Origin of the sequence: Alloalcanivorax marinus (genome assembly GCF_016906305.1) — a bacterium.
Classification (GTDB): Bacteria; Pseudomonadota; Gammaproteobacteria; order Pseudomonadales; family Alcanivoracaceae; genus Alloalcanivorax; species Alloalcanivorax marinus.
This window is the reverse complement of the sequence record NZ_JADDOL010000004.1, coordinates 54,569-284,208: the sequence shown is the minus strand read 5'-3', so window position 1 is coordinate 284,208 and position 229,640 is coordinate 54,569. Positions and strand designations below refer to the sequence as shown.

General features: G+C 66.1%; 199 protein-coding genes, 1 tRNA gene and 1 pseudogene. 118 read left to right on the top strand and 83 right to left on the bottom strand.

Annotated elements, in window-relative coordinates:
- Positions 1-100 precede the first annotated feature (100 nt).
- From IM760_RS05655 to IM760_RS05600, 12 genes are all read left to right on the top strand, one after another.
- The gene (locus tag IM760_RS05655; RefSeq protein ID WP_204427562.1) at positions 101-439 is read left to right on the top strand and encodes a hypothetical protein; all 339 of its coding nucleotides are present in this window, start codon (positions 101-103) and stop codon (positions 437-439) included.
- A gap of 49 nt (positions 440-488) precedes the next feature.
- Positions 489-1,763, top strand: coding sequence for a TolC family protein (locus IM760_RS05650; RefSeq protein WP_204427561.1), 1,275 nt, complete (start codon positions 489-491; stop codon positions 1,761-1,763).
- The gene (locus tag IM760_RS05645) at positions 1,760-2,926 is read left to right on the top strand and encodes an efflux RND transporter periplasmic adaptor subunit (protein WP_204427560.1); all 1,167 of its coding nucleotides are present in this window, start codon (positions 1,760-1,762) and stop codon (positions 2,924-2,926) included. Before IM760_RS05650 ends, IM760_RS05645 begins: the two co-directional genes overlap by 4 nt.
- Positions 2,927-2,935: 9 nt before the next feature.
- Complete coding sequence (locus IM760_RS05640) at positions 2,936-6,082, top strand: efflux RND transporter permease subunit (RefSeq protein WP_204427559.1); 3,147 nt, start codon at positions 2,936-2,938, stop codon at positions 6,080-6,082.
- A 208-nt stretch (positions 6,083-6,290) separates the two neighbouring features.
- Positions 6,291-6,905, top strand: a complete 615-nt coding sequence (locus tag IM760_RS05635; protein WP_204427558.1) for a methyltransferase domain-containing protein — start codon at positions 6,291-6,293, stop codon at positions 6,903-6,905.
- A 70-nt stretch (positions 6,906-6,975) separates the two neighbouring features.
- A complete protein-coding gene (locus tag IM760_RS05630) occupies positions 6,976-7,188 on the top strand; it encodes a hypothetical protein (protein ID WP_204427557.1) in 213 nt (70 codons plus the stop codon).
- Between the two features lie 99 nt (positions 7,189-7,287).
- Complete coding sequence (locus tag IM760_RS05625; protein WP_204427556.1) at positions 7,288-8,013, top strand: lipopolysaccharide kinase InaA family protein; 726 nt, start codon at positions 7,288-7,290, stop codon at positions 8,011-8,013.
- A complete protein-coding gene (locus IM760_RS05620) occupies positions 8,006-8,668 on the top strand; it encodes a class I SAM-dependent methyltransferase (protein ID WP_204427555.1) in 663 nt (220 codons plus the stop codon). Before IM760_RS05625 ends, IM760_RS05620 begins: the two co-directional genes overlap by 8 nt.
- Positions 8,665-9,063 carry a GtrA family protein gene (locus IM760_RS05615; RefSeq protein WP_228234484.1) on the top strand — a complete coding sequence of 133 codons (399 nt, stop codon included), beginning with the start codon at positions 8,665-8,667 and terminating at the stop codon, positions 9,061-9,063. Before IM760_RS05620 ends, IM760_RS05615 begins: the two co-directional genes overlap by 4 nt.
- Positions 9,038-10,066 carry a glycosyltransferase family 2 protein gene (locus IM760_RS05610; RefSeq protein ID WP_204427553.1) on the top strand — a complete coding sequence of 343 codons (1,029 nt, stop codon included), beginning with the start codon at positions 9,038-9,040 and terminating at the stop codon, positions 10,064-10,066. Before IM760_RS05615 ends, IM760_RS05610 begins: the two co-directional genes overlap by 26 nt.
- Complete coding sequence (locus tag IM760_RS05605) at positions 10,050-11,516, top strand: ArnT family glycosyltransferase (protein WP_204427552.1); 1,467 nt, start codon at positions 10,050-10,052, stop codon at positions 11,514-11,516. The genes IM760_RS05610 and IM760_RS05605 overlap by 17 nt, the downstream gene beginning before the upstream one ends.
- Positions 11,517-11,609: 93 nt before the next feature.
- On the top strand, positions 11,610-12,404 hold the full coding sequence (locus IM760_RS05600) for a DODA-type extradiol aromatic ring-opening family dioxygenase (protein WP_204427551.1): 795 nt from the start codon (positions 11,610-11,612) through the stop codon (positions 12,402-12,404).
- A gap of 13 nt (positions 12,405-12,417) precedes the next feature.
- Here IM760_RS05600 and nhaD read toward each other — a convergent pair whose 3' ends face one another.
- Complete coding sequence (gene nhaD / locus IM760_RS05595; RefSeq protein ID WP_204427550.1) at positions 12,418-13,647, bottom strand: sodium:proton antiporter NhaD; 1,230 nt, start codon at positions 13,645-13,647, stop codon at positions 12,418-12,420.
- A 92-nt stretch (positions 13,648-13,739) separates the two neighbouring features.
- Positions 13,740-14,156, bottom strand: a complete 417-nt coding sequence (locus tag IM760_RS05590) for a MerR family transcriptional regulator (protein WP_204427549.1) — start codon at positions 14,154-14,156, stop codon at positions 13,740-13,742.
- 212 nt (positions 14,157-14,368) lie between these two features.
- Here IM760_RS05590 and IM760_RS05585 point away from each other — a divergent pair, with 212 nt between their 5' ends.
- The 14 genes from IM760_RS05585 to IM760_RS05520 all read left to right on the top strand — a co-directional run bounded on the left by IM760_RS05585 (position 14,369) and on the right by IM760_RS05520 (position 29,177).
- The gene (locus IM760_RS05585) at positions 14,369-14,566 is read left to right on the top strand and encodes a type II toxin-antitoxin system VapB family antitoxin (protein ID WP_204427548.1); all 198 of its coding nucleotides are present in this window, start codon (positions 14,369-14,371) and stop codon (positions 14,564-14,566) included.
- Entirely contained in the window at positions 14,566-14,973 is a 408-nt protein-coding gene (locus IM760_RS05580) for a type II toxin-antitoxin system VapC family toxin (protein WP_204427547.1), read from the top strand. The genes IM760_RS05585 and IM760_RS05580 overlap by 1 nt, the downstream gene beginning before the upstream one ends.
- 50 nt (positions 14,974-15,023) lie before the next feature.
- The gene (locus tag IM760_RS05575) at positions 15,024-15,374 is read left to right on the top strand and encodes a hypothetical protein (RefSeq protein ID WP_204427546.1); all 351 of its coding nucleotides are present in this window, start codon (positions 15,024-15,026) and stop codon (positions 15,372-15,374) included.
- Positions 15,375-15,440: 66 nt separating this feature from the next.
- Positions 15,441-16,733 carry a TolC family protein gene (locus IM760_RS05570; RefSeq protein ID WP_204427545.1) on the top strand — a complete coding sequence of 431 codons (1,293 nt, stop codon included), beginning with the start codon at positions 15,441-15,443 and terminating at the stop codon, positions 16,731-16,733.
- Positions 16,730-17,953 (top strand): efflux RND transporter periplasmic adaptor subunit, encoded by a 1,224-nt coding sequence (locus tag IM760_RS05565; RefSeq protein WP_204427544.1) that lies wholly within the window; start codon positions 16,730-16,732, stop codon positions 17,951-17,953. The genes IM760_RS05570 and IM760_RS05565 overlap by 4 nt, the downstream gene beginning before the upstream one ends.
- Before the next feature lie 24 nt (positions 17,954-17,977).
- Positions 17,978-21,103: an efflux RND transporter permease subunit gene (locus IM760_RS05560; protein WP_204427543.1), complete on the top strand. Its 3,126-nt coding sequence runs from the start codon at positions 17,978-17,980 to the stop codon at positions 21,101-21,103.
- 287 nt (positions 21,104-21,390) lie between these two features.
- A complete protein-coding gene (locus tag IM760_RS05555; RefSeq protein ID WP_204427542.1) occupies positions 21,391-22,320 on the top strand; it encodes a cation diffusion facilitator family transporter in 930 nt (309 codons plus the stop codon).
- A gap of 24 nt (positions 22,321-22,344) precedes the next feature.
- Positions 22,345-23,010, top strand: coding sequence for a cation efflux transmembrane domain-containing protein (locus IM760_RS05550; RefSeq protein ID WP_204427541.1), 666 nt, complete (start codon positions 22,345-22,347; stop codon positions 23,008-23,010).
- A gap of 34 nt (positions 23,011-23,044) precedes the next feature.
- Positions 23,045-23,266, top strand: coding sequence for a DUF3820 family protein (locus IM760_RS05545; RefSeq protein ID WP_204427540.1), 222 nt, complete (start codon positions 23,045-23,047; stop codon positions 23,264-23,266).
- A gap of 82 nt (positions 23,267-23,348) precedes the next feature.
- A complete protein-coding gene (locus IM760_RS05540) occupies positions 23,349-24,485 on the top strand; it encodes an efflux RND transporter periplasmic adaptor subunit (RefSeq protein ID WP_204427539.1) in 1,137 nt (378 codons plus the stop codon).
- Entirely contained in the window at positions 24,485-26,428 is a 1,944-nt protein-coding gene (locus tag IM760_RS05535; protein ID WP_204427538.1) for a MacB family efflux pump subunit, read from the top strand. The genes IM760_RS05540 and IM760_RS05535 overlap by 1 nt, the downstream gene beginning before the upstream one ends.
- Positions 26,421-27,836 carry an efflux transporter outer membrane subunit gene (locus IM760_RS05530; protein WP_239549621.1) on the top strand — a complete coding sequence of 472 codons (1,416 nt, stop codon included), beginning with the start codon at positions 26,421-26,423 and terminating at the stop codon, positions 27,834-27,836. The genes IM760_RS05535 and IM760_RS05530 overlap by 8 nt, the downstream gene beginning before the upstream one ends.
- 27 nt (positions 27,837-27,863) lie before the next feature.
- Complete coding sequence (locus IM760_RS05525; protein ID WP_204427537.1) at positions 27,864-28,772, top strand: histone deacetylase family protein; 909 nt, start codon at positions 27,864-27,866, stop codon at positions 28,770-28,772.
- A gap of 18 nt (positions 28,773-28,790) precedes the next feature.
- The gene (locus tag IM760_RS05520; protein ID WP_204427536.1) at positions 28,791-29,177 is read left to right on the top strand and encodes a sirohydrochlorin chelatase; all 387 of its coding nucleotides are present in this window, start codon (positions 28,791-28,793) and stop codon (positions 29,175-29,177) included.
- Between the two features lie 12 nt (positions 29,178-29,189).
- On the opposite strand, the gene IM760_RS05515 is transcribed toward IM760_RS05520, so the two are convergent.
- The 4 genes from IM760_RS05515 to cfa all read right to left on the bottom strand — a co-directional run bounded on the left by IM760_RS05515 (position 29,190) and on the right by cfa (position 35,538).
- Positions 29,190-30,371 (bottom strand): lipid A deacylase LpxR family protein, encoded by a 1,182-nt coding sequence (locus IM760_RS05515; RefSeq protein WP_204427535.1) that lies wholly within the window; start codon positions 30,369-30,371, stop codon positions 29,190-29,192.
- A gap of 326 nt (positions 30,372-30,697) precedes the next feature.
- Entirely contained in the window at positions 30,698-33,004 is a 2,307-nt protein-coding gene (locus IM760_RS05510) for a TonB-dependent siderophore receptor (RefSeq protein WP_239549620.1), read from the bottom strand.
- Positions 33,005-33,109: 105 nt separating this feature from the next.
- Positions 33,110-34,264, bottom strand: coding sequence for a sigma-70 family RNA polymerase sigma factor (locus IM760_RS05505; protein ID WP_204427534.1), 1,155 nt, complete (start codon positions 34,262-34,264; stop codon positions 33,110-33,112).
- Between the two features lie 113 nt (positions 34,265-34,377).
- Positions 34,378-35,538 carry a cyclopropane fatty acyl phospholipid synthase gene (cfa, locus tag IM760_RS05500; protein ID WP_204427533.1) on the bottom strand — a complete coding sequence of 387 codons (1,161 nt, stop codon included), beginning with the start codon at positions 35,536-35,538 and terminating at the stop codon, positions 34,378-34,380.
- A gap of 267 nt (positions 35,539-35,805) precedes the next feature.
- Between cfa and IM760_RS05495 the strand changes: the two genes are divergently transcribed.
- Complete coding sequence (locus tag IM760_RS05495; RefSeq protein WP_204427532.1) at positions 35,806-36,843, top strand: metal-dependent hydrolase; 1,038 nt, start codon at positions 35,806-35,808, stop codon at positions 36,841-36,843.
- Between the two features lie 13 nt (positions 36,844-36,856).
- Here the strand turns inward: IM760_RS05495 and IM760_RS05490 are convergent, their stop codons facing one another.
- Positions 36,857-37,867 carry a zinc-binding alcohol dehydrogenase family protein gene (locus IM760_RS05490; RefSeq protein ID WP_204427531.1) on the bottom strand — a complete coding sequence of 337 codons (1,011 nt, stop codon included), beginning with the start codon at positions 37,865-37,867 and terminating at the stop codon, positions 36,857-36,859.
- 121 nt (positions 37,868-37,988) lie between these two features.
- Here IM760_RS05490 and IM760_RS05485 point away from each other — a divergent pair, with 121 nt between their 5' ends.
- Positions 37,989-39,473, top strand: a complete 1,485-nt coding sequence (locus IM760_RS05485; protein WP_204427530.1) for an amidase — start codon at positions 37,989-37,991, stop codon at positions 39,471-39,473.
- An 88-nt stretch (positions 39,474-39,561) separates the two neighbouring features.
- Here IM760_RS05485 and glcF read toward each other — a convergent pair whose 3' ends face one another.
- The 3 genes from glcF to glcD are packed head-to-tail and all read right to left on the bottom strand — an operon-like array spanning position 39,562 to position 43,371.
- Complete coding sequence (gene glcF / locus IM760_RS05480) at positions 39,562-40,809, bottom strand: glycolate oxidase subunit GlcF (RefSeq protein WP_204427529.1); 1,248 nt, start codon at positions 40,807-40,809, stop codon at positions 39,562-39,564.
- A 13-nt stretch (positions 40,810-40,822) separates the two neighbouring features.
- Complete coding sequence (gene glcE, locus IM760_RS05475; RefSeq protein WP_204427528.1) at positions 40,823-41,878, bottom strand: glycolate oxidase subunit GlcE; 1,056 nt, start codon at positions 41,876-41,878, stop codon at positions 40,823-40,825.
- Positions 41,878-43,371, bottom strand: coding sequence for a glycolate oxidase subunit GlcD (glcD, locus tag IM760_RS05470; protein ID WP_204427527.1), 1,494 nt, complete (start codon positions 43,369-43,371; stop codon positions 41,878-41,880). Before glcD ends, glcE begins: the two co-directional genes overlap by 1 nt.
- A gap of 146 nt (positions 43,372-43,517) precedes the next feature.
- On the opposite strand from glcD, the gene creB reads away from it, so the two are divergent.
- The 3 genes from creB to creD all read left to right on the top strand — a co-directional run bounded on the left by creB (position 43,518) and on the right by creD (position 46,993).
- Positions 43,518-44,186, top strand: coding sequence for a two-component system response regulator CreB (gene creB / locus IM760_RS05465; protein ID WP_338021371.1), 669 nt, complete (start codon positions 43,518-43,520; stop codon positions 44,184-44,186).
- Complete coding sequence (creC, locus tag IM760_RS05460) at positions 44,183-45,598, top strand: two-component system sensor histidine kinase CreC (RefSeq protein ID WP_204427526.1); 1,416 nt, start codon at positions 44,183-44,185, stop codon at positions 45,596-45,598. The genes creB and creC overlap by 4 nt, the downstream gene beginning before the upstream one ends.
- A 75-nt stretch (positions 45,599-45,673) precedes the next feature.
- Positions 45,674-46,993, top strand: a complete 1,320-nt coding sequence (gene creD / locus IM760_RS05455) for a cell envelope integrity protein CreD (protein WP_204427525.1) — start codon at positions 45,674-45,676, stop codon at positions 46,991-46,993.
- Positions 46,994-47,126: 133 nt separating this feature from the next.
- On the opposite strand, the gene IM760_RS05450 is transcribed toward creD, so the two are convergent.
- The 6 genes from IM760_RS05450 to ubiD all read right to left on the bottom strand — a co-directional run bounded on the left by IM760_RS05450 (position 47,127) and on the right by ubiD (position 53,260).
- Entirely contained in the window at positions 47,127-47,477 is a 351-nt protein-coding gene (locus IM760_RS05450; RefSeq protein WP_204427524.1) for a NirD/YgiW/YdeI family stress tolerance protein, read from the bottom strand.
- 121 nt (positions 47,478-47,598) lie between these two features.
- Positions 47,599-48,879, bottom strand: a complete 1,281-nt coding sequence (locus tag IM760_RS05445; RefSeq protein ID WP_204427523.1) for an alanine racemase — start codon at positions 48,877-48,879, stop codon at positions 47,599-47,601.
- Positions 48,876-50,252, bottom strand: coding sequence for a D-arabinono-1,4-lactone oxidase (locus IM760_RS05440; protein ID WP_204427522.1), 1,377 nt, complete (start codon positions 50,250-50,252; stop codon positions 48,876-48,878). Before IM760_RS05440 ends, IM760_RS05445 begins: the two co-directional genes overlap by 4 nt.
- 82 nt (positions 50,253-50,334) lie before the next feature.
- The gene (gene trxC / locus IM760_RS05435) at positions 50,335-50,775 is read right to left on the bottom strand and encodes a thioredoxin TrxC (RefSeq protein ID WP_204427521.1); all 441 of its coding nucleotides are present in this window, start codon (positions 50,773-50,775) and stop codon (positions 50,335-50,337) included.
- A 65-nt stretch (positions 50,776-50,840) separates the two neighbouring features.
- A complete protein-coding gene (locus IM760_RS05430; RefSeq protein ID WP_204427520.1) occupies positions 50,841-51,746 on the bottom strand; it encodes an oxidoreductase in 906 nt (301 codons plus the stop codon).
- Between the two features lie 47 nt (positions 51,747-51,793).
- On the bottom strand, positions 51,794-53,260 hold the full coding sequence (gene ubiD / locus IM760_RS05425; protein ID WP_204427519.1) for a 4-hydroxy-3-polyprenylbenzoate decarboxylase: 1,467 nt from the start codon (positions 53,258-53,260) through the stop codon (positions 51,794-51,796).
- 681 nt (positions 53,261-53,941) lie between these two features.
- On the opposite strand from ubiD, the gene IM760_RS05420 reads away from it, so the two are divergent.
- From IM760_RS05420 to IM760_RS05410, 3 genes are all read left to right on the top strand, one after another.
- Positions 53,942-54,613, top strand: coding sequence for a YkgJ family cysteine cluster protein (locus IM760_RS05420; RefSeq protein ID WP_204427518.1), 672 nt, complete (start codon positions 53,942-53,944; stop codon positions 54,611-54,613).
- An 81-nt stretch (positions 54,614-54,694) separates the two neighbouring features.
- On the top strand, positions 54,695-56,074 hold the full coding sequence (locus tag IM760_RS05415) for an AAA family ATPase (protein WP_204427517.1): 1,380 nt from the start codon (positions 54,695-54,697) through the stop codon (positions 56,072-56,074).
- Between the two features lie 97 nt (positions 56,075-56,171).
- A complete protein-coding gene (locus IM760_RS05410; protein WP_204427516.1) occupies positions 56,172-56,798 on the top strand; it encodes an FMN-binding negative transcriptional regulator in 627 nt (208 codons plus the stop codon).
- A gap of 157 nt (positions 56,799-56,955) precedes the next feature.
- On the opposite strand, the gene rho is transcribed toward IM760_RS05410, so the two are convergent.
- Both rho and trxA read right to left on the bottom strand, forming a co-directional pair.
- Positions 56,956-58,215 (bottom strand): transcription termination factor Rho, encoded by a 1,260-nt coding sequence (gene rho / locus IM760_RS05405; RefSeq protein ID WP_204427515.1) that lies wholly within the window; start codon positions 58,213-58,215, stop codon positions 56,956-56,958.
- A gap of 480 nt (positions 58,216-58,695) precedes the next feature.
- A complete protein-coding gene (gene trxA / locus IM760_RS05400; RefSeq protein ID WP_138773320.1) occupies positions 58,696-59,022 on the bottom strand; it encodes a thioredoxin TrxA in 327 nt (108 codons plus the stop codon).
- A 173-nt stretch (positions 59,023-59,195) separates the two neighbouring features.
- Here trxA and ppx point away from each other — a divergent pair, with 173 nt between their 5' ends.
- Positions 59,196-60,686, top strand: coding sequence for an exopolyphosphatase (ppx, locus tag IM760_RS05395; protein ID WP_204427514.1), 1,491 nt, complete (start codon positions 59,196-59,198; stop codon positions 60,684-60,686).
- A 41-nt stretch (positions 60,687-60,727) separates the two neighbouring features.
- Here the strand turns inward: ppx and ppk1 are convergent, their stop codons facing one another.
- The gene (ppk1, locus tag IM760_RS05390) at positions 60,728-62,815 is read right to left on the bottom strand and encodes a polyphosphate kinase 1 (protein ID WP_204427513.1); all 2,088 of its coding nucleotides are present in this window, start codon (positions 62,813-62,815) and stop codon (positions 60,728-60,730) included.
- A 183-nt stretch (positions 62,816-62,998) separates the two neighbouring features.
- Between ppk1 and IM760_RS05385 the strand changes: the two genes are divergently transcribed.
- Positions 62,999-65,104: a TonB-dependent siderophore receptor gene (locus tag IM760_RS05385; RefSeq protein ID WP_204427512.1), complete on the top strand. Its 2,106-nt coding sequence runs from the start codon at positions 62,999-63,001 to the stop codon at positions 65,102-65,104.
- 48 nt (positions 65,105-65,152) lie between these two features.
- Here IM760_RS05385 and hemB read toward each other — a convergent pair whose 3' ends face one another.
- Positions 65,153-66,163 carry a porphobilinogen synthase gene (gene hemB / locus IM760_RS05380; RefSeq protein ID WP_204427511.1) on the bottom strand — a complete coding sequence of 337 codons (1,011 nt, stop codon included), beginning with the start codon at positions 66,161-66,163 and terminating at the stop codon, positions 65,153-65,155.
- A 156-nt stretch (positions 66,164-66,319) separates the two neighbouring features.
- On the opposite strand from hemB, the gene IM760_RS05375 reads away from it, so the two are divergent.
- The 4 genes from IM760_RS05375 to IM760_RS05360 are packed head-to-tail and all read left to right on the top strand — an operon-like array spanning position 66,320 to position 69,034.
- The gene (locus tag IM760_RS05375) at positions 66,320-67,615 is read left to right on the top strand and encodes a type II toxin-antitoxin system HipA family toxin (protein ID WP_204427510.1); all 1,296 of its coding nucleotides are present in this window, start codon (positions 66,320-66,322) and stop codon (positions 67,613-67,615) included.
- Positions 67,608-67,898, top strand: a complete 291-nt coding sequence (locus tag IM760_RS05370; protein ID WP_204427509.1) for a helix-turn-helix domain-containing protein — start codon at positions 67,608-67,610, stop codon at positions 67,896-67,898. The genes IM760_RS05375 and IM760_RS05370 overlap by 8 nt, the downstream gene beginning before the upstream one ends.
- Before the next feature lie 3 nt (positions 67,899-67,901).
- A complete protein-coding gene (greB, locus tag IM760_RS05365) occupies positions 67,902-68,405 on the top strand; it encodes a transcription elongation factor GreB (protein WP_204427508.1) in 504 nt (167 codons plus the stop codon).
- Positions 68,402-69,034, top strand: coding sequence for a DUF502 domain-containing protein (locus IM760_RS05360; RefSeq protein WP_204427507.1), 633 nt, complete (start codon positions 68,402-68,404; stop codon positions 69,032-69,034). The genes greB and IM760_RS05360 overlap by 4 nt, the downstream gene beginning before the upstream one ends.
- A gap of 40 nt (positions 69,035-69,074) precedes the next feature.
- Here the strand turns inward: IM760_RS05360 and IM760_RS05355 are convergent, their stop codons facing one another.
- Positions 69,075-70,976 (bottom strand): ATP-binding cassette domain-containing protein, encoded by a 1,902-nt coding sequence (locus tag IM760_RS05355; RefSeq protein ID WP_204427506.1) that lies wholly within the window; start codon positions 70,974-70,976, stop codon positions 69,075-69,077.
- Positions 70,977-71,048: 72 nt separating this feature from the next.
- Between IM760_RS05355 and IM760_RS05350 the strand changes: the two genes are divergently transcribed.
- The gene (locus IM760_RS05350) at positions 71,049-71,525 is read left to right on the top strand and encodes a TIGR02444 family protein (RefSeq protein ID WP_204427505.1); all 477 of its coding nucleotides are present in this window, start codon (positions 71,049-71,051) and stop codon (positions 71,523-71,525) included.
- On the opposite strand, the gene IM760_RS05345 is transcribed toward IM760_RS05350, so the two are convergent.
- Positions 71,497-72,261: a ParA family protein gene (locus IM760_RS05345; protein WP_204427504.1), complete on the bottom strand. Its 765-nt coding sequence runs from the start codon at positions 72,259-72,261 to the stop codon at positions 71,497-71,499. The two genes, IM760_RS05350 and IM760_RS05345, sit on opposite strands and share 29 nt — an antisense overlap.
- Positions 72,262-72,586: 325 nt before the next feature.
- Between IM760_RS05345 and IM760_RS05340 the strand changes: the two genes are divergently transcribed.
- The gene (locus IM760_RS05340; RefSeq protein ID WP_204427503.1) at positions 72,587-73,348 is read left to right on the top strand and encodes a BamJ family beta-barrel-assembly machinery protein; all 762 of its coding nucleotides are present in this window, start codon (positions 72,587-72,589) and stop codon (positions 73,346-73,348) included.
- A 63-nt stretch (positions 73,349-73,411) separates the two neighbouring features.
- On the opposite strand, the gene rsd is transcribed toward IM760_RS05340, so the two are convergent.
- From rsd to IM760_RS05300, 8 genes are all read right to left on the bottom strand, one after another.
- Entirely contained in the window at positions 73,412-73,900 is a 489-nt protein-coding gene (gene rsd / locus IM760_RS05335; RefSeq protein ID WP_204427502.1) for a sigma D regulator, read from the bottom strand.
- 240 nt (positions 73,901-74,140) lie between these two features.
- Positions 74,141-74,848, bottom strand: a complete 708-nt coding sequence (locus IM760_RS05330) for an LrgB family protein (protein ID WP_204427501.1) — start codon at positions 74,846-74,848, stop codon at positions 74,141-74,143.
- Positions 74,841-75,197 (bottom strand): CidA/LrgA family protein, encoded by a 357-nt coding sequence (locus IM760_RS05325; protein ID WP_204427500.1) that lies wholly within the window; start codon positions 75,195-75,197, stop codon positions 74,841-74,843. The genes IM760_RS05330 and IM760_RS05325 overlap by 8 nt, the downstream gene beginning before the upstream one ends.
- Positions 75,198-75,321: 124 nt before the next feature.
- Positions 75,322-75,825, bottom strand: coding sequence for a disulfide bond formation protein B (locus tag IM760_RS05320; protein WP_204427499.1), 504 nt, complete (start codon positions 75,823-75,825; stop codon positions 75,322-75,324).
- A gap of 34 nt (positions 75,826-75,859) precedes the next feature.
- Entirely contained in the window at positions 75,860-76,063 is a 204-nt protein-coding gene (rmf, locus tag IM760_RS05315; protein ID WP_204427498.1) for a ribosome modulation factor, read from the bottom strand.
- Between the two features lie 134 nt (positions 76,064-76,197).
- The gene (gene gshA, locus IM760_RS05310; RefSeq protein ID WP_204427497.1) at positions 76,198-77,766 is read right to left on the bottom strand and encodes a glutamate--cysteine ligase; all 1,569 of its coding nucleotides are present in this window, start codon (positions 77,764-77,766) and stop codon (positions 76,198-76,200) included.
- A 114-nt stretch (positions 77,767-77,880) separates the two neighbouring features.
- Positions 77,881-80,220, bottom strand: coding sequence for a Tex family protein (locus IM760_RS05305; protein ID WP_204427496.1), 2,340 nt, complete (start codon positions 80,218-80,220; stop codon positions 77,881-77,883).
- A 122-nt stretch (positions 80,221-80,342) separates the two neighbouring features.
- Positions 80,343-80,711 (bottom strand): response regulator, encoded by a 369-nt coding sequence (locus IM760_RS05300; protein ID WP_204427495.1) that lies wholly within the window; start codon positions 80,709-80,711, stop codon positions 80,343-80,345.
- Positions 80,712-80,912: 201 nt separating this feature from the next.
- Between IM760_RS05300 and ompR the strand changes: the two genes are divergently transcribed.
- Together ompR and IM760_RS05290 are read left to right on the top strand one after the other, a co-directional pair.
- Complete coding sequence (ompR, locus tag IM760_RS05295) at positions 80,913-81,623, top strand: osmolarity response regulator transcription factor OmpR (RefSeq protein WP_204427494.1); 711 nt, start codon at positions 80,913-80,915, stop codon at positions 81,621-81,623.
- 12 nt (positions 81,624-81,635) lie between these two features.
- Positions 81,636-82,952 (top strand): ATP-binding protein, encoded by a 1,317-nt coding sequence (locus IM760_RS05290; RefSeq protein WP_204427493.1) that lies wholly within the window; start codon positions 81,636-81,638, stop codon positions 82,950-82,952.
- Between the two features lie 68 nt (positions 82,953-83,020).
- On the opposite strand, the gene IM760_RS05285 is transcribed toward IM760_RS05290, so the two are convergent.
- The gene (locus tag IM760_RS05285; RefSeq protein WP_204427492.1) at positions 83,021-84,208 is read right to left on the bottom strand and encodes an MFS transporter; all 1,188 of its coding nucleotides are present in this window, start codon (positions 84,206-84,208) and stop codon (positions 83,021-83,023) included.
- A 235-nt stretch (positions 84,209-84,443) separates the two neighbouring features.
- On the opposite strand from IM760_RS05285, the gene ilvD reads away from it, so the two are divergent.
- Entirely contained in the window at positions 84,444-86,120 is a 1,677-nt protein-coding gene (gene ilvD, locus IM760_RS05280; RefSeq protein ID WP_204427491.1) for a dihydroxy-acid dehydratase, read from the top strand.
- A gap of 17 nt (positions 86,121-86,137) precedes the next feature.
- On the opposite strand, the gene IM760_RS05275 is transcribed toward ilvD, so the two are convergent.
- On the bottom strand, positions 86,138-86,575 hold the full coding sequence (locus IM760_RS05275; RefSeq protein ID WP_204427490.1) for a carboxymuconolactone decarboxylase family protein: 438 nt from the start codon (positions 86,573-86,575) through the stop codon (positions 86,138-86,140).
- Between the two features lie 130 nt (positions 86,576-86,705).
- Between IM760_RS05275 and pdxR the strand changes: the two genes are divergently transcribed.
- From pdxR to IM760_RS05255, 4 genes are all read left to right on the top strand, one after another.
- Positions 86,706-88,106, top strand: coding sequence for a MocR-like pyridoxine biosynthesis transcription factor PdxR (gene pdxR, locus IM760_RS05270; protein WP_204427489.1), 1,401 nt, complete (start codon positions 86,706-86,708; stop codon positions 88,104-88,106).
- 68 nt (positions 88,107-88,174) lie between these two features.
- Positions 88,175-88,699: a sigma-70 family RNA polymerase sigma factor gene (locus IM760_RS05265; protein WP_204427488.1), complete on the top strand. Its 525-nt coding sequence runs from the start codon at positions 88,175-88,177 to the stop codon at positions 88,697-88,699.
- Positions 88,696-89,664 (top strand): FecR domain-containing protein, encoded by a 969-nt coding sequence (locus IM760_RS05260; RefSeq protein ID WP_204427487.1) that lies wholly within the window; start codon positions 88,696-88,698, stop codon positions 89,662-89,664. The genes IM760_RS05265 and IM760_RS05260 overlap by 4 nt, the downstream gene beginning before the upstream one ends.
- A 71-nt stretch (positions 89,665-89,735) precedes the next feature.
- Entirely contained in the window at positions 89,736-92,126 is a 2,391-nt protein-coding gene (locus IM760_RS05255) for a TonB-dependent receptor (protein ID WP_239549619.1), read from the top strand.
- Positions 92,127-92,141: 15 nt separating this feature from the next.
- Here the strand turns inward: IM760_RS05255 and IM760_RS05250 are convergent, their stop codons facing one another.
- From IM760_RS05250 to IM760_RS05235, 4 genes are all read right to left on the bottom strand, one after another.
- Positions 92,142-93,278 carry a PQQ-dependent sugar dehydrogenase gene (locus IM760_RS05250; RefSeq protein WP_204427485.1) on the bottom strand — a complete coding sequence of 379 codons (1,137 nt, stop codon included), beginning with the start codon at positions 93,276-93,278 and terminating at the stop codon, positions 92,142-92,144.
- A gap of 71 nt (positions 93,279-93,349) precedes the next feature.
- Positions 93,350-94,009 (bottom strand): glutathione S-transferase family protein, encoded by a 660-nt coding sequence (locus IM760_RS05245; protein ID WP_204427484.1) that lies wholly within the window; start codon positions 94,007-94,009, stop codon positions 93,350-93,352.
- A gap of 34 nt (positions 94,010-94,043) precedes the next feature.
- Positions 94,044-94,844 (bottom strand): glucose 1-dehydrogenase, encoded by an 801-nt coding sequence (locus tag IM760_RS05240; RefSeq protein WP_204427483.1) that lies wholly within the window; start codon positions 94,842-94,844, stop codon positions 94,044-94,046.
- Between the two features lie 29 nt (positions 94,845-94,873).
- Positions 94,874-95,794 (bottom strand): YihY/virulence factor BrkB family protein, encoded by a 921-nt coding sequence (locus IM760_RS05235; protein WP_204427482.1) that lies wholly within the window; start codon positions 95,792-95,794, stop codon positions 94,874-94,876.
- Positions 95,795-95,926: 132 nt separating this feature from the next.
- Between IM760_RS05235 and IM760_RS05230 the strand changes: the two genes are divergently transcribed.
- The gene (locus tag IM760_RS05230; RefSeq protein WP_204427481.1) at positions 95,927-97,207 is read left to right on the top strand and encodes a carbohydrate porin; all 1,281 of its coding nucleotides are present in this window, start codon (positions 95,927-95,929) and stop codon (positions 97,205-97,207) included.
- A 5-nt stretch (positions 97,208-97,212) separates the two neighbouring features.
- On the opposite strand, the gene IM760_RS05225 is transcribed toward IM760_RS05230, so the two are convergent.
- From IM760_RS05225 to yrfG, 6 genes are all read right to left on the bottom strand, one after another.
- A complete protein-coding gene (locus tag IM760_RS05225; protein ID WP_204427480.1) occupies positions 97,213-99,600 on the bottom strand; it encodes a glucose/quinate/shikimate family membrane-bound PQQ-dependent dehydrogenase in 2,388 nt (795 codons plus the stop codon).
- A gap of 40 nt (positions 99,601-99,640) precedes the next feature.
- Positions 99,641-100,933: an NAD(P)/FAD-dependent oxidoreductase gene (locus IM760_RS05220; protein ID WP_204427479.1), complete on the bottom strand. Its 1,293-nt coding sequence runs from the start codon at positions 100,931-100,933 to the stop codon at positions 99,641-99,643.
- Positions 100,934-101,092: 159 nt separating this feature from the next.
- On the bottom strand, positions 101,093-102,637 hold the full coding sequence (locus IM760_RS05215) for a phosphoenolpyruvate carboxykinase (protein WP_204427478.1): 1,545 nt from the start codon (positions 102,635-102,637) through the stop codon (positions 101,093-101,095).
- A gap of 116 nt (positions 102,638-102,753) precedes the next feature.
- On the bottom strand, positions 102,754-103,626 hold the full coding sequence (gene hslO, locus IM760_RS05210) for an Hsp33 family molecular chaperone HslO (protein ID WP_204427477.1): 873 nt from the start codon (positions 103,624-103,626) through the stop codon (positions 102,754-102,756).
- Entirely contained in the window at positions 103,623-104,018 is a 396-nt protein-coding gene (locus IM760_RS05205; RefSeq protein WP_204427476.1) for a S4 domain-containing protein, read from the bottom strand. Before IM760_RS05205 ends, hslO begins: the two co-directional genes overlap by 4 nt.
- Positions 104,015-104,668: a GMP/IMP nucleotidase gene (gene yrfG, locus IM760_RS05200; protein ID WP_204427475.1), complete on the bottom strand. Its 654-nt coding sequence runs from the start codon at positions 104,666-104,668 to the stop codon at positions 104,015-104,017. The genes IM760_RS05205 and yrfG overlap by 4 nt, the downstream gene beginning before the upstream one ends.
- A 166-nt stretch (positions 104,669-104,834) precedes the next feature.
- Here yrfG and IM760_RS05195 point away from each other — a divergent pair, with 166 nt between their 5' ends.
- The gene (locus IM760_RS05195) at positions 104,835-106,283 is read left to right on the top strand and encodes an aminotransferase class I/II-fold pyridoxal phosphate-dependent enzyme (RefSeq protein ID WP_204427474.1); all 1,449 of its coding nucleotides are present in this window, start codon (positions 104,835-104,837) and stop codon (positions 106,281-106,283) included.
- Between the two features lie 140 nt (positions 106,284-106,423).
- Positions 106,424-108,757, top strand: coding sequence for a DUF6351 family protein (locus IM760_RS05190; protein WP_204427473.1), 2,334 nt, complete (start codon positions 106,424-106,426; stop codon positions 108,755-108,757).
- Positions 108,758-108,863: 106 nt separating this feature from the next.
- Here the strand turns inward: IM760_RS05190 and IM760_RS05185 are convergent, their stop codons facing one another.
- The 10 genes from IM760_RS05185 to IM760_RS05140 all read right to left on the bottom strand — a co-directional run bounded on the left by IM760_RS05185 (position 108,864) and on the right by IM760_RS05140 (position 119,502).
- Complete coding sequence (locus tag IM760_RS05185) at positions 108,864-110,129, bottom strand: glycosyltransferase family protein (RefSeq protein ID WP_204427472.1); 1,266 nt, start codon at positions 110,127-110,129, stop codon at positions 108,864-108,866.
- The gene (locus IM760_RS05180; protein ID WP_204427471.1) at positions 110,126-111,625 is read right to left on the bottom strand and encodes an oligosaccharide flippase family protein; all 1,500 of its coding nucleotides are present in this window, start codon (positions 111,623-111,625) and stop codon (positions 110,126-110,128) included. The genes IM760_RS05185 and IM760_RS05180 overlap by 4 nt, the downstream gene beginning before the upstream one ends.
- Before the next feature lie 16 nt (positions 111,626-111,641).
- Complete coding sequence (locus IM760_RS05175; RefSeq protein WP_204427470.1) at positions 111,642-112,208, bottom strand: acyltransferase; 567 nt, start codon at positions 112,206-112,208, stop codon at positions 111,642-111,644.
- A complete protein-coding gene (locus tag IM760_RS05170) occupies positions 112,208-113,308 on the bottom strand; it encodes a DegT/DnrJ/EryC1/StrS family aminotransferase (protein ID WP_204427469.1) in 1,101 nt (366 codons plus the stop codon). The genes IM760_RS05175 and IM760_RS05170 overlap by 1 nt, the downstream gene beginning before the upstream one ends.
- On the bottom strand, positions 113,305-114,177 hold the full coding sequence (gene rfbA / locus IM760_RS05165) for a glucose-1-phosphate thymidylyltransferase RfbA (RefSeq protein WP_204427468.1): 873 nt from the start codon (positions 114,175-114,177) through the stop codon (positions 113,305-113,307). Before rfbA ends, IM760_RS05170 begins: the two co-directional genes overlap by 4 nt.
- Positions 114,174-115,232 (bottom strand): dTDP-glucose 4,6-dehydratase, encoded by a 1,059-nt coding sequence (gene rfbB, locus IM760_RS05160; protein WP_204427467.1) that lies wholly within the window; start codon positions 115,230-115,232, stop codon positions 114,174-114,176. Before rfbB ends, rfbA begins: the two co-directional genes overlap by 4 nt.
- Before the next feature lie 109 nt (positions 115,233-115,341).
- Positions 115,342-116,463, bottom strand: a complete 1,122-nt coding sequence (locus IM760_RS05155; protein WP_204427466.1) for a glycosyltransferase — start codon at positions 116,461-116,463, stop codon at positions 115,342-115,344.
- A 20-nt stretch (positions 116,464-116,483) separates the two neighbouring features.
- Complete coding sequence (locus IM760_RS05150; protein WP_275579257.1) at positions 116,484-117,497, bottom strand: NAD-dependent epimerase; 1,014 nt, start codon at positions 117,495-117,497, stop codon at positions 116,484-116,486.
- Positions 117,494-118,285, bottom strand: a complete 792-nt coding sequence (locus tag IM760_RS05145; RefSeq protein WP_204427465.1) for an aldo/keto reductase — start codon at positions 118,283-118,285, stop codon at positions 117,494-117,496. The genes IM760_RS05150 and IM760_RS05145 overlap by 4 nt, the downstream gene beginning before the upstream one ends.
- Positions 118,285-119,502, bottom strand: a complete 1,218-nt coding sequence (locus IM760_RS05140; protein ID WP_204427464.1) for an FAD-dependent oxidoreductase — start codon at positions 119,500-119,502, stop codon at positions 118,285-118,287. The genes IM760_RS05145 and IM760_RS05140 overlap by 1 nt, the downstream gene beginning before the upstream one ends.
- 76 nt (positions 119,503-119,578) lie before the next feature.
- Between IM760_RS05140 and waaA the strand changes: the two genes are divergently transcribed.
- The gene (gene waaA / locus IM760_RS05135; protein WP_138772730.1) at positions 119,579-120,856 is read left to right on the top strand and encodes a lipid IV(A) 3-deoxy-D-manno-octulosonic acid transferase; all 1,278 of its coding nucleotides are present in this window, start codon (positions 119,579-119,581) and stop codon (positions 120,854-120,856) included.
- Here the strand turns inward: waaA and IM760_RS05130 are convergent.
- A complete protein-coding gene (locus IM760_RS05130; protein ID WP_204427463.1) occupies positions 120,802-122,229 on the bottom strand; it encodes a TolC family outer membrane protein in 1,428 nt (475 codons plus the stop codon). The two genes, waaA and IM760_RS05130, sit on opposite strands and share 55 nt — an antisense overlap.
- A gap of 243 nt (positions 122,230-122,472) precedes the next feature.
- Between IM760_RS05130 and thiC the strand changes: the two genes are divergently transcribed.
- The 4 genes from thiC (at position 122,473) to cpdA (ending at position 126,447) form a co-directional block, all read left to right on the top strand.
- Complete coding sequence (thiC, locus tag IM760_RS05125) at positions 122,473-124,350, top strand: phosphomethylpyrimidine synthase ThiC (RefSeq protein ID WP_262730543.1); 1,878 nt, start codon at positions 122,473-122,475, stop codon at positions 124,348-124,350.
- Complete coding sequence (locus tag IM760_RS05120; protein ID WP_204427462.1) at positions 124,343-124,969, top strand: NUDIX domain-containing protein; 627 nt, start codon at positions 124,343-124,345, stop codon at positions 124,967-124,969. The genes thiC and IM760_RS05120 overlap by 8 nt, the downstream gene beginning before the upstream one ends.
- Positions 124,966-125,424, top strand: coding sequence for a DUF1249 domain-containing protein (locus IM760_RS05115; RefSeq protein WP_204427461.1), 459 nt, complete (start codon positions 124,966-124,968; stop codon positions 125,422-125,424). The genes IM760_RS05120 and IM760_RS05115 overlap by 4 nt, the downstream gene beginning before the upstream one ends.
- A gap of 216 nt (positions 125,425-125,640) precedes the next feature.
- Positions 125,641-126,447 (top strand): 3',5'-cyclic-AMP phosphodiesterase, encoded by an 807-nt coding sequence (cpdA, locus tag IM760_RS05110; protein WP_228234623.1) that lies wholly within the window; start codon positions 125,641-125,643, stop codon positions 126,445-126,447.
- Here cpdA and IM760_RS05105 read toward each other — a convergent pair.
- On the bottom strand, positions 126,441-128,087 hold the full coding sequence (locus tag IM760_RS05105) for a Na/Pi cotransporter family protein (protein ID WP_204427460.1): 1,647 nt from the start codon (positions 128,085-128,087) through the stop codon (positions 126,441-126,443). The two genes, cpdA and IM760_RS05105, sit on opposite strands and share 7 nt — an antisense overlap.
- 159 nt (positions 128,088-128,246) lie before the next feature.
- On the opposite strand from IM760_RS05105, the gene IM760_RS05100 reads away from it, so the two are divergent.
- The 4 genes from IM760_RS05100 to IM760_RS05085 all read left to right on the top strand — a co-directional run bounded on the left by IM760_RS05100 (position 128,247) and on the right by IM760_RS05085 (position 134,021).
- Positions 128,247-128,831: a YqiA/YcfP family alpha/beta fold hydrolase gene (locus IM760_RS05100; RefSeq protein ID WP_204427459.1), complete on the top strand. Its 585-nt coding sequence runs from the start codon at positions 128,247-128,249 to the stop codon at positions 128,829-128,831.
- A 28-nt stretch (positions 128,832-128,859) separates the two neighbouring features.
- A complete protein-coding gene (gene parE, locus IM760_RS05095; RefSeq protein WP_204427458.1) occupies positions 128,860-130,746 on the top strand; it encodes a DNA topoisomerase IV subunit B in 1,887 nt (628 codons plus the stop codon).
- A gap of 96 nt (positions 130,747-130,842) precedes the next feature.
- Positions 130,843-133,083, top strand: coding sequence for a DNA topoisomerase IV subunit A (gene parC, locus IM760_RS05090; protein WP_204427457.1), 2,241 nt, complete (start codon positions 130,843-130,845; stop codon positions 133,081-133,083).
- A gap of 53 nt (positions 133,084-133,136) precedes the next feature.
- The gene (locus IM760_RS05085) at positions 133,137-134,021 is read left to right on the top strand and encodes an acyltransferase (protein WP_204427456.1); all 885 of its coding nucleotides are present in this window, start codon (positions 133,137-133,139) and stop codon (positions 134,019-134,021) included.
- A gap of 4 nt (positions 134,022-134,025) precedes the next feature.
- On the opposite strand, the gene IM760_RS05080 is transcribed toward IM760_RS05085, so the two are convergent.
- Positions 134,026-134,760, bottom strand: a complete 735-nt coding sequence (locus IM760_RS05080; RefSeq protein WP_204427455.1) for a TIGR04219 family outer membrane beta-barrel protein — start codon at positions 134,758-134,760, stop codon at positions 134,026-134,028.
- Positions 134,761-134,911: 151 nt separating this feature from the next.
- Between IM760_RS05080 and IM760_RS05075 the strand changes: the two genes are divergently transcribed.
- The 6 genes and pseudogenes from IM760_RS05075 to IM760_RS05055 all read left to right on the top strand — a co-directional run bounded on the left by IM760_RS05075 (position 134,912) and on the right by IM760_RS05055 (position 140,872).
- Positions 134,912-135,448 (top strand): DUF2058 domain-containing protein, encoded by a 537-nt coding sequence (locus tag IM760_RS05075; protein ID WP_204427454.1) that lies wholly within the window; start codon positions 134,912-134,914, stop codon positions 135,446-135,448.
- An 11-nt stretch (positions 135,449-135,459) separates the two neighbouring features.
- Positions 135,460-136,290, top strand: coding sequence for a CvfB family protein (locus tag IM760_RS05070; protein WP_204427453.1), 831 nt, complete (start codon positions 135,460-135,462; stop codon positions 136,288-136,290).
- A 50-nt stretch (positions 136,291-136,340) separates the two neighbouring features.
- On the top strand, positions 136,341-136,571 hold the full coding sequence (locus tag IM760_RS18825; RefSeq protein ID WP_239549618.1) for a hypothetical protein: 231 nt from the start codon (positions 136,341-136,343) through the stop codon (positions 136,569-136,571).
- Positions 136,514-137,107 carry a helix-turn-helix transcriptional regulator gene (locus tag IM760_RS19070; protein WP_338021370.1) on the top strand — a complete coding sequence of 198 codons (594 nt, stop codon included), beginning with the start codon at positions 136,514-136,516 and terminating at the stop codon, positions 137,105-137,107. The genes IM760_RS18825 and IM760_RS19070 overlap by 58 nt, the downstream gene beginning before the upstream one ends.
- 379 nt (positions 137,108-137,486) lie before the next feature.
- Positions 137,487-139,826: pseudogene (locus IM760_RS05060) on the top strand (penicillin acylase family protein).
- 98 nt (positions 139,827-139,924) lie between these two features.
- On the top strand, positions 139,925-140,872 hold the full coding sequence (locus tag IM760_RS05055; RefSeq protein ID WP_204427452.1) for an alpha/beta fold hydrolase: 948 nt from the start codon (positions 139,925-139,927) through the stop codon (positions 140,870-140,872).
- A gap of 15 nt (positions 140,873-140,887) precedes the next feature.
- On the opposite strand, the gene epmA is transcribed toward IM760_RS05055, so the two are convergent.
- The gene (epmA, locus tag IM760_RS05050; RefSeq protein ID WP_204427451.1) at positions 140,888-141,826 is read right to left on the bottom strand and encodes an EF-P lysine aminoacylase EpmA; all 939 of its coding nucleotides are present in this window, start codon (positions 141,824-141,826) and stop codon (positions 140,888-140,890) included.
- 14 nt (positions 141,827-141,840) lie between these two features.
- Entirely contained in the window at positions 141,841-142,410 is a 570-nt protein-coding gene (gene efp, locus IM760_RS05045) for an elongation factor P (RefSeq protein WP_204427450.1), read from the bottom strand.
- A gap of 53 nt (positions 142,411-142,463) precedes the next feature.
- Between efp and epmB the strand changes: the two genes are divergently transcribed.
- The 3 genes from epmB to IM760_RS05030 all read left to right on the top strand — a co-directional run bounded on the left by epmB (position 142,464) and on the right by IM760_RS05030 (position 147,195).
- Positions 142,464-143,471: an EF-P beta-lysylation protein EpmB gene (epmB, locus tag IM760_RS05040; protein WP_204427449.1), complete on the top strand. Its 1,008-nt coding sequence runs from the start codon at positions 142,464-142,466 to the stop codon at positions 143,469-143,471.
- Positions 143,472-143,574: 103 nt separating this feature from the next.
- Positions 143,575-145,035, top strand: coding sequence for a serine/threonine-protein kinase (locus IM760_RS05035; protein ID WP_204427448.1), 1,461 nt, complete (start codon positions 143,575-143,577; stop codon positions 145,033-145,035).
- A gap of 81 nt (positions 145,036-145,116) precedes the next feature.
- Positions 145,117-147,195, top strand: a complete 2,079-nt coding sequence (locus IM760_RS05030; protein WP_204427447.1) for an EAL domain-containing protein — start codon at positions 145,117-145,119, stop codon at positions 147,193-147,195.
- Positions 147,196-147,220: 25 nt separating this feature from the next.
- Here the strand turns inward: IM760_RS05030 and serB are convergent, their stop codons facing one another.
- Positions 147,221-148,450, bottom strand: a complete 1,230-nt coding sequence (gene serB, locus IM760_RS05025; RefSeq protein WP_204427446.1) for a phosphoserine phosphatase SerB — start codon at positions 148,448-148,450, stop codon at positions 147,221-147,223.
- Positions 148,451-148,585: 135 nt separating this feature from the next.
- On the opposite strand from serB, the gene IM760_RS05020 reads away from it, so the two are divergent.
- A complete protein-coding gene (locus IM760_RS05020) occupies positions 148,586-149,806 on the top strand; it encodes a hypothetical protein (protein ID WP_204427445.1) in 1,221 nt (406 codons plus the stop codon).
- On the opposite strand, the gene IM760_RS05015 is transcribed toward IM760_RS05020, so the two are convergent.
- Positions 149,740-150,546 carry an ATP-grasp domain-containing protein gene (locus tag IM760_RS05015; RefSeq protein WP_204427444.1) on the bottom strand — a complete coding sequence of 269 codons (807 nt, stop codon included), beginning with the start codon at positions 150,544-150,546 and terminating at the stop codon, positions 149,740-149,742. The two genes, IM760_RS05020 and IM760_RS05015, sit on opposite strands and share 67 nt — an antisense overlap.
- Before the next feature lie 144 nt (positions 150,547-150,690).
- On the opposite strand from IM760_RS05015, the gene IM760_RS05010 reads away from it, so the two are divergent.
- Positions 150,691-151,464, top strand: coding sequence for an enoyl-CoA hydratase-related protein (locus IM760_RS05010; protein WP_338021369.1), 774 nt, complete (start codon positions 150,691-150,693; stop codon positions 151,462-151,464).
- Positions 151,465-151,654: 190 nt separating this feature from the next.
- Here IM760_RS05010 and asd read toward each other — a convergent pair whose 3' ends face one another.
- The 3 genes from asd to rsgA form a co-directional block, all read right to left on the bottom strand.
- Positions 151,655-152,515 carry an archaetidylserine decarboxylase gene (gene asd, locus IM760_RS05005; protein ID WP_204427443.1) on the bottom strand — a complete coding sequence of 287 codons (861 nt, stop codon included), beginning with the start codon at positions 152,513-152,515 and terminating at the stop codon, positions 151,655-151,657.
- Positions 152,516-152,540: 25 nt separating this feature from the next.
- Positions 152,541-153,365, bottom strand: coding sequence for a sulfurtransferase (locus tag IM760_RS05000; protein ID WP_204427442.1), 825 nt, complete (start codon positions 153,363-153,365; stop codon positions 152,541-152,543).
- 76 nt (positions 153,366-153,441) lie between these two features.
- Positions 153,442-154,470: a small ribosomal subunit biogenesis GTPase RsgA gene (gene rsgA / locus IM760_RS04995; protein WP_204427441.1), complete on the bottom strand. Its 1,029-nt coding sequence runs from the start codon at positions 154,468-154,470 to the stop codon at positions 153,442-153,444.
- A 156-nt stretch (positions 154,471-154,626) separates the two neighbouring features.
- Between rsgA and orn the strand changes: the two genes are divergently transcribed.
- Together orn and IM760_RS04985 are read left to right on the top strand one after the other, a co-directional pair.
- Positions 154,627-155,172 (top strand): oligoribonuclease, encoded by a 546-nt coding sequence (gene orn / locus IM760_RS04990; protein ID WP_204427440.1) that lies wholly within the window; start codon positions 154,627-154,629, stop codon positions 155,170-155,172.
- 21 nt (positions 155,173-155,193) lie between these two features.
- Positions 155,194-155,853 carry a cytochrome b/b6 domain-containing protein gene (locus IM760_RS04985; RefSeq protein ID WP_204427439.1) on the top strand — a complete coding sequence of 220 codons (660 nt, stop codon included), beginning with the start codon at positions 155,194-155,196 and terminating at the stop codon, positions 155,851-155,853.
- A gap of 19 nt (positions 155,854-155,872) precedes the next feature.
- Here the strand turns inward: IM760_RS04985 and IM760_RS04980 are convergent, their stop codons facing one another.
- From IM760_RS04980 to IM760_RS04970, 3 genes are all read right to left on the bottom strand, one after another.
- Complete coding sequence (locus IM760_RS04980; protein ID WP_204427438.1) at positions 155,873-156,307, bottom strand: c-type cytochrome; 435 nt, start codon at positions 156,305-156,307, stop codon at positions 155,873-155,875.
- A gap of 79 nt (positions 156,308-156,386) precedes the next feature.
- A complete protein-coding gene (gene queG, locus IM760_RS04975) occupies positions 156,387-157,445 on the bottom strand; it encodes a tRNA epoxyqueuosine(34) reductase QueG (protein ID WP_204427437.1) in 1,059 nt (352 codons plus the stop codon).
- Positions 157,446-157,470: 25 nt separating this feature from the next.
- Positions 157,471-158,397 (bottom strand): DMT family transporter, encoded by a 927-nt coding sequence (locus tag IM760_RS04970; protein ID WP_204427436.1) that lies wholly within the window; start codon positions 158,395-158,397, stop codon positions 157,471-157,473.
- An 84-nt stretch (positions 158,398-158,481) separates the two neighbouring features.
- On the opposite strand from IM760_RS04970, the gene IM760_RS04965 reads away from it, so the two are divergent.
- The 14 genes from IM760_RS04965 (at position 158,482) to IM760_RS04900 (ending at position 175,242) form a co-directional block, all read left to right on the top strand.
- Complete coding sequence (locus IM760_RS04965; RefSeq protein ID WP_204427435.1) at positions 158,482-159,978, top strand: NAD(P)H-hydrate dehydratase; 1,497 nt, start codon at positions 158,482-158,484, stop codon at positions 159,976-159,978.
- Positions 159,962-160,402: a tRNA (adenosine(37)-N6)-threonylcarbamoyltransferase complex ATPase subunit type 1 TsaE gene (gene tsaE / locus IM760_RS04960; protein ID WP_204427434.1), complete on the top strand. Its 441-nt coding sequence runs from the start codon at positions 159,962-159,964 to the stop codon at positions 160,400-160,402. The genes IM760_RS04965 and tsaE overlap by 17 nt, the downstream gene beginning before the upstream one ends.
- Positions 160,389-161,750 (top strand): N-acetylmuramoyl-L-alanine amidase, encoded by a 1,362-nt coding sequence (locus tag IM760_RS04955; RefSeq protein WP_204427433.1) that lies wholly within the window; start codon positions 160,389-160,391, stop codon positions 161,748-161,750. Before tsaE ends, IM760_RS04955 begins: the two co-directional genes overlap by 14 nt.
- An 11-nt stretch (positions 161,751-161,761) precedes the next feature.
- The gene (gene mutL / locus IM760_RS04950; RefSeq protein ID WP_204427432.1) at positions 161,762-163,639 is read left to right on the top strand and encodes a DNA mismatch repair endonuclease MutL; all 1,878 of its coding nucleotides are present in this window, start codon (positions 161,762-161,764) and stop codon (positions 163,637-163,639) included.
- Positions 163,640-164,623 (top strand): tRNA (adenosine(37)-N6)-dimethylallyltransferase MiaA, encoded by a 984-nt coding sequence (miaA, locus tag IM760_RS04945; protein ID WP_204427431.1) that lies wholly within the window; start codon positions 163,640-163,642, stop codon positions 164,621-164,623.
- Between the two features lie 257 nt (positions 164,624-164,880).
- A complete protein-coding gene (gene hfq, locus IM760_RS04940) occupies positions 164,881-165,177 on the top strand; it encodes an RNA chaperone Hfq (RefSeq protein WP_204427430.1) in 297 nt (98 codons plus the stop codon).
- Positions 165,178-165,257: 80 nt separating this feature from the next.
- On the top strand, positions 165,258-166,625 hold the full coding sequence (gene hflX, locus IM760_RS04935) for a ribosome rescue GTPase HflX (RefSeq protein ID WP_204427429.1): 1,368 nt from the start codon (positions 165,258-165,260) through the stop codon (positions 166,623-166,625).
- 11 nt (positions 166,626-166,636) lie between these two features.
- Positions 166,637-167,824, top strand: a complete 1,188-nt coding sequence (hflK, locus tag IM760_RS04930; protein WP_204427428.1) for an FtsH protease activity modulator HflK — start codon at positions 166,637-166,639, stop codon at positions 167,822-167,824.
- On the top strand, positions 167,824-168,906 hold the full coding sequence (hflC, locus tag IM760_RS04925; RefSeq protein ID WP_204427427.1) for a protease modulator HflC: 1,083 nt from the start codon (positions 167,824-167,826) through the stop codon (positions 168,904-168,906). The genes hflK and hflC overlap by 1 nt, the downstream gene beginning before the upstream one ends.
- 252 nt (positions 168,907-169,158) lie before the next feature.
- Positions 169,159-170,898, top strand: coding sequence for a hybrid sensor histidine kinase/response regulator (locus IM760_RS18985; RefSeq protein ID WP_204427426.1), 1,740 nt, complete (start codon positions 169,159-169,161; stop codon positions 170,896-170,898).
- 11 nt (positions 170,899-170,909) lie between these two features.
- A complete protein-coding gene (locus IM760_RS04915) occupies positions 170,910-171,659 on the top strand; it encodes a response regulator transcription factor (protein WP_204427425.1) in 750 nt (249 codons plus the stop codon).
- Between the two features lie 185 nt (positions 171,660-171,844).
- The gene (locus tag IM760_RS04910; RefSeq protein WP_204427424.1) at positions 171,845-172,558 is read left to right on the top strand and encodes a response regulator; all 714 of its coding nucleotides are present in this window, start codon (positions 171,845-171,847) and stop codon (positions 172,556-172,558) included.
- 194 nt (positions 172,559-172,752) lie between these two features.
- The gene (locus IM760_RS04905) at positions 172,753-173,931 is read left to right on the top strand and encodes an ATP phosphoribosyltransferase regulatory subunit (protein WP_204427423.1); all 1,179 of its coding nucleotides are present in this window, start codon (positions 172,753-172,755) and stop codon (positions 173,929-173,931) included.
- Positions 173,932-173,949: 18 nt separating this feature from the next.
- Complete coding sequence (locus IM760_RS04900; protein WP_204427422.1) at positions 173,950-175,242, top strand: adenylosuccinate synthase; 1,293 nt, start codon at positions 173,950-173,952, stop codon at positions 175,240-175,242.
- 125 nt (positions 175,243-175,367) lie between these two features.
- Here IM760_RS04900 and IM760_RS04895 read toward each other — a convergent pair whose 3' ends face one another.
- On the bottom strand, positions 175,368-176,183 hold the full coding sequence (locus IM760_RS04895; protein WP_204427421.1) for a hypothetical protein: 816 nt from the start codon (positions 176,181-176,183) through the stop codon (positions 175,368-175,370).
- A 1-nt stretch (position 176,184) separates the two neighbouring features.
- Positions 176,185-176,535, bottom strand: coding sequence for a hypothetical protein (locus tag IM760_RS04890; RefSeq protein ID WP_204427420.1), 351 nt, complete (start codon positions 176,533-176,535; stop codon positions 176,185-176,187).
- A gap of 284 nt (positions 176,536-176,819) precedes the next feature.
- On the opposite strand from IM760_RS04890, the gene IM760_RS04885 reads away from it, so the two are divergent.
- The 3 genes from IM760_RS04885 (at position 176,820) to IM760_RS04875 (ending at position 180,454) form a co-directional block, all read left to right on the top strand.
- Positions 176,820-178,259 (top strand): alkaline phosphatase, encoded by a 1,440-nt coding sequence (locus tag IM760_RS04885; RefSeq protein WP_204427419.1) that lies wholly within the window; start codon positions 176,820-176,822, stop codon positions 178,257-178,259.
- Positions 178,260-178,284: 25 nt separating this feature from the next.
- Positions 178,285-179,691 carry an alkaline phosphatase gene (locus IM760_RS04880; RefSeq protein WP_204427418.1) on the top strand — a complete coding sequence of 469 codons (1,407 nt, stop codon included), beginning with the start codon at positions 178,285-178,287 and terminating at the stop codon, positions 179,689-179,691.
- A gap of 73 nt (positions 179,692-179,764) precedes the next feature.
- Positions 179,765-180,454, top strand: coding sequence for a hypothetical protein (locus IM760_RS04875; protein WP_204427417.1), 690 nt, complete (start codon positions 179,765-179,767; stop codon positions 180,452-180,454).
- Between the two features lie 13 nt (positions 180,455-180,467).
- On the opposite strand, the gene IM760_RS04870 is transcribed toward IM760_RS04875, so the two are convergent.
- Positions 180,468-180,683 carry a hypothetical protein gene (locus IM760_RS04870; RefSeq protein ID WP_204427416.1) on the bottom strand — a complete coding sequence of 72 codons (216 nt, stop codon included), beginning with the start codon at positions 180,681-180,683 and terminating at the stop codon, positions 180,468-180,470.
- A 108-nt stretch (positions 180,684-180,791) separates the two neighbouring features.
- Positions 180,792-180,878: transfer RNA gene (locus IM760_RS04865), tRNA-Leu, on the bottom strand.
- 191 nt (positions 180,879-181,069) lie between these two features.
- Between IM760_RS04865 and rnr the strand changes: the two genes are divergently transcribed.
- From rnr to IM760_RS04805, 12 genes are all read left to right on the top strand, one after another.
- Positions 181,070-183,493, top strand: a complete 2,424-nt coding sequence (gene rnr, locus IM760_RS04860; RefSeq protein ID WP_204427415.1) for a ribonuclease R — start codon at positions 181,070-181,072, stop codon at positions 183,491-183,493.
- A complete protein-coding gene (gene rlmB / locus IM760_RS04855) occupies positions 183,490-184,269 on the top strand; it encodes a 23S rRNA (guanosine(2251)-2'-O)-methyltransferase RlmB (protein WP_204427414.1) in 780 nt (259 codons plus the stop codon). The genes rnr and rlmB overlap by 4 nt, the downstream gene beginning before the upstream one ends.
- A gap of 93 nt (positions 184,270-184,362) precedes the next feature.
- Positions 184,363-184,704 carry a 30S ribosomal protein S6 gene (gene rpsF, locus IM760_RS04850; protein WP_138772679.1) on the top strand — a complete coding sequence of 114 codons (342 nt, stop codon included), beginning with the start codon at positions 184,363-184,365 and terminating at the stop codon, positions 184,702-184,704.
- Between the two features lie 23 nt (positions 184,705-184,727).
- Entirely contained in the window at positions 184,728-185,015 is a 288-nt protein-coding gene (priB, locus tag IM760_RS04845) for a primosomal replication protein N (RefSeq protein WP_228233236.1), read from the top strand.
- 21 nt (positions 185,016-185,036) lie between these two features.
- Positions 185,037-185,267, top strand: coding sequence for a 30S ribosomal protein S18 (gene rpsR, locus IM760_RS04840; RefSeq protein WP_161384846.1), 231 nt, complete (start codon positions 185,037-185,039; stop codon positions 185,265-185,267).
- A gap of 15 nt (positions 185,268-185,282) precedes the next feature.
- Complete coding sequence (gene rplI, locus IM760_RS04835; RefSeq protein ID WP_138772676.1) at positions 185,283-185,735, top strand: 50S ribosomal protein L9; 453 nt, start codon at positions 185,283-185,285, stop codon at positions 185,733-185,735.
- A gap of 130 nt (positions 185,736-185,865) precedes the next feature.
- The gene (dnaB, locus tag IM760_RS04830; protein ID WP_204427413.1) at positions 185,866-187,257 is read left to right on the top strand and encodes a replicative DNA helicase; all 1,392 of its coding nucleotides are present in this window, start codon (positions 185,866-185,868) and stop codon (positions 187,255-187,257) included.
- Positions 187,258-187,264: 7 nt separating this feature from the next.
- Complete coding sequence (gene alr, locus IM760_RS04825) at positions 187,265-188,332, top strand: alanine racemase (protein ID WP_204427412.1); 1,068 nt, start codon at positions 187,265-187,267, stop codon at positions 188,330-188,332.
- A gap of 102 nt (positions 188,333-188,434) precedes the next feature.
- Positions 188,435-189,799, top strand: coding sequence for a DNA repair protein RadA (gene radA, locus IM760_RS04820; protein WP_204427411.1), 1,365 nt, complete (start codon positions 188,435-188,437; stop codon positions 189,797-189,799).
- A 72-nt stretch (positions 189,800-189,871) separates the two neighbouring features.
- Positions 189,872-190,522 carry a potassium channel family protein gene (locus tag IM760_RS04815; protein WP_204427410.1) on the top strand — a complete coding sequence of 217 codons (651 nt, stop codon included), beginning with the start codon at positions 189,872-189,874 and terminating at the stop codon, positions 190,520-190,522.
- Positions 190,519-191,889, top strand: coding sequence for a TrkH family potassium uptake protein (locus IM760_RS04810; RefSeq protein WP_204427409.1), 1,371 nt, complete (start codon positions 190,519-190,521; stop codon positions 191,887-191,889). Before IM760_RS04815 ends, IM760_RS04810 begins: the two co-directional genes overlap by 4 nt.
- A 10-nt stretch (positions 191,890-191,899) precedes the next feature.
- Positions 191,900-193,270: a TrkH family potassium uptake protein gene (locus IM760_RS04805; RefSeq protein WP_204427408.1), complete on the top strand. Its 1,371-nt coding sequence runs from the start codon at positions 191,900-191,902 to the stop codon at positions 193,268-193,270.
- 6 nt (positions 193,271-193,276) lie between these two features.
- Here IM760_RS04805 and IM760_RS04800 read toward each other — a convergent pair whose 3' ends face one another.
- The 11 genes from IM760_RS04800 to fdhD all read right to left on the bottom strand — a co-directional run bounded on the left by IM760_RS04800 (position 193,277) and on the right by fdhD (position 208,431).
- Positions 193,277-193,708 (bottom strand): hypothetical protein, encoded by a 432-nt coding sequence (locus IM760_RS04800; RefSeq protein WP_204427407.1) that lies wholly within the window; start codon positions 193,706-193,708, stop codon positions 193,277-193,279.
- A gap of 133 nt (positions 193,709-193,841) precedes the next feature.
- Positions 193,842-194,945 (bottom strand): PepSY-associated TM helix domain-containing protein, encoded by a 1,104-nt coding sequence (locus IM760_RS04795; protein WP_204427406.1) that lies wholly within the window; start codon positions 194,943-194,945, stop codon positions 193,842-193,844.
- Positions 194,946-194,962: 17 nt separating this feature from the next.
- Positions 194,963-197,080: a TonB-dependent receptor gene (locus IM760_RS04790; protein WP_204427405.1), complete on the bottom strand. Its 2,118-nt coding sequence runs from the start codon at positions 197,078-197,080 to the stop codon at positions 194,963-194,965.
- Between the two features lie 81 nt (positions 197,081-197,161).
- A complete protein-coding gene (locus IM760_RS04785) occupies positions 197,162-197,965 on the bottom strand; it encodes a DUF547 domain-containing protein (protein WP_204427404.1) in 804 nt (267 codons plus the stop codon).
- A 26-nt stretch (positions 197,966-197,991) separates the two neighbouring features.
- Positions 197,992-199,599, bottom strand: a complete 1,608-nt coding sequence (locus IM760_RS04780) for a methyl-accepting chemotaxis protein (protein WP_204427403.1) — start codon at positions 199,597-199,599, stop codon at positions 197,992-197,994.
- Positions 199,600-199,761: 162 nt separating this feature from the next.
- Entirely contained in the window at positions 199,762-201,906 is a 2,145-nt protein-coding gene (locus IM760_RS04775) for an FAD-dependent oxidoreductase (RefSeq protein WP_204427402.1), read from the bottom strand.
- Between the two features lie 202 nt (positions 201,907-202,108).
- Positions 202,109-203,152: a methyltransferase domain-containing protein gene (locus tag IM760_RS04770; protein ID WP_204427401.1), complete on the bottom strand. Its 1,044-nt coding sequence runs from the start codon at positions 203,150-203,152 to the stop codon at positions 202,109-202,111.
- Between the two features lie 81 nt (positions 203,153-203,233).
- Positions 203,234-204,496 (bottom strand): sensor domain-containing phosphodiesterase, encoded by a 1,263-nt coding sequence (locus IM760_RS04765; protein ID WP_204427400.1) that lies wholly within the window; start codon positions 204,494-204,496, stop codon positions 203,234-203,236.
- A 103-nt stretch (positions 204,497-204,599) separates the two neighbouring features.
- Positions 204,600-205,205: a hypothetical protein gene (locus IM760_RS04760; protein ID WP_204427399.1), complete on the bottom strand. Its 606-nt coding sequence runs from the start codon at positions 205,203-205,205 to the stop codon at positions 204,600-204,602.
- A 27-nt stretch (positions 205,206-205,232) separates the two neighbouring features.
- Positions 205,233-207,560 (bottom strand): FdhF/YdeP family oxidoreductase, encoded by a 2,328-nt coding sequence (locus tag IM760_RS04755; protein ID WP_204427398.1) that lies wholly within the window; start codon positions 207,558-207,560, stop codon positions 205,233-205,235.
- A 37-nt stretch (positions 207,561-207,597) separates the two neighbouring features.
- Positions 207,598-208,431 carry a formate dehydrogenase accessory sulfurtransferase FdhD gene (gene fdhD, locus IM760_RS04750; RefSeq protein ID WP_204427397.1) on the bottom strand — a complete coding sequence of 278 codons (834 nt, stop codon included), beginning with the start codon at positions 208,429-208,431 and terminating at the stop codon, positions 207,598-207,600.
- Positions 208,432-208,598: 167 nt separating this feature from the next.
- Between fdhD and IM760_RS04745 the strand changes: the two genes are divergently transcribed.
- Positions 208,599-209,237, top strand: a complete 639-nt coding sequence (locus IM760_RS04745) for a Fic/DOC family protein (protein ID WP_204427396.1) — start codon at positions 208,599-208,601, stop codon at positions 209,235-209,237.
- A gap of 343 nt (positions 209,238-209,580) precedes the next feature.
- Here the strand turns inward: IM760_RS04745 and ettA are convergent, their stop codons facing one another.
- Positions 209,581-211,248: an energy-dependent translational throttle protein EttA gene (ettA, locus tag IM760_RS04740; protein ID WP_204427395.1), complete on the bottom strand. Its 1,668-nt coding sequence runs from the start codon at positions 211,246-211,248 to the stop codon at positions 209,581-209,583.
- A gap of 208 nt (positions 211,249-211,456) precedes the next feature.
- On the opposite strand from ettA, the gene IM760_RS04735 reads away from it, so the two are divergent.
- The 5 genes from IM760_RS04735 (at position 211,457) to ribD (ending at position 218,132) form a co-directional block, all read left to right on the top strand.
- Positions 211,457-213,106, top strand: a complete 1,650-nt coding sequence (locus IM760_RS04735; RefSeq protein ID WP_204427394.1) for a methyl-accepting chemotaxis protein — start codon at positions 211,457-211,459, stop codon at positions 213,104-213,106.
- A gap of 197 nt (positions 213,107-213,303) precedes the next feature.
- Positions 213,304-214,950, top strand: coding sequence for a methyl-accepting chemotaxis protein (locus tag IM760_RS04730; RefSeq protein WP_204427393.1), 1,647 nt, complete (start codon positions 213,304-213,306; stop codon positions 214,948-214,950).
- Between the two features lie 108 nt (positions 214,951-215,058).
- Positions 215,059-216,315, top strand: a complete 1,257-nt coding sequence (glyA, locus tag IM760_RS04725) for a serine hydroxymethyltransferase (protein WP_204427392.1) — start codon at positions 215,059-215,061, stop codon at positions 216,313-216,315.
- 117 nt (positions 216,316-216,432) lie between these two features.
- Positions 216,433-216,915, top strand: a complete 483-nt coding sequence (nrdR, locus tag IM760_RS04720) for a transcriptional regulator NrdR (RefSeq protein WP_138772658.1) — start codon at positions 216,433-216,435, stop codon at positions 216,913-216,915.
- A complete protein-coding gene (ribD, locus tag IM760_RS04715) occupies positions 216,912-218,132 on the top strand; it encodes a bifunctional diaminohydroxyphosphoribosylaminopyrimidine deaminase/5-amino-6-(5-phosphoribosylamino)uracil reductase RibD (protein ID WP_338021368.1) in 1,221 nt (406 codons plus the stop codon). The genes nrdR and ribD overlap by 4 nt, the downstream gene beginning before the upstream one ends.
- Here the strand turns inward: ribD and IM760_RS04710 are convergent.
- Both IM760_RS04710 and IM760_RS04705 read right to left on the bottom strand, forming a co-directional pair.
- Positions 218,090-219,355 (bottom strand): GGDEF domain-containing protein, encoded by a 1,266-nt coding sequence (locus IM760_RS04710; protein WP_204427391.1) that lies wholly within the window; start codon positions 219,353-219,355, stop codon positions 218,090-218,092. The two genes, ribD and IM760_RS04710, sit on opposite strands and share 43 nt — an antisense overlap.
- A 16-nt stretch (positions 219,356-219,371) precedes the next feature.
- Complete coding sequence (locus tag IM760_RS04705) at positions 219,372-219,605, bottom strand: hypothetical protein (RefSeq protein WP_204427390.1); 234 nt, start codon at positions 219,603-219,605, stop codon at positions 219,372-219,374.
- A 136-nt stretch (positions 219,606-219,741) separates the two neighbouring features.
- Here IM760_RS04705 and paaA point away from each other — a divergent pair, with 136 nt between their 5' ends.
- The 9 genes from paaA to IM760_RS04660 all read left to right on the top strand — a co-directional run bounded on the left by paaA (position 219,742) and on the right by IM760_RS04660 (position 229,588).
- Positions 219,742-220,731, top strand: a complete 990-nt coding sequence (gene paaA, locus IM760_RS04700; RefSeq protein ID WP_204427389.1) for a 1,2-phenylacetyl-CoA epoxidase subunit PaaA — start codon at positions 219,742-219,744, stop codon at positions 220,729-220,731.
- Between the two features lie 114 nt (positions 220,732-220,845).
- Complete coding sequence (gene paaB / locus IM760_RS04695; RefSeq protein WP_161384881.1) at positions 220,846-221,127, top strand: 1,2-phenylacetyl-CoA epoxidase subunit PaaB; 282 nt, start codon at positions 220,846-220,848, stop codon at positions 221,125-221,127.
- Between the two features lie 11 nt (positions 221,128-221,138).
- Positions 221,139-221,894: a 1,2-phenylacetyl-CoA epoxidase subunit PaaC gene (gene paaC / locus IM760_RS04690; RefSeq protein WP_204427388.1), complete on the top strand. Its 756-nt coding sequence runs from the start codon at positions 221,139-221,141 to the stop codon at positions 221,892-221,894.
- Positions 221,881-222,420, top strand: a complete 540-nt coding sequence (gene paaD, locus IM760_RS04685) for a 1,2-phenylacetyl-CoA epoxidase subunit PaaD (protein ID WP_204427387.1) — start codon at positions 221,881-221,883, stop codon at positions 222,418-222,420. Before paaC ends, paaD begins: the two co-directional genes overlap by 14 nt.
- 80 nt (positions 222,421-222,500) lie before the next feature.
- Positions 222,501-223,577, top strand: a complete 1,077-nt coding sequence (paaE, locus tag IM760_RS04680; protein WP_204427386.1) for a 1,2-phenylacetyl-CoA epoxidase subunit PaaE — start codon at positions 222,501-222,503, stop codon at positions 223,575-223,577.
- Positions 223,578-223,801: 224 nt separating this feature from the next.
- Positions 223,802-225,853, top strand: coding sequence for a phenylacetic acid degradation bifunctional protein PaaZ (gene paaZ, locus IM760_RS04675; RefSeq protein WP_204427385.1), 2,052 nt, complete (start codon positions 223,802-223,804; stop codon positions 225,851-225,853).
- Between the two features lie 155 nt (positions 225,854-226,008).
- On the top strand, positions 226,009-227,256 hold the full coding sequence (locus tag IM760_RS04670; RefSeq protein WP_204427384.1) for an SIR2 family protein: 1,248 nt from the start codon (positions 226,009-226,011) through the stop codon (positions 227,254-227,256).
- Positions 227,243-229,180 (top strand): ATP-binding protein, encoded by a 1,938-nt coding sequence (locus IM760_RS04665; protein ID WP_204427383.1) that lies wholly within the window; start codon positions 227,243-227,245, stop codon positions 229,178-229,180. The genes IM760_RS04670 and IM760_RS04665 overlap by 14 nt, the downstream gene beginning before the upstream one ends.
- 114 nt (positions 229,181-229,294) lie before the next feature.
- Positions 229,295-229,588, top strand: a complete 294-nt coding sequence (locus tag IM760_RS04660; RefSeq protein ID WP_204427382.1) for a SymE family type I addiction module toxin — start codon at positions 229,295-229,297, stop codon at positions 229,586-229,588.
- The last annotated feature ends 52 nt before the right edge of the window (positions 229,589-229,640 follow it).

The following is a 229,640-nucleotide window of genomic DNA, read 5'->3' as shown; positions in this document are numbered from 1 at the left end:
ACTTACTACTAGCTCTCTCGCCCTGCCAAGCGGTTTGCGATTTGCGGTGGCCGGACGGGGTGCCTATACTGCCCGGGATTAATGGCCGTGACCGGTACCGATGCCCCGTTTTCGTGTTTTCGTCTATGCACTCCTTTGCCTCACCAGCCTGCACGTGCTGGTGGCGGACGTGGGCGTGCACGAACACCGGCTCAGCCATGCCGGTGACGCGGTGCTGAGCGTCGGGGCCGATCACGCCCTGGCCCATGCCGACGCCGGCGGGGAACGCCTCTCCCAGCCTTCCCATTGCTGCCAGTGCCACGGCTTCGTGTCGCCGCTGGCGGTGCTGCCGGCGCCCCCGGCCCCGGCGCCCACCCTGACCAACACACCGGCGCCGCCGTTGCCCCCGGCTCCGGCTTTCGGCCCCTACCGCCCTCCCATTGCCTCGCTGACGGTGTAGTTCACCGCGGGCCATCGCCCGCGTTCTTCCGTTAACGAGGAGCAATCCCATGAAAATACTCCGGGTATACGGCCTGGGGCTGGCGCTTATGGTGTGCGCGGCCCAGGCCGGTGCCGACGCCGGCGGCTGGGCGCAATGGCTGCGGCGGCAACTGGCCGACCTGCCCGCCAGCGGCGCCATCGCGGCGAAGGTGGAGGCCGACCGGGCGGAAAGCCGGGCCCTGGCCGAACCGCTCTATAACCCTGAACTGAACATCGGCTACGAAAACAGCGCCGAGACCACCCGCACCGTGGGCGTCAGCCAGACCCTGGACTGGTCCGGCAAGGGCCGCGCCGGCCAGCGTCTCGGCCAGGTGGCCGCCGAGCTGGCCGAGGTGCGCGGCGATAAGGCCCGGGCCCGGCTGGCCGCCACCGCCCTGGGCGCCCTGATACGCTTCGACGCCGCCCGCGAACGGCTGGCGGCGGCGCGGGAACAGGAGCAGCGCCTGGGGCGGCTGATCGAACTGGTGCGCCGCCGCGAGCGCAGCGGCGACCTGGGCCGGGTGGACGCCTCCCTGGCCTACCTGTCCCTGGCGCGGGTTCAGCGTGAGCTGGCCGAGGCGGAAAGCGCGGCCACCGAGGCCAGGGTGACGCTGCGCCGGCAACTGGCGGTCAGCGCCCCGGGCCGGCCACTGCCCGCCGCTGATTGGTGGCGCCCGCTGGACGGCGAGCCGGATCCGGCCGCGCGCCTTGCCGCCAGCTACGACCTGCGTCTGGCGGAGGGGCAGCTGGCCCTGGCCGGCCGCGCCGCCGAGCGCGACCGCAAGGGGCGCCGCACCGACCCGACCCTGGGGCTGCGCGTCGGCCGTGAGGGCGACGAGAACCTGTGGGGGCTGGATTTTTCCCTGCCGTTACCGCTGTTCAATACCGGTGCCCCGGAATACCAGGCCGCCCTGGCCGGGGTGGAGCGGCGCCGGGCGCTGCTGGAGAAAACCCGCAACGACCTGCTGGCCGGTCTGGAAGGGGCGCTGGAGGACTACCGTCAGCGGCACGAACGCTGGCGCCAGTGGCAAGACCTGGCCGGGCCGCCACTGGCGGACAGCAGCGAGCTGCTGGAGCGGGTTTGGCGCCAGGGGGAACTGACCACGCAGGACTACCTGCGGGCCCTGGACCAGCGTCTCGAGACCCGGCTGGCCGGGGTGGCATTGCGCCGCGCCATGCAGCTTGCCTGGGTGCATTGGCTCGACCAGAGCGCCGGCCTGGAGCGCTGGCTGCAACAGCTGGCCGACCCGCGCTCCGCCGCCGGGTTTCCTCCCTCCGCCGACCACCAAGGAACCACGCCATGAAGACCTTTCTGATGCTGCTGGCTCTGACCCTGGGGCCGGCCTGTACCGCCCTGGCCGGGCCCCACGGGGAAGACCACGACCACGACACCGCCGAAGCGGCCGGCCAGCAACGGACCGACGCCGAAGCGGGCGACCACGACCATGATGAGGAGGCCGCCGTCCTCACGCTCAACGAGGCCCAGCGCGCCATGCTCGGGCTGAAGGTGGTGCCGGTGGCGCCGCGCCCCGGCCTGAGCCGCCGGCTGACGGTGCCGGCGGAGATCACCAGTGACCAGTACCGCACCTGGGTGGTGCCGGTGCGGGTGGATTCCCAGGTGCGCGAACGGCGCGTCACCCTGGGCGCCCACGTCCGGCGGGGCGACGCCATCGCCACCCTGTTCAGCCCGGTGATGGCCGAGCTGCAAAGCGACCTGCTGGCCGCCGCCGACGAGTGGCGCCGGGTCCGCGCGCTGGGCCAGCGCACCGTGGGCAACCAGCGCTACCTGGCGGTGCGCGGCCGCTACCAGTCCCTGCGTGCCCGGGCGTCGGGCTACGGGCTCAGCGACGCGGACCTGACCGCGCTGGAAAAGGGCGAGGCGGACCCTGGCGTCTATACCCTGCGCGCCCCGGACGATGGCCTGGTGCTCACCGATGCCTTCCAGCAAGGGCAGTGGCTGACCGCCGGGCAATCCCTGGTGACCCTGGTGGATGAGGCGACCCTGTGGGCCGAGGCCGCGCTGCCGCCCCGGCCGGGGCTGACCGTGCCCGCCGGCACGCCGGCCCGCGTGCGGGTGGGCGAAGCGCGGGTGGACGGCGAGGTGATCCAGGCCGGCCATCGCCTGGACCCGGTGACCCGCACCCTGCAGGTGCGGGTGGCGGTGCCGAATAAGGACCATCTGCTGCACCCGGGCATGTTCGCCGACGTGACCCTGGAACTGCCGTTGCCGGAAGACGCTCTGGTGGTGCCGGAGACCGCACTCACCCGGGGACCGGACGGCGACTGGCAGGTGTTCGTGGAGGCCGGCCCCGGGCGCTACCGGGCGATCGAGATCACCGCCCTGGACAGCCTCGACGGGCTGCGCCGGATCAGCGGCCTGGAGGCCGGCACCCCGGTGGTCACCGAGGGCGCCTTCTTTCTTGCCAGCGAGCAGGCCAAGGCCGGCTTCAGCGTGCACAACCACTAGGAGCCCGTCATGTTGAACCGTTGTGTGGACTGGGCGGTGCGCAACCGCCTGGTGGTGCTGATGCTGCTGCTGGTCACCGTGGGTGTGATCGGCTGGCAGTTGCCGCGCCTGAAACTGGATGCCTTCCCCGACGTCACCAACGTGCAGGTGCAGGTCAACACCGAAGCCCCGGGCCTGGCGGCGGAGGAAGTGGAACAACTGATCACCTACCCCATCGAGTCGGTGATGTACGCCCTGCCCCAGGTGGCGGAGGTGCGCTCGATCTCCAAGACCGGGTTGTCCATCGTCACCGTGGTGTTCGAGGACGGCACCGACATCTACTTTGCCCGGCAGCTGGTGTTCGAGCGGCTGCAGGCCGCCCGCGAGGACATTCCCGACGGCGTCGGTATCCCGCAAATGGGGCCCAACACCTCCGGCCTCGGCCAGGTGTACCAGTATCTGCTGACCGCCGAGCCCGGTTCCGGCATCGACGCCATGGCGCTGCGCAGCCTCAACGACTGGGTGGTGAAGCTGCTGCTGATGCCGGTGGCCGGCGTCACCGATGTGCTCAGCTACGGCGGCGAGGTGCGCCAGTACCAGGTCAATGTGAACCCGACCCGGCTGCTGGCCTACGACCTGAGCCTGCAGCAGGTGATGGACGCCATCGCCGCCAACAACCGCAACGCCGGCGGTTGGTACCTGGACCGCGGTGCCGAGCAGTTGGTGATCCGTGGCCAGGGCTGGGTCGGTCATGGCCGGCAAGGGCTGGACGACATCGGCGACATCCCGCTCAAGGAGGTGGACGGCACCCAGGTGCGGGTGCGGGATCTGGCGCGGGTGGAATTCGGCGGCGAGATCCGCCAGGGCGCGCTCACCATGACCCGTCGGGACGAACGTGGCGAGCCCGAGTTTCTCGGCGAGGTGGTGGCCGGCATCGTGCTCAAGCGCATGGGCGCCAACACCAAGGCCACCATCGACGGCATCGAGGCGCGCGCGGAGCGGATCCGGGCGGCGCTGCCCGACGGCGTGCGCTTCGAAGTGTTCTACGACCAGGCCGACCTGGTGGAGCAGGCGGTGGACACCGTGGTCGGCGCGCTGCTGCTGGCCTTCCTGTTCATCGTGGTGGTGCTGGCGCTGTTCCTGATGAACCTGCGCGCCACCCTGCTGGTGCTGCTGTCGATACCGCTGTCCATCGGCCTGGCGCTGCTGGTGATGGCGAGCCTGGGCATGTCCGCCAACCTGATGTCCCTGGGCGGTTTGGCGGTGGCCATCGGCATGTTGGTGGACGGCTCGGTGGTGATGGTGGAGAACCTGTTCAAGCATCTGAGCCGTCGCGAGGGCAGTGGGGATGATCCCGGCGGCGTGCCGCTGCGCATCAGCGAGGCGGCACGGGAAGTGGCGCGGCCGGTGTTCTTCGCCGCCGCCATCATCCTGGTGGTGTTCCTGCCGCTGTTCGCCTTCGAAGGCGTGGAAGCGAAAATGTTCGTGCCGATGGCCACCAGCATCATGCTGGCCATGGCCGCCGCCGTGTTGGTGGCGCTGCTGGTGGTGCCGGCGCTGGCCGGGTTTCTGTTCCGCCGTGGCGTGGAGGAAAAGCCCAACCGCCTGGTGGCCGGACTGGAAAGGCGCTACCGGGCATTGCTGGCGCGGGCCCTGGGCGCGCGCCGCCGGGTGATCGCCGGCGCGCTGGCGCTGCTGGTGCTGGCGTTGTCCACGGTGCCCTTTATCGGCACCGAGTTCGTGCCGACGCTGGAGGAGGGAACCCTGGCACTGCGCGTGACCCTGGCGCCCTCGTCCAGTCTCGACACCGCCCTGGAGGTGGGCAAAAAACTGGAGCGGGAGATCATGACCTTTCCGGAGGTCACCTACGCGCTCAGCCGCGTGGGCCGCGCGGAAATCGGCGGCGACCCGGAGCCGGTCAGCAACGTGGAGATCTACATCGGCCTCAAGCCGGTGGACCAGTGGACCAGCGCCGACGACCGGCCGGAACTGCAGGCCCGCATCCAGGAAAAACTGGAAGCGCACCCGGGGCTGCTGTTCAACTTTTCCCAGCCCATCGCCATGCGCGTGGACGAACTGCTGTCCGGGGTCAAAGCCCAACTGGCAATCAAACTGTTCGGCCCCGACCTCGATGTGCTGCAAGAAAAAGGCGACGCCATCGCGCGCGCGGTGGGGCAGGTGAGCGGCGCCACCGACGTGCAGCTGGAGCAGATCGCGGGCGAAGCGCAGTTGGTGATCACGCCGGACCGTAACGCCCTTAGCCGCTACGGCCTGAGCGTGGACCAGGTGATGAACCTGGTGGGCAATGGCCTGGGCGGCGGCAGCGCCGGGCAGGTCATCAACGGCAACGAACGTTACGACATCTATGTGCGTTTCGAGGCCGCCGCCCGCGACAACGCGGAAGCGATCCGCAACCTGCGACTGCACGCTCCGGACGGCGCCTGGGTGCGGCTGGCCGACGTGGCGCGGGTGGAGCTGGTCACCGGGCCACCGCAGATCAGCCGCGACGACGTGCAGCGCCGGGTGGTGGTGCAGGCCAATGTGGCGGGCCGCGACATGGGTTCGGTGGTGGCCGGCATTCAGCGCGCCATCGACGAACAGGTGGATCTGCCCGCCGGCTACAGTGTCGATATCGGCGGCCAGTACGAAAACCAGCAACGGGCCCAGAAACGGCTGGCCACGGTGGTGCCGGTGGCCCTGGGGCTGATCGCTCTGCTGCTGTACTTCGCGTTCGGTTCCCTGCGTCAGGCGTTGCTGATTCTGGTCAATGTGCCGCTGGCGCTGATCGGCGGCATTCTGTCCCTGGCGATCAGTGGCCAGTATCTGTCGGTGCCGGGCTCGGTGGGCTTTATCACCCTGTTCGGCGTGGCGGTGCTCAACGGCGTGGTCATGGTGGAGGCGATCAACCAGCGCCTGCTGGACGGCGAGCCGCTGGCGCGGGCGGTGTCGGAAGGGGCGGTGTCGCGCCTGCGACCGGTGCTGATGACCGCGTTCACCTCCATGCTCGGCCTGATCCCCATGCTGCTGGCCACCGGCGTGGGCAGCGAAGTGCAGCGCCCCCTGGCCGCGGTGATCGTGGGCGGCCTGGTATCGGCCACCGCGCTGACGCTGGTGGTGCTGCCGGTGCTCTACCCGCTGTTCACCGACTTGAAAGGCCTCCAGCGGCGCGCCCGCTGACCTGGACAGTGGAAGCAAAAGCCGTCTCGGTGAGGCGGCTTTTTTTTGAAAAAAAAGATTTTTTGCGTAAAAAAATCGCGTTGCGAACCAGGCGATGGATGGACTGTGATGCAGGTCCGGACGGGCGTCTCGCCATTCAGTTTGATTTAAGTTGCTCCCTCTAGCGTGGATTCCAGGATGCACACAAACCAGCAAGGAGGGCTTTACCGTGATCAATCAAGCTGCTGCTTTCGACGGTTTCGACGCGGCCCTGGTGGAACGGGCCTTTCCGGTACTGTGCCGCGGTGATCGGGTGCTGGACGTGCCCTGCGGCGACGGTCGCATCAGCGCCTGGATGGCGGAACAGGGCTGGCAAGTGTGTGCCCTCGACAAGGCGCGGGCCGCGTTTCATACCCGTTCGGTGCTCGATGCCAAGGCGCTGAGCGGCGATGTCCGCCTGGGCGAGCCGCTGTCGCTGCCCTGGCCGGACCGGCATTTCCAGGGCGTGCTCTGTTCACGGTTGCCGGACGACGAGGGACTGCGCCGTGGCTGGCTGCGTGAGCTGGCCCGGGTCACCGACCATGCCTTGCTGGTGCCGTACTTCGCCGCGCCCACCATGGCCGATCTGGGACGTCAGCTGATGCCCTGGTCCCGGGTGGAGGGCCAGATGGAGGTCGCCGGTGACGGCGCGCCCCTGCCCCGGCTGGCGTCGACCCTGGGCCGCGAAGGGTTCGAGCTGGACCGGGACTTTCCCCAACGCCGCTTTCTGCCCTGCGTGCATCTGGCCCGGTTCGTGCGCCGGTCGCCGGCGGCGGACGCACCCATCCGGCTTTCTTCCCACTGACGGTTTTGTGGACCCGGGTCGCGGCACGCCTGTTACACTGGCCGGGTATCGCTTCTCGAACGGGTATGGCATGCAGAAAATCGTTTTATGGGCCTTCCTGGCCGTGTTCGCCCTGATGCTGGTGGCCGGCCTGGCCCTGAATATCCTCACCGACACCACCGTCTATCTGGCGCCCCTGTTCGGCCTTATTGGCAGCGTCTGGGCACTGCTGCGTCTGCGGGGCGTCACCCATGTGGCGGGCCTGCGCATCGGCCGCAACGACGAGGACAGGCCCGGCCCCTGACGGCGCTTCTCGCCGCGCCTTTTCTTTTTCGCCCTTAAGTCTGGTTTAAGACCCCGCCCCTAACTTGCTCACTATCCGCTTTGCAGAGTGAGCGAGGCTATGAAAACGGTGCATGTGGCGGACGCCTGGCGGGCGTCCCTGGCTGAGCAAGGGTTGAGCGAACTTCAGGACTGGTGGCATCTCAGCACCGACTGGGTGGAGCCGCCCAATTTCCGTCGCGGTGGCTGGAGTGGTGTCAGCCGCCTGCGCGTGCCCGGCCCGGACGGGGCCGAAACCCTGCTGTACGTGAAACGCCAGGCCGGCCAGCGGCGCCGCACCCTGACCAGCGGCGGCCGCGCCCGCCCCACCTATTTCCAGGACTTTCTGGCGCTCTCCACCTTCCGTGACTGCCCCCGCGTGCAGTGGGTGTTCTTTGCCGAGGACGGCGACCGGGCGGTGCTGGTCACCCGCGCCTCGGACGGCTTCGTGGACCTGGGTACCTTCGCCGCCCGGGTGGAACCGGCCCGCTTGTTCGCCGGACTGATCGCGGTGACCGCCGCCCTGTCCGCTCTGCACCGCCGCCGTATTCAGCACGGCGCCTGCTACCCCGAACACATCCTCATCGATCCGGAAACGCTGCGTGTGCGCCTGCTTGATTACGAGCGCTGGCGTTATCGCTGGAGCGTGACCGCCGCCGCCCACGCGGACCTGGACCAGCTGCTGCGGCGGGCGCCGTTTCTCGACACGCGCGGCCGCGACACCCTGCTGCGCACCGCCCGCCTGTACGCGCCCCGATTGACCCTGACCGCGCCGCCGGCGCCCCAACGAGTATTCCACCATGCCTGACACCCTGAATCTGAATGCGCCGCTGACCGCCCCCAGCCGGGTCAAAGCCGACACCGCCACCATCCAGGACTACGCCCGTCGCAAGCCCGAAAAACACCGGGCGGAAATGAAGCTGGTGAGCCGGGCTTTTCCGAGCCTGCCGCCCAACGCCCGGGTGCTGGACGCGCCCTGCGGCGCCGGCCGCCTGACGCTGTGGGCGGCCCGCCAGGGCTGGGAGGTGTCGGGCCTGGACCTGGGCAAGGCCGCCGTGGACCACACCCGCGCGGTGCTCGACGAGGCGGGCAAACCGGCTCGGGTGCGGGAAGGGGACGTGTTCAATCTGCCCTGGGAAAGCCGCCATTTCGATGCGGTGATCTGCTTTCGGCTGCTGCACCATTTCGCGGAGCGCGCCGAGCGCCGGGAACTGGTACGTGAAATGGCCCGGGTCAGCCGCGGCTATGTGCTGGTGTCCTACCTGGCCCCCTGGTCCTATACCGGCCTCAAGCGGCGCCTGCGCGCTGCCGTGGGCGGCCACCGTCACCGCCAGAACCACACGCCGTTGAGCGAGCTGGTGGCGGACATGGAAGCGGAGGGCTTTCGTCTCGACCGGGACGTGGCGCAGCGGCGTTTCCTCCACTCCCTGCACCTGGCGCGTTTCGTGCGCCAGCGTTCTTGATTCCGGTCGCCCGCGTCGCCCGGCCACTGCGGTTCGTATCGTCCGGGGCGCTGGCGACCGGAGTGCACTGGCTGGCCATGGCGGCGCTGATCGGCGCCGGGCTGGCGCCCGCCGTGGCCACCGCCGGCGGGGTGGTGGCCGGGGCGGCCACCAACTATCCGTTGCAACAACGCTGGACCTTTGGCGCCCGCCCCGGCCTGGCGGCCTTGCCCGGCTACCTGCTGACCTGCGGCCTCGGCGTCCTCTTGAACAGTACGGCTTTTCTGCTGTTGCACCGTGGTCTCGCCCTGTCGGTGGCGCCGGCGCAACTGGTGACCACGGCACTGGTGGCCGTCGCCAACTATACGCTCTACAAGAGGTGTGTTTTTCATGACCGCTCTCATCCCCCCGGTTAGCAACAGGCAGGAACCGGTCATCAGCGTCGTGGTGCCGTTCTACAACGAAAGAGCGGTGTTGCCGGAATGCGTGGCGCGGCTGGGCCGGGTCCTGGCCGCCACCGGATTGTCCTTCGAAGCGGTGTTCGTGGATGACGGCAGCGACGACGGCGGCGATCAGTGGTTGGCCGGCCACTGCGCCGATAAACCGTGGATTCGCCTGGTCCGCCTGTCGCGAAACTTCGGCAAGGAAGCGGCCCTTACCGCGGGCCTGGATCATGCCCGTGGCGAGGCGGTGATTATCCTGGACGCGGACCTGCAAGATCCGCCGGAATGCATTCCGGCAATGATTCGAAGCTGGCGGGCCGGCGCCGATGTGGTGCTGATGCAGCGCCGTTCGCGCCCCGGGGAAACGCGGCTCAAACGCGCCAGCGCACACCTCTACTACCGTTTGCTGCGGCGTCTGAGCGGCTCGCGCATCCCCGTGGATACCGGCGATTTCCGTCTGATGAGCCGGCGCGCGGTGATGGCGGTGCGTCGGCTCAACGAGCGCAACCGGTACATGAAGGGGCTGTTTGCCTGGGTCGGGCTGCCCACCCGGGTGCTGCTTTATGACCGTGAGGAACGCTTCGCCGGCCGCAGCAAATGGGGCTACTGGCGACTACTGGGTCTGGCGCTGGAAGGCATCACCTCGTTCTCCGTGGCGCCGTTGCGCTGGGCGGCGCTGGTCGGCGCGCTGGCCGCCACGCTCGGTGCCGGTTTCGGTGTGTGGATCATCGCCAAGGCGTTGATCCTGGGGGTGGCGGTGCCCGGCTATCCATCCCTGATGGCGTGGATGACGTTTCTGGGTGGCCTGCAGCTGCTCACCATCGGCATCGTCGGTGAATACGTCGGCAAGGTCTATCTGGAAACCAAGCAACGGCCGATCTATCTGGTCCGTGATGTGATCACGCCGGGCGCCGTTCGTCGGCGGCGGCCGCGACCCGCCGCCACCCTGAGGCTGCCCCATGCGGACGCCGGCTGAGCGACCCGCCACGGCGCGGCGGTGGTGGCTGTTGCTGGCGGTGGTGCTCCTGAGCCGCTTGCCGACGATGGCCGCCTTGCCGCTCACCGACACCACCGAGGCTCGCTATGGCGCCATCGCCCGTCTGATGGCGGTGACCGGAGACCGGGTCACCCCCTGGTTCGCCCCGGGGGTGCCGTTCTGGGGTAAGCCGCCGCTGGCGTTCTGGGCCCAGGCGCTGTCGTTCCAATGGCTGGGTGGCAATGAGCTGGCCCTGCGCTTGCCCTCCTGGCTGGCTTGTCTGGCGATGGTGGCGCTGGTGGCCCGTTATGGGCGCAGCCTGATCGGCGACCACGGGGGGTGGGTGGCGGCGCTGATCGCGGCCTCCTCCGGCCTGCTGTTCGTGTGCGCCGGTGCCGTGCTTACCGATTCCTTTCTGGCCCTGGGCACCACCGCTGCTCTGGTGGGCGCGGGGCAGGCGCTGCGCGGCGAGCGCCGCGCCTGGGGCGCGCTGTTCTTCGCTGGTCTGGTGGTGGGCCTGCTGGCCAAGGGGCCGCTGGCGCTGGTGCTGGTGGGCGCGCCACTGTTTCTGTGGGCACTGTGGAGCGGGCGCTGGGCGGATCTGTGGCGGCGGCTGCCCTGGTGGCGGGGTGGCGTGGTGACGCTGCTGCTGGCGGTGCCGTGGTATCTGCTCGCCGAACACAAGACGCCGGGGTTTCTGCGCTACTTTATCGTCGGTGAGCATTTTCAACGTTTTCTGGATCCGGGCTGGGGCGGTGATCGCTACGGCAGTGCCCACGACCGTGCCCGTGGCACCATCTGGCTGCTCACCCTCTACGCCGCCTTCCCCTGGTCGCTGTGGGCGCTGGCGTTGTTGCCCCGGCTCCGCGATGCCGACGGCCGGCGCCGACTGCGGCGGGCACTGAAGGACGACGACAACCGCCTGCTGATCGCCGCCGCGTTCGTGCCCGGCCTGTTCTTCACCTTCTCGGGCAATATCCTGGCCACTTACGTACTGCCCGGGCTGCCGTTCATGGCACTGCTGCTGGCCAGGGCGCTGGGGCCGCGTGGTCGCGCCTGGCGCCGGATCGTCGGCGCGGCGATGCTGGTGCCGGTGCTGTCGCTGATCGCCGGCGCCTATGTGCTCATCCATCCGGACACCCTGCGAACGGAAAAGGCGCTGGTGGCCTGCTACCAGCGACAGCCCGAGGCCGACCGGGCGCCATTGATATACCTGGAGGAGGTGCCCTTCTCGGCCCGCTACTACGGGCGGGAAACGCCCCGGGCCCGGTCCCTGGCGCAGGCGCGGGAGGCGCTGACCGGGTCTCCGCGCCGGCCTCTCTATTTGGCGGTGCGGCCCCGGGAACTGGACGCCCTCGAGCGGCCACCGGCACCGCCGTTGGTCGAGCTGGCGCGGAACCGACGCTACCGGCTGATGACCACCGCCCGGGACATCGCCGCCTGCCCGTGAGGCGGCGCAAAAAATCGATGGTACCGCGCCACTGGTTCAATCCGTTGCCAGGGCCGGGCGGCGTATCCTGAGGGTTCATATCGGGAGAACGTCATGGCCTACATCGCTTACCTCACCCACGGCGGCGGGCCGCTGCCGCTGCTCGACGAGCCCGGTCACCGGGAGCTGGTGGCCTCCCTGAAGGCCCTGGCGGCGGCGGCGCCGACGCCCAAGGCGATTTTGCTGGTGAGTGCCCATTGGGAGGCGGCGCCGGTGTCGTTCACCGGCCATCCGAACCCGTCGCTGATTTACGATTATTACGGCTTTCCGGAGGTGGCTTACTCCCTGCGTTATCCGGCGCCGGGGCTACCCGCACTGGCGGCCCGGGCGCGGGCGCTGCTGGACGAGGTCGGCCTGCCCGCCTCGGTGGACGACACTCGGGGCTTCGACCACGGCGTGTTCGTGCCCCTGTCGCTGATGTATCCGGCGGCGCACGTGCCGGTGGTGGAGATGTCGGTGCACGCGTCCCTGGATGCCGCCACCCACCGTCGCCTGGGGGAGGCGCTGGCGCCGCTGCGGGCGGAGGGTGTGGCGATCATCGGTTCCGGTTCCTCGTTCCACAACATGGCGGTGCTGATGGGTCGGGATCGTTCCCCGGCGGCGCTGGAGGCGAACCGGGCGTTCGAGGAATGGCTGGGGGCCACCCTGGCGGACCCGGGGCTGGACGCGGCGGAGCGGGCGCGCCGGCTGGATCATTGGCATGACGCCCCCGGCGGGCGGTTTGCCCACCCGCGCGAGGAGCATCTGATGCCGGCACTGGTGTGCGCCGGCGCCGCCGGCGGCCGCGCCGGGCGGGTGTTCGCCGGCCGTATGGGCGCGGCGAACGTCAGCTCGGTGCTGTGGGAATGAGGGACCGTGAGCCCTAGAGCAGGCTGCCCACGGCGAGCACGCCGAAGAAACCGGCGGTGTAGGCCACCAGCAGATAGCCGGAGAATTTCAGGTAGCTGCCGAAGGTGAGGCCGTCCACCTTGCTCATGGCCACCACGCCGGCGGCGGAGCCGATCACCAGCAGGGAGCCGCCCACGCCCACCGCGTAGGTCAGGGTCAGCCACTGGTCCAGCGTCATATTGATGCCGGAATTGAGCAGCGCGGCGGTCAGCGGCACGTTATCGAACAGGGACGACACCAGACCCATCACGTAGTTGGCGGCCAGCGGCGGCATCACGTCGTACAGCTTGGGGAAGTAGGCCAGCACGCCCTGTTCCTTGAGCATGCCCACCAGCAGCAGAACGCCCAGGAAGAACAGCAGGGTGTCGAACTCGATCTTGCGGATGTAATCCAGCGTCGGCTCGTCGCGGTTCAGGAACTGCACCACCATGAACATCAGCGACAGACCGAACAGGAAGGTGAGAACCGGCGGGATGCCGAAGAACACGTTGCCGAAAATGGTGCCGAGAATGGTGCAGAAAAACAGCACCGCCACCGCCTTGTCGCCGTTGGCCACCTCGGTGTGGCGCTTCTCCATCACCAACTCGCCGCTCAGCCCGCGGGACAGCAGCAGCGACAGCACCGCCACCGCCATGAAGGCGGGCAGGCTGAGCAGCATCAGATCGGGAATTTCCACCTTGTCGGCCAGGAAGATCATCAGCGTGGTCACGTCACCGGTGATCAGGGCGGTACCGCCGGCGTTCACCGAGAACACCACCAGCACCACATAGCGCAGCATTTTTTCCCGAGGCAGACGCAGGTTCATCAAGACCGCGATGCACACCAGGGTGGCGGTGATGTTGTCAGCCATGGAGGAAAAGCAGAACGCGAACAGACCGGTGAGCAGCATCAGCTTGCGCTCGCTCATGCGCTCCGGCAGCAGGGCGTTGACGATGCCGTCGATCACGCCCTTGTGGGACAGATAGGCCACCAGGGTCATGGCGGCCATCAGAAACAGCCACAGGGAAGCGATGTCGAGCAGGTTTTCGTCCAGCGCCATCATCAGCGCGTCGGAGGTCTCGCCGGAGGGCGGAAAGATGAAATGCAGCACCCAGACCAGTGAACCGAAAAACAGGGTGGTCTTGGCTTTATCGATGTGGACCAGGTCCTCCGCCACGATGGACACGAACCCGAGAGCCACGAGAAAGAGAAGCACAGCGGACATGGAGCACTTCCAAGGCAGGACAGGGGGGTTGAAACGCGGGCGATTCTACCCCCGGAGGGTCAAGAATGCGACCTATCAGACGGAATCACCGGTCACCGATGGGCGTGCCGGCACAGGCGGTGGTCGCCGAGCGCTTCGATCACGCCGCAGTGGGCCACATCGCCGCCGGCGCAGCGGTGGATCATGCGGTCCAGTTCCTCGCGCAGGGCGGTGAGCGCGCGGATCCGGTCGTCCACCGCGTCCCGGTGGCGGCGCGCCAGGGCGTCCACCGCCGCGCAGTCCCGGTGCTGGTCGTCGGAGAGCGCCAGCAGTTCGCGGATCGCCTCGATGCTGAAGCCCAGGTCCCGGCAATGGCGGATAAAGTACAGCCGCTCCCGATGGCGCTCCCCGTAACGCCGCTGGTTGCCCTCGCTGCGGGCGGGCTCCGGCATCAGGCCGATCTTCTCGTAATAACGGATGGTTTCCACCTTGCAGTCGGTGGCCCGGGACAGGGCGCCGATGGCGTACATGCCTTCTCCTTGCTAAAAGCTGCAATGATTACAGGTATTGGGGCGGTCCGGTTTCGTGAAAAGGGCAGGCTGCGGAAAAGGGGCAAGGGAACGGGAATTGGTGGATGCGCATTTGATTTGGTCATCATTGGGTGACATATTTGATGCTTCCGGTTTGTTTGTGCCCTTTATGTCCGGTCTTGCTGACGCACCGGGTCGGGCGAGGAGGTTCCATGCGCACTACCATCAATATCGACGACGAACTGCTGGCCGAGGCGCAGCGCCTCACCGGCGTCAAGGAGCGGACCCAGCTGATCCGTGAAGCGCTGATCGCCCTGATCGAGCAGGAGAGCGCGCGTCGTCTGGCGCGGCTGGGCGGCTCCGAGCCGGATCTGGAAGTGGCGGGCCGCCGGCGTCCGGATTACCGGTGATGAGCGGTGGTTCGCCCTCCATGGTGCTGGTGGATACCTCGGTCTGGGTCGACCATCTGCGCGTCGGCGATCCGGGGCTGGTGCGTCTGCTCGAGGATCACCGGGTGCGCATGCATCCGTTCGTGGTGGGGGAGCTGGCCTGCGGCAACCTGAGCCGCCGTGATGAGGTGCTGGACCTGCTGCGGCGGCTGCCCGGCGTGCCGGTGGCGGACCAGGACGAGGTGCTGTTTCTGATCGAGCGGCACCGCTTGATGGGGCGGGGGATCGGTTTCGTGGATGCCCATCTGCTGGCCGCCACGCGGCTGAGCCCGGCCACCACGCTGTGGACCCGTGACCGGCGGCTGGCCGAGGCGGCGCGGGGTCTGGGCGTGGACGATGGATACCTAACGGCCACCGCCGATTTTTGACGTCGCCAGTGGGCTGCAGTACTGTTCCGACTTCCCTCAGGGTGGTGCTCATGGCGAAGCGTTGGATCACATCCGTATTAGTGCTCTTCCTGGCTGTTAACGGCCTGGTGGTGGCGGGTGATTCCGCCAGCCACGCCAGCCATGATGCGCCGGGTACGCCTTTGCATGCCCAGGGCAATTACGAAGACAACATCTTTTCTTCGTCGCAACACCATGGGGACTGCGAGGACGGCCACCACTGTTGCCACAGCCATGCCAATTTCGCGCCGCTGTTCTCCTCGCGCGTTCTGACCTTGCCAACCAACAACACGACCTGGCCGCTCGGTCCACAATCGGGCGCAGTACTTTCCGGGCGCCAGCCTCCGGTACCCCCTCCGAATACCGCCTTTTTCCAGTCCTGAGTCAGCCATTGGAATGTGCTTCTCGGCGCTTGGCGTCGAGGCGTAACCGTATTCGGAGACACTCCCATGCACCACCGTATCCTGCGCGGAGGCCTTGCCGCCGTGCTTGGCGGTCTGGTTCTGGTCTGGCCACTGGCCACCGGCGCCGCCGTCGATTCGAACACCATTGATCTGAACACCGTTCTGGCTCGCGTATTGGCGCGAAATCCTGGCCTGGACGAGTATCCCTACCGCTTCCGCGCCGCCGACGCGGCCGTCATGCAAGCGGACATTCTGCCTAGTCCTGAACTTTCCCTGGACGTGGAAAATGTCGCTGGCACCGGGCGGTGGGCGGGCACCGACGGCGCCGAAGTCACGCTGGCGCTGAGTCAGGTGGTGGAGCTGGGCGGCCAGCGCGATGCCCGAGTGGACAGTGCCCAACGGGCGAGCGAGCTGAGCCGGCTGGACTATGACCTTGCCCGCCTTGATCTGCTTGGCGAGGCCAATCGGCGCTACCTGACGCTGGCGGCGGTCGAGCGCCGGGTGACGTTGGCCCAGCGTACCCTGGATTTGGCCGCCGAGGCCGAGGAGGCTGCCCGGCAACGCTCCGCTGCTGGCGCCGCGCCTCGGTCCGAGCAGCGCCGGCTGGTGCTTGCCCGTCAGGCCGCGGAGCGGGACCTGCAACGGGCCCGTACGCAGCGTCGCGCCGCCAGCCAGCGTCTCGCCGCCCTGTGGGGGGAGACCGGCGAACAGGGGTTGCGTGCCGCTGGTGATCTGTTGCCCTTACCGGAACTGCCGGCGCTGGCGCAATGGCGTGAACGTTTGAACGAGGCTCCCCGGCTGCGTGAGTTCGCTTCCCGTGCCCGTTTGGCCCAATCCCAGGCCCGTTTGGCTGAGGCCAACGGAAGCCGGGACGTGCGCTTCTCCATTGGCGCCCGCCATGATGAGGCCAGTGGCGATCAGGCGGCGGTGTTGGGGTTCTCCATGCCATTGAATTTGAGCAACCCCAATCGCGGCAATCAGGCCCGCCGTCTGGCCGAGGTGGATGCCCTTCAGGCTCGCCGGAACGCGGCGCGCATTGAGTTGCTGGCGCTGGTGGAAGGCCTTTATCTGACGTTGCGGCAACGCCGCGATGAAATCATCGCCATTCAAGACCAATCCCTGCCGGAAGCGCGCCGCTTGTACGACGAAATCCAGGCCGGTTATCGACGCGGTCGCTACAGCGTTCTTGATCTGATCGACGCCGCCGGCTCCAGGCTGGCGCTGGAGCGCCGTATCACTGATCTGGCCGAGGAGTTTCATCAGCAACGCAATGAGCTGGAGCGCCTGACCGGCGCTTCGATGGCCGCCGACGTGTCCGCGCGAGGAGATTCACAATGAACCGATTTATCGTGAAAGTGCTGATCGCCGGCCTGTTCTGCGCCATTGCCGCCGGCGCCTGGGCAGCCGCCACTGGCAAGACCGGGCATTCTGAAAGCGAAGCGCGTGAGGGGCCCCATGGCGGGCGCCTACTGGAAAAGAATGACTTTGGTTTGGAGCTGACAATATTTGAAGGCGGCGTTCCCCCCGAATATCGAGTCTACCCCTATCAGCAGGGCGAGCCCCTCGACCCGGATCAAGTCGACCTGACCATTCGGTTGGACCGCTTGGGCGGAGAGCAGAACGAAATCACCTTTGAGCCGGAGCGTGATTACTTGCTTGGCCAACAGCCGGTGGCCGAACCCCATTCCTTTGACGTCACCGTGGACGCCAATCTGGGTGGCAAGACATACCAGTGGCGTTTCGAGAACCACGAAGGCCGTACCCGGATTCCCGAACGACTGGCGAAAGCCTCCGGGCTGACCATCGAGAGCGCCGGCGAGCGAACCCTGCAGCGCACGCGCCGGGTCACCGGTCGCGTGGAAGCGGATCCCGACAAACTGTATCGGGTTGCCGCCCGTTATCCCGGTACCGTCGAACGGGTACTGGTGTCGGTGGGCGACCAGGTGGAAAAAGGCCAGCCGCTGGCTCGGGTAGAAGCCAGGGACAGCCTGATTATGCAGACGGTAACCGCGCCGGCGGACGGCGTGGTCACCAAGCGCATTCTTAACGCCGGCGCGGCCACCAACGGCGAACCGATCGTTGAGATCGGCGACTTTTCCACCCTTTGGCTCGAACTGCATCTGTTTCGCGGTGACCTGGACGTGGTGTCGCCGGGACAGACGGTACGCCGGGCTGATGATGGTGTAGTGCTGGGCGAAGTGGGTTACCTGTACCCGCGCACGGACCAGGACAGTCAGGTGACGCGGGCGCGGGTGGTGGTCGAGGACCCCCCGTCCAACCTGCGGCCGGGTATGTTGATCAGTGCCCAGGTGGTGGTCGAGCGCAAGACCGTGCCGGTGGCGGTACACCGGGATGCGATTCAGAGTTTTCGCGATATGCCAGTCGTGTTTGCCCGCTTTGGCGAGGAATACGAAGTGCGCATGATCAAAAAGGGCATGGAAGGCGTGGATTACGTGGAGGTCACCGCCGGTTTGCGGCCCGGCACCGAATACGTGGTCGAAAACAGCTTTCTGATCAAGGCCGACGTCCTCAAGGACGGCGCCACCCACAGCCACTGAGTGCCTCAGCGCTAAGGAGATCTCATGATCGATGCTTTCGTGGGCCTGGTGGTCCGCCGGCGTTGGCTGGTAATGGCGCTGACCGCGTTGCTGGTGCTGGTGGGCGTGCGTAGCGCCTTGCAGCTGCCGATTGACGCGGTGCCCGATATCACCAACGTCCAAGTGCAAATCAACACCGGGGCGCCGGGTTATTCGCCGCTGGAGTCGGAACAGCGCATTACCTATCCGGTGGAAACGGCGATGGCCGGCTTGCCGAACCTCGACTATACGCGCTCCGTGTCCCGATACGGTTTGTCCCAGGTCACGGTGGTGTTCGAGGAAGGCACCGACCTGTATTTTGCCCGCCAGCGAGTGGCGGAAAAGCTGCAAAGCGTGCGCGGACAGCTGCCTGAGGGCGTGGAGCCGGAACTCGGCCCGATCGCCACCGGGTTGGGCGAAATCTTCATGTACACCGTGGAGGCCGCCCCCGGTGCCCGCAACCAGGAGGGCGAGCCCTACGACGCGGAGGACCTGCGTACCCTGCAGGATTGGGTGGTGCGCCCGCAATTGATGCTGGTGGACGGTGTCACCGAGGTGAACACCATCGGCGGTTTCCAGCGCCAGTACGAAGTGGCCCCGGACCCGTCGCGTCTGATCGCTCATGAGCTTGGTCTGGAAGATCTGTCGATCGCGTTGCGCGATAACAATCTGAACGTGGGCGCCGGCTATCTGGAACGTAATGGCGAACAGTGGTTGGTGCGCGCGCCGGGCCAGGTGTCCAGCCTGAAAGAGATTGGCGACATTGTGGTAGCCCGGCGCGGCGATACCGTTATCCGGGTCGCGGATGTGGCGGACGTCCGCTTCGGTAAAGAGCAGCGTACCGGCGCCGCCACTCGCAACGGTGAGGAGGTGGTGCTCGGTACCACCTTCATGCTGATCGGTGAAAACAGCCGGGAAGTGGCCCGTTCGGTGGCGGACCGTCTCAAGGAAGTCAACCGGTCCCTGCCCGAGGGCGTGCGCGCCGAACCGATGTACAACCGTACCTCCCTGGTGGAAAAAACCGTGGCCACGGTGGAGAAAAATCTATTCGAAGGGGCGCTGCTGGTGATCGTGGTGCTGTTTGCCCTGTTGGGCAACTTTCGCGCGGCCCTGATCACCGCCGCGGTGATTCCCTTGAGTATGTTGTTCGCGCTCACGGGCATGGCGGCCAACCGCGTCAGCGGGAATCTGATGAGCCTGGGCGCTATCGACTTCGGGTTGATCGTCGACGGCGCGGTGATCGTGGTGGAAAACTGTCTGACTGGCCTGGCGGCGGCGCAGAAGCAGAAAGGGCGGCTTCTAACTTTGCAGGAGCGCCTGGAAACCGTCACCCGGGCCACCCGGGAGGTGTTCAAGCCCAGCGCGTTCGGGGTGTTCATCATCATGGTGGTGTATCTGCCGATCTTCGCGCTTACCGGGGTGGAAGGAAAGATGTTCCACCCGATGGCGTTCACCGTGGTGGCCGCCCTCACCGGCGCACTGATTCTTTCGGTAACGTTCGTGCCCGCCGCCGTCGCGTTGTTGGTGCGTGGGCGGGTGGGCCATCAGGATAACCCGGTGATGCGGATGGCGCGGCGGCTGTACCAACCGGTGCTGGATCTCGCCTTGCGAGCCACGCTACCGGTGCTGCTGTTGGCGGTGGTTCTGGTGGCCGCCAGTGGAGTGCTGGCGACCCGGCTTGGCACGGAGTTCATCCCGCAACTGGATGAAGGTGATCTGGCGGTGCATGCGCTGCGCATCCCCGGCACCAGCCTGAGCCAGGCGCTCGACATGCAGAAACAGGTGGATCGCGAATTTCTGAAGTTCGACGAAGTGGACAAGGTCTTCGCCAAGCTGGGAACCGCCGAGGTGGCCACTGATCCGATGCCGCCCAATGTGGCGGACACGTTCGTGATTCTGAAGCCCCGTGATCAATGGCCCGATCCGGCCCGACCGAAATCGGATCTGGTCGCGGCCATGGCCGAGGCGGCGGAAGCGCTTCCCGGCAATAAGTATGAATTCACCCAGCCCATTCAGATGCGCTTCAACGAGCTGATTGCCGGGGTGCGGGCCGATCTGGCGGTGCGTTTCTATGGCGATGATCTGGGCCGGCTGGAAGCCCTTGGTGAGCAAGCGGTCTCCCTGATCAACCAGGTGCCCGGCGCCGCTGACGCCCGTTTGCAGCCTCTTTCCGGCTTGCCGGTGCTTACCGTGACGCCCGACCGTGAGGCGTTGGGACGCTACGGGCTGAACGCCGCCACGGTACAGCGGACGGTCCGCGTGGCGGTGGGCGGTGAAACCCTGGGCACCGTATACCAGGGAGACAGCCGTTTCCCGTTGCGGTTACGCCTCCCGGCGGAGAGCGTGGCGGACCTGGATGCTTTGAAGCGGCTCCCGGTCGCGGTGCCTGGTGGACACGATCCCGGTTATGTGCCGCTGGAAGAAGTGGCTGACGTGGCGTTAACCCCTGGCCCGAACCAGATTGACAGGGAAAACGGTAAGCGCAACGCCGTTGTCTCCGCCAACGTGCGTGGCCGGGACCTCGGGTCGTTCGTCGAGGATGTGCGGGTGACGATTCAAGAAGAACTTGATCTGCCCACCGGTTACTGGGTGGACTATGGTGGCACCTTCGAGCAGTTGCAGTCCGCCTCCCGGCGCCTGGCCGTCGTGGTACCACTCTCATTGTTGCTGATCTTCGGTTTGCTGTACGGGGCGTTCGGTAGCGCCCGGGATGCGCTGATTATCTTTAGCGCCATTCCCCTGTCGCTGACCGGCGGTGTTGTGGCGCTCTGGGCCCGCGATATTTCCCTTTCCATTTCCGCCGGCGTTGGGTTCATCGCCCTGTCCGGTATCGCGGTACTCAACGGCGTGGTGATGCTCTCTCACATCAAGGACCTGGTGATGCAAGGCATGCCGCTCAGGGAGGCGGTGCGGGAAGGCGCGCTGCGCCGGCTCCGGCCGGTGTTGATGACCGCCTTGGTGGCCGGGCTGGGTTTTGTGCCCATGGCCTTCAACACCGGTATCGGCTCGGAAGTGCAGCGCCCTCTGGCCACGGTGGTAGTGGGCGGCATCGTCACCGCGACCTTGTTGACTCTGGTGGTGTTGCCAGCGCTGTACAGCCGGTTTGGCCGTCGTGAAACGGAGCCGGGTTAATATTGACTCGGAACAGGGCAGCCCCGATTGGGGCACTGCCCATGTTTCTTCTCTTTCCCGCGATGATGGTACGTTGGGGATTCTGGCTGTCTCTCGCCTGTGGCGCGGTACTCACACTGGTCTGCGCCCTGATATTAGCCGCCACAATGAAGAGGTTCGGCATTGTCTTATTGTGAGCCGAGGCCGCGCATGATCGAAATGCGCGACGACTTTTCATGCCGCCCCGGCTTGAACCTGTAGCCACTACAGGTGTTTCACTATTGGCATCGGCACCAGGGAGGCTCTTCATGCCCCACGACCACGGCCACCATTCAGGCCATCACCACGGCCACGCCCACGGCGGGGCGTCCACCATGAACGGCGCCTTCGCGCTGGCCATCGCGCTGAACCTGGGGTTCACCGCGGTGGAATTCATCTATGGCTTTATCGCCCACTCCTCGGCCCTGATGGCCGACGCCGGGCACAACCTGTCCGATGTGCTCGGCCTGGTGTTGGCCTGGGGCGGCGCCTGGCTGGCGCGCCGGGCGCCGGACAGCCGCTTTACCTTCGGTTTGCGCGGCAGTTCGATCCTGGCCGCCCTGGCCAACGCCATGTTTCTGATGATCGCCTGCGGCGCCATCGGCTGGGATGCCTTCCGGCGTTTGCTGGACCCGCCGGAGGTGGCGTCGGTGACGGTGATGGTGGTGGCCGCCATCGGCGTGCTGATCAACACCGTTTCCGCCTGGCTGTTCGTCAAGGGCAGCAAGGAGGACCTGAATCTGCGCGGCGCCTTTCTGCATCTGGCCGCCGACGCGGCGGTCTCCGTGGGGGTGGTGCTGGCCGGCCTGGTGATCCTCTACACCGGCTGGAACTGGCTGGACCCGGTCACCAGCCTGGTGATCACCGTGGTGATCGTGATCGGCACCTGGGGGCTGCTGCGTGAATCCCTGAAGATGGCGCTCAATGCGGTGCCCGCCGGCATCGACCTGCCCGAGGTGGACGCCTGGCTGCGCGATCAGCCCGGCGTCACCGACATCCATGATCTGCACATCTGGGGCATGAGCACCACCGAAACCGCGCTCACCGTGCACCTGGTGATGCCCGACGGCCACCCCGGCGACGCCTGGCTGGATGAACGGGCGGAACAACTGCACCAACGCTTTCGCATCGGCCACAGCACCTTCCAGGTGGAGCGCGGCGACAGCGATCACGTCTGCACCCTGCAGACCAGCCCCTGAAGATCGTAGCGAAGGAGAGAACCGATGGCCTGTTGTGAGCCGGAACTGGAGCGGGGTGCCCCGCCCGCCTATCGCCGTGCCTTGATCGCGGTGTTGCTGATCAATCTTTCCATGTTCTTCGTCGAGGCGCTGATCGGGCTGGTGATCGGATCCCGCTCACTGCGCGCCGACGCCCTGGATTTCCTCGGCGATGCCGCGACCTATGGGCTGACGCTGTGGGCCCTGGGCCAATCCCTGGCCTGGCGTTGGCGTGCCGCGCGCATCAAGGGCTGGTCACTGCTGGTACTCGGCGTATTGGTGCTGGTCGATAGTTTGTGGGCGTTGGCCGCTGGCGTCGTGCCCTCCGGCGGCCTGATCTCCACGGTGGGTGTCGTGGCCCTGGTCGCCAACGGACTCAGCCTGCTGTTGCTGCTGCGCTACCGTCAGGGCGATGCCAACATCCGCTCCGCCTGGCTGTGCACGCGTAACGATGTGATCGCCAATCTGTCGGTGATCGTGGCGGGGGCGCTGGTGATGCTGACCGGCAGCCATTGGCCCGATGTGCTGGTCGCCCTGGCCATCGCCGGTTTGTTTACCCACAGTGCCCTGGCGATTCTGCGTCAGACCAGGGAGGAGGAACGCGCCGGGCGCGCGCCGCCCGCCGGCTGCTGCGATGCGCCGGACGTTGGCAGCGACTGCCGTGGGCGTTAGGCTGCACGGATTGCCCGTCCGACTCCGATAAGCCATGAGTTTCAAGAACGAAGATCTGATCGCCGTGTGCCAGCGCACCATGCCCTTCGGCAAATACCAGGGGCGGCCGCTGGTGGATCTGCCCGAGCCTTATCTGCTGTGGTTCGCCGACCGGGGTTTCCCCCGTGGAGAGCTGGGCCGGCTGATGGCGCTGGCCATGATTCTGAGTGTGGAAAACCTCACCCACCTGGTGGCGCCGTTCCGCGAGGATTCTTAATCCTTTCTTTCGCAAAGCGCGCACATTGTTTGCACCGTTGCCTTCTACAGTGGCCGCATTCTGCAATGGGGCGGTGTCTTCGATGGGCTGGATCAAACGTCATCCTCTTCTGATTGTGTTCGCCGGTGTGCTGCTGGCGGCGCTGCTCTGGTGGCGCTGGCCCGCCGCCGCCGGCGCCGACCAATGGCGCACCGCGTCGGTGGAACGGGCCGACATCGAGGACCGGGTCACCGCGCTGGGCACCCTTGAACCCCTCGACTACGTGGACGTGGGCGCTCAGGTGTCCGGCCAGCTGGAAAAGCTGCACGTGGACGTGGGCGACAAGGTCAAGGAAGGCCAGCTGCTGGCGGAGATCGATGCGTCGGTGCAGCAGGCCCGGGTGGACGAGGGCGAAGCCCAGCTCGACGCCCTGCGCGCGCAACTGGAACAGCAGCGCGCCGAACTGGAACTGGCGCAGCTGCAGTTTCAGCGCCAGGAGCGGCTGCGCGGCGCCGACGCCACCAGCGATGACGCCTGGCAAACCGCCCGTGCCAGCCTGGCCACCACCCGCGCCCAGCTCAAGGTGCTGCAGGCGCAGATCAAACAGAACGAGTCCTCCCTGGCCGGCGACCGCGCCACCCTGGGCTACGCCACCATCTACGCCCCCCGCGACGGCACCGTGGTGACCCTGGAAGCGCGCCAGGGCCAGACCCTCAACGCCAACCAGACCACGCCGACTCTGCTGCGCATCGCCGACCTGTCCAGCATGACCGTCTCCACCCAGGTGTCCGAGGCGGACGTGGACCGGCTCACGCCGGGCATGCCGGTGTACTTCAATACCCTGGGCAACGGCGCGGTGCGCTATCGCTCCACCCTGCGCCAGGTGCTGCCCACCCCCGAGGAAGTGAACAACGTGGTGCTCTATACCGCGGAATTTGACATCGACAACCCGGCGGGCCGCCTGATGTCGGGCATGACCGCCCAGGTGTTCTTCGTGGTCGAGGCCGCCGAGCAGGCGCTCAGCGTGCCGGCGGCGGCGATCAAGGGCGACGCGGATAACACCTGGGTGCAGGTGCTGGACGGCAAGGGCCGCCCCCGCCGCCAGCCGGTGACCACCGGCGTCAGCGACCGGGTGCGCACGCAGATCCTGGACGGGCTGAGCGACGGCGACACCGTGGTGATCGGTCAGGTTCAGGCGGCCCGGGAGACGGACGCGCCGCGCCGGCGGGGGCTGTTCTGATGGCACCGCTGATCGAGCTGAGCGGCATCCGCAAGCGCTACCCCGGCGGCGAACAGGACGTGGAGGTGCTGCACGGCATCGATCTGCGCATCGAGGCCGGGGAATTCGTGGCGATCATGGGCAGCTCCGGCTCCGGCAAGTCCACCCTGATGCACATCCTCGGTTGCCTGGATCGGGCCAGCGACGGGGACTACCGCTTCGCCGGCCGCGATGTGGGCGAGCTGGACCATCAGGCGCTGGCCTGGTTGCGCCGGGAAATGTTCGGCTTCGTGTTCCAGAGCTACCACCTGATCGGCACCGCCAGCGCCTGGGAAAACGTGGCGCTGCCGGCGATCTACGCCGGCCTGTCCCGCGACCAGCGGCGCCAGCGGGCGCAACGGTTGCTCACCGACCTGGGCCTGGGCGACCGGCTGGACCATCGCCCCTGGCAGCTTTCCGGCGGTCAGCAGCAGCGGGTGTCCATCGCCCGGGCCTTGATGAACGGCGGCCGGGTGATTCTCGCCGACGAGCCCACCGGCGCCCTGGACAGTGTCAGCGGCGAGGCGGTAATGACCCAGTTGCAGGCGTTGGCGGAAGCCGGCCACACGGTGATCGTGATCACCCATGACGCCGACGTGGCCGCCCACGCCGACCGGGTGGTGGAACTGCACGATGGTCGCATCGTCGCCGATACCCGGCGGCGTCCGGCGCGCCGTCCCGGGGCCGATGCCCCGGGTGATCTCAGCCCGCCGGAGGAAAGCCGGGTACCGGACGCCGGCGAGGTGGGGGAAGCGGTGACCATGGCGCTGCGCTCCCTGCGCGCCAACTGGCTGCGGACCCTGCTCACCCTGCTCGGCATCGTCATCGGCGTGGGCGCGGTGGTGGTGATGCTGGCCATCGGCCAGGGCGCCAAACAGGACGTGGTGGCGCGCATCGGCGACATGGGCACCAATCTGCTGGTGATCCGCCCGGACCGGGGCCAGCAGCGGGTGGCCGACGGTGTCATCGCCACCCTGGTACCCGCCGACGCGGACGCGCTCCGCGAGCTGCCCAATGTGCACGCGGCGGTGCCGGAAATCGCCGGCAGCGCCACCGCCCGCGCCAACGGCCAGGACGTGACCACCAGCGTCAAGGCGGTGTCGGAGGATTATCCGTTGCTGCGCGACTGGCGGCCGGAGTCCGGTATTTTCTTCTCGCGGGTGGACCAGGACCGCTACGCGCCGGTGGCGGTGATCGGCCGCACCGTGCGCGAGAAACTGTTCGGCGACGGCGACGCCCTCGGGCAGTTCATTCTGCTGGACAGCATTCCCTTCCAGGTGATCGGCGTAATGAGCGCCCAGGGCGCCACCAACTGGGGCGACGACCAGGACGACGTGGTGTTCGTGCCGCTGTCCACCGGCACCCTGCGCCTGTTCGGCCAGAACTATCTGCGTTCCATCACCCTGGCGGTGGACGATGTGGCGCATATCGACGCCACCGAGCAGGCGGCGGTGGAACGGCTCACCCAACGCCACGGCACCGAGGACGTGCGGGTGTTCAATATGGCCTCGCTGCTGGACATGGTGTCCGACACCCAGAACACCCTGACCATGCTGCTCGGTTCCATCGCCGCCATTTCCCTGCTGGTGGGCGGCATCGGCGTGATGAACATCATGCTGGTGAGCGTCACCGAACGCATTCACGAGATCGGCATTCGCATGGCCACCGGCGCCCGTCAGCGCAACATCCTGCAGCAGTTTCTCACCGAGGCGGTGGTGGTCTCGGCTCTGGGCGGGGTGATCGGCGTGGCGCTGGGCGTGGCGGTGGGCCTGCTGCTGACGCTGTTCGGGCTGCCGATTCTGTTTTCGGTACCGGTGGCGGTGGCCGCCTTCCTGTGCGCGGCGGTGATCGGGCTGGTGTTCGGTTTCGCGCCGGCGCTGAAAGCCGCCCGCCTGAATCCGGTGGAGGCGCTCAGTAATGAATAAACCCGGTCTCAAGCTTCAAGCCGTAAGCGGCAAGCGGACGCTGGTGATGGCGGCGTTCCTGCTGCTGGCGTCCGGGTGCGCGGTGCGCTCCGGGCTGGAGATGCCCGAGCCGGCGGTGCCCGAACAGTGGGAGAATCAGCTGGCCGACAGTCGCGCGGCGGTGGACACGCCGGCCTGGTGGCAAGGCTTTGGCAGTGACGAGCTGAACCGGCTGGTGGCCCGGGCGTTAAGCGACAACACCGACCTGCAAGCGGCGGCGGCCCGGGTGCTGCAGGCCGAGGGGCGCCTGCGGCAGGCCGGCGCCACCCTGTTTCCGAGCCTGTCCCTGGGCGGCGGCGCTTCCACCTCCGGCACCGTCGGCGGCGGCGATGGCGTCGACAGTTTCCGGCTCAACGCCAACGCCAGCTACGAGCTGGACCTGTGGGGGCGCCTGCGCACCAACCGGGCCATCGCCGAGGCCAACCTGGAGGCCAGCCGGTTCGACCGGGACAGCGTGCGGCTCACGGTGCTGTCCGGTGTGGCCGGCACCTGGCTGCAAAGCCGCTACCTGGAAGACCGGCTGGCCCTGGCGAGGGAAAGCCTGACGCTGTCCGAACAGGTGCTGGAGCTGGTCGAGGCCAAGGTGCGCTACGGCGCGGTCTCCCCCCAGGACCTGGCCCAGCAGCGCACCCTGGTGGCCAATCAACGGGCGGCGTTGCCGGCCCTGCGCCAGCAGGCCCGGGAGACCCGTTACGCGCTGGCGGTGCTGGTCGGCGACACCCCCCAGGAGTTCGCGCTGGACCGCGGGGGGCTCGCCGGCCTGACGTTGCCCGGGGTGCAGCCCGGCCTGCCGGTGCGGGTATTGGCCCAGCGCCCGGACGTGGGCGCGGCCCTGGCCGGCGTGATGGCCGCCGATTACGGCGTGGCGGTGGCGCGCAGCGCCTGGTGGCCGTCGTTGACCCTGACCGGCAGTACCGGCTATGCCAGTGCTTCCCTGGGCGATCTGTTCGACGGTGATGCGGTGTACAGCCTGGCGGCTTCGCTCAGCCAGTTGTTGTTCGATGGCGGTGCCACCCGCGGGCAGAACACAGTGGCCCGGGCCGCCTGGCTGGAGCAGGTGGCCGGCTATCAGAGCGTCTTGCTCACCGCGCTTTCCGAGGTGGAGCAGAGTCTCGGTAACATCAATGCGCTGGATGAGCAGGACGTGCACCGGCGGGAAGCCCTGCGCCAGGCGACACGGAGTTTCCAGATCGCCGAAGCGCGCTACCGGGAAGGCGAGATTGAGCTGACCTCGGTGCTGGACGCCCAGACCAGCCTGAACAGCGCCCGCCAGAACGCCCTGGAGCTGCGCTACAACGTTTTGCTGGCGCGGGTGACGCTGTACCGGGTGCTGGGGCAGGGGCTGGCGGCCCTGCCGGAGACGTCCTGAGCGGGCCGGCTCCGGTATACTGCGCCCATGCCGATACCGCTGGTTTACCATCCGTCCTACAGTTTCCCGTTCCCGGGCCGTCATCGTTTTCCGATGGAGAAGTTCCGGCTGCTGCACGAGCGGCTCACCGGGGCCGGCATCGCCACGCCCGCCAACCTGCACCGGCCGGGTCGGGCGCGGCCGGCGCTGCTGACGCTGGCGCACTGCCCGGACTACCTGGACCGTTTTCTCAACGACCGGCTTGAGGAAAAGGAAGCCAAACGCCTGGGGCTGCCGTGGAGCCCGGAGCTGGCCCGGCGCACCTGCATCGCGCCGATGGGCACCCTGGTCACCGCCCGGCTGGCGTTGCGCCACGGCATTGCCTGCCATCTGGCCGGCGGCACCCACCATGCCCATTACGATTTCGGCTCCGGCTTCTGCGTGCTCAACGATCTGGCGGTGACCGCCCGGGCGCTGCTGGCCCAGGGGCGGGTGGAGCGGCTGTTGATTTTTGACTGCGACGTGCACCAGGGCGACGGCACCGCCGCCATCCTGGCCGATGAGCCGCGCGCCTTTACCTGCTCCATTCATTGCGAGAAAAATTTCCCCACCCGCAAGATGCACAGCGATCTGGACGTGGGGCTGCCGCCCGGGCTGGAGGACGACGCCTACCTGAGCACGGTCACGGAAACGCTGAGTCATCTGCTGGAAACGGTGCGCCCGGACCTGGTGCTGTACGATGCCGGGGTGGACGTCTACGCCGGCGATCCGCTGGGGCGGCTGTCGGTGAGCCTGGCCGGTCTGGCCGAGCGGGAGCGGCGGGTGCTGTCGCTTTGTCGCGATCATGACGTGCCGGTGGCCACGGTCATCGGCGGGGGCTATGACGACGACCGACCGGCCCTGGCCCGCCGTCATGCCCTGGTGATCGAGGCCGCCTCGTCGCTGTGGAAAGACTAGCTTTATTGGGAGGTATCAGTGAAAAAAGCGTTGTTGATCATGGCCCACGGCAGCCGCGCGGAAGCGGCCAACCGGGAATTCGAAGCGCTGGTGGAAACGGTGGCGGAAGCCGCCCACGACTACGCGGCGGTGCTGCCCTGTTTTCTGGAACTGGCGCGCCCCTCGTTGCAGGAGGCGCTGCAGCAGCTGGAGCATCAGCCGGTGGACGCGGTCTACGTGTACCCGCTGTTTTTCAACAACGGCAAGCACGTGTCCACGGACATTCCGGCGCAGGTGCGCGAGGCCCGTGAGCGGCACCCGCATCTGAGCATCGAACTGCTCGACTATTTCGGCAATGCCTCCGGCCTGGCGGCGCTGGTGGGCGAGCACATCCGCGCCCAGATCGCCGCCGGCCAGGCCGATTAGACGGCGCCCTCCTCAGAACGTTTTCGCCAGGATCAGGCCGCCCCACAGCACGTTGCGGTCGGCGGTGCCCTCGCGCACTTCGGAAGTGTGGCCGCGCAGCACATAGCTGACCCGCCAACCGTTATCGAAGGCGTGGGTGTAGCCGAGCCAGGCTTCCAGAATCATATGATTCAGCTCGTCGGAGTCGTAGGTGACTTCGCTGTCGCGGAACTGGCCTTGCAGAAAGGCGTTGTAGCCCCGCGCCACCACCGCCGCGCCGCCCCACAAATAGCTCTCGGTGGGCGCCGCGCCGCCGTTGTCGCGGGCGGCGCCGTCGCCGTAGCTGGTCAGCTCCGGATTGAACCGCCACCAGGGATCGGCCAGGCGGCCGCCGCGAAAACTCAGGCTCCAGCGCGCCTCGGTAATGTAGCCGGCGGAGGCCTGCAGGGTGCTTTTTACTTCCAGGTTATCGCCCACGTCGAAGAACTTCTGGCGGGCCACCGTGTAGCGGGCGGTGGGTTCGCCGCCGTCGCTGACCTGGTGGTCCCAACCTTCCGCCCGTTCGCTGCCGATCACTTTATGGACCGCGTTCTGGCCATTGCCGACGATGGCCAGGCCGAGGGCGCCCACGGTCAGGCTGCTGTACCAGGCCACATTGTTCTGGCGGTCGATCTGGGTGCGTGACTGGGACAGGTAGATCAGGCTGGCGTAGGGCCGGTCGTTGTAGAGCGGTTCGGCCACTTCCTTGGCCTCCGGGGTGAAGCCGAACAGGCCGAACTCAATGCTGTGGCCGTCGATATTCTCCGGCGCCCGGCCGTCCACGCCGAACAGGCGATCCAGACCGGTCAGCAGCGGATTCATGGAGTACCAGGCGTCCCGGGCGTCGCGGCCGGTGTAGGAGAAGCTGAGCCCGTAGGTGTAGTCCTGGTCGCGCCCGGTGGGCACCAGGGCGTCGTTGTCGAACGCGAACGACCAGCTCTCCCGCTCCGGCTCCTGGCGGGGGGCCGGGCGCGGCCGGCGCGGCGTGCGCTCATCGCGATCCAGCTGCGCCAGCTGCACGCCTCCGGAGGACCAGGTGGCGGCGTCGCCGGGCAGGTCCGGCACGGTTTGCGCGCTGGCGGCGCCGGCGCCCAGCAGCAGGGCGGCGGTCAGTCCCAGACCGTATCGGTAATCGGCACGCCGCGTTGTGGCGGCGTTGGCGGAGTCAGTGTCCATCGTTGTCCGTTCCACAGAAATCACGTTAGCGGATCCCGGCCGCCGGTCCCGGCGGTCGCCATTGTCGGACGCTACCCTAAGGCGGCGGCCGCGCGTGGCGGTAGGTCAAAGCTGGGCTTTTCTTGCCTGATTCTGCGTAACGATTTTGTTAGTAGCCGTCCCATGGCCGAGGCCGGGGTCCATCCCGAACGGCACCCTCGGAATGCCGTTCGATGCTTAGCATTGGCGATTTCACGGCGCCGCGCGAGAGCGTCTATGTAAAAGCTTGTGCAAAGGCGGGCGGCCGTGACGGCGTTGTCATGAAAGTCGGTAAAGTTTGAAAAAAATCAACGGAGACGGTAGTTGACCGTGGCCATGACGCTGCGCTCGGCACCGAAGTAGCAGTAGTTGAGCGAATAGCAGGAAGCCACGTACTCCTTGTCGAGCAGATTGTTGGCGTTGATGCGCGCACTCAGGCCGTCCACGCCCAGCGCGGAAAAGTCATACCCCAGCACCGCGTCCACCAGGGTGTAAGCGGGCACCTCCAGCGTGTTCTCCCGGTCGGCCTGGATACCCTGGGTGTAGCGCACGCCGGCGCCCACCTCGAAGCCGGACAGCGGGCCGCCGTCGAAGCGATAGTGCCCCCAGGCGCTGGCCTGGTTGCGTGGCGCCTGGTTGACCCGGTTGCCGTCGATGTCGGGTTCCGCTTCGCGGTACTCGATGTCGGTGTAGGTGTAGCTGGCCTGCACCCGGAAACGGTCGGTGAGCAGCGTCTGGGCCTCCAGCTCCACGCCCCGGGAACGGATTTCGCCCACCGGCAGATAGACCGCCGACTGGGGCTCGCGGATCGCCAGGTTCTCCTGATCGATATGGAACAGGGACAGGGTGTAGAGGCCGCGCCCCCCGCGGGGCTGGTACTTGAGGCCGGTCTCGTACTGAGTGCCTTCGGTGGGTTCCAGCGGGTCCCCGTCGGCGTCGGTGTAGACGCTCGGGTTGAACGACTCGGAATAGCTCACATAGGGGGCGAGGCCGTTGTCGAACCGGTAGAGCACGCCGGCGCGGCCGCTGAACTGTTCCCGGTCCTGGCTGGAGCGGGCGCCGGTGTTTTCGTTGAGGTTGGCGGTGCGCACCCAATCCTGACGGCCCCCCAGGGAGAAACGCCAGCGGTTCAGGGCGATCTGATCCTGCACATACACACCGGTCTGAATCAGCTTGCGCTGATGATGGACCGGGTCGCCGATAGCGGTGGGCGCGGCGCCGTACATCGGGTCGAAGGCGTCGATGGCCGGAAAGGCCCCGTCACTCCAGGCGGCGTCCACGTCGCGATGCTGGTAGTCGACGCCGACCAGCAAGGTGTGTCGGAGGCGGCCGGTGGCGAAATCCGCCCGCGCCTGGTTGTCCACGGTGTAGGCGTCGAGCTGTTCGTCGGCGCCGGAGTAGTAGCGGCTTAATTGATTGCCCGAGCCCACCCAGTCGTAGCTGTAGACCTGTTGCAGGTTCACGTCGCTGGTGATGTAGCGCAGGTTCTGGCGCAGGCTCCAGGTGTCGTTGAGAAAGTGCTGCAGCTGATAGCCGAGCATTTTCTGGGTGCGCTCGAACTGTTCATAGCCCGGCTCGCCTTCGAAGAAATCGTTGTCGATATAGCGGCCGTTGCGGGGGTAGAGCGTGCCTTCAGCGGGCACGCCGCTGTGGCTGCCGCCTTCCGGGTCGTCCTGGTAATAGGCCATCAGATCGAGCTGGGTGTTGTCGCCCAGTGCCAGGGTCAGGCTGGGCATGATCGCGCGGCGTTCCTGTTCCAGGGGGTCGAACTGGGTGTCGCGCTGGTCGGCCAGGCCCACGATCCGGTAGGCCACCCGATCATTGACCGGCCCGGAGAAATCGAACCCGGCACCGCGATAGTCGTGGTCACCGACACCGAAACGCAGTTCCTGACGGGTTTCGAACAGCGGCTTCTTGCTGGTCAGGTTGACCAGACCGCCCGGGGAGGCCCGGCCGTACAGTACCGAGGTGGGCCCTTTGACGATTTCCACCCGCTCCAGGAAATACGGATCGATCTGCAGGGAGCTGAAGGTGCCGCCGTCGCCCATGGTCTTGAGACCGTCCAGATAAATGTTGTCGATGCTGTCGTCGGAGAAGCCGCGCAGCGACACATAGTCATAGCGCTGGGAGGCACCGATCTGATCGGTGAACACCCCCGGCGTATAGCGCAGGCTCTGCTGCACGGTGTCGGAGCCCTGCTCCTCGATTTGCGCGCGTCGCACCACGGAGATCGACTGGGGCGTTTCCAGGGTGGGCGTGTCCACCTTGGTGGCGGCTTCCGCGTTCACCGCCACCGGCGCCAGGGTGCTCTCGGTGACCGGGGCGGGTTCCAGGGTGAGGCTGCCGTCGTCGTTGATCCGGTAACGCAGCCCGCTGCCGGCCAGCAACCGGGCCAGGGCCTGGCGGACGCCGTAGTCGCCGCGCAGGGCCGGGCTCCGTTTGCCGCGGGTGGCGTCGGCGTCGTACAGAAGCTGCTGGCCGGTGGCCTCCGCCAACTCCGCCAGGGCGGCGTCCAGGGGCTGGGCGGGAATGTCCAGCGGTACGGCGCGCACGGCGCCGGCCAGCATCAGCCCGGCGGCGAGCAGCGCCAGGCGGGGGTAAGTCATTGATTTCATGTTGTCGGTACCCTTCTTCCAAAAGTGCGAATGGCAACCATTCGCGACAAAGACACGGAGGAAGACGAACCTGGCGCCGGTTTCTGAACCGGGAAAGGAAAATTTTTAATACAGCACCACCAGACCGGGCAGCCGCAGCACCCGTACCGGCAGGGTCCGGGTGAGGGCGCTTAACACCGCCTCCGGCTGATCGGTGGCGAAGGTGCCGCTGACCCGCTGTCCGGCCAGCGCGTCGTTGAGCAGCACCAGCCGATCCGGATGGTAGGGGCCCAGATCGGCGAGCAGTTCGCCCAACGGGCGGTCCCGGAACACCAGCCGGCCCCGGGCCCAGGCCAGTGCGGCGTCGGCGTCCACCGCCGCCACCGGGCCGAGGCGGCCGTCCCGCCAGTGCACTTGCTGGTCGGCGGTGAGCTGGCGTTCGCGGCGCCCGTCGCTGGCCGCCACGCTGCCTTCGGCCACGGTGAGGCGCACCGTGCCGTCGCGGCGGCGCACCTCGAAGCGGGTACCGGTGACCCGCACCCGGGCGTCGCCGGCCCGCACCCGGAACGGATGGGCCTGGTCGCTGGCCACCTGGAACAGGGCTTCGCCGCGCACCACCTCCACCCGGCGGTGCTGGTCGGTGATGTCGATATTGATGGCGCTGCGGCCGTTCAGAATCACCCGGCCGCCGTCCGCCAGGGTCAGGGTGCGGCGCTCGCCGGCGCCGGTGCGGACGTCCGCGGTCCACAGCGACCAGGGCAGGGCGGCGGCGACCACCACGACCACCACCAGGGCCGCCACCAGCGCGCGGCAGTGGGCCAGGGCCCGGGCGATGTACTTGCCGGCCATGCGCTCGGAGACGCCCAGGCGCTGGCCGATCTCGCGCTGGCTGACGCCGTCCAGACGGTTCCACAGCAAGGCCTGGCGCACCGGGTCGGGCAGGTCGGTGAGCGCCGTTCGCAGGCCGTCCACCGCCTGGGCACTGCTGGCGGCGGACTCCGGCGTGGGGGCGCCGCTTTCCAGATGCAGGTGCGGGTCGCCCAGGGGCACGGTGATCGGGCGGCTTTGCTGCTGGCGCAGGTGGTCGATCAGCAGGTTGCGGGCAATGCGGAACAGAAAGGCGCGGGGGTTGGTCAGGGTCTCGGCGGGCGGATCCAGCCGCCGCAGACGCAGATAGACCTCATGGCACAGATCGGCGGCCTGTTCCGGGGAGTCCAGGCGCCGGCAAAGATAGCCGTTCAGTTCCCCGGCATGTCGTTGAAACAGGTCGTCCGCGTGCATGGGTGCGCCCGCCCCGACAGGGGTCGCGATAGGATTGAGAATGATTCGTGATCCGCTTTGGGCGCATTATGCCACCGCCCGCCGGCCCCGCGCCAGGGCCGGCGTCGCGGCGCTCAGCGGGGGGCGCGATAGGCCTGCACCCGGTGGCCGGGCTTGGAGAAGACCCACTGCCACAACTGGATGGTGCGGGCGCGGAAGGCCCCGGCGCACAGGTTCAGGTAGTAGTGCCACATGCGTTGGAAGCGTTCGTCGTACTGCCCGCTCAGTTCCGGCCAGTGGGCCTGGAAGTTGGCGTCCCAGGCTTTCAGGGTGCGTGCATAGTCCGGGCCGAAATTGTGCAGGTCCTCGACCACGAAGCGGTGCTCCGCCTGCTGGGCGATCTGTTTGATGGACGGCAATTCGCCGTTGGGGAAGATGTACTTGTTGATCCAGGCGTCGTGGCAGTGGGTGCTTTCGTTGTTGCCGATGGTGTGCAGCAGCATCAGGCCGCGATCCTTGAGCAGGCGCCGGCTGGTCTCCATGAAGGTGCGGTAGTTGCGCCGCCCCACATGCTCGAACATGCCCACCGACACCACCCGGTCGTACTGACCGGTCACCGCGCGGTAATCCTTGAGCAGCACTTCCACCGGCAGATGCTTGCAGCGCTCCCGGGCCAGCCGCGCCTGTTCGGTGGAGACGGTGACCCCGTGGGCGCGCACCCCGTAGTGCCGGGCGGCGTATTCCAGCAGGCTGCCCCAGCCGCAGCCGATGTCCAGCAGCGTCATGCCCGGCTCCAGCTCCAGCTTGCGGCAAATCAGGTCGAGCTTGGCTTCCTGGGCCTCATGCAGGGTCTCCGCGTCCTTCCAGTAACCGCAGCTGTAGGCCATGGTCGGGTCGAGCATTTTTTCGAACAGATCGTTGCCCAGGTCGTAGTGCCGCTCCGCCACCTGCCGGGCACGGCGCAGGCTTTGCCGGTTGCGCAGGCTGTGCCCGAGCAACTGCAACGCCAGGGTCCATTTATTCTTGCCCAGGTGGTCGCCGCCGGCGCGCAGAATGCGGAAGGTGAACTCATCCAGGGCGTCGCAGTCCCACCAGCCGTCCATATAGGATTCGCCCAGGCCCAGGGAGCGCTGCGCGGCGATTCTGGAAAGGGTGTCCGGGTGGTGAATCTGGAGGTCCCAGGGGCGCCGGCCATTGATCTGCACATCGGCGTTGGCCAACACCGTGGCGATCAGGTCGTCGATGGCGCGCGATCCGGTGCGGTGCGCGTCGTCCTGGCTGCGTGAGTCGAGCATACGGCATCTCCTGCGTGAGAGGTGAAGACGGTATGGATCTGTCAGCATGGCCGGCATTGACGACCATTTTTTGACGCTCTCCTCACGGACGCAAGCGCTGAAACCGGGAAATCACCGCGCAAGTTTCTTTCACGGGCCGCTTTTTACAATATTATTCAAAGGGTTGACGGTACCGTCGGCGACGGTATGGATGCTTTCTATGGGTGGGATTCAAGGCGCCTCTGAATAACGCCGCTATTTTTCCTTTTGCCTTTTCTGGAGCACGGCATGGATTCTTTGACGCAGGCGGCCCTGGGCGGCGCGCTCGGTGGCGCGGTACTGGGGCGGCGCTGGGGGCGTGGCGCGGTGCTGGCCGGGGCGGCGCTGGCCACCCTGCCGGACCTGGACGTGCTGATTGATTACGGCGACGCGGTGGCCAATTTTTCCGAGCACCGGGGCTTCAGCCATTCGTTGTTGATCCTGACGCCCCTGGCGCTGCTGCTGGCGTTTCTGCTGAGTCGCTGGAAAACCTCGGTGAGCTTCGGACGCGCCCTGGCGTTCACCGGCCTGGTCCTGATCACCCACCCGTTGCTGGACGCCTTCACCACCTACGGCACCCAGCTGTGGTGGCCGCTGGGGCCGCCGGTGGCCCTGAACAGCATTTTCATTATCGACCCGCTTTATACCCTGCCGCTGCTGGTGGCGGTGGTGATCGCCCTGATCCGGCCGCCGGCCACCCGGGCCCTGGCCGTGGGGCTGACGCTGTCCAGCGGCTATTTGCTGTGGAGTCTGGTGGCCCAGCAATGGATGACCCAGCGGGTGGAGGGGGTGCTGGCGGAGCGGGGCATCGAGGACGCCCCGGTGATGGTGCAGCCGATGCCGTTCTCCACCTTTCTGTGGCGCGCCACGGTGATGGCGCCGGCGGCCCGTCTGGAGATGGTCACCGGCGTGTTCGACGGCGATGGCCCGCTCACCGTGGAACGGTTTCCGCGCCGCCCGGAACTGGAGCGGGCGGCGGCCGCCCTGCCGGATGGCCAGCGTCTGGCCTGGTTCACCCGGGGGTTTCTCGATTACCGGCGCAACGGCGACCGGCTGGTGGTCACCGACGTGCGCCTGGGCGTGCCCGGCGCCCATCCTTTCCAGTTCGTGATCGCGGAGCGGGCCCGGGACGGCTGGGCCCCCATGGTGAGCACCCGGCTACCGCGTCCCATGGTCAATGAGGAAGTGTGGCCGCTGCTCTGGCGGCGCACCTTCGCGCTGGCGCCGGTGCTGTGCCTGCACAATCTGCAGCTTGGGGAGTCGCCGGCGGCCTGTGGGCCGCCCTGAGCGGACGGTGTGATCAGTCCCAGCCGGCCAGCACCAGCTTGCCGATGGTGCCGCCGCCCTCGATGCGGCGGTGGGCTTCCTTCAGGTTGCTGGCGTTGATCGGCCCCAGGGTTTCCGCCAGGGTGGTTTCCAGCACGCCTTCGTCCAGCAGCTTCGCCGCCTGGCTGAGAATCTCGCCCTGGCGTTCCATGGCCACGCCGAACAGGGCCCGGGTGAACATGAACTCCCAGGCGAAGCGCGCGCTCTTGGGCTTCAGCGGGTTGGTGTCCAGCGGCCCGCGGGCGTCGACGATGGAGACGATGCCGCCCAGGGGCGCCACCAGTTCACAGACGTCGTTCCAGTAGCCGTCCGGCTCCTGGGCCAGCAGGATGGCGTCCACCTGCTCGATGCCCAGGGCCTTGAGCGGTGCCACCAGGCCCTTGCGGTAGTCGATGGTGTGGTGGGCGCCCATGGCCCGGCACCAGTCGGCGGAGCGCTCCCGGCCGGCGGTGGCGATCACCGTCATGCCGAAGTGGCGCGCCGCCAGCTGCGCGGCGATGGAGCCCACGCCGCCGGCGCCGCCCACGATCAGCAGGGTTTTGCCGTCGGCGTTTTGCGGGGTCAGGCCGAGCTGGTCTTCCAGGGCCTCCCAGGCGGTCAGGGTGGTCAGCGGCAGCGCCGCCGCCTCCTGCAGGCCCAGGCTTTCCGGTGCCTTGGCGACGATGCGTTCGTCCACGCACTGGTACTGCGCGTTGGAGCCCGGGCGCTGCATGGCGCCGGCGTACCAGACCCGGTCGCCGGGCAGAAAGCCGCGCACCTCGGCACCCACCGCCTCGACCCGGCCGGCGGCGTCGAAGCCCAGGACTTTGTAGCCTTTTTCCGCCAGCGGTCGCTGCCGGACCTTGGTGTCCACCGGGTTCACCGACACCGCCTCCACGGCGACCAGCAGATCCCGGGGGCCGGGGGTGGGCTGGTCCAGTTCGATGTCTTCCAGGGCGTGCACGTCCTCGATGGCGCGGGGTTGATTGAAGCCGACTGCTTTCATGGGGCCTCCGGGCTGATGTGCTTCGTGGGGGGATTGTGGCACCGTAGGAGCGGCTTCAGCCGCGATCATCAACGCTGTTATCGCGGCTGAAGCCGCTCCTACAAACAACAAGGATACCATCATGAAATTTGAAGAATACCGGCGCCATGACGGTCTGGGGTTGGCGGAGTTGGTGGCCAAGGGGGAGGTGTCCGCCGGGGAAGTACTGGAGGCGGCGATCCAGCGGGCAGAGGCGGTGAATCCGAAGCTCAACGGCCTGATCATTCCGCTCTATGAGGAAGCCCGGCAACGCGCGGCCGGGCCGCTGGAGGGGCCTTTCGCCGGGGTGCCGATGCTGGTCAAGGACCTGTTCCAGGAAATCGGCGGGGCGCCGTCCTACTCCGGTAACAAGGCGCTCAGGGAGATGGATTTTCGCGCCCCCCGCGACTCGGAACTGGTGCGCCGCTGGAAGGCCGCCGGGGCGGTGCCGTTCGGCCGCACCAATACGCCGGAGTTCGGCTCCAAGGGCGTCACCGAACCGGAGTCCTTCGGCGCCACCCGCAACCCCTGGAACACGGATCACACCCCCGGCGGCTCCTCCGGCGGTTCGGCGGCGCTCACCGCCGCCGGCGTGGTGCCGTTCGCCGGCGCCAACGACGGGGGCGGCAGCATCCGCATTCCCGCCGCCTGCTGCGGCCTGTTCGGGCTCAAGCCCGGCCGTGGCCGGACCCCCTGGGGGCCGGAGTTCACCGAGGCCCTGCACGGCATTTCCGTGAACCATGTGGTGAGCCGCTCGGTGCGCGACTCCGCCGCCCTGCTGGACGCCACCCACGGCGACGAGCACGGCGCCCTGTTCCGCATCGCGCCGCCGGCCCGCGCCTACCTCAGCGAACTGGACCGTGACCCGGCGCCGCTGAAGATCGGCTTCTCCCTGACCTCGCCCATCGGCACCCCGGTGGACCCGGAGGCGGTCAAGGCGGTGGAGGACACCGCTCGCCTGCTGCAGGACCTGGGCCACCAGGTGGAAGAGGCGGCGCCGTCCCTGGACATGATGGCCATGAGCATGGACTGGCTGGGCATCTGGTTCACCAAGTGCGCCGGCGAGGTGGCCCGAGTCAAGGAACTCACCGGTTGCGGCGACGAAGGTTTCGAGCTGGACACCCTGGCCATGGCCGCCTTCGGCCACGCCACCCGCGCCGACGAGTATCTGGGCTTCTACCAGCGCGGCCAGCTCTATGCCCAGCAGCTGGCGGACTTCCACGATCGCTATGATTTCTGGCTCACCCCCACCCTGGCCCTGCAGCCGGCGGCCATCGGTGCCGCCGCCACGCCGGCCTGGCAGCAGAACGCCCTCAAGGTGATCCTCAAGCTGCGCGCCGGCAAGCTGGTGATGAAGTCCGGCCTGGTGGAGCAAATGGCCCGGGAAAACATGAAGTACGTGCCCTTCACCCAGCTCGCCAACTTCACCGGCGTGCCGGCCATGTCGGTGCCCCTGCACTGGTGCGCCAGCGGCCTGCCCATGGGCGTGCAGTTCGTCGGCGCCCACGGCGACGAAGGCCGGCTGCTGGCCCTGGCCGGTCAGTTGGAGAAGGCGAAGCCGTGGTTTGATCGCATGCCGGAGGTTTAGGGCGCCGGGTGTCGTCGATCGCGACTGAAGTCGCTCCTACAGCGGCTCCGAACGCACCGTATGTCCAATGGAAGCGGTAGGAGCGACTTCAGTCGCGATCAAGCATCTCGGATAACGCCTGGTCGAGAATCTCGACCCAATGCCTGACCGGCGTACGCCCGGCCGCGCCCAGATGCATCTGGCAGCCGATATTGGCGGTGGCGATGGCATCTGGCTGGCCGCTTTCCAGGGCGTCGAGTTTGCGGTCGCGCAGTTGCCGGGCCAGGGCCGGCTGGGTGATCGAATAGGTGCCGGCGGAGCCGCAGCACAGGTGGGCGTCCGGCACCGGGGTCAGGTCGAAGCCCAGGCGGGTGAGCACGCCTTCGGTGACGCCGGCCAGACGCTGGCCATGTTGCAAGGTGCACGGGCATTGAAAGGCCAGCCGGCCTTCGGCGTGTACCGCCAGCGCTTCCAAATCCTCTCCGGCGAGAAATTCCGCCGGGTCCCGGGTGTGCTCGCTGACGCGGCGGGCCTTGTCGGCGTAAGCCGGGTCGTCCCGCAGCACCTTGCCGTATTCCTTGATAAAGGCACCGCAGCCGCTGGCGGTGGGAATAATCGCCTCCACGCCGTCGTCCAGGGCGGCGATCCAGGTGTCGATATTGCGTTTGGCCCGGGCCAGGCCCGTGGCCTGGCCGTCGAGATGCCCCCCCAAATGATAATCCACGGCGCCGCAGCAGCCGGCGCCGGACCAGACTTCCGCGCCGATGCCCAGGCGGTCCAGCACCCGGGCGGTGGCGGCGTTGGTGTTGGGCGACAGGGCCGGTTGCACGCAGCCGGCCAGCAGCGCCACCCGGCGTGGGTGGTCGCCACTCGGCCAGTGGCCCGCTGATGGCACCCGGGCGGGGATTTTCTCTTTCAGCGCCGCCGGCGCCAGCGGTCGGGCCAGACGGCCCAGCGCCATCAGCGTGGCGAACAGCCGGGGGCGCGGCATCAGGGCGCGCAGGCCCCGGCGCAGCAGGCGGTCCCGTGGCGAACGGGGCACCCGGCGTTCCAGTTCCGGCCGGGCGATGTCCAGCAGGGAGTGATAGTCCACGCCGGAAGGGCAGGTGGTTTCGCAGGCCCGGCAGCTCAGGCAGGCGTCCAGATGCTGCTGGGTGCCTTCGCCGGGTTCGTTGCCTTCCAGCATTTCCTTGATCAGATAGATGCGCCCGCGCGGGCCGTCCAGTTCGTCGCCGGTGAGCTGGTAGGTGGGGCAGGTGGCGTTGCAGAAGCCGCAGTGCACGCAGCTGCGCAGGATCGATTCCGCCTCCTCGGCGCGGGGCAGCTGGCGGGCGGTGTCGCTGAGTCGGGTTTGCATGGCCGGCCTCCGGTTACAGGTCCGCGTAGAGCCGGCCCGGATTGAAGATCCGGTCCGGGTCCAGGCGGGCCTTCAACGTCTGGTGGTAGCGCAACAGGGGCGCCGGCAACGGCTGAAACGGCGCGTCCTCCGGTTCCTCGCCGCTGAAACGGGTGGCGGAGCCGCCGGCGCTGGCGGCCAGTTGCCGCAGGGTGTCGGTGTCCGCGTCGCTTTTCAGCCAGCGCTGGGCGCCGCCCCAGTCGCTGAGCAGGGCACCGGGCAGGTCCAGCACCGGCGTCGCCGGCGGCAGGGACAGACGCCACAGCGGTTTGGCGCCGTCGAAGAACGGCAGCCGCTGGTCGCGCAGTTTCTCCCAGTAGTGCGCGTCCTCCAGCGGCTCGCCGCCGATCTCCGCCACCGCCGCGTCCACCGAGCCCTGGTTGCCCTCCAGCCGTATTCGCAGCAGCCCGCCGCCGTGACAGGCGGCGGACAGGGGCAGGCCGCGGCGGCGCCAGCCCAGGATGTTGTCCCGGGCCTGTTCGCCGGTGAGCCGCAGCTGCAGGGAACGGGTGGCGCGCGGGCGCGGTAGCACCTTGAACGACACTTCCGTGATCAGCCCCAGGCAGCCGAAGCTACCCGCCATCAGCCGGGACAGGTCGTAGCCGGCCACGTTCTTCATCACCTCGCCGCCGAAGCGCAGGTGCTGGCCTTCCCCGGTGATCACCCGGGTGCCGAGCACGAAGTCCCGCACCGAACCGGCCCAGGGCCGGCGCGGGCCGGCCAGGCCGCTGGCCACCATGCCGCCGACGCTGGCGTCGCCGCCGAACAGGGGCGGCTCGAACGGCAGCATCTGGTCCTGCTCCGCCAGGGTAGCGATCAGTTCGCTGACCCGGGTGCCGGCGCGGGCGGTGACCACCAGCTCGCTGGGGTCGTAATGGACCACGCCGCTGTGGCCCAGGGTATCCAGCACCTCGCCGTCCACCGGCCGGCCCAGGTGGCTTTTGCCCCCGGTGCCGCGCGGGCACAGCGGGCGGCGCTCGGCGCGGGCGGCGCGCACCCGCTCCAGCAGGGCCTCGGACTGGTCACCCATCAAAAACGCTCCAGCTCGGGGAACGGCAGTTCGCCGCGATGAATGTGCATGGCGCCGAACTCCGCGCAGCGGTTCAGGGTGGGGATGTTCTTGCCGGGATTGAGCAGCCGCTGGGGATCGAAGGCGGCCTTCACCGCGTGGAAGCAGGTGATCTCGTCGGCGTCGAACTGGCTGCACATCTGGTTGATCTTCTCGCGGCCCACGCCGTGCTCGCCGGTGATGCTGCCGCCCACCGCCACGCACAGCTCCAGGATGCGTCCGCCCAGGGCCTCGGCCCGGTGCAGCTGGTCACTATCATTGGCATCGAACAGAATCAGCGGGTGCATATTGCCGTCGCCGGCATGGAAGACGTTGGCCACGCGCAGGTCGTATTCCCGGGACAGCGCCTCGATGCCGGCCAGCACCTTGGGCAGCTCCCGTTTCGGGATGGTGCCGTCCATGCAGTAATAGTCCGGCGAGATGCGCCCCACCGCCGGAAAGGCCGCCTTGCGGCCGGCCCAGAAGCGCTGCCGCTCGGCGTCGTCGCGGGCCTGGCGGATGTCGGTGGCGCCGGCGTTTTCCATCACCGCACGCACCCGCTGGCAGTCCTCGTCCACGTCGCTTTCCACGCCGTCCAGTTCGCACAGCAGAATGGCGGCGGCGTCCCGAGGGTAACCAGCGTGCGCGAAATCCTCGGCGGCGCACAGCGCCAGGTTGTCCATCATCTCCAGGCCGCCGGGGATGACGCCGGCGGCGATGATGTCGGCCACCGCCTGGCCGGCGTTCTCCACGCTGTCGAAGCTGGCCAGCAGCACCTTGGCGCAGGGCGGTGCCGGCAGCAGTTTCACGGTGATTTCGGTGACGATGCCGAGCATACCCTCGGAGCCGGTGAACAGGGCCATCAAATCAAAGCCCGGCGTATCCAGGGCGTCGCTGCCGAGCGTCAGGCACTCGCCGTCCACGGTGACGATCTCCAGCTTCAGCAGATTGTGCACGGTGAGGCCGTATTTCAGGCAGTGCACGCCGCCGGCGTTCTCCGCCACGTTGCCGCCGATGGAACAGGCGATCTGCGACGACGGGTCCGGCGCGTAGTACAGACCGTAGGGCGCGGCGGCCTGGGAAATGGCCAGGTTGCGCACGCCGGGCTGTACCCGGGCGGTGCCGGCCTCGGCGTCGATCTCGAGAATGCGGTTGAAGCGCGCCATCACCAGCAGAATGCCCTTCTCCAGCGGCAGGGCGCCGCCGGACAGGCCGGTGCCGGCGCCCCGCGCCACCACCGGCACGCCTTCCTCGCTGGCAATGCGCATCAGCGCCTGTACCTGCGCCAGGGTCTCCGGCAGCGCCACCAGCATGGGCACGGTGCGATAGGCGGACAGGCCGTCGCATTCGTAGGGGGTCAGGTCCTCGCGCCGGTGCAGCAGGCGCAGATCGGGCAGCGCGCGTTGCAGGCGGGCCAGCAGGGCCGCCTTATCCACCTCGGGCAGGGGCCCGTCGAGCCGTTCGTCGTAATGCATGGTTCCGCCGGGCTGATGTTATTGGAATCTCGGAGACCGGCCGTCAGTGTGCAACGGCCCCGGGGTGCCGGCAAGAGCGGGTCGACGTTGGTCGAAAGGCGTCGCGCCGGTGCTATGATGACCGCGTTTTCGCAACGGGGATCACCGTGACGGCGCACATTCTGATCGTTGACGACGAACCGAGGGTGGCGGAGCCGCTGAGCTTCGCCCTGCAGAGGGAACACTTCCGGGTGACCCATGTGGAGCGGGGCGAGCAGGCGCTGGCGGTGCTGGTAGGGGACCCGCCGGCGCTGGTGGTGCTGGACGTGGGCCTGCCGGACCTCAACGGTTTCGAGGTGCTCAAGCGGATCCGCCGGGACAGCGAGGTGCCGGTGCTGTTTCTCACCGCCCGGGAGGACGAACTGGACCGTATCCTGGGTCTGGAGCTGGGCGGCGACGACTATGTCACCAAGCCGTTCAGCCCCCGTGAGGTGGTGGCCCGGGTGCGCGCCATCCTCAAACGCCAGGGCGCCGCGCCGGCGCGGGCCCCGGTGCGGGACTGGCGCGTGGACGGCGATGCGGCGCGGGCCTGGTTCCGCGATCAGCCCCTGTCCCTGACGCTTTCCGAATATCGGATTCTGGAAGCCCTGGTGCGTCACCCGGGCCGGGTATTCAGCCGCGCCCGGTTGCTGGATATCTGCGGCAGCGAGGAAGACAGCTTCGAGCGCGCCGTGGACACCCATATCAAGACCCTGCGGGCCAAGCTGCGGCCGCTGGGCGGTGACGGTTGGATCGCCACCCGGCGGGGCCTGGGCTATGTGTTGGAACGGCCATGAAGCTGAGCCGCCAGCTGCTGCTGATTTTCTTCCTGGTCATGGGGCTGGTGAGCTGGTTCACCATGGACCTGGTGCTGGGCGAGGCCAAGCCGCTGGTGCGCCAGTCGGCGGAGGAAACCCTGGTGGACGCCGCCAATCTGTTGGCGGAAATCATTGCCTCGGACGCACGCGACCAGCGGCTCACCATCACCCCGGACTTGCGCGCCGCGCTGCAGCGCTACGCGGAACGCGCCCCCGCCGCCACCATCTGGGGGCTCGACAAGAACCGCACCGACACCCATGTGTACGTCACCGATGCCCGGGGCGTGGTGCGCTTTGATTCCCAGGGCCTGAACGAGGGCGAGGATTTCTCGCGGTGGAACGATGTGCTGCTGACCCTGCAGGGCAAGTACGGCGCCCGCACCACCCGCTCCGACCCGGACGATCCCACCTCCTCGGTGCTGTACGTGGCGGCGCCGGTGCGTCACGACGGCACCTTGATCGGCGTGGTCACCCTGGGCAAGCCCGGCGCCTCGATTCAGCCGTTCGTGGCCCAGGCGGAGGCGCGACTGATCCGCTACGGTTGGATGGCGCTGGCGGTGTGTCTGCTGCTGGGCGTCGGCCTGGCCTGGTGGATCAGCCGCCGGGTGGGCCGCCTGCGTGCCTATGCGCTGGCGGTGGCGGAAGGCGGCCGGCCGGCGCCACCGCGCTTCCGGGTGCGCGATGAAATTCACGATCTGGCGCGGGCGGTCACCGCCATGCGTCGCGGGCTGGAGGAACGGTCCCGCCTGGAAAATCACACCGCCATGCTCACCCACGAAATGAAAAGCCCGCTGGCGGCGATTCGAGGGGCCGGGGAAATTCTCGCCGAGGAAGTGGCCGACCCGGCGCTGCATCGCCTGACCGACAATGTGGTGCACGAGAGCCAGCGGCTCAGTGATCTGCTGGATCGCATGCTGGCGCTGGCGCGGCTGGAGAAACTGGAAAGCCTGCCGCCCCGGCGCGATCAGGGTCTGGCGCCGCTGCTTGACGAGTGGCGCCGCAGCCGCCAGGTGCTGCTCGATGAAAAGACACTGACGGTGGCGCTGGAGGGTGAGGCGGTGCTGCGCGTGGACCCGGACACCGCCCGGCTGGCGTTGTTCAACCTGCTCGACAATGGGCTGCGCTTCGCCGACCCCGGCTCCACCCTGGTGGTGGCCGGCTGGCGGCACGGCGATACCGGCGGTGTCACCGTGACCAATCACGGGCCGCGCATTCCGGACTATGCGCTGGACCGGGTCAGTGAACGGTTTTATTCCCTGCCGGCGCCGGGCCACGAGAAAAGCTCCGGGCTGGGCCTGGCCATGGTCCGCGAAGTGGCCGAACTGCACGGCGGCTGGCTGCGCGTCGAAAACCTCGACCACGGCGTCCGCGTTACGCTTTGCCTCGGCTGACGACGCACACGCAATCCCCACAATTCCCCCATCTTCACCGGGCAAGCTGGCCGCTCCGAATCCAGGGAGACGACCATGGCCCAGAGTCCATTGAAAAAAATCCTGATCATCGCCGGCCTGATGCTGGTGTTGGTGGTGCCGCTGCTGATGATCCAGGCGAAGATCAACGAACGCCAGCAACGGGCGATGTTGGTGAGCGCGCAAATCAGCGACCAGTACGGCGGCGAACAGACCCTGTCCGGGCCGGTGATTCTGGTGCCCCAGGTGCGCCCCTACGAGGTGATGTACACCGACAAGGAAACCGGCGAGCCCCGGTCACGGGTGGAAGCCCGTCACGAACGGGTGGCCCGGGTTCCGGAGACGTTGGCCATCGACGGGCGGCTGCGGACCCGAACGCTGTATCGGGGTATCTATGGCACGCCGGTTTACCGCAGCCAGCTCAACGTGGAGGCCGCTTTTCCGGCGGGCTGGGGCGAGCCCCGGGAACCGGCTTTCCGTGATGAGCGCGATGCCTGGCTGATGTTGCGGGTGGGGGATCTGCGCGGCCTCGCCGAGCGGCCGCGCCTGCGTATCGGCGACCGCACCCTGACGCTGCTGGAGCCCGACGAGATCCCGGATTCCCTGGGTGGCAATGTGCTGGTGGCCCGGTTGCCGGACGATCTGACCGGCCCCTTCACCGTGTCCGTGGAACTCAATCTCAATGGCAGCCGTTCGCTGGCGGCGCTGCCCCTGGCCAAGGAAACCCGCATGATGGTGCGCGGTGACTGGCCGCACCCTGGCTTCACCGGTTTGTTGTTGCCGGCGGAGCGGGAAGTGGGCGACGAAGGTTTCATGGGGCGCTGGTACACCAACAGTCTGGCGGCGGCCGGCGCCATCAGCTGCGCCGGTGACAATGCTCTGTGCCCGGACAGTCAGAAGGCGCTGCGGGTGGAGCTGGTGCAGCCGGTCACCGGTTTGCTGTCCAGCGAGCGGGCGTTGAAATACAGCTATCTGATCGTTGGCCTCACCTTCGCCGCGTTCTTTCTGTTCGAGGTGATGCGGCGGCTGCCGGTGCATCCGATGCAATACCTGCTGGTGGGGCTGGCGCTGGCCATGTTCTATCTGCTGCTCGTGGCGCTGGGCGAGCATCTGGATTTCGCCTGGGCCTATGGCCTCGGCGGGGTGGCCTGTGTCGGAGTGATCGGCGTTTATCTCGGCGCGGTGTTGCGCTCGGCCAGGGCGGGGTGGGGGTTCGCCGGCGCCCAGGCACTGGTGTTGGCGTTGATTTACGCGATCCTGAACGCCGAGGACTTTGCGCTGCTGATGGGGTCGTCGCTGCTGTTCGTGACCCTGGCGACGGTGATGGTGCTCACCCGTCACGTGGACTGGAGTGCCGCCCAGACACGCGGGCGGTAATGGTCCTGATGGTGGAAAGCGTTGTCGTAATGGCCGGGTTTGAGGGGGGACTTGAGGGAAGGCTTGAAAAAGTAACGCAGTGAGGAAAAAGGAACGGGCCGGGGCGGGCGCCCCGGCCATTCTGGGCTATGGATCAGCTATCGCCGTCCATGTCCGCGCCCTGCATGGAGTTCACTTTCTCCACTTCCACCAGGGTGCGGCCATCGTCGTGGTCCACTTCACCGACCACGTCCAGCCGGGTGCCGACCGGCAGCTGGCGATCACCGCTGAGATCGTTGTCCAGTTCGATCTCGATGGTGCCGGCGCTGTCCTTGAGCATGTAGTGCTCGTCTTCGAGAACCTGGGTGACTTCGCCGGTCACGTGGACCATCTGGCCTTCCTCGATGCCCTGCTTGATGGCGGCGCTGTCGGCTTTGATGGCGTCACCGGCATGGGCCAGGGAGAAGGCGCCCGCGAGGGCGGTGGCGATGATCAGCTTTTTCATGGCAATCCTCCTTGTTCGCTCGATACGAGTAGGAAGTATCGCATTGGAATCGGCGCTCGTTTTGTAAAGGAGGATCAAATGGCGAGTTAAAAGTTAAAAGTTAAAAGTTAAAACGAAGGCTTCAGGCTCCCCCGCCTTGTGGGAGCGGCGGCCACCAGTCCTGGAGAGTGCCGTCGGAGACGGCGGCCAGGTCGCCGAACTGCAGCAGTACGAATTCGCTTTGCGTGGGGCGAAAGAAAATCTGGTCGTTCACTTCCAGGGCGGTGCTGTCCGCGCCGTTGTACATCATCTGGTTGGTGCTCACGCCGTACAGGCTGTTGGCCGCGATGCCCGCCGGCGACACCGGCTCGGCTTTCCAGTAACCGCCGTAAATAAAATAGGTGCGCGCCCGGTTTGGATCCCACAGGGCCCAGGCGTCGCCCAGCGGCAGGGGACCGGGCAGGTGCAGGCCGTCCATCGCCTTGAGCACCGGCGCCGCGATAAAGGCGGCGGGCTCGAAGTCCGCCAGGGTGTCCAGATCGAAGTCCGTGGGTTTGACCAGCGCCGAGCCGGCGGCCAGTTCGTTGAGCGGGGTCTCGTCGCCGTGCAGGGCCACGGTGGGGCTGCCGGCGCCGTTGAAGGTCAGACGTTGCTCCCGGTATTTCGGCTGCAATCGGTAAAGGCGGTCGATAAAGCCCTGGTACACCGCCTGGCTCTTGCGCAAGGAGTTCTCGCGGCTTTCCACCACGGCGGGCAGCTTGCCCACATGGGCGTCGTAGCCCATGAAGCCGCTGAAGCCGAGCCGGTCCGGGTGCGCTTCGATCAGTGTCAGCAGCGCGTCCAGTTGAGCCGGTTCGGCCAGGCCGCCGCGATGCAGCCCCACGTCCAGTTCAATGTTCACCAGCAGACGACGCCGCAGGCGACGCGCCAAAGTCAGATATTCCCGCAGCCGCGCTTCGCTGTCGATTAGCCACTGCAACTGCTGGTCCGGGTCGAACCCGGCGTCGGCCGGCAGCTCCTCATAGAAGCGCGCCGCCGCGTTGACGGGCATGGGCTTGCCGAGCAGAAGATCGCAGCCCGGCTCCGCCGCCGCCAGGGCGGTGATAAAGGGCTGATGAAACACCATCACCCGGCGGGTGCCGGTGAGGGCCATCACCTCGCGGATCAGCGGCACGCTGGGCAGGGACTTGGCGACGATGCGGTAATCGCGGCCGGGCGGTAATAAGGCGGTGAGACGCCGACAATTGGCGGCCAGCCGCTGGCGGTCGATCAGCAGCACCGGGCGGCCGGGCCCCTGGGCCCGGAACAGATCGTTGAGCGTCTGGAAATAGGGCGCGTGGGGCGCGCCCCGGTCGCCGGGTTTGAGCCACCAGGCCATCGCCAGGCCGCCGCCAAGACCGATCAGAAAAGTGCGTCGTTTCATGCCGGTGCTCCGTCCACGAACACCTTCTTGAGGTGCGCATTGAGCAAACGCCCCTGGGGGTCCAGTTCGCGGCGTATGGCCTGGAAGTCGTCGAAGCGCGGGTACAGGCCGCGCAGCTCCCGGGCGCCCAGGGAATGCAGCTTGCCCCAGTGGGGCCGGCCCTCGCAGGCGCGCAGCACCGGTTCCACGGCGGCGAACACCGGCCGGTGATCCTGCTTGTAATACTGGTGCACCGACAGGCTGGCGCCGGGGCGGCCGCTGAACATGGACAGCAGGCTGTCGTCGGCGGCCACGTAACGGAACTCGATGGGAAAGAACACGTTCAGGTCCTGTTGACGCAGGGTGTCGCAGACCTTGCGCAGGCACTCGATGCCGCGTTCCGCCGGCACCGTGTATTCCATCTCGTTGAAACGCACCGTGCGGCGGTTGGCGTAGATCCGGTGGGCCGGGCCCCAACGCCGGTTCTCTTCCACGAACAGGGTGACCAGTTTCTGCAGGGACGGCGTCAGCCAGCCGGCGCGCATGGCCAGCTCGCAGACCAGTTCCAGCAGGTCGTTGCTGTCGTCCTGGGCCAGATTGTCGTCCTGCCGATCGGTGAGCGACATGGTTTTGACGATGGCGGTGCCGCCCAGAGGGAAGGCGAAAAATTCGATATTACGGAAGTTGTCCTTTTCGCTTTCCACGAACGCCATGGCCTCGTCCAGGGGCAGGGTCCAGGTGTGTTCTTCCAGCCGGTAGGCGGGCTCGGTGCGCAGGGTCACGTCGGTGATCAGGCCCAGGGCGCCCACCGAGCAGCGCGCCGCGTGGAACAGATCGCCGTCGGCGGCGGTAAGGGCATGGCGGCGCCCGGCCATATCGATCAGCGTCAGCGCTTCCACCTGGCCGGAGAGACACGGCAACCCCAGGCCGGTGCCGTGGGTGCCGGTGGCGATGGCGCCGGCCAGGGACTGCAGGTTGATGTCCGGCTCGTTGGTCAGGCTGCGCCCCTCGTCCCAGGCCCGGGCGCCGGCCTGGGCGATGCGGGTGCCGGCGCCGAAGCGCAGGGCACCGTCGTCGTTGGCGTGCAGGCCGCTGAGGGCTTCCAGGGAGATCAGGGTGTCGTCGGTGGGCACCACGCCGCTGAACGAATGGCTGCCACCGAAGGCCCGCACCGTGCCTTTACTCTGGCCGATCAGCTCAATCAGGCCGTCTTCGTCGGCGGGATAGGCCAGGTTACGGGGGCGGGCGCTTTGGTTGCCGGACCAGTTTTGCCAGGGCGTGGCGGCGTCGGCGGCCCGGGCGGCGCCACTCAGGCCGGCGAGGGCACCGGCCCCGGCGGTGGCCGTCAGCGCCTTGAGAAAACCGCGGCGGTCCAGGGAAAGGGAGAACGACATGAGGGTTCCTGATTCTTTTTTATTGGAATCGTTATAATTGGAACCATCGTACTAAATTTACCGGGGAGCGCAACCCCGTGGCTCAGACCCGGTGTGGCGCCAGCCATTGTTCCAGTTGCGGCCCCTGCATCACGCCGGCCTGGCGGGCCACTTCACGCCCCTCGCGGAACACCATCAGGGTGGGGATGCTGCGGATGCCAAAGCGGCCGGCCAGGGCCGGCTCCGCCTCGGTGTCCAGCTTGGCGAAGCGCAAGCGCGGTTCGAGCCGCGCGGCGGTGCGCTCGAAGATGGGCGTCATCATCTTGCAGGGGCCGCACCAGGACGCCCAGAGATCCACCACCACCGGCACCTGGGAGCGTTCCACCACGGCCTGGAAATTGGCGGCGGTGAGCGTCAGCGGCGCGCCGCTGAACAGCGGCTGCTTGCACTTGCCGCAGCGGGGCCGGTCATCCAGGCGGGCGGCGGGAATCCGGTTGACCGCGCCGCAATGGGCGCAGCCCAGGGTCAGGGTGTCATCGGTCATGGGCGAGCTCCGGCAAGGGGGACAGGATCAATATGATGGCCCCGCCCCGCCGTTCAAGCCAGGGCTCAGGGAAAGCGCACCCCGGTCAGGGTTTCGGACAGTTCCCACAGCCGGGCGCCCCGGGCGCCGTCCAGCGCATAGCGCCGGGGGCGCGCCTCGGTGGGCGGGCCGAACGCTTCCATCAGACGGGCCGGGCCGTAATAGTGGCCGCCCCGGGCGTCCGGGCTGGTGGCCGCGTAGAGGGTGGGCCAGCTGCCTTTTTCGGCGCTCTGGGTAAACAGCGGCCAGGCCCAGCGGGCCAGCCGGCCGATGCCCAGCGGGCTCTCCTCGGCGATGCCGGGGCCCGCCAGGTTGGTGCTGGCCACGCCCGGGTGGCAGGCCAGGGACCGGGTCTCGGCGCCGGCGTCGCGCAGCCGCCGCTCCAGCTCGATGGCGAACATCAGATTGGCCAGCTTGGCCTGGGCGTAGGCTTTCTGGCGGCCGTACTCGCCGTCCAGATGAATGTTGTCGAAGTGAATGCGACCGCCCCGGTGGGCAATGCTGCTCACGGTGACGATGCGCGATCCCGGCACGTCGCGCAGGCGCGGCAACAGATGGCCGGTGAAAGCGAAATGGCCCAGATGGTTGATGCCGAACTGGCGTTCGAAGCCGTCCTCGGTGCGGCCTTCCTGCAGCCACATGATGCCGGCGTTGTTGATCAGCAGGTCGATGTGCTCGCAGCGCCCGGCGATCTCCTCGGCGGCGGCGCGCACGCTGGCCTGGCTGGCCAGGTCCAGGTGCACGATTTCCGTCTGGCCGGGCAGGCCGCGGCGGGCGGCCTCCGCTTTTTCCAGGTTGCGGCAGGCCATGATCACCCGCGCCCCACGGGCGGCCAGATGGTGGGCGGCGCGCAGCCCGATGCCGCTGTTGGCGCCGGTGATCACGGCCACCCGGCCGCTCTGGTCGGGGATATCGGAAGGCTTCCAGCTCATGGCGGCTCCTGGTCGGCGCGGGTCTCCGCGACGTCAGCCGCGACCCATCAGTCGATGCCGAGCTGATCCCAAAGAGCATCCACCCGGCGTTTGGTGTCGTCGTCCATGGTAATCGGACGGCCCCACTCACGACTGGTTTCACCGGGCCATTTCGCGGTGGCGTCCAGCCCCATTTTCGAACCCAGACCGGCCACCGGCGAGGCGAAGTCCAGGTAGTCGATGGGCGTGTTCTCCACCAGCACCGTGTCCCGGGCCGGGTCCATGCGGGTGGTGATCGCCCACATCACGTCCTTCCAGTCGCGGCCGTTGACATCGTCGTCGCAGACGATCACGAACTTGGTGTACATGAACTGCCGCAGGAACGACCACACCCCCATCATCACGCGCTTGGCGTGGCCCGGGTACTGCTTCTTCATGGTCACCACCGCCATCCGGTAGGAGCAGCCCTCCGGCGGCAGATAGAAATCCACGATCTCCGGAAACTGCTTCTTCAGAATCGGCACGAAGATTTCGTTCATTGCCACACCCAGCACCGCCGGCTCATCCGGCGGCCGGCCGGTATAGGTGCTGTGGTAAATCGGGTCGCGACGGTGGGTAATGCGCTCCACGGTGAACACCGGAAAACGCTCCACCTCGTTGTAGTAACCGGTGTGGTCGCCGAACGGCCCCTCGTCGGCCATCTCGCCGGGATGGATGTGGCCTTCCAGCACGAACTCGGCGCTGGCCGGCACCTGCAGATCCGAACCCAGGCACTTCACCAGCTCGGTCTTGCTGCCCCGCAGCAGGCCGGCGAAAGCGTACTCGCTGAGCGTGTCCGGCACCGGCGTCACCGCGCCCAGAATGGTGGCCGGATCGGCCCCCAGCGCCACCGCCACCGGGAAGGGCTCACCCGGGTGCTGCTGTTGCCACTCCTGAAAATCCAGCGCACCACCGCGATGACTCAGCCAGCGCATGATCAGCTTGTTACGCCCGATCAATTGCTGGCGGTAAATGCCCAGGTTCTGGCGCTCCTTATGCGGCCCCCGGGTAATCACCAGCGGCCAGGTCACCAACGGCCCGGCATCCCCGGGCCAGCAGGTCTGGATCGGCAAACGGGTCAGATCCACATCGTCGCCCTCGATCACCTGCTCCTGGCAGGGCCCGGACCCGCTCACCTTGGGGCTCATGCTCAGCACCTTGCGGAACACCGGCAGCTTCTCCCAGGCATCCCGGAAGCCCTTGGGCGGCTCCGGCTCCTTCAGAAACGCCAGCAACTCGCCCAGCTCGCGCAACTCCGCCACCGAATCCCGACCCATCCCCAGCGCCACCCGCCGCTCGGTGCCGAACAGATTGCCCAGCACCGGAATCGACGAGCCCTTCGGATTCTCGAACAACAACGCGGGCCCGCCCGCCTTCAGCGTGCGGTCGCAAATCTCGGTGATTTCCAGGTGCGGATCCACTTCCGTGGTGATGCGTTTCAGCTCGCCCTGCTTCTCCAGCTGCTGAATAAAGTCGCGCAAATCGCGGTATTTCATGGAACACGGTCTCGCCGGCTACAAGGTGCGAGGCAGTATAACAGCCCACCCGCCGGGCACGATGCCATGCCGACACCGCCGCCCTCTCCAGGCCGGTAGTAGGACCGACTGGGCGGCACTCCGCTTCAGTCGCGATAAGCCCCGCCGAAGACCGCGACAGAAACAGAGGCCTGCCCGATCGCCCCTGCCGCTGCCCACATGGACGGTAGGTTGATGCCGGCAAACCAAGGGCTCATGGGACGCGGGGCGCCGCTGTGAAAGGTTTGTAACTTTATGAAATATCTGATTTATTCGGTTTTATATCAAAAAAAGTAAGGCGGGATAGGGCGCTGGTGTGTTCATTGGATATTCGAGACGGATTTTTAATACCTGGTAAATGAAAAGAAAGGATCGACCATGACGGAGAAACGAGAGTATAGAGGCTACGGTGGAGCGAAGCAGAATTCTGATGGCACCTGGGTTTGCGGAGGTGCATATGGTGGAGCTAAGCAGAACCCCAACGGCACACGGGTATGCGGTGGCGCATACGGTGGAGCTAAGCAAAATCCCGACGGCACTTGGGTATGTGCATGAGCCCATTTAACAAGGCCATTAAGTCCGTTTCGGGCCAAGGGCCGTCGATCGGGTGCCCTTTTCAGGGCTCGCTTATGGCTGATGTTAGCTGCCCCATAGGAAAGTCAAATGAATTCTGTAAGCCCTGAGGAGTTTAACCGTCGCTGCAACCGTCTCTACCGTCAGCTGAGAATGGCGAAAGGCGCAGCACCATCAGCAACCTCGATTGGTCCGAAATTTATCAGGCCGGTTGAGAAAATTATTCATCAAATCCCAGCTATAGATTGTAGGGCCGGGTGTTCTTATTGCTGCAATCTTCGCGTGGTGGCATTTTCATTCGAGATAATCGCTATCTATTTTTATTTAGTGAATAGTCTTACCAAAAGTGAATTGGAGGAATGCAAAATAAGGGTAAGGCGGCAGTGCGAAAAAATTCGTCACATGACTGTTAGTGAACATTTCGCTACTAATATTACTTGTCCGTTGCTGGTTGGAGGTGAATGTAGCGTTTATCCAGTGCGCCCATTATCTTGTGCTGGCTACCATTCAGCTTCCGTTGATGCATGCCGAAATTCAGATGAAAATCCGGAGTTAACTGGGTTTGAGAGTGGAGGCATACCTATGTTCCAGGAGGTCAACGATGCTCAATCTACGCAGGATGCGGTCGCGGTAGAAGTGCTTTCGAAAACTAGAGACGACCCACATAAATATGAACTTATCAGAAGTCTCTGGAAGATAATGGAAAACCCAAAACTGATACAGCGATGGAAGTCTGGCCGCGCTATATTTAAAAAAGCTTAGCTAAAATTCAAAAATAGCTAACAATTGCAGGCAATTGACGATCCTGACTAGCCACTGCCGCACGAGTTATAAGGGGGTAATGTGCCACTTGAAAAAATAGAAATATGTGGATTTAGAGGTTTCAATAAGAGGCAAGCTTTGGACTTGTCTATTCCAAATAAAAAGCCTGGAAGTGGGCTAACAATTATTACCGGAGCAAACAATTCAGGAAAATCATCTATTATTGAGTGCCTAAAGGTCAGGGGCGGTCGCCAGTCTCCAAGTTTTGCCGTTGGGGCAAGAAATGCTTCAGTAGATTTTGTTGAGATTAAATATTTTGTTGATGGCGAAGAAGAGTCTGTTGTTTCTTTGAGAAAAGGTGGTAGCGAAACAAAGAAAAATAAAATTAATGGAAATTTTCATATTTTTGTTCTGCCTTCTCGCAGAGCCTTTAATCCATTCTTTATTAAAGCGGGAGGGCCAGTCCAGTCAAGAGAGCAATACCTTGATAATATCCAGCTGTCCGCACAAAGAAGTTCGACGATGGATAGCTTCTCGTATCGACTATTCGGTATTGTTGAGAAACAGGAAGCTTTCAATAAAATACTTCATAGAGTGTTAACCTTTAAACCTGAGTGGTCTATTGATCAGTCCGATCAAGGTCAATATTTCCTGAAGTTTCACAATGGCGAATTTTCGCATACTAGTGACGGAATGGGAGAAGGGGTTGTCAGCATATTTGGTATAGTTGATTCTCTATACGATTCCAAGCCGGGCGATGTGATTGTTATAGATGAGCCAGAGCTATCCTTGCACCCGGCACTTCAAAGGCGCGTTTTTGATTTGCTTAAAGATTTCTCCAAAGATAGACAAATAATTATTTCTACACATTCACCTTATTTTGTAGATGTTCCTTCAATTATCAATGGCTCAAATCTGGTTAGGGTTGTGAATACCGGTAAAGGGACTGAAATATTTCAGCTTTCACGTCAGGCTAGGAACGTTCTTAAGAAACTCTCGAAGGGCAACCTTTATAATCCTCATACGTTTGGTCTTGATGCTAGAGAGTTATTCTTCCAAGAGGACGGTGTTGTGGTTGTGGAGGGCCAGGAAGATGTTCTGCTTTTTCCTGACGTTGCAAGCCAGTTAGAAACGGCTATAACGGGATCTTTCTTTGGCTGGGGTGCTGGTGGTGCATCAAATATTGAACATGTGTGTTTCTTTCTTAAGGATCTCGGGTTTAAAAAAGTGGCAGCCATACTCGATGGCGATAAGGCGGAAGAAATACCGAAGTTAAAAAGCAAGTATCCTGGTTACCATTTTGTACACATTTGCGCAGATGATATACGGACAAAAAGAGCAAGGAAAGAAACCGAAGCGGTAGATGGGTTGCTGGATGATAACCGGATAATTAAGAGTGAGCATAAGGAACATACATTGCAGCTTATTCAAAAGCTTAACCAATACATGGATAGCCTATAAAAAGCTGAGCATACGCAAAATTTACTCGCTTCGCTCCCGGTTTTTCGGTGAGTGTGGAGTTGGCGGGTTTTCCCCTCTGTCCTGGGAGCTTCACAGAATGTACGTCCCGAGCCACTTCAAAGAAGACGACGTAGGCAAGCTGCAGCAGCATATCCGTGATTACGGTTTCGGATTGCTGGTGGTCGCGGATGACGATGGCATCGAAGCGAATCATGTCCCCTTTTATCTCAGTACTGAGCAAGAGGGCACGCTTGGGCAGCTCCAGTGTCATTTGGCGCGCAACAATCCGCTTTGGCGGCGTCTGCATGATGGGGCTCGGGTGCTTGCGATTTTTCAGGGGCCTGATGCCTATGTTTCGCCCTCCTGGTACGCCACCAAGGCAGAAACGGGCCGGGTTGTTCCGACATGGAACTACCTTGCCGTCCACGTGGAAGGTAGCGCTCGGATTATTGAGGATTCGGATTGGCTGAAACTTCATCTCCAGCGACTCACCGACAAGCATGAATCGGGCATGGCCAGCCCTTGGGCCGTTGACGACGCGCCGGCGGATTTCGTCGAAGGTTTGGCCCAGGCTATTGTTGGTGTAGAGATCAGGATTGAAACGCTGATGGGTAAGTTGAAGGCGAGTCAGAACCAACCGGAAAGAAACCGGGTTGGGGTTAAGGCCGGGCTTGAGGCCGGAGAAGGGGCACAGGGTCGTGCCATGGCTAAGTTCATCGACTAAGGGGGGGTTGCGTTTCTCCAGCGCCGCGCTCGATTGGCGAAGTCCTTTATCGCGACTGAAGTCGCTCCTACAGTTGTGGTGCGTTCTTAAACGCAAAACGCCCCGGCGATGACCGGGGCGTTTTGCGTTGTGCGGTCTTGTGGAAAGACCGCCGGCGTTACTTGCGCTTCATGGAGTCGAAGAATTCGGCGTTGGTCTTGGTCTGCTTCATGCGGTCGATGAGGAATTCCACCGCGCCGATTTCGTCCATGGGGTGGAGGACCTTGCGCAGGATCCACATCTTCTGCAGCTCGTCTTCGCTGACCAGGCGCTCTTCGCGGCGGGTGCCGGAGCGTTTGATGTTCATGGCCGGGAATACGCGCTTCTCGGCGACCTTGCGGTCCAGGTGCAGTTCCATGTTGCCGGTGCCCTTGAACTCCTCGTAGATCACTTCGTCCATCTTGGAGCCGGTTTCCACCAGGGCGGTGGCGAGGATGGTCAGGCTGCCGCCTTCCTCGATGTTCCGGGCGGCGCCGAAGAAGCGCTTGGGTTTTTCCAGGGCGTGGGCGTCGACACCACCGGTGAGCACCTTGCCGGAGCTGGGCTGCACGGTGTTGTAGGCGCGTGCCAGACGGGTGATGGAGTCGAGCAGGATGATCACGTCCTGCTTGTGTTCGACCAGCCGCTTGGCTTTCTCGATCACCATTTCGGCCACCTGCACGTGGCGGGCCGGCGGTTCGTCGAAGGTGGAGGCCACCACTTCACCGCGGACCGTGCGCGACATCTCCGTCACCTCTTCGGGACGTTCGTCGATCAGCAGCACGATCATGTGGGCTTCGGGGTTGTTGCGGGCGATGGAGTGGGCGATGTTCTGGAGGAGCATGGTCTTGCCGGCTTTCGGCGGGGCGACGATCAGGCCGCGCTGGCCCTTGCCGATCGGCGCCACCAGGTCGATCACCCGGGCGGTGATGTCCTCGGTGGAGCCGTTGCCGATCTCCATCACCAGACGCTCGGTGGGGAACAGGGGCGTCAGGTTTTCAAACAGAATCTTGTTCTTGGCGTTTTCCGGTTTGTCGGTGTTGATCTCGTTGACCTTGAGCATGGCGAAGTAGCGTTCGCCATCCTTGGGAGGCCGGATCTTGCCGGAAATGGTGTCGCCGGTGCGCAGGTTGAAGCGCCGGATCTGGCTGGGCGAGACGTAGATGTCGTCGGGACCGGCCAGGTAAGAGCCTTCCGCGGAGCGGAGGAAGCCGAACCCGTCCTGCAGGATCTCCAGAACCCCGTCACCGTAGATGTCGGAGCCGTTCTTGGCCGCCTTTTTGAGGATGGAGAAGATGACGTCCTGTTTGCGGGTTCGCGCCAGGTTCTCCAGGCCGAGTTCCTTGGCAATATCCAGCAGTTCGCCGATCGGCTTCTGTTTCAGTTCGGTAAGATTCATTGGAGTTTTACAGGGTGTCCAGAGATGAATTGACGGAATACACCATGGGGAGGTGTCTCGATGGTCCGGTTTTCGGGGGCGGGTGCTCTGTGTGGCGCCGTGCCCTTATTTTGGCTGAAATCGCCCGGATCGGCCGGCCACGGAGGCGGCATGAAAGAGCCGGTTTGGATATGGCCTGACGCAATGAGCGGGAACGATTAAAGATGTGACCCTTGCGAATCAGCGCGCGGCGGGGACCGGATTTCCCGGGTGCCGGCTGCGATGATTACCCCTGACCGAACAGTGCCTCAACAATGCGGGCTTTGCAAACCCGATGGAAAACAAGGCGGATAAAACGGACGGATCAGGAATCCCTGCCAGAGGGGGCGAATACGCTGATTCGGGAATGTACCACCGGGTCGGAGGGCTGTCCAGCCCGCGCGGATGACCGGGTTCACGGTCTTCGCGGGCCGGGCAGCCACCGCCGGAAGCAGGCTAGGTTCAGAGCGTGCTGTCCAGGAAGGCGGTGAGCTGGGACTTGGACAACGCGCCCACCTTGGTGGCTTCCACATCGCCGTTCTTGAACACGGTCAGAGTGGGGATGCCACGCACGCCGTATTTTCTCGGCGTTTCCGGGTTGTCGTCGATGTTCAGCTTGGCGATGGTCAGCTTGTCCGCGTATTCACCGGAGAGATCCTCCAGAATCGGCGCTACCATCTTGCAGGGGCCGCACCAGGGCGCCCAATAGTCCACCAGAACCGGACCGTCGGCTTTCAGGACTTTCTCCTCGAAATCCGCATCGGTCACGTTGATAATCTCGCCGCTCATTGAATTCTCCTGCTAGGCTCGCGGGATGTCAGGGCGACGCCTCGTTGCCGAGGCGTCGTAGAGGGTGATTAATATCAGGGTCTGGAGCGCGGATTTCAAGCGCGCCGGGCAATGGGGCCGACAGGGGCCGCCTATCAGGGGCGCCGGGCCGGGGACCGCCGAGGAGGACGGTTTTGCGACAACCTGAACATCTGGCCGCCATCGATCTGGGGTCGAACAGCTTTCATATGGTGGTGGCCCGGCAGGCGCAGGGGGAGGTGCGCGTGCTGGAAAGCCTGTCCGAGAAGGTGCAGCTGGGCGCCGGCCTGGACCGCGACAATCGCCTGGACGAGGCGGCCCAGGAGCGTGCCCTGGACTGCCTGGCGCGCTTCGGCCAGCGGATCACCGGCATTCCCCGGGGCAACGTGCGTGTAGTGGGTACTAACACACTGCGCATGGCCCGTAACGCCAGGCAGTTTATCGCCCGGGCCGAGGCCGTGCTGGGGCACGACATCGAGGTGGTGGCTGGCCGCGAGGAGGCTCGCCTGATCTATCTGGGCGTGGCCCACAGCCTGGCCGACGACGCCGGCGCCCGGCTGGTGGTGGACATCGGCGGCGGTTCCACGGAGCTGATCATCGGTGAGCGGTTCGAGGCGGTGGAGACCGAGTCGCTGCACATGGGCTGCGTCAGTTACGGGCAGCGATTCTTCCCGGAGGGGCGCATCACCGAGGCGGCGTTTCGCAAGGCGGTCACCGCCGCCCGCCAGGAAGTGCTTTCCATCGACGCCAACTACCGGCGGCTGGGCTGGGCCCAGGCGGTGGGGGCGTCCGGCACCGTCAAGGCCATCGCCCAGGTGTGCGAGGAGAACGGCTGGAGCAGCGAGGGCGTGTCCCTGGAAGGGCTCGACAAGGCGCGCCGCAAGGCGATCAAGGCCGGCAGCGTGGACGCCCTGGATCTGAAGGGCCTGCGCGACGACCGCAAGCCGATCTTCGCCTCCGGTCTGGCGATCCTGCTGGGCATCTTCGAGCAGTTGGGCCTGGAGCGGATGCAGTTTTCCAACGGCGCCCTCCGCGAAGGGCTGCTCTATGACCTGCTCGGCCGTTTCAGCCATGAGGACGTGCGCGAGCGCAGCATCCAGGCGCTGATGAACCGCCACCATGTGGAGCGCGCCCAGGCGGAACGGGTGTGGGCCACCGCCCGGGGTCTCTATGAACAGGCGGCGCCGGTCTGGCGGTTGGAGGACGACGCGGCCCTGGACACCCTGCGCTGGGGGGCGCTGCTTCATGAGGTGGGGCTGGCGGTGTCGCACAGCCAGTTCCACAAGCACGGCGCCTATCTGGTGTCGAATTCCGACCTGCCCGGCTTCTCCCGGCAGGAACAGCAGGGGGTGGCGTTGCTGGTGCGCGGCCATCGCCGCAAGCTGCCCCTGTCGGCGCTGAACGAGTGTCCCGAGGACGAACAATCGCGCTGGCTGCGGCTGTGTCTGATTCTGCGGCTGGCCTGCCGGCTGCACCATGCCCGCAATGACGGGCCGGTGCCCGCCCTTGGCCTGGCGGTGGACGGGCAGGCCCTGACGCTCTCGTTCCCGGAAGGCTGGCTGGCGGAGCATCCCCTGACCCTGGCGGACCTGGAGCAGGAGCAGGAGTATTTCCAGGCCGCGGATTACACCCTCACCGTCCTGTAGGCGCGGTCGTTCGACCGCGATTCGGGGCGTGGGTGGGCGGATCAGCCGCCGGTCAGTTCCTCCAGCAGGGCCTGCTGGGCCAGGAACGGCGCTTCGCCTTCTTCGGGTTGCACCCGGGTATAGGTACCGTCCGGGTTCAACGTCCAGGCCTGGCCGTTGTCGCGCAGATAATAGTCCAGCCCTTCGCGAAGAATCCGCATCTTCAGTAGCGGGTCGTTCACCGGAAAGCAGGTTTCCACCCGGTTGAACAGATTGCGGTCCATCCAGTCGGCACTGGAGCAGTACAGCAGATCCTCGCCGGCGTGATGGAAATGGTAGATGCGCGTGTGTTCCAGGAATCGACCAATGATGGAGCGCACGCGGATGTTCTCCGAGAGGCCCTCGATGCCCGGCCGCAGACAGCAGATACCGCGCACGATCAGATCGATCTCCACCCCCGCCTGACTGGCCCGGTACAGGGCCTGCATGATGCGGCCCTCGGTGAGCGAGTTGAACTTGGCGATGATGCGCGCCGGCTTGCCGGCCCGGGCCTGTTCGGTCTCGAAGTCGATCCAGCTGATCAGGCTCGGATGCAGGGTGAACGGCGAATGCTTCAGGTGCTTGAGGCGCGCCGCCTTGCCCATGCCGGTGAGCTCCTGAAAGATCTTGTGCACGTCCTGGCACAGTCCCTTTTCCGCCGTCATCAAACCGTAGTCGGTGTAAATGCGCGTGGTCTTGGTGTGGTAGTTGCCGGTGCCCAGGTGCGCGTAGCGTTTGATGCCGTCACCGTCGCGGCGCACCACCAGCAGCATCTTGGCGTGGGTTTTGTAGCCCACCACGCCGTACACCACCATGGCGCCGGCTTCCTGCAAGCGGCGGGCGCCTTCGATGTTCGACTCCTCGTCGAAGCGCGCGCGCAGCTCCACCACCGCGGTCACTTCCTTGCCATTGCGGGCGGCGGTTTCCAGATGGTCGAGAATCTCGGAGTTGGTGCCGGTGCGGTAGAGCGTCTGCTTGATGGCCAGCACCTTGGGGTCCCGGGCCGCCTCGGCGAGCAGATTGACCACCGGGCTGAAACTTTCGAAGGGGTGGTGCAGCAGGATGTCGCCCTGGTCGATGGCGTCGAACACGCTCTCGTGCTTCTTCAGCGCCGCCGGCACCCGCGGGGTGAACGGCGCATAGTGCAGGCGTGGCCGGTTGACGCTGGTGAACATGCGCGCCAGGTTCACCGGCCCGTTCACTTCATAGGCGTCCTGGGCGGTGAGCTCGAATTGCTCCAGCAGATAGTCCACCAGATGCCGCGGGCAGTTGTCCGCCACTTCCAGTCGCACCTCGTCGCCGTAGCGCCGTGACAGCAGCTCGCCCTTGAGGGCGCTGGCCAGATCCTCGGCGTCCTCGTCCACTTCCAGGTCGGCGTTGCGGGTGACCCGGAACTGGTAGCAGCCGGTGGCGCTCATGCCCGGGAACAGATCGCTGACATGGGCGTGGATCATCGACGACAAAAAGATGAAGTTGTCGTTGCCGTTCTCGCAGATGTGCTCCGGCAGCCGGATCAGGCGCGGCAGGGAACGCGGCGCCGGCACGATGGCCAGGCCCGTGGAGCGCCCGAAGGCGTCCTTGCCGTCCAGCGGCACGATAAAGTTGAGGCTCTTGTTCACCAGCCGGGGGAACGGGTGGGCCGGGTCCAGGGCGATCGGCGTCAGCACCGGATAGACCTGCTCGCGGAAGTACTTTTTCACCCACTCCGCCTGGCGCCGGGTCCAATGCTCCCGACGCAGAAAGTGCACCCCTTCCTCGGCCAGGGCCGGCAGCAGAATGTCCTGCAGAATGTGGTACTGGCGTTGCACCGCCTCATGGGTGACGCGGGCGATCTCGTCGAGGATTTCCTGGGCCAGCATGCCGTCCGGCCCGGGCTGCCCGGTGCCGGTTTCCAGCCGATTCTTCAGCCCGGCCACGCGGATCTCGAAGAACTCGTCCATGTTGGACGAGAAAATCAGCAGGAAATTGAGCCGCTCCATCAGCGGATGGCGCTCGTCCATGGCCTGTTCCAGCACCCGCAGGTTGAACTGCAGCAGGCTCAGTTCCCGGTTGATGTAGTAGTCGTGATTGTCCAAGTCGATGGCGTGATGGTGGTTGGCGATGTGATTCATGGCGTGATCCCGGCCCGGACGCGAAAGAGCCTCCATTCCATGACATTACTGTGACAGAGGCATGACAGGGCGGTGCCTGAGTCAGAGTACCGCACTGAAAGGCCGCCGGGGAGGGCTTCCATGCTTACGAATGATACGTATAATGCGAACCATTCTTGTTTGCTTTAAGTCCGGAGTAGTTCTATGCAATTGTTGCCAATCGGCGGCGGCCGTGGTTTCGTCGTGGGCGCCTTTTTGACCCTGGGTGGCGCCCTGTGGGCACCGACCGCGCTGGCCCAGTCTCCCAGCGGCACCGTGGCACCGGTGGAAGTGGAAGAAGAAGCCCCCAAGGAAACCTATATCACCGCCGACGAACCCGCCGACGCCGGCAAGTTGAAGGTGGCCGCCGAGCGTCAGCCCTTCGCGATCACCGTCATCGATCAAGAGTTCTTCCAGGACACCGGCGTCAAAAACATCCAGGACGCGCTGCAATACAGCTCCGGCGTTTACTCGGGCAGTTTTGGCTTCGACACCCGCGGCGATTCCGCCAAGATCCGTGGCCTCAATCCGACCTTGTACATCGACGGCCTGCGCGCCTCCTACGGCTCCTACAACAGCGTGCGCCCGAACACCTTCGGGCTTTCCAAAATCGAAGTTCTGAAGGGCCCGTCCTCGGTGTTGTACGGCCAGGCGGACCTGGGCGGCATCATCAACGGCGTTTCCAAACTGCCGAAGCCGGTCAAAGAAGGCTATCTCAACGCCCAGGTAGGTTCCTACGACCGCAAGCAGGTCGCCGCCGACATCACCGGCCCCCTGTCCGAGGACGGCAAGCTGCTGTATCGGCTGGTGGCCTTGAAGCGGGACAGCGGTACCCAGGTGGACTACGTGGACGACAATGGTTACGTCTTCGCGCCGTCCATCACCTGGCTGCCCACCGACGACACCACGGTGAGCCTGCTGTTCAACAGCCAGCAGAACGACGGCGCGGTGTCCGCCCAGTTCCTGCCGTCCCGGGGCACTATCGATCCGGGCCCGTTGGGTGACATCGGCTCGGAAACCTTCGTCGGCGAACCGGGCTGGGACCGTTACGACCGTCGCAAGGACGAGGTGACGCTGTTCGTGGATCACCGCCTCAACAGCGAATGGTCGCTGGGCTTCACCGGTCGCTACACGGAAACCGAAACCGAGACCCGCGAGCACTGGGCCACCATCTCGCCGACCTACCCGCTGGCGGACGGCACCATCGCGCGCACCATTTACATGAGCGACAAGGGCACCGAGATCACCAACTTTGATGTTCGCCTGGAAGGTGACGTTCTGTTGGGGCCCACCCGTCATAACGTGGTGTTCGGGGTCGACCGTCAGGACGCGCTGTGGACCGAGGACAACAGCTTCACCGGCGCCGGCACCGACCTGAACGTGTATGACCCGCAGTACGGCAACGTCAACTACGCGGTGCTGGATCCGCAGGACGCCAACGACAACGAGATCAAACAGACCGGTGTCTACGTGATCGATCATATGGAGATCGACCGGGTGGTGGTGTCCGGCGCGCTGCGCTACGACGACAGCACCAACAAGGTGCTGGCGGTGAACGGCGCCGACACCGAGTCCACGGATACCGAGACCACCGCGCGGCTGGGCCTGATGTACCGGTTTGATTCCGGCATTTCACCCTATGTGAGTTATTCCGAGTCGTTCGTGCCGAACCTGGGCACCGACGGAAATGGCCAGAGTCTGGACGCCAGCACCGGTGAACAGCGGGAAGTGGGCGTCAAATATCTGTCGCCGAACAAGGACCTGTCGGTAGAGGCAGCCTGGTTCGATATCGAGGAAAACAACCGGGTGATCGACGGCAACTCGCCGAACAGCCTGGAGCAGGTGGGCGCCACCGTGGATGGCTGGGAAATCTCCGTGATCAAGCAATGGCAAAACCTGTCCCTGCTGGCCAATTACACCCGCCTGGACGCCAAGGAGGATTCCACCGGCGAGCGCCTGCCCTATGTGGCGGAGGAAGTGGCGTCAGCCTGGAGCAAGTACCAGTGGGAGAATGGCCTGCGTGTTGGCGCCGGCGTGCGCTACCAGGGCGACACCGTGGGCTCCGACTACGGCAATGGCGCCGGCCCGGAAGTGCCGTCGGTGACTCTGTACGACGCCATGCTCGGTTATTCCACCGGCCCCTGGGATTTCACCCTCACCGGCAAGAACCTGGCGGACAAGGAATTCGTCTCCTGGTGCCGAGGGCCCGGCTACGACTGCGGCTACGGAGAGCGCCGTATGGTGATCGGCGAAGTCGGTTACCGCTTCTGAAAACAAAAAAGGCCGGCGAAAGCCGGCCTTTCTCGTATCCGCGACTGTTCAGCCGCGCCCGGCCAGCTTGACGGCGGCGGCCTTGGCGAAGTAGGTCAGGATGCCGTCGGCGCCGGCGCGCTTGAACGCCAGCAGGGATTCCATCATCACCTTGTCCTGGTCCAGCCAGCCGTTCTGGAAGGCGGCCATGTGCATGGCGTACTCGCCGCTCACCTGGTAGGCGTACACCGGCACCCGGAATTCGTCCTTCACCCGGCGCACCACGTCCAGGTAGGGCATGCCCGGTTTCACCATCACCACGTCGGCGCCTTCCGCCAGGTCCAGGCCGATTTCGTGCAGGGCCTCGTCGGAGTTGGCCGGGTCCATCTGATAGGTGGTCTTGTCCGCCTTGCCCAGGTTGGCGGCGGAGCCCACCGCGTCGCGGAACGGGCCGTAGTAGGCGGAGGCGTACTTGGCGGAGTAGGCCATGATGCGGGTCAGGGTGTGGCCCTGCTCTTCCAGGGCCTGGCGGATGGCGCCGATGCGACCGTCCATCATGTCCGAGGGCGCCACCATGTCGGCGCCGGCGTCGGCGTGGGACAGGGCCTGCTTGACCAGGGCGGTGACGGTGGCCTCGTTCAGCACGTAGCCGTCGTCGTCGAGGATGCCGTCCTGGCCATGGGTGGTGAACGGGTCCAGGGCCACGTCGGTGATCACGCCCATGTGCGGCACCGCCGCCTTGATCGCGCGGGTGGCGCGCTGGGCCAGGCCCTCCGGGTTCCAGGCCTCGGCGGCGTCCAGGCTTTTCACCTCCGCCGGGGTCACCGGAAACAGCGCCATGGCGGGCACGCCCAGGTCGGCCAGTTCGCGCGCTTCTTCCACCAGCAGATCGATGCTCTTGCGCTCCACCCCGGGCATGGACGGCACCGCCTCGGTGCGCTGCTCGCCGTCGAGCACGAACACCGGATAGATCAGATCGTCCACGGTAAGGGTGTTTTCCCGCATCAGGCGGCGGGAGAAGTCGTCCTTGCGCATGCGGCGCATGCGCGTGGCCGGCCAGGGGGCGCGGTGGTAAGACATGGGCCGAACCTCTCGGTAGCAAGGCATCAAAAATCGGGGAACGAAGTTTACCAAACCCGCGCCGGCGAGGAAAAAGAGATCGGACCGGTAGTATATTGGCGGTATTCCGCCGAAACATGGCTGTGAAAGCGCTGATAACGGAAGTATCATGCGTAAATGGACAATAAATGCACGATCCAGGTGTTTGTGGACGGCGTATGGCGGGACGCGGCGGTGATCAGCCTGGCGGGCCCGGAGCGCCAGGGTTGGCGCGCGCCCACTTACACCACTTACCTGCCCGATTACGCTCTGGATCACTTGGGGCGCCGTGATGCCGCGGCCTGCGGCGTCCGTTTCTCCGTGTCTCTGGAAATTGATGAACAGGATACCTGGCCGGCTTGGCTGGTGGATGTGTTGCCACAGGGCTACGGTCGACAGGAGCTGCTGCGTCAGCTGGAGTTGCCGGCCACTGCGGAAGCCGCGGGGGACTGGCCGTTGCTGAGGGCAGGTGGCGGCAACCCGATTGGCAATCTGCGCATCAAGGAAGCCTGGGAATGGCTGGCTGAGCGCCCGGCGGGCCCGGCCCGTGGGTTTCGCTTTGAAGACGTGGCGGGTCGTCCCGAGGAGTTCGTGGAACATCTGGCCGCGCACGGTTTGTTCGTGGCCGGCTCCTACGGCGTGCAGGGGGAGTGGCCGAAGATTCTGCTGGCCGAGGCCGACGACGGCCTGCTTTATTTGGATCATACCCTGGCGGACGAGCGCGCGCGCCGGCACTGGCTGGTCAAGTTCCACCGTGGCACCGACCGCGATCTGCAAGCCATCCTGCGAGCGGAAGCCGATTATATGGAGCTGGCCCGGGGACTGGGGCTGCGCGTCCATGGTTCATTGGAGACCCATGGTCGTACTCTGTTCATCCCTCGCTTTGACCGTCGCCTTGAGGGTGGCGGTGTACAGCGCATCGCCCAGGAGAGTCTGGCTTCGCTGTGTGGGCGGGCTGGATTCGGGATCGCCGTGCGGCATGAAGACGCCTGCCGGGCGCTGGCGGAGGTGGTCAGCGAGCCTCAAACCGAGATTATTGAGTACCTGAAGCGCGACGTGGCCAACCTGGCCCTGGGCAACAAGGACAACCATGCCCGCAACACCGCCCTTGCCCGTCATCACGATGGTCGCATCACCTTGACCCCGGTGTTCGATTTCGCGCCCATGTTTCTGCATCCGGACGGGATTGCGAGACAGAGCCGCTGGCTGGCCGATAACGGTGGGCAGCCCGACTGGCAAAGGGTGACGGAGGCGGTGGCGGCGGCGACCGGCCTGCCGATGGACCCGTTGCGTCGGGCGCTCGGGGAGATGGGCGCGGGCGTGCGGGCGTTACCGCAACGCATGACCTCGCTGGGCATGGACCCGGACCTGGTGGAGAGACTCCGACCGGGGACGAAGAAGCTGGCCGAACAATTGGAGCGCTTGCATGGATAGGCGTTACGCCGAGTTGAGTCCCGCGGAGCAGGTGGAGCGGCGTCGTGAGGTGCTGAGTCATATCCACGACCATCCGGAGCTGCCGATCCATCGGGTGGTGGCGCTGCTGCGTGGCGGGTTGCGCTTCACCTTGAGCGAATACAGCCGGCTCACGGGTGTGTCCGCGCGGGTGATTCAAGACATTGAACAGGACCGGGGCAACCCCACCCTGGGCACCGTGGAAAAGCTGCTCGCTCCGTTCGGGCTCAAGCTGGCGGTGGTGTCCTCGCGGATCGGAGAATAGCGCATGGGCCGTTGGCGACCGAAAGGCACCCCCGCCTCCAAGTACATCACGCCGGAGGGCTACCGGCGCCTCAACGAGGAGCTGCAGCGGCTCTGGAAGGAAGAGCGGCCGCCGATCACCAAGTCGGTGCAGGAGGCCGCCGCCCAGGGCGACCGGTCCGAGAACGCCGAGTATATTTACGGCAAGAAGCAGCTCCGCGAAATCGACCGGCGTATTCGTTTTCTCAGTAAGCGCCTGGACGGCATGACCGTGGTGGACCGGCCCCCGGAGGACACCGGCAAGGTGTTTTTCGGCGCCTGGGTGGAGCTGGAGGACGACGACGGCAAGCGCGAAACCTACCGGTTGGTGGGCCCGGACGAGGCCGAGGGCGGCGCCGGTCTGATCAGCATCGACGCGCCCCTGGCCCGGGCCTTGCTGGGCAAACGGGTGGACGACGAGGCCTGGGTGCGAACGCCCGCCGGCGAGCGCTGTCTTTATATCAATCGCATCTGGTATGGACACCCATGAGCAACAACCGAGTCTGGTTTTTCATTCGCAAATCCCTGTTGGGCGGGCTGCTGATTCTGCTGCCGATCTCCATCATCGCGTTCTTCTTCAAATGGATTTACGACGCGGTGACCGGCCTGATCGCGCCGTTCACCGGTCTGGTGGTGCGCGCCTTCGGGTTGCCCAGGTTCGCCGCCGACTGGGTGGTGGTGGCGGTGCTGGTGGTGTTCTGTTTTCTGGTCGGCACCCTGGTGGCCACCAAACTGGGGGGCTGGATCTGGCAGCGTCTGGAAGAGCGGGGCATGGCCCGGGTGCCGGGCTACCGCACCGTCAAGGAAGTGATCACCCAGTTGTTCGGCGGCAGTCAGGACAGCCTGATGCGCGGGGAAGTGGCGCGGGTGTGGCTGTACGGCCGGCAGGTATCGGTGACGGTGCTGGGGCTGATCACGTCCCGGCACGACGACGGCGTGCTATCGGTGTTCGTGCCCACCGGGCCCAACCCCACCTCCGGTTTCATTTACCACGTGCACGAAAGCCTGGTGGAGCGGCGACCGGACATTGGCGTGGAGCAGATGATGAAGACCGTGGTGGCCTGCGGCGCCGGCAGCGCGGCGCTGCTCAAGCGCGGCGAAGTAACGGAACGGGGCTGATCGCGACCGGGCGGCGTTCCGCTTCAGTCGCGATCCCGGGTTACAGAGAAGCTTCCGCCTCTTCCAATTTCTCCATGGCCTCCAGCAGCGCCATCTCCAGTTCTTCCCGGCGGTTCTTCAGGTCGCCCTGGCGGGCCAGCAGCGCCTGCAGTTCGTCCTTGCGGCCAGCGTCGGTGTACAGCGTTTCGTCGGCCAGGGCGGTCTCCACCTCGGTGAGCGCGTCGCTCTCCCGGTCCAGCGCCTTCTCCAGCTTTTCCACTTCCTTTTTCAGCGGCCGCAACTGCTCGCGGCGTTTGGCCGCGTTCTGGCGGCGCTGGCGGGCGTCGTCGCGGCCGGCGGCGGGTTCCGCGCGCGCCGCCGCGTTGGCCTCCCGGCGGGCCTGCTGCAGCCAGCGGGCGTAATCGTCCAGGTCGCCGTCGAAGGCGCGCACCGTGCCCTCGGCCACCAGCTGGAACTCGTCCACCGTGGTTTCCAGCAGGTGGCGGTCGTGGGACACCAGCACCACGGCGCCCTCGAACTCCTGCAGCGCCAGGGTCAGCGCCTCGCGCATCTCCAGGTCCAGGTGGTTGGCCGGTTCGTCGAGCAGCAGCAGCGCCGGTTTCTCGTGCACGATCAGCGCCAGCGCCAGGCGCGCCTTTTCGCCGCCGGAGAAGCGGCCCACCGGCTCGAACACCGCGTCGCCGTGGAAGCCGAAGGCGCCCAGTTCATTGCGCACCTGCTGCTCGGTCCATTTGGGATGGGCGCGATTGATCAGCTGGTAGGGGGTGTCGTCGGCGGCCAGCCGGTCCACCTGCTGTTGGTGGAAATAGCCCACCGCCAGGTCCGGGTCCCGCTTCAGCCGGCCGTCCAGGGCCGCCAGTTCGCCCACCAGGGTGCGGATCAGCGTGGACTTGCCGGCGCCGTTGGGGCCCAGCAGGCCGATGCGTGACTCCGGCCGCAGGCTCATTGTCACGTTGCCGAGAATCGGCGCGCCTTCATAGCCGCAGGTGACGCCGTCCAGATCGATCATCGGGTTGGGCAGCCGCTCCGGCTTGAGAAAGCCGAAGCTGAACTCGGAATCCACATGGGCGGGGCCGATGCGTTCCAGCTTTTCCAGCGCCTTGACCCGGCTCTGCGCCTGCTTGGCCTTGGTGGCCTTGGCCTTGAAGCGGTCGATGAACTTCTGCAGATGGGCGATCTGCACCTGCTGCTTCTCATGCATCTTTTGCTGCAGGGAAAGCTGCTCGGCGCGCTGCCGTTCGAAATCGGAATAGGTGCCGGTGTAGCGTTTCAGCCGGCGCTGCTCGATGTGCAGAATCTCGCCGACGGTGGCGTCCAGGAAAGCGCGGTCGTGGGAGATCAGCATCAGCGCGCCGGGGTGCTGGGTCAGCCACTGCTGCAGCCAGAGAATGGCGTCCAGATCCAGGTGGTTGGTGGGTTCGTCCAGCAGCATCAGGTCGGCGTCGCTGAGCAGTACCTGGGCCAGATTGAGGCGCATGCGCCAGCCACCGGAAAAGGCGCTCACCGGCTGCTTCTGCTGGGCCTCGGAAAAGCCCAGCCCGGCCAGCAGGGTGGCCGCCCGGGCCGGTTGCTCCCAGGCGCGCACGGCGTCCAGTTCCGCGTGGGCGGCGGCGATGCCGGCGTCGTCCCCGTCGGCCTGGGCCCGCGCCAGGGCGGCCTCCGCGCGGCGCAGGGGGCGGTGGCCGTCGAGCACATACTCCAGCGCCGCCTGTTCCAGTGCCGGCACTTCCTGGGCCATCATGGCCAGGCGCCAGTCCGCCGGCCGTTGCAGGTGGCCGCCGTCCGGTTCCAGCTCTCCCAGGATCAGCCGGAACAGCGAGCTCTTGCCACTGCCGTTCTTGCCCACCAGACCCACCCGGGCGCCTTTATGCAGCACGAAGCCGGCGTCCTCCAGCAACAGGTCGGAGCCACGGCGCAGATTGATGTGTTCCAGGGAGAGCATAATCGGGTTTTACGACGGAAAAAGACCGGCGCAGTGTAGGCCAAGCGCCGTTCCAACAGAAGGGGAACCAGCATGGACAACGAGCCGACCCTGTGGCGATTCGCACTGGGCCTGTGGCGGGACAAGAACGTGGAGCGGGTGTGTCTGCGCCTGCAGGATGACTACGGCGTGCCGGTGGCGACGCTGCTGGTGGCGCTGTGGTTGGCCCGCGGCGGGCGACGCCCGGACGCGGCCCTGGGACGACGCCTGAGCGGCCACGCCGAGCGCTTCGAGGAGCGCTATCTGCGGCCGCTGCGCGCGGTGCGGCGGCGCGCGGCGGAAGACGGCGCCGCTGAGCTGAAGCGCCAGATTCAGGAAGCGGAGCTGGAAGGCGAACGGCTGTTGCTGGAGCAGCTGGCCGGGCTGGCCCGTACCCAGCCCGGCGAGGGCACGGAAACGGCCCTGGGCTGGCTGCTGCTGGTGGTGCCGGAAGTGGCCCAGTGCGAGGGCCTGCAGGCGCTGCTGGAAGAGCTGGCGGCGCTCAGCGAAAGCCGGGCAGCGAGCGGATAAGGTGGCGCTGCACCTCGAGCCACTCGCCGATCAGCTGCCAGTGACGCTGGTCGGCCTGATGGCGCGGGCCGCTGGGGTCGAGCATGCTGCCGCCGTCGGCCATGGCCTGCACGTATTGCTGGGTGTCGCGCAGCGTCACGAGATAGGGAATCTTCAGACTCGCCAGAAACTGCCGCAACGCCTCGTACATGCGCGTGCGGGTGCGCGCCCGGTTGGCGATCACCGCCAGCCGGCGCGGGCGCCGTTGATAGCTGGGCGCCAGCATCACGTTCTGCACGAAGCGGGTGGTGGCGCGGATGTCGATGGGGCTGGGCAACACGGGTATCAGCACCACCTGCGCCACCCGCAGCACATGGTCCAGGGTGTGGCGGTCCATGCCCGCCGGTGAGTCGATCACCACCACGTCACGGGCCCGCTGCAACTGATCCTGCAGCCGCCCCAGGGACACCGGTTCGTCCGCCGGCCAGCCCAGCGCTTCGACCATCGGGTCCTGGCGCAGCCGTACCCATTGGGTGGCGGACTGCTGCGGGTCCAGGTCCAGCAGGGTGACCGCCTGGCCGGCCAGGCTGAAATAGGCGGCCAGATTGGTGGCCAGCGTGGTCTTGCCACAGCCCCCTTTGCTGTTGGCGATCAGGATCACCAGCCGCCGCTCATCCTGGCGCGCCACCCGGCGCGCCGACGGCGGCGCCAGGGTCGGGTCGCCGGGCGTCGGATCGCTATTGGTGTTATTGGGCATAGTCTGCTTCCCCTCCGAGCGCACTATAACCGGTTTGGGTGCTCAGAATTAATACAGACGTTGCGTCCCGGGCCGGCATCGCTCTTGGCACCTTGACCGTTAAAGCATGCGATCCGGAGAGATTTCGTGAATCCCGGTTTTGACAGCGGCCCGCGGAAAGGCACAATGAACCCTCTTCGTCCGCCCGCAGTCGACGGAGAGGGAACCAATCGGGGGAAAACGCGGTCATGCGTTAACCGGTAGCGTCGACCAGGATCACCGCGGAGGACTTGCGCGGAGAGGACCACCGGCGCAGGGAAAATAAACGTAAGCCAACGGAGGCAGAATGAAGAAGATCGCAATCGTGCTGGCCGGCAGTATCCTGCTGGCGGCCTGTGGCGGAGACAACGAAGACAAGAGCAACGACGTCAAGCTGGAAAGCGCCGATCAGAAAGCGTCCTATGCTCTGGGTTTCCGCAGCGCCGAACAGATGAGCGCCATGAACAACCTGGATCTGGACGCCATGATCGCCGGTCTGCGTGACGGCTTCGGCGACAATCCGGAATCCCGTCTGGGCGAGAACGAAGACATGGATCAGCTGATCCGTGACTACCAGACCCGCATGATGGAAGCGCGCCAGAAGGAACAGGAAGAGCTGGCCAAGACCAACCTGGAGGAGTCCAAGAAGTTCCTCGAGGAAAACGCCGAGAAAGACGGTGTGAAAACCACCGACAGCGGTCTGCAGTACGAAGTGCTGGAATCCGGTGAGGAAGGCGCCGCGTCGCCCACCCTGGAAGACACCGTGGAAGTGCACTACAAGGGCTCCCTGGTGGACGGCACCGTGTTCGACAGCTCCATCGAGCGTGACAAGCCCGCCGTGTTCGGCCTCAAGCACATCATCCCGGGCTGGCAGGAAGCGCTGCCGATGATGAAAGTCGGTGACAAGTGGAAGCTGTACCTGCCGCCGGAGCTGGGCTACGGCGAACAGGGCGCTGGCGGCGACATCGGCCCCAACCAGGTGCTGATCTTCGAAGTCGAGCTGCTGGACGTGCAGAAGAAAGGCGAGAGCGCTCAGCAAGGTGACGCCGGGGAAGGCGACACCGAGTAAGCGCGCTTCACGACGCCGAAAAAAAGGCCACCTCCGGGTGGCCTTTTTCGTGGTCCCGCGGATTCAGTGCCGCAGGGCGTGACGACGGGGCGCCTGATGCACGCTCAGAATCAACTGGTCCTCCAGCGCGAACCGTTCCTCCAGCACCTCCGTCAGCCGCGTGAGCCGTTCCGGTAGCTGCTCCAGTTGCACCAGGCAGTGATCGTCGCTGTCGAAATCCTCGTTGAAGGCCAGGGCCTCCTCCGTGGAGAGGTCCAGCTGACGAAGGATATGGGAGGCCACCTCCGGGGTGGGCGTGTCCCGATACCGGCGCGCCTCGCGCACCAGCTCCCGGTACACCTCGAAATAGCCGGCGCTGATGTAGTCCATCAGCAGCTGGCAGAACTCGCGCACCTGGCTCTGCACCGGGCGCGGGCGGGCGTCGTCGAAACCTTTCAGGCCCTGCAGGGCGCACAGCAACACGATCAGCTGCTGGCGCTGTTCCAGCCAGGCGCCGACCAGGGCCTCGATACGGCGCCATTGCATCAGGGGGGATAAAGCGGGGGGTGCCATGACGGTCGCTCCTTGTTCCTTGCCGGCAGGCGGCGCCGGCGTTCGTTGTGGGGGCTGACGATCCGGTGAACAGCCACCCCGGCGCCAATACGCCGGACATCGGGTGGGGGGATTTCGAGGCTAGCCCCGGGGCGGCGCCGGCGGCAACGGGGGGAAGGGGCAGGTTTTACACACCGGCGACAAAAAGGCTTGGCGGTCAGTCAGTTGCCGGTAAAGACGGATTTGTCATAAGAACCGGCGTTAAAACAACCAACCGGCGATCCAGGGCCACAGCCAGGGCAGCGCCAGGGCGGTGACCAGCCCGGTCAGGCCCAGGGCCAGACCGGCGAAGGCGCCGGCTTTCTCGCCGAATTCAAAGGCCCGGGCGGTGCCGATGGCGTGGGCCACCAGGCCCAGGGCGAAGCCGCGCACCCGGTCGTCACGCACCCGCAGCAGGCGGAACACCGGCCCGGCCAGCAGGGCGCCGACGATGCCGGTGATGGCCACGGCGCCGGCGGCCAGGGACACGAAACCGTCGGTGCTTTTCACCACTTCCACGGCGATCGGCGTGGTGATCGACTTGGGCGCCAGGGATCCCACCACCGGCTCCGGCGCGCCCAGCCACCAGGCCAGCCCGATGGAAATGCCCGCCGCCAGGGCGGCGCCCACCAGGGTGGTGATCAGCACCGGCCGCCAGACCTGGCGCACGGTGCGCAGTTGCCGGTACAGCGGCCAGGCCAGCGCCACCGTGGCCGGGCCCAGCAGGAAGGAGAGGATTTCGGTTTGCTGGCGGTATTCCTCGTAGGACAGGCCCACCAGCGGCAGCACCACGATCACCGGAATCGAGGCGACGAGGAACGGGTGCAGCACCGGCAGGCTGTGCGCCTTGCCGTAGATCCAGATCGCCATCCGGTAGCTGGCCAGGGTCAGGATCAGGCCGAACAGCGGGGTGTGCACCAGTTCAGTCATGGGGACGCTCCGGCGGCGCCGGCATCAGCCATTTCAGCAGCAGGGTGACCAGCACCAGGGCGATCACGGTGCCCAGCACCACCGCCACGGTGAGCGCCAGGGCGTAGTCCTGATAGCGGCTCCACTGCAGCACGATGCCGACCCCCAGCGGAAAGATCAGCAGACTGATATGGCGGATCAGGGCGCCGGCGGCCTCGGCGATGCGCTCGCCACCGGGCAGATTGAACATCAGGGCGAGCAACAGCAGCACCATCCCTACCACGGGGGCGGGCAGGGGCAGGCCAGTGAGGTGGATCACCACCTCGCCGAGAAACTGAAACAGCAACAGAATCAGCAGACCATCGAGCACGGTTGGGTCTCCGCGGCCGGATACACACGGTGGCGCGGGGCCGAAACCGAATCGCGGCTGAGGCCGCTCCTACTCTTCCTGCTCGGTAGGAGCGGCTTCAGCCGCGATTATTATGCTTTTGGATTCAGGCCCGGCGCGGGCGGAACAATTGTATCAGAGCCACCACCAGAACGCCGCCGAACACCACCAGCGACCAGCCCGGAATGGTCAGGCCCAGGAACCGCCAGCTGATCTCGGCGCATTCGCCGGAGCCGGACAGCACGGTGGCCAGCACCTCGTGCAGGGGGAAGGCGTCGATCATGTAGTCCAGGGTCGGACCGCAGGCGGGGACTTCATCGGCGGGCAGGCTCTGCAGCCACAGGTGGCGCACGGCGATGGCCGCCCCGCCCAGGGTGGCCAGGCCGGTGAGCACCGCGTAGACGCGCACGCCCACGCCCTTGGGGCCGTGCAGGGTGGCGATCAGCAGGATCACCATCACCACGATCAGGGCGATGCGTTGAAAGATGCACAGCGGGCAGGGCTCCAGCCCTTCCACGTGCTGCATGTAGAGCGCGCCGGCGAAGGCGGCCGCGCAGGCGAGCAAAGTCAGTCCATTGAGCGCGCGGGGCGCCGGAATCAGCGATTGCATGGTGGGTTCCCTGTTTTTTTAGTCGTTCGCTGTGTCAGACGTCGCGGGACGTGGCGGGTTCCCGGCGATCACGCCAGGCGGCGGCGCCGGCTTCCCAGCCCTGCACCCACCATTCCGCCAGGGCCTCGTCCAGATAGGGGCACTGGCCCACGCCGCCGCCGGCCATGCCCCACATGCAGCCGCGGTTGTAGGCCTTCTCGAACGGGTCCCTGGTGGGTTCGAATGTTGGCTCGAACATTCCCTCTCCTTGCCCGGAAGCGCCGGGTTCACGGGATGTTCCGCCAGAGTAGCACCGGGCGATGACACCGCCATGGCCACTCGTTAACATTTTTCGACCCTTCGTCCGGTGCCGGTCGGCAAATCCCCGGCCCCTCAGCCCTGGAAATAGTCGCGCAGATAGTCCTCGAACGGCGGTTCCGCCTGGGCCTCGACGGCGGCCTGCTCGGCCAGGCTGTCGCGGGCGGCCTGGCGCAGCTCCTGTTCCACGTCGCTTTCCAGCGGCCGCGCCAGGAAGTGGTCGCGGTGGGCCAGGGCCTGCTCCAGAGCGAACGCGAAAAAGCCCTGATTGCGGCTTTCCAGCCGATCCAGAATACGGCCGGAGGGCGTGGCGTCCGGGGTGCGGATTTTCTCGCGCTGGTGCTCCAGGGCACGGGCGTAGTTGTCGCCGCCGTGGGTGCGGTCGAACAGCTCGGCGATGGGGATCATCTGATCGAGTTTTTCCAGGCCCCACTGGCGCAGGCTCACCGCCTTGCCCCAGTTGTTCAGTTCCACGCTGGTGTCACGGCCCTGGTAGACCACCCGGCGCAGGTTTTCCTTGCTGGCATTGAAGTCGTCGCTTTCCAGCTGCGGCGATTCGCGCAGCAGGCAGTAGGTGGCGAACAGGTCCAGGAAGCGGATTTCCTGCTGATTGATGCCCACCGGCTCGAACGGGTTCAGATCCAGGGCACGGATTTCGATGTACTCCACGCCCCGGCGCTGCAGCGCCAGGGTGGGGCGCTCCCCCGGGTTGATGGTGCGCTTGGGCCGGATCGAGGAGTAGTACTCGTTCTCGATCTGCAGAATGTTGGCGTTGAGCTGCAAATAGTTGCCTTCCGCATCGCGCACGCCCAGCTTTTCGTAGGCCGGCTCCGGGGTCTTGATGGCGTGGGTCAGGGTGTCCACGTATTCCTGAAGATTGTTGTAGCTGATCGCCAGGGACGACTGGGCATTGTTCTGGTAGCCCAGATCGCTCATCCGCAGGCTGGTGGCCTTGGGGCTGTAGAGGCTGTGGTCGAAGCGCTCCAGCAGATGATGGTCGCGCCCGGCCAGGAAGGTGGCGCACAGGGCCGGCGAGGCACCGAACAGGTACACCAGCAGCCAGGAATAACGCTGGAAATTACGGGTCAGATCGAAATAACGCTGGGAAATGTAGTCCTGCAGCTTGCCGGTCTCGCCTTCCAGTTCCTGGTGGATGCGCCAGAACGCCTCCGGGAACGAGAAGTTGTAGTGGATGCCGGCGATGGTCTGCATCTTGCGGCCATAGCGATGGCCCAGCCCGATGCGGTAAATGTGCTTCATGCGGCCCACATTGGAGCGGCCGTACTCGGCCACCGGCACGTCGTCGTCGGTGCCGATCATGCAGGGCATGGAATTCACCCACAGCAGTTCATCGCCGATGTGCCGGTAGGTATAGCGGTGCAGCTGATCCAGAAACTCAATCGGCCGGCGCAGGCAGGTGCTGGGCGGGGTGATGAACTCCAGCAGGGCCTCGGAATAATCCGTGGTGATGTACGGGTGGGTCAGTGCCGAACCCAGCTCCGTCGGGTGCGGCGTGCGCGCCAGGGTGCCGCGCTCGTTGATGCGCAGACTTTCCTTTTCGATGCCGCGGTGAATATCCGCCAGGGTGGCGGCGGCGTCGGAATCAAGCAGCGCCTGGATGCGCTGGCTGAGCATATCGGTCATGGGCCTATCCGATCTGGCCGGCGGCGCCGGGACGGCGCCGCCAGAGGTTGGTCGCAGGGCAGGACACTGTATGGCAGGCCAAACGGTCGCCGCAACGTTGGCGTGCGCCGGCCCTCAGCGCTTCTTCTGTTGCTCGAAGGCCTTGGCGAAGGCGGCGCCCAGGGCGCCCTGGCCCTGGGGTTGGGCCTGCTGGCCCCGGCCCTTGCCGGCCGGCCGCTGGCCGCCCTTGCGCGGACGCCCCTTGGCCGGCGCCGGCGCGCCGCCGGCGGCCTGCTCCTGGTGCCGGTCGTCCAGGCGCATGGTCAGGCTGATGCGCTTGCGGGGCTTGTCCACCTCCAGCACCTTCACCTTGACGATGTCACCGGGCTTGACCACGTCGTGGGGATCCTCCACGAACTTGTCGGCGAGCGCCGACACGTGCACCAGGCCGTCCTGATGCACGCCGATGTCCACGAACGCGCCGAAGTTGGTCACGTTGGTCACCGCGCCCTCCAGCATCATGCCGGGCTTCAGGTCGTCCAGGGTTTCCACCCCTTCCTTGAACTCGGCGGCCTTGAACTCCGGGCGCGGGTCGCGGCCGGGCTTTTCCAGTTCACTGAGGATGTCGGTGACGGTGGGCAGGCCGAAGGTGTCGTCGGTGAATTCCGCCGGTTTCACTGACTTCAGGAAGGGCGCGTCGCCGATCAGGTCCTTCAGCGGGCGGCCATGTTTCTCGGCGATTTTCTCCACCACCGGGTAGGCTTCCGGGTGCACGGAAGAGGCGTCCAGCGGGTTGTCGCCGTTCATGATGCGCAGGAAGCCGGCGGCCTGCTCGAAGGTCTTCTCGCCGAGACGCGGCACCTGCTTGAGCGCGTCGCGGTTATTGAAGGCGCCGTTCTTCTCGCGGAAGCTGACGATGTTGCCGGCGATGGTGGCGTTGAGGCCGGCGATGCGCGCCAGCAGCGGCGCGCTGGCGGTGTTCACGTCCACGCCCACGGCGTTCACGCAGTCCTCCACCACCGCGTCCAGGGAGCGTGACATCTTCACCTGGCTCACGTCGTGCTGGTACTGGCCCACGCCGATGGACTTGGGATCGATCTTCACCAGCTCGGCCAGCGGGTCCTGCAGGCGGCGGGCGATGGACACCGCGCCCCGGAACGACACGTCCAGGTCCGGGAATTCCCGCGCCGCCAGTTCCGAGGCGGAATACACCGAGGCGCCGGCCTCGGACACCATGATCTTCTGCATGGTGAGCTTGTCGCGCAGGGCCTTGACCAGTTCACCGGCGAGCTTGTCGGTCTCGCGGCTGGCGGTGCCGTTGCCGATGGCGATCAGGTCCACGTTGTGTTTGACGCACAGCTTGGCCAGGGTGGCCTGGGACTGGTCCCACTGGTTTTTCGGCTGGTGCGGGAACACGGTGGTGTGCTCCAGCAGTTTGCCGGTGGCGTCCACCACCACCACCTTGACGCCGGTGCGCAGGCCCGGGTCCAGACCCATGGTCGCCTTGGGACCCGCCGGCGAGGCCATCAGCAGGCTCTTCAGGTTGCGGGCGAACACCTGGATCGCCTCTTCTTCCGCCAGCTCGCGCACGCGCCCCAGCAGTTCGGTTTCCAGGTGGGTGTTGAGTTTGATCTTCCAGGTCCAGCGCATCACCTCGCCCAGCCAGGCGTCGGCGGCGCGGCCCTGGTCCTTCCAGTCCGCCACCTGGGTGACCATGGACACGCAGGGGTGCGGCTCGGCGTTCTCCAGTTCCTCGGGCAGCACCATGGACACATGCAGCACGCTCTCATTGCGGCCACGGAACAGGGCCAGGGCGCGGTGGCTGGGGATCGCCTTCAGGGCCTCGTCGTGCTCGAAGTAGTCCCGGAACTTGGCGCCGTCGTTTTCCTTGCCGTCGGCCACCCGGGCCTGGATGTGAGCGTTGTCCCACAGCCAGGTACGCAGCCGGGTGAGCAGCTCCGCGTCCTCGGCGAAGCGCTCCATCAGGATCTGCTTGGCGCCGTCCAGGGCGTCCTTGGCGGTGGCGATCTTGTGCTCTTCGTTGAGGTAGCCGGCGGCTTCCTGCTCCGGGTTCAGCGTGGGGTCGGCCAGCAGCGCCTCGGCCAGCGGCTCCAGCCCGGCCTCGCGGGCGATCTGCGCGCGGGTGCGGCGCTTCGGTTTATAAGGCAGATACAGATCTTCCAGGCGCGTCTTGGTGTCCGCTTCCTTGATCGCCTTCTCCAGCTCCGGCGTCAGCTTGTCCTGCTCGGCGATGCTTTTCAGGATGGTGTCGCGGCGCTCTTCCATCTCCCGGAGGTAGCGCAGCCGCTCCTCCAGATTACGCAGCTGGGTGTCGTCCAGACCGCCGGTGGCTTCCTTACGGTAGCGGGCGATGAACGGCACGGTGGCGCCTTCGTCGAGCAGCGCCACGGCGGCGGCCACCTGACGGGGCTGGGCATTGAGTTCCTGGGCGATGATCTGTTCGATGCTTTGCATGGGGATTCCTGGCTTGCGCGGCGGCGCGCGCGGCGCGAAGGCGTGTAAACGAAAACGACCGGAATCATAGGGAATGACTCCGGTCGTTCATAGATTGACTTGACGGGGCGGGGTGTGGTTGCTCAGCGGTTGCCCAGGACTTTGGCGATCATCGCCGCCAGTTCGCCGTCCTTCGGCGGTTTCACGATGTAGCCGGCGGCGCCCTGGCGCTCGCCCCACACCTTGTCGGTTTCCTGGTCCTTGGTGGTCACCAGGATCACCGGAATGCGGCTCAGCTCGGCGTCCTTGGCGATCTTGCGGGTGGCCTGGAAGCCGTTCAGCTCCGGCATCACCACGTCCATCAGAATCAGGTCCGGCTGTTCGCTGCGGGCCTGCTCGATGCCTTCCTGGCCATTGCTGGCGGTAATCGCCTGATGGCCCTGGCTCTCCACCATTTTCACCAGGTTGGTCAGCTGGGTGGGGGAATCGTCCACCACGAGAATCTTCGCCATTGTGCTTGGTCTCCTTATCGCCGGCGCAATCATAACAAGGGGCGGCCGGCGCGTAACTTGATGAAAAGCGGCACTCCCTGCCAATTTGCGTCACCGCGCGGTGCGGCGACCGGTAATCTTTCTATACAATCTAGCCCGGCGCCGGGCTTGCCGGGAGCGGCGGCGGCGGGTAAACCGGGCCGGTGGACAGCGAGGAGCACCATGAGCGAACAAGTGGAAAAGATTCTGGTGGTGGACGACGACGCCCGTCTGCGCGGCCTGCTGCAGCGTTTTCTCGAAGAGCAGGGCTACGCGGTCAAGGCGGTGGCCGACGCGGAGCAGATGGACCGCGCCCTGTCGCGGGAGATCTACTCGCTGATGGTGCTCGACCTGATGCTGCCCGGCGAGGACGGCCTGTCGATCTGCCGGCGCCTGCGCGACGAGGACAACAACCTGCCGATCATCATGCTCACCGCCAAGGGCGACGACGCCGAACGCATCGAGGGTCTGGATGCCGGCGCCGACGACTACCTGCCCAAACCGTTCAATCCCAAGGAGCTGAGTGCCCGCATCCGCGCCGTGTTGCGCCGCCATGTGCGGGAAGTGCCCGGTGCCCCCAGCAAGGAGGAGTCGGTGGTGCAGTTCGGCCCCTGGAGCCTGGACCTGGGCAACCGCACCCTGGCCCGCGAGGGCGACCCGCAGCCGCTCACCACCGGCGAATTCGCGGTGCTCAAGGCGCTGGTGCAGAACCAGCGCGAACCGCTTACCCGCGATAAATTGATGAGCCTGGCCCGGGGCCGGGAATGGTCCGCCATGGAGCGTTCCATCGATGTGCAGGTGTCGCGGCTGCGCCGCCTGCTTGAAGACGACCCGTCCAAACCCCGCTACATCCAGACCGTGTGGGGCGTGGGCTATGTGTTCGTGCCGGACTGAGCCGGCGCCCCCATGGCCCGTTTCCTGCCCAAGACCGCCTTCACCCGGGCCGCGCTGATCGTCGGCCTGGTGATCGGCCTCAGCCAGGGCGTCACGCTCTGGTTCTTCGCCCGCAACGCCTACCTGCCCGGCATCCGCGAGTACGCGCGGCTCACCGCCCTGCAGGCGGAGCTGGTGTTCCCGCCGGACGGCGATGCGTCCCTGGGCCAGCGCCTGGGCGAGACCACCGGCATCGTGCCGGGCACGCCGCCGAGCTTCGGTGAGCCGCGCACCCTGGTACTGTCCCGGCCGGTGATGGACCGCTTCCGCGAGGAATTGTCGGCGCGTCTGGGCGAGGACGCCACCGTGCGTCTGGAGGACGACCGCCAGCCGATCCTGTGGGTCACGGCGCCCTCGTTCCAGGGCGGCTGGCTGCGGGTGCCCATGTCGTTCTTCCGCGACTACGACCGCTATCTGCTGCTGGGCTGGGGGGTGACGGTGCCGCTGCTGGCGGTGATCGGCGGCCTGCTGATCGCGCGCAGCCTCAACCGGCCGCTGCGGCGGCTGGCGCGGGTGGCGCTCAAGGTGGGGCGGGGCGAGGCGGTGCCGGTGCTCGACGACAGCATCGGCCCCACCGAAATCCAGGCGGTGAACCGGGCCTTCAACCGCATGACCAGCCAGCTGCAGCAGGCCCAGCGCGACCGGGCCTTGCTGCTGGCCGGGGTGTCCCACGACCTGCGCACGCCGCTCACCCGGCTGCGCCTGTCGGCGGAATTTCTCGACGACGAGGAAATGTCCCAGGGCATCATCGCCGACATCGAGGACATGGACGCCATCCTCGACCAGTTCATCGCCTTTATCCGCGACGGCGCCGATGAACAGCCGGACTACGAGAACCTGAACAGCCTGATTGACGAGGTGGTGGCCAAATACCCCCTGGAGAAATTGCGCATTCACCAGGAGGACGTGCCGCGCCTGATGCTCAAGCGGCTTACCGTCAAGCGCATGCTCTCCAACCTGATCACCAATGCCCTGAAATACGGCGCGCCGCCGGTGGAGATCACCACCGAGGTGGACGACAACGCCCTGCGACTGACGGTGCGAGACCACGGCAAGGGGGTGCGCGAGCAGGACATCCCCCTGTTGCTGCAGCCGTTCTCCCGGGGCGAGATGGCGCGCACCCTGTCCGGCAGCGGCCTGGGGCTGGCCATCGTCAAGCGCATCGTCGACATGCACCACGGCGAAATGGTGCTCGACAACCATCCCCGGGGCGGCCTGCGGGTGCGCATCCGCTTCCCAGTCACCGGCCAGCTGGTGCAGCCGGAAACGCTCTCCGCCGGAGTGCGTTAAAACCTTTCGCGGCTGAAGCCGCTCCTACAGGGCAAGGCTCGCCGCCGTAGGAGCGGCTTCAGCCGCGATCAGCCGGCCTGTTCCGCCCGCCGCCCGGCCAGGAAAATCAACAGCCCGCCGATCGCCAGCGCCGCCCCCACCAGGCCGGTGCTCGACCACACCGCGCCCTGATCGATCACCAGCCCGGCCAGCCAGGCGCCCAGTGCGTTGGCCATATTGAAGGCGGCGTGGTTGAGCGAGGCGGCCATGGTCTGGGCGTCGCCGGCCACGTCCATCAGCCGGGTCTGGATGGTCGGCCCCAGGGCCATGCTGGTGCCCACCAGGCCCACGAACAGCAGGCCCGCGCCGATCCAATTGGCGGCGAAGAAAAACAGCACCTGAATGGCGGTGCACCACAGCAGGATGATCGGGATCGCGCGGACCAGATTCCAGTCCGCCAGCCGCGCCCCGGCCAGGGTGCCGACAATGGTGCCGACGCCGAAGATCGCCAGCACCAGCGGCCCCAGGGACTCGGCCATGCCGGCCTGGCGGGTCAGGGTCGGCATCACATAGCTGAACACCGCGAACATGCCGCCGAAGCCGATGCTGGCGATGCCCAGGGTGAACAGCACCCGCTGATTGACCAGGGCGCCCAGCTCCCGTACCGGGCTGGCGTCCGGGTCGGCGGCCACGAACGGCACGAACAGCCGCACCATCAGCGCCGTGGTCACGGCGATGCCGCCCACCGCCGCGAAGGCCACCGGCCAGCCGAAGGCGTTGCCGGCCCAGGTGCCCAGGGGCGCGCCCAGCAGGATCGCCACGGTCAGCCCCATCATCACCCGGCCCACCGCCCGGGCGCGCTGATTCAGCGGCACCGCGGCGGCGGCCACCAGGGCGGCCACGCCGAAGTAGGCGCCGTGGGGCAGGCCGGCGATAAAGCGCAGCCCCACGAATGACCAGAACCCCGGCGCCAGGGCGCTGGCCACGTTGCCCAGGGCGAACACCAGCATCAGCCCGATCAGCAGGGTGCGTTTCGGCACCCGGGCCGCCAGGCAGGAGATCAGCGGCGCGCCCACCACCACGCCCAGGGCGTAGCTACTGATCGCATAGCCCACGTGTTGCGGGTCCACCGCCAGGTCGCCGGCGATGCGGTTCATCAGACCCATGATCACGAATTCGGTGGTGCCGATGGCGAAGCCGCCCAGGGCCAGGGCCAGCTCGGCGAGACGGGGATGGGACGCGACGGAAGGGGTATCCGCGCGGGAAACGGAAGACATGCGCAAGCTCCGGACCGTGGGTAACGGGGAGAAAGAAAAAAGGGCCTGTGAGCCCGAAAGCGGGCATTCTCTCAGAGCGTGGTGAACAAACGAAGTTGGTTTTGTCTATCGCCGGCATCGGCGGGACCGCCTCGGGCGGGGGACCGTGGGCGAGGTTTCGCCGGACTGTTATCCTGCCGGATCAGCGCCCGTGCCCCGCGCGGCGCGGACGCCCCGACGCACAAGGAGACTGACGATGAGCGACGATCCACGCCGCCGCTATTCCGCCCCGGTGGTGGACGGTATCGGCAAGGCGCCCAGCCGCGCCATGCTGCGGGCCACCGGCTTCACCGATGACGACTTCAAGAAGCCCCAGGTGGGCATTGCTTCCACCTGGAGCCGGGTGACGCCGTGCAATATGCACATCAACGGCCTCGCCGAGGAAGCGGGGCGCGGCGCCGACGGCGCCGGCGGCAAGAGCGTGATCTTCAACACCATCACCGTGTCCGATGGTATCGCCAACGGCACCGAGGGCATGAAGTACTCGCTGGTGTCCCGGGAGGTGATCGCCGACTCCATTGAAACCGTGGCCGGCTGCGAAGGGTTTGACGGCCTGGTGGCCATCGGCGGCTGCGACAAGAACATGCCCGGCTGCATGATGGGGCTGGCGCGGCTCAACCGGCCCTCGGTGTTCGTCTACGGCGGCACCATCAAACCGGGCAAGAACCACACCGATCTGATTTCCGTGTTCGAGGCGGTGGGCGCCCACGCCAAGGGCGACAAATCGCTGATCGAGGTGAAGCAGGTGGAGGAAGAGGCGATCCCCGGCGCCGGTTCCTGCGGCGGCATGTACACCGCCAACACCATGGCCAGCGCCATCGAGGCCCTGGGCATGAGCCTGCCCGGCAGCTCCGCCCAGAACGCGGAAGACAACGACAAGCTGGAGGACTGCCGCGCCGCCGGCGCCGCCGTGCTGGACCTGCTCGACCGGGACATCAAGCCCCGCGACATCCTCACCCGGGAGGCGTTCGAAAACGCCATCACCGTGGTCATCGCCCTGGGCGGCTCCACCAACGCGGTGCTGCATCTGATCGCCCTGGCGCACACCGTGGACGTGGATCTGTCGCTGGACGATTTCACCCGCATCGGCAAAAAAGTCCCGGTGCTGGCGGACCTGCGTCCCAGCGGTCATTACATGATGAGCGAGCTGGTCGCCATCGGTGGCATCCAGCCGCTGATGAAAACCCTGCTCGACGCCGGCCTGCTGCACGGGGATTGTCTCACCGTCACCGGCCGGACCCTGGCGGAAAATCTGCAAGGCGTGGCGCCCTATCCTCAAGAGCAGAACATCATTCACGCCCTGGACAAGCCGATCAAAAAGGACAGCCACCTGCGCATTCTGTACGGAAATCTGGCGCCCACCGGCGCGGTGGCCAAGATCACCGGCAAGGAAGGCACCTACTTCAAGGGCACCGCCCGGGTGTTCCACTCCGAGGAGGAAGCCACCGACCGCATCATGGACGGCACCGTCACCGCCGGCGACGTGCTGGTGATTCGCTACGAGGGCCCCAAAGGCGGCCCGGGCATGCGCGAAATGCTGACCCCCACTTCGGCGATCATGGGCCGGGGCCTGGGGCAGGACGTGGCGCTGATCACCGACGGGCGCTTTTCCGGCGGCAGCCACGGGTTCGTGGTGGGCCATGTGACCCCGGAGGCCCAGGAGGGCGGTCCCATCGCCCTGGTGGAAACCGGCGACGAGATCGTGATCGACGCGGAGGCGGACACCATCACCCTTAACGTGGACGACGCCGAGCTGGAACGCCGCCGCGTCGCCTGGACCGCGCCAGCGCCGCGCTACGCCCGGGGCGTGCTGGCCAAGTACGCCAAAACCGTCAGCTCCGCCTCCCTGGGGGCGATCACCGACGGCGACTGATCGGGAGCTGGCGTGGGCTATTCCGGCTCGCGCCGGAAGCCCACGCTGAAACGGTTCCAGACGTTGATCATGGCGATCAGGTAGGTCAGGTCGGTGCGTTCCTTCTCGGTGAAGTGGGTGGCCAGCCGTTCGTAGTCGCGGCTGTCGTCCGCCGGCTCGGCCAGCCGGGTGAGCCGCTCGGTCCAGGCCAGGGCGGCGCGCTCGCGCTCGCTGAACCAGGGCGCCTCGCGCCAGCCGGCCACGGTATCGAGCACCTCATCGGGCACGCCGTTCTTGCGGGCGTCGCCGGCGTGCATGTGCATGCAGAACGCGCAGCCGTTGATCTGCGAGGCACGCAGTTCCACCAGCCGCATCAGGCGCGGCTCCAGGCCACTGGCGTCGTACACCTTCTTACAGCCGAACAGATGTTTCATGGCGTCCGGCGAGGCTTTGAAGAAATCGAATCGGGCTTTCATGGGACCTCCTTGAGGCAGTCCGGGTTGAGAGACGGTCCAGGTTGGAAACAGACTCAGGGTAGAATCGGATTGGTTCGCGGGCAGGATCCAATTCCGCTTATTTCACGGGACCAACCACGAGGGCCGGTCGGTGCAGATTCACCTTTCCCTGGACGGGGCCGGCGGCCTCGGTCAGCGGCTCTACGAGGGCCTGCGGCGGGCTCTGCTTGACGGCCAGGTGTCCGTCGGTGAGCGGCTGCCGCCCAGCCGGGTGCTGGCGGCGGAGCTGGGCGTGTCCCGGCGGCTGGTGGTGGAGGCCTACGAGCGGCTGGTGGCGGAAGGGTTTCTGGGCGCCACGCCCGGCCGGGGCACCTTCGTGGAGCGGGTGCCGCCGCCCCTGCCCCGGGAAGCCGACCGCGCCGGGCCGGGCCCCGGTGCCCATTGGCGCCCGCCGCTGGCCTGGGGCGGCCGGCTGGCCCCGGGCCGGCACAACTTTCCCGGCGGCGTCACCGACCGGGCCCTGCTGCCCTGGGCGGCCTGGCGCCGGGCGATGATGGCGGCGCTGCGCGAAGCGTCCCGGGACATCGGCTTCTACGGCGACCCGCGCGGCGAGGCGTCGCTGCGCCTGGCCATTGCCCGCTACCTGGGCTACAGCCGTGGTCTGGCCTGCGACAGCGATGCCGTGCTGATCACCCAGGGCGCCCAGCAGGGGCTGGATCTGCTGGCCCGGGTGCGGGTGGCCCCCGGCGACACGGTGGCCGTGGAAGAGCCGGGCTATCCGCCGGCCCGGGCGGTGTTCGAGGCCCGGGGCGCCCGGGTGGTGCCGGTGCCGGTGGACGACCAGGGGCTGTGCGTGGACGCGCTGCCCACCGACGCCAGCGTGGTCTACGTGACCCCCTCCCACCAGTTTCCCCTCGGCATGCCCATGAGTCTGGCGCGGCGGCTGGCGCTGCTGGCGTTCGCCCGCCGCCACGACGCCCTGGTGGTGGAGGACGACTACGACGGCGAATTCCGCTTCGAGGGGCGCCCCCTGGATGCGTTGAAGAGCCTGGACCGGGAAGGGCGGGTGGCCTACCTGGGGTCGTTCTCCAAGGTGCTGCACGCGGATCTGCGGCTCGGTTATCTGGTGATGCCGCCGGGGCTGGCCCCGGCCCTGCCGGGGGCACGGGCCTTCAGTGACGGCTACCCGCCACTGGTGACCCAGCGGGCGCTGGCGCGGCTGATGATCGACGGCGATTTCGCCCGCCACCTGCGGCGCATGCAGCGCCTGTATACGGTCCGGCGCCGGCGTTTGGGCGAGGCGCTGGCGGCCCGGCCCGACCTGTGGACACCGCTGCCCCAGGTGGCCGGCATCCACGTGGCCTTGAGACTGGCGGCGCCGGTGCCGGACCTGCCGGCGCGGCTGGCGGCCGCCGAGATTCGCGCCAACCCCCTGGCGCCGTTCCATATGGGCGAGGCCGCCCACGATGGGCTGTTGCTGGGCTTCGGGGTGATCGACGGCGACGCCATCGACCGGGGCGTGGCCGCCCTGGCGGAGGCGGTGGCGGGCTGAAATCGGGCTGGCCTGACGAATCATATAATGATAATAATTCGCATTATTGAATGACATTGGGGAAGGGGATGGCCATCGCCGAGGACAGTCCGGGAGCGGTCGAGGCGCGCATCGACCAGCTTTACCGTGCCCACGCGGGCTGGCTGCGCGGCTGGCTGCGCCGCCGTCTGGAGTGTGCCCACAGCGCCGAGGACCTCACCCAGGACACCTTCATGCGCCTGCTCACCGCCCGGGATCGCAACGGGCTGCGCACCCTGCGCGAGCCCCGGGCCTACCTGAGCACGGTGGCCGGCCGGCTGTTGGTCAACCATTACCGGCGGCTCTCCCTGGAGCGCACCTACCGGGAGGCTCTGGCGTTGCTGCCGGCGGAGGAAGCGCCGTCGCCGGAGTGGCGCCTGGATCTGCTGGAAACCCTGCAGGCGGTGGACGCCATGCTGGATCGCCTGCCCGGGGCGGTGCGCACCGCCTTCCTGATGGCGCAGCTGGAAGGGCTGCCCTATGCGACCATCGCCGGCCATCTGGGGATCAGCGAGCGCACCGTGAAACGGTACATGGCCCGGGCCCTGGAAGAATGCATTCTGGTGATGGAATGAACGGCGAGGCCCCCCTGGACCGGGCGGTGGCCCGGCAGGCGGCGCGGTGGTTCCTGCGCGGGCGGGAACAGGCGCTGGACGCCGACGCCCGCGCGGAGCTGGCCCGCTGGCGGGCCCGGGCGCCGGAGCATGAACGGGCCTGGCAGCGGGCCCTCCGTTTGGCCGAGACCTTCCAGTCGATTCCCGCCGAGTTGGGGATGCGCACCCTGGACCGGCGCCGGCGCCTGGACCGCCGTGCCGCCCTCAAGCATCTGGCGCTGCTGATCGGCACGGCGCCGGCGGCCTATCTGGCCGGACGGGCCCTGCCGCTGGCGCGCTGGGGGGCCAGCTACCGCACCGCCGTGGGTGAGCGCCGTACCCTGGTGCTGGAGGACGGCACCCGGGTGGACCTGAACACGGACTCCGCCCTGGATGTGAGTTTCGACGGCGGCCAGCGGCTGCTGAATCTGCACGGCGGCGAAATACTGGTGACCAGCGGCGGCCCGGACCCGGCCGACCGGCCCCTGCGGGTGCGCACCGGGGAAGGCCTGATGCAGGCCCTGGGCACCCGTTTTCTGGTGCGGCGCACGCGGCCCGGCCAGTCGGAGCTGGCGGTGTTCGAGGGCGCGGTGGCGGTTCGTCCGGGCGCCGGCGGGGCGCCGTCGCCGGGACGGGTTCTGCGCGCCGGCCAGGCCACCCGCTTCGACCGGCTCGGGCTGGAGCCCGACCGGCCGGCGGCGGAGAGCCGCGCGGCCTGGACCCGGGGACGCCTGGTGGCCGACGACCTGCCCCTCGATCACTTTCTGGCGGAGCTTGGCCGTTACCGGGCCGGCTTCGTGCAGTGCGACGACCGGGCGGCCCGATTGCGCATCACCGGCACCTTCCAGCTCGACCACGGCGACCGGATTCTGGCCGCGCTGCCGGACACCCTGCCGGTGGAAGTCTCCTTCCTGACCCCCTACTGGGTGCGTGTTCGCGGCCGCTGACTGTCCCCTTTTCCGATTTCGCGTGTCCTTACCGTAAAGACCTTGAATCGACCGTATCAGGACACCGGATGATGACCGTGACAACTTTGCCGTTCCGCGCCTTCACGACGCCCCTGGCCGGGCTGCTGATGGGGCTGCTGCTGTCCCTGTCGGCGGCCGCCGGCCCCGCCGGCCCGCGCCATTACGACGTGCCCCCCGGCCCCCTGGCGCCGGCCCTGCACCGCTTCGCCGGGCAGGCTGGCGTCACCGTTCAGGCCGCCGCCGGGCTGCTCGACGACCGCCTGTCCCCGGGGCTGAGCGGTGACTTTACCGTGGCGGATGGCCTGCGCCGGCTGCTCGCCGGTACCGGTCTCGGCGGCAGCGCCGCCGGGCCGGACCTGTATGTGATCCGGCCGATCTCCGGCCAGGTACTGGACCGGGTGGAGGTCACCGGCGGCATCGGCGCCTCGCCGGCCATGGCCCTGCCGGTGCCCTACCAGGGCGGCCAGCTCGCCAGCGGCGGTCAGGTGGGCCTGCTCGGCAACAAGGACTACATGGACGCGCCGGTGAACATCACCAGCTACACCCGCGAGACCATCGACAACCTGCAGGCGCGCACCATGGCGGAAATGGTCCGCAACGACCCGTCGGTGCGCGGCGCCAGCGGCGCCGGGGGGATGCTGGATTCCTTCTTTATCCGCGGCTTCGCCATGAACGAGGGCAACTCCGGCGAAGTCTCCTACAACGGCGTCTACGGCGTGGCGCCCAACTACCGGGTGCTGACCGGGTACGCGGAGCGGGTGGAAGTGCTCAAGGGGCCTTCCACGCTGCTCCACGGGCTGTCGCCCAATGGCAGCGTGGGCGGCACCATCAACGTGGTCTCCAAGCGGGCGCCGGCCGGCGACCTGAACCGGGTGGAGGCCCAGTACACCCAGGACCTGCAGTTCGGCGGCAGCGTGGACCTGAGCCGCCGCGCCGGCGAGGACGACCGCTGGGGGATGCGCTTCAACGCCGGCTACACCGACGGCGACACCCGCCTGGATGACCAGCAGCGCGCGTCCGGTTACACCGCCCTGGCCCTGGACTACCAGGGCGAACGGTTGCGCGCCAGCCTGGATCTGCTGGCGCAGCGGGAGGACTACGACGCGCCGTCCCGGGAACTGATGCTCGCCGACGGGGTGCCGCTGCCCTCGGCGCCGGACGGTCGGCGCAACGTGACCCAGGAATGGGAATGGTCCCGGGTGGAGGACCGCTCCCTGCTGTTGTCCGCCGAGTACGACCTGAGCGAGCACCTGATGGCCTTCGCCAACCTGGGCGGCGGTGACAGCGAGGTGGACCGCCTGTTCGGCTACCCGACCATTCAGAACGCCGGGGGCGACACCCGGGATTCCCCCTCCTACATGCTGTTCCGCAATCAGCGCCGCACCGCCGACGCCGGCCTGCGGGCCCTGTTCGACACCGCCGGCGTGGCCCATGAGCTGTCCGTCCAGGTGAACGGCTACCGGGAGAAATACCGGCGCGGGGCGGTCTACGCCAGCGCCTCCTACGATTCCAATATTTATGAGCCGGTGTCGCGGCCGGAACTGGCGGTGGCCCGTCCCGCCCACATCCCCGACATGTCCGAGTCGAAGCTGAGTGGCCTGGCCCTGGCCGATACCCTGTCGTTCCTGGACCGCCGTCTGCAGGTCACCCTCGGGGCCCGCCGCCAGCGCATCGAAACCGACAATTTCAATGCCGCTCCCGGCAGCCGCCATTACGACGAAAGCGAAACCGCCCTGTTCACCGGCCTGGTGGTCTCCCCGTGGAGCGGCGTGTCCTTCTACGGCAATTACACCGAGGGTCTGAGTCGGGGCGAGATCGCCCCGGCGGCGGCCGCCAACGCCGGCCAGGCCCTGGCCCCCTATGTGGCCAAGCAGTACGAGGCCGGCATCAAGCTGGACCGGGGTGGCCTGGCGGTGACCCTGGACGCCTTCCAGATCACCCGCCCCTACTCGGAACTGAACGGCGACAACGTCTATCGGGCCGGCGGCGAGCAACGCAACCGGGGCCTGGAGGCGATGGTCTTCGGTGAGCTGGGTGAACGGCTGCGGGTGATGACCGGGGCCATGGTCATGGACGCCGAACTGACCCGGGCCCGGGATCCGGCCTTGCGGGGCAACAAGCCGGTGGGCGTGCCGGACTTCCAGGCCAACGCCACCGCCGAGTGGGACCCGGCGGCGCTGCCCGGCCTGACGCTGCTTGTGTCCGCCAGCCATACCGGTGAGCAGTACCTGTCCAACCGTAACCGGGAGCGGCTTCCGTCCTGGACCACCTGGGACCTGGGCGCCCGTTACCAAAGCCGCTTGGCCGGCACGCCGGTGACCTGGCGCCTGACCGTCCAGAATGTGGGCGACAAAGCCTATTGGGCCAGCGTCAACAGCTGGAGCATGCTGACCGTGGGCGCGCCGCGTACCGCCGTGCTGTCGGTGACCGCCGATTTCTGAGCGCCGGCGGCGGGCTCAGCCCGCCTCCGGCGGCGTCAGCCGCAGCAGCGCGCCCCGCGGGCTGTCGGTGAGCAGGTAGAGATGACCGTCCGGGCCCTGGCGCACATCGCGGATGCGGTCGCCCCGGTCCGTCAGGTAGCGCAGCTCCTCCTCCGCCTCGAGGCCGTCGAAGCGCACCCGGTTCAGGTGGGTGAGCTTGAGGGCGCCGGACAGTACGTCGCCGCGCCAGCCCGGGTAGCGCTCGCTGGTGACGAACACCATGCCGGACGGCGCGATGGACGGGGTCCAGTAGTGCAGCGGCTGGGCGTAGCCGTCCTTCTTTTCCTGGCCGATGGACGGGCCGTAATACTCGCGGCCGTAGGTGATCACCGGCCAGCCGTAGTTGACGCCGGCCTCGACCCGGTTGATTTCGTCACCGCCGCGGGGCCCGTGCTCGTTGAGCCAGGGCTCGCCGCTGTCCGGATGCAGGGCCAGGCCCTGGGGGTTGCGGTGGCCCCAGCTCCAGATCTCCGGCCGGGCCTCGGCGTCGCCCACCAGCGGATTGTCCTCGGGCACCCGGCCATCGTCGTGCAGCCGCAGCACGCTGCCGCCGTGTTCACTGTTGTCCTGGGCGCGCTCCCGCTGGCCCCGGTCGCCGATGGTCAGGAACAGGTAGCCGTCGTCGTCGATGACGATGCGCCCGCCGAAATGCTTGGCGGTGTCGGTGCAGGCGCTCTCCGCCACGAACAGATCCTGGAAGTCGCGCAGCTCACCGTCGCGGTACACCCCACGGCCCACCGCGGTGGTGGCGCCGCCGTCACCGCAGGCCTTGGCGTAGCTCAGGTAGAGTTGGCGGTTGTCGGCGAACCGGGGGTGGGGCAGCACATCGAACAGGCCGCCCTGGCCCTGGGCCACCACCGCCGGCACGCCGGTTACCGGGGTGTCCCGCAGCTGGCCGTCGACGATCCGGCGCAGGGCGCCGCCGCGTTCGGTCACCAGCCATTCGCCGTCGGGCAGAAAAGCCAGCGACCAGGGCTGGGCCAGCCCCTCGACCACCGGGGTGGCGGTAAGGCCGGTGCGCTCCTGGGGTGTCAGCGGGGCGTCCGCCCCGGCGCAGCCGGCCATCAGGGCGGCGAACAGGGCGAGCGATGGGGCGTGGCAACGGGACGGCATGGCGAACTCCGGAGGCTGAATAAACCGCCATTGAGCATGCCACGGCGCCCCGGCGCCGTGAAGGCGGCGGTCTACTTGCCGCCGCGCGCGTACTTGAGGAATTTCGCCATGGCGGCGTCCCGGTCGGCGGCCACCTGTTTGGCGCTGTCACGTTCGTTGAGCCGCTCCAGCAGCTCGGCGCTGCCCGGCGCCTCGGCCAGCAGATCCAGGCCGAACAGCTTGCCGGCCACCGCCTTGGCCAGGTCGGCGCTGTACAGGAACACCACGTCCGCCGCGCTCAGCTGGTCGCCGGCCAGGTAGGGCGAAAAGGACGCGGTGCGCCGCAGGGCGCGGATGCCCTTGAGCAGTGCTTCGCGGGCCTGGGTTTTGGTTTCCTCGCTGACCTGACCGCCGAAGAACACCTCGGGGTAGCAGCGCCGGGCCGGCAGCTCCAGGTACAGCTCCACCATCTTGGCCAGCTGCTTCACGCGGGCCCGCTGGAACGGGTCCGCCGGGTACAGGGCCGGGCCCTGGTCCAGGTCATCCAGGTATTCCAGAATCACGCTGGCTTCGGACAGGTAGCCCTGGTCGGTCTGCAGCACCGGCACCTTGCCCATGGGGCTCACCGCCAGCACCGGTTCTTCCTGGGCCGGGTACAGGGTGGCCTGCTCGAAGGGAATGCCCTTTTCGAGCAGGGCGAATTTGACCATGTTCACGTAGTTGCTGGCGTCGAAACCGTGCAGTGTCAGCATTGAATACTCTCCCGAAAAAACAACGATAAAACTTTCAAAGGGCGGTCAGGCCGCCGTCCACCGCCAGTTGATGGCCGGTGACGAAGGACGAGGCGTCGGACAGCAGCCAGCGCACCGCCTGGGCCACTTCGTCGGCTTCGCCGACCCGGCCCAGGGGGTGCATGGCGGCGTGGAAGTGGCGCTGTTTTTCCTCGCTGGCATAGCCGGCCCGGGCCGCCTGTTCGATGGCGCGCTCCATCATGGCGGTGCGGATCACGCCGGGGCAAACGGTATTGACGCGGATGTTCTGACGCGCGTATTCGGCGGCCACGCTCTTGGTCATGCCCACCACCGCGTGCTTGCTGCCGGCGTAGGCGGCCCGGCGCGGCGCGCCCACCAGGCCGGCCACCGAGGCGGTGTTGACGATGCTGCCGCCGTGGGCGGCCATGGCGGCGGTTTGGTGCTTCATGCACAGCCACACGCCCTTGACGTTGATCGCCATGACCCGGTCGAACAGCGCTTCGTCCACCTCCGCGATCTTGTCGTTTTCTTCTTCGATGCCGGCGTTGTTGAAAGCGCCGTCCAGGCGCCCGTAAGCGTCCAGGGTGGCCGCCACCGCCGCCGCCACCTGGGCGTCGCGGGTCACGTCCAGCGTACAGGCGCGGGCTTCCGCCCCGGTGGCGCGGAGGGTTTCGGCGGCGTACTCCGCCGCCGCCCCGTCGATGTCGCCGAGCATCAGCCGGGCGCCCTCGGCGGCCAGCAGCTCGGCGGTGGCGCGGCCAATGCCGGCACCGGCGCCGGTGATCAGAATGACCCGGTCTTTCAGGGATGTGTCGCGTGGCAAGGTCGAACTCATGGGGCTCCCCCGTTGATTGTTTTTTGAAATCAGAACCGCTCGCCGTGTTTGTCTTCCAGCACCTGCTTCTGCACCCGCACGGCGGCGGAGCTGGGTCGGATATGGACGCCGTTGGCCTCGGTCCAGGCGCGCGTGATGGCGGCGCCGAACAGCAGGATCAGCGACGAGTAGTATACCCACAGCAACAGCAGCACCAGGGAGCCGGCGGCCCCGTAGGTGGAGGCGGTGGCGGTGTGGGACAGATAAAAAGCGATCAGGAAACGCCCGAAGATGAACAGCAGCGCGGTGATCAAGGCGCCCAGGCGCACGTCCCGCCAGCGCAGTACCGCGTCCGGCAGCACCTTGAAGATGGTGGCGAACAGGGCGGTGACCACCGCCACCGACACCAGGGTTTCCAGGGCCACCACCAGGCCGCCGGGGATCGGCAGCCAGTCGCGGGCGAACACCATCAGGGTCTGCACCATCACGCTCAGAAACAGAGACACCAGCAGCACGAAGCCGATGGACAGCACCACGGTCAGCGACATCAGCCGGCTTTTCACCAGCGCCAGAATGGTATTGCGGGAGGGCTTGGGCGCGATGTCCCAGATGTTGTTCAGCGAGCGCTGCATCTGCGCGAACACGGTGGTGGCGCCCACCAGCATGGCGCCGATGCCGATCAGCGTGGGCAGAATGCCGCTGTCGTCCAGGCGGCTGCGTTCCACCGCCTCGCGCACCGTCTGCGCGGCCTCCGGGCCCACGGTATCGTGCAGTTGCGCCATGATCTGCGCCATCGCCGCGTCGGTGCTCATCACCAGGCCGATCACCTGCACCGCCAGAATCACCACCGGGGCGATCGAGAACAGGGTGAAAAACGCCAGGGCCCCGGCGTAGCTGATGGCGTTGGCGTCGAGCCAGTAACGCACCGCGTCCCTGACCAGGGCATAGGCGCGCAGCAGAGTGTCCTTCATAGCCAGCGTCCGTCTCGAATGAGCAACGAGTGTAGCCATTGTGGGCGCCGGGGCCCACTGTCCACGGCATTGACGTGAACCCCGCCAGGGCCGAGTCTGGTGCCTCGTCGTCATTGCTCACAGGGAGGGAGCATGAACATCCAGGTCCTCGGGCGCGCCGGTCTGGTCGCGCTCTGTTGTCACGCCATACCCGCCTTCGCCGCCGGTCCCCTGGACCCGGACGGCGATCACCTGCTCGGCGACTGGGGCGGGGCCCGCGCCGATCTGGCCGCGCGGGGTCTGATTCTCGATCTCACCTATACCGGCGAGTTCGCCTACAACCTGGCCGGCGGTTATCGTCGCGACGGCCTGGTCGCCCGGGCGGACGAGGTGGCCCTGGACACCCGCTTCGATCTGACACGGCTGGCCGGGCTGGACGATGCGGAAGTGCGCCTGACGGTGACCAATCGCAACGGCGAGGATCTCACCGACGAGCGGCTGGTGGACCCGGCGGGCGGCCCGCTGTCGTCGGTGCAGGAAATCCACGGCCAGGGCAATGTCACCCGGCTGACCCGCCTGTGGTACCGCCAGGGCTGGCGCGACGGCGCGCTGGACCTGAAGGTGGGGCGCATTCCGGTGGGGGACGACTTCGCGGTGATGGAGAGCCACTTTCAGAATCTCTACCTGGGCAGCAGCCAGCCGGGCAATCAGGCCGGCGGCGTCTGGTACAACTGGCCGATCAGCCAGTGGGCGGTAAGGCTGCGGCTGGGTGACGTGGAGGGCCGCTATGTGCAGGCCGGGGTGTTCGATCTGAACCCGGAGAACCTGGACCCGGACCGGGGCTTCGCCTTATACCGGCAGGGCACCGAGGGCGCCCTGGTGCCGGTGGAAGCCGGCTGGCACCGGGGCCGCGATCTGCCCGGGGACTACAAGATCGGGGCCTATTACAGCAACGCGGAGACCCGGGACTACGCGGACGGCGGCACCACCGGCCGCCGCTATGGCGCCTGGTTCGTGGTGCGCCAGCAGGTCAGCGCGCCGCACCGCGACGACCGTGGCCTGGTGCTGTTCACCCAGGGCAGCTGGCACGACCGGGACAGCGCATACGTGAGCCGCTATCTGAGCGCCGGCGCCGTGTGGCGGGGGCCGCTGCCGTCGCGGCCGGCGGACGACCTGGGCGTGGGGCTGGCCTTCGCCGAGGTCGGCGACCCCTATGTGGCGACCGTCACCGCCGGCAACGCCGGCCTGGGCGCCGGCGCGCCCGGCTATGTGCCGCCGCAAAGCGACGAGTGGAACCTGGAGGTCTACTACGGGGTGAGCGTCACGCCCTGGCTGATGGTGCGGCCGAACCTGCAGCTCATGGTGCACCCGGGTGCCAACGACCGGGTGGACGACGCCTGGGTGCTGGGTACCCGGGTGGAGGCCACCCTGTAGCGGCCTCAGTCCGGCAAACCGTAGACGATGATCGCGTCCCCGGCCCGGGTGCCCAGGGAGCCGTGGCCGCCGGCCACCACCAGCACCCGCTGGCGGCCCTGGGAATCGCTGTAGGTCATGGGCGTGGCCTGGCCGCCGGCGGGCAGGCGGTCTTCCCAGAGGGTGTCGCCGGTGGTCAGGTCGTAGGCACGCACGTAGTAATCCAGGGTGCCGCTCATAAAGGCCACGCCGCCGGCGGTGATGATCGGCCCGCCCAGGTCCGGCACGCCCATTTTGAACGGCAGCGGCACCGGTGCCTGGTCGCGCACCGTGCCGTTGCGGTGTTTCCAGACCACTTCGCCGCTGACCAGATCAAGCCCCGCCACATAGCCCCAGGGCGGCTGCTGGCAGGGCAGCCCCAGCGGTGACAGGAACGGCTTGAGGGTCACCGCGTAGGGCGCGCCGTAGTTTTCGCCGAGCCCCGGCTTGCCGTCGGACACATAGTCGGTGGTGGCGTCGCCCCGGGGCACCAGGGTGGACACGAACGCCAGATAGGCCGGCGTGGCGAAGGCCACCTGGCGGCGCGGATCCACCGCCAGGCCGCCCCAGTTGAAGACCCCGAAGTTGCCCGGGTAGATCAGGCTGCCGCGCTCCGAGGGCGGAGTGTAACGGCCCTGATAGTGGAGACGATGGAACTGGATGCGGCAGGCCAGCTGATCGAACAGGGTGGCGCCCCACATGTCGCGCCCGCGCAGCGGCGGCGGATTCAGGCTCAGCGCCGAGGCGGGCTGGGTGTCCGCCACCGGCTGATAGCCCAGACTGGCGGGCGCCGGCTGCTCCTCCACCGGCACCACCGGTTCGCCGGTTCGCCGGTCCAGCACGTACACATCGCCCTGCTTGGTGGGGGCCACCAGGGCCGGCACGGTGCCGGCGTCGGTGGTCAGGTCGACCAGGCTGGGCTGGGCCGGCACGTCCATGTCCCAAAGGTCGTTGTGCACCGTCTGAAACACCCAGCGCACCTGGCCGGTGGCCAGCTCCAGGGCGACGATGGACGAGGAAAAACGGGCGCTCCGCGGGTTGCGGTTCTTGCCCCACTGGTCCGGCACCTGATTGCCCATGGGCACGTACACCAGCCCCAGGTCTTCGTCCACGCTGGAGACCGACCAGCTGTTCGGGGTGCTGGCGCTGTAGGTCTCGCCCTCGGCGATGGGCGCGGTGTCGTCCGGGTTGCCCGGGTCCCAGTTCCACAGCAGCTCGCCGCTGTCCACGTCATAGGCGCGGATCACGCCGGACGGCTCGGAAGTGGACACATTGTCGTTGACCGCGCCGCCGACGATCACCCGGTCCTCGGTGACCACCGGCGGCGAGGTGGAATAATAGAAACCGTCCTTCTGGTGGGGCATGTTGGCCCACAGGTTCACGGCGCCGTCGTCGCCGAAGTCCCGGCAGACCCGGCCGTCGTCCGGATCCAGGGCGATCAGTCGCGCGTCGGCGGTGGGCAGGAACAGGCGCCGCCGGCAGCGGCGGTCTTCCGCCGTGTCCGGCCGTTCCTCCAGGCCGCTGCCGGACGCGGCCAGGGCCTGGTCACCGCCGCTTTCCAGGCCGTCATCGGCGCGGTGGCCGGGGAAGTAGGACAGGCCGCGGCAGGTCTGGTGCTGGCGGCTGATGTCCTTGTCGATCTCCGGGTCGTACTTCCAGCGCTCCTCGCCGGTGTCCGCGTCCAGGGCGATCACCCAATGGTGAGGCGTGCAAAGATAGAGGGTGTCGTCGACCTTCAGGGGCGTCACTTCATAGGTGGTCTCGGTGGGGTCGCCGTCGCCGCGCACGTCGCCGGTGTGGTAGGTCCACAGCTTTTCGAGCCGGCCCACGTTGTCCGGGGTGATGCGGTCCAAGGGGGAGTAGCGCTGGCCGAGGCCGGTGCGGCCATAGGCGTGCCAGTCGCCGTCCTCGATGCCGCTGTCCGGCGCCGGGGCACGGGCGTCGGGCAGGGCGCCGCTCAGGTCGTGGGGATCCCGTTGCCAGGACAGCAGCGCCAGGGCGGCGGCCAGCACCACCGTCACCGCCAACGGGCCGGCGGCCAGCGTCCACGGCTGGCCGCCGGTGCCATGGAGTCCCCGGTTGATGAACGGCAGCAGCAGCCACAGACCCAGGGCGACGATCACCGCCCCGCGGGGCACCAGGGCCCACCAGTCCAGGCCCACCTCCCACACCGACCAGACGCCGGTGCCGAGGATCAGCAGCGCGTAGATCCACAGCGCCCCGGGGCGGCGGGCCACCATCAGGGCGCCGGTGAGCACGAAGCCCAGGGCCGCCACCACGTAATAGGCGCTGCCGCCCAGCCACAGCAGCCAGGCGCCGCCGGCGCCCACCGCCAGCCCGATCAGAATCAACAGCCATCCGGTCAAAACGGCCATGGGGTCCCTCCCACTCAGTGATGAATGCGTGTCGCGGTGTTCAGTGCAGTTTCAGTCTCGGCCTCACCAGCTTGCTGAAGCGGCCGGCGGCCAGCAGCAGCAGGGTACGCGGCCAGCCGTACAGGGCGGCCTGGTGCATGCGGTAGAGGCCCACGTACATGATGCGCGCCAGCCAGCCTTCGACGAAAAAGTTGCCGCCTTTCAGGTTGCCCATGAGCATGCCCACGGAGCTGTAATTGGACAGCGACACCAGGGAGCCGTGGTCGCGGTATTCGAACGGCTTCGGATCCCGGTTCATCAACAGGCGCTGCAGATTCTTGGCGGTGTGGTGCGCCATTTGCTGCGCGGATTGGGCGCGGGGCGGAATCGGCTTGTCGGCGCCTTCCGGCTTGAAGAAGGCGCAGTCGCCAATCACGAACACCCGGTCGTTGCCCTTGGCCAGCAGGGTGGGCTCCACTTCGATCTGGTTGATCTTGTTGAGCTTGAAGCCTTCCAGCTTGCCGAGAAATTCCGGGGCCTTGACGCCGGCGGCCCACACCATCAGGTCCGCGTCGATGGTGTCGTCGTCCTTGGTGATCAGCGCGTGCTCCTTGGCCTCGGCCACCATCACGCCGGTGCGCACGCTGACGCCGAGCGCTTCCAGACGGTCCTTGGCGGCGGCGGAGACGCGCTCGGACAGGCCCGGCAGGATGCGCGGCAGCGCCTCCACCACGGTGACCTTGAGCTGTTTGCGGTCCAGGTGCTCGTGGCCGTACAGCTTGAGCATGGCCACCGCATGGTGAATTTCCGCCGCCAGTTCCACGCCGGTGGCGCCGCCGCCGACGATCGCCACGGACACCGGGTCGTTGCGGAAATTGGCCTGCAGGCAGGTGTTCATGAAGCGCTCGCGGAAGCGCTCCGCCTGGGCGCGGGTGTCCATGAACAGGCAATGCTCGCGGACCCCCGGGGTGCCGAAATCGTTGCTCTGGGAACCCACCGCGATCACCAGATAATCGTAGGCCAGGTCGCGCTCCGGCAGCACCGGCTCGCCGTCCTGGTCGGTGATCGCCGCCAGGGTGATGGTGCGCGCTTCCTTGTCCACGCGGATCATGCTGCCCGGCTCGAACCGGTAGTGGTTGAGGCGCGCGTGGGCGCGGTAATCCACCGCGTCCAGGTCGGCGTCGATGGCGCCGGTGGCCACCTCGTGGAAGCGCGGCTTCCAGACGTGCACGCTGCTGGTGTCCACCAGGGTGATGTCGGCGCGGCCGTACTTGCCGAGCTTGCGGCCCAGTTGGGTGACCAGCGGCAGGCCACCGGCGCCACCGCCGACCACGACTATCTTGGGTTTGCTCATCAACGGACTCCTTGCGTCACGGCGGTCAGTCTAACGCCGTGGGGGGGAAGCTTGAAATCGCGGCCCGGCCGGTTTTGCGTGATTTGACCGACCGGTCCGTTCGGCACCACGAAAAAGCCCGCCGGAGCGGCGGGCTTTTTCGTGGTCACGGGCCGGGGCTCAGGCCCGGGGGCCGGCGGCGCGGATGTCGTCGGAGACGTCCGAGTATTTTTCCGCGAAGTTCTTCTGGAACTGCTCGGCGAGATCACGGGCGCGTTGCTCGTAGTTCTCCGGGCTGGCCCAGGTGTTCTTCGGCATCAGCAGCTTGCTGTCCACGCCCGGTACCTGCTTGGGCACGTCCAGATTGATGATGTCCAGGTGCTCGGTTTCGGCCTCGTCCAGTTCGCCGCTGAGGATGGCGTCGATCACGGAACGGGTGGTGGGGATGCTGAAGCGCTCGCCCTCGCCGTAGGGGCCACCGGTCCAGCCGGTGTTGACCAGGTACACCTTGGAACCGAATTCCTTGACCCGCTTGATCAGCAGCTCGGCGTACTCACCGGCGCGGCGCGGGAAGAACGGCGCGCCGAAGCAGGTGGAGAAAGTGCTCTTGATGCCCTTGCCGGCGCCCACTTCGGTGGAGCCCACCAGGGCGGTGTAGCCGCTCAGGAAGTGGTAGGCGGCGCCTTCGTGGGTGAGCCGCGATACCGGCGGCAGCACGCCGGTCAGGTCGCAGGTCAGGAAGATCACGTGCTTGGGCTCGCCGGCACGGTTCTCGATCACGCGCTTTTCCACGTTTTCCAGCGGGTAGGCGGCGCGGGTGTTCTCGGTCAGCGACACGTCGGTGTAGTCCGGAACCCGGGTTTCCTCATTGAGGATCACGTTTTCCAGCACCGCGCCGAAGCGGATGGCGTCCCAGATGATCGGCTCGTTCTTCTGGCTCAGGTCGATGCACTTGGCGTAGCAACCGCCTTCGATGTTGAACACCACATCCTTGCCCCAGCCGTGCTCGTCGTCACCGATCAGGTAACGCTCCGGGTCGGCGGACAGGGTGGTCTTGCCGGTGCCGGACAGGCCGAAGAACAGGGCCACGTCGCCGTTCTCGCCCACGTTGGCGGAACAGTGCATGGGCAGCACGTCTTTTTCCGGCAGCAGGAAGTTCTGGGCGGCGAACATGGCTTTCTTCATTTCACCGGCGTAACGCATGCCGGCGATCAGAATCTTGCGCTGGGCGAAGTTGAAGATCACGCAGCCGTCGGAATTGGTGCCGTCGCGCTCCGGATCGCACTGGAAGTTCACCGCGTGCAGGATCTGCCACTCTTCCTTGCCGCGCGGGTTGTACTTCTCCGGGCGGATGAACAGGACGTTGGCGAACAGATTGTGCCAGGCGGTCTGCGCGGTGACTTTCACCGCCAGGTAATGATCGGTATCGGCGCCCACGTGCAGATGGGAAACGAAGGTGTCGTCCTCGGTCACGAAGGCGGCCACGCGATCCCAGAGCGCGTCGAATTTGTCCGCCGGGAAGGGGCGGTTCACGGGGCCCCAGTGGATGTGCTCACTGGTGCTGGGCTCATCGACGATAAAGCGGTCCATGGGGGAGCGGCCGGTGCGGTGGCCGGTTTCCACCACCAGGGCGCCGGTATCGGACAACTGGCCTTCGTTGCGCTGAACGGCCAGTTCGACGAGCTGGGCCGGGCTGAGATCGTTATAGGTCATAGGGTCGGTCATGATTATTCCTGGGCTTGGCACCTTGATGGAGCACTTGCTGGCTACGCTGACAGGCGCGCGATTATGACAGAAAAGCGGCCCCCTGGCGACGCCGCCGCCGCGGGGGCCGGATCGCCTCAGCCGGCCTCGGCCTCGCGGACCAGCTCGGCCAGATCCACGGCGTCGAAATGCTGGCGGGACAGGCAGAAATCGCAGGTCAGGGTGGCCTCGCCGTCCTCCTCGAGCAGCTGGCGGATCTCGGCGGCGCCCAGGGACAGCAGGGCATTGCGGGTGCGCTCCCGGGAGCAGGTGCAGCCGAAGCGCATGGCCTGGGGGTCGGGCAGCCGGGGCGGGGTTTCGTGGAACAGCCGGCGCAGCACCGTTTCCGTGTCCAGGTCCAGCAGTTCCTCCATGCGCAGGGTGTCCGCCAGGGTTTCCAGGTGCTGCCAGCGCTCCGCGTTATGGGCGGCGTCGGCGGCCCGGTCCGGCAGACGCTGCAGCAGCATGCCGGCGGCCCGGCCGTTGCCGGCGGCCAGCCACAGGCGGGTGGGCAGCTGTTCGGACTGGCGGAAATAGGCCTCCAGACAGCGGGCCAGGGTGTCGCCCTCCAGGGGCACGATGCCCTGGTACTGACGTCCGCCTTCCGGGCTGATGGTGATCACCATGGTGCCGTCGCCGAGCAGATCGCCCATGGCGACCTGCTCGCCGGCCCGTTCGTCGTGGCGGGCCAGGGCGCGCAACTGGCCGTCATGGGTGCACTCGGCCAGCAGCAGGGACACCGGTCCGCGCCCCTGGGCCTGCAGGCTCAGCCGGCCGCGGAACTTGAGGGTGCCGGCGAGCAGCGCCACGGCGGCCACCGCCTCGCCCACCAGGCCCTGCACCGACATGGGATAGTCGTGGGCGCCGAGAATCGCCGTCAGGCTGCGGTCCAGGCGCACCAGTTCGCCGCGCACATCGGTGTCGGGGAACAGGAAACGTTGCTTTTGGTCGGCCGCGTGTGTGTCGGTCACAGATCACCTTCGTGGTCACGTCGAAAGCGCGCCAGGTCGCGGCGCTCCTTCTTGTTGGGTTTGTGGTCGGGCACCGGGGCGGCGATGCGCGCCAGCCGGCGCTGTTCGGCGCCCTGCTGGCGTGCCGCGATGCTTTCCTCGGTCTCCCGGTAGAGCTGCTCGGCGGCGCGGGCCGGGCCGCGCTTGTTGCTGAGCCCCTCCACCACCACCGTCCAGCGCTGGTCGCCCTTGCGGATATCGAGCACGGTGCCCGGCCGCACCGTTCTGCTGGGCTTGGCCTTGGCGCCGTCCACCTGCACCTTGCCGCCCTCGATGGCCTGCTTGGCGAGACTGCGGGTCTTGAAGAACCGTGCCGCCCACAGCCAGGAATCGATGCGGGTGCCCTCGCTCACGGCAGCACCCGCAGAAAATCGTCGATGGCCGGGAACGGGTCGGTGTGGTCCCGGGCCGGCAGGCTGGAGTCCGGCTGCAGAATGCTGGCCAGGTGGCCGAGGCCGTAGAGACGGCCGGAATGCAGCACCGGCAGCGAATCATCCACCAGCAAGGCCCGGGCCGGGTCGAACGGATGCCGCTCGCGCAGCCGGTGCCAGAAGTCCTGGGCTTCCTTGGGGTGGCCGTAGTCGTGGCTGGACACCAGGGCATCGAAATAGCGGTCGATGCCGGTGCGCTCCAGCTTCAGGTCCAGGGCCTCCCGGTGCGCGTTGGTCACCATGATCACCTGGCGGGGGCCGTCACGCAGCGCGCCCAGAAAGGCCTCGGCCCCGGGCCGCACCGCGATGCGGTCCGCCGCCGCCCGCTTCAGGGCGGCGATGTTCAGGTTCAGCTCCCGGGTCCAGAAATCCAGGCAGTACCAGTTGAGGGTGCCCAGATGGCTGGCGATCCAGTCCTGCAACACCCGTTCCGCCTCGGCGTATTCCAGCCCCCGGCTGAGGGCGTACTGCTCGGGCACGTGGCGCTGCCAGAACCAGTTGTCGAACGCCAGATCCAGCAGGGTGCCGTCCATGTCCAGCAGCACGGTGTCGATGTCTGTCCAGTCGATCATTGCCTCGCCGTCGTTGCCGCGCCGGTGCGCCGGGAATCGGGCGCACAGTATGCAATATCGGGGCGGCCGCCGGAAATACAAAGGCGCCGGTGACGGCGCGGTTACAAACCCCGGTGCCTGAGGCAGAATGAAGCCACGATTCCTATAACAACGAAAGGTGACGCCGGTGATCGACGACCGGTTTCTCTACGAACGCATCAGCCGGCGGCTGCTTGAGCAGATCGGTGCCGGCACCTTCGCCGTGGGCCAGAAGCTGCCTTCGGTGCGGCGCATGAGCGCGCTGTTCAAGGTCAGCGTGAACACGGTGATGCAGAGCTACCGTCACCTGGAGGCGGAAGGCTACCTGGATATCCGCCCGCAGTCCGGCGTCTACGTGCGCAGTTCCGACGTGCACGACATTCCCGAGCCGGACGGTTCCCGTTACCCGCTGCTGCCGGTGGAAGTGTCGCTCAGCGAGCAGGTGCTGCAGTACATGGAATTGCACGCCGACCCGGCCATGGTGCGGCTGGGCATCGCGCTGCCCGGGCCGGAGGTGTTGCCGGTGGACCGGGTCATGGCCACCATCCGCGATGTCACCCGCCACCACGCTCTGGAGGCCTGGGATTACATGCACCCCAACGGCAGCGCCCTGTTCACCCACCATCTGGCGCGCCGCAGTTTGTCCTATGAGGTGCCGGTGACCGCCGAGGACATCATCGTCACCAGCGGCGCCATGGAGGCGCTGTCCCTGGCCCTGCGCAGCGTCAGCCGGCCCGGCGACACGGTGGCGGTGGAGTCGCCCACCTATTACGGCGCCCTGCTGCTGTTGGAAACCCACCAGCGCAAGGTGGTGGAGGTGCCCACCCACGCCCGTCACGGCATCAGCCTGAGTGCCCTGGAGCAGGTGTTCCGGCGCGGCGGCGTGGCGGCCTGCCTGGTGTCGCCCAACGCCCAGAACCCGCTGGGCTTCACCATGAGCCTGGAACGCAAGGCGGCGCTGGTGGCCCTGTCGGAGCGCTACCAGGTGCCGCTGATCGAGAACGACGTTTGGGGCGACACCGTCTATGGCGAGGAGGCGGCGCCGCCGGCCAAGGCCTTCGACCGGGCCGGGCTGGTGCTCTACTGCAGCTCGTTCTCGAAAAGCCTGATGCCGGGCCTGCGCATCGGATGGGCGGCGGCGGGCCGGTTCCAGAAGCGCTTCCGGGAGCTCAAGCAACTGAGCACCATCACTTCCACCTCGATCTCGCAGATCGCCATGGGCCGGCTGCTGGAAAGCGGTTTCTACGCCCAGCATTTGCGTGAACTGCGCGAGCGGCTGCACGACCAGGTGAACGCCATGGCCAAGGAAGTGCGGCGCTGTTTCCCGCCCGGCACGCGGCTGACCCGGCCCACCGGCGGCTGCGTGCTGTGGGTGCGCCTGCCCGGCGGCGTGGATACCGTGGCGCTGTTCCAGCGCGCCGCCGCCCGCGGCGTCCACGTGTTCCCCGGCGGGGTGTTCTCCCTGGACGGCAAGCACGCCGATTATCTTCGCCTGAACGCCGGCAGCCCGCTCACCCCGCCGGTGCGCCGGGCTCTGCGCTGGCTCGGGGAAACCGCCGCCGAACTGGCGGCGGCAGGGCCCCGGCGGGAGGCTTAGGCTTCTTTGTCCCGCCGTAGGGCCGCCACTGTTCCAGCCACTTCCCGAAAACTGTATCTGTTTTACCGCCGCCGTCGCTTCTACCTTGAATGGGCGACCGGGCCACGCCCGGCGATAACAACAATATCGAGGAGAGCATCATGTCAGTACGCGTAACGGGCAGCGCGCTCGCATTGGCGGCCGCCTGTCTGGTCACCGCCTGCGGTGGCGATTCCGATTCCGCCGATCCGGCCCCCTCCGTGGGGCTGCGGGTGGTGTCCAGCGAACCCCAGTGGGTCAGTGGCGGCGATGCCCGGGTGGCGGTGCGCGGCAATGCCGACGTGCTGGCGCGGGCGCGCCTGCGGCTCAACGGCGAGGACCTGGACACCACGGACTTCCAGGCCGGCGACCAGGGCGTGGAAGGAATGATTCACGGTCTGCGGGAAGGCGAGAACACGCTCACCGTCTGGCACCCGGACCACGGCACCCTGCAGCGGCTGACGCTGACCAACTATCCGGTGGCGGGCCCCATGTTCTCCGGCCCGCACCAGTATCCGTTCGTCTGCACCACGGTCTCGGAGCTGGGCAAACAGCCGCTGGTGGACACCGACGGCGACGAGGGTTTCCCGGTTTATGACGACAACGATCAGCAGATCGGCCTGAGCCGCGACTGCGGCATCGAGCCCTACACCGAATACTGGTACCGCACCACCGGCGACGAGTATCAGCCGCTGCCGGCGGGCGGCTCGCGCCCGGCGGACATGGCCACCACCACTCTGTCGGACGGCCGCGTGGTGGACTTCGTGGTGCGCTGGGAGCGGGGCACCATCAACCGCTTTATCTATTCCATCGCCATGCTCGCCGACGCCGGCGAGGAAGCCGGTTCCCTGGACACCGGCCTGTGGAACGGCCGCCTGATGTACCGCTTCCAGGGCGGCGTGGGCATCGGCCACACCCAGGGCAGCATGGACTACAAACGCCGCGCCCTGCAGCCGGACGTGCTCGGCCAGGGCTACGCCATCATCTATTCCACCGGCACCCGCATGAGCGAGCACTACAACATGCAGGTGGGCGGTGAGACCGCGCTGATGGTCAAGGAACGGTTCGTGGAAGAGTACGGCGAGCCGCTCTACACCGTGGGCCTGGGCGCCTCCGGCGGCGCCATCCAGCAGTATGTCTACGCGCAGAACCACCCGGGTCTGATCGACGCGGCGATTCCGGTGCAGAGCTACCCGGACATGGTCACCCAGACCATCCATATCGGTGACTGCGAACTGCTTGAGTACTACATGGACGCCACCGACAGGGACAACCCCAAGTGGGCGACCACCAAGAACCGCACCTGGCTGGTGGGGCTCAACGCCGAGGACGACGTGGAAGATCCGCTCTACGCCGCCAAGCAGCAGCTCGGCTACGGCGGCGCGCCGGGCTCCACCGAATGCGTGGAATCCTGGCGCGGCCTGACGCCGCTGACCATGAATCCCTACTTCGGCCAGGCGGACAATCAGGAGCAGATGCAGCCGCCGGGTCTGATGGCCACGGTGAACTGGAGCCACTACGACGACCTGCGCAACATCTACGGCGTGGACGGCGACGGTTACCCGCACACCCTGTTCGATAACGTGGGCGTGCAGTACGGCCTGCAGGCGCTGCTCGACGGCCACATCACCGCCGAGGAATTCCTCTCGCTCAACGAGCAGGCGGGCGGCTGGAAGGATCAGAAGGACATGGTGCAGGAAGGCTTCCCGTTCCTCGGTTCCCAGCAGGATGTGATGAACGACCCGTCCGTCTTCGACCCCTGGAGCAGCCGCAACATGACCCTCAGCCCGGACGGCACCCAGCCGGCGCCGCGCACGGAAGGTGATCTGGAAGCCATGAACGGCGCCTACGAATCCGGCATGGTGTTCCGCGGCAAGGCGGACATTCCGATCATTGATTACCGGCCCTACCTGGAGCACGAACTGGACATGCACAACGTGCACCAGTCCTTCGTGGTGCGCCAGCGCATGGAGGAATTCGCCGGCAACGCCGACAACCAGGTGATCTGGTTCGCCGACGCCCGTCCGGAGGAAGACTACAGCGCCGTGCCCCTGGCTCTGGAAGTGATCGATGACTGGATGGCCAACCTGCGCGCCAACCCGTCCGCCGGCGTGGCCGCCAACAAGCCGGAGCTGGCGGTGGACACCTGCTTCGAAACCGACGGCACGGTGATCGCCCGGGGCGATGACGTCTGGAACGGCGCCCTGACCGATGACGCGGAAGGCGCCTGCACCGCCCACTTCCCGATCTATTCCACCTCACGGATCGTGGCCGGCGCGCCCACCCACGGCGACGTCTTCAAGTGCGGTCTCAAGCCGGTGTCCGTGGCCCTGGAAGACGGCACCTACGGCAACTGGACGCCCACCTCGGACCAGGTGAACCGGCTCAACGCCGTGTTCCCCGATGGCGTGTGCGATTACACCCTGCCCGACCAGGGCCGGCCGGAGGGACTCTGACACGGTTTATCGGGAGAGCAAGATCGTGTGGTTTGCTCGTCAGGCTCGGGACATCGGATAACGGTGATGTTTGGCGAGACTCGGCCCCTCTTAGGAGGGGCTTTTTTTATGGTTGCTGAACGTCCGCGGTCCGAACGATGCGGTCCAACTCCGCGACCACACGCTCGCTGGATAAATATTCCTCCGCAAAGCGCTGACCGGGCGCGGCCACCGCCTCTCTGACCCGTGGATCCCGTAGCTCTTGGAGTCGCTCAAAAACCTGTGCACTGTCCGTGGCGGTGAAAACGGGAGTGGTTTCTGGCCAAAAGCCCGACGACACCAGATTCCGGTCATTGGCGATCAGCGGCTTTCCCAGCCAAAGAGCGTAAGCGCCAATGGCGCCAATCCAATGATCTCCGGTCTGATCGAAGCAAATGTCGGCGTCGCGGTACAAAGTGAGAAGCTCGGAAAAAGGCATCTCTTTATGCCAGATCACACAGTCAAGGCCTAACTCAGCGCACAGTGCCTTGGCGCTTTGAACGTCCGGGCCCTTTTCCACAAAGTGCACGCGCATGGCCGGATACTCGCGGTAAAAATCGGCCAACCCTCGAATGATCTGATCGTTACCTTTGCTCCATCCCTTCCGGTTGCCCACCATGCTTTTGTAGTGGAAACGCACGCCGCAGAAAATGCTCAGGAAATCATCTGCTGGCTTGAAACCCCTGGGCTCTCCGCTTAGCGGATCAAACGACACATCAAACCGTGGTATGTACCTCACCCCTTGGCTCTCATAGCGACGCACCAGGCGGTCATTGTCATGGCTGATTCCGCGCAGGAAGGCAATCAGATAATGGATTGAGGCGAAGCCGGCGGCCTGCCGCTTGAGCACGGTGCCAATCCACCAACTGCTGAGTGTGGAGGGTAAAAAGCGAAAAACGGTTTTCTTTGAGAAGTCGCGCACCAATTGCGCCTTGTTCTCAGGGTCTCCCCACTGGATCAGGTCGGCGCCGTGGCTCAGACCAATCCGTATGGCTTGTTGCTCGAGATAGGGGTGCAGAGCGATATAAAAGCCATTGAGTATGTAGCAGACTGGCGGCCTGCCACTGCGCTTTCTCACTTCCTTGCCGATCCGCGCGGCGTAGTAACGAGGGAAAGTGGCGAGCATTACCTGAGAGGAAACCGGCATTTCGACGATCCACTCCGGATAGGGATAGTCAATGTCCGGGAAATGATTCTCAGGGCGGTGCAGCGTATCTGTTGGTCGTCTGCCCACGAAATAAAGCACTTCATGACCAAGCCTTTTCAGCGCTCTGGCGTAAACCATCGGCATGGCGTTGGTGCTGCCTAGAAAAACGATGGGGCCTTTATTTTGTGGAGCCTGCTCGGACGTCATTGAGATGCCTTTTTCCAGATTTGGCCGAGGTGGCCTGGCCCCCTCGCCGATATGGCGGCGGCGGTCAGAGCCGCCAACCCGGTGCCGGCCAGTATCATCAGCGTGCCCAGGCGTGACTCGAAGTGCCAGCCCGTTTGATAAACCGCCCAGGCGACCAATGTGGCGGGTAGATAGACCGCCAGTACATCCCTGAGCAACCAGCGAAGGTGCAGGCCGGGTTCCAGGCGGCTGTGCACGAAACCGACCCAAAACAGAAAGAACAAAATATTCAGAGACAACCAGACGCTGCCGGCGCCGACGCCGCCGAACCGGGAAGCCGCCCAAACAATGCTTGGCACCAGAAGAACCAGAAGAAGAAGGCTGCCGATCAAGTGATACTTAAGCCGCCCGCTGGCGTACTGAAGATAGTAAGGAAAGGAAGACGCCGCCAATATCCCGTTGCCGAGAGCATATAGTCTTAGAATCGGCGCGGCTTCGCTTGCCAGCTCCGGGTCGCCCGTCCAGGCAAACAGCAGAGCCTCCGGGAAAAAGGCGATCACGATCGCGGCCGAGCCGGCGATCGTGATCACCGTGCGTGTCGCCGTGCGATAAATCCGTATCATGCTCACTCTGTCACCCTCGGCATACAGCCTGGACATTTTGGGCAGCACGGCGAGGCTGACCGGCCCACTGATAAAAACGATGCCACTGGCCACCATCACTGCCAGGGTAAAATAACCATACTCGGATAAAGGCAACACACCCGAAAGCACGAGCTTGTCGGTCTGAGTCACCATGGTCCACAACGAGGAGGTCAGCGCGATGGTCAAAGCAAAGCCTAGAACATCGCGCACCGGCTTGAACGACCAACCCAGACGATCCGTAATGTTATCCAGCGTGGGCAGAAGTCTGCGGCTCATCCAGCACAAACCGCAGACTTCGAGGATGGCGATGATGAGCTGGTGAAGAAAGAAGACCAGAGGTGTGAAGCCATACAGCCACATGGTCGCGAACACAGCGACAAAACGTAGGGATGCGAACAGGACATTGAAGCCGCTCAACCAGACCAGACGCTCTGACCCGGTAATCACCCCCCGGAAAAGGCCGCCGAGCCACCGCAATGCTACGCAGACGCCCATGATCTTGAGCGCGAGTATTACCTGTTCGGTTGGCAAAGAGCCGGGTGATAGCCAATTCGTGGCAATCTGAGGTGCCAGAAGCCATAGCGCCCCCCCACCAAACACCGCGGTGCCGAGGAAAATGACGGACAAAGAGCGATAAAGGCGGCGGTAGAACAGGGTCGGTGTGGAGCCTCCGAGGTGGCGGGCGGTTTCACGGCCAACCGTCTGGGTAAGGCCTACATCCAGTAATTGAAACCAGGACTGAAGCATGGTGAAAAAACCGATCAGTCCGTAAGCCTCCGCCCCCATGTACTTGACATAGAGAGGCAGGATCAGGATGCCAACGGCGGTGACGTAAAGCTGGCTGACGTAGTTGGCGGCGACGTTGCGCTTCAAGGACACCATTCGATCTTCAGCGGCTTTCCCGTTTCATTTTTGCTTCCACGTCGAGCAGGTCTCGTGACCGTTCCTTGAGAGGCTTTGCCGGCTGGCCAGCGTAGATCCAGAAAGGATCGTACTCGCCACTCACCAGGCTAAGGGCCCCCACCGCGGCGCCTTCGCCAAGCACGGTGCCGGGTAACACCACGCTGCCCGAGCCAATAATCACATGGCGACCTATATCCACCGGCGCATGGGTCACGTTGGTATAGCAGGCGGGGACCATGGGGTTGGTCATTGAAGCGCCCGAATAATCGTCATTGCTACTGTATATGGATACCCGAGAAGACAGGTTGGCATAATCGCCAAGGCGAATATTTCCACGCCCAATCAAGCTGCAATAGACCGCTACATGGATATGGCTGCCAATATCAATGCCTTCATCGCCAGCGGATAATACACAGAAATCGTCGATTCGAACGTGGTCGCCAAGGCTGATGCTGCTGGCGTTATAAAAACTGGCCTTGTCTGAAAGCAGGACGTTCTGGCCGAGGGAGGCGAAACCCATGGCTTCAAGCTCACTTCTGGTCAAATAAGCCATTACCGCGCTTCCCGTAGCGCATACACGATGCGATCCAGTTCGTCGGATGAGAGCCCCGGGTAAATAGGCAGGCAGAGGACACGGTCGGAGGCGTCCCTCGCCACCGGCCAGTCGCCGCCACGAAAAGGGGAATGCTCAAAATCCGGGATCAGCGGATGGAAATAGCGACGCCCGTGAATGCCCCTTTCCGCCAGACAGGTGAGCAATTCGTCCCGACTCAGCGGGTAAGAGGGCTCTACCAGAACGGGAAAATAGGAAAAGTTGTCATTGGTCTGTCTGCCTCTGGGCAGGGCAGACAGACCTGGCAGCTTTTCAAGAGCAAGCCGGAAATGAGTGTCGATCTTTTTCCGGGCTTCCAGGGCAGTGTCGATATGTTTCAGCTGGAGCAACCCGAAAGCGGCGCTGACCTCATTCAGCTTGCCGTTCATTCCGGTGGCCGCCAAGCGAGATTCTCCGTCCAGACCAAAGTTCTTAAGGCGGTCCAAGCGTTGTTTCATTTCAAGGTCGTGGCAAACCACCGCCCCACCTTCGAAGGTGTTGAAGACCTTGGTGGCGTGGAAGCTTAACACCGCCAGATCGCCGTGGCGGAGAATGCTGCCCTCGCTATCGCGCACACCGAAAGCGTGAGCCGCGTCGTAAACCACCTTGAGGCCGTGGCGTCGGGCAATGGCGTCGATAGCAGCGGTGTCACAGGGGTTGCCGTAGCAATGCACCGGGACGATCGCGGAGGTGTTTTCCGTGATGGCCGCTTCGATGGCTTCCGGTGACAGATTCAGATAGGTCGGTTCGACATCAACGAACACCGGATCCAGACCATTCCAGGCAATGGCGTTGGCGGTCGCCACGAACGAATAGGGGGTGGTAATGACCTCACCCTGCAATTCGAGAGCCTGTAACGCGACCATAAGGGCGCTGGTGCCGTTATTGAACAGGCATAGGTGAGGCACGCCCAGATATTCACACAGGGCCGCCTCCAGGCGCTGATGCATGGGCCCGCCATTGGTCAGGTGGCCGCTGGTCCAAATCTCCTCCAGATAGGGAATAAATTCCTCGAGCGGCGGCAAGAAAGGCCGCGTTACGTGGACCGGGGGGTTGCTCATGGTTGACCCTTCAGAAGAGAGAGCAGATATTCACCGTAGCCATTCTTTTTCAATGCTTCCGCGGTGCGCAGCAATTGCTGCTCGTTCAGCCAGCCGTTGTAGTAGGCGATTTCCTCCAGGCAGGCGATTTTGTACCCTTGCCGCTTCTCGATGGTCTCCACGAAATGCGCGGCATCTAAAAGGCTGTCATGCGTGCCAGTGTCGAGCCAGGCGAACCCCCTTCCAAGAAGTTCCACATTGAGATCACCGCGCTCCAGGTAGGCCTGGTTGACGCTGGTGATTTCCAGTTCGCCTCTTGCGGAGGGTTTTACCGCTTTGGCAATATCGATGACATCGTTGTCGTAGAAGTAAAGCCCGGTAACCGCGAAACGGGATTGCGGGTGCTCGGGTTTCTCTTCCAAGGAAATCGCTTTCCGGTTGTCATCGAAGGCCACCACGCCGAAGCGTTCCGGGTCCTTCACCTGATAGCCGAACACCGTCGCTCCGGAGGGTCTCGCGGCAGCGGCTTTAAGCATCGGCGTGAAACCCTGACCGTAAAAGATGTTGTCGCCCAGTACCAGGCAGACGTTCTCGTCGCCGATAAAGGACTCGCCAAGCGTAAATGCCTGCGCAAGACCGTCCGGGTGAGCCTGAATGGTATAAGTCAGATTGATGCCAAATTGCGTGCCGTCACCAAGCAGTCGCCGATAACTGTCATTGTCTTCCGGGGTGGTGATGATCAGGATATCTCTAATGCCCGCCAGCATCAGAACGGACAACGGATAATAAATCATTGGTTTGTCGTAGACGGGCAGGAGCTGTTTGGATATGCCTTTTGTGATCGGGTAGAGCCGGGTGCCGGAGCCGCCTGCCAGAACAATTCCTTTCATTTTGTCACTCCCAAGCGCTCTCTTTGATATTTTCCGGTTGAAACGTGGTCGCACCATTCGCGATTGTCGAGATACCAGCGCACGGTCTTGCGCAACCCGGAATCGAACGTTTCCCGTGGTGTCCAGCCAAGCTCCCGCTCGATTTTTCCAGCATCAATCGCATAACGCAGATCGTGCCCGGGGCGATCCGGAACATGAACGATCAGTTCCTCATGGCGGCTGTCCCGGGGCTGCCAGTCATCCAGAAGACGACAGATTGCCAGCACCACGTCCAGGTTACGTTGCTCGTTATGGCCGCCGATATTGTAGGTTTCGCCAGTCTTTCCGTGCTCCAGAACGGTCAGGAGCGCGCGGGCGTGGTCCTCAACGAAGAGCCAATCCCGTATTTGGTCCCCTTGTCCGTATACCGGAAGCGGTTTGCCGTCCAGGGCATTGAGGATAATCAGAGGAATCAATTTCTCGGGAAAATGATAAGGCCCGTAATTGTTGGAGCAATTTGTGAGTACCACGGGCAAACCGTAAGTCCGATGCCAGGCACGTACCAGATGGTCGGCCCCGGCTTTACTGGCCGAATACGGCGAGCTGGGAGAGTAGGCGGTTTCCTCCGTAAACAGGGCGCCCGAATCACCCAGGTCTCCGTAAACCTCGTCGGTGGAAACATGATGTAGCCGGAACTGATCGCGGGCTGTTTCCGGCAGGCTTTTCCAATACGCCCGGCTCGCTTCCAGCAGCGTGAAAGTGCCGACCAGATTGGTCTGGATAAAGTCAGCCGGACCATCTATGGAACGGTCGACATGACTTTCGGCCGCCAGGTGCATGATCTTGTCCGGGCGATGGTTCGCCAGTATCCGGTCAACAGCCTGGCGATCCGACACGTCGGCCTGTTCGAAAGCGTAACGGGGATGGTTCGCCACGGAGGAGAGGGACTCCAGGTTGCCGGCGTAGGTCAGCTTATCCAGATTGACGACATTGTGTTCGGTCTCCTCAATCAGAAATCGCACCACGGCGGAACCGATGAAACCGGCGCCGCCGGTTACCAAAATAGTAAGTGGCATCCCTGTATATCCTGATCGTTCAATTTGATTGCCCCGCCGGCTCGCCCATTTCGTCTCCATGCGGGAACGCTAGTGTAGCATTTGAGCACTGGAATCGCTGGGCCCCTGCTCATTGGCGTGGGCTGCCCTCCAGGACGGCTTGATAGGCGCTGACGAACCCCTCGACCATGGTGTCCACGGAAAAGCTGGCGGCGCCGGCATGGGCTTCCTCGGCGCGATTGCGGTACTCGTCGGCATCTTGGAAAACGGCGTCGATCCTGCTCCAAAGCTGCGCCGGGGCGTCCACATCCACCAGCTCGGCGCCGCGGCCCAATGCTTGATGAATATCCTCGCCGGCGCCGGTGCGGGTCAATACGGAAGGCACCGCGAGGCGAGCGGCTTCCAATACCACGTTGGGAAAGCCCTCGGCCCGCGAGGGCAGGATAAGACAACCGGCGTCATTGAGCAGAGCCGCTTTCTGTTCTCCAAAGCGGGGCCCATGGAAGGTCACTCTGTCGCCCAGACCGAGCTGCTCACTGAGTTGCCGCAATTGTTCGCCGTGGGCGGGTGGTTGCGGGTCGCCGACAATGTCGAGCGTGAAACGCGCCTTGGCGTCGCGTGTAAGCGCCTGGAACAATGTCTCGAGGCCTTTGCGTGGAGATACGCTACCGAGAAAAATCAGGCGGGCATCCTCAAAGCGCTTCCGCAGCGCCTGTATCGGGGGGATTTTGTCACTTGTGTCAATGGCGTTGTGTACGACATAAATCCGTCGCGCATCGACGCCTGCCTCGTCGGTATAAAAGTCACGCAGGCGCTGGAACTGGCAGAGCAAACCGTGATAGCGACGAAACATAAAGGCCAACACCCGCTGACGGCGTGGTGAGGAGTTGCTGAAAAGACCGCGGGGGTCGTTGCGGAGATTAAGGATCACCCTGGCCCCGAGCATGCGGGCCGCCTGAGCCATAACGGTTTTTTCCAGGATCGAGTAAAAGGAGCAGGGCGCAAAAAAATGCACCACGTCGGGCCGGATTCGTAACAGGGTGCGGAGAAAGTCCCGGTGGAATCGAACGCGAAGCAGCGCGGCATGAAAGCGCCCTCTCGCCTCTTCCCGGTGGGGATGCACGATATTGTGTAAAGCAACTTCGGGCCGCTGAATCAGCGCCTCGCTGAGAATGGTGGCGGCACGGGCCTGTCCGCCGGTAAAGCCGGGTTTTTCAAGCGGCGCCACCAGCGCCAGGGTTATCTTGCTCACCTTGGTTGCAATCCTCGTTGCTATCGGCCGGAGTGGTAGTAGTCTCGATACCAGTCAACGAACCGGTCGATGCCGGTCTTGATATCGGTTTTCGGTTGATAACCGGTATCTCGCTGCAAGGCGGAGATGTCCGCATAGGTATGTTCCACATCGCCGGGCTGCAGCGGCAGCAACTCTTTCTCCGTGGTCTGTCCAAGCGCTTGTTCCATCAGCTCAATATAATCGAGCAGGGCCACGGGCCTGCCATTGCCGATGTTATAGAGTCTCCAAGGGGCGCGACTCGATGCCGGGTCCGGGGCCGCGCCATCCCACTCCGGATTGCCCATGGGAACACGCTCAAGTGCCCGTACCACACCGTCCACGATGTCGTCGATGTAGGTGAAGTCACGTCGGTGCTTGCCATGGTTGAACACTTTGAGAGGGCGCCCCTGGGTGATGGCATCGGCAAACAGAATCGGTGACATGTCGGGCCTGCCCCAGGGACCGTAGACGGTAAAAAACCGCAAGCCCGTGGTGGGTAACCCGAAAATATGACTGTAGCTGTGTGCCATCGCTTCGTTGGCTTTCTTGGTGGCCGCGTACAGCGATACCGGATGGTCCACATTGTGCTGTTCTGAAAAGGGAGAGGTTTCATTGGCGCCATACACCGAACTGGATGAAGCATAGACCAGGTGTTCCACATCCTGGTGACGGCAGCCTTCCAGAATCCCGAGAAACCCGGAAAGATTGCTGTCCGCATACGCCATCGGATTTTCCAGGGAGTACCGCACTCCCGCCTGGGCGGCCAGGTGGACCACTCGCTGAAAGCCTTCTTTGGCGAACAGCGCGGACAGGCCTTCGCGGTCGGCCAGGTCCAGGCGGACGAACCGGAACGAGGAGTAGGGGCGTAGCAGGGCGAGCCGATCTTGTTTCAGCGTTACGGCATAGTAGTCATTGAGATTATCCACGCCGACCACCTCGTGGCCCAGATCAAGCAAGGCACGGGCGGTATGCAAGCCAATAAATCCGGCGACGCCGGTAACCAGTATTTTCATGATGGTTCCTCCCCGCAGGCGCGGCGGGCCTTGGCCACGTTTTCTTCCAGATGATGGGGGTTGACGGTGCCGGCGATCACCGCGCCCACGCCGGGGGTGCCGAGCACCCGGTCCAGGCTGGCCTGCACCGGGTCCGGGTGGTCGGCGGGCAGGTGGCCGCTGGCGAAGGCCTTCTTGATCAGAATGCCCTTGCCCCGTTCGGCGGCCAAGTCGATCACCGGTTTCTCGTCCTGGTGCGCCAGGTTGTAGGTGACCATGGCGATGTCGGCGCGGCGCAGGGTTTCCAGGCCGCCTTCCACGGTCTTGGTGGAGACCCCGGTGGCGCGGATTTTGCCTTCCCGTTTCAGGTCGTCGAGCACCTCCAGGGTGCCCTGGCGCAGCACCGCCAGGTCGTTGCCGTCGGAGTGCACCAGCACCACGTCCAGGTAATCCGTGTTCAGGCGGCGCAGGCTGCGTTCCACCGAGGCGCGGGTGTGTTCCGGGGTGAAGTCGAAGCGGCTTTCGCCGTGTTCGAATTCCTCGCCCACCTTGGTGACGATCACCCAGTGGTCGCGGTGGCTGAGCAACTGGCCCAGCCGCTCCTCGCTGCGGCCGTAGGCCGGGGCGGTGTCGATCAGGTTGACGCCCAGGTCGCGGGCGCGGGCCAGCAGGTGGCGCACGGCGTCGTCGTCGGGAATGGTGAAGGCGTCCGGGTATTTGACGCCCTGGTCGCGACCGATTTTCACCGTGCCCAGGCCCAGGGCACTGACCGTCAGGCCGGTGTCGCCGAGCGCGCGCAGAAAGCCCATCAGTGTTCTCCGAAGCAGCGGTACCAGTGGGGCTGGCCGGCGGCGGCGCGGGGCAGGGCGTCGGGCAGTTCCCCCAGGGGCGCGCCGGGCGTCAGGCCGTGCTGGTCCACCAGGGCGTCCACCCGGTCGCCCAGGTCCGGGGCCAGGGTCAGTTTGGTGGGCCAGGTGATGATCAGGTCCTGGTCGCGGCGGGCATAGGCGTTGTCCGGTTTGGCCAGGCTCTGCTGGCGGGGCTCGGCGCGGGCCACGTCCATCACCGCGAAGCGGGCGTCGCCGAAATCCAGCCACGGGAACAGGGTGTCCAGCTCCGCCCGGGCGGCGGCGATCTGCTCCGCGTCGGTGCGGTCCACGCCGCGCTCCGCCAGGTCGCCGCCCAGATACCAGACCAGATCGCCGTCCGGCAGGTCGTGGGTGGTGACGGTCAGGCGCGGTTTGTTGCTGGCGCCGATGCAGTGGGCGTACAGGCGGTGGCCCAGGCGGTGCTTCACCAGCACCATTTTCAGCGGCCGGCTCTGGGCCGACTCGCGGGGGAACAGGCGCGCCTTCTGGGCGTCGGCGAGCAACCCGGCGTTGCCCTCGCCGGCGGCCAGGATGGTCAGCCGGGGTTGAATACGCACGCCGTTGATCTCGGCGGCCTCCAGGCCGGTGTCGCCCCAGTGCAGCCGGTCCCGGGACGGGTCGAACCGCAGCAGCTGGTCACGGACCGGTGTTACCAGCACCCGCAGCAGGCTTTCCGTGTCCACCACCAGATCGTCCAGGCGGTACACCTGACCCTTGAAGCGCGGGTCGGCCAGGGCCGAGGGGAACTGGTCGCGCTTCAGCTTCTCGATGCGCCCGCGCAGCATCTTGCTGGCGAAGAAGCTGGTCATGCGGCTGGCCACGGAGCCGGTGGACCACAGGTTCTGGGTGTCGGCGAGCACCCGCAGGCCGCTCAGATCCACCTTGTCGCGGCCGTCGATGGCGGCGCGCCAGCGGTCCGGCATGCCGGCGATCGCCTCGGACTCGCTGGACAGGCCGCCGCCCAGGGCGTATTTCAGGCCGCCGTGGATGATGCCCTGGCTGGCCAGGGTCTGGGCGCCGCCCAGGGTGCCGGTTTCCAGCAGCAGGCACTGGTAGCCGCGTTCGCGCAGGCGGTTGATCAACCACAGGCCGGCGATGCCGCCGCCGAAAATCAGAATGTCCGGTGTCAGGGTGGGCGTCCGGGCGCTGTCGGTCATGGCTCTACCTCGGTTCAATGCGCGGCTATGCTAGCATAGCCGGTCCGCTCTCTTCGCCGCTCTCGATGGATCGCACATGCGCGCTCTGTACACCCTGCTCTGGTACCTGTCCCTGCCTCTGCTGTTCCTGCGTCTTTGGTGGCGCGGCCGGCGCGCGCCCGCCTACCGGCAACGCTGGCGCGAGCGCCTGGCGCTGGGCTACCGGCGCGGCACCCTGAGCGGCAGCGTCTGGGTGCACGCCGTGTCGGTGGGCGAGACCCTGGCGGCGGCGCCGCTCATCGAGGGCCTGCTGGCGGCTCACCCGGATACCCCCCTGGTGGTGACCACCACCACGCCCACCGGCTCCGAGCGGGTGCGCGCCCTGTTCGGCGACCGCGTCACCCACGTGTACTGCCCGTGGGAGCTTCCCGGAGCCTACCGGCGCTTCCTGAACGCCTTCGACCCGCGCCTGGTGGTGATCCTGGAAACCGAGCTGTGGCCCAACCTGTGCGCCGCCGCCAAGGCCCGGGGGGCGAAGCTGCTGTTGATGAACGGCCGGCTCTCGGAGAAAAGCTACCGGGGCTACGCCAAACTGCCGCGCCTGGTGCGGCCCATGCTGGCGCGCTTCGACACCCTGGCGGTGCAGACCGAGGCGGAGGCGGACCGCTTCCAGGCCCTGGGGGCGAGCCGGTCGCAACTGGTGGTCAACGGCAGCGTCAAATTCGACCTGACCCTGGACCACGCGGTGCGCGACCGGGCCGCCGCCCTGCGCGCGCCCTGGGGCGAGCGGCCGGTGTGGATCGCCGCCAGCACCCACCCGGGAGAGGATGAGATCGTGCTGGCCGCCCACCGCCGGCTGCGGGCCGCGCGGCCGGATGCCCTGCTGATTTTGGTGCCCCGTCATCCGGAGCGCTTCGACGACGTGGCCGGCCAGGTCCGCCGCGCCGGCCTGGGCCTCGCCCGGCGCAGCCGGGAGGAGGCGGTGGACGACGGCGTGGCGGTCTACCTGGCGGACACCATGGGCGAGCTGCTGATGCTGTTCGGCGCCGCCGATCTGGCCTTCGTGGGCGGCTCCCTGGTGCCGGTGGGCGGCCACAATCTGCTCGAACCCGCCGCCTGGGGTACGCCGGTGCTGACCGGGCCGGCGCTGCACAACTTCACCGCCATCGCCGCCCTGCTGGACGAGGCGGGGGCGCTTACGGTGGTGTCCGGGGAAGAGGAACTGGCGGCGGCGCTGGCCGCCCTCTACGACGACGCCGGCGAGCGCCGGCGTCGGGGGGAAGCGGCCGCCGGGGTGGTGGCCGCCAATCGGGGCGCGCTTCAGCGCGGGCTGAACATCTGCGCTTCGCTCTGGCCTTCCAGGTCCGGGTTGTAGAGGTCCAGGGTTTCCTGGCCGGACAGCCAGTCGTTCACCGCCACCAGATCCTCCACGTCCAGTTCGCCGGCGGCGGACTTCAGCGTCAGGGTGTCCAGGATGTAGTCGTAGCGGGCGTTGGCGTAGTCCCGCTGGGCGGCGTACAGCGCCTGCTGGGCGTTGAGCACGTCGACCACGTTGCGGGTGCCCACCTCGTAGCCGGACTGGGTCGCTTCCAGGGCGGAGCGGGTGGAGCGGATCGCCTGGCGGCGCGCTTCCACGCGCAGGGCGTCCGCTTCCACGGTGCGGTAGAAGGTGCGCGCCTGCTGGCTGATGTCGCGGATCGTCTGCTGGTACCGCTGGCCGGCGGCGTCGGCGAGCAGGGCCGCCTGCTTGCGCTGGCTGTTGAGGCCGCCACCGCGGAACAGCGGCACGGTTACTTCAATGCCGATAGTCTTTGAATTAGTGTCCGGTTGCGTCGAGTAGAATTGCGTGAGTTGATTGCCGGGGTCGCCCCCCGAGACGCTTGGATCGGTATTGTGGTTGTGTTGATACTCAGCGAACAACTGAACCTTTGGAAGCATGGCCCCCAGTTGTCGGTCGGCCGTAAAACCCGCTGCTTTGGCGCTGTAGCGGGCGGCGAGAATCTGCGGATTCTGGTACGCGGCCTTATCGATCCAGGCGTTCATTTTTGACGGTTGCGGCCCCTCCATCGGCAGATCGTCGCGCAACTCCGCCAGCGTCTCCCATTTACGACCAGTGAGTGTTTCTAACTGGTCGCGGGCGATATCGAATTCCTGCTCGGCGACGATCAGGTTCACCCGGGCCAGGTCGTAGGCGGCGCGCGCTTCTTCCACATCGGTGCTGGCCACCAGGCCCACATCGAAACGTTCCTGGGATTGTTCCAGCTGCCGGCTGATCGCCTTCTCCTCGGCCTGGGCGGACACCAGGGTGTCCCAGGCGCGCAGCACGCCGAAGTAGCCCTGCGCCACGCGCAGCACGAAATCCTGGCGGGACTGGTAGAACTCGGCCTGGGCTACGGAGGTCAGCGACTTGGCTTCCTTGTAGCCGTAGAAGGCATCCAGGCGGAACAGCGGTTGCGTTAGCGTCACCGAGGTGGAACGGGATCTACCGTCTATCTCCAGGTCACCCGTCGATTCGTAGGTTTGGTTGATTTCCGAATGGCGGTGGCTGGCATCGATGGTCGGCAGCAGCGCGGCCCGCCCCTGTACCAGCGTTTCCTGATCCGCTTCCCAGGTCTGGCGGTCGGCGCGCCAGGTACCGTCGTAATCCCAGGCGGCGTTGGCGACATTGGTGAGGTCCGCGGCCTGGGCGCCGCCCGCGGCCAGGGTGGCCAGCAGCAGACTCAGGGGCGTTATCGGGCTCCGCTTCATTGCATTGTCCATGGTTGGTAACGGTTTTTTTAAAGGTGAACTGGCCAGTATGGTAATGGCAAGTAAAAGGGATTGACACTCCTGTTGCCTACCGGTTCCGGTCACACGGGTGCGGTTGTTCGACTTTGAGGCGCTGGCGTATAGTGTTGGCGTTCGCCCAGCCCGTGTTGGGCCAGTGTCATGCTGGCCTTAACGACCGGCGGCGCCTTCCTCCCCACTTACACCACTGCCTGGAGGCCGACCGTGCCAGACGAGCAACGTCACGCCGTATCCAACGCCATTGATGAAGCCTGCCAACCCATCGCCGGTTCAAGAAAAATTTATGTGACCGGCAGCCGGCAGGACATCCGCGTCCCGATGCGTGAAATCCGTCAACATCCGACGCCCCTGGCCGGCGGCAAGTTCGAGGATAACCCGCCCCTGGCGGTTTACGATACCTCCGGTCCCTATACCGACCCGGATGCGAAGATTGATATCCGCAAGGGCCTGGAGCCGGTGCGCGCCGCCTGGATCGAGGAGCGCGGCGACAGCGAGCAGCTGGACGGCCTGACCAGCGAATACGGCCGCCGGCGCGCCCGTGACCTGGCCACCGAGGGGCTGCGCTTCCCGCATATTCGCGCACCGCGCCGCGCCAAGGCCGGCCGCAACCTGTCGCAGATGCACTATGCCCGCCAGGGTATCGTCACCCCGGAGATGGAATACATCGCCATCCGGGAAAATCAGAAGCTGCGTGAGCACCGCGACGCGGGCCTGCCCACCGATCAGCATCCCGGGCAGAGTTTCGGCGCCTCGATTCCCGCCGAGATCACCCCGGAATTCGTCCGTGACGAGGTGGCCCGTGGCCGCGCGGTGATTCCCGCCAACGTGAATCACCCGGAAATCGAGCCGATGATCATCGGCCGTAACTTCCTCACCAAGATCAACGCCAACATCGGCAACTCGGCGGTCACCTCCTCGATCGAGGAAGAGGTGTCCAAGATGACCTGGGCCACCCGCTGGGGCGGCGACACCGTGATGGACCTGTCCACCGGCCAGAACATCCACGAGACCCGCGAGTGGATCCTGCGCAACTCGCCGGTGCCGATCGGCACCGTGCCGATCTACCAGGCCCTGGAAAAGGTCAACGGCATCGCCGAGGACCTGACCTGGGAGATCTACCGGGACACCCTGATCGAGCAGGCGGAGCAGGGCGTGGATTACTTCACCATCCACGCCGGCGTGCTGCTGCGCTACGTGCCGATGACCGCCAACCGCACCACCGGCATCGTGTCGCGGGGCGGTTCGATCATGGCCAAATGGTGCCTGGCGCACCATACGGAGAGTTTCCTCTATACCCACTTCGAGGAAATCTGCGAGATCATGAAGGCCTACGACGTCACCTTCAGTCTGGGTGACGGCCTGCGGCCGGGTTCCCTGGCGGACGCCAACGACGAGGCCCAGTTCTCCGAGCTGCGCACCCTGGGCGAGCTCACCAAGATCGCCTGGAAGCACGACGTCCAGGTGATGATCGAGGGCCCCGGCCACGTGCCCATGCACATGATCAAGCAGAACATGGACGAGCAGCTCAAGCACTGCGACGAGGCGCCGTTCTACACCCTGGGGCCGCTGACCCTTGATATTTCCCCGGGCTATGACCACATCAGCAGCGCCATCGGTGCCGCCATGATCGGCTGGTATGGCACCGCCATGCTCTGCTACGTGACGCCCAAGGAGCACCTGGGGCTGCCCAACCGGGAAGACGTGAAGGAAGGCATCATCACCTACAAGATCGCCGCCCACGCCGCCGATCTGGCCAAGGGCCACCCGGGCGCCCAGCTGCGCGACAACGCTCTTTCCAAGGCGCGTTTCGAGTTCCGCTGGGAAGATCAGTTCAACCTGGGGCTGGACCCGGACCGGGCGCGGGCCTTCCACGACGAGACCCTGCCCAAGCAGGCGCACAAGGTGGCGCACTTCTGCTCCATGTGCGGGCCCAAGTTCTGCTCCATGAAGATCAGCCAGGAAGTGCGGGACACCTACGGTGACGGCCGCGCCCAGGTGGCGGAGGCGGAAGCCGGCATGGAGGAAAAGTCCCGGGAATTTCGTGAAAAAGGGGCGGAGATTTATCACAAAGCCAATGAATGATCCGAAACCGGTATTCACCGCCGAGGACGTGGAAATCCTGGAACGGGAAACGCCGTTCCAGGGTTTTTTTCGTGTTGAACGCCTGACCCTGCGTCACCGCCATTACCAGGGCGGCTGGGGCGCGCCGGTCAAGCGCGAGCTGTTCGTGCGGCCGCCGGCCGCGGCGGTGCTGCCCTACGATCCGGTGCGCGGCGAGATCCTGCTGGTCGAGCAGTTTCGCGTCGGCGCCCTGGAATGGCGCGACACCCCCTGGTGCCTGGAACTGGTGGCCGGCCTCGCCGACAAGGACGGCGAGCCGGTGGCCGACCTGGTGCGCCGGGAAGCGCTGGAGGAAGCCGGCGTGGAAATCGGCGAACTGCGTCCGGTGGCCCATTACATGCCCAGCCCCGGCGGCTCCAACGAACGCCTCCAGGTGTTCGTGGGCCGCGCCGATCTGAGCGGCGCCGGCGGCATTCACGGGGTGGCCGAGGAGGGCGAGGACATCCGCGTGGTGGTGCAGCCGGTGTCCGCCATCGAGGCGCTGCTGCAAAGCGGTCGGGTGGACAACGCCGCCTCGCTGATCACCCTGCAGTGGCTGCTGCTGCACCGCGAGGCCCTGGATCGGGAGTGGCGGTCATGAGCAACGCCCGCCGCTACCGGCTGAACTTTCGCGACCTGATGGCCCAGTGCGAATCCAACTACGCCCGCCTGCTGCCGTTTATCCGCGCCCTGGGCGAACGGGACAGCCTGGATCTGGCGCTTGGCCGCGGGCGCCCGCGCACCGTCCACATCCGCGTGCTGGAACGCTCGCCCTACACCACCACCCTGCGCCTGCAGGACCAGGCCCTGCACGACGCCATGCCGGCGCCGCGCCTGACCGTGCGGCTCTATCACGACGCGCGGCTTGCCGAGGTCACCGAGGCCAGCCCGTTCCGCCGCGTGCAGGCCCGCTACCCCTATCCCAACTCGCAGATGCACCAGCGCGACGAGAAGGCCCAGTGGAACCGCTTTCTCGGTGAGTGGCTGGCCCATGTGCACGACCACGGCCGCGACGCCGCGCCGCCCTGGCGCCGCTCCGGCACCACCGGCGACTGACTGCGGATTGGTTCCGGAATCCGAACGCCCTTCCTGGCAAACCGCCACCATCTTCGCTATAACCGTACCCGACGATAATCATAGGGCCGCTGGTCTCCCCGGGGAGGATGCCGGCGGTTTTTGACTGGGGGCCCGCGGTGGCGTCGCCACGAACGCGGGGATCACGACGATCTTGACCAAGACCATCTTGATTGAGAAAAGGACGGGAGCGGGGCTTTGACGCAACCGGTGCAACCGCTGCGCATGGTGCAGTTGTCCGATTTTCACCTGTTCGCGGACCGCGACGGCAGGTTGCTGGGTCTGAACACGCAGTTCAGCCTGGAGAAAGTGCTTGAGCGGGTGCGCCAGGAGCGCCCGGTGCCGGATTTCGTGGTCGCCACCGGCGACCTGTCCCAGGACGGTTCCTACCCATCCTATCAACGCCTGGAAGAAACCCTGGCGGTGCTCGAGGCACCGATCTACTGGCTGGAAGGCAACCACGACAAGCCGGCCCCGATGCTGCGTGCCCTGAGTGGCCAGGCCGGTCGCATCAGCCCGTGCGTGGCGGAGGAGGGGCCCTGGACCCTGGTGCTGCTCGATTCCACCATTCCCGGCGAGGTGCCCGGAGAACTGTTCGACGACGATCTCAGCTTTCTCGACCAGGCGCTGGCGTCGGCGCGGGGCGAGCACGTGCTGGTGTGTCTGCATCATCATCCGGTGCCGATGGGCAGCCGCTGGCTGGACACCCAGCTGGTGGCCAGCGCCGAGCGGTTCTTTGCGGTGATCGACGCCCATCCCCGGGTGCGTGGCATTCTCTGGGGCCATGTGCACCAGGAGTACGACGCCGAGCGCAACGGTGTGCGCCTGCTGGCGGTGCCCAGCACCTGCGTGCAGTTCAAACCCGGCAGCGACGACTTCGCGGTGGACGACGCCAGCCCCGGCTACCGCTGGCTGGATCTGTGGCCGGACGGCCGCATCGACACCGCCGTGAGCCGGGTGGAAGGCATCGAGTTCAACGTCGATCTCACCGTGAAAGGTTACTGAGGGGCCGGTCGCCCTCGCCGGTCGCCCTCGTCCTCCAGCCCTTCCAGGGCGGTAAACGCCACCGCGCAGAACAGTGAATTCAGGCGCTTCATGTCGCCGATCAGCTCCAGATGCAGGGAGCTGGTCTCGATGCTTTCCACCACCTTGCGATGCAGCCGCTCCAGATGGGCGTGGGACAGCTGACGCTGGCGGGCGCGGAAGCGGTTCTTCTCCATCAGCAACTGGCGGGCGCTTTCCTCGTCGCCGCTGAGAAACACGGACAGGCCCAGTCGCAGGTTGGCCTTGAGCAGACCATGCAGGTCGATCAACTCCTGCAGACCGCTGTCGGAGAACGAGCGGCGGCGGGCGGTCTTGCGGTCGCGCACCTTCTCCATCATGTGCTCCATCTGATCGCCGGCCTGCTCCAGGTTGATGCTCATCTCCACCACCTGGGACCAGCGGCGCCGGTCGCTCTCCTGCAGCTGGGCCCGGGACACCCGGGCCAGGTACAGTTTGATGCCGGTGTACAGCTCGTCCAGTTCGTCGTCCAGGGCGCCCAGGTCGCGGTCGCTGCCCACCCGCTCGTTGCGCAGCGCCTCGACGATGGCGTCGAGCATGGTTTCCACGGTGTCGCCCATGCGCAGCACCTCGCGGGTGGCGTTGGCCAGGGCCAGCCGCGGCGTGTCCAGGGCATCCGGGTCCAGGTGGCGCGGCCGGGCGCGGTCATCGGCGCCGTCCGGGCGGTCCGGCATCAGCCGCCGGGTAAGCCGCGCCATGGGGCCGGTGAGCGCCAGAAACAGCACGCAGCGCAGCCCGTTGTAGGCCACGTGAAAGCCAATCACCAGGTCTTGGTTGTCGAACGGCAGGGCCGGCATCCGCTGCGCCAGCAGCGGAATTAACGGCAGCACCAGGGCCAGGCCGAGCAGTTTGAACAGCAGATTGCCCAGCGCCACCCGGCGCCCGGCCACGTTGTGCAGGCTGGTGTTCATCAGCGCCAGCAGGCCGCTGCCCACGTTGGCGCCGACCACCAGTGACAGCGCCACCGGCAGCGACAGCACGTCGGTGGCGGCCAGGGTGGCGGTGAGCAGCACCGCCGCCAGGCTCGACCAGGTGATCAGGGTGAACAGGGCGCCCACCAGGGCGTCCAGCAACAGGTCACCGGTCAGAGACGCGAACAGCACCTGCACGCCGCGGGCCTCGGTGATCGGCCCCATGGCGGTGATGATCTGTTCCAGGGCCATCAGAATCAGGCCCAGGCCCAGGGCCACCCGGCCCAACTGACCGGCGCGGCTCTGCTTGCGCGACAGGAACAGCGGCACGCCGACGATCACCAGCAGCGGCGACAGCCACGACAGATCCAGGGTCAGCACCCGCGCCATCAGCGCGGTGCCCAGGTCGGCGCCGAGCAGAATCGCCAGCGCCGTGGCCAGTGGCATCAGGCCGTCGGCGACGAAGCCGCTGGCCAGCAGGGCGGTGGCGTTGCTGCTCTGCACCAGGGCGGTGACACCGGTGCCGGCGCCGAACGCCACCACCCGGTTCATGCGCCCGCCCAGCCAGCGCCGCAGCCGCGCGCCGTACACGCGCAACACGCCGGTGCGCACGATGTGCGTGCCCCAGACCAACAGTGCCACCGCGGACACCAGGTGCATCAACGTCAGCATGGCATGCCTTGGTGGCGGCCTCCTTGATCAACGATTGTCATAAAACGGTTATAGCACGGCACGGGCGGCGGCGGGGACCGACCTTTGGCGGGAGGGAGTGGCCGGGCGTGGCCGGGCCCGGTACCCTTGGCGTCCGATTCCGCAGCCCACGGCGAAACCATGAGCGTACCGGCCACCAGCCTGATCTACATCCACGGGTTCAACAGTTCGCCGGCCTCGTTCAAGGCCGGCGTGCTGCGCCGGGTGTTCGAGCAAGCCGGCGCCGCCGACCGGCTGCACATCCCGGCCCTGCCCCCGGAACCGCGCCGCGCCATGGCGCTGCTGGAAGCCACCCTGGCCGCCGCCGGCCCCTGTGCGCTGCTCGGTTCGTCCCTGGGCGGCTTCTACGCCACCTGGCTGGCCGCGCATCATGACCTGCGCGCGGCGCTGGTCAATCCGGCGGTGCGGCCCTGGCGACTACTGGACAAATACACAGGTATCAATCATAACTACCACACCGGCGAGGCCTACCGGCTCGACCCGGCCTGGGTGGCGCAGCTGCGCCATTACGAGGTGCCGGTGATCGAGCGGCCGGAGCAGCTGCTGCTGCTCACCCAGACCGGCGACGAATCCCTGGACTGGCGGGACGGCTGGGAATACTACGCCGACTGCCACCTCTACCGCGGGCTGGGCGGCAGTCACGGCTTTGATGACTTCGACGCCTTTGTTCCGCTAGTGTTGCGCTTTTGCGGAATAGAGCTGTAACCCGCCCGCGGCGTTTTTTAGGACATCTATGAGCAACACCTATACCTCTGAAAACATCGAGGTCCTCTCGGGCCTGGAACCGGTGCGCAAACGCCCGGGCATGTACACCGACACCAGCCGTCCCAACCACCTGATCCAGGAAGTGGTGGACAACTCCGTGGACGAGGCCCTGGCCGGCCACGCCAAGAGCATCCGCGTGACGCTGCTGGCGGACGGCGGCATCGAGGTGGAGGACGACGGCCGCGGCATGCCCGTGGACCCGCACCCGGTGCAGAAGAAGCCCGGCGTGGAAGTGATCCTCGCCACCCTGCACGCCGGCGGCAAGTTCTCCAACAAGAACTACCAGTTCTCCGGCGGCCTGCACGGGGTCGGCGTGTCGGTGGTCAACGCCCTGTCGAAGAAGCTGGAAGTACTGGTCAAACGGGACGGCCAGCTGCACCGAATGGAATTCGGCGGCGGCGAGAAAGTCAGCGACCTGGAAGTGATCGACACGGTGGGCAAGCGCAACACCGGCACCATCATGCGCTTCTGGCCGGACGAGAAATACTTCGACTCGCCGAAGATTTCGGTGTCGCGCCTGCGCCATTTGCTGCGCGCCAAGGCGGTGCTGTGCCCGGGGCTGAACGTGACCCTGGACAACAAGCAGACCGGGGAAAGCGAAACCTGGGAATTCGCCGACGGCCTGGTGGAATACCTGATGGACAGCACCCGGGGCTGGGAGCGGGTGCCCGCCGAGGCGTTCGACGGCGCCATGAGCGCCGACACCGAAGCGGTGGACTGGGCGGTGGTGTGGCTGCCGGAAGGCGGCGAGCTGGTCACCGAGTCCTACGTCAACCTGATCCCCACCGCCCAGGGCGGCACCCATGTGAACGGCCTGCGCTCCGGGCTGCTGGAAGCGATGCGCGAATTCTGTGAATTCCGCAACCTGCTGCCGCGTGGCGTCAAGCTGACCCCGGAGGACATCTGGGACCGGGCCTGCTACGTGCTCAGCGTGAAAATGCAGGACCCCATGTTCGCCGGCCAGACCAAGGAGCGGCTCAGCTCCCGGCAGACCGCGCCGTTCGTGTCCGGGGTGGTCAAGGACGCCTTCTCCCTGTGGCTGAACCAGCACACCGATGAAGCCGAGCGGCTTGCCGAGCTGTGCATCAACAACGCCCAGAAGCGCCTGCGCGCCGCCAAGAAGGTGACCCGCAAGAAAGTGGTCAGCGGCCCGGCGCTGCCCGGCAAGCTGGCGGACTGCACCAGCGACGACCCGGCGCAGACCGAGATTTTCCTGGTGGAAGGGGACTCCGCCGGCGGCTCCGCCAAGCAGGCCCGTGATCGGGTTTATCAGGCGATCATGCCGCTGCGCGGCAAGATCCTGAACACCTGGGAGGTGGACCCGGCGGAAGTACTGGGCAGCCAGGAAATCCACGACATCGCCGTGGCCCTGGGTATCGAACCCGGCAGTGACGATCTCACCGGTCTGCGCTACGGCAAGGTGTGCATCCTGGCCGACGCGGACTCCGACGGGCTGCACATCGCCACCCTGCTGTGCGCCCTGTTCCTGCGTCACTTCCCGTCGCTGGTGCGTGGCGGCCATGTGTTCGTGGCGATGCCGCCGCTGTACCGCATCGACGTGGGCAAGGACGTGTACTACGCCCTCGATCAGGAAGAGCGCGCCGGCGTGCTGGACCGCATCAAGGCGGAGAAAAAGCGCGGCAAGGTCAGTGTTACCCGCTTCAAGGGCCTGGGCGAAATGAGCCCCATGCAGCTGCGCGAGACCACCATGGCCCGGGACACCCGGCGGCTGGTGCGCCTCAGCGTGGACGGCGCCGACGACACCCACCAGCTGATGGACATGCTGCTCAGCAAGAAGCGCGCCTCCGACCGCAAGGTCTGGCTGGAACAGAAAGGCAACCTGGCTGAAGTGTAAGACCGCTTGCACGTGACACGCTTTCACGCTGGCACGCAAAAAGCGTGGTGCGTGCTGGCGTGAAAGCGTGCAAGCCAACGAGCATAGCGAGTAATCATGGCTGACGATTTCGAAGATCTGTCCCTCCGGGACTACACGGAAAAAGCGTACCTGGACTATTCCATGTACGTGATCATGGACCGGGCCCTGCCGAAAATCGGCGACGGCCTGAAGCCGGTGCAGCGGCGCATCATCTACGCGATGAGCGAGCTGGGCCTGAAGAACACCGCCAAATACAAGAAGTCCGCCCGCACCGTGGGCGACGTGCTGGGTAAGTTCCACCCCCACGGCGATTCCGCCTGCTACGAAGCCATGGTGCTGATGGCGCAGCCGTTCAGCTACCGCTATCCGCTGGTGGACGGGCAGGGCAACTGGGGCAGCCCGGACGATCCCAAGTCGTTCGCCGCCATGCGTTACACCGAATCCAAGCTGGCCCCGTACGCGGAAGTGCTGCTCTCCGAACTGGGCCAGGGCACGGTGGAATGGGTGCCCAACTTCGACGGCACCATGGACGAGCCCAAGCTGCTGCCGGCGCGTCTGCCCAATGTGCTGCTCAACGGCACCACCGGCATCGCCGTGGGCATGAGCACGGACATTCCGCCCCACAACCTGAAGGAAGTGGCGCGGGCCTGCATACACCTGCTCAAGGACCCGGGCGCGTCGCTGGACGATCTGCTGGAACACATCCAGGGCCCGGACTTTCCCACCGAAGCGGAAATCGTCACGCCCCGCAACGACATCATCCGCATGTACGCGGAAGGCAAGGGCAGCCTCAAGCAGCGCGCCGTTTACGAGCGCGAGGAAAACGACATCGTGGTCACGGCGCTGCCCTACCAGGTGTCCGGCGCCAAGGTGCTGGAGCAGATCGCCGACCTGATGCAGAAGAAAAAGCTGCCCATGGTCAGCGACCTGCGCGACGAGTCCGACCACGAAAACCCCACCCGCCTGGTGATCACGCCACGCTCCAACCGGGTGGACGTGGAACAGCTGATGAGCCACCTGTTCGCCAGCACCGACCTGGAGAAAAACTACCGGGTCAATCTGAACATGATCGGCATCGACGACCGGCCCCAGGTGAAAAGCCTGGACACCATTCTCAACGAATGGCTGCAGTTCCGGCTGGTCACCGTGCGCCGTCGCTTGCAGCATCGCCTGGACAAGGTGCTGGACCGGCTGCACATCCTGGAAGGTCTGCTGGCGGCGTACCTGAACATCGACGAGGTGATCGAGATCATCCGCCGGGAGGACGCGCCCAAGCCGGTATTGATGGAACGTTTCGGGCTCAGCGATCTGCAGGCGGAAGCGATCCTGGAGCTGAAACTGCGCCACCTGGCGAAGCTGGAGGAAATGAAGATCCGCGGTGAGCAGGACGAGCTCGCCGAGGAACGGGCGCACCTGCAGGCGACCCTGGATTCGCCGGCGAAAATGAAGAAGCTGATCGCCTCCGAACTGGAAGAGGACATGGAGAAATACGGCGACGAGCGCCGTTCTCCGCTGGTCGAGCGTGCCGAGGCCCGGGCCCTGGACGAAACCGATCTGGTGGGCGCCGACCCGGTCACCGTGGTGCTCTCCGAGAAAGGCTGGATCCGTGCCGCCAAGGGCCACGACGTGGACGCCGCCGGCCTCAGCTACAAGGCCGGCGACAAGTTCCTGGCCGCCGCCCAGGGCAAGTCCAATCAGCCGGTGTGTTTCCTGGACTCCACCGGGCGCAGCTATTCGTTGCCCACCCATACCCTGCCCAGTGCGCGCGGGCAGGGCGAGCCGCTGTCCGGCCGGGTCAGCCCGCCCTCCGGCGCGCACTTCGTGGCGGCGGTGATCGGCAAGGAAAAGGACGCCTACCTGATGAGCACCGATGCGGGCTACGGCTTTATCGTCCGCTACGGCGACCTGCTGGCCAACAAGAAAGCCGGCAAGAACGTGCTCAATGTGCCCAAGGGCGCCAAGGTGCTGGCGCCCTGCCGGGTGGCGGATCCGGACCGGGATCTGATCGCGCTGGTGTCCAACGAAGGCCGCCTGCTGGTGTTCCCGGTGCGCGACCTGCCGGAGATGGCCCGGGGCAAGGGCAACAAGATGATGGCGATTCCCTCCGCGCGGGTGGCGGACCGTTCCGAGTTCGTCCAGGACGTGCAGGTGCTGGGGCCCGAGGACCTGCTGGTGATCCGTGCCGGCAAGCGGCACCTGAGCCTCAAGCCCGGCGATCTGGAGCACTATCTGGGCGAGCGCGGCCGGCGTGGCGCCAAGCTGCCGCGCGGCTTCCAGAACGTGGACCTGCTGGAAGTGGAGCGGCGCGGTGATTAACGCGTGTTTTTCGGTATCATCCGCTTTGATCTGAGGAAAAGGAGCGTCGGCGGATGCGGGCCCTGTTGACCGGTATCGTCACTTTTTTGCTGTTGTTGCTGAACACCCTGGTACTGATCGGGCCGATGATGGCCATCGCGCTGCTGAAGCTGGTGGTGCCGGGAAAACGGAACAAGGCGCGGCTGTCCGCCGCGGTGATGTGGATCGCCGAGACCTGGGCGGAACTGTGCAAGGCGATCTTCGCCCTGATGACACCCACCCGGTGGGACATTCGCGGTGACGAGGGCCTGCGTCGGGACACCTCCTATCTGGTGGTCAGCAATCACCAGTCCTGGGTGGACATCGCCGCGCTGGTGCAGACCTTCAATCGCAAAACGCCATACTTCAAATTCTTTCTTAAAAAAGAACTGATCTGGGTGCCGTTTCTGGGGCTGGCGTTCTGGGCGCTGGATTACCCCTTCATGAAGCGCTACTCCAAGAGTCAGCTGGACAAGCGCCCGCACCTGAAGGGCAAGGATCTGGAGATCACCCGGGCCGCCTGCGAGAAGTTCGGCGACATGCCGGTGACGGTGGTGAATTTTCTGGAAGGCACCCGCTGCACGCCGGAAAAGCAGGCCCGGCAGAACTCGCCCTATGACCATCTGTTGCGGCCCAAGGCCGGCGGCGTGGCCTTCGTGCTGGCGGCCCTGGGCGACAATCTGGACGCCCTGCTGGACGTCACCGTGGTCTACCCGGGCGGCAAGCCGCCGGGCTTCTGGGCGTTGCTCAGCGGCCAGTTACCGAGGGTGATCGTGGACGTGCGCACCCTCAAGCTGGAGCCCTGGCTGTGGCAGGGCGATTACCAGGAAGACCGGCAGTTCCGGGCGCGGGTACAGAAATGGGTCAGCGCCCTGTGGGCGGAAAAGGATGCCCGCATCAAGGCGCTGAGGAAGGAGTAAGGCGTCAGAACGACAGCGTGGCCGCGATGTAAGGCCCGCCGATCTCCAGATCGGAATCCAGATCGCTCACGTCGTCCAGCTCCACTTCCAGGCGGGAATAGCCCGCTTCCACGCCGAGCAGAAAGTCCGAGCGCCAGCCCACGTAGGCGGAATAATCGCGCATGCCGCTGCCGTCGTACTCGATGGCGTTCACCTCACCGCCCACGTAGACGCCGGTCAGCGGCAGGTTGGCGCGGGCCGCCAGGTGACCCATGGGGAAGGTTTCCTCGGCACTCTGGGAGGCGCGCACGCCGGGGCCGGCAATGGTGAAGTCCGCGTCCATGCGGCGCACGGTCACGCCCAGATCCAGCTTCACCACGTTGTCCAGCGGCGTCCAGTAGAAGGTGCCGTCGAGAATATCCATGTCGTAGTCGGAGCTGACGTTGCCCGCGAAGGTCTGGCCGTCGAAGGTGATCGGGGTCGCCAGGGTGTTGCGGCCGTCGTCGGACAGGTCCATATGGCGCAGGCGCACATTGGGCAGAATCGGCACCGCGTGTTCCACGCCCAGGTACAGCACGGTCTGGCTGCCGTCGTCGTAGCCCAGGTCGTCTTCCATATCGATATCGGCGGAGCCGGAGGCGATGGTGCCGCTGGTTTCGGCGTTCCAGCTGTAGCCACCGAAATAAACGTCCACCAGCGGGGCGGCCTGAACGGCGGGAGCGGCGGCGGTCAGCGCGGCCAGCAGGGTAAGGCGTTTCATGATGTCGGTCCTTTTTTAGTCGGTATCGCGCCGCAGTATTGCATCGCGCGGGACCACTCAAAAGCCCGTTTAACCAGTGTTTTACCTTTCCTGTTCGAGCCTTTCACTTTCCTTTATGCTCGGTGGCCTGCGAACAGGACACGGACCGATCATGGCCAATTCTCTTCAGGACCAGCTCATGAAAGCGGGGCTGGCGGACAAAAAGCAGGCGCGCCGCGCCAAACAGGCGAAGCGCGAGGACGCCAACCGCGCCAAGCGGGGCGAGATCGAATTCGAGGACCCGGCGGAACGGGCGCGCCGCCAGCGCGCCGAGCAGGCGGAACGGGACCGGGCCCTGGCCCGGGAAAACCAGGAGCGCCAGCGCGAGAAGGAAATCGCCGCCCAGATCCGCCAACTGATCGAGCAGCACCGGCTGGCCCGCAACGACGCGGACCAGTCCTACCAGTTCGTGCAGGACAAGAAGATCAAGAAGCTCAACGTCACCGCCCGGCAGCAGGACCAGCTGGCCCGCGGGCTGATCGCCATCGTCGCCCTGGGTGACCGCCACGAACTGGTGCCGGCACCGATCGCCGAGAAGATCCGCCAGCGCGACGAGGCGGTGGTGGTGCTGCTCAACGAAAAGGGCACCGGCGTGGACGAGGACGACCCCTACGCGGATTACCCGATCCCCGACGATCTGATGTGGTGAGTAACGCCTCGATGGAAGATCAGCCCGCGGTAGGGGACGTGGCGGTACTGCCGGTGCGGCGCCGGGTGCGCGCCGGCCTGCTGCTGGACGGCGGCGCCCTGGGCGAAGTGCTGCTGCCGGACCGGGAGGTGGACGATGAAGTCACCGCCAAGGCGCTGCGCGTCTTTCTCTACGAAGACGGTGACGGCCAGGTGCGCGCCAGCGCCCGGCTGCCCCGTCTGCTGCCCGGTCAGGTGGGCCGGCTGCGGGTGGTGTCGGTGAGCCGGGTGGGCGCGTTTCTGGATTGGGGCCTGCCCAAGGATCTGCTGCTGCCCTTCGCCGAGCAGGGCAACCGTCCGGAGGTGGGCCGCTGGCAGACCGTGCGGGTGGTGCGCGACCGGGCCGGCCGGCTGTTCGCCAGCGCCCGCCTGGACCGCTGGCTGGAGGATATCTGCGACGCCTACGCCCAGGGCGACGCGGTGCCGCTGGTGGTGGTACAGCGCACCGAGCTGGGCTACAAGGTGGCGGTGGAGGACCGCTACTGGGGGCTGCTGGCGGAGGACGGCCAGCGCGACCTGAAGCCGGGCCAGCGGCTGACCGGCTATGTGCAGCGGCTGCGCACGGACCGGCGCCTGAGCCTGTCCGCCAACCCGCCCGGCGCCGCCAAGCGCGAGGGGGTGGCGGAGCGGGTGCTGCAGCGCCTGCGCCAGGAAGACGGCTTTCTGCCTCTGGGCGACAAAAGTCCGCCGGACGACATTCGCGCCGCCTTCGGCTGCAGCAAGAACGCCTTCAAGCAGGCCATCGGCAAGCTGTACAAGGACGGCGAAATCGTTATCGAGCCGGCCGGCATTCGCCTGCGCTGAAGCCACGCCGGCCCCCGGAATCCCAATAACAACGTCTCGGGAAGCGAACCATGGCGCAGCAGAATCGCCTCTACGTGTGGGACGACCGCTTTCTTTATCTGACCGGCGGCATCGTCTCCGGGCTGACCCAGCGCCACACTCTGACCCTGCTGGTCTCGCTGGGTGACCAGGGCTTCGAATTGGGGACGCCCAGGGCCAGCGGCAACGGTTCACCGCCGCCCTGGTGGGCAACCAGACGCCGCGCTCCCTGGACGCCGGCCTGGAGCCGCTGCTGTCGCTGAACTTCGACCCGCAAAGCTACGAATACCACTGTCTGGCGGCCATGCTGGGCCGCCGGCCGGTGCGCTCGGTGATTCTGATGCCCGACCGGGTCGACCACGAGGCGGTGCGCGCCGCCGGCGAAGGCCGGCTGGAGCCGGCCGGCCTGTTCCGGCTGACCACCGCCCTGCCCAGGGCGCTGAGCGACTACCGGCCGATTCGCATGCCCATGGACATGCGCGTCAGCCACATCGCCCAGAAGATCAAGAAAGAGCTGCCGCTCACCAGCACCCTGGAGCAGCTGGGCGCCGAGGTGGGCCTGTCCGCCCACCGGCTGCGGCATCTGTTCTCCGACAAGCTGGGCATCTCCATCAAGAGCTACACCCTGTGGGCGCGCATGCGCCGGGCGGTGGAGCTGATCGCCCAGGACGAGCCGTTGTCCATGGTGGCCCACGACGTGGGGTTCTCCGACGCCGCCCACCTGACCCGCACCCTCAAGCAATTCTTCGGGCTGACGCCCTCATTCCTGGCCCGTGGGATGGAAGTGCGCATGCTGTAGGGCCTGTTCACCCTACTTGCATTACGCCTGTTGTGGCTAAAAACCCACCCATCAAGGCACGAGGAGAGAAGTTTGGTGGCGCCAAATGAACGACGAGTAACGCGGAGGGGTGGTTTTTTAGCCACAACCCGAAGGGCTGGCGCCCTTTTGGCCTCCAGCGTCGTTGTCGGTCGCTTATTTGGAATGACCAAACCGCGCTCCCTCCGCCTAGCTGGAGACCAAAATGACATCCAGCAGGCGTGATGCAAGTAGTGTGAACAGGCCCTGGCGCCGCTTCCCGGAATAGCCGCTGCGTTCAAGTCCCGGTTCCGGGTTTTGACGTAGGCTTTCCGGTCTGGAGGCCCGCGGCCTCCACATAACAACAACTCGGGAGACCACAATGATCACTTCCTTTCGACCCCCGCGCTGGTCGCGCGGCGTCGTGCTCGGCCTGGCCGTGGCCCTGGCCGCCTGCGGCGGCGACAGCAGCAGCCATCACGGCGAGGACGCCAAGGCCTATCAGGCCACCATCGAACGTACCACCTACGGCATTCCCCATATCACCGCCGACAGCTATGGCGGGGTGGGCTATGGGCATGGCTATGCCATCGCCGAGGACAACCTTTGCGTGCTGGCCGACGCCTTCGTGACGTTCCGTGGCGAGCGTTCCCGCTATTTCGGGCCGGACGCCGAGGCCGCGCCCATGGGCACCTTCGGCAGCCCGAACAACCGGGACGCGGACTTCTTCTTCCGCTTCGTGGTCAACGACGACCAGGTGGACAGCTTCCGCTCCGTCCAGCCCGCCGACGTGCGGCAACTGTCCGAGGGCTTCGCCGCCGGTTTCAGCCGCTATGTGCGGGAAGTGAAGGCCGGCCAGCACGCCGGCCGGCATCTCACCTGCCGGGACGAGCCCTGGTTGGACACCATCACCGACCAGGACGTGTTCCGGCGTCTGGTGGCCCTGAACCTGGCCGCCAGCAGCGCCAACCTGCTGGAGGAAATCGTCAACGCCCAGCCGCCGGTCGCCAGCGGCAACACTCTGGTGCGCGGCGCCGGTGAGGCGTCCGATGACAACGAGCACCGTTTCTGGGTCGGTGGCGAGGAAGGCATCGGCAGCAACACCCTGGCGTTCGGCGCCGACGCCACCGACTCCGGCGGCGGTCTGTTGTTCGCCAACCCGCACTGGTACCTGGAAGGCGTGGACCGCTTCTATCAGCTGCAACTCACCATCCCCGGCGAACTGAACGTGTCCGGTGTTTCCATCATGGGCGCGCCCATGGTGCTGCTCGGCTTCAACAACAACATCGCCTGGGCGCACACCGTGTCCACCGCCCGGCGCTTTACCCCCTACCTGCTGCAAATGGCCGACGCCACCCACTACATGAAAGACGGGCAGCCGAAGGCCCTGGAGGCGGTGGAGATCACCATCCAGGTGAAACAAACGGACGGTTCCCTGCTGCCGGAAACGAAAACCCTGTATCGGTCCGAGTAGGGGCCCATGGTCGATTTCGGCAACCCGCAGCTGCCGCCCTGGAGCAGCAGCACCGCCATCACCCTGCGCGACATCAACCTGGAAAACACCCAGTCGTTCCAGAACTTCCTGGCGTTCGACCAGGCCGAATCCCTGGATGACTTCTTTGCCGCCATCAATGAGCACGTGGGCATTCCCTGGGTGAACACCACCGCCATCGGCCGGGGCGACGAACGGGCGCTGTATTCCGACATCACCGCCGTGCCCAATGTACCGGACAGCCTGCTGGGCACCTGCCAGATCGCCGCGCTGGCCCCCGGCCTGCCGCTGCTGAACGGCGCCACCTCCGCCTGTGATTGGCAGCAGGACGAGGACGCGGTGCTGCCCGGCGCCTTCGGCCCGGCCAACCTGCCTCACCTGTTCCGCCGCGACTACGTGGCCAATATGAACGACAGCTACTGGCTGACCAACGCCAACGCGCCGCTCACCGGCTACGCCGCCATCAGCGGCCAGGAAGACTATGCGCAGAGCCTGCGCAGCCGCCTGGGCCACACCCTGGTGGAAGACCGCTTCAACAGCCGCGACGGCTTCGCCGGTTCCCAGATCAACAGCACCCGCCTGCGCGATATCGTGCTCAACAGCCGTGTGCTGAGCGCTGAACTGCTCAAGGAACCGGTGCTGTCGGCGGTCTGTGGAGGCACCCTGAGTGGCGATGAACAACAGGCCTGCCAGGTGCTGCAGAACTGGGACAACACCGGCAATCTGGACGCGGTGGGTGCCCATGTGTGGAGCGCCATCTGGCAGGGCCTGATGGACGTGACCGATCTGTACGCGGTGCCGTTCGACGCCAATGACCCGGTGCATACGCCCTCCGGCCTGAACAGCGACAGCCAGGTGCTGGACGAGGTGCGCCAGGCGTTCTCCGACGGCGTGGCCGCCGTGGTCAACAGCGGCGACGCCCTGGACGCGCCCCTGGGCGAGGTGCAGCGCTACGCCAAGGCGGGCACCGACATCCCGCAATACGGTGGCGAGGGTTACGAGGGGTACTTCACGGTGCTGCGTAACACCTACCTGCACGTGGTGGACTTCCCGGAAGGGGAGCCGGTGCGCGCCTTCACGCTGCTGTCCCACGGCGAGTCCACCGACCCGACCAGCCCGCACTACGCGGACTACACCGAGGCTTACTCCCGCAAGCAATGGCACCAGGTGCCGTTCACCCGGGAGCAAATCAAGAACGCGCGCATTTCCATTCTGGAACTGAGCGAGTAAAGCCTCCGGCCCATCGGGCCAGAATGCCCGGCGGCGCTTGTGGGCGCCGCCGGGCTTTTTTATGTTGTGCGCCTGTCCCCACTCAGAGAGAGGCGCCCATGGCCACCGGCACGGTGCAAAGCAACGGCATCGAACTGTTCTACGAAACCCGCGGTCCCGAGGACGGCATCCCGCTGATCTTCGTCATGGGGCTGTCCGCGCAACTGGTGTTCTGGCCGGAAGGCCTGCTGGACGCCCTGGCCAACCGGGGCTACCGGGTGATCGCCTTCGACAACCGCGACGCCGGCAAATCCACCCGCATCCGCGCCCCCTTCAAGTACGGCCCGCTGCAGGCGATGCTGCGCTACATGGTGGGCGCCCGGGTGCACGCGCCCTATACCCTGGACGATCTGGTGGCCGATACCTTCGGGTTGATGGACGCCCTGGGCATTGAGCGCGCCCATCTGGTGGGCGCTTCCATGGGCGGCATGGTGGTGCAGCTGGCCGCCGCCACCGACCCGGACCGGGTGCTCAGCGTCACCTCGATCATGTCCAGCACCAACAGCCCGTTCCTGCCGCCGCCGAAACCGACGGCGTTGAAAACCCTGGTGGCGCCCCGGGTGGAAATCGAAACCGTGGACCAGTACGTGGCGTTCGGTCTGGACATGATGGCGAAGCTGGGCGGGACCCTGGACCAGGGCCGCGAGGAGTTGGAGAACATGTTCCGGCGCAGCTGGGAGCGGGGCCTGAACCCGCGCGGCATCCGCAATCAGTTTCTCGCCATTCTCGCCACCGGCAACCTGACCAAACGCCTGAAACGGGTGCGCTGCCCGGCCCAGGTGATCCACGGCGGCGCCGATCCACTGATCCGCCCCGCCGGCGGCAAGGCCTCGGCGCGGGCCCTGCGCGGTGCCCGGCTGACCATCATCGACGGCATGGGCCACGACCTGCCGCCCTCGGCGCAGCCGCGCATCGCGGAATTGATCGCGGCCAACTGTGCCCGGGCCGGGGCCGTGGAGCGGCCGCCGCTGGCCGATGACGGCGCCGGGCAGGCGGCCGGGGGCTGAGCGCAGCGCGCCCGGTCAGGCCCGGTCGCGGGGAAACGGCCAGACCTGATCGATGCGCCCGGCGCCGCTGAGCGCCATGTGCAGTCGTTCCAGGCCCAGTGCCACGCCGCTGCACGGTGGCAGGCCGGCGCGCAGGGCGTCCAGCAGGTAGGGGTCCGGCGTCATCGGGCGCTTGCCGGCGGCCAGGCGTTTTTCGTTGTCCCGCGCGAAGCGCCGCGCCTGTTCGTCGGCGTCCAGCAGCTCCTGGTAACCGTTGGCCAGTTCCAGGCCGCGATGGTAGATCTCGAAGCGCCGCGCCACCGTGGCGCCGTCGTCGTCCCCGGCGGTTTGCGCCAGGGCCGCCGCCCAGCCGGGGAAATCCACCACCACCGTGATTACCGCCGGGTCCAGGGCCGGCTCCACCACCGTGGCCATCAGGTAGTCCACCGCCTGGGGGCCGGACAGCCCCGCCGGGGCGCCGGCTCCGGTGGCCCGGTCGGCCAGCGCCGCTGCCGTGGCCGTCAGCGGGTCCAGCCCGGTGACTTCCCGGAACAGTGCCCGGAAGCGGTGACGCTCGGCGCCGGCGGCGCACAGCGGCGTCAGCAGCGCCAGGCATTCGTCCACCAGGGCCTCCAGGTCGAAGCCGGGGCGGTACCATTCCAGCAGGGTGAATTCCGGGTTGTGGCGGGCGCCGGCCTCGCCGTCGCGAAAGGCCCGGGCGATCTGGTAGATCGGCCCGCTGCCGGCGGCCAGCAGCCGCTTCATGTGGTATTCCGGGGAGGTCTGCAGCCAGCCGTGGCCGGGCACTTCGATGGCGTCGATGTGCTCGTCGCTGACCGCGTGGGCGGCCAGCGACGGGGTGCTCACTTCCAGCACCCCGCGCGCATCGAAAAAGGCGCGCACCGTCCGCAGCAGGTCGGCGCGCGCCTTGAGGGCATCGAGGGCGGCGCCGGGCCGCCAGGATGCGTCGTTCATACGGCGTCCGGGGCTCAGTTCTTGATGCGGCCCACGTATTCGCCGGTGCGGGTGTCCACCTTGATCACCTCGCCTTCCTGCACGAACAGGGGCACCCGCACCACCGCGCCGGTGCTCAGGGTGGCCGGCTTGCCGCCGGTGCCGGCGGTGTCGCCCTTCACGCCCGGGTCGGTCTGGGTGATTTCCAGTTCCACGAAGTTGGGCGGGGACACGCTCAGCGGCTCACCGTTGTAGAGGGTGACCTCGCACATGTCCTCTTCCTTCAGCCATTGCTTGGCGTCGCCCACGGCGTCGGCGCCGGCGGGCTTCTGGTCGAAGGTGTTGGGGTCCATGAAGTGCCAGAATTCGCCATCGCTGTAGATGTACTGCATGGTGACGTCGAGCACGTCGGCGCCTTCCAGGCTGTCGCCGGACTTGAAGGTGCGTTCGATCACCTTGCCGGTTTTCAGGTTACGCAGTTTCACGCGATTGAAGGCCTGGCCCTTGCCCGGTTTGACGAACTCGTTTTCGATGATCGAACACGGGTCGCCGTCGAGCATGAGCTTCAAGCCGGATTTGAATTCGCTGGTAGAATAGCTGGCCATAGACTCTGATCCACTGTTGCGGGAATTTCCGGATGGCGTTGAAAAGGCTGGCCATGATAACTCAGGAGGCCGACGGTTGGCAGGTGCCCGATTGGCGCCGCCTGCAGGCGGACCTGATCACCGACGTGGCGGCGCTGTGCGAGGCGCTGGACCTGCGCCCGGAGCAGATACCCGGTGGCGTGGACGCCGACAGCGATTTTCCCCTGCGGGTGCCGCGCCGCTATCTGAGCCGCATCGAGCCCGGCAACCCGGACGATCCACTGCTGCGCCAGGTACTGGCCAGTGCCCGGGAGCGCGAGCCGGTGCCCGGCTACGGGCCGGACCCGCTGGAGGAGGCCGCCCACACGCCGGTGCCCGGGCTGCTGCACAAATACCACGGCCGCGCCCTGCTGGTGGTCACCGGCGCCTGCGCGGTGCACTGCCGCTACTGCTTCCGCCGTCACTTCCCTTACCAGACCCACCTGTCCGGGGGCCGCTGGAAGCAGGCGCTGGACTGGCTGCGCGCGCATCCGGACATCCGCGAGGTGATCCTCAGCGGCGGCGACCCGCTGACCCTGAGCAACGAGCGTCTGGCCGGGCTGCTGGAGGAACTGGCGGCGATTCCGCACCTGGACCGGCTGCGCTTCCACACCCGTACCCCGGTGGTGATCCCGGAGCGGCTCGACGACGGCCTGCTGGCCCTGCTGGACACACCGCGCTGGCGGGTCACCCTGGTGCTGCACGCCAACCACCCCCGCGAAATCGACCCGGATCTGTCCGAGCGCTGCCGGGCCCTGGCGCGGGCCGGGGTGACCCTGCTGAATCAGGCGGTGCTGCTGGCCGGGGTCAATGATCGGGTGGAAACCCTGGCGGGCCTGTCCGACGCCCTCCACGACGCCGGCGTGCTGCCCTATTACCTGCACCAGCTGGACGCGGTGGCCGGCGCCGCCCATTTCGCGGTGCCCGACCCGCGGGCCTTCGCCCTGCACCGGGCGTTGCGCGCCCGTCTGCCCGGCTTCCTGGTGCCGCGTCTGGCCCGCGAGGAACCCGGGGAAAGCGGCAAAACCGTGCTGAAAGGCTGATTTACAGCGCCGCCGCTTTGCCGTACGGTTTTTGTGAAACAGTTCACAAAAACGGCGGGTCATGCCGGGGTGTGCCCCGCCCCTGGGTGAAGGACAATCACCGATGCACGAGGCATGGCCAACGGATTGGGCGTGGGCGCTGCCGGATACGGACGCGCCCCTGGAATCACTGTCCCTGGCCAGCACCCGGCCACCGGAGTTGCGGGCCTGGCTGACGGCGCTGCCCGCCGATGACCCGCTCACCAGTGCCGCGCGGCTGACGCGTCTGCTGGACGAACTGACCCGCCTGCCCCTGGATACCCGCCACCGCCTGGCGTTGCTGGAAGACATTCGCCCCCGGGTCCATTGCCTGGCGCCGAGCCTGCAGAGCCCCTACCTGGGCGCCCCCCTGTCCCTGACCGCGCCGTCCCGGCAGGCCGCCGACCCGGTGGCCGATCTCTTTGACGGCCTGGCACGGGCCTACCAGCGGGTGGCGGCGGCGCTGCTGGCCACCACGCCGGAACCGGCCCGGCGCCAGGCGGCGGCCACCGCCTTGCAACGGGCGCTGGACGCGCTCAGCCAGCAACTCTGGCAGCACTGGCTGCTGTACACGCCGGCGCGGGCCGGGCTCTGGTGGCGCCTGCACCGCCTCTATGCCGTGGCCGACGCCCTGGCCCTGCAAACGCTCGCCGTGGCGGATCCGGAAGCCTCGGGCCGGCAAAGCTCGGTGCATCTGGCGTACACCCGCGCCCTGTTGGTGGCCAGCGCCCAGCCCCAGCAACTGCGCCCGCCGGCGCTGCTCGCCCTGTTCCGGGCCGCCGGGCAATGGGGACGCTGGTTGCCGCTGCGGGCGCGACCGCTGGAGGGCGGCTTCGACGTGGCGCTGGATCAGGACCGGGGGCCGGTCCCGGCCGGCGACCCGGTGCGCGACGGACCCCGCTGGCGCCACTTCGACACCCGGCCCCTGGCCCGGGCGCTCATCGATGGGGGCGGCGATCCCGGCCGGCCGTTTTCGTCGCTGTTGCGGGCCCACCTGCGCGCGGTGTGGTCCGTGCCCCGGGGCCGGGCGGCGCCGCGCCGGGCCGGGCGCGAAACGGTGCGGGTGGTGTTGGGCCTGAACGGCGCCCACGCCTGCCTGGACCAGCCGGCACGGGCCCACAACGCCGAGCCGGTGCACTGCCAGGACCGGGGGCGGCAGGGTTGCGGTTTGCTCTGGCACGGCCCGGCGCCCCGCGGGCTGAGGGTGGGCGCGGTGCTGGCCGTGGCCGACACCGACGGCGGGCCCTGGCGGGTCGGGGAAATCCGCTGGCTGGCCCGCGCCGCCGAGGGCGTGCGGGCCGGCGTGCAGTGGCTGCCCGGCGAGGTCCGGCCGGTGCGCATCAGCCACGGTTATGGCGACACCCTGCCGACCCCGGCGTTGCTGGTGCCGGCGGCGGACGGCGCCGACACCTTGCTGGTGCCCACCACCGGCTTCGCCGCCGGCGCACGGGTCACGGTGTGGGAGGGGCCGCCGCGGCTGGTGCGCCTGGGCGCCCGGGTGTCCGGCTCGGCGGATGCCTGCCGCTATCGCCTGCGGCGGGAATGAATGCTGATTCAGTTCTTTGGAGAACCGGGTCCGCTCAGGCACAATGGTTGCCCTACGAATAACGGATGAGCACCGGCGCCGATGACTTACGCTCTCGATACCCTTCGCTTGTTGATCGCCCATGACTCCCAGGATGAAGCCGAACAATTGATGAACGCCCTGCGTAACGCCGGCCGCGCGACGCGGGCGCAGTTGGCGCTCAACGAGGACGATCTGGTGCGGGCGTTGAAAGGCGGCGCCTGGGAGTTGATGCTTTGCCGGCCGCGCTTCGGCGACGGCAGTTTCGAAAGCGCCATGGCGCACATCAACCGCCTGGGCAAGGCGTTGCCGGTGGTGCTGCTCAGCGACGACTACAACGCCACCATCGTGCGCGACGCCTACAACGCCGGCGCCCGCGCGGTGGCCCCCAAGGACGACCGCGAGCTGCTGATGCAGTGCGTGGACCGGCTGATGGAGTTTCTGCGGCTGCGCAAGGAGCTGCAGCACTCGGAGATCACCCGCCATGAGGCGGAGAAGCGCCTGCGCCTGCTGATGGACCAGAGCCGCGACGCCATCGCCTATGTGCTGGACGGCATGCACATCCACGCCAACGACAACTACGCGCGCATGTTCGGCTACGAGGACGCCGACGAACTGGCCGGCGTGCCGATCATGGACATGGTGTCGGCCAGCGACCACGACCGCCTCAAGACGCTGCTGCGCAACCGCGCCCAGGACCAGAGCCAGACCAACGAGCTGGAATGCCGGGGCGTGCACACCGACGGCAAGGAATTCGACGCCAACTTCATCTTCTCGCCGAGCACCTTCGACGGTGAAGCCTGCACCCAGATCGTGATCCGCGCCGCCAGCCTGGACGAAAGCGCCCTGCAGGAGCGGCTCCACGAAATCAGCCAGACCGACCAGGTCACCGGGCTCTACAGCCGGACCTGGTTCATGGAACAGCTCGATCAGGCGGTCAGCGACGCGGCCCGCCAGGGGCAGTTGGCGGCGGTGCTCTACCTGCGCCTGGACGATTTCGAGCAGCACCAGTCCAGCCTCGGCATGGAGGGGGCCGACGACGCCCTGCGCGCGGTGGCCGACTGGCTGCGTGGCCATTGTGGCGACGCCAAGCTGGCGCGGGTGGACGGCGAGGACTTCGCGGTGCTCAAGCCGGTCAACGACATCGACGAGGCCGCCGCCCTGGCGGAGACCCTGCGCGCCGGCATCGAGACCCTGATGCCGGAGGTGGCCACCCGCACCGTGCACATCACCGCCAGCCTGGGGGTGGCGTTCGCCCGGGAGGACGCGCGCAGCAGCCAGGACATCCTCACCAAGGCCCTGAAGTGCTGCAACCAGGCCCAGCGTCAGAACGACGAGCAGGGCAACGCCATCAAGATCCACGATCCCCTGGACGACGTGGCCGCCGGCTCCAACGAGGCGGTGGCGCTGAGCATCCGCCAGGCCCTGGAGAAGGGCAGTTTCCGGCTGCGCTACCAGCCGCTGATGAGCCTGCGCGACGACGGCGAGCAGATTTTCGAGGTGTTCGTGCACATGCCCCAGAAGCAGGGCGACGATCTGGCCGCCGCCGACTTCATGCCGGTGGCCGCCGACCAGGGGATGGCCGGCAAGGTGGACCGCTGGGTGGTGCTCAACGCCATGCGCGCCGCCGCCGCCCACGAGGAGAAGATCACCCTGCTGGTCAACCTGACCGGCTATTCCCTGGGCGAGCCGGGGCTGGCGGAATGGCTGTCGAAAGCCATGCGCGCGGCCCGCCTGTCCGGCGAGCAGGTGATCTTCCAGTTCTCCGAGGGCGACACGGTGAACTACCTGAAGCAGGCCGGCGCCTTCGCCGAAACCATGCGCAAGCAGGGCTGCGGGCTGTCCATCAGCCGCTTCGGCGGCGGTCTCGATCCGTTCAAGCTGTTCGAGCACATCCCCGCCACCATGGTGAAATTCGAGGGCTCGTTCACCCAGGAACTGGGCAAGACCGAGAGCCGGGAGCGCTTCGCGGAATTGATCCAGCAGGTGCAGAACAGCGGCCGCCGGACGCTGGTGGGGTTCGTGGAATCCGCCGCCCAGATGCAGACCCTGTGGACCCTGGGCGGCGTGGATTACCTGCAGGGCTACTATCTGCAGGCGCCCATGGATCGGTTGGAGGTGGCGGAAACCACCGACGGGTAGGCAAAGGAAAGCTTGAAGCTTGCCGCTACCGCAGCAGTTCCTGCTGGTCCTTGTCGCGCACCCCCACCAGATAAAGAATGCCGTCCAGGCCCAGGGTGGAAATGGAATGGGCGGCGTTCTTCTTCACCAGCGGTTTGGCGCGGAAGGCGATGCCCAGGCCGGCGGCGCCCAGCATGGGCAGGTCGTTGGCGCCGTCGCCCACGGCGATCACCTGCTCCAGGTCGATGCCTTCGCGGGCGGCGATCTCGCGCAGCAGCTCCGCCTTGCGTTCGCCGTTGACGATCGGCTCCGCCACCTCGCCGGTGACCCGGCCGTCCTCGATCATCAGTTCGTTGGCGTACACATAGTCGATGCCCAGCAGCGATTGCAGCCAGTGGCCGAACCAGGTGAAACCGCCGGACAGAATCGCGGTGCGGTAGCCCAGCGCCTTGAGCGTGCGGATCAGCCGATCGGCGCCCTCGGTCAGTTCGATGCGCTGGCGCACCCGTTCCAGGGCGCCTTCGTCCAGGCCCTTGAGCAGCGCCACCCGGGCGCGGAAGCTGGCGTTGAAATCCAATTCGCCGCGCATGGCGCGCTCGGTGATGGCCGCCACCTGATCGCCTACCCCGGCCTCGGCGGCCAGCTCGTCGATCACTTCCGAGCGGATCAGGGTGGAATCCATATCGAACACCACCAGTCGCCGGTTGCGGCGGAAGGCGCTGTCGCGCTGGAACGAGATGTCCACGTTGCGCTCATTGGCGATGGCCAGGAAGGCGGCGCGCATGGCCACCGTGTCGCGGGGCTCGCCGCGCACGGAAATCTCCACGCAGGCGCGGGCGTTGGGGTCGCCGTCCTCACCCTCCAGGTGCACGCGCCCGGACAGCCGCGCGATGCTGTCGATGTTCAGGTTGTTCTCCGCCACCACCGTGGTCACGTCGCCGAGCTGCTCGGCGGTGATCTTGCGCGACAGCAGGGTGATGATGTGGCGGTCCTTGCCCTGGCCCGACACCCACTGCTCGTAGCGGTCCTCGTCGATGGGCCGGAAGCGCACCGAGGTGTCCCGCTTGTGCGCCTCGAACAGCAGATCCTTGAGCATGGAGGAGGCGTCGGCCCCCGGCGGCACTTCCACCAGAATGCCCAGCGACAGGCTGTCGTGGATCACCGCTTGGCCGATGTCGAGAATATTGAGATGGTACCGGGCCAGAATCCGGGTAAAGGCGGCGGTGAGGCCGGGGCGGTCGTTACCGGACACCTGGATGAGAATAATCTCGCGCACGCTGGGGGGCTCCTTGAGGGCCACGGGCTGGAAGGGCGTCAAGATTACCAGAAAAACCGCCGCTGATTGAGGTCCCGCCGGCGTTCCCCGGGTTATACTCGGCGCCCATCGAATCGGAGCTGAGGAAGGCACCGCATGGCCCTGTGGCAACCGCTTTGGGAGCAATTCCGGGAACACGGACGCCCGTGGCTGCGGCGCGAAAAGCGTCTGCTGTGGGAACTGGCCCTGATGCTGCTGGTGGCCCTGGTGATCGGGGTCTACTTTCTGGAGCATTTTTCCGCCCGGCTGGCCGCCGAACAGCGGGTGCAACTGGAGGCGCTGGCCCGTCAGACCGGGCTGCGCGCCGCCGAGTCCCTGGCCGGCGGCGACCTGATCGGGCTCAATGTGATCGCCCGGGAAACCCGGGATCTGAAGCCGGTGGCCGGCGCCCGCTTCCTGGACACCGCCGGTGAGCCGGTGTCCGGCTCACTGCCGGAACTGACCCCGGTGACCGTGGAAGTGCCGGTGGCGCTGCCGGACGGCGAACTGGCGGGGGCGCTGCAACTGGCGGCGCGGCCGGACCCGGCGCCGCGCCAGCGTCTGGAGACCGGCTACGTGCTGGTGGTGCTGGGTATTCTGATCCTGCGCCTGGCCGGCGAGGTGATCTACCGGCGCCTGTTCCGGGTGGCGCCGCCGCCCGCCGCGCCGGCCCCGACGGAGGCGGCGCCGGTGACCCGGGTGGTCGGCGAGGACCCGGATGCCGACGCCGACCCGGCCGCCGCCCCGGGCCCGGCCACCGAACTGCGCCTCAGCGTGGTCAATTTCGATCATTTCGAACAGCGCTACACCCGTGCCGCCCTGAGCGCCTTGCTGGATGACTACCATCGTCTGCTGGACGAGGTGGCCGGCCTTTACGGCGGCCGCGTGGTGGCCCGGCTGGGGGATCGGGCGCGGATTCGCTTCAGCGGCGAGCCGCTGTCCCAGCGGGCGTTCTCGGCGCTGTGCGCCGGGCTGCTGTTTCTACGGGTGGCGCGCCTGCAGGCGCCGCGCCGCAAGGCCAGCCAGGCGCCGGCCCTGGAATTCAAGGCGCTGGTCACCGAGCAGTTCGCCGCTGAGGACAGCTGGGCGCTGTGCCTGGCCGGGGTCCCCGGCCGGCTGAACGTGCCGGAGACCGAGCTGACCCGCGCCGAGCTGGACGTCAAGGCGCTCTACCAAAGCGAGCGCGCCCTGGTGGTGCAGGCCGGCGAGCGCCAGGTGCGCCTGCAGCCGGTGGAGCAGCTCGCCCACCGCTACCAGACGCTGCTGCGTACTCAGGCGGAGCGGGTCATGGGCGCCGGCGAATCGTCCGGCGGCGACTCGCTTTCGCCCAACAAGTAAGCGCGCATGGCCGCGCCCACCCGGCGCGGCAGGTCGGGAATGCCCCGGTTGCCGAACAGCCGGTTGAATTCCAGCACATAGGGCTGACCGTCCACCCAGGCCACGTCGAACCCGGCGTGGTCGATGTGCAGCCGCCGCGCCAGACTCTCCACCAGCGCCAGCGCATCGTCCGGCACCGGCAGATCGGTGCGCACCCGGGCGCCCCGGGCCAGATTGTTGTGGAAGCTGGTGCCCTCCCGCCAGTAGCTGGCGATGATTTGCCGCCCCACCACCACCACGCGCAGATCGCGCACGATCGGCAGCAGCTTCTGGATGTACAACACCTCGTTGCTGGCGGCGTAGTCCAGCAACTGCTGGCGGTTCTCCACCAGAAACACGCCGTCGCCCTGGCTGGAGCGCACCCGCTTGGCCACGAACGGGAACGACCAGGTATCCAGAATGCGGCTCACATCGCTGTGGCTGGACGACAGGATTTCCGTTTCCGGCAGGTTGTCCGGGCAGGCCAGCCGCAGGGCGCGGGTCATTTCCACCTTGTCGTGGCCGAGATGGTAAGTGGCCAGGCTCGGGAACAGGGCCCGTTGCAGCACATAGTGCAGGCCGTGGATCTGCCAGTAGGCCGGAAACAGCACCCAATCGGCGGCCAACAGCTCGTCGCGCTGGGCGAACATGTGCTCCGGCTTGATGTAGCGCACCCCCGGCAGGCCCAGGGTACGGAAAGGATCGAAAGTGATGAGTTTCAAGGCCCTCGGACCTCACGACAGACCCCGTCAAGGGGAACCGGCGATTTATAGGACGAAATCAGGCGCCGGGCAATAGTTTTGGTCCTTGGCCGCGGGGGCGCGGAAGGGCTAGGCTTTGCGCAACCTTCATTGTGGGAGAAAGACGTGCGACTACCGGCACCGGAAAGCGGCCAGATCCTGGTCAAGACCACCGAATCGGTGATGACCATTACCCTCAACCGTCCGGACAAACTGAACGCCCTCACCGGCGCCATGTACCGGGACCTGGTGGACTTGCTGGCGCTGGCCGGCGAGCACGACGACGTCGGCGCGGTGCTGATCGAGGGTCAGGGCAAATCGTTCTGCGCCGGCAACGACCTGGGGGATTTCCTGGCCGCCGGCGAGGCCGGGGACAACGCCACCGAGGGCGGCGCCGCGCCGTTTATCCGGGCGGTGAGCCGCTTCGAGAAGCCGCTGGTGGTGGCGGTGCAGGGCAACGCGGTGGGCGTGGGTGTGACCATGCTGCTGCACGCGGACATCGTGGTGGCCGCCGACGACGCCAAATTCATCACCCCGTTCGTGGACCTGGGCGCGGTGCCGGAAGCCGGTTCCTCCAAGTTGCTGCCGGCCTGGCTGGGCTACCAGCGCGCCGCCCGCATGCTGCTGGCCGGTGAGCCGCTGGGCGCCGACGAGGCGCTGCAGTGCGGTCTGGTGGCCAAGGTGGTGGGTCGCTCGGAGCTGGAGGGGGCGGCGCGGGCCTATGCGGTGGCGCTGGCGGCCAAGCCGCGCCGGGCCATGCGCGAGAGCAAGCGGTTGATGCGTCAGGCGCCGGAGATGGCGCTGCACGATGTGATCGATCATGACCTGGCGTTGTTCGCGGAGTTGCTGCGTGGGGACGAGGCGAAAGCGATTCTGGCTGAGAAGCTGGGTAAGAAATAAAGCTCGGTAACAAATAACGGTCTGGCGTGGGGTCTCCAGCGGGGCGCGGGTCCGGGTCATGCTCTTCCGGGAACGCCGTGAATCCGTCCCTGGAGGCTCCCTTTCGAACGTCCTGTTCTCAAGGGTCCCGGAAGGGCATGACCCGGACCCGCTTCGAGGCAGCAGAACCTTGGGTGGGGGGGAGGGGTGCTTAAACGTAGTGCCCGAACGCTTCGCCCATGCGTACCTTGGCGCCGGGGGCGGCGGCGGTGTCCAGGTCGGCGGCGCCTTCCGGGAACAGGACGATCACCGTGGAACCGAGCAGGAAGCGGCCCAGTTCGGCGCCTTTTTCCAGCACCACCGGTTGCGGGTCACGGTACTGGCGGCGGGTGACTTCGCCGGGCTGCGGGGTGACCTGGCCGGCGAACACCGTTTCGATGCCGGCCACGATCATGGCGCCCACCAGAATCACCGCCATCGGCCCGCGTTCGGTGTCGAACACGCACACCAGCCTCTCGTTGCGAGCGAACAGGCCCGGCACCCGCTCGGTGGTGGCCTGGTTCACCGAGAACAACCGCCCGGGCACATAGACAGTTTCGCGCAGGGTGCCGGTGCACGGCATGTGCACCCGATGGTAGTCGCTGGGCGACAGGTAGACGGTGGCGAACTGACCGTTGCTGAACTCGGCGGCCAGGGTGCCGTCGCCGCCCAGCAACTGAAACAGGGAATAGTAATGCCCCTTGGCCTGCAGCAGATCGCTGCCGCGCAGGGGGCCGCGCTGGCTGACGGTGCCGTCCGCCGGGCAGGCCAGGGTGGCGTCGCCCTCGGCGATGGGGCGGGCATCGTCCTTGAGGGCGCGGGTAAAGAACGCGTTGAAGTTGTCGAACCGGTCCGGGTCCTCGATGCACGCTTCGCTCAGGTCCACCTTGAAGCGGCGGATGAAGGTGTGGATGAAGCGCGTTTTGATCCATGGGATCTCGCTGCGCGCCAGCCAGCCCACCAGCCGTGAAAGACCGTGCTGGGGCACGCAGTACTGAAGCGCCACGAAGGCTTTTTCGATCAGGGTGTTCAAGGGCGGACCTCGTTGTTGTTGTCGGTTATTCCGGTTTTTCCACCGGTGTCTCGGGGTGGTTGCCCCATTCGGCCCAGGACCCGGCGTAGCCGCGGATGTCCTTGAAGCCCAGGATTTTGCCCACCAGCCAGGTGAAGCTGGAGCGGTGGTGGGTCTGGCAGTGGGTGATCACCTGCTTGTCCGCCTGGATGCCTTGGTCCGCCAGTTCCCGGCGGATCGTGTCGAGATCGCGCAGGCGCAGGTTGTTGGTCTTGTCCATGGCGTCGGTCCACTCGTAAAGGGTGGCGCCGGGAATGTGGCCGGCTTTCTGGGCGAAGGCGCGCACGCCGGCGAATTCCTCCTCGGAGCGCGCGTCCCACACCACCACGTCCGGGTCGCGGTGGTGGGCCAGCAGATAGTCCAGGTCCACGTTGGCCTTGGGGTCATGGGGTCCCACCTGGTAATCGGACGGCTCCGGCTCACCGGGCTCGGTGCTGGTGGGCAGGTCCTCCGCCAGCCAGCCGTGGATGCCGCCGTTCAGGTAGGCGTAACGGTGGTGGCCGATCACTTCCAGGGTCCACAGCAGGCGGGCGGCCCAGCCACCGCCTTCGTCGTCGTAGGCGACCACGAAGGTGTCCGGGGTCAGGCCCAGGTCGGAAAACAGCGCGGACAGCGCCCGGTCGTCCGGCAGCAGGCCCGGGGCCGGCTGGGTGCCGGCCAGCAGGCGTTTGAAGTCCAGGTGCACGGCGCCGGGCACATGGGCCTGATCGTAGACCTGGTCCTTGCACAGATCGACGATCAGCAGGTGCTCGTCGTCCAGGTGGCGGGCCAGTTCGGACGGTTCCAGGAGCAGGGGCAGTTGAGCGGTCATGGCGAGTCTTCGTCGTTGCCGGTGGCGGACATTGTAATCAAGGACGGGGGAGGTGTCAGATGCGTCCCCGCCGGTTTCAGGGCTGATAACGCTGCCGGGCCTCGTCATCCAGGGTCGCGGCGATCTGGAAAAAGTTGTTAAGCCGTTCCGGGCTGATGCGTCCCTGCTCCGCCGCCTCGCGCAGGGCGCAGCCCGGCTCGTGACGGTGCGTGCAGTTGCGGAAGCGGCAGTGACCGGCCTGCTCCGACAGTTCCCGGTAGCCGTGCAGCAGCTCTTCCTCGCTGATGTGCCACAGGCCGAATTCGCGGATCCCCGGGGAATCGATCAGACGGCCGCCGTCGGGCAGCGGAAACAGCCGGGCGGTGGTGGTGGTGTGCTGGCCCAGGCCGGACACGTGGGACAGGTCGCCCACCGCCAGCTCCGCCTCCGGCAACAGGGCGTTGACCAGGGACGACTTGCCGACCCCGGACTGGCCGACGAAGGCCACGGTGTGGCCGGCCAGGGCCGCCCGCAGGTCGTCCAGCCCGTCGCGGGCCTTGGCGGACACCGGGATCACCGGGTAGTCCAGGCTCCGGTACAGACCCAGCAGGCGCTCGATCAGCACATCGTCCTCGCCCACCAGGTCCGCTTTGTTGAGCACCAGGGTGGCGGGGATGCCGGACAGCTCGGCGGCCACCAGGTAGCGATCCAGCAGCACGCTGGACGGCTCCGGCCGGGGCGCGAACACCACCAGCAGGCGGTCCAGGTTGGCGCCCACCGGCTTCAGCTTGCCGTAGTTGTCCGGGCGTTTCAGTACCGTGGTCCGGGGCATCAGCGCGGTGACCACGCCGTCGCCTTCGCCTTCCGGCGCCTGCCAGATCACCCGGTCGCCGACCACCAGCTGTTCCAGGTTGGCGCGGAAATGACAGCGGGCCGGGGCGCCCTGGGCCGCCTCCACCAGCACCTGGCCGCCGAAGTGAGCGATCACCGTGCCTTCCTGTTCCTCGCCCAGATCGGAGGCCTGGGGGCGGTCCCGTTCCGCCTTGCGCTGGGCGCGCTCGCGGCGCTCCTGCTGGATTTTTTCGATGCGCCAGCGCTGCCGGCGATTGAGATTGCGTTTGGCCATAAAAGCGTGGCGGTTTCGCCGCCGGTACTGGATAAAGGATGGAGGCTGCAGGATACAGGAAGCCGGGCGTCGCGGGCACGGCTTTGCCGCTGGCGGGGCCCGTTCCGCGCTGTATCCTGTATCCTTCACCCTGTATCCGTTTTTCCCGGGAGCATCATGACGCAAGCCAAGGACAACCTGATCTGGATCGACCTGGAAATGACCGGCCTGGATCCCAGCCACGATCGCATCATCGAGATCGCCACCATCGTCACCGACGCCCACCTCAACGTGCTGGCCGAGGGCCCGGTGATGGCGGTCCGGCAGAGCGACGCCTTGCTCGACGGCATGGACGAATGGAACACCCGCCATCACAACAACTCCGGTCTGGTGGAGCGGGTGCGGCGCAGCGACGTGGACGATGCCGAAGCGGAGCGCCGCACCCTGGCGTTCCTGGAGCAGTATCTGGCCCCTGGCGCCTCGCCCATGTGCGGCAACAGCATCTGCCAGGACCGTCGTTTCCTGGCCAATTACATGCCACGGCTGGAAGCGTTCTTCCATTACCGCAATCTGGATGTGTCCACCCTCAAGGAGCTGGCGCGGCGCTGGAAGCCGGGCATCCTGGACGGCTTCCAGAAAGCCAACAAGCATCTGGCCCTGGACGACATCCGCGAATCCATCGCGGAACTGGCCTATTACCGTGAGCATCTGATTCAGCTGTAAGCATCAGTCGGGAGAGGAAGGGTGAAAGAGTCCGCGTCGGTGGGTCGGGTCTGGGATCTTCCCACCCGCCTGTTTCATTGGTTGCTGGTGGCGCTGTTCGCCTTTCTGTGGTTTTCCGGCGGCGAAAGCGACGCCCTGATGACGTGGCATATGCGGGCCGGTTACGCCCTGCTGGCGCTGTTGCTGTTCCGGATCGCCTGGGGGGTTGTCGGTTCGAGGCGCAGCCGTTTCACGGACTTCCTGGCGCCGCCGGCGGTGGCCTGGCGTTACGGGCGTGACTTTCTGCGAAATCGGGCGCCGGCCTGGGACGGTCACAACCCGCTGGGCGGCTGGATGGTGCTGGCCATGCTGGTGCTGTTGCTGGCCCAGGCGGTGAGCGGCCTGTTCGCCACCGACGACATCAGCATCGCCGGTCCCCTCAACGGCGCGGTGACCTCCGGCGTGGCCGGCGCGCTGACCGACTTCCACGGCTTCAACATCAACCTGCTGCTGGTGCTGGCGGGGCTGCACGTGGCGGCGGTGGCCGCCCACCGGCTGCGTGGGGAGCGCCTCACCGGCGCCATGATCAGCGGCCGCAAGGCCGGCGCCGCCGACCAGCCGCCGGCACCGGCCTGGCGGGCGCTGCTGTTGGCGGTGCTGGCGGCGGGGATCGTCTGGCTGGTGGTGACGTTGGGCGGTTGAGCCTGTATCGCGACCGCGATTACTTGCGGTATTCCTGGTGGCAGGCCTTGCAGGCCTGACCCACCTGGCCCACCTGGGCCAGCATCGCCTGCTGGTCCCCTTCCCGGGACAGCCGCGACAGTTCGGCGGTCTCGCGCATCAGATCGTCGGCCTTGGCGTCGAAGTCCGCTTTGTTTTCCCAGATTTCCGGCTTGGCGTCGCTGCCGTCGGCGGTGCCTTCCTGAAACCCTTCCCAGGGCAGTTGCGCCAGGTTTTCCAGAATGCCGGCCTTGCGTTCGAACACCGCCTGATCGAACGGCTGCTCACCCTTGGCCATGGCGCCCAGGGGGCCGAAGTGCCAGGCGATCACGTGGAAGATGGAATGACGATACTCCGCCGCTTCGTTGGGTCCGCTGGAGCAGGCGTTCAGCAGCGGCGCGGCGATGGCGAGCAAAATCAGGGCTGGCTTTTTCATGGCTGGCGTTCCCTCTGGGACGATGATGGAAAAACGTGTTCCGTTTCAGGCGGTACGGACAGTTTAAAGAATCCGGAGTTTACTTGCCGGTTCTGTTTCGCAGCCGGCGCAGGGCCCACGCCACATGTTCGCGCACCAGCTCGCTGGGGTCTTCCCGGGCGGCGTCCAGCGCCGCCAGGGCGGCCGGACTGGCCGGCCCGTTGCCCAGGGCCACCGCCAGGTTGCGCCGCCAGCGCTGGAAGCCGGCGCGGCGGATCGGCGAGCCCTCGGTGCGGGCCAGGAAAGTGGCCTCGTCCCACTGAAACAGGTCCACCAGTTCCCGGTCCTCGAGCCCGTGGCGCGGGTGGAAGTCGGTCTCGCCGCTGTGCGAGGCGAAGCGGTTCCAGGGGCACATCAACTGGCAATCGTCGCAGCCGAACACCCGGTTGCCGATGCCCGGCCGCAGGTCCTCCGGAATCGGGCCATCGTGCTCGATGGTCAGGTAGGAGATGCAGCGGCGCGCGTCCAACTGATAAGGGGCGACGATGGCGTCCGTGGGGCACACCGTCATGCAGGCGGAGCACTTGCCGCAGTGGTCCTCGCCGGGGCGATCCACCGGCAGCGGCAGATCGGTGTAGATCTCGCCCAGGAAAAACCAGCTGCCCGCCTCGCGGTTGAGCAGCAGGGTGTGCTTGCCCTGCCAGCCCAGCCCGGCCTTCTCCGCCAGCGGCTTTTCCATTACCGGCGCGCTGTCCACGAAGGCCCGCGCCAGCCGGCTGTCGGCCACCTCCTCGCGCATCCAGCCGGCCAGGCGCGCCAGCCGCTTGCGGATCAGTTTGTGATAATCGCGGCCCAGGGCGTAGCGGGACACATAGGCTTTCTCGTGCTGGCGCAGCACCTTCACCGGCTGGGTGTCCGGCGGCAGATAGTCCATGCGCAGCGACAGCACGCGCACCGTCTCCGGCTCCAGTTCCGCCGGTCGGGAGCGCTTGTGGCCGTGGGCTTCCATCCAGGCCATCTCGCCGTGGCGACCGGCGGCCAGCCACTCCCGCAACCGTGCTTCCGCCTGGCTCAGGTCCAGGTCGGCCACGCCCATCTGCTGGAAACCCAGGGTGCGGGCCTGGTCGGCGATGCGGCGTTTGAGATCGGCGAGGTCCATGGAGAGGTATCCGGATCGGCGTGGCTTAGTCGGCCACCGCCACCCGGGCCGCGTCGCGGCGCTGCCGGGCGGTGACGAACAGCGACGCCGCCACCACCAGGGCGCCGCCGGTGAGCGCCAGCGGCCCGGGCGTTTCCTCCAGCACCAGGGCGGCCAGCAGGGTGGCGTAGGGCACTTGCAGGGCCAGGGTGAAGGACACCGTGGTGGCACTCAAGCGGCGCAGGCCGTGGGTGATCAGGGTATGGGGCACGGCGGTGAACACGGTGCCGAGCAGCAGCATCAGGCCCCAGGTGCCCGCCGACAGTGCGGTGGGGGAAACACTCAGGAAGGGCGCGAACACCAGCGCCGTGATGGCGCCCTGGTAGAGCATCACCTGGGGCCCGGAGACGCCGTCCAGAAAACGTTTTTGCAATAAATTACGCAGCGAATAGAGCACCGCGGAAAACACGCCCACCGCCAGGCCCAGCGGCACATTGCCGCCCAGGCCGCTTTCCAGGCCGATCAGGGTGACGCCGGCGAGCACGCCCAGGCCGGCCAGCAGCGCGTAGCCGTGCGGGGGGCGTTGCTGTAAAAGGGGCGGTTCGATCACCGCGGTGATCACCGGGAAGGTCAGCAGCGCCACCACGCCCACCGCCACCGTGGACACCTGCATGGCATGGAAGTAGGTCATCCAGTGCACCGCGAACAGCAGCCCGCCCACCAGCATGGCCGCGTAGTGGCGTCGGCCCGGCAGGCGCAGAGGGGCGCGGCGCGCCGCCATCACCAGCAACAGGGCCACGGCGGCGATGCCGCCGCGCAGCCCGGTGATGTCCAGCGCCGGCAGGGGCACCAGCTTGGCGAACAGAGCGGTGCCGGCGAGCATGAAGGCGGCCAGATGCAGACCGTACAGGTCCCATTGCGGCCGTGGATGATTGGACCCTTGTCGTTCCGGGGCGCTGCGTTGATCGGCCAAGCTGACCACCCTCCGAGGATGAAAACAGAACAGGTATACTGGGCGCGCAGCCCATCGCCACGGCGGAGCCAAGGATAACAGTCCATGTCGGTAAGATCGTTACCCGATCGTCTTTACAGCGCCGCTCAGACCCGTGAGCTGGACCGTCTGGCCGGCGAGGCCGGGCTGAGCGGTGAACAGTTGATGGAACGGGCCGGGCGCGCCGCCTTCGAGCTGCTGGTGCAGCGCTGGCCCGAGGTGACCCGGCCGGCGATTCTGTGCGGCGGCGGCAACAACGGCGGCGACGGCTACGTGGTGGCGCGCCTGGCCCGCGAGGCCGGTCTGCAACCGGTGATCTTTCAGGACCGGCCGATGGAGGCACTCAAGGGCGACGCGCTGACCATGGCGCGGCGCGCCCGCGACCGGGGCGTGCCGATGCACCCCCTGTCGCCGGACAGTCTGCCCACGGAGGCGCCGGTGCTGGTGGACGCGCTGCTCGGCACCGGCCTGTCCGGCCCGCTGCGCGACGACAAGAAGGCACTGATCCAGGCCCTGGACCGGCTCGGCAAACCGGTGCTGGCGGTGGACGTGCCCTCTGGGCTGGCCGCCGACAGCGGCGCCTCCACCGGCGCGGTGCTGCACGCCACCTGCACGCTCACCTTTATCGGCGTCAACCGGGGCCTGCTCACCGGCATCGGGCCGGTGTGCACCGGCGAGCTGCTGTTCGAGGGCCTGGGCGTGGAGGCGCGGGTGCACCGGCGCATCGACGCCCCGGTGTGGCGGCCCACGCCGGCGGACCGGGCGCGCTGGCTGCCGCCGCGCCAGCGGGACGGCTACAAGAAAACCTACGGCCACGTGCTGGTGATCGGCGGCGACCACGGTTTCGGCGGCGCCCCGATGCTGACCGCCCAGGCCGCCGCCCACGCCGGCGCCGGCCTGGTGAGCCTGGCCACCCGGGCGGAGCACGTGGCGCCGCTGCTGGCCCGCCAGCCGGAAGTGATGGCGCGGGCGGTGGACGACGTGGACCAGCTGGCGCCGCTGCTGGAGCGGGCCACGGTGGTGGCGATCGGGCCGGGCCTGGGGCTGGACGCCTGGGGCCGCGCCCTGCTGGAAGCCGCCCTGGACAGCGGCCTGCCCCTGGTGGTGGACGCCGACGCGCTGACGCTGATCGCCGAATGGCGACCGGACGCCCGCCAGGACTGGGTGCTGACGCCGCACCCCGGCGAGGCGGCCCGGCTGCTGGACAGCGGCACCGGCGCCGTGCAGGGTGACCGCTTCGCGGCGGTGGATTCGCTGGCCGCCCGTTACGGCGGCGCGGTGCTGCTCAAGGGGTTGGGTACCCTAGTGCGCGGCGCCGAGGGCACCGCCCTGATCAGCGACGGCAACCCGGGCATGGGCAGCGGCGGCATGGGCGACCTGCTCACCGGGGTGATCGCCGCGCTGCGCGCCCAGGGCCTGCCGCCGTACCCGGCGGCCGCCCTGGGCGCCATGATTCACGCCCGCGCCGCCGACGGCGCGGCGCGCCGTGATGGGGAACGGGGCCTGCTGGCCACCGATCTGTTGACCGACCTGCGCCGGGAATTGAATGGGCACGACCACTGAACAGCACCGGCTCGCCGACGAGGACGCCACCCTGGCCCTGGGGGCGGACCTGGCGCGCCGTCTGAAACCGGGCGCCTGCGTCTACCTGCGCGGCGACCTGGGGGCCGGCAAGACCACCCTGGTGCGCGGCCTGCTGCGGGCCCTGGGGCACCAGGGCGCGGTGAAGAGCCCCACCTATACCCTGGTGGAACCCTATGAAACCGGCGGGGTCCCTATCTATCATTTCGATCTGTACCGGCTCGGGGATCCCGAGGAGCTGGAGATGATCGGTATCCGTGATTATTTTGACGGTCGGGCCCTGTGCCTGCTGGAGTGGCCGGAACGTGGCCGGGGCATGATTCCGGCGCCGGACCTGACCGTGACCCTGGCCGTGGAGGGACGGGGACGACATGCCAACCTGGAATGGGCCCATGGCCAACACTGAACGCGCTGCCAATCAACGCAATAACGGCCCGCGCCGGGTCCTGACCCGGACGCTGCTGGCGCTGGGCCTGCTGCTCAGCGGCCTGGCCCAGGCGGTCACCGTGGATTCCGTGCGTCTGCACCGGGCGCCGGACCATACCCGGATCGTGTTCGACCTGCCCAAGCCGGTGGAACTGTCCCTGGACAAGCTGGCCAATCCGGACCGCATCGTGGTGGATCTGCCGGACACCGAGCTGAACTTCGACATGGGCACCCTGGACATCAGCGACAGCCCGATCACCGGCATCCGCGTGGGGCAGCACCCGGGCATGACCCGGGTGGTGTTCGACCTGTCCGAGGCGGTGCGGCCACGCACCAACCTGCTCAAGCCGGTGGCGCCCCACGACTGGCGGCTGGTGGTGGACCTGTTCGACAGCACGCCGGAACCGGTGAAAACCGTGGACAAACCGGAGGTGGACAGCGGCGCGCCGCGCGCCATGATCGTCGCCGTGGACCCGGGCCACGGCGGCGAGGACCCGGGGGCCTCCGGCCCCGGCGGCCTGCGCGAGAAGGACGTGGTGCTGCAGATCGCCAAGAAGGTGAAGGCGCGCATCGACGCCCAGCCCGGTATGAAGGCGGTGCTGGTGCGCGACGGCGACTACTACGTGCCGCTGGCGGAGCGCCGCCGCATTGCCCGCCAGGACAACCATGCGGATGTGTTCATCTCGATCCACGCCGACGCCTTCACCGACCCGCGCGCCCACGGCGCCAGCGTATTCGCCCTGTCCAACCGGGGGGCCACCAGCGCCCGCGCCCGTTACCTGGCGGAGATGGCCAACGAATCCGACAAGGTGGCCGGCGTCTACGAGGAAGAAAAGGACGATTCCAATCTGCTCAGCGTGCTCGCCGACATGCGCATGAGCGGCTCCATGGCCCACAGCCTCTATCTTGGCCGCCAGATTCTCGGCGAAATGGGGCAGATCACCCGGCTGCACGGCGGCCGCGACACCGTGGAACAGGCCGCCTTCGTGGTGCTCAAGGAGCCGGAGATGGTGTCGGTGCTGGTGGAGACCGGCTTTATCTCCAACAAGGAGGAAGCCAGCAAGTTGCGTTCCAGTGCCCATCAGGACAAACTCGCGCGCTCCATCGTGGCGGGCGTGGAACGGTACTTCCGAACCCACCCGGCGCCGGGCAGCTGGTTTGCCGCGCAGCGTTCCCACAACAGCGGCCAGTACCGGATTCAGCCCGGCGACACCCTGTCCGGCATCGCCCGCCGGCATCAGGTCACCGAGCAGGCGCTGCGCACCGCCAACAATATTCAGGATGACCGCATCATCGTCGGCCAGACGCTGGTTATCCCGCAATCCTGAGGTCCCGAACCGTGGCAAAGATTCACCGGCTGGATTCCCGACTCGCCAACCAGATCGCCGCCGGCGAGGTGGTGGAGCGGCCTGCCTCGGTGCTCAAGGAGCTGCTGGAAAACGCCCTGGACGCCGGCGCCCGGCAGATCACCGTGGACGTGGAGCAGGGCGGCATCAAGCTGGTGAAGGTGCGCGACGACGGCGGCGGCATCGGCCCCGACGATCTGCCGCTGGCCCTGTCCCGGCACGCCACCAGCAAGATTCAAAGCCAGGAAGACCTGGAAGCGATCGGTACCCTGGGGTTCCGGGGCGAGGCCCTGGCGGCGATCAGTTCGGTATCGCGGTTGACCCTGGCCAGCAACGACGGCGACCAGCCGCAGGGCTGGCAGGTCACCGTGGAAGGCCGCGACATGGCGCCCAGCGTGGCGCCGGCGGCGCACCCGCGCGGCACCACCGTGACCATGCGCGACCTGTTCTTCAACACCCCGGCCCGGCGCCGTTTCCTGCGCACCGAAAAAACCGAATTCAATCATCTGGAAGAGGTGTTCCGGCGGGTCGCCCTGAGCGAATTCCAGACCGGCTTCCGGCTCACCCATAACCAGAAGGTGATCCATCAACTGCCCGCCGGCGACGACGCCACCCTGCGCGCCGCCCGGGTGGCGCGCCTGTGCGGTCGGGCGTTCATGGAACAGGCCCTGGAAGTGGACATCGAGCACGGTGGCCTGCGCCTGCACGGCTGGATGGGCCTGCCCACCTTTTCCCGGGCCCAGGCCGACCTGCAGTATTTCTACGTCAACGGCCGGGTGATCCGCGACAAGGTGGTCAGCCACGCGGTGCGCCAGGCCTATTCCGACGTGCTCTACCACGGCCGCCACCCGGCCTATGTGCTGTTTTTCGAGGTCGATCCGGCGCTGGTGGACGTCAACGTGCACCCCACCAAACACGAAGTGCGGTTCCGCGAGCAGCGCCAGGTGCACGACTTCCTGTTCCGCACTCTGCACCGGGCCATCGCCGAGGTGCGCCCCGGCGACGACGGGCGCGCGGAGCGGGCGCCGGTCACCGCCGAGGTGGCGCCGACCCAGGGGCACATGCCGCTGACCACGCCCCGCGAGGAGCCGGCCGCCACCGGCACGGGCGATATGGGCCAGGGTGGTTTCAATGCCGGCGGCGCCGGTGGCGTCGGTTACGCGGGCTACGGCGGCGCCGCGCCGGCGCGTCCCGGCGGCATCGCCGACGGGGCCCGCCAGGCCGGTGCCTACGGGACCCTGGTGAGCCCGGCCCCGGATCTGACCGTGGCCCCGGAAGCCGGCCGCACCCCGCCCCTGGGCTACGCGGTGGCGCAGCTGCACGGCATCTTCATCGTCGCCGAGAACGAACACGGCATGGTGCTGGTGGACATGCACGCCGCCCACGAGCGCATCACCTACGAGCGCATGAAACGGGACTGGGCGGAAGAAAAGGTGCGCAGCCAGCCACTGCTGGTGCCGGTGTCCATGGCGGTCTCGTCCCGGGAGGCGGACTTCGCCGAGCAGCAGCCCCAGGTGTTCCAGCGGCTCGGTTTCCTGGTCGAGCGGGCCGGGCCGGAGACCCTGGTGGTGCGTGAAGTGCCCGCGCTGCTGCGCAACGCGGACAGCGAGACCCTGGTGCGTGACGTGCTCTCCGATCTGCTTGCCCAGGGCAGCAGCGAACGGATCGAACAGAAACTCGACGAACTGCTCTCCACCATGGCCTGCCACGGCAGCGTGCGCGCCAACCGGCGCCTGACGGTGCCGGAAATGAACGCCCTGCTGCGCGATATGGAAGCCACAGAGCGTTCCGGCCAGTGCAACCACGGCCGCCCCACCTGGACCCAGATGACCGTCAAGGACCTGGACCGGCTGTTCATGCGGGGCCAGTAGATGGCCGCCACCCCACCGCCGGTGATCCTGCTGATGGGGCCCACCGCCGCCGGCAAGACCGCGCTGGCCATGGAAGCCGCCCACACCCTGCCGGTGGAACTGATCAACGTGGACTCCGCGCTGGTCTATCGGGGCCTGAACATCGGGGCCGCCCGCCCCTCCGACGCGGAGTTGGCCCGGGCGCCGCACCGGCTGCTGGGTTTCCGGGACCCGGCGGAGCCTTACTCCGCGGCGGATTTCCGCGCCGACGCGCTGCGTGAAATCGACGAGATCGTCGCCGCCGGTCGGATCCCGCTGCTGGTGGGCGGCACCATGCTCTACTTCAAGGCGCTGGTGGAGGGGCTGGCGCCGCTGCCCGAGGCGGACCCGGCGGTGCGCGCCGGGATCGCCGCCCTGGCGGAACGGGACGGCTGGCCGGCGGTGCACGCGGAACTGGCCCGGGTGGACCCGGCCAGCGCCGCGCGCCTCAAGCCCACCGACCGCCAGCGGTTGCAGCGGGCCCTGGAGGTGTACCGCCTCACCGGCCGGCCACTGAGCGCCTTTCACGGTGAGCACGACACCGCCGGCGAGGCGCTGGCGGACGGCTTTTACCGTTTTCCCGGCCTGCCCCATCCGGTGCTGAGCCTGGCGGTGGCGCCGCCGCGCGCGGAATTGCACCGGCGCATCGAGGCGCGCTTCCGGGCCATGCTCGACGAGGGCCTGGTGGAAGAGGTGGCGGCGCTGCGCGCCCGCGGCGATCTGCACGCGGATCTGCCGGCTCTGAAAGCGGTGGGCTATCGCCAGGTCTGGCACTATCTGGAAGGCGATTGGGATTACACCACCATGGTGGAAAGGGGTATTATTGCCACCCGGCAGTTGGCCAAAAGGCAGCTTACCTGGCTGCGCAAATGGCCCGGTCTTACCTGGTACGACGGCGCCCGTGACGAGAGTCGCAGGGCGTGCTCGACCCGTCTTGCAGGCGTTTGTAAAACCGTGTTTAGTTGATTCCGAGGGTTCCGGGGAGAAGTTGCCCCACGAGGCTTGTTTTTATTGGGACCAAGCCCCATTAGAGGACCACGTCGACACAGGGCTTTACGGAGGGTGGGGCGGAAACCTTTTCCCACAAAGGCTGCCAAAGAGAAGTCCTTGGCCCACGGGCCGTCCGGCAGGGATGGCCGGCCTCGTGTAGTCCGGACGTAAGCGCTGATGATTGCCCGAACGCTTGGGCGCTCACTTTTTATGAATGTGTAAGGAGATTTGCCATGTCAAAAGGGCACTCGCTACAAGACCCTTTTCTCAATGCGTTGAGAAAGGAACGCATCCCGGTTTCCATCTTCCTGGTGAACGGTATCAAGCTGCAGGGTCAGATTGAGTCCTTCGACCAGTACGTGGTTCTGCTGAAAAACGCGGTGAGCCAGATGGTTTACAAGCATGCCATTTCCACCGTGGTGCCGGCCCGTAATCCGCGCGCTGCCGGCAGTGGCGGCAATCCGGCCATGCAGGGCGGCCATCAAGCCGGCGCCCAGGGGGGCATGGGTGACGATTTCGGCAACCAATAAGCCGTCCGTCGCGCCCCACCCCCGCCAAAGCCACGCCGTCCGGCGTGGCTTTGTTTTTTCCCTTCGATACACTGGAACCCATGGATCTGTTTGACCGTACCGAACAGGTACGCACCGGCGCCGGCGAAAAAGCCGTGCTGGTGCACCTGGACCTGCCCGACGCCCTGGGCCGCGAGGACCTGGATGAATTCCATCATCTGGTCACGTCCTCCGGCGTGGAGCCGGTGACCGAGCTGGTGAGCAAACGCGACCGGCCCGACCCGGCGTTGTTCATCGGCTCCGGCAAGGTGGAGGAACTGGCCGATCTGGTGCGCCAGCACGAGGCGGACGTGGTGCTGTTCAACCACGCCCTCAGTCCCGGCCAGGAGCGCAACCTGGAGCGGGCGGTGAAGTGCCGGGTGCTGGACCGCACCGGCCTGATTCTGGACATCTTCGCCCAGCGGGCCCGCACCCACGAAGGGCGCCTGCAGGTGGAACTGGCCCAGCTGCAGCATCTGTCCACCCGGCTGGTGCGGGGCTGGACCCACCTGGAGCGCCAGAAAGGCGGCATCGGCCTGCGCGGGCCCGGCGAAACCCAGCTGGAAACCGACCGGCGTCTGCTGCGCGAGCGCATCCGCTCGATTCAGGCGCGGCTGGACAAGGTGCGCAAGCAGCGCGCCCAGGGCCGCCGCGCCCGGGACCGCTCGGAAACCCCGCTGATTTCCCTGGTGGGCTACACCAACGCCGGCAAATCGACGCTGTTCAATGCCCTCACCACCGGTGACGTCTATGTGGCGGACCAGTTGTTCGCCACCCTGGACCCGACCCTGCGCAAGGTGCGGGTGCCCGGTGTCGGTCCGGCGATCCTGGCCGACACCGTGGGTTTCATCCGCCATCTGCCCCACCGGCTGGTGCAGGCGTTCCGCGCCACCCTGGAAGAGACCGTTAACGCGTCCTTGCTGCTGCATGTGACAGACAGTAGTGCCGAGGAGCGCGATGCCAACGTGGACGCGGTCAACGAGGTGCTCGAGGAAATCGGCGCCGACCAGGTGCCGGTGCTGCATGTGTACAACAAGGTGGACCGGCTCGACGAGGCGCCGAGGGTGGAGCGCGACGAGCAGGGGTTGCCCTGGCGGGTGTGGCTGTCGGCCACCACCGGCGAGGGCTTCGACCTGCTGTACGCGGCCATCGCCGAACGGCTGGCCGACCGCTGGGTGGACCGCTGGTTGCGGTTGCCGCCGTCGGCGGGCAAGCTGCGCGCGCGGCTGCACGAGGCCGGCGAGGTGCTCGACGAGCGCGCCGCCACCGACGGCGGCATGCTGCTGCGGGTGCACGTCAACCGGGTTCACTTTGAGCGGTTGCTGCGCGAGGCGGGGCTGGACGAAGAACAGGTAAAGGTACCGGACCCGTCGGTTGCAGACGCGGAGACCCCTTCCTACAATCCTGAACGCTCGCACAGAGCGGGATAACGGAGAATTCAATGGCCTGGAATGAACCCGGCGGCAACAAGCCCAGGGACCCCTGGGGTGGGGGTGGCGGCGGTGGCGATCAACGTCCCCCGGATCTCGACGAAGCACTGAAGAACCTCAAGGACCGCATCAACAATCTGTTCGGCGGCAAAAGCGGCGGTGGCGGTGGCGGCAAGAAGCCGTCCGGCGGCTTCCCTGGCGGCCTGCTGGCGGTGGTCCTGATCATCCTGGCGGTCGGCTATGTGCTGATGGGTTTTTATGTGGTGGACCAGAGCCAGCGCGCCGTGGTGCTGCGCTTCGGTGAGTTCAACCGCATGGTGGATCCGGGCCTGAACTGGCGCGCGCCGATCATCGAGCAGTCCATGAAGGTGGACGTGGGCCAGAACCGCAGCTACGAGCTCAGCGAGGAAATGCTCACCGAGGACACCAACATCGTGGCGGTGACCCTGGAGGTGCAGTACAAGGTGCTGGACCCGCAGGCCTATCTGCTGCGCGTGGGCGCGCCGGAAGCGATTCTTGAGCACGCCACCAGTTCCGCCCTGCGCCATGTGGTGGGCAGCTCCACCATGGACGGCGTGCTGAAGGACCGCCGCGAGGACATTCGTCTGGAAGTGCGCGAGCGGCTGCAGGATTACCTGGACCGCTACAACACCGGCCTGGTGATCAACCAGGTGGTGCTGGACAAGACCGCCGCGCCGGAAGCGGTGCGCGACGCCTTCGACGACGTGGCCAAGGCCAAGGAAGACGAAGACCGCTTCAAGAAGGAAGCGGAAGCCTATTACAACTCGGTGATCCCGCAGGCCCGCGGTCAGGGCGCCCGCGTGGAGGCCGAGGCGGACGCCTACAAGGCCCGCGTGGTGGCGGAAGCCCAGGGTGACGCGGCGCGCTTCAACGATATGGTGACCGAATACCGCAAGGCACCGGAGGTGACCCGTCAGCGTCTCTACCTGCAAACCGTCTCCGAGGTGCTGAGCAACTCCAGCAAGGTGCTGGCCGACATCCCCAACGGGGACAGCCTGATGTACCTGCCGCTGGATCAGATGCTCAAGGGCCGCGCCGGCAAGAGCAGTGGCCAGAGCGGCGACGCGGGCAAGGCCGGTGGCAATCTGGACCCGTCCAGCGCCGGCGCCGATGACGGCGGCGGCAGCCGCCAGGCGCCGCGCAGTCTGTACCAAAGCAACCGCACGGAGATTCGCTGATGGGCACACGTAGCTGGCTGGTGCTGGTGGCAGTGGGCGTGCTGTTGCTGCTGGCGCTGGATTCGTTCTACATCGTCAATGAAACCGAGAAGGCCGTGCTGAAGCGCTTCAGCCGGGTGGAACAGGCGGACATCGAGCCGGGCATTTACCCGAAGGTGCCGCTGATCGACGAGGTGATCCGGGTGGACGGCCGCCTGCTCACCCACGACGTGCCCACCCAGTCGTTTCTCACCGCCGAGAAGAAGCTGCTCAACGTGGACGCCTTCGTGACCTGGCGCATCGCCGACGTGCAGCGCTACATCGTCAGCGTCGGCGCCGGCGCCAACAGCGGCCAGGCCATGGAACGCCGGGCCCGGGAGCTGCTCGATCCGCGCGTCAACGAGGCACTGCGTAACCAGTTCGCTTCGCGCACCGTCCAGGAAGTGGTGGCCGGCCGGGGCGGCGCGCTGCCCGACGAGGCGCTGGACCCGTCCGCGGTAAGCACCGGTGAACTGATGAACGGCACCACCTCCGCCGAGGAGGAAGCGGAAGCGGCCCAGGCCGCCGACGAGGAGGCCGCCGCCGTCACCCAGGCGCAGCCGGATCCGGACGCGGGCAGCGGCCCGCCCCCGGAGAAGGACGATCAGCGCGAGGAGCTGATGAATTCCGTGGCCCAGGAAGTGAACGCCGCCACCCTGGAGGATCTGGGTATCGAGGTGGTGGACGTGCGGGTGAAACAGGTGGACTGGCCGGAGCAGGTGCGTGGCCGGGTGTTCGACCGGATGCGCGCCGAGCGTGCCCGGGACGCCGCCGAGCACCGCGCCCGGGGTCGGGAAGTGGCCGAGCGTATCCGCGCCGCCGCCGATCGGGAGCGCACCGAGATTCTCGCCCAGGCTTACGAGGCGGCGCAGAAAACCCGGGGTGAGGGCGATGCCCGCGCCACCAATATCTACGCCAACGCCTACTCGAAGGACCGGGAGTTCTTCCGCTTCTATCGCAGCCTGCAGGCCTACCGGGACAGCTTCAATTCCCCGGACGACCTGCTGATCCTGTCACCGGATAGCGAGTTCTTCCGGTACATGAAACAATCCGGGGCGGACTGACGCCGGCCCGGATCGGAGAAAACCCGCCTTACGGCGGGTTTTTTTTTGCCGGGGCGTCGCCCCTCACCGGGCCGGCGGCGTTTAGACCATTGTTGGAATACGCGTCGGCGCCAACAATGGTATTAATAGGACGCTCATACGTATTCCGTAGCAGCTTCCGGTGCATTAGGGTGGGATATCTTCAGGCGGAATAATAGTCAATTAATGGCATAATGAACGCCCGGGCGCGCCGGCGCAGGGAGAAAAGGCGGAATGCACAACAAAGCACGCGACTGGCTGGCCCGGGTGCCGGTGGGCGATGGAGATCGCCGCAAGGCCCGGGCCTTGCAACGGGTGCTGTTGCTGATCGGCGTGCTGGTGCCGGCGTTCTGGATCACCCGGCTGTTGGGCGGCGGAGCCCTGGCGTCCATTGAGCGCACCTATCTGGTGGTGCATGGCGGGGTGGCGGCGCTGGCGGTGATCAGCCTGGTGTGCGTGCGGGTGGGGCGCTTCCGGTTTGGCGCGGCCTTGTTTCTGATCGGCTGTCTGGCGGTGATTCTGGTGGTGTACGCGCTGAACGGCGTGAACGGCCCCGGCCCGGCGCAGATCACCCATGTGTTTCCGCTGGCGCTGGCCGGCCTGCTGTTCGGTCGCCGGGCCCTGTGGGCGACGCTGGTGTTCATCGGTCTGTGCGTGCTAGTGGGGGCCGGCCGTGAGCTGGCCAACGGCACCCGGCCCGGCCTGGTCGGCGAGATCGCCGTCGGCCTGATGATCAGCTTTCTGGTGGTGGCGGTGGTGTTCGACAGCACCGTGGCCGGGCTGCAGGCCTATTTGGCGGACGTGGAAGAGCGGCATCGGGATTTGGAGCAGGCGCGGCGCTCGCTGAAAGCAGAAAAAGAAGAACGGGAGCACACCATGGAACAGCTGGTGCATGTTCAGAAAGTGAAGGCCATCGGACAGCTGGCCGGCGGCGTGGCCCACGACTTCAACAATATTCTCGGGGTGATTCTCGGCTACGCCCGCTGGCGCGAACGGCGCGACGGCGTGGAGCCCCTTCGTGAAGCGCTGGCCGGGGTGGAGACCGCCGCCCGCCGGGGCGCGGCGATCAGCCGCAAGCTGCTCAACTTCAGCCGCCAGGACGTGGCGCATCCCGAAGTGTTCGATGTCGGCGAGGCCCTGCACGGTCTGGAAAGCATGCTGCGACAGCTGTTCGACCCGCGGGTGCGCATCGAGCTGGCGTTGCCCGCCGACAGTCTGACGGTGCGCGCCGATCGCGGCCAGCTGGAGCTGGCGGTGCTGAACGTGGCCACCAACGCCCGCGACGCCATGCCGGACGGCGGCCACTTCCGGCTGGCGGTGGACAGCGTGCTGGACGAGCGCGGCCGCTCGCTGGTGGAGATTACGCTCAGCGACACCGGCGAAGGCATGGAGGAGGCGGTGCGGCGGCGCATCTTCGAACCGTTTTTCACCACCAAGAGCCAGAGCAGCGGCACCGGCCTGGGGCTGGCGGTGGTGGGCCGGGTGCTTCACGAGGCCGGCGGCGAGATTCTGGTGGACAGCACGCCGGGCCGGGGCAGCCGGTTCCGGCTGCGGCTGCCGGGGCCGGTGACGGCGCCGGCGGCGGAGGGCGCGTCACCGCGGGTGTTGCTGGTGGACGACGACGATGAATGGCGCTCGGTGCTGGTGACGGCCCTGGAGCAGGGCGGCTGCCAGGTGCTCAGTGCCCGCGACGGGCGCGAGGCCTGGGGGGTGATCGCCCGGGGCCGGGTGCCGGACGTGCTGGTCACCGATTACCGCATGCCCGGCCTGGACGGCCTGGCCCTGATCCGGCGCCTGCGTGCCCGCTACCCGGACCTGGCCATGGTGCTGGTTTCCGACTATTTGCCCGAGGCCGCGCAGTTGGCCCGGGATTTGCCGCCGGACGTGGAGCGGTTGTCGAAACCGTTTTCCCCGGCGCTGTTGCTGCAATACGTGTTTATGTTGACCACTTCGCCGGAACAGGCCGGCGACTAAGGAGGGGGTGGATGAGCGAAAGACGGCTCAACGTGGTCGTCGTGGAAGACGACGCGGAACAACGAGAACTGGTGATCAATGAAATCGCCGCCAAGGGTTTCAATGTGAAGGGGTGCGCCGACGCCACCGCGCTGTGGCGGCACCTGACCGTGTCCCATTGCGATCTGATCGTGCTGGACGTGGGGCTGCCGGGGGAGGATGGTTTGTCGGTGGCGGAACATCTGCGCACCTCCTCCCAGGTGGGCATCGTCATGCTCACCGGCTACTCCGCCAGCGCCGATCAGGTGCGCGGGCTGCGCCACGGCGCCGACGCCTACCTGACCAAGCCGGTGGATTACCCTGTTCTGGTGGCGACCCTGGAAAGTCTGGGCCGGCGCCTGCGTGGCCGGCACGCGCCGCCGCCGGCCGCCGGGCAGGAACAGGGCGACGGCGACTGGCAATTGGTGGCGGACGGCTGGAAGCTGCGCACCCCGGACCAGCAGGACGTGATTCTCACCGCCTACGAACGGGACATGCTGCGCTGTCTGATCCGCGCCAGCGGCCGGCCCATCGATCGGGAAAGTCTGATCGGCGCCCTGACCCGGGACGTGCACGACTTCGACCCGCACCGCCTGGAAATGGTGATCTACCGTCTGCGCCGCAAGATTCGCGCGGTCAGCGAATGCACGCTGCCCCTGGAAGCGGTGCGCGGGGTTGGCTATCTGGTGAACGGGATGAGCGAGGAGCGGGCGCTGGCGCACCCTCTGGACTCGGTTCGGTGAGCGAAGGGTGAGTGGGCAGCTATATCAAGATTGGTGAACGAGTTCACAGTTTTCCCTAGAGTCCCGCTGATTATCAACGCCAATCCCGGTGCCGCTCAGGTGATGACCGTTCTTTATGCCGTGTTTGGGAAAGCGTCGAGCGTCGCGATGGGACCTCGCCGGTGTCGCCTGCCGGGGCCGCCGTCGTGCCTGATCGCCGCCCGTGGGTGGCGGTGGTGGAGGACTATGGCCCGATGCGCGCGCTGCTGGTTCAGGATCTTTCCGGCAGCGGCTTCCGCGTGGACAGCTACGCCGACGCCGCCTCCCTGTGGCGGCAGTTCCCCCACCGGCACTTCGATCTGGTGGTCCTCAATATCGGCCTGCCGGACGAGGACGGTTTCTCGGTCAGTCGCCGCCTGCGCCGCCATACCAATATTCCGGTGGTGCTGTTGTCCGGCTACGGCAGCCACGAGCACCAGTTACTGGGGCTGCGCGAGGGGGCCGATGCCTATCTGGTGAAGCCGGTGGAGCCGCGGGTGCTGGTGGCGACCCTGAACCGGCTGGCGCGGCGCCGGCGGGCCGACCAGGGGGCGCTGCCCGGCACCGGCGGCTGGTGGCTGGTGGAGCAGGGCTGGCTGCTGCGCCCGCCGGGCGGGCCGGACATCGGTCTCAACGGTCATGAACGGGCCCTGCTGCGGACGCTGGCCGCCGCCGACGGCGGGTGGCTGAGCGGTGACCGTCTGGAGGCGGCGTTGAGCCGGGCCGGCGGCGCGACGGGTCGCCGCCTGCTGGCCCGCACGGTCTGGCGGCTGCGCCGCAAGGTCGCCGCGTTCACCGCCGTCACGCTGCCGCTGGAAGAGCACCAGGGGGCCTGGCGTTTCGTGGCGCTGAGCGACGAACGGCGCCCGCCCGGGTCGTGACGCCGGGGTACCCGCACAAGGTACCTGCGCCAGGGCGGACGTGTTAGAATCCCCCGGCCGGGCCAAAGGACCCGGTTTTTTTGTGGCCCGCCGTTATGGCCGCCACCTTCGAGTCGCCGCCCGCGGCGACACACGAGACTCATCGGGCCGGCGGCGCCAGCCTCGCCGGCCTCCTGCTGTTGGTACGGTCCCGGATGAATCAGGAAGAACAGTGGCTGCTGCCCGACGGTGTCGAGGAAGTGCTCCCCGAACGCGCCCGGGCCATCGAACAACTGCGCCGGCGGGCCCTGGACCTGTATCGGTCCTGGGGCTACGAACTGGTATTTCCGCCGCTGATCGAATTTCTCGAATCCCTGCTCAACGGCGCCGGCCGTGATCTGGAGCGGGACACCTTCAAGATCACCGACCAGCTCAGCGGCCGCCTGATGGGCGTGCGCGCGGACATGACCCCGCAGGTGGCGCGCATCGACGCCCACGGCCTGCGCCGCAACGGCCCCACCCGGCTGTGCTACTGCTCCACGGCGCTGCGCGCCAAACCGGCCCAGGCCGGCGGCACCCGGCTGCCCTATCAGCTCGGCGTCGAGCTGTTCGGCCACGCCGGCGCCGACAGCGATCTGGAAGTGGTACTGCTGTTGCTCGACACCCTGGCACTGGCCGGCGCCGGCGACCGGGTGGTGCTGGACCTGGGCCACGTGGGCATTTTCCGCGCCGTGCTCGGCGCCTGCGACCTGAGCGCCGCCGACCAGAGCACCCTGGAAGACATTTACCTGCGCAAGGCGCGCACCGAACTGGACCGCTTCCTGGCCGAGCGCGCGCTGCCGGCCAACGCCACCCGCGCCCTGGCGGCGCTGCCGTTTCTGGACGGCGACGGCGCCGTGTTCCCCCAGGCCCGTGAGCTGCTGGCGGCTTTCCCGGCGGCCACCGAGGCGCTGGCGGAACTGGAACGGTTGGTGGCGGTGCTGGAGGCGGGCGGCGCCCGGGTGCATCTGGACCTGGGCGAACTGCGCGGTTACCACTACCATACCGGCTGTGTGTTCGCCGCTTACCTGCCCGGCGACAGCGAGCCGCTGGCCAAGGGTGGCCGCTACGATCACATCGGCGAGGTATTCGGCCGGGCGCGGCCGGCCACCGGTTTCAGCGCCGATCTCAAGAAGCTGGCGTCGCTGACGCCGGCGCCCCGTGGCGCGGGCATTCTGGCCCGCGGCGGGCTCGATGACCCGGACTTCCGTGAGCGGGTCGCGCAACTGCGCGCCCAGGGCGAGCGCGTGCTGCTGGCCCTGGACGGCGCCGACAACGATCCGGCCGAACTCGGCTGCGACCGCGAGCTGGTGGTCGCCGACGGCGGCTGGACTCTTCAACCCATTTCCTCCTGACAGGCCAAGCGAACAGCCATGGGCAAGAACGTAGTCATTCTCGGTACCCAATGGGGTGATGAAGGCAAGGGCAAGATCGTCGATCTGCTCACCGACCAGGCCGCCTACGTGGCGCGCTTTCAGGGCGGCCACAACGCCGGCCACACGCTGGTGATCGACGGCAAGAAAACCGTCCTGCATCTGATCCCCTCCGGCATTTTGCGTGAAAACGTGCAATGCCTGATCGGCAACGGCGTGGTGCTGTCGCTGGAGGCCCTGCTCAAGGAAATTCGCGGTCTGGAAGAGAAGGACGTGCCGGTGCGCGAGCGCCTGCGTCTGTCGTCCGCCTGCCCGCTGATCCTGCCGGTGCACGTGGCCCTGGACCAGGCCCGCGAGGTGGCTCGGGGGGCCCAGAAGATCGGCACCACCGGCCGTGGTATCGGCCCGGCCTACGAAGACAAAGTGGCGCGGCGCGGCGTGCGCCTGGGCGATGTGTTCCACCGTGAGCGGTTCGCCGCCAAGCTCGGTGAAGTGATGGACTACCACAACTTCATCCTGCGCAGCTTCTACAACGCCGAGCCGGTGGACTTCCAGCAGACCCTGGACCAGGTGCTGGAAATGGCCGAGGAAATCCGGCCCATGGTGTGCGACGTGACGGCGCGCCTGCACGGCGCCCGGGAGCGCGGCGAGAACATCATGTTCGAGGGCGCCCAGGGCACCCTGCTGGACATCGACCACGGCACCTATCCCTACGTGACCAGCTCCAACACCACCGCCGGCGGCACCGCCACCGGCTCCGGTTTCGGCCCGCTCTATCTGGACTACGTGCTGGGCATCACCAAGGCCTACACCACCCGCGTGGGCGGTGGTCCGTTCCCCACCGAGCTGTTCGACGAGACCGGCCGTCACCTGGCGGAGAAGGGCCACGAGTTCGGTTCCACCACCGGGCGCGCACGCCGCTGCGGCTGGTTCGACGCCATCGCCCTGAAACGGGCCATCCAGATCAATTCGATCAGCGGCCTGTGCCTGACCAAGCTGGACGTGCTGGACGGCCTGGAAGAGGTGAACATCTGCGTGGGCTACAAAGGCCCCGACGGTGAAACCCTGGAGTGCGCCTGGGACGCGGACAGCTACGCGGAAGTGACGCCGGTGTACGAGTCGGTACCCGGCTGGCGGGAATCCACCATCGGCGTGAAAAAGCTCGAGGACCTGCCCGCCAACGCCCGCGCTTATCTCAAGCGCATCGAGGAAGTCACCGGCGCGCCCATCGACATTATCTCCACCGGTCCGGACCGGGCCGAGACCATCATCAAGCGCCACCCGTTCGGGTAAGCGCCGTGCGGTAGGCGGTTGGAAGAATGCACTTTAAAGTGTTTTCCCTTTTTAAAAAGTAAATTGAGATATGATCGGCGCTCCAAAATATTTCGGGGCGCCGATAAGTAAGTCAAAGGTGGTTTTTACAAATAGTAAAATAGTAGATGTTTCGCTTTGCTTAGCCCTTCCGCGTTATTGCCTGTGTAGTTTTTATCATAGTCTTTGTCTTCCGGTTGAAAATCAGGGAAGCCATCCATGTTTTCGTCTAGCTGAACTAATTCAGTTCGCTTTCTGTCTTCGAAGCAGGGCGGGCTGGCCTTCTCATACACTAATTTATAAGAAATACTTTTGCCCGTATTTCCTTGGCCGTAGTCCAAAAGAACTTCATCAACAAATATGTGAGTTTTGGTTGCTTGGGTTGATTGGGGGTACAGTTCACCGTCATCAACTATCGCAAAAATTTTTTCTTGCTGTTCATCAATCAGTGTTTCCTCGCCGTTTACAATTCTGTATAACGAGTATGCTGGCTCAAAGGCTCCCCCTATGCCAGCGTTGTCAATATAGGAGGTGCACACTTTGGATATGATTTTTGAGTCCCAATAGACAAGGGCGGAGCGCTGGGAGGGGATATAGCGAACCGTTAGAAGATTCGACTCCGTAAGGCTGCTGCGAAACCCAACATGGCTCTCCGAAAGATAAGGCTCTATGGCTGCTGCTTTATTATCGGATATGTATATTTTGGGGGTCTCAATATCCTCGGCCAAAAGAGGGTCTACTAGTTTGTATATTTGGGCTGAGCGGTAAGTTATTCCGCCAGAATTTAATGAGCCATCTTCGTTGAATATGCCTGATAGCGAAAAAACAAATCTTGCTACAATCGCTCCTGCTTCCTGAAAAGAAAAAGCATTGCTTTGCGGGCTAATAAGAATTGCAAGCAATAGGAAAAATGTACGTTTCATATTAGCCTCCATAGATGTACCCATATGAAAAACACGGGTACGTGGTGCCGGACGAATTCCAGTCATACCACTCGTCTGCTGGTAGGGCCAAAACTTTTATAGATACCTCGATGTTGTGTGTTCGCGCCGCGATCATGGCGGCAAAGGCATTGTCGTAGGCCGTATTTCCAAGAAGGGATCTTTTGAAATCGAGATACCCTTGGTTGCACCAATGTCCCGGGTCAAGTTTTACCCTGAATGTCGAGTCGGATACGTATTCGATCTGCTGGATATGGCCTGTTATATAATCGTCCCCGGCGGCGATGGCATGTGTTGAGGCTATTGCTATAAGAAAAATTAGTACGTTTTTCATATTGTTCTCCTGTGTTTTTTTTGATTATCAAAGAAGATTGTTTCAATAGTGTGAAAGAGGAGCATGGATATTTTGATTTTTTTGGTCGATTTGACGGTATCTTTATTTTTATAATTATTTCAGGATGATCTGGTAAGTTTTTAAATGCCTTCCTAATAAGACATTGAAATCTTTCTGACCACTGCGCACCACAAAATTGTCATGAACCGGGCAAATACTCGGTCCGGGACCGACCTTGGGGCCAAGTAAGGTCGGCAAAACGGACTTCATGACAGGGTAAGCCGATGAAAATGCTCAAAATGGCAGGGCTGGCGCTGGCCGTGGCTCTGGCGGGCTGTGGTGGCGACAGTGACAACGACAACGACGTGGCGCCGCCGGCCGCGACCAGCAAGAAAAACGTACTGTTCTTTCTGGGTGACGGGATGGGGATCACCACCCTGACCGCCATGCGCATCTACCAGGCCGGTGAAGCCGGCAGCATCACCATTGACCGACTCCCGGAGTCCGCCTTCGTGCGTACCTATTCCGAGGATGGTCAGGTAACCGACAGCGCGCCTTCCATGGCCGCGTACATGACCGGCGTGAAGATGAAGAACGAGGTCATCTCCATGAGCACCGGCACCAACGCCTACGCGCCGGACGGCTCGCAATACGTGGACGCCGATGGCAACACCACCTGTGAGCAAGGCAACGGCACGCCGGTGGCCACGCTGCTGGAAAAAATGAAAGCCCGCGGCTACGCCACCGGGGTGGTGACCACCACCCGGGTGACCCACGCCACGCCGGCGACCACCTACGCGCACCTGTGCAACCGTAACGGCGAGAACACCATCGCCGCGCAAATGGTGCCCGGCGGCGAGGGCTATAACGAAGCCCTGGGCGACGGCATCGACGTGGTGCTGGGCGGCGGTCGCCGTCATTTCCTGCCCAACGACGACGGCGGCCGCCGCACCGACGGCCGGGATCTGATCGCGGAAATGCAGGACGCCGGTTACCAGTACGCCTCCAGCACGTCCGAACTGATGGACGTGGCGGACGAGGACCGCGTGCTGGGTATCTTCACCAGCAGCGACATGAGCTACGAGCTGGACCGCGTTGCCCAGCAGGAGCCGAGCCTGGAAGAGATGACCGGCAAGGCCATCGATATGCTGCACGCCCGTGACAGCGGCTTTTTCCTGATGGTGGAAGGTGGTCGTATCGACCATGCGCTGCACGCCAGCAACGCCAAGCGCGCGCTCACCGACGGCATCGCCTTCGACAACGCCATCGCCGCGGCGCTGGAAAAGATGGAAGACATCGACCCGGGTCTGGAAAACACCCTGATCGTGGTCACCGCCGATCACGATCACACGCTGGTGATCAACGGCTACGCCGAGCGCACCGGCGCCACCTCCGAGGACCACGCCGGCGTGCTGGGCCTGGTGAAGAACTACGCCAACGGCCCGAACAAAGGTGAACCTCGCACCGACGTGGACGGCAATCCCTACACCATCCTCGGCTTCGGCAACGGCCCGAACCGGCCGGACAGCCGCGTGGCCCTGAACGAGACCACCACCGCCGGCAACGATTACCTGCAAGAGGCCACCATCCAGTTGAGCAGCGAAACCCACGGTGGCGGTGACGTCTACCTGGGCGCCACCGGCATGGGCGCCGACGCCTTCCACGGCGTCATCGACAACACCGAGGTGTTCGAGAAGATCACCGCCATTCTCGATCTGGAATAAACCGCCGACCACGCAGGAGAACATCATGAAAGCTTCCATCATTGGCGGTGCGCTGATTTGCTGTGCCGCCGCCCTGGGTACCCAGAACGCGGCCGCCGAGGCCAAGAACATCATTTTCTTCCTGGGCGATGGCATGGGCCCGGTGACGCAGACCGCCGCGCGCATCTACGCCGGTGAAAAACTGGGCCTGGAGGTTCCGGAAAGCCACAAGCTGGCCATGGAGCAACTGCCCTACGCCGCCCGCATCAAAACCTATTCCGAGGACGCCCAGACCACCGACAGCGCCCCGGGCATGGCCAGCTACATGACCGGCATGAAATCCAAGAACGAAGTGATTTCGATGACGCCGGACACCAACCCCAACGACGCCAACGGCAATCCTTACCAGACCAATGGCGACAGCACCTGCCCGGCCAGCGGCAACGGTGAGCGCGCGCAAACGCTGCTGGAAATCCTCAAGGCTCGCGGTTACGGCACCGGCGTGGTGTCCACCACGCGCATCACCCACGCCACGCCGGCCACCACCTACGCCCACATCTGCAACCGTAACGCGGAGAACACCATTGCCGCGCAAATGGTGCCGGGCGGCGAAGGCTACAACGGCGAGCTGGGCGACGACGGCATCGATGTGATTCTGGGCGGTGGCCGCCGTCACTTCCTGCCCACCACCGACGGCGGGCGGCGCACCGACGGCCGCGACCTGCTGGTGGAAATGCAGGACGCCGGCTACACCTATGTGAGCACCGGTTCCGAGCTGGCCGGCGTGAACCTGGCGGGTACCGACAAGCTGTTCGGCATCTTCAACAGCAGCGATCTGAACTACGAGCTGGACCGGGTCAACGGCGACTTGAACGAGCCCAGCCTGGCGGACATGACCGGCGCCGCCATCGATATCCTGTCGCGCAATCAGGACGGCTACTTCCTGATGGTGGAAGGCGGCCGCATCGACCACGCACTGCACGGCACCAACGCCAAGCGCGCTCTGGAAGACACCCTGGCCTTCGACGAAGCGATCGCCACGGCGGTGAGCAAGGTGAACCTGGACGACACCCTGATCGTGGTGACCGCGGACCACGACCATGTGATGGCGTTCAACGGTTACTCCAAGATCGGCAACCCGGTGCTCGGGCTGCTCAAGGAGTACCGCGGTGGTGAGCTGGCGCTGGATGCCCAGGGCAAACCCTTTACCACCCTGGTGTTCGGTAATGGCGGCGGGCCCCGCGAAGCCAATCGCGCCACCCTCACCGAAAGCGAGGTGCTGGAAGACGACTACCTGCAGGAAGTGGGCGTGCGTCTGGGTGGTCCGGGCAGCGAAACCCACGGCGGTGGCGATATCCGTCTGACCGCCGGCGGCGCCGGCAGTGAACGGTTCAAGGGCACCCTGGACAACATTGAAGTGTTCGGTCTGATTGAGGACGCCATGGGGCTGTAACACGCCTCCGTTCAAAGGGTGGCCCTGCCCGGCCACCCTTTTTTATGGGCCATCTTTTTTATGGAGAACAACCATGAGTAACGTCATCCACCGCCTGGCGGCTCTGGGCGTGGCGCTGATGCTGGCGATGCCGGTCACCGCCGCCTGGGCGCAGCCCGCCGAGGCACTGCGTGTGGAATACCAGCAATGGCAGATCGGCCGCGACGGCGTACGCCAGCAAATGGACTACGCGGAAACCCTGTACCGTGAGGAAAACGCGCTGTGGGTCGAGCGGGAGATTCCTGAGGCCGCGGAGCGGCAACACGATCAGCACGCCCACGGTGGCCTGGGCCATAAGCACGCCGATGTGATCGGCGCGCCGCTGTGGATTCGCCGCGATGACCAGGGCGGTCTGGACGTGAAGCTGGTGGACCGCCATGAAAAACGGCTCATCGATATCGCGCCGCCCTATTACGGCAATGTCGGTTTCGATGGCCACTGGGCGGAGAGTTGGGCGCTGGCGGATCCCCGGGCGCTGGCCGCCATGCAGCCGGCATCCATTGATGAACAGGGCCGGGAAACCTACCAGCTGGATCGGGGCGATCAGCGCATCACCCTGGTGTGGGACCCGAAAGGCCGTTACGCGGTGTCGATCACGGCCCAGGGCAAGCAGGGTCTGTCCGGCAGAACCCTTCGCGCCACGCCGCTGGCCGCGCCGGCCAGCATGCCCTGGCAGGGGCTGGCGGATTACCGCGATCGCGATTATTCGGACCTGTTGGACTGAGGTGACGAGACAGTCAGCGCCGGCGGCGGGTAAAGATGATCAGCGCGATGGTCAGCCCCAGCACGCCGGCGGGGAACAGCATCAGCATCCGCTCGCGGTGCTTGATCTTCTCGCGCTGGGCGTTGGCCTTCTGGACTTCCGGGTGCACCGCGCCGTTGTCCTGGGCGGGGGCCGGGGGCGCCAGGGTCAGGCCGAGGGTCAGGGCCAGAGTGGCAAGAAAAAGGCGCATGGTGTCGGGCCTTTGTCGTTGGAGGAGAGGGCGGCGCGAACCGCGGAAACAAAAAAGGCTCCCGGAGGGAGCCCTTTTGCCGGTGAGCTCCTGGAGCTCATCCTGAATTGGTGCCGAGGAGAGGACTTGAACCTCCACGGGGTTGCCCCCACTAGCACCTGAAGCTAGCGTGTCTACCAATTTCACCACCTCGGCTTATCGATACCAACCCGCTGGGCCTGTATCGCGAAAGCGCGTGCATTCTAGTATATGATGGCCGGATGTCAACGGTTGATTTCCTCTCTTTTCTCCGCTGCGTTAAGGTAGCCACCGCCAGCGCCGCTCAGCGCGCCGCCGGCGGCGCCCGATGAGGGGTGTCATACATGTATTTTCATAGAGGTTTTTGAATGTCATCCAGGAAACGCTACGAGGATCCCCACGCGGATCGGGAAGCGGAAAAGTACGACAATCCGGTTCCCAGCCGTGAGCTGATCCTCAAGGTCCTCGACGACCAGGGAAAGCCGCTCGGCAAGCATGAGCTCGCCGACATCCTGGAGGTGGGCGAAGACGGCGAAGTGGGGCTGGAACGCCGTCTCAAAGCGATGTTGCGCGACGGCCAGCTGGTGGAGAACCGCAACGGCAAGGTGGGCATCGCTTCGCGCATGGACCTGATCGCCGGCCGGGTGCAGGCGCACCGGGACGGCTTCGGCTTCCTGATCGCCGACGACGCCGACCGTAAGGACCTGTTTCTGGCGCCGCGCCAGATGCAGAAGGTGATGGACGGCGACCGGGTGCTGGTCAGCGTGGCCGGCTTCAACCGCTTCGGCAAGGAAGAGGCGCGCATCGTCGAGATCGCCGAGCGGGCGGTCACCGAGATCGTCGGTCGCTATCGTCAGGAGGCCGGCGTCGCCTTTATCGACCCGGAGAACCGGCGCATCACCAAGGAAGTGCTGGTCGAGGATCACAACGGTCTGAAGCCGGGCCCCGGTGACCATGTGCGCGCCGAAATCACCCAGTACCCGTCCCGGGACCACAATGTGCTGGTGCGGCTGGAAGAGATCATCGCCACCCCGGACCAGCCGGGCATGGAAGTGGACGTGGCCCTGCGCCGCTTCGAGATTCCCCACCAATGGCCGGACGGCGTGGAACAGGAAGCCGACCGTTTCGGCGCCGAGGTGCCGCATCCCGCCAAGGCCCACCGGGTGGACCTGCGCGACCTGCCGCTGGTGACCATTGACGGCGAGGACGCCCGCGACTTCGATGACGCGGTCTATGTGGAGCGTCGCAAGCGCGGCGGCTGGCGGCTGATCGTGGCGATCGCCGACGTGAGCCACTACGTGCATCCGGGCAGCGCCCTGGACAACGAGGCCCACAAGCGCGGCAACTCGGTGTACTTCCCCAACCGGGTGGTGCCGATGCTGCCCGAGGCCCTGTCCAACGGTCTGTGTTCGCTGAACCCCCATGTGGACCGGTTGTGTCTGTATTGCGACATGCTGGTGTCCGCCAACGGCCGGGTGTCGCGCTTCGTGTTCCGCGAGGGCGTGATGCGCTCCCGTCACCGCCTCACCTACACCAAGGTGGGCGCGCTGATCGAGGAGCCGGAATCGCCCCTGGCGGTGGAGACCGTGGAGAGCCTGGACGACGAGTCCCTGGATTCGATCTGGGCGTTCCATGAGATGTACGGCGCCCTGCGCCGGCGTCGCGAGTTGCGCGGCGCCATCGACTTCGAGAGCGACGAGAGTCGCATGCTCTACGACGAGAACCAGAAGATCCGCGACATCGTGCCGGTGCACCGCAACGTGGCCCACGTGATGATCGAGGAGGCCATGCTGGCGGCCAACATCTGCGCCGCCCGGCTGCTGGAGAAGGCCGAGGTGCCGGCGCTGTACCGTAACCATGAGCCGCCCAAGGAAGAGCGCCTGTCCAACCTGCAGCAGTTCCTGGGTGGCCTGGGCCTGTCCCTGGCCTGGTCGGAAGGCCCCATCGGGCCCCAGGTGTTCCAGCAGCTCGCCGAGGTGATCGCCGAGCGCGCGGACCGCCAGGTGATCCAGACCATGATGTTGCGCACCATGTCCCAGGCGAAGTACGAGGCCGAGGTGAAGGGCCATTTCGGTCTGGCCTACAACGCCTACACCCACTTCACCTCGCCGATCCGCCGCTACCCGGACCTGTTGGTGCACCGCGCCATCCGCTTCCTGATCCGGGGCGGCGGCGAAACGCCCCACGCGGACAACCCGGGCGAGCTGCCGGCGATCCCCCGGGATCACATCCTGCCGTACAGCCAGAGCGACATGATCACCATGGGTGAGCACTGCTCGATGACCGAGCGGCGCGCCGACGAGGCCACCCGCGACGTGGTGCAATGGCTCAAGTGCCAGTTCATGGAAGATCGTCTGGGCGAGGAGTTCGACGGCGTGGTCAGCGGCGTGGCCGCCTTCGGCCTGTTCGTGCAGATCCAGGACCTGAACATCGACGGCCTGGTGCACGTGGCCAACCTGGACAGCGATTACTACCACTTCGACGACGTCAACATGGCGCTGGTGGGCGAGTCCTCCGGGCGCCGCTTCAGCCTTGGCGACGGCGTGCGCGTGAAGGTGGCCGGTGTGCACACCGAAGAGCGCAAGATCGACCTGGAGCTGATCAGCAGCACCCCGTCGAAAAAGCCGCGCGGCGGCCGCAAGGGCGGCGGCAAGGCGTCCGGTGGCAGCAGATCCTCCAGCGGCAATACCAAGGGCGGCGGTTCCGAGCGCGAGAAGCTGGCCCGTGGTGAGCTGCCCAAGAAAGCCGCGGCCAAGAAAAGCGGTGCCCGCAAGGGACGCCGCCGCCGATGAGCAAGGGTCAGCCCAAACCGCTGATGTATTCCGGCATCCACGCGGTGGAGTCGCTGCTGCGGCACCGCCCGGAAGCGGTGCTGGAGCTGTTCGTGCTGGACAGCCGGGCGAAGCGCGGCGACGCCCGCCTGGAGACGCTGATCATCGCCGCCCGCGACCAGGGCATCGCCGTGCAGATGGCGCGCCGCGAGTCCCTGGACAAGCTGGCCGGCCCCCAGAACCAGGGCGTGGCGGCCCGCGCCCGGCCGCGCCGGTCCGGCGACGAGCTGGCCCTGGACAACCACCTGGACCGGCTCGGCCGGCCGCCGTTCCTGCTGATTCTGGAAGGCGTCACCGACCCGCATAACCTGGGCGCCTGCCTGCGCAGCGCCGACGCCGCCGGCGTCGACGCGGTGATCGTGCCGCGCCGCCACGCCGCCGGCCTGACCCCGGTGGCCTGCCGCAGCGCCGCCGGCGCCGCCGAGTCGTTGGCCTATTTCGAGGTCGGCAACCTGGCGCGCCTGCTGGAGCGGCTCAAGGAGCGCCAGGTGCGCATCGCCGGCACCGCCCTGCACGAGCGCAGCGCCTCCCTGTTCGACTACGCGCCCCCCGCCGGCCTGGCGGTGGTGATGGGCGCCGAGGGCGAGGGCCTGCGCCGCCTCACCCTGGAGGGCTGCGACGACCTGCTGGCGATCCCCATGGCCGGCGATGTGCAGAGCCTGAACGTGTCGGTGGCCACCGGGGTGGTGTTGTTTCATATCCGCGCCCGGCTTGAGCCGGCGGCCGGTCTGGGCTAGAATCCCCGCCCTTCCGTTTTCCGGCCCGCCGGGGAGCGGATCTCCTTGCCTCACCGCCTGTCGCGGGAGGCTGCCAATCCGTAAGGAGCTACAATGCGTCATTACGAAGTTGTGTTCCTGGTCCACCCGGACCAGAGTGAACAGGTTCCCGCCATGGTGGAGCGCTACAGCGCCGTGATCACCGACGGCAACGGGATCATCCACCGTCAGGAAGATTGGGGCCGCCGCCAGCTGGCCTACCCGATCAACAAGATCCACAAGGCACACTACGTGCTGCTGAACATCGAATGTGACGGCGACACCCTCGCCGAACTGGAAAACACCTTCCGGTTCAACGATGCCGTAATCCGTCACCTCGTGGTTCGCCGTCACCGGGCCATCACCGAGCCCTCGCCGCTGGCGAAATCCAACGAGAAGGAGGAGGCCACCAGCTGATTTCCGACGGCAATCACTGCCAGTTGACCGGCGTTGTCGCCCGTCTCGAGAAGACGGCTATCACACCGGCCGGTGTGCCCCGCCAGCGGTTCTGGCTGGAACACCGCTCCCGGCAGGAGGAAGACGGTCATCCCCGTGAAGTCCAGGTACGTCTCGCCGTGGTTCTGGTCGGCCGCAAAGCCGAACTGATCCAGGGTCTGAAGGAAGGACAGAACGTGCGGGTGACGGGGTTTCTCAGCCGGGCCGGTTACAAGGGCGAAGCCCGTGACCGGGTGCAGTTGATTGCGGAAACACTGGTGCCCCTGGACTAAGGAATCGAGAGGAGATTATCCATGGCCCGTTTTTATCGCCGTCGCAAGTTCTGCCGCTTCACCGCGGAAGGTGTGGAGTTCATTGACTACAAGGACCTCGACACCCTGAAAGCCTACATCACCGAAACCGGCAAGATCGTGCCCAGCCGCATCACCGGCACCAAGGCGCGCTATCAGCGTCAGCTGGCCACCGCTGTCAAGCAGGCCCGCTTTCTGGCGCTGCTGCCGTACTCCGACAGCCACGACAATTAAGCCGAGGGGACCGTCATGCAAGTGATCCTGCTGGAAACCATCAAGAACCTGGGTGACCTGGGTTCCGTGGTGGACGTTCGCCCCGGTTACGGCCGTAACTTCCTGATCCCGCAAGGCAAGGCTCTGCCCGCCACCAAGGACAACCTGGCCGAGGTGGAAACCCGCCGCGCGGAACTGGAAAAACAAGCCGCCGAGCAACTCAGCGCCGCCGAAGGCCGTGCCGAGAAGCTGGCCGAAGCGAGCATCACCGTGGCCGCCAAGTCCGGCGACGAAGGCAAGCTGTTCGGCTCCGTGGGCACCGCCAACATCGCCGACGCCATCACCGAGCAGAGCGGTGTGGAAGTGGCCAAGGCCGAAGTCAAACTGCCCTATGGCGCGATCCGCCAGACCGGCGAGTACGACATCGACCTGGCGCTGCACGCCGACGTGACCGTGACCATCAAGCTGGTGGTGGTGCCCCAGGAGTAAGCACTCCTCGCACCCACGGTCGTCGCCGTTTGCCCCTGGTGGGGCGCGGTGACAGAATCAAGGGCACCGTCCGGTCTCGGGCGGTGCCTTTTTCGTTGTTACCCTTTGTGTTTCGCCACCCGGACCCGCCATGAACGAACCCCTGAGCCTGGACGACCACCTGCCGGATAACCTGCGCCTGCCGCCCAATTCCCTGGAGGCGGAACAGGCGGTGCTGGGCGGCCTGCTGCTCAACAACGAGGCCTGGGACGACGTGGCCGAGCGGGTCGGGGCGAAGGACTTCTATCGCAAGGAACACCGGCTGATCTTCCAGGTGATCGGCCAGCTGGTGGAAGAAGAGAAGCCCAGCGATCTGGTCACCGTGTCCCAGGCGCTCACCCATCTGGGGCAGCTCGATGACGTGGGTGGCATGAGCTATCTCTCGGAGCTGGCGCGCAACACGCCCAGCGCCGCCAACATCACCGCCTATTCCGACATCGTCCGTGAGCGCAGCATTCTGCGCCAGCTGATCCAGGTGTCGCACAGCATCGCCGACCAGTCGTTCAACCCCAAGGGCCGGCCTTCCCTGGAAATTCTCGACCACGCGGAATCGTCGATCTTCGAGATCGCCGAGCAGCAGAAAAAGGGCTCCGGCCCCCAGGACATCAAGTCGGTGCTCAAGAAGGCGGTGGACCGCATCGACGAGCTGTACAAAAACAAGAACTCGCTCACCGGTCTGACCACCGGTTTCGAGGAGCTGGACAAGATGACCGCCGGCCTGCAGCCCGCCGACATGGTGGTGGTGGCCGGCCGGCCGTCCATGGGGAAGACCACCTTCGCCATGAACCTGTGCGAGAACGTGGCCCTCAAGGCACACAAGCCGGTGCTGGTGTTCTCCATGGAGATGCCCGCCGACTCCATCGTCATGCGGATGCTGTCGTCCCTGGGGCGCATCAACCAGGGCGCCATCCGCTCCGGCCGCCTGGAGCAGGACGACTGGCCGCGCATCACCTCGGCGATCCAGATGCTCAGCGAGCAGAAGTTCTATATCGACGACACCCCGGCGCTGAGCCCGCTGGAAATGCGCGCCCGGGCGCGCCGGGTGGCGCGGGAGTGCGGCGGCGAGCTGGGCATGATCATGGTCGACTACCTGCAGCTGATGCAGGTGCCGGGCGCCGACAGCCGGGTCAACGAGATCTCCGAGATCTCCCGTTCCCTGAAAGGGCTGGCCAAGGAACTCAACTGCCCGCTGATCGCCCTGTCCCAGCTCAACCGTTCCCTGGAGCAGCGCCCCAACAAACGCCCGGTGATGTCCGACCTGCGGGAATCCGGGGCCATCGAGCAGGACGCCGACTTGATCATGTTCCTGTACCGGGACGAGGTCTATAACCAGGAAACCACCGAGAAAGGCATCGCCGAGGTGATCATCGGCAAGCAGCGGAACGGCCCCATCGGCACCGCGCGCCTGGCGTTCCGCGGGGAGTTCACCCGCTTCGACGACCTGGCGCCGGAGTATTACCAGCAATACAGCAGCGACGAGTAACGCGCCCATGCGTGGTACCCGGCTGGAACTGCGACCCGGAGCCCTGGCTCACAACGCCCGGCGCGCCCGCGCCCTGGCCGGCGGCGCCCGGGTGTTCGCCATGGTCAAGGCCAACGGCTACGGCCACGGCCTGGGGCTGGCGGCCCGTGCCCTGGCCCATCAGGTGGACGGCCTGGGCGTGGCGCTGATGGAAGAGGCCCAGGCGCTGCGGCACCTGGGGCTGGCCCACCCGCTGCTGGTGGCGGAAGGCTTCTTCGACGCCGACGAGCTGGCCCTGGCCGCCCGCCTGCACGCCGAGGTGGTCGTGCACTCCCCCTGGCAGGTGGATCTGCTGGTGGCGCAACCGCGCCCGGTGGGCGTCTGGCTCAAGGTCAACACCGGCATGAACCGGCTCGGCATGGCGCCGGACCTGGCCCGCGCCCAGGCGGCCCGGCTGCGCGGCCTGAAGGGCGTGCGGCTGCTCGGCGTGATGAGCCACTTCGCCTGCGCCGACGCCGCCGACGACACCCGCACCGCCTCGCAGCTGGCCCTGGCCCGGGCCCTGGCCACGGAACTGCGCGTGCCGCTCAGCGCCGCCAACTCCGCCGCCCTGATTCGCTACCCCGAGGCCCGCGCCGACCGGGTGCGCCCGGGCATCATGCTGTACGGCTCCTCGCCGTTCGCCTGGCGCGCCGCCGCCGATCTGGACCTGCGCCCCACCCAACGCTTCAGCGCCCGCCTGATCGCCATTAATCCGGTGCAGGCCGGTGACAGCGTCGGCTACGGCGCCACCTGGACCGCCGACGGCCCCGGCCGGGTCGGGGTGGTGGCGGTGGGCTACGGCGACGGCTATCCGCGCCACGCCCCCAACGGCACCCCGGTGGCGGTCAACGGCCACCGCACCCGGCTGGCCGGCCGGGTGTCCATGGACATGCTCACCGTGGACCTGAACGGCATCGACGCCCGGGTCGGCGACGAGGTGGAACTGTGGGGCGACGTGGTCAGCGCCGATGAGGTGGCCGCCGCCTGCGGCACCATCAGCTATGAACTGTTCTGTCAGATCACCGCGCGGCCGGTGCGGGTCATCGCCGACTAGCGATGACGATTCAGGATACAGGATGAAGGATACAGAGGCAGGCACCGTGCCTTTTCCTGAATCCTGTATCCTGCATCCTGTATCGTTTTCAAAGAGGTTTCCGTGGCCAAGAAGAAAACCGCTTTCGTGTGCACCGAGTGCGGTGCCGACTTCCCCAAATGGCAGGGCCAGTGCCCGGCCTGCGGCGCCTGGAACACCCTGCAGGAATTCGTGGTGGACCCGGCGACGCCGAAAAGCCGTGGCGCCGAGCGCACCGGTTACAGCGGCGAGCTGACCGAAGTGCGCAACCTCAACGAGATCGTCCTCGAGGAAACGCCGCGCATCGGCACCGGCATGGGCGAGCTGGACCGGGTGCTGGGGGGCGGCCTGGTGCCGGGCTCGGCGATCCTGATCGGCGGGCACCCGGGGGCCGGTAAGTCCACCTTGCTGCTGCAGGTGATGTGCCGTCTGGCGGACACCGAGTCCTGCCTGTACGTGACCGGCGAGGAATCCCTGTCCCAGGTGGCGATGCGCGCGGACCGCCTGAAGCTGCCCAAGGAAAAACTGCGCCTGGCGGCGGAAACCGACGTGGAACAGATTCTGGACCTGGCCCGCAAGGAACGGCCGCGCCTGCTGGTGGTGGATTCCATCCAGGTGATGTACCTGGCCGGCCTGCAATCGGCGCCGGGCTCGGTGGCCCAGGTGCGCGAGTGCGCCGCCGCCTTGACGCGATTCGCCAAGCAAACCGGTACCGTGTTGCTGTTGGTGGGCCATGTCACCAAGGACGGCACCCTGGCCGGGCCCAAGGTGCTGGAGCACATGATCGACTGCTCGCTGATGCTGGAAGGCTCCACGGACTCCCGCTTCCGCACCCTGCGCGGGCTCAAGAACCGCTTCGGCGCGGTCAACGAGCTGGGCGTGTTCGCCATGACCGGCGAGGGCCTGAAGGAAGTGAAGAACCCGTCCGCCATCTTCCTCAACCGCGCCGAGGAGATCGCCGCCGGTTCCCTGGTCACGGTGGTCTGGGAGGGCACCCGGCCGCTGCTGGTGGAGCTGCAGGCGCTGGTGGACGCCAGCCACTTCGGTAATCCCCGGCGGGTGTGCGTGGGCCTGGAGGCCAACCGTCTGGCCATGCTACTGGCGGTGCTGCACCGCCACGGTGGCATTCAGGTGGGCGACCAGGACGTGTTCGCCAACGTGGTGGGCGGCGTCAAGGTGGCGGAGACCGCCGCCGACCTGGCCCTGGTGCTGTCGATCGTGTCCAGTTTCCGGGACCGGCCCCTGGGCCGCGACCTGGTGGTGTTCGGCGAGATCGGCCTGTCCGGTGAGATTCGCCCGGTGCCCCAGGGGCAGGAGCGGCTTTACGAGGCCGTCAAACACGGCTTCAAGCGGGCCATCATCCCCAAGGCCAACCGGCCCCGGCAGCTGCCGGAGGGAGTCGAAGTGGTGGCGGTGGCCACCCTGGCCGAGGCCCTGGAACAACTGTAGGAGCGGCTTCAGCCGCGAACCGGGCATCATTCGCGGCTGAAGCCGCTCCTACGAAAAACCGAAGGAGCGAGAATGAAAAAGCAATTCGCGATCATGGGCCTGGGCGGCTTCGGGGAAGCCGTGGGCGTGGAGCTGGTACGCCTGGGGCATGAAGTGCTGGGCGTGGACTCCGACGAGACCAAGGCCAACCAGCTGGCCGACAGGCTCACCCAGGTGGTGATCGCCGACGCCACCGACGAGGCCTCGCTCAAGGAGCTGAAACTGGAACGCTTCGACGCGGTGCTGGTGGCCATCGGCGAGAACATCGAGGCCAGCATCCTGTGCACCATGCACCTGGAATCCCTGAAGGCCAGGGAAGTGTGGGTCAAGGCGATCACGCCCACCCACCACAAGATCGTGGAGAAGCTGGGCGCCGAACGCATCTTCCATCCGGAGTACGAAATGGGGCTGCGGGTGGCGCAGACCATGGCGCACCCGAACATGCTCGACTACCTGGCCCTGGGTGACAATTACTTCGTCATCGAGGTGCGCCCCGGCGAGGTACTGGACGACCGGCCGTTCTCGGAATTGAAGATCGATCCGGAAAAAATCCGCCTGCTGGCGATCAAGCACGGCAACAGCGTTACCTTCGAGCCGGCGCCGGACTACCGGCTGCGCCGCAACGATCACCTGGTGCTGCTGGGTGACGAAAAAGCCCTGCGCGAGTTCACTTCCAGCCTATGAGAAGCTGGCTGCCCCGGCTGCGCGGCCGCGTTACCCTCAGGGCGCGCATGCGCCGCGCCTGGCGGCTCAGCCCGCCGGCCCTGCTGGCCGGCGGCTTCGCGGTGTTCATCCTGATCGGCACGCTGCTGTTCTGGCTGCCGTTCGCCAGCCATGAGGGCCTGTCGCTCTGGCAGGCGCTGTTCACCGCCACCGCCTCGATCACCGTCACCGGCCTGTCGCTGGCGGACCCGGCCCGGGACCTGACCCTGTTCGGGCAGATCGTGGTGATGGTGCTGTTCCATGTGGGCGGGCTGGGCCTGATGACCTTCGCCGTGCTCACCGTGCTGGCCCTGGGCGGGCGCCTGGGGCTGGGTGGCCAGCGGGTGGTGCGCGAGGCCATGAACCAGACCTCCCCGGGGGACGTGATCCTGCTGGTGCGTCAGGTGGCGTTGCTGGCGCTGACCCTGGAACTGACCGGCGCGGCGGTGCTGGCCACCGCCTGGGTGCCGGAGATGGGCTGGGCGCGCGGGCTGTGGATGAGCTTTTTTCACGCCGCCTCGGCGTTCAACAACGCGGGCGTGTCGATCCTGCCCGAGGGCCTGGCGCCGTGGGCCGCCACGCCCCTGATCACGGTGGTGATCACCGGGCTGTTCATTATCGGTGGCCTGGGCTTCACGGTGATCAACGACCTGTGGCGCGAGCGTCGCTTCGGCCGCCTCAGCCTGCACAGCAAGCTGACCCTCGCCGGCACTCTGGTTCTGGCGGTGTCCGCCTGGCTGATGGTGATGGGCTTCGAGTGGAGCAACGGCAACACCCTGGCCGCGCTGGCGCCGGAGCAACGCCCCTGGCTGGCCTGGTTCATGGCGGTGGTGCCGCGCAGTGCCGGTTTCGCGGTGGTGGACATCAGTGTCGCCTACGCGCCCACGGTGCTGCTCACCATGTTCCTGATCTTTATCGGCGGTGGCAGCAATTCCACCGCGTCCGGCATCAAGGTGAGTACCTTCATGGTGGTGATTCTGGCCACCCGCGCCTTCCTCACCGGCCGCCAGCGGCCCACCGCCTTCAAACGCATGGTGTCGCTGAACTCGGTGTTCCGCGCCTACACGGTGGTGGTGCTGAGCCTGCTGATGGTGATGCTGGGCTGTTTCCTGCTGGTCATTCTGGAGCCGGAAATGCGGCCCATGGACGTGCTGTTCGAAGGGTTCTCCGCGTTCGGCAACGCCGGCATGACCCGCGGCATCACCGCCGACATGTCCATGGCCAGCCAGGCCATCGTGATGGTGCTGATGTTCGTGGGCCGCGTCGGCCCGCTGGCCCTGGCGTTCTCCCTGGCCCGGCCGCGCCCGGTGCGGCTGCGCTACGCGGAGGACGAGGTGCAGATCGGGTGAGGGGGGCGCCGTGAAGAGCTGGCAGCCGCGTATCAGCGGGCGCCTCAGCCTGCGGGCGCAACTGCGCCGGCCCTGGCGTTTCAGTCCGCCGGCGCTGCTGGCGCTGAGTTTTCTCGCCTTGATCCTGATCGGCGGCCTGCTGCTGTGGCTGCCGATGGCCAGTCACGGCGGGCTGGGCCTCGGCCAGGCCCTGTTCACCGCCTGCTCGGCGGTGACCGTCACCGGCCTGGTGGTGGTGGACACCGGCAGCGTGCTGACCGGGTTCGGCCAGGCGGTGGTGTTGGTGTTGATCCATCTCGGCGGGCTCGGCCTGATGACGTTCGCCGGGCTCACCATTCTCGCCCTGGGCGGGCGGCTCGGCCTGGGCGGCCGTCGGGTGGTGCGCGAGGCACTGGACCAGACCGCCCCCGGCGACGTGCTGGTACTGGTCCGGCACATCGCCATTCTGGCCTTGTCCCTGGAGCTGGTCGGGGCGTTGCTGCTGGCGCTGGTCTGGGTGCCGGAAATGGGCTGGGGCGAGGGGCTCTGGTTCAGCGTCTTCCACGCGGTGTCCGCCTTCAATAACGCCGGCTTCGGCCTGCGGCCGGACAGCCTGATCCCCTGGGCCGGGCAGCCGCTGGTCAATGTCGTCATCACCGCGCTGTTCATCACCGGCGGGCTGGGCTTCACGGTGATTCTGGATCTCTGGCGGCGGCGCCGTTTCGCCCGCCTCACCCTGCACAGCAAGCTGACCCTGGCCGGCACCGCCATTCTGGCCCTGGGCGGCTGGCTGCTGATGCTGGGCTTCGAATGGCGCAACCCGGACACGCTTGGCGCGCTGCCGGTGGCGGACCGGCTGTGGGCGGCCTGGTTCACGGCGGTGACGCCGCGCACCGCCGGCTTCAACAGCGTGGACACCGGCGCCCTGGGCATGCCCGCCACCCTGCTGACCATGATGCTGATGTTCATCGGTGGCGGCAGCAACTCCACCGCCTCCGGCGTCAAGGTGACCACCTTCATGGTGGTGTTGCTGTCCACCCGGGCGATTCTGCGTGGCGAGCAGCAGCCGCGCCTGTTCCGCCGGGCGGTGGCGCTGGCCGCGGTGTTCCGCGCCTACGCGGTGGTCATGCTCAGTGTCATGCTGCTGATGCTGGCGGGCTTCGTGCTGGTCATCCTGCAACCGCAGATGCGGCCGCTGGACGTGCTGTTCGAGAGCTTTTCCGCGTTTGGCACGGTGGGCCTGTCGCGGGGCATCACCGCGCAGATCGGCGCGCCGGGGCAGGGGATTCTGATGCTGCTGATGTTCGTCGGCCGCATCGGGCCGCTGGCGTTCGCCTATGCGCTGGCGCGGCCCAATCCGGCCCGGGTGCGCTATACCGAGGCGGAGGTGCAGATCGGTTGAGGGCGCTCAGAGGCCGTCGGCGGCCAGATTCACCCGCCGGTCCCGCCACCAGCGCCAGGACGCCACGGTGTCGAAGAACAGCGCCACGGAATTGACCATCACCACCATCACCGCCAGCAGCCATTCGTCCCATTCCAGGGCGTCCGGCCCCCAGCCGCCGATCAGCCGCGCCACCAGCGCCGCCTGCAGCGGCACCCAGGCCAGCAGGTGGGGCAGTGCCAGGGCCCGGTTCAGGGAGGCGTAGCGCCAAAGCGTGAGGCCATTGGTGGCCATCACGAAGGCGCTGGCCCAGGCCACCGCGTGGCCGCTGGCGGTGTGCAGCATGAAGAAGCCGGCGGCGTTCACCGGAATCAGCACCAGCAGGATCCACAGACGCATCCAGAGCGGCAGGCGGCGGTAGGAATCGTGAATGCGATCCAGGCGTTCGATATGGCTCATACGGTCCCTCGTGGCGCGCGTTGCTTCGGTCGGCGGGCCGACCGGTGCGCTACCTTGAAGGAAGCGGCGTGCCCGCCGCGTGAGGGGGCGCCCGGTAGCGGCCGCCGCTTAGATGGTGGCGGCGGCGCCGGTTTCAAGAGTGGCGGGCCCGCCGGTGCCGGGCCTTGCGCACCAGTCGGCGCTTTTTCCACCACAGGTACAGGCCGGTGAAAAACAGCAGCCCGGGCAGCAGGCCGCCGGCCACCACCAGCCAGCGGCCCACCAGCCCCAGGGCGTCGCCGTTATGGAGAGGGAACTGCCAGACCAGAAACTGGCTGCCGGCGGCCACCGTCAGCGGATCCCAGCGCTCCAGCAGCGCGCCGCTGTAGCGGTCCACCCAGACCCGGGTGGCCGGATAATGGCGCCAGGCTTCGCCGGGCTGGTTGTAGGCGAGGATATAGGGCGACCGGGGTTCGGTGGGCAGATAGACCCGTTTCAGGGTGGCGCCGGGAAACACATCGGCGCCCGCCGCCACCGCCTGATCCACGTCCAGGGAAGGGGCGTCCGGCGCCGGCGGCGCGGACCGGGGCGCCGGGCGGGGCTCCAGGGGCAGCACGGTGCCCACCAGGCTGGCCAGCGGGCCGGGAAACACCAGCGCCACGCCGGAGAACGCCACCACCATCAGCACCGGCAGGGTCAGCACACCGACGCTTTTGTGCAGGTCATGGTTGAGACGGAAGGCACCCTTGTCGGTGCGGATGGCCAGGGCGCCGCGCCAGCGGCCCTGGCGCGGCCACCACAGGTACAGGCCGCTGAAACCGAAAAACAGCAGGCACAGACCGGCCACGCCCACCACGTACTTGCCGGGGGTGCCGGCCAGCAGCGTGTAATGCAGCCGGTACACCCAACTGGTGGGGTAGACGCCCCACTGGCGCACCGCCACCACTCGGGCGGTGTCCGGTGCCACGCTCACTTCCAGCGGGCCGGGGGCGCCGTCGGGCCCGGCGAACCGTACCGTGTGGGCGTCCCCCGGTGCCGCCAGATACAGCCGTTGAGCGGGCCGGTCCGGCACCGCCCGGCGGGCGGCCTCCACCACGTCGGCCAGCGGTGCCCGGGCGCCGTCGCCTTGCACGCGCACCGCCGGCGTCAGCCAGCGGTCCAGGGTATCGTGAAACACCAACAGACTGCCGGTGAGGCCGATCAGGGTGAGCAGAACGCCGGCGATCAGGCCGGCGTATTTGTGCAGGGTGAACAGCATGACTCGCCCGGGAAATCTCAGAAGTCGAGATTGTACCCGAGGCTCACCACGCGGCCACGGCCGGCGAAGTAACGCTCGTCCAGGTCCGAGGCGGATTGCGAAAAGAAGGTGATGTACTGCTCGTTGAACAGGTTCTCCACGCCCAGGGTCACCTGCCCCCGGGCCAGCCGGTAACCGGCGAACAGGTCGAACAACTGATAGCTGTCGAAGTTCGCGTTCCGGCCGTTGATCCGGTCGTAGCGGCGGCTGAAATAGTGATTGCCCTGCAGCTGGGTGGTGAGCCGGTCGTTCCAGTTGGCCTGCCAGCGCACCGTCACCCGATCCGGGGAGATGTTGCGGGCGTCCATGCGCTGGTCCGGCACGCCATTGCCGTTGCTGTCCTCCTCGCCGCTGACGTGGGCGTAGCCGACGCTGACCCGGTGCCCTTCGCGCACCCGCCAGCCCAGGTCCGCTTCCACGCCATGGATATCGGTGGCCTTGCGCTCCACCTCGTAGACGCCGTTATTGAGCACCAGCACCGAGCCCAGATCGGCGTTGGACTGGTAATAGCTCAGTTCCAGGTCCGCGGCGCCCCGGTTCAGGCGCACGCCGATTTCCTGATTTTCGGTGACGATGGGTTGCAGGTCCACGTAGTCGTCCACGTCCTGGCCGGGCTGGTTGACGCCACGCAGCACCCGGCCCACGTCGGGCATGCCGAAGCCCTCGGAGTAGTTGGCGAACCATTGCATCCAGTCGGTGGCCCGGAACACCAGGCCGCCGTTGAACAGGGTTTCCTCGAAGCTGGGGCTGCCGCCGGTAACGGTGTGGCCGCCGTAGGACGCCAGCACCTGGTAGGTGTCCACGTTCAGCTTGGCGTATTCGTGGCGGGCGCCGCCGTGCACGGTGAGCCGGTCGGTGAGCCGGTAATCCAGTTGCAGGAAGGGCGCGGCGTTGCGGAAGCGGGCTTCCGGCACCCAATCACGGCCGGTGAGCACCAGCACCTGACGGGTTTCGTCCTGGAGCAGGTCCAGCCCGGCGGTGACCTTCAGGCGGTCGTCGAGCAGGCCGTCCCGGTTGACGGTGAACTTGGCGCCGTATTTCTCCGATTCGTTCTGGGACTGGTCGTAGACATTGGGGCCGTAGGCCGGGTCCTGGTAGGTGCCGAAGGTGCCACCGCCGTAGCGGGCCCGGAAGCGTTGGCTGTAGAACTGTACCTTCAGATCGTTGCCGGCCAGATCCAGATGCCGATAGGCGAGGCTGGTGGTCAGCGCCTGGTTGCGCACCGGCCGGCCGCGCGGGACGCCTTTCCGCGAGGTGGCGGGCACGCCGGCGGCGCGATCACCGGGCACGTTCACGTAGTCGTGGTTGCCCTCCAGTTCGAAGCGGTTGACGCTCAGTTCCAGGTTCTGATTGTCGTCCAGCCAGTAGCCGAGCTTCACGAACAGGTCGTGGCTCTCGGAATCCATGATGTCGCCCTGGGCCTCGTCCACGCCGATGGCGCGACCGTCGCCGTCATAGAACAGACCCCGGGACCGGTAGCTGCCGCCGAGCAGGTAATCCCAGTCGCCCTGGATGCCTTCCACACGGTAGTCGGCCTGGTAGCCCAGACCGTCGGACTCGTAGTCGGTGGGGGCGCTGACGCCCACCCCCACATGCTGTTTGAGCGCGCCGCCCTGGGGGCGGCGGGTGACGAAATTAATGATGCCGCCGGTGGCCCCCAGGCCGTGTTCGGCGCTGGCGCCGTGGATGATTTCTATGCGCTCCACCATGGCCAGATCTATGGTGTAGCCGTCCCGGGAGCCGTCCCGCAGCGGGTTGGACTGGGGGATGCCGTCCACCAGAAACAGCGGGTCCCGGCCACGGAAGGTTTCGCCGGCGTTGGTCAGCTTCTGCCGGCTCGGCGAATAAGAGGGCAGCAAATTGCTCAACACCTGGGCCTGGTCCCCGCTGATCGCCAGTTGTTCCTCGATCTGCTCGCGGGTGACCACGGTGATTTTCTGTGGCGTTTCGCCCAGCGCGCTGTTGGTGCGCGTGGCCGTTACCGTGACCGGTTCCAGTTGATTGTCGCCGGTTTGCGCGACCGCCGGGGAAAGCGGTGCCGCCAGGGCGGCGGCCAGGGGCAACAGAGTGAATCGTCGGCAAGCGAAGCGGAACATGACGTTCCTCCGGGATATTGTCAGTTTTGTAAGGGCCGGAGGAACCTATAGAGAATGAGAATTATTGTCAACCAAGCGGCTTCAACGATCCTCGCCGTTCAGTGACCAGTCGTACTTCAGGAAATCAATCTCCAGTTGATCGTCGCGCAGAGCGGGACGGGCCGCCGCCGGCACGCCCAGGGTGTCCCCATGGGCCGCCAGCCAGGCGCCCAGGCTGCCGGCCGCCGCCACGAAGTCTTCCCGGTACCAGTCGAAGATCGACGACACCCACAGCGTGCCGTCCTGGTAGCGGTTGCGGCGACGGTCGGAGAGAAAGCGGCGGGTGCTGTCGTCGAGTTGCCGGTCCAGGGCGTCGCCGGTGTAGGCCTGCGGACGCAGGGCCGGACAACCCACCGAGGCGCAGTTCACCGCGAAGTGGATGCGCGCATCCATCAGCGCCGGGTTGCCGCGAATCAGATCGTGCTCCACTTCATCCAGAGTGCGCCGCTCGCCGAGCAGGGTGAAAAAGCGCTGGCTCCAGGGCCCGCGAAAAATCGATCCGATATCGCGGATCGAGGCGGGTCTGGCATCCTGGCGCAGAATCAGTTCCACGGTAAAGGCGTTGTAAGCATTGATCAGAAACGCCAGCCGGTCGGCGCGGGACCATTGTTGAAAGCGGTCCGCGTCCACCGTGCCGAGCCGGTCCAGATAGGCCTCCAGGGCCGGCCGGTCGGCGGAGAAGCCGTCGTAGTCCACCGTGGAGGCCACGCCGTCCCGCTGCCAGGTCACGTGCTCCCGCAGCAGTGCGTCCCAGGCGCCGTGATCGAAGCGCTCGGCGGCAAACGCCGGTGGCGCGACCAGGGCCAGGAGCAACAGTCCTGACCACCATGGATAAAGACGGCGCATAACGGTTCTCCGTGGCCCCTGGGTTTTCAGTAGGACGTGTCCGGGTCATGCCGTGAGGATAGCCGCTCCGGTGTGCCGGTGGAGGGAGCGTCGGCGGCCTTGAAGAAGCCCATTTCCTTGAGCAGCGCCCGGGCCTGGTCCTGAAGCGATCGGCTGGCGGCACTGGATTGCTCCACCATGCTGGCATTCTGCTGGACCGCCGCGTCCATTTGCGAGACCGCCAGGTTGACCTGCTCGATGCCCTGGGACTGTTCCCGGCTGGCCACGGCGATTTCGCCCACCAGGCTGGTGACCTGATCCACGCCCTTGGCGATATTGCTCAGCGTGTCGGCGGCCCGGTCCACCAGCGCGGTGCCCGCGTCCACCCGGTTCACGCTTTCGTCGACCAGCGTTTTGATCTCGCGGGCGGCCTCGGCGCTGCGTCCGGCCAGGCTGCGCACCTCGCCGGCCACCACCGCGAAACCACGGCCCTGCTCACCGGCGCGGGCCGCTTCCACCGAGGCGTTCAGCGCCAGCAGATTGGTCTGGAAGGCGATTTCGTCGATCAGCGTGACGATGCTGGTGATCTTGCGGCTCGAGCCACTGATCTCCGCCATCGCATCGATGGCCTGACGGGCGATCTCGCCGCCTTCCCTGGCCTGGTCGCTGACCCGGTGCGCCAGCCCGTCCGCCTCGCCGGCGTTGTCGGCGTTCTGACGCACGGTGGACGTGATCTGGTCCATGGAGGCGGCGGTTTCTTCCAGACTGGCGGCCTGGTCCTGGGTGCGCCGGCTGAGATCATCGGTGCCCTGGGAGATCTCGGTGGAGGCAATGCTCACCGATTCGGCGTTGCCTCTTACCGAGCGCACCACCTGGGAAAATTTCTCCTGCATACTGCGCAGATCACGGAGCATATCGCCGAATTCGTCCTGGCAGGTGATATGGGTATCGTGGTCCAGCCGTCCTTCCGACAAAGCACGGGCCAGGGCTCGCGCCTTGCCCAGCGGAGTCATGATGCCGCGTACCAGCCAGGTGGCCAGCAGTAGCGCCACCACCACGGAGACGGCCATCAGACCCAGCACCAGGCTGCGTGAGTGCCGGTAGCTGGCCAGCGCATTCTGATAATGGCTTTCCGCCTGTTCACGGTTGCGGGTGACCAGGGCATTGATGTTTTCCAGCACGCCGGTGTAGTCCTCGCGGACTTTTCCGGTGGCCAGCGTGCGCGCCTGATCGAAGTCGCCGGCCATCATCAGACCATTGAGTTCATTCAGATCCTTGCGCAGGGCGGTCAGCCCTTCCTGAAAACGCCCGGCCAGGGCGCGCTCCCGCTCGCCACTGATTCGTTGCGGAAAATAGTCGCTCCAATAGCGATCGATAAGAAGGTCGTTGTCCTTGACCTGCGCGGCCAGTTCCCGGGCCCGCGCGATGTCCCGGTCCCGCTGCGCGGCGGTGATCTTTACCCGGGTGTCCAGCAGCGCATCGCGCACCGCGCCCAGGTCGACCAGAGTGATCAGATTCTGGTTGTAGGTTCGGTCAAGATCCTCCCGCACCGAGCTGGTGCTGAGGATGCCGACCACGCCAATGGCGATCAGCAGAACGATACAGAGACCCAGACTGAGCGAGAGCCTGAGTTTGACACTTTTGTTCAGAAACATAGAAGGGGAGCCTTGTGTGAAGATATCTGCGCGGGGCGGCGTCCCGGGCGGGAGTGATCTGCCGCTTGAATGACGGGCGTCCGTGTCGCCTGACTTATCGGCACGTCGTGGCGGGATTTAACAGCTTGCAGATATTTTCTTTAAAGGCTTTGACCCTTCACGCTATCTTCGCGCGGCGTGAAAGCGCTGCACCCAACGCAGCAGTTTTTCCGGCTTGTGCGCCTTCTTCCATTCGCCGGCGGCGAACTTGTTGGCCTCGGCGCGGGTGGGATAAATGTGAATGGTGCCGAGAATTTTATTCAGGCCCAGACCGTGCTTCATGGCCAGCACGTATTCACTGATCAGATCCGATGCCGCTTCACCAACGATGGTCACACCGAGAATGCGATCCTTGCCCGGCGGTGTGAGGACCTTGACGAAACCCCGGTCGCTGCCGTCGGCGATGGCCCGGTCCAGATCGTCGATGCCGTAGCGGGTCACCTCCACCGCGATGCCTTTTTCCCGGGCCTCCTGTTCATTGAGGCCGACCCGCGCCACCTCCGGCGCGGTGAAGGTGGCCCAGGGGATCACCCGGTAATCGGCCTTGAAGGTTTTCAGCCCGCTGAACAAGGCGTTCACCGCGGCGTACCAGGCTTGATGGGCGGCCACATGGGTGAACTGGTAGGGGCCGGCCACATCGCCGCAGCCGTAAATATTGGGAAAGCGCGTGCGCAGTCGTTCGTCCAGATCCAGGGTGCCGTCGTCGCGGGTGGCGATGTCCAGTGTCTCCAGCCCCAGGCCGGCGGTGTTGGCGCGCCGGCCCACCGCCACCAGCACCGCGTCGAACGGCAAGCGGCGCTGACCTTGTTCGCTCTCCGTATGAACACGCTGCTCGCCGTCCTCGATGCTGAAGCGGATGGCCTTGTGGCCGGTGAGCACTTGCACGCCGTCCTCACCCAGCGCCTTGGCCACCGCCCGGGCGGCGTCGTCGTCTTCCCGGGGCAGCAGGCGGGGGCCTTGCTCCACCTGGGTCACCTGGCTGCCCAGCCGCGCGAAGCTCTGCGCCAGCTCGCAACCGATCGGGCCGCCGCCCAACACCAGCAGCCGCGTTGGCAGCTCGGTGACCTGCCAAAGATTCTCCGACGTCAGTACTCGTACCTGATCGATACCGGGAATCGGTGGCACCAGCGGGCGGGCGCCGGTGGCGAGGACGATGGCGCGACCGGTCAGCCGCCGCTCGCCCTCCGCCGTTTCGATGGCCACCTCCCAGGGCGACACCAGCCGTGCGCGCCCCTGGATGCAATCGACGCCCAGGGCCTGGTAGCGCGCCACGGAATCGTGGGGCTCGATGCGCCCGATGACCCGCTGAATGCGCGCCTGGATATCGGCGAAATTGAACTCCGTGGTAATGCGCTTGAAGCCGTACCGGTCGGGCTCTTTCTCCAGATGCGCCAGGGACGCGCTCTTGATCAGCGCCTTGGACGGCACGCAACCGGTATTCAGGCAATCACCGCCCATTTTCTCCGCCTCGACCAGCGACACCTTCGCCTTCACCGTGGCGGCGATATAGGCGCTCACCAGTCCCGCGGAACCGGCACCGATCACGATCAGATTGCGGTCGAAGTGTTTGGGCTTGTCATGGCCGCGATACACTTTGCGACGCCGCACCACCGCCAGCACCGCCTTGGCCAGCCAGGGGAACAGGCCCAGCAACACAAACGCTCCCAACAACGTTGGCGACAGCAGTCCGTACAACCGTTCCAGCTCACCCAACTGCGTGCCCGCGTTCACGTACACCGCGGTCCCCGCCAGCATCCCCACCTGGCTCACCCAATAAAAGGTCCAGGTCTTCAACGGCGTCAACGCCATCACCAGATTGATCACGAAAAACGGAAAGGCGGGAATCAAACGCAACGTAAACAGATAAAAGGCCCCGTCCTTCTCCACCCCCGCATTGATCTTCTTCAAGCGCTCGCCAAACCGCTCCTGCACCGCATCCTTGAACAGAAACCGCGCCGCCAGAAACGCCAGCGTCGCCCCCACGCTGGACGCGAACGACACCAAAAACAACGCCACCCAGAACCCGAACAACGCCCCCGCCGCCAACGTCATGATCGCGGCCCCCGGCAAACTCAACGCCGTCACCAACACGTACAACGCGAAAAACCCGCCCAACACCGCCACCGGATGCTCCCCGGCCAACGCCTGAAACGCCCCCCGCTGCTCCTTCAAATAATCCAGACTCAGAAACCGACCCACATCGAAAAAGAAGTAGCCCGCCACCAGCGCCACGATCACCAACAGCAACGCGACCTTCTTAATGCTCATAAATCACCCTTATCCACTGGGACGTTCTTGGCCGGCGACTGGCAACCACACCTTTACGCATGCGATGAGCCGGCTTCGGTTTTGTCCTTCCAGGACCTTTGAAGACAGGGATGTCTGAAAAGAGCCTCCAGGGATGGATTCACGGCGTGTCCTGGAAGGGCAAAACCGAAGCCGGCGCCCTCACTGGAGGGCAACGTCTCCACTAACAACAAGCACTGGACGACGCATCGGCGTCACCCTCCTCGAACGGCACCCTCAATCCACACCCCTCAAAAATCCCAAAATGCCGCGAAAAGTCCCCCACGAAATCAAAATGCTCCGCGAACCGGCTCTCCGCCAACATCCGCCAGGTATTCCCACACACCGGAAACACCCGCCCGGCCTCCATCACATGATGACCGTCCAGCACGAAGGCCTCCGGCTGCTCCGCCAGCGTCCCCCGGTAAATCACCGCCTGCCCGTAATCCTCGCAGGCCGGCTCCAACGCCTCGATATTGAACAACCGGTAAGTGGCGGAGTAGAAACGCAGGTTGCCCAGCTTCGCTTCGATGGCCGGGTTGTCCACGGTCAGGCGCCGCGATTCCACCAGCCGGGGATCGGCGAACCCGCGGCCCCTGGCCAGATGGAGGAAATCGTTCCAATACAGCGCCCCCGCCAGACACTCGCCGTACAGCACCGGGTCCCTGGTCAGCGCCGCGGGCACCCGCCGATCCGCGTACACATCGGAAAAATAGAACTCGCCGCCGGGCTTGAGCAGCCGCTTCACGTCACCGATCACCTTGGCCTTATCGGTACTCAGGTTGATCACGCAGTTGGACACCACGATATCGAAGCCGCCGTCTTCCAGGTCCAGGGCGTCCAGTTCCTCGATATAGCCTTTCAGAAAACGCACGTTGCTCTCGGCGAATCCGAACGCTTGCCGATGGTAATCCCGGTGGCGCCGGGCCACGGCCAGCTGCTCGTCGGTCATGTCCACGCCGACCACCTCGCCGTGCTCCCCCACCAGCGCGGACAGCAGGTAGACGTCGCGGCCGGAGCCGCAGCCCAGATCCAGAATCCGCCGCCCTTCCAGCGCCGCCGGCGCCACCAGACCGCAACCGTAATAGCGGCTCACCACCTCTTCGTGGAGGCGTGCCAGCAGGGGTTTCAGATGGTCCGGCGGGGCCTGATCGCAGCAGGCATTGGTCTGCAGATCCTGGCTGCCGGTGAGATGTTGGCCGTAGTACCGTTGAACGTCGTCGCGCACGCTGCTGTCTCCCGAGGTTCGGAATTAGGGGGCCGCTGTCCGGCAGCCTATAACCGGAACGGGTGATGCTCCGTGAAGACGTTAAGCGCGGGGCGGGGATTCGTCCACCAGGGTGAAGTGGAGCGCGTCCTCGATGGGCATCGGCTTGCCGACGAAATACCCCTGTACCTTGGCCACGCCGAGCCGCCGCAGGGTGGCCAGTTCTTCCCGGTTCTCCACGCCTTCGGCGATAACGCGCGCGCCGATCACCTCGCCGAAACGGATCAGTGCCGCCGCCAGCGCCTGCCGGGCACGGTCGCGGTGAATATCCCGGATCAGGCTGATGTCGAGCTTGATGATCTCGGCCTCCAGCTCCAGCACATGCTGGAAACTGGCATAACCGGCGCCGGCATCGTCGACGGCGATGTCCACCCCTTGTTCCCGTAACGGCGCCAACGCCTGGCGCAGCGCCGGATAATCGACGATGCGCGCGTGCTCCGTGATCTCCAACAAAACACGCTCGGCCGGCCAGCCATGCAGAACGCTGGCCAGTTCACCATCAAGGATTTGCTCGGGGGAGACGTTCAGGGAAAGGTAAGAGGTCTTCGGCAAGGGCGCGGCGGTTTGCAGAGCGGTTTGCACCGCCAGCTTTTGCAATTCCAGTCCCAGGCCCACCCGGTCGGCCTCATCGAACCACTGGTTGGGCGGTCGATAGGGTTCGGTGTCAAAGCGTGTCAGGGCCTCGAAGCCCACCACCCGGCGTTGTTCCATATGCAGGATGGGCTGAAAGACGGTGCGCAGGCGCCGGTGCCGGAGCATGTCGAGAATTCGCTCCCTGGTTTCGCGGTCGCCGGCCGCCCGTTCCAGGCTCTGGCCGATCAGGCGGCCGGCGAACTCGGCGAAGGCGCCGAGCAAAGCCTGGTCCCTGGGGCCCAGGTTCCGGCCGGTTTCGTGGTCAAAGCAACAGAAGGTGCCGAACAAGGAGCCGTCCGGCAGATGAACGGGCACGCCGATGTAGTTGGCGATATCGAGCGCCTGCGTCACCGGCATGTTCCGGGTCAGCGGATGCAGCGCGGTGTCCGCCACGATGCCGTCCAACTCGCCGTTGGCGATGTAGTGGCAGTAACTGTCCTGGAGCGGGTGGCTGTCTCCGGGAGCCAGCCTGCCGGGAGAGTGCTTGCTGTCCACATGCCGGATGACGCGCTGCCCACCCAGAAATTCCGCGATGAACGCCACGTCCATGCCCAGGTGCGTTCTCAAAGTCTTGAGAATATGCTCGATATTCTGAACATGGTGGCTGCCGTCAGCACCCAGCCGCTTGTCGGCCGCCGCCAACAACGGCGTGATCAGGCTGTCGTTATCCATGGCCAATCCAGCCGAACCGGAGAATACGTTCAGGCTAAAGTCGCTCCCGATAAAGTCAATATAAAGGGCCTTGCAGTCAGGCGATGCGCGCCGGGCCCGATGCTCAGAGCCGACCCCGGGGGCGCGGTGAGGAACCGGCGCCACCGGAGAATCGGTGCCGGCGCCAGCGGCGTTCCCAGCCGATTCCGCTGACCAGCCCCAGCAATAGACCGCCGGCGGTAAGCGCCGGCCGCCATCCGGCGGGATCGATCCCCGCTGTGCGGCTGGCCACCGGTAAATAGCGTGTGGCGGCGCCGGGGCGGCGGCTGAATCGTTGTAGATAAGCGCCAATACGGTCGCCGGAGGCCACCGGCGTCGGGCTTTGCACGGTGAGCCGCACCGGGCCCGGACCCGGCCAGGCGACGCGCACCTCACAGCGATGACCGAGCCACAGTAAAAAAGGGTCGCGGTGGCAGCTGGCCAGCGCCGAGACCGTGCCGGTGCGCAGGGCCCTGCCTTTATCCGCGTACAGCACCGTGGCGATATCCATGGCCGCGGTGGGGATCAGAAAGCCCACCGCCAGGCAAAGCATCACGCGCAACCGGCCGACGACCCTGTCGCCGTCGGCGCCTTGTTGTGGATGGGCGTGGCCGTGGCGGCAATGGCGCAGGTCCAGTACCGCCAGGGTCACCAGTGCCGCCAGCAGACCCGCCAGGCTCAGTGCCAGCAAGCCGCTCACCGGCGTGGCCCGCCGTGGTCAGGCGATGCGCGCCGGGGCACGGCTGGCTTCCAAACGAATGGCGATCAGCTTGGAGGTGGGCGTGAAGCTGCCGTCGCCGTAGCTGTCCATGGGCACAAGCGGGTTGGTTTCCGGATAATAGGCGGCGGCCTGGCCGGCGGGCACGTCGTACTCCAGCAGGGTGAAATCGCTCACCCGCCGCTCCACGCCGTCGCGCCACAGCGACACCAGATCGATTTTATCGCCGGGCCGGAAGCCCAGGCGCCGGATGTCGGCGGCGTTGACGAACACCACCTTGCGGCCGTTGTGCACGCCCCGATAGCGGTCGTGCAGACCGTAGATGGTGGTGTTGTACTGATCGTGGGAGCGCAGGGTCTGCAATACCAGATCCGGCGTGTCGCCACGGGCCAGGATGCCGTCATCCACCAGATTGTCCGGCAATGCATTCTTGGCCAGCAAGGCGCGGCCGCTGTCGGTGTGCCACTGACGGTCGCGGGCCGGGTTGCCCAGGTAGAAGCCGCCGGGGTGTTTGAGCCGCTGGTTAAAGTTCTCGAAGCCGGGGATGGTGTCCTGGATCAGGTCACGGATGCGGTCGTAGTCCGCCACCAGCGCGGACCAGTCCACCGGCGTCTTGCCCAGGGTGGCTTCGGCGATGCCGGCAAGGATGGCCGGTTCCGAGCGCATCTGCTCGGACAGCGGTTTCAGCTGGCCATGGGAAATGTGCACCATGGAGAAGGAGTCCTCCACGGTGACGCCCTGGGGGCCGGCCGCCTGACGGTCGATGTCGGTGCGCCCCAGACAGGGCAGAATCAGCGCTTCGGTGCCGCACACCAGATGGCTGCGGTTGAGCTTGGTGCTGATCTGCACGGTCAGGTCACAGCTGCGCAGGGCCTCGTGGGTGCGCGGGGTGTCCGGGGTGGCCTGGGCGAAGTTGCCGCCCAGCGCCAGGAACACCTTGAGCTTGCCCGCCACCATGGCCTGCAGGGTGGTGATCACGTTATAGCCCGGCTCCCGGGGCGGCGGGAAGCCGAAGCGTTTTTCCAGAGCGTCCAGCAGCGCCGCCGGCGGCTCGTCGGCGATGCCCACGGTGCGGTCGCCCTGTACGTTGGAGTGGCCGCGCACCGGGCACAGGCCGGCGCCTTCGCCGAACTGGCCGCGCAGCAGCTGCAGGTTGGCGATTTCCTGGATGGTGGGCACGGAATGTTTGTGCTGGGTGATGCCCATCGCCCAGCAGATGATCACCCGCTTGCTGTCGCGGTGGATGCGCGCCGCCTGTTCGATGACGCCGCGGCTCAGTCCGGACTGGGCCTCGATCCGTTCCCAGGAGGTGGCGTCCACCTCGGCCAGGTAGTCGTCCAGGCCGGTGGTGTGCTCGGCGATAAAGGCGTGGTCGAACACCGGCGCGCCGCCGCTCTCCGTCGCCTCCCGGTCCCATTGCAGCAGCCATTTAACCATGCCGCGCACCGCCGCCATGTCGCCCCCCAGGGCCGGGCGGAAGTAGGCGGTGTTCAGCGGCGAGGAACCGCCGGTGAGCATTTCCTTCGGGTCCTGGGGCGCCTGGAAGCGTTCCAGGCCGCGCTCGCGCAGCGGGTTGAACACCGCCACCTGGGCGCCGCGCTTCACCGCGTCGCGAATCGGCTCCAGCATGCGCGGGTGGTTGGTGCCCGGGTTCTGGCCAAACAGGAACAGGGCATCCGCCTTGTCAAAATCCTCGAAGGTCACGGTGCCCTTGCCGGTACCGATGCTTTCGGCCAGGGCCACGCCGCTGGCTTCGTGGCACATGTTGGAGCAATCCGGGAAGTTGTTGGTGCCGAAGGCGCGCACGAACAGCTGATAGAGAAAGGCGGCCTCGTTGCTGGCCCGGCCGGACGTATAGAAGGCGGCCTGATGGGGGCTGTCCAGGCCGTTCAGATGGCGGGCGATCAGCGCGAAGGCGTCGTCCCAACGGATCGGCTCATAGTGGTCGGTGGCGCGGTTGTAGACCATCGGCTCGGTGAGCCGGCCCTGGAACTCCAGCCAGTAATCGTCCTGCTTGAGCAGATCGGAGACGCTGTGTTTCTCGAAAAAGGCGGCGTCCACCCGGCGGCTGGTGGCTTCCCAGTTCACCGCCTTGGCGCCGTTCTCGCAGAATTTGATCATGCCGCCCTGGGGCGCCTCGCCCCAGGCGCAGCCGGGGCAGTCAAAGCCGTTGCTCTTGTTGGTTTTGACCATGGCGAACAGGTTCTTGAACGGCTGCTTGCTCTCGAACCAGTGGTCGGTGACGGCGCGCAACGCGCCCCAACCGGCGGCGGGGCCCGGGTAGGGCTTGAAGCGCAGCCGATCGGCGGGGGTATGAGGATCACTCATTGGGGGTCTCCATGTTCCCGGGGCCCGAGTCCGGGGGTCAGGGTGTCGGGCTGTACAGTCGCGGCGCGCCCTGCCGAGGCTGGTGAATCAGATTCAGCGCACTGCGCCGTGCCTGGCGCACGCTCAGCGAGGACGGCGCGGACAGGCTCACCAGGGTGCCGGCGCCGGCGCGCACCGCCTTGTGGATCAGCTCCAGTCCGCAGCGGCTGGTGATCGCCAGGAAGCCGTCCGCCGGATCCAGGCCCCGCCGGACGCAGGCGCCGATCAGCTTGTCGAGCGCGTTGTGCCGGCCGATGTCCTCCCGGCAAAGGCGCGTTTCGCCGGCGCCGTCCACGTAGATCGCCGCGTGCATGGCGCCGCTGTGGCGCGCCAGCCGCTGGGTGGCCTCGAAGCGCTTGCGCAGTGCCTCCAGGTGCTCCGGCGGCGGTAACGGGCTTCGGGCGCGCTCTGGCAACGGTGGCAGCGCCTGATCCAGCGCCTCCACCCCGCACAGGCCGCAGCCGCCGGTGCCGGCCTGGCCGCGCCGCTGCTGCTTGAAACCGGCGAAGGCCCGGCTGCTCAGCGTCACCGCTGCTTCCACCGCGTCTTCCAGGGGCGTCAGTTCGATGTCGTAGAGGGCGCGGGCGTCGTCCACCAGACCGGCGGTCAGGGTGAAACCGGTGACGAAGTCTTCCAAGTGTTCCGGAGTGGCCATCATCACCGCGTGATTGATGCCGTTGTAGCTGATCGCCACGGCCACCTCGGCGGCCAGGGCCTGCTCGCCGATGGCGCCATCGGCGCCGTATTCCCGGTAGTCGAAACGGGGGGACGGGTCGTTGAGCGGTAAATCCGCGGGCTCTTGCCCGGCGTCGTGCCGGGGCGGGGAGGTCATGCCGGTGCCTCTTGCGGTTGGCGTCTGCGGTTATCGGCCAAAGGATAGGCGCTTTGCGAGCGCCGTCCAAATAACCAATGCCTATCGGCCAATTGGCGCCCATGCTGCCTTGGCCGCCGTGTGTAAATCACTGATGCTAGGAACACTCGGCGAAGTGAGGGCACGTTATGAATCAAGGGCGTTACGATACGGCCGGTTCCCCGGAAGGGGAGTGGGAGCCCGGCTCTGAGGAGAGTGTGCTGGCCAACGAGCTTGGCGTTACCAACCCTGATCTGATGGACCAGATTGAACTCGATGGCCTGAATTACCTTTATCAGAGTGTGTACGAGTCCGTGACCGAAGACGAAACCCTCGGCATGGAGGACCTGGTTGCCTGGCACAAGGAATGGCTGGGGGGTATCTATGCCTGGGCGGGCCAGTATCGGACCGTCAATATGAGCAAGAACGGCTTCCCGTTCGCGGCCGCCGCTCAACTGCCCAGGCTCGTCGAGGAGCTGGACCAGGTGATCCAGGGGTCAACGCCTTGTCTCGATATGACCGATGAGGATCTGATCTCCGCCATCGCTAGAGTCCATGTTGAATTTGTTCTTGTGCACCCTTTTCGGGAAGGCAATGGGCGCATCGGCCGGTTGCTGGCGGATATCATGGCCCTTCAGGCGGGTAAGCCGGGCTTGGATTTTTCCAGTTGGGACCAGGACCGGAAGGCTTATTTCGCCGCCATTCAGCAGGGGCTTGGTGAGGAATATGGTTTGATGGAGGCGTTTGTCAGGCAGGCTTTGCAGGATGCCGAGTCGGATGCTTCTTGAGTTTGGCCTTGATCGCTTTCACGGACTTGCCGGTTTCGATGGCGGTGGAGCTGGCCACGGAGCGCGCGCGAGCATGCCAGTCTCCGCCAGCTTTGCGGAGGTGGGGGTTGGTCTTGGAGAGAGGCGCGGTGCCATGTTTGCGATTCATGGCGCCATTATACTCGCCGACAAACCGATCTTGAAGGCCGTTTCAGCTAGGCCGCCGGGTGGGCCGCCTGAACCGCCCGAGAGCGGGCTTTTCGATCGGGCCTGACGCCGCCGTCATCGCGGCTGAAGCCGCTCCTACCGGGGCGAACCGTTGTAGGAGCGGCTTCAGCCGCGATCATCCATCGTTCCGGCGGGCTTACACCTCGATGCGCTTGTACTTCATGCGCTTGGGCTGAAGGGCCTCGTCGCCGAGTTGTTTGCGGCGGTATTCCTCGAACTCGGTGTAGGAGCCCTCGAACCATTCCACCTGGGCGTCGCCCTCGAAGGCCAGGATGTGGGTGGCCACCCGGTCCAGGAACCAGCGGTCGTGCGAGATCACCACCGCGCAGCCGGGGAACGCCAGCAGCGCTTCTTCCAGGGCGCGCAGGGTTTCCACGTCCAGGTCGTTGGTGGGCTCATCGAGCAGCAGCACGTTGGCGCCCTGTTTGAGCAGCTTGGCCAGGTGCAGACGGTTGCGCTCGCCGCCGGACAGATCGCCGACCCGTTTCTGCTGGTCGCCGCCCTTGAAGTTGAAGCGGCCCAGGTAGGCGCGGCTGGGCACCTCGTAGTTGCCGATTTTCAGGATGTCGTTGCCGCCGGAGACTTCTTCCCAGACCGTCTTCTTGGGGTCCAGGTCCTCGCGGCTCTGGTCCACGTAGGCCAGGTCCACGGTCTCGCCCTTGTCGATCTCGCCGGAATCCGGGGTTTCCTCGCCGGTGAGCATGCGGAACAGGGTGGTCTTACCGGCGCCGTTGGGGCCGATGATGCCGACGATGGCGCCGCGCGGGATCGAGAAGTCCAGGTGCTCGTACAGCAGCTTGCCGTCGAACTGCTTGCTGACGTCCTTGATCTCGAACACTTTCTCGCCCAGGCGCTCACCGGGCGGGATGTACAGTTCCTGGGTTTCGTTGCGCTTCTGGAAGTCCTGGCTGGCCAGTTCCTCGAAGGCGTTGACCCGGGCCTTGTTCTTGGCGCGCCGGCCTTTCGGGTTCTGGCGCACCCATTCCAGCTCTTTCTCCACCGTCTTGCGGTGCGCGCTTTCGCTCTTGGCTTCCTGCTCCAGGCGCTGCTCTTTCTGTTCCAGCCAGGAGGAGTAGTTGCCTTTCCAGGGGATGCCCTCGCCGCGGTCCAGTTCCAGAATCCACTCGCAGGAGTTGTCCAGGAAGTAGCGGTCGTGGGTCACCGCCACCACGGTGCCGGGGAATTCGTGCAGGAAGCGCTCCAGCCAGGCCACCGACTCGGCGTCCAGGTGGTTGGTCGGCTCGTCCAGCAGCAGCATGTCCGGGGCGCTCATCAGCAGCCGGCACAGGGCCACCCGGCGGCGCTCACCGCCGGACAGGTTGGCCACGTTGGCGTCCCAGGGCGGCAGGCGCAGGGCATCGGCGGCGATGTCCAGGCGGCGCTCGATGTTGTGGGCGTCGGTGGCCTCGATGATGTTTTCCAGTTTGGCCTGTTCCTCGGCCAGCTTCTCGAAGTCCGCGTCTTCTTCCGCGTAGGCGGCGTACACCTCTTCCAGGCGGGCCTGGGCGTTGCGGATCTCGGACAGGGACTCCTCGACGATCTCGCGCACGTTCTTGTCCGGGTCCAGCTCCGGCTCCTGGGGCAGGTAGCCGATATTGATGCCCGGCTGCGGCCGCGCCTCGCCCAGGTAGTCCTTGTCGACGCCGGCCATGATCCGCAACAGAGTGGATTTCCCGGCGCCGTTGAGGCCCAGCACGCCGATCTTGGCGCCCGGGAAAAAGGACAGGGAAATGTCCTTGAGAATCTGCTTTTTGGGCGGGACGACCTTGCCCACCTTGTCCATGGTGAAAATGTACTGGGACATAGTAAGGAACTGCCTGAATTCACTGTGGAAGGCCCGCCGTACGGGGCGCGGGCGGAATGGCGCCTAAACTAACCGAACCGGGCCCGGGATGAAAGCCCGCGGGGCGCGGGGCTAAAGTTCGCCGGCTCGTCGCCGATACCGATTTGGGGACCACATGTGGGGATAACAAAAGCGGGCATTCAGCCCGCTCTCAATCGGGAGTCGAGCCGTGTTCGCCAAACTCAATCGGATCAATGTGAAGTACGGCGCCGCCTTTATTGGCGTGGCGCTGGCGTTGCTGGTGGTGGTCACCGCCAACGCGATACTGGTCAATACCGTGAAAAACCGCATGGTGGTCGTGGCGGAGGTGTTCAACCAGGCCCTGTCGCTGACGCTGAATGCCGACCGCGACCTGTACCAGGCGAGGGTGGCGGAAATGTCCTACCTGGCCACGGTGCCGGGCACGCCCGAGGCCAAGGTCAGCCGCGAGACCTTCGAGGAGAACGCGGATCAGGCCCGCGACCGCCTTAAACGTGTGTCGGAGCTGCTGGCGCCCTACACCGACACCAGCGAGAGGCTGCAGCGTTTCGAGGTGCTGTACGGCACCTGGCGCGAGGACGCCACCCGGGTATTCACCCTCTACGACGACCAGGACATCGGTGGCGCCATGGAGCAGCTGGACGGCGCCTCCCTGACCGCGTTCGAGGCGCTGCGCGGCTTCTACGACGAAACCGGCCAGGCGGTGAACGACCGCGTCCAGGCGCTGGAGGAGGAAACCCTGGCCCAGGTCGCGCGCCAGCAGACCCTGGTGATCGGCTTCGCCGTGGTGGTGGGGCTGGTGGCCATCGCGGTGGCGCTGATCGGCCCGCACCTGATGTCCAAGGCGATCCGTCAGGTGTCCGCCCGCATTCGCGAGATCACCGACGGGGACGGTGACCTGACCGCCCGCATCGAAAGCAGCCGCCGTGACGAGATCGGCGAGCTGGCGGACCAGTTCAACGCCTTTATCGAGCGCATCGACACCACCCTGCAGTCGGTGCGCCGCAATGCCCTGGGTGTGCACCGGGCCTCCGACGAGATCGCCCAGGGCAGCCAGGAGCTGGCCTCGCGCACCGAGCAGTCCGCCGCCAACCTGCAGCAGACCTCCGCTTCCATGGAGCAGATCACCACCACGGTGCGCAACACCTCCGACTCCGCCGGCCAGGCGGACCGGCTGGCGCACACCACCGTGGACGTGGCGCGGCGCGGCCAGCAGGCGATGCGCGACGTGGAAAGCACCATGGAGGAGATCAGCGCCTCCTCGGCGAAGATCAACGAAATCATCGCCCTGATCGACGGCATCGCCTTCCAGACCAACATTCTGGCGCTGAACGCCTCGGTGGAGGCGGCCCGGGCCGGTGAGCACGGCAAGGGGTTCGCGGTGGTGGCCCAGGAAGTGCGCACCCTGGCCGGCCGCTCCGGCGATGCCTCCCGGGACATCCGCGAGCTGGTGGACCGGTCGGTGAGCAGCACCCGCAGCGGCGCCGACATGGTCAAGAACGCCGGCCGCACCATGGAGGAAATCGTCGACAGCATCGAGCAGGTGACCCGTGTGATCGGTGAAATCAGCGCTGGCGCCAGCGAGCAGAGCCAGGGCATCGGCCAGGTCAACACGGCGGTCAGCGAGCTGGACGCCATGACCCAGCACAACGCCGCCCTGGTGGAAGAAAGCAGTGCCGCCGCCGAGTCCATGCGCCATCAGGCCGAGGCCCTGGCCCGGCTGATCGCCGGCTTCCGCCTCAGCGACGGCGACGAGACCGGCGAGACCGCGCCGGAACACGCCCCGGTGCCGACGTTGCGCGCGGTGCGCGATGACCGGGAGGAAGACCGCGCCGCCTGATCGCGGCGGTGCCCGACCCCGCACGGCCCGGTGTCACCGGGCCGTGCTCGCGCATGCCTGAAGAAAAGCGTTTTGGCGGCATAATGGGCGGCATTGCCCGCATGATGGTGGTTTTTAGCGCCACGATTCACTAATTTGCAACAGGGGGTCTCCATCCTCTCCGGGTCGGTTTTTTTCAGGCTCACCCAGGAGGCCCCATGCTTCGCTCCCTCAATCGGATCAACGTCAAATACGCGCTGGCCTTTATCGGCGTGGCCCTGTCGCTGTGGCTGGTGGTGCTGGCGGACGCGCTGCTGGTCAATACCCTGCGCGAGCGGCTCGACGCGTTCAGCGGCCCTCTCCATGACGCCACGGTGGCGGTGATGGGCGCCCAGCGCGACCTCTACCAGGCCCGCTCGGCGGAAAACGAATATCTCCGCTATATCCCCGGCATGCCGGAATCCAGGGCCGCCAAGGCCAGCTACCAGGCGATGGCGGACCAGGTGGAGCGCCAACTGGTCCGCTTCCGCCAGGCCCTGGCCGACTATCCGGCGGTGCTGGCCAGCGCCGAGGGGGTCGAGGCCGACTTCGCCGCCTGGCGGGAGGCCTCCCGGGCCACCTTCGATTTCTACGACGATCAGAACGTGGTGCGCGCCACCCAGCAGATCGATCGGGACTCCCTGGACCGCTTCGAGGCGCTGGGGGAGCGGCTGGGCGGCGCCAGCCAGGCGGTGGCGGCCCGGGCCCTGGACCTGGCGGCGGCCACCGCCGGCGAAATCCGCCGGCAACGCCTGACCGTGGGCCTGTTCGCCGGCGTGGTGGGGCTGCTTGCCGTGATCGTGGCGCTGGTGGGGCCGCACCTGATGTCCCGGGCGATCCGGCGCCTCACCCGCCGTATCGACGAAATCACCGATGGCGACGGCGACCTGAGCGCGCGCATCGACAGCCCGCGCCGGGACGAGCTCGGCGATCTGGCGCGCTCGTTCAATGGCTTTATCGAGCGCATCGACACCACCCTGCAGGCGGTGCGTGACGGTGCCCACGGCGTCCACCGGGCCTCCGACGAGATCGCCCGGGGCGGCCAGGAACTGGCCTCGCGCACCGAGCAATCCGCCGCCAGCCTGCAGCAGACCTCCGCCTCCATCGAGCAGATCACCACCACCGTGCGCCACACCGCCGACGCCGCCGGCCAGGCGGAAGGGCTGACCCGCGAGACCCTGGAGGTGACGCGCCGGGGGCGGGCGGCGATGGGCAAGGTGGAGGGCGCCATGGACGAGATCAGCGCCGCTTCGTCGCGCATCAACGAGATGGTCGCGCTGATCGACGGCATCGCCTTCCAGACCAACCTTCTGGCGCTCAATGCTTCGGTGGAAGCGGCCCGGGCCGGGGAGCACGGCAGGGGGTTCGCGGTGGTGGCCGGGGAAGTGCGCACCCTGGCGGCCCGCTCCGGCGACGCCGCCCGGGAAATCCGCGAGCTGGTGGCGCGCTCGGTGGCCAGCACCGGGGACGGTGTGGGGCTGGCGCGCGACGCCGGCCGCACCATGGAAGAGATCGTCGCCAGCATCGAGCGGGTGACCGGGGTGATCGCCGGCATCAGTGCCGGCGCCCGGGAGCAGAGCCAGGGCATCGGGCAGGTGAACACCGCGGTCAGCGAACTGGACGCCCTGACCCAGCACAACGCGGCCCTGGTGGAAGAGAGCAGCGGCGCGGCGGGCGCCCTGCGCCAGCAGGCGCAGGCCCTGGCCGGGCTGGTGGCCGGCTTCCGCCTGGGCGACGAGGAGGAGGAACCGGAGGCCGCGCCGCCCCGGATGGCGGCGGACCACACCGTCAGCGACGACGACGCAGGGTGCGACCGGGCCGCTTGAGTCCGTGAGCGCCGCTCACGAGGTGGATGAGGGGCTTTCATGTGCCAACCGGCCGGGTTTTGGGTAGAATGCGGACCCCGAAACCCACCACCCAGGTACAGGTAGCGCATGTTCCCGAAATCCATGTCCATCGCCGAGTTCGACCCGGAAATCCAGGCCGCCATCGACGCCGAGCGCGAGCGCCAGGAACAGCACATCGAACTGATCGCCTCCGAGAACTACGCCTCGCCCCGGGTGATGGAAGCCCAGGGCTCCGTGCTCACCAACAAGTACGCCGAGGGCTACCCGGGCAAGCGCTACTACGGCGGTTGCGAGCACGTGGACGTGGTCGAGCAACTGGCCATCGACCGGGCCTGTGAACTGTTCGGCGCCGACTGGGCCAACGTGCAGCCGCACTCCGGTTCCCAGGCCAACGCCGCCGTCTACATGGCCGCGCTGCAGCCCGGCGACACCGTGCTGGGCATGAGCCTGGACGCCGGCGGTCACCTGACCCACGGCGCCAAGCCCAACTTCTCCGGCAAGATGTACAACGCCGTGCAGTACGGCCTGGACAACGACACCGGCCTGATCGACTACGACCAGGTGGAAAAACTGGCTCGCGAGCACAAGCCGAAGATGATCGTGGCCGGCTTCTCCGCCTATTCCCAGGTGGTGGACTGGCAGCGCTTCCGTGACATCGCCGACGAAGTGGGCGCCCTGCTGCTGGTGGACATGGCCCACGTGGCCGGCCTGGTCGCCGCCGGCGTCTACCCGAGCCCGGTGGGCATCGCCGATGTGGTCACCACCACCACCCACAAAACCATCGGCGGCCCCCGCGGCGGCCTGATCATGGGCAAGGCCAACGAGGACCTGCAGAAGAAAATCAATTCCGCGGTGTTCCCCGGTGGTCAGGGTGGTCCCCTGGAGCACGTCATCGCCGCCAAGGCGATCTGCTTCAAGGAAGCCATGGACCCGTCGTTCAAGACCTACCAGCAGAACGTGGTGAAGAACGCCAAGGCCATGGCCAAGGTGTTCATCGACCGGGGCTTCGACGTGGTTTCCAACGGCACCGAGAACCACCTGTTCCTGCTCAGCCTGATCAAGCAGGACATCACCGGTAAGGACGCCGACGCCGCCCTCGGCCGCGCCCACATCACCGTGAACAAGAACGCCGTGCCCAACGACCCGCGTTCCCCGTTCGTCACCTCCGGCCTGCGCATCGGCTCGCCGTCGATCACCCGCCGCGGCTTCAACGAACAGGACGCCACCGACCTGGCCGGCTGGATCTGCGACATCCTCGACAACATGGGCGACGAGAGTGTGATCGACGAAGTGCGCGGCAAGGTCGCCGAGATCTGCAAGCGTCTGCCGGTCTACGAGCGCTAAAAAGCCGATACAGGATGCAGGATTCAGGATGAAGGGCGACCGTGGGATCGGCCGATTTTCCCTGTATCCTGTAACCTGCATCCTGTATCGCGGCCGCAGGCCGCTTCGGAGAACCCCATGTATTGCCCCTTCTGTGGAGCCCAGGACACCAAGGTCATCGATTCCCGGCTGGTCGCCGACGGGGGCCAGGTGCGGCGGCGTCGTGAGTGCCTGAGCTGCACCGAGCGGTTCACCACCTTCGAGACCGCCGAGCTGGTGATGCCCCGGGTGATCAAGTCCGACGGCACCCGCGAGCCCTTCGACGAGAACAAGCTGCGCGCCGGCATGCAGCGGGCGCTGGAGAAGCGCCCGGTGAGCGTGGAGGACCTGGAGGCGGCGATCAGCCGCATCTGCCACCGCCTGCGCGCCACCGGCGAGCGGGAAGTGCCCGCCCGGGAGATGGGCGAGTTCGTGATGGAAGCGCTGCAGGAACTGGACGACGTGGCCTATGTCCGCTTCGCGTCCGTGTACCGCAGCTTCCAGGACATCTCCGAGTTCGCCGCCGAGGTGGACCGCCTGCGCCAGGGCGGCAAGAAAAGCGGCAAGAAAGGCGACGCGTGAGCGACGCCGGCGCCGCCTTCTCCGACTTCGACCAGCGCTGCATGCTGCGGGCGCTGGCCCTGGCCCGGCGCGGCCTCTATACCACCGACCCTAATCCCCGCGTGGGCTGCGTGATTGCCCGGGATGGCGAGATCCTGGGCGAGGGCTTCCACGCCCGCGCCGGTGAACCCCACGCGGAACGCCACGCCCTGGCCGCCGCCGGCGACCGGGCCCGGGGCGCCACCGCCTATGTCACCCTGGAACCCTGCTCCCATACCGGCCGCACCGGCCCCTGCGCCGATGCGCTGATCGCCGCCGGCGTGGCGCGGGTGGTGGCGGCGATGCAGGATCCCAACCCGCAAGTGGCCGGCAACGGCCTGCGGCGGCTGCGCGAGGCCGGCATCCAGGTGGACCTGGGCCTGCAGGAAGCGGAGGCGCGAGCGCTGAATCCGGGGTTCATTCACCGCATGCGCGGCGAGCGCCCCTGGGTGCGCATCAAGGCCGCCGCCAGCCTGGACGGCCGCACCGCCATGGCCAGTGGCGAATCCCAGTGGATCACCGGCGCCGCCGCCCGGGAGGATGTGCAGCGCCTGCGCGCGCGCAGCAGCGCCATCGTCACCGGCATCGGCACGGTGCTGGCGGACCGGCCCTCCTACACGGTGCGCCCGGAGCAATGGGTCCTGGGGGATTATCGGGACCACGGGGTGCCGCCGGTGCGCGCGCCGCTGCGGGTAATTCTGGACCCGGCCCTGCGCACGCCGCCGGACAGCCCGGTGGTCACCGCCGCCGGCCCCTGCCTGATCGCCCATGCGGAGGACCCCACCGCCAGCGAAGCGCGCCGTGAGGCGCTGCGGGCCGCCGGCGCGGAACTGATGGTGCTGCCCCGGGCGATCCGGCCGGAAGGCGACCGGGAGGCGCCGCTGGGCGTGGAGCGCCGTGGCCTGGACCTGGGCGCGTTGCTCGACGAGCTGGCCCGCCGCGAATGCAATGAGGTGCTGGTGGAGTGCGGCGCCACCCTGGCCGGCGCCTTCGTGCAGGACGGTCTGTTCGACGAACTGATCGTGTATCTGGCGCCGGCCCTGCTGGGCACCGACGCCCGCGGTCTGCTGACCCTGCCGTTCGCGCGCATGGCGGAGAAGATCCCGCTGCGCTGGGGCGATTCGCGCCGGGTGGGCGACGACCTGCGGCTGACCCTTCAGCCCACCGCCAGCCGGTTGCGGCCCTCCGCCTTGGCCTGATACAGGGCCTGGTCGGCGCGCTGCAAGGTGGCGCGCCAGTCCTCGTCGCGCAACGCCGCGAACCCCACACTGGCGCCCACATCCAGATTCGGCGTGCTGTCCAGCTGCAGATGCCGGAACGCGCGCAGCAGCCGCTCCACCACCACCCGCGCCGCCGCCTCGTCGGCGTCCGCCAGATACACCACGAACTCGTCGCCGCCCCAGCGGCAGGCGATGTCCTGCTCGCGCACGGTGCGGCGAATGGCGTCCGCCACGGCGCGAATCAGCCGGTCGCCGTGGTCGTGGCCGAACCGGTCGTTGACGCCCTTGAAGTGATCCAGGTCGATGAACAGCAGGCCGCCGCCGGCCGCCGGCGGCAAATGGTCGAGCCGCTGCTCCAGATAGGCCCGATTGAACAACCCGGACAGGGCATCGCGGACCACCCGGTCCTCCAGGCGCCGCAGCTGATGGTCGTGGTGGGCGCGCTCGCGCAGGGTGTGGGAGTAGTGCAGCACCATGGTGGCGAAGGCGCCGATCTGAAACACCGCGCAGCCCATGGTCAGGCCACTGAAGGGCAGCAGCTCCAGGCCCAGTTCGCGGAACATATCGTGCAGGCCGGCCAGAAAGAACACCGCGAAGCCGAACATGGTCATCCGCCACAGCAGCCGGCCCCGGGCCCGGAAGGCCTGGCGCAGCATGCCCACGGACACCATCACCAGGGCGGCCAGGCAGGCGACGTAGAAGGGCGCGGCCAGGGCGCCATAATCGGCGAACACGCCAACGTTGGTGATCCGATAGCGCTCGGAAGCGATGATCAGCGCCGGGTGATCGACCCAGAACAGGCCGGAGATCACGGCGCCGGTCCCATAGATGGCGGCCAGCCGGCGGGTCGAGACCACCCGGCTGGCCAGCACCCGATGCAGCGCGAACAGCGAGGCCAACGACATCACCACCGCGCTCAGGGACAGGCGGTAGGGAATCATCACGTGGCGCAGATCGTTGTCCAGCAGGCACACCCGCACGCCGATGTCACCGGCCACATAGGCGGTGGCGCACAGGTTGGCCACGCTGAAATGCAGCGCCACCGACGCCTCGTGATCACGGTGGCGGTACAGGGCCACGGTGAACACCAGCATCAGGGTGGACAGGGTGGCGGTGGCGCCCACCGCCATGATCTTGATCCACAACGCCCAGGTGTCCACGCCCGCGCCGGTGAGTCCGGCGACCACTATCTCATTCGGCATACCGCCCCTATTCCGGTCAAAAGACCCAATCGACACGCTCCCCGCGGAAAGAGTAGCAAAAGGCCGCCGCCGTCGCCGCTTCATCAGGTGTCAAAGCGTTGCGGTTTGTTTCCTGCCGCACGGAGGGCAAGGTATTGACCACGCCGTGTATCGGATTGTGTGAAGTGAGCGCCTTTTCTGACTCACGATGCGTTGATTGAGACAGCCGTATTGATCCTTTAATGGCGATAAAAAACAGGGGCTTATGCATGTTTTGGAGGCGCGCCAGGGAGGTTGGCCGGAAAATGATACGCAAAATGAATATTGACACTAAATTATGTGTCGTATAAAAAGGAGCCATTCATGGCGGAAACCCGGCGTTCCGCCCACGCATCAAGGAGGCACCCATGTACGCACAACAGGTGGACACCGGCAGCAAGGGCCTGAAGAGCCTGGACGAGATGAGCCCGGAAGAACGCCACTTCCAGGAGAAGGTGGACGCGGAAGTCCGCATCGAGCCCAAGAACTGGATGCCCGACGGCTACCGCAAGACGCTGATTCGCCAGATCTCCCAGCACGCCCACTCGGAAATCGTCGGCATGCTGCCGGAGGGCAACTGGCTGACCCGGGCGCCTTCGCTGAAACGGAAACTCCAATTGATGGCCAAGATCCAGGACGAGGCCGGTCACGGCCTGTACCTGTACAGCGCCATGGAAACCCTGGGCGCCGACCGCGACGAGGAAATCGAGAAGCTGCACCGGGGCGAAGTGAAGTTCTCCTCCATCTTCACCTACCCGACCCTCACCTGGGCGGACATGGGTGCCATCGGCTGGCTGGTGGACGGCGCCGCCATCGTCAACCAGGTGCCGCTGCAGCGCTGCTCCTACGGCCCTTACTCCCGCGCCATGATCCGCGTCTGCAAGGAAGAAAGCTTCCACCAGCGCCAGGGTTACGAAATCCTGCTGACCATGATGCGCGAAGGCACCGACGAGCAGAAAGAGATGGTGCAGGACGCCATCAACCGCTTCTGGTGGCCGTCGCTGATGATGTTCGGCCCGTCCGACACCAACTCGCCCAACTCCGCCCAGTCCATGGCCTGGAAGATCAAGCGCCACAGCAACGACGAACTGCGCCAGCGCTTCCTCGACCAGACCGTTCCGCAACTGGAATTCCTCGGCTGCACCGCGCCGGACCCGGACCTGAAATGGAACGAGGAAACCGGCCACTACGACTTCGGCGAAATCGACTGGCAGGAATTTTTCGACGTGCTCAAGGGCCACAGCCCCTGCGGCGTCGAGCGCATCCAGCAGCGCAAGAAAGCCATCGACGAAGGCCAGTGGGTGCGCGACGCCGCCGTGGCCTACGCCGAGAAGAAACAAGCGAACAACGCCGCCTGAAGGCGGCGATCGCGACTGAAGTCGCTCCTACAGCAGGTCGATGCCTCCCCGTAGGAGCGACTTCAGTCGCGATCCCGCAAAAAAACGCAAACGCAGCACAACCGGAACACGACAATGGCAGACTGGACCCTCTTCGAAGTCTTCGTGCGCAGCAAGCACGGCCTCAACCACAAACACGTGGGCAGCGTGCACGCCGCCGACGCCACCATGGCCCTGGAAAACGCCCGCGAGCTGTACACCCGCCGCAGTGAAGGCGTGAGCATCTGGGTGGTGCCCGCCGAGCAAATCACCGCCAGCGCCGGCGACGAAAAAGAACCCTTCTTCGACCCGGCCGACGACAAGGTCTACCGCCACGCCAGCTTCTACAAGCTGCCCCCGGAAGTGGACCAGATGTGAGGAGCGTGACGATGACGACCGATCAAGCACTCACCGAATACCTGCTGCGCCTGGCCGACACCGACATGGTGCTGGCCCAGCGCTTCTGCGAATGGTGCGGCAACGCCCCGGCGCTGGAAGAAGAAATCGCCATGATGAATGTGGGCCTGGACCTGATCGGCCAGGCGCGCAATTGGTACGACTACGTCGCCGAACTGCGCGACGACGGCCACGACGCCGACTTCCTGGCGTTCCGCCGCAACGAGCGCGAATACCGCAACCTGCTGATTGCCGAACAGCCGCGCGGCGATTACGCGGTGACCACGGCGAAGCAGTTCTTCTTCGACGTTTGGCACCACCTGGTGCTCACGCGCCTCACCGAATCCAGCGATGAACGCATCGCCGGCATCGCCGCCAAGGGCCTCAAGGAAGCCACCTACCACCGCCGCCGCTCCACCGAATGGATGCTGCGCCTGGGGCAGGGCACCGAGGAGAGCCACCGCCGTCTCACCGACGCCGTGCAAAACCTGTGGCGCTTCACCTACGAGCTCACCGACACCGACGAGATCGAGGACCAGCTCGCCGAGGCCGGCATCGGCGCCGGCAACGTGGGCGACGTCTGGCGCGCCGAAGTGGCCCGCGTGTTCGCCGAGGCCGGCCTGGAGCTGCCGGAACCGGCCCGCCACTTCTACATGGACGGCAAGAACGGCAAACACACGGAGCACCTGGGCTTCTTGCTGGCCGAGATGCAGTACCTGCCGCGGGCCTACCCCGATGCAACCTGGTGATCTGATCTACCGCGAGCGCAAGGCCTACCAAGGTGTACCGCTCGGCGAAGACGACCTGCCCCGGGCCTGGGAGTGCCTCACCGAGGTGATGGACCCGGAAGTGCCCGTGGTCAGCGTGGTCGATCTGGGCATGATCCGCGCGGTGGAATGGGAGGGCGACCGCCTCAAGGTCAAAGTCTCGCCCACCTACTCCGGCTGCCCGGCCACCGAAGTGATCGAGCGCGACGTGCAAGAGGCCCTGGAAGACACCGGCTTCAAGAACCCGCGCATCGAACGGGTGCTGGCCCCGGCCTGGACCACCGACTGGATCACCGATAAGGGCCGCGCCGCGCTCCAGGCCTACGGCATCGCGCCGCCGCCCAAAGGGCAGGGCCGGGACACCTTGCACGACCCGGGCCCGGCGGAATGCCCGCACTGCGGCAGCACCGACACCGTGCAGGTCAGTGAATTCGGCTCCACCGCCTGCAAGGCGCTCTACAAGTGCCGCGACTGCCTGGAGCCGTTTGATTACTTCAAGTGCCTTTGAAGTGGCCACCTGAATCAAGAGCGGGTCGCCCGCCGCCGAGCACGCGGCCCCTCGAAACCGAAAAGTGAAGAGTTCGCGCCATGAACCAATTTCATTCCCTGACCATCCGTGAAGTGCGCCCGGAAACCCGCGACGCCGTGTCCATCGCCTTCGACGTACCGCCGGAGCTCCGCGACACCTTCCGCTTCACCCAGGGCCAGCACCTGATCGTGCGCACCCACATGGACGGCGAGGAAGTGCGCCGCTCCTACTCCATCTGCACCGGCGTCCACGACGACGACCTGCGCGTGGCGGTGAAGAAAGTCCCCGGCGGCCGCTTCTCCGGCTTCGCCAATGGTGAGCTGAAAGAAGGCGACACCCTGGAAGTGATGCCCCCCAGCGGCCACTTCTTTATCGACCTGGACCCGGAGCGCCAGGCCCACTACCTGGCGGTGGCCGCCGGTAGCGGTATCACGCCGATCCTGTCGATCATCAAAACCACCCTGGAAGCCGAGCCCAACAGCCAGTTCACGCTGCTCTACGGCAACCGCTCCAGCAACTCCACCCTGTTCCGCGAAGCGCTCAGCGATCTCAAGAACGCCTATCTGGGCCGCTTCAACGTGATCTACCTGTTCAGCCGCGAACAGCAGGACGTGGACCTCTACAACGGCCGCATCGACGCGGACAAATGCGATGCCATCTTCTCCCGCTGGCTCGACACCCCGAACCTGCACGCCGCCTTCCTGTGCGGCCCGCAATCCATGACCGAAACCGTCAAGGAACGGCTGGTCGCCAACGGCCTGGACAAAAGCCGCGTGCACTTCGAACTGTTCGGCGTGGAAGGGCAAACCCAGCGCAAGCACCGCGCCCCGGAAGAAGTGACCGACGACGAAGACAAAACCCGGGTCACCATCATCGCCGACGGCCGCGAAGTGCTCGTCGAACTGCCCCGGGACAGCAAGAACATCCTCGACGCCGCCAACGAACACGGCGCCGACCTGCCGTTCTCCTGCAAGGCCGGCGTCTGCTCCACCTGCCGCTGCAAGGTGGTGGAAGGCGAAGTGGAAATGGACAACAACTTCGCCCTGGAAGACTACGAAGTCGCCGCCGGCTACGTGCTCTCCTGCCAGAGCTACCCGGTCACCGACAAGGTGGTCCTGGATTTCGATCAACCGTAGGCCTCGATCAAAACAATCGCGGCTGAAGCCGCTCCTACAACTCAAGCCGAAGCCGCTGTAGGAGCGACTTCAGTCGCGATAACCAGGGCCAAAAACCGGCACGTCGCCAGACGCGGCACGGGCCACCAGGAAGCACAGCCTTCCTCCGCCAAACCACGGCCCAAACAAAACACAGGCCGCGGCTCCAAGAAGCCGCGCCCATACGCAGACCAAGGAGCCACGCCATGACCGTTCTCCAAAGCTACCTCGCCGGCCAATGGTTCGGCAGCCAGGCCGCCAAACCCCTGGCCAGCGCCATCAACGGCGAGATCGTCGCCCACACCCACGACGACGCCCCCGACTTCGCCGCCGCCGTGGACTACGCCCGCACCACCGGCACCCGCGAACTGCTCAAGCTCGACTTCCAGGAGCGCGCCGCCCGCCTCAAGGCCATGGCGCTCTACCTGCAGGAACACAAAAAAGAGCTCTACACGCTCTCGCGCCACACCGGCGCCACCAAAGGCGACAACGCCTTCGACATCGACGGCGGCTTCGGCACCCTGTTCGCCTACGCCAGCATGGGCCGCAAGGAACTGCCCTCCGGCAACGTCCTCCACGAAGGCCCGGTGGTCCCCCTCGGCAAGGAAAACCATTTCGCCGCCACCCACATCCTGGTGCCGCGCCGGGGCGTCGCCGTGCACATCAACGCCTTCAACTTCCCGGTCTGGGGCATGCTGGAAAAATTCGCCGGCAACTTCCTCGCCGGCATGCCGTGCATCGTCAAACCGGCCACCGCCACCAGCTACCTCACCGCCGCCTGCGTGCGCCTCATGCAAGACTCCGGCGCGCTGCCGGAAGGCGCCCTTCAGCTGATCATCGGCGGCACCGGTGACCTGCTCGACCAGCTCGACGAACAGGACATGGTCACCTTCACCGGCTCGGCCAGCACCGCCCGCAAACTGCGCGCGCACCCCAACATCATCAACCGCTCCATTCCCTTCAACGCCGAAGCGGATTCGCTCAACAGCGCCATCCTCGCCCCGGACGTCACCCCCGACGACGAGGAATTCGACCTGCTGGCCAAGGAAGTGGTCCGCGAAATGACCGTCAAAGCCGGCCAGAAATGCACCGCCATCCGCCGCATCCTGGTGCCCCAACAACACCTGGACGCCTTCGGCGAACGCCTGATCCAGCGCCTGGAAAAAATCACCCTCGGCGACCCCGATGAAGAAGGCGTGCGCATGGGCGCGCTCGCCTCCCTGGACCAGAAAGAAGACGTGGCCGCCGCCGTCAACGACCTGCTCAACACCTCCGAGTGCATCTTCGGCGGCAACGGCGACCCGCAGCCTATCGGCCAAGGCACCGACAAAGGCGCCTTCTTCGGCCCGCGCCTGCTGCGCAGCACCGATCCTCATGCGGAAGGCGGCGCCCACGACATCGAAGCCTTCGGCCCGGTCAGCACCCTCATGGGCTACGGCGACCTGGACGAAGCCATCGCCCTCGCCGACAAAGGCAAAGGCAGCCTGGTCACCACCTTCGCCACCAAGGACCCGAAAAACGCCGCCCGCGCCATCCCGGTCCTCGCCGCCCGCCACGGCCGCCTGCAAGTGCTCAACGCCGAATCCGCCCAGGAATCCACCGGCCACGGCGCGCCGCTCCCCATGCTCAAACACGGCGGCCCCGGCCGCGCAGGCGGCGGTGAAGAACTCGGCGGCATCCGCGCCGTGCGCCACTACCTCCAACGCACCGCCATCCAAGGCTCCCCCACCATGCTCGCCGCCGTCACCGGCGAATACGTGCGCGGCGCCGAGGTGCTCGAAACCGAAGTGCACCCCTTCCGCCGCCACTTCGACGACCTCGCCATCGGCGAATCCCTGCTCACCCACCGCCGCACCGTCACCGAAGCCGACATCGTCAACTTCGGCTGCCTCTCCGGCGACCACTTCTACATGCACTTCGACGAAATCGCCGCCAAGGACTCCCAATTCGGCAAACGCATCGCCCACGGCTACTTCCTCCTCTCCGCCGCCGCCGGCCTCTTCGTCTCCCCGGCCCCCGGCCCCGTCCTCGCCAACTACGGCCTCGACACCCTGCGCTTCATCACCCCCGTCGGCGCCGGCGACACCATCCAGGCCCGCCTCACCTGCAAGCGCAAAATCGACCAGGGCAAAGCCGCCCCCGACGGCACCCCCCAAGGCGTAGTGGTCTGGGACGTGCAGGTCAAAAACCAGGACGACGAACTCGTCGCCAGCTATGACATCCTCACGCTGGTGGCGAAGAAGAAAGGGGACGCATAACTCATATGGTGAGTTAGTCCTTACTCTTTAATTCAAGGCTTCCTTGGTGATGGCCGCTCCTTTTGGGGCGGCCTTTTTTGTTTTGACCTGGTTGACTGAATTGGAAGCTTAAACCATTGTCTTTTAGGGAAGCTTCGACATGGACATTGGGGAATATGACAACAGATAACGAGAAGTCATCGGAAATTAGTTTCTTTCAGGGCGGGGAGCTGATTGGCCCAGCAGAGAACGACAACCAAGAGGAGAATCTAAATGTAATAAAGCAAAAGATCTCCGATCTCATGAATATGAAAAGTATCAACTTCTTGCTTGGCGCCGGGACTAGCTCTACCGCGATACCGCCCATGAAAGAGATGAAGGAGAAAGTAGATGAGGAAATCGAAGGGCTGGATAATAATGCTAGAGATCGATCGCTAAAGAGTTTGTATGGGAAGCTGTCGAGTGGCACCGAAAACCTAGAGAAAATATTGGGCGCATTGTATTCAAAACGAGCTTACCAAGAAGCTATTGGCTCTCGCGATGGTGTTGCGGAAGAGGTTATAAAAATAATAGAAGAGACGATTTTTGAGGAAATAAACGTCAATATGAGCGCGGCGGCCTCTCAGGAGACACTCGATATCTATAAAAGGTTTTATCAAAAGATAGGTTTGAGGGGGCGAGATCTCGACAGGGCATGCGTATTCACCACGAATAACGATCTAATGAGTGAGATTTCGCTTGACTATTTAAATATAAATTACAACGATGGGTTTGGCGGTGGGGTAAAAAAATATTTCAATCCGGCGAGATTCTTTTATACCTACTCAAGAAAAATCGATGACGCCTATGAGAAATATGAGCCAATACAGCCAATGGTTTATCTCTTTAAGCTTCATGGGTCTATAAACTGGGTAGAAGGTGAAGAAAATGTATTCTTCAACATCACTCAGATCGATCTGGATTGCCATGGCGGCCCGCCCGATAACAATGTCTTAATATATCCCAACCCTTTGAAACAAAATATAAGCTTGGGGTCGCCTTATGCAGATCTTATAAGGGAATTTCAGAATAAGCTTCTCAAGCCGCATAGTGCTCTCTTTATTATTGGTTATAGCTTCAGTGATGAGCATATCAATAATGCTATCTATCAGGCTCTGGCTTCTAACTCATCTCTCTCCGTTGTAGTGTTCGGTAATTATCCAGATGCACCTATATGTAAGAGTTTGGATAAGAGAATATACAATCTTTACGGGGAAATAACCAAGGAGGGCGGAGGGAAGGAGAAAATCCACTATTTCAAATATATAGTAGAAGAGATTATTCCCGATCAAGACCAAAATAAGGATCAGGACCTATTGAGAAGGTTTATGGATTTCATAGAGTCGGCCAAGAGAGGCGAAGGGGTGGGGGATGATAATAGGTAAAGTGGTTTCAGTCGATTTTGATCAATTCAGGGTCAGTATAAATTCAGAAATCCAAGGAAACTCCGTAAACCTTGCCGGAACCGTTTATTATTTTGGAAATATAGGTAGTTACTTAAAGGTGAAGAACTCTCTGGGGGAGAGTCTGATATGCGAAGTTGCTTCGATATTTGTGAATGACTCCGATGATGATAAGAGAGCCCGATCGTTTCAATTCGGAGGTAAAAGGCAGCTCCTTCTAAAGCCGATAGGGACCATATCAAAGGATGGTAACTTTAGTTTGGGGGTTGGCATATTCCCCGGTCTATATAGTGATATAGAAATAGTTACATATGAAGATATGCCGGTTATTTTGAATGTATCCGAAGACAATATGCAAGATGGGGTACATAGAAAATTCAGATTTGGGGTTAGTAGAAATTTAATCAATTATCCCATTGAGGTGGGAATCGATGCGTTTTTCAATATACATTCTGCAATTTTGGGGAATTCTGGTAGCGGCAAGTCGAATACGATCGCCCACATAATGCAGCAGATATATCGGAAAAAGGAATTTTCCGCTTTGGGTGCCCGAATACTGATATTTGACGTTAATGGCGAATATTCTGATGCTTTCTCAGAAGATGACTCTTCTAACGTAAATGTTAAATTGTTCAAGCCAAACGCTGCACGCGGCGATATCGCGGAAGACTTTATTCTTCCTTATTACTTGATGACTTTGGATGAATGGTCTGCTTTCTTGATGGCAACGGATGCGACTCAAAGACCTTTCTGGAGTACGGTTCTTCAAGATGCGTATAGATTTTACAAGATATTGACGGAGGATGATAAAGAGCCTTTTGTTAATTACTTTAGAAATAAGATTTGCAGCATCATAGATTCCATATTGAATCAAGCAGAGACTGATACCGCAAGGGTTACAGCGGCAGGCGGATTATTGTCTGGTTTGCGCAACGTGATCGATTCTGATGGGCGGGTTTCAGATGTTTATCGTGATAGTGGCCTCTATCAAGAAATCCGTACTTTAGAAGCTGCTTGTTCAATTCAGTATGGTGACAATCATAATCGGCTGGCGACAGCTGTGCAGCATTTATCGCAAAGAATAGACAGGGTTTCTTTGTCAGAAGTAATGTCGATGAAGCTTAAGGATGGTAACTTTTTTGATCACAGGTTTCTGCGTTTAGCTACGGATATGAGATTGTTAGAAGAGGATGCTAGAGGGAATCGCAGATTACGTGAATACACATCTACGATGTTGGCTAGATTGGATTATTTTTTGGAAAACCCTGATTGTAAATTCATGAGAAATAATCCGCCGAATGTTTCGGGTGAGGATGAATATTTAGAATATTTTTGGCTTTCTGGGGGTGAGGAAGATAAAGGAAAAAGTCAGATTGTCATAGTTGACGTTAGTGAGTTGCCTCCGGATTCGCTTGAAACGTTAACGTCGGTTTTGACTCGAGTGATATTTTATCAAAGAAAGAAGCTCTCTGGGGGGCTTAGAAGGAAGAAGCCTGTTCACCTGATTCTCGATGAGGCTCACCGATACATAAAAAAAGATCATGAGTATGTAATAAGAGAGAACATTTTTGAAAGAATAGCTCGTGAAGGAAGAAAGTTCTCTACTTACTTGCTCGTTTCTTCTCAGCGACCTTCAGAGCTTTCGGAGACGGTTCTTTCTCAGTGTGCCAACTTTGTTATACATCGAATCCAAAATGATTTGGATATGAGGTATATATATGGCGTTTTGCCATACTTCTCAGAAGCGTTTTCGGCCAAAATTAAACAGTCGACCCCGGGTGAGGCGCTAGTGTTTGGGGCGTGCGTGTCTATGCCGTTGCACCTAAAGGTTGATAAAGCAAACCCTGAACCTAACAGTAAAAACTGTTATATACCTGGAGAATGGTTTGTCGAAACCTCGGATTAGAATATTCAGAATGCTTGAGTTGAGGCAGGTTTTATTATAATTTAAGAAGCACTGCCTCCGGGTGCGGCAACACCCGAAGGCAGCTAACCACAACAGACTACCTAGGAGTCCATCATGGCTGAACGGAATCATAAGCCACGCGCCCGCGTGGGTAAAAGCGAATCCCCTAAATCCAACCGCGAATTTCCCTATATTCGCCGCCTCAAGGTCCACCCCGGCCAGTACTACTCGTACGGCGTCCCGCTCCATGTCCAGCTAAGCCGCCCGCCCAAGCCCCCGGTGCCCTGGGTCCACGTGAAGGGCTACTGGCTCGCCGAGGCCGGCTTCGCCATCGGTACGCCGCTGGAGGTAGAGGTCAGCGAAGGCCGCTTGGTCATCTCGGCGGCCCCCGAACCCTCTGGCGCCTGATCCGCAGCCGGCGGCTTGCATTGCCGGGCGGTCGTCGGTACCTCATCGATGT

Bases quoted from the DNA above. Each gene is read 5' to 3' on its own strand.
- IM760_RS05655 (WP_204427562.1), top strand. From the start codon at position 101: ATGCCCCGTTTTCGTGTTTTCGTCTATGCACTCCTTTGCCTCACCAGC.
- IM760_RS05650 (WP_204427561.1), top strand. From the start codon at position 489: ATGAAAATACTCCGGGTATACGGCCTGGGGCTGGCGCTTATGGTGTGC.
- IM760_RS05645 (WP_204427560.1), top strand. From the start codon at position 1,760: ATGAAGACCTTTCTGATGCTGCTGGCTCTGACCCTGGGGCCGGCCTGT.
- IM760_RS05640 (WP_204427559.1), top strand. From the start codon at position 2,936: ATGTTGAACCGTTGTGTGGACTGGGCGGTGCGCAACCGCCTGGTGGTG.
- IM760_RS05630 (WP_204427557.1), top strand. From the start codon at position 6,976: ATGCAGAAAATCGTTTTATGGGCCTTCCTGGCCGTGTTCGCCCTGATG.
- IM760_RS05625 (WP_204427556.1), top strand. From the start codon at position 7,288: ATGAAAACGGTGCATGTGGCGGACGCCTGGCGGGCGTCCCTGGCTGAG.
- IM760_RS05620 (WP_204427555.1), top strand. From the start codon at position 8,006: ATGCCTGACACCCTGAATCTGAATGCGCCGCTGACCGCCCCCAGCCGG.
- IM760_RS05610 (WP_204427553.1), top strand. From the start codon at position 9,038: ATGACCGCTCTCATCCCCCCGGTTAGCAACAGGCAGGAACCGGTCATC.
- IM760_RS05605 (WP_204427552.1), top strand. From the start codon at position 10,050: ATGCGGACGCCGGCTGAGCGACCCGCCACGGCGCGGCGGTGGTGGCTG.
- IM760_RS05600 (WP_204427551.1), top strand. From the start codon at position 11,610: ATGGCCTACATCGCTTACCTCACCCACGGCGGCGGGCCGCTGCCGCTG.
- nhaD (WP_204427550.1), bottom strand. From the start codon at position 13,647: ATGTCCGCTGTGCTTCTCTTTCTCGTGGCTCTCGGGTTCGTGTCCATC.
- IM760_RS05590 (WP_204427549.1), bottom strand. From the start codon at position 14,156: ATGTACGCCATCGGCGCCCTGTCCCGGGCCACCGACTGCAAGGTGGAA.
- IM760_RS05585 (WP_204427548.1), top strand. From the start codon at position 14,369: ATGCGCACTACCATCAATATCGACGACGAACTGCTGGCCGAGGCGCAG.
- IM760_RS05580 (WP_204427547.1), top strand. From the start codon at position 14,566: ATGAGCGGTGGTTCGCCCTCCATGGTGCTGGTGGATACCTCGGTCTGG.
- IM760_RS05575 (WP_204427546.1), top strand. From the start codon at position 15,024: ATGGCGAAGCGTTGGATCACATCCGTATTAGTGCTCTTCCTGGCTGTT.
- IM760_RS05570 (WP_204427545.1), top strand. From the start codon at position 15,441: ATGCACCACCGTATCCTGCGCGGAGGCCTTGCCGCCGTGCTTGGCGGT.
- IM760_RS05565 (WP_204427544.1), top strand. From the start codon at position 16,730: ATGAACCGATTTATCGTGAAAGTGCTGATCGCCGGCCTGTTCTGCGCC.
- IM760_RS05560 (WP_204427543.1), top strand. From the start codon at position 17,978: ATGATCGATGCTTTCGTGGGCCTGGTGGTCCGCCGGCGTTGGCTGGTA.
- IM760_RS05555 (WP_204427542.1), top strand. From the start codon at position 21,391: ATGCCCCACGACCACGGCCACCATTCAGGCCATCACCACGGCCACGCC.
- IM760_RS05550 (WP_204427541.1), top strand. From the start codon at position 22,345: ATGGCCTGTTGTGAGCCGGAACTGGAGCGGGGTGCCCCGCCCGCCTAT.
- IM760_RS05545 (WP_204427540.1), top strand. From the start codon at position 23,045: ATGAGTTTCAAGAACGAAGATCTGATCGCCGTGTGCCAGCGCACCATG.
- IM760_RS05540 (WP_204427539.1), top strand. From the start codon at position 23,349: ATGGGCTGGATCAAACGTCATCCTCTTCTGATTGTGTTCGCCGGTGTG.
- IM760_RS05535 (WP_204427538.1), top strand. From the start codon at position 24,485: ATGGCACCGCTGATCGAGCTGAGCGGCATCCGCAAGCGCTACCCCGGC.
- IM760_RS05530 (WP_239549621.1), top strand. From the start codon at position 26,421: ATGAATAAACCCGGTCTCAAGCTTCAAGCCGTAAGCGGCAAGCGGACG.
- IM760_RS05525 (WP_204427537.1), top strand. From the start codon at position 27,864: ATGCCGATACCGCTGGTTTACCATCCGTCCTACAGTTTCCCGTTCCCG.
- IM760_RS05515 (WP_204427535.1), bottom strand. From the start codon at position 30,371: ATGGACACTGACTCCGCCAACGCCGCCACAACGCGGCGTGCCGATTAC.
- IM760_RS05510 (WP_239549620.1), bottom strand. From the start codon at position 33,004: ATGAAATCAATGACTTACCCCCGCCTGGCGCTGCTCGCCGCCGGGCTG.
- IM760_RS05505 (WP_204427534.1), bottom strand. From the start codon at position 34,264: ATGCACGCGGACGACCTGTTTCAACGACATGCCGGGGAACTGAACGGC.
- cfa (WP_204427533.1), bottom strand. From the start codon at position 35,538: ATGCTCGACTCACGCAGCCAGGACGACGCGCACCGCACCGGATCGCGC.
- IM760_RS05495 (WP_204427532.1), top strand. From the start codon at position 35,806: ATGGATTCTTTGACGCAGGCGGCCCTGGGCGGCGCGCTCGGTGGCGCG.
- IM760_RS05490 (WP_204427531.1), bottom strand. From the start codon at position 37,867: ATGAAAGCAGTCGGCTTCAATCAACCCCGCGCCATCGAGGACGTGCAC.
- IM760_RS05485 (WP_204427530.1), top strand. From the start codon at position 37,989: ATGAAATTTGAAGAATACCGGCGCCATGACGGTCTGGGGTTGGCGGAG.
- glcF (WP_204427529.1), bottom strand. From the start codon at position 40,809: ATGCAAACCCGACTCAGCGACACCGCCCGCCAGCTGCCCCGCGCCGAG.
- glcE (WP_204427528.1), bottom strand. From the start codon at position 41,878: ATGGGTGACCAGTCCGAGGCCCTGCTGGAGCGGGTGCGCGCCGCCCGC.
- glcD (WP_204427527.1), bottom strand. From the start codon at position 43,371: ATGCATTACGACGAACGGCTCGACGGGCCCCTGCCCGAGGTGGATAAG.
- creC (WP_204427526.1), top strand. From the start codon at position 44,183: ATGAAGCTGAGCCGCCAGCTGCTGCTGATTTTCTTCCTGGTCATGGGG.
- creD (WP_204427525.1), top strand. From the start codon at position 45,674: ATGGCCCAGAGTCCATTGAAAAAAATCCTGATCATCGCCGGCCTGATG.
- IM760_RS05450 (WP_204427524.1), bottom strand. From the start codon at position 47,477: ATGAAAAAGCTGATCATCGCCACCGCCCTCGCGGGCGCCTTCTCCCTG.
- IM760_RS05445 (WP_204427523.1), bottom strand. From the start codon at position 48,879: ATGAAACGACGCACTTTTCTGATCGGTCTTGGCGGCGGCCTGGCGATG.
- IM760_RS05440 (WP_204427522.1), bottom strand. From the start codon at position 50,252: ATGTCGTTCTCCCTTTCCCTGGACCGCCGCGGTTTTCTCAAGGCGCTG.
- trxC (WP_204427521.1), bottom strand. From the start codon at position 50,775: ATGACCGATGACACCCTGACCCTGGGCTGCGCCCATTGCGGCGCGGTC.
- IM760_RS05430 (WP_204427520.1), bottom strand. From the start codon at position 51,746: ATGAGCTGGAAGCCTTCCGATATCCCCGACCAGAGCGGCCGGGTGGCC.
- ubiD (WP_204427519.1), bottom strand. From the start codon at position 53,260: ATGAAATACCGCGATTTGCGCGACTTTATTCAGCAGCTGGAGAAGCAG.
- IM760_RS05420 (WP_204427518.1), top strand. From the start codon at position 53,942: ATGAATTCTGTAAGCCCTGAGGAGTTTAACCGTCGCTGCAACCGTCTC.
- IM760_RS05410 (WP_204427516.1), top strand. From the start codon at position 56,172: ATGTACGTCCCGAGCCACTTCAAAGAAGACGACGTAGGCAAGCTGCAG.
- rho (WP_204427515.1), bottom strand. From the start codon at position 58,215: ATGAATCTTACCGAACTGAAACAGAAGCCGATCGGCGAACTGCTGGAT.
- trxA (WP_138773320.1), bottom strand. From the start codon at position 59,022: ATGAGCGGCGAGATTATCAACGTGACCGATGCGGATTTCGAGGAGAAA.
- ppk1 (WP_204427513.1), bottom strand. From the start codon at position 62,815: ATGAATCACATCGCCAACCACCATCACGCCATCGACTTGGACAATCAC.
- IM760_RS05385 (WP_204427512.1), top strand. From the start codon at position 62,999: ATGCAATTGTTGCCAATCGGCGGCGGCCGTGGTTTCGTCGTGGGCGCC.
- hemB (WP_204427511.1), bottom strand. From the start codon at position 66,163: ATGTCTTACCACCGCGCCCCCTGGCCGGCCACGCGCATGCGCCGCATG.
- IM760_RS05375 (WP_204427510.1), top strand. From the start codon at position 66,320: ATGGACAATAAATGCACGATCCAGGTGTTTGTGGACGGCGTATGGCGG.
- IM760_RS05370 (WP_204427509.1), top strand. From the start codon at position 67,608: ATGGATAGGCGTTACGCCGAGTTGAGTCCCGCGGAGCAGGTGGAGCGG.
- greB (WP_204427508.1), top strand. From the start codon at position 67,902: ATGGGCCGTTGGCGACCGAAAGGCACCCCCGCCTCCAAGTACATCACG.
- IM760_RS05360 (WP_204427507.1), top strand. From the start codon at position 68,402: ATGAGCAACAACCGAGTCTGGTTTTTCATTCGCAAATCCCTGTTGGGC.
- IM760_RS05355 (WP_204427506.1), bottom strand. From the start codon at position 70,976: ATGCTCTCCCTGGAACACATCAATCTGCGCCGTGGCTCCGACCTGTTG.
- IM760_RS05350 (WP_204427505.1), top strand. From the start codon at position 71,049: ATGGACAACGAGCCGACCCTGTGGCGATTCGCACTGGGCCTGTGGCGG.
- IM760_RS05345 (WP_204427504.1), bottom strand. From the start codon at position 72,261: ATGCCCAATAACACCAATAGCGATCCGACGCCCGGCGACCCGACCCTG.
- IM760_RS05340 (WP_204427503.1), top strand. From the start codon at position 72,587: ATGAAGAAGATCGCAATCGTGCTGGCCGGCAGTATCCTGCTGGCGGCC.
- rsd (WP_204427502.1), bottom strand. From the start codon at position 73,900: ATGGCACCCCCCGCTTTATCCCCCCTGATGCAATGGCGCCGTATCGAG.
- IM760_RS05330 (WP_204427501.1), bottom strand. From the start codon at position 74,848: ATGACTGAACTGGTGCACACCCCGCTGTTCGGCCTGATCCTGACCCTG.
- IM760_RS05320 (WP_204427499.1), bottom strand. From the start codon at position 75,825: ATGCAATCGCTGATTCCGGCGCCCCGCGCGCTCAATGGACTGACTTTG.
- rmf (WP_204427498.1), bottom strand. From the start codon at position 76,063: ATGTTCGAGCCAACATTCGAACCCACCAGGGACCCGTTCGAGAAGGCC.
- gshA (WP_204427497.1), bottom strand. From the start codon at position 77,766: ATGACCGATATGCTCAGCCAGCGCATCCAGGCGCTGCTTGATTCCGAC.
- IM760_RS05305 (WP_204427496.1), bottom strand. From the start codon at position 80,220: ATGCAAAGCATCGAACAGATCATCGCCCAGGAACTCAATGCCCAGCCC.
- IM760_RS05300 (WP_204427495.1), bottom strand. From the start codon at position 80,711: ATGGCGAAGATTCTCGTGGTGGACGATTCCCCCACCCAGCTGACCAAC.
- ompR (WP_204427494.1), top strand. From the start codon at position 80,913: ATGAGCGAACAAGTGGAAAAGATTCTGGTGGTGGACGACGACGCCCGT.
- IM760_RS05290 (WP_204427493.1), top strand. From the start codon at position 81,636: ATGGCCCGTTTCCTGCCCAAGACCGCCTTCACCCGGGCCGCGCTGATC.
- IM760_RS05285 (WP_204427492.1), bottom strand. From the start codon at position 84,208: ATGTCTTCCGTTTCCCGCGCGGATACCCCTTCCGTCGCGTCCCATCCC.
- ilvD (WP_204427491.1), top strand. From the start codon at position 84,444: ATGAGCGACGATCCACGCCGCCGCTATTCCGCCCCGGTGGTGGACGGT.
- IM760_RS05275 (WP_204427490.1), bottom strand. From the start codon at position 86,575: ATGAAAGCCCGATTCGATTTCTTCAAAGCCTCGCCGGACGCCATGAAA.
- IM760_RS05265 (WP_204427488.1), top strand. From the start codon at position 88,175: ATGGCCATCGCCGAGGACAGTCCGGGAGCGGTCGAGGCGCGCATCGAC.
- IM760_RS05260 (WP_204427487.1), top strand. From the start codon at position 88,696: ATGAACGGCGAGGCCCCCCTGGACCGGGCGGTGGCCCGGCAGGCGGCG.
- IM760_RS05255 (WP_239549619.1), top strand. From the start codon at position 89,736: ATGACCGTGACAACTTTGCCGTTCCGCGCCTTCACGACGCCCCTGGCC.
- IM760_RS05250 (WP_204427485.1), bottom strand. From the start codon at position 93,278: ATGCCGTCCCGTTGCCACGCCCCATCGCTCGCCCTGTTCGCCGCCCTG.
- IM760_RS05245 (WP_204427484.1), bottom strand. From the start codon at position 94,009: ATGCTGACACTGCACGGTTTCGACGCCAGCAACTACGTGAACATGGTC.
- IM760_RS05240 (WP_204427483.1), bottom strand. From the start codon at position 94,844: ATGAGTTCGACCTTGCCACGCGACACATCCCTGAAAGACCGGGTCATT.
- IM760_RS05235 (WP_204427482.1), bottom strand. From the start codon at position 95,794: ATGAAGGACACTCTGCTGCGCGCCTATGCCCTGGTCAGGGACGCGGTG.
- IM760_RS05230 (WP_204427481.1), top strand. From the start codon at position 95,927: ATGAACATCCAGGTCCTCGGGCGCGCCGGTCTGGTCGCGCTCTGTTGT.
- IM760_RS05225 (WP_204427480.1), bottom strand. From the start codon at position 99,600: ATGGCCGTTTTGACCGGATGGCTGTTGATTCTGATCGGGCTGGCGGTG.
- IM760_RS05220 (WP_204427479.1), bottom strand. From the start codon at position 100,933: ATGAGCAAACCCAAGATAGTCGTGGTCGGCGGTGGCGCCGGTGGCCTG.
- IM760_RS05215 (WP_204427478.1), bottom strand. From the start codon at position 102,637: ATGACCGACCCTATGACCTATAACGATCTCAGCCCGGCCCAGCTCGTC.
- yrfG (WP_204427475.1), bottom strand. From the start codon at position 104,668: ATGATCGACTGGACAGACATCGACACCGTGCTGCTGGACATGGACGGC.
- IM760_RS05190 (WP_204427473.1), top strand. From the start codon at position 106,424: ATGTCAGTACGCGTAACGGGCAGCGCGCTCGCATTGGCGGCCGCCTGT.
- IM760_RS05185 (WP_204427472.1), bottom strand. From the start codon at position 110,129: ATGACGTCCGAGCAGGCTCCACAAAATAAAGGCCCCATCGTTTTTCTA.
- IM760_RS05175 (WP_204427470.1), bottom strand. From the start codon at position 112,208: ATGGCTTATTTGACCAGAAGTGAGCTTGAAGCCATGGGTTTCGCCTCC.
- IM760_RS05170 (WP_204427469.1), bottom strand. From the start codon at position 113,308: ATGAGCAACCCCCCGGTCCACGTAACGCGGCCTTTCTTGCCGCCGCTC.
- rfbA (WP_204427468.1), bottom strand. From the start codon at position 114,177: ATGAAAGGAATTGTTCTGGCAGGCGGCTCCGGCACCCGGCTCTACCCG.
- rfbB (WP_204427467.1), bottom strand. From the start codon at position 115,232: ATGCCACTTACTATTTTGGTAACCGGCGGCGCCGGTTTCATCGGTTCC.
- IM760_RS05150 (WP_275579257.1), bottom strand. From the start codon at position 117,497: ATGAAAATACTGGTTACCGGCGTCGCCGGATTTATTGGCTTGCATACC.
- IM760_RS05145 (WP_204427465.1), bottom strand. From the start codon at position 118,285: ATGGGCTTTCTGCGCGCGCTCGGCGACACCGGCCTGACGGTCAGTGCC.
- IM760_RS05140 (WP_204427464.1), bottom strand. From the start codon at position 119,502: ATGACCGACAGCGCCCGGACGCCCACCCTGACACCGGACATTCTGATT.
- waaA (WP_138772730.1), top strand. From the start codon at position 119,579: ATGCGCGCTCTGTACACCCTGCTCTGGTACCTGTCCCTGCCTCTGCTG.
- IM760_RS05130 (WP_204427463.1), bottom strand. From the start codon at position 122,229: ATGAAGCGGAGCCCGATAACGCCCCTGAGTCTGCTGCTGGCCACCCTG.
- IM760_RS05120 (WP_204427462.1), top strand. From the start codon at position 124,343: ATGAATGATCCGAAACCGGTATTCACCGCCGAGGACGTGGAAATCCTG.
- IM760_RS05115 (WP_204427461.1), top strand. From the start codon at position 124,966: ATGAGCAACGCCCGCCGCTACCGGCTGAACTTTCGCGACCTGATGGCC.
- IM760_RS05105 (WP_204427460.1), bottom strand. From the start codon at position 128,087: ATGCTGACGTTGATGCACCTGGTGTCCGCGGTGGCACTGTTGGTCTGG.
- IM760_RS05100 (WP_204427459.1), top strand. From the start codon at position 128,247: ATGAGCGTACCGGCCACCAGCCTGATCTACATCCACGGGTTCAACAGT.
- parE (WP_204427458.1), top strand. From the start codon at position 128,860: ATGAGCAACACCTATACCTCTGAAAACATCGAGGTCCTCTCGGGCCTG.
- parC (WP_204427457.1), top strand. From the start codon at position 130,843: ATGGCTGACGATTTCGAAGATCTGTCCCTCCGGGACTACACGGAAAAA.
- IM760_RS05085 (WP_204427456.1), top strand. From the start codon at position 133,137: ATGCGGGCCCTGTTGACCGGTATCGTCACTTTTTTGCTGTTGTTGCTG.
- IM760_RS05080 (WP_204427455.1), bottom strand. From the start codon at position 134,760: ATGAAACGCCTTACCCTGCTGGCCGCGCTGACCGCCGCCGCTCCCGCC.
- IM760_RS05075 (WP_204427454.1), top strand. From the start codon at position 134,912: ATGGCCAATTCTCTTCAGGACCAGCTCATGAAAGCGGGGCTGGCGGAC.
- IM760_RS05070 (WP_204427453.1), top strand. From the start codon at position 135,460: ATGGAAGATCAGCCCGCGGTAGGGGACGTGGCGGTACTGCCGGTGCGG.
- IM760_RS18825 (WP_239549618.1), top strand. From the start codon at position 136,341: ATGGCGCAGCAGAATCGCCTCTACGTGTGGGACGACCGCTTTCTTTAT.
- IM760_RS05055 (WP_204427452.1), top strand. From the start codon at position 139,925: ATGGCCACCGGCACGGTGCAAAGCAACGGCATCGAACTGTTCTACGAA.
- epmA (WP_204427451.1), bottom strand. From the start codon at position 141,826: ATGAACGACGCATCCTGGCGGCCCGGCGCCGCCCTCGATGCCCTCAAG.
- efp (WP_204427450.1), bottom strand. From the start codon at position 142,410: ATGGCCAGCTATTCTACCAGCGAATTCAAATCCGGCTTGAAGCTCATG.
- epmB (WP_204427449.1), top strand. From the start codon at position 142,464: ATGATAACTCAGGAGGCCGACGGTTGGCAGGTGCCCGATTGGCGCCGC.
- IM760_RS05035 (WP_204427448.1), top strand. From the start codon at position 143,575: ATGCACGAGGCATGGCCAACGGATTGGGCGTGGGCGCTGCCGGATACG.
- IM760_RS05030 (WP_204427447.1), top strand. From the start codon at position 145,117: ATGACTTACGCTCTCGATACCCTTCGCTTGTTGATCGCCCATGACTCC.
- IM760_RS05020 (WP_204427445.1), top strand. From the start codon at position 148,586: ATGGCCCTGTGGCAACCGCTTTGGGAGCAATTCCGGGAACACGGACGC.
- IM760_RS05000 (WP_204427442.1), bottom strand. From the start codon at position 153,365: ATGACCGCTCAACTGCCCCTGCTCCTGGAACCGTCCGAACTGGCCCGC.
- rsgA (WP_204427441.1), bottom strand. From the start codon at position 154,470: ATGGCCAAACGCAATCTCAATCGCCGGCAGCGCTGGCGCATCGAAAAA.
- orn (WP_204427440.1), top strand. From the start codon at position 154,627: ATGACGCAAGCCAAGGACAACCTGATCTGGATCGACCTGGAAATGACC.
- IM760_RS04980 (WP_204427438.1), bottom strand. From the start codon at position 156,307: ATGAAAAAGCCAGCCCTGATTTTGCTCGCCATCGCCGCGCCGCTGCTG.
- queG (WP_204427437.1), bottom strand. From the start codon at position 157,445: ATGGACCTCGCCGATCTCAAACGCCGCATCGCCGACCAGGCCCGCACC.
- IM760_RS04965 (WP_204427435.1), top strand. From the start codon at position 158,482: ATGTCGGTAAGATCGTTACCCGATCGTCTTTACAGCGCCGCTCAGACC.
- tsaE (WP_204427434.1), top strand. From the start codon at position 159,962: ATGGGCACGACCACTGAACAGCACCGGCTCGCCGACGAGGACGCCACC.
- IM760_RS04955 (WP_204427433.1), top strand. From the start codon at position 160,389: ATGGCCAACACTGAACGCGCTGCCAATCAACGCAATAACGGCCCGCGC.
- miaA (WP_204427431.1), top strand. From the start codon at position 163,640: ATGGCCGCCACCCCACCGCCGGTGATCCTGCTGATGGGGCCCACCGCC.
- hfq (WP_204427430.1), top strand. From the start codon at position 164,881: ATGTCAAAAGGGCACTCGCTACAAGACCCTTTTCTCAATGCGTTGAGA.
- hflX (WP_204427429.1), top strand. From the start codon at position 165,258: ATGGATCTGTTTGACCGTACCGAACAGGTACGCACCGGCGCCGGCGAA.
- hflK (WP_204427428.1), top strand. From the start codon at position 166,637: ATGGCCTGGAATGAACCCGGCGGCAACAAGCCCAGGGACCCCTGGGGT.
- hflC (WP_204427427.1), top strand. From the start codon at position 167,824: ATGGGCACACGTAGCTGGCTGGTGCTGGTGGCAGTGGGCGTGCTGTTG.
- IM760_RS18985 (WP_204427426.1), top strand. From the start codon at position 169,159: ATGCACAACAAAGCACGCGACTGGCTGGCCCGGGTGCCGGTGGGCGAT.
- IM760_RS04915 (WP_204427425.1), top strand. From the start codon at position 170,910: ATGAGCGAAAGACGGCTCAACGTGGTCGTCGTGGAAGACGACGCGGAA.
- IM760_RS04905 (WP_204427423.1), top strand. From the start codon at position 172,753: ATGAATCAGGAAGAACAGTGGCTGCTGCCCGACGGTGTCGAGGAAGTG.
- IM760_RS04900 (WP_204427422.1), top strand. From the start codon at position 173,950: ATGGGCAAGAACGTAGTCATTCTCGGTACCCAATGGGGTGATGAAGGC.
- IM760_RS04895 (WP_204427421.1), bottom strand. From the start codon at position 176,183: ATGAAACGTACATTTTTCCTATTGCTTGCAATTCTTATTAGCCCGCAA.
- IM760_RS04890 (WP_204427420.1), bottom strand. From the start codon at position 176,535: ATGAAAAACGTACTAATTTTTCTTATAGCAATAGCCTCAACACATGCC.
- IM760_RS04885 (WP_204427419.1), top strand. From the start codon at position 176,820: ATGAAAATGCTCAAAATGGCAGGGCTGGCGCTGGCCGTGGCTCTGGCG.
- IM760_RS04880 (WP_204427418.1), top strand. From the start codon at position 178,285: ATGAAAGCTTCCATCATTGGCGGTGCGCTGATTTGCTGTGCCGCCGCC.
- IM760_RS04875 (WP_204427417.1), top strand. From the start codon at position 179,765: ATGAGTAACGTCATCCACCGCCTGGCGGCTCTGGGCGTGGCGCTGATG.
- IM760_RS04870 (WP_204427416.1), bottom strand. From the start codon at position 180,683: ATGCGCCTTTTTCTTGCCACTCTGGCCCTGACCCTCGGCCTGACCCTG.
- rnr (WP_204427415.1), top strand. From the start codon at position 181,070: ATGTCATCCAGGAAACGCTACGAGGATCCCCACGCGGATCGGGAAGCG.
- rlmB (WP_204427414.1), top strand. From the start codon at position 183,490: ATGAGCAAGGGTCAGCCCAAACCGCTGATGTATTCCGGCATCCACGCG.
- rpsF (WP_138772679.1), top strand. From the start codon at position 184,363: ATGCGTCATTACGAAGTTGTGTTCCTGGTCCACCCGGACCAGAGTGAA.
- rpsR (WP_161384846.1), top strand. From the start codon at position 185,037: ATGGCCCGTTTTTATCGCCGTCGCAAGTTCTGCCGCTTCACCGCGGAA.
- rplI (WP_138772676.1), top strand. From the start codon at position 185,283: ATGCAAGTGATCCTGCTGGAAACCATCAAGAACCTGGGTGACCTGGGT.
- dnaB (WP_204427413.1), top strand. From the start codon at position 185,866: ATGAACGAACCCCTGAGCCTGGACGACCACCTGCCGGATAACCTGCGC.
- alr (WP_204427412.1), top strand. From the start codon at position 187,265: ATGCGTGGTACCCGGCTGGAACTGCGACCCGGAGCCCTGGCTCACAAC.
- IM760_RS04815 (WP_204427410.1), top strand. From the start codon at position 189,872: ATGAAAAAGCAATTCGCGATCATGGGCCTGGGCGGCTTCGGGGAAGCC.
- IM760_RS04810 (WP_204427409.1), top strand. From the start codon at position 190,519: ATGAGAAGCTGGCTGCCCCGGCTGCGCGGCCGCGTTACCCTCAGGGCG.
- IM760_RS04800 (WP_204427407.1), bottom strand. From the start codon at position 193,708: ATGAGCCATATCGAACGCCTGGATCGCATTCACGATTCCTACCGCCGC.
- IM760_RS04795 (WP_204427406.1), bottom strand. From the start codon at position 194,945: ATGCTGTTCACCCTGCACAAATACGCCGGCCTGATCGCCGGCGTTCTG.
- IM760_RS04790 (WP_204427405.1), bottom strand. From the start codon at position 197,080: ATGTTCCGCTTCGCTTGCCGACGATTCACTCTGTTGCCCCTGGCCGCC.
- IM760_RS04785 (WP_204427404.1), bottom strand. From the start codon at position 197,965: ATGCGCCGTCTTTATCCATGGTGGTCAGGACTGTTGCTCCTGGCCCTG.
- IM760_RS04780 (WP_204427403.1), bottom strand. From the start codon at position 199,599: ATGTTTCTGAACAAAAGTGTCAAACTCAGGCTCTCGCTCAGTCTGGGT.
- IM760_RS04775 (WP_204427402.1), bottom strand. From the start codon at position 201,906: ATGAGCATTAAGAAGGTCGCGTTGCTGTTGGTGATCGTGGCGCTGGTG.
- IM760_RS04765 (WP_204427400.1), bottom strand. From the start codon at position 204,496: ATGGATAACGACAGCCTGATCACGCCGTTGTTGGCGGCGGCCGACAAG.
- IM760_RS04755 (WP_204427398.1), bottom strand. From the start codon at position 207,560: ATGAGTGATCCTCATACCCCCGCCGATCGGCTGCGCTTCAAGCCCTAC.
- fdhD (WP_204427397.1), bottom strand. From the start codon at position 208,431: ATGACCTCCCCGCCCCGGCACGACGCCGGGCAAGAGCCCGCGGATTTA.
- IM760_RS04745 (WP_204427396.1), top strand. From the start codon at position 208,599: ATGAATCAAGGGCGTTACGATACGGCCGGTTCCCCGGAAGGGGAGTGG.
- ettA (WP_204427395.1), bottom strand. From the start codon at position 211,248: ATGTCCCAGTACATTTTCACCATGGACAAGGTGGGCAAGGTCGTCCCG.
- IM760_RS04730 (WP_204427393.1), top strand. From the start codon at position 213,304: ATGCTTCGCTCCCTCAATCGGATCAACGTCAAATACGCGCTGGCCTTT.
- glyA (WP_204427392.1), top strand. From the start codon at position 215,059: ATGTTCCCGAAATCCATGTCCATCGCCGAGTTCGACCCGGAAATCCAG.
- nrdR (WP_138772658.1), top strand. From the start codon at position 216,433: ATGTATTGCCCCTTCTGTGGAGCCCAGGACACCAAGGTCATCGATTCC.
- IM760_RS04710 (WP_204427391.1), bottom strand. From the start codon at position 219,355: ATGCCGAATGAGATAGTGGTCGCCGGACTCACCGGCGCGGGCGTGGAC.
- IM760_RS04705 (WP_204427390.1), bottom strand. From the start codon at position 219,605: ATGCATAAGCCCCTGTTTTTTATCGCCATTAAAGGATCAATACGGCTG.
- paaA (WP_204427389.1), top strand. From the start codon at position 219,742: ATGTACGCACAACAGGTGGACACCGGCAGCAAGGGCCTGAAGAGCCTG.
- paaB (WP_161384881.1), top strand. From the start codon at position 220,846: ATGGCAGACTGGACCCTCTTCGAAGTCTTCGTGCGCAGCAAGCACGGC.
- paaC (WP_204427388.1), top strand. From the start codon at position 221,139: ATGACGACCGATCAAGCACTCACCGAATACCTGCTGCGCCTGGCCGAC.
- paaD (WP_204427387.1), top strand. From the start codon at position 221,881: ATGCAACCTGGTGATCTGATCTACCGCGAGCGCAAGGCCTACCAAGGT.
- paaE (WP_204427386.1), top strand. From the start codon at position 222,501: ATGAACCAATTTCATTCCCTGACCATCCGTGAAGTGCGCCCGGAAACC.
- paaZ (WP_204427385.1), top strand. From the start codon at position 223,802: ATGACCGTTCTCCAAAGCTACCTCGCCGGCCAATGGTTCGGCAGCCAG.
- IM760_RS04670 (WP_204427384.1), top strand. From the start codon at position 226,009: ATGACAACAGATAACGAGAAGTCATCGGAAATTAGTTTCTTTCAGGGC.
- IM760_RS04665 (WP_204427383.1), top strand. From the start codon at position 227,243: ATGATAATAGGTAAAGTGGTTTCAGTCGATTTTGATCAATTCAGGGTC.
- IM760_RS04660 (WP_204427382.1), top strand. From the start codon at position 229,295: ATGGCTGAACGGAATCATAAGCCACGCGCCCGCGTGGGTAAAAGCGAA.